The sequence below is a fragment of the Stenotrophomonas sp. 85239_Sma genome (genome assembly GCF_056481725.1).
Window position 1 is genome coordinate 1,867,191 of record NZ_CM151163.1, and the last position, 228,079, is coordinate 2,095,269.

The following is a 228,079-nucleotide window of genomic DNA, read 5'->3' on the forward strand; positions in this document are numbered from 1 at the left end:
GCGGGCACGGTCGACAAGCAGGGTATCGGCCAGTGCCGGTGTGGCGGCGGCCAGGGTGGCCATCACGGCCAGGGCGGACAGGTAACGCTTCATCTCGATCTACTCCCCAGTGGTCAAGAAAGGCGATTACAGCAAAAACGGCAGGAAAAAGCCGCATAAACAAAAAACCGCCCGAAGGCGGTTTCTTGCATCGGGTCGGCCCCGCGCAGGGCCAGCCGCAGCCGGAAGGCTGTGAGGCTTAGCGCTGACGCGCCTTGAAACGCGGGTTCGACTTGCAGATGACGAAGATCTTGCCACGACGACGCACGACCTTGCAGTCACGGTGACGGGCCTTCGCCGACTTCAGGGAGGACAGGACTTTCATGGCATACCTCGGCGTAAACAGTAGTTGTTCGGGTGGAGCGTGGCCGCGATATGCGAAAGACAATCGGCAGTTGACGCTCGTTCAAGCCCGCCATTCTACCGGGCTTTTCCTCGTGGTTTCAAGTGGTTGCACAAAAGATCCCGCTCGGGGCGTCTGGCAGGGGCTAGAATGGCCTCTTCACACGCTCTGGGACCCCCATGAATCCACTCGCTCCCGTCCTGACCATCGACGGCCCATCCGGGGCCGGCAAGGGTACCATCAGCCGCATCATCGCGCGCAGGATGGGCTGGCATTACCTGGATTCGGGTGCGCTGTACCGGGCGGTGGGGGTGGCTGCAAGCTGGGCCGACATCGATACCTCCGATGCCTCGGCGCTGGTTCGTTGCACCTTCGACACCCACGTTCAGTTTGTCGAGCAGGGCGATGCCATGCGGGTCATGGTCAACGGCACCGATGCCACCGACGAGCTGCGCCTGGAGACCACCGGGGCGCTGGCCTCGGCCATTGCCGCCATTCCCGAGGTCCGGGCTGCGCTGAAGGAGCGCCAGCGCGCATTCAGGGAGCTGCCGGGCCTGGTCGCCGACGGCCGCGACATGGGTACGGTGATCTTCCCGGACGCCTCCTACAAGGTCTTCCTGACCGCCAGTGCCGAGGAGCGCGCCGAGCGCCGGCATAAGCAGTTGAAAGACAAGGGGGTTTCTGTTAACTTTGATGACCTCCTGCGCGAGATCATGGCCCGCGACGCCCGTGATGCTCAGCGTACCGTGGCGCCCCTGAAGCCGGCAGACGATGCTGTCCTCATCGACACCACAGGCATCGGCATCGATGATGTCGTTGCCAGAGTGATGGATCTGCTTCCGGTTCCGGCTGCCTGATCCGTTCGCGCGGGAGCACTGCCAGCAGCATCGGCGGTGGTCGCGCATAGCAGTGCTGTACCAGCTCCGTCGCGCAATGATGCGTGGCGGTTTTCCTACTACACACGACCTGCGTTTCCGGGGTCGACCAACAGGCGGGCGGTCGCCATTCCCCTGAAGGGGACGCCACCGACCCATGTGTCCAACAGAGTAAATCTAATGACCGAATCATTTGCCGAACTGTTTGAAGCCAGCCAGGCCAATCTGGCCAAGCTGAAGCCGGGCGCCATCGTCAGCGGTACCGTTGTTGAAGTCCGCGGCGACGTCGTGGTGATCAACGCTGGCCTGAAGTCCGAAGGCATCGTGCCGATCGAACAGTTCCGTAACGACGCTGGCGAAATCGACGTCGCCGAAGGCGACATCGTCAAGGTCGCCCTCGACTCGATCGAGAACGGCTTCGGCGAAACCGTCCTGTCGCGCGAGAAGGCCAAGCGCGCGATGGTGTGGGACGAGCTGGAAGAAGCGTTGGAAAAGAACGAAACCATCACCGGCCGCATCAGCGGCAAGGTCAAGGGTGGTTTCACCGTGGACATCAAGGATGTCCGCGCCTTCCTGCCGGGTTCCCTGGTCGATGTGCGCCCGGTGCGCGATCCGGCCTACCTGGAAGGCAAGGAGCTCGAGTTCAAGCTCATCAAGCTGGACCGCAAGCGTAACAACGTCGTGGTCTCGCGCCGCGCTGTCGTCGAAAGCGAGCACTCGGAAGAGCGCGAGCAGCTGATGGACAAGCTGCAGGAAGGCGCGATCCTGAAGGGTGTCGTCAAGAACCTGACCGACTACGGCGCATTCGTGGACCTGGGCGGTATCGACGGCCTGCTGCACATCACCGACATGGCGTGGAAGCGCGTGCGTCACCCGTCGGAAGTCGTGAACGTCGGCGACGAGCTGGACGTCCGCGTGCTGAAGTTCGACCGCGAGCGCAACCGCGTTTCGCTGGGCCTGAAGCAGCTGGGCGAGGATCCGTGGGACAACATCGGCCGTCGTTACCCGGCCAACAGCCGCGTCTTCGGCAAGGTCTCCAACGTCACCGATTACGGTGCGTTCGTTGAGATCGAGCCGGGCGTCGAAGGCCTGGTGCACGTCTCCGAGATGGATTGGACCAACAAGAACGTCAACCCGTCCAAGGTTGTCCAGGTTGGCGATGAAGTCGAAGTGATGGTGCTGGACGTCGATGAAGAGCGTCGCCGCATCTCGCTGGGCATGAAGCAGGTTGCCGCCAATCCGTGGGAAACCTTCGCTGCCACCCACAAGAAGGGTGACAAGGTCTCGGGCCAGATCAAGTCGATCACCGACTTCGGCATCTTCATCGGCCTGGACGGCGGCATCGATGGCCTGGTCCACCTGTCGGACATCAGCTGGAACACCACCGGCGAAGACGTCGTTCGCAACTTCAAGAAGGGCGATACCCTGGACGCCGTCGTCCTGGCTGTCGATCCGGAGCGCGAGCGCATCTCCCTGGGCGTGAAGCAGCTGGAGCAGGATCCGTTCGGCCAGTACATGGCTGCCAATCCGAAGGGCTCCAAGGTCGAAGGCGTGGTGAAGGAAGTCGACGCCAAGGGCGCGATCATCGAGCTGGCTGACGGCATCGAAGGTTACGTCTCGGCCCGCGACATCGCCAACGAGCGCGTTGACGACGCCACCCAGCACCTGAAGGTCGGCGACAAGGTCGAAGCCAAGTTCGTGGGCATGGACCGCAAGGGCCGTACCCTGCAGCTGTCGATCAAGGCCAAGGACGACGCGGAAATGCGCGAAGTGCTGGAGGAATACCAGTCCTCTTCGGCTTCCAGCGGCACCACCCAGCTGGGCGCGCTGCTGCGTGCACAGCTGAACGGCAACAAGTCCGAGTAATCGGCCTTACGCTGTTCGTTGTTTCCTGGACGGCCCGGGCATTGCCCGGGCCGTTTCAGGCTGAGATGCCCCTGATGTGAGCCGGTAATGACCAAATCCGAACTGATCGAAATCCTTGCGCGCCGCCAGGCGCACCTGAAGGCCGATGATGTCGATCTGGCGGTGAAGTCGTTGCTGGAAATGATGGGCGGATCGCTGTCCGCCGGGGATCGCATCGAAATCCGGGGTTTTGGCAGCTTCTCGCTGCACTATCGTCCGCCGCGCCTGGGTCGCAACCCGAAGACCGGCGAATCGGTTGCCCTGCCGGGCAAGCATGTCCCCCATTTCAAGCCGGGCAAGGAACTGCGCGAGCGGGTCAGCAGTGTGCTGCCGCTGGACGCCGATCCGGCCTGAGCCTTCCGTCGCGCCACCGCGTGCGAATCCAGCCGCGAGTCGGATAAGCTACGGACTCCTGCCACTGGAGCTGTCGCATGAAGGTTTTTCGTCTGCTGGTCCTGCTGGCGGTGCTGATCCTTGGATTGATCATCGGTGCGGTCAACATGACCGCGATGTCGATCAATCTGCTGTTTACCGAACTGCATACCTCGGTGGGCGTGGCCCTGATCGCTGCGCTGCTGGTCGGTGTCGTGGTTGGTGCCGGGCTGGTGCTGGTGAGCGTGGTCATTCCGCTCTACGGCCAGCTGCGCCGTGCCAACAAGTCCGCTGTCGCTTCGCCGGCACCGGTGGCTTCCCCGCAATCTTTTGATGGACGTTGATCGAAGATGGATTTCGTCACCGAGTGGTTCTGGTTCTTCCTGTTCGTTCCGCTGGCCGCACTGGCCGGGTGGGTGATCGGGCGGCGTGGTGGTCAACGCCACGGTGACAGCCAGGTCAGCCGCCTGTCGAGCACCTATTTCCGTGGCTTGAACTACCTGCTCAACGAGCAGCCGGACAAGGCCATCGAGCTGTTCCTGCACATCGCCGAGCTGGACAAGGAAACCTTCGAGACCCAGGTCGCGTTGGGCCACCTGTTCCGCCGCCGCGGTGAAGTCGACCGCGCCATCCGCCTGCACCAGGGTCTGGTCAACCGCCATGACCTGAGTGACGCGCAGCGCGTGCAGGCGCTGCTGGCGCTGGGCGAGGACTACATGAAGTCCGGCCTGCTGGATCGTGCCGAGACTGTGTTCACCGAGTTGGCGCAGCTGGATCAACGTGCACCGCAGGCGCTCAAGCACCTGATCGGTATCTACCAGGCCGAACGCGATTGGGAAAAGGCGATCGACAACGCCACCCGTTTCGAGGACGTCACCGGCGAGCCGATGGGCAAGCTGATCGGGCAGTTCGAGTGCGAGCTGGCCGAGCGGTTCCGCGGTGCCGGCAAGCTGGAAGAGGCGAGGGCAGCGATCGCCCGGGCCTATCAGGCCGATGCGATGTCGGTGCGCGCCGGTATCATCGAGGGCCGGCTGGAAACCGACGCGGGCAATCCGGAAGCTGCCGTGCGCGCCTTTGAGCGCGCCGCGCGCAACGATCCTGAGTACCTGCCGGAACTGCTGCCGGCGTTGATGCAGAACTATCGCAAGGTCGGCGACCTGGCCGGCGCACGTGCCTTCCTGTCGGAGATGACCGAGCATTACCGCGGCATTGCCCCGGTGCTGGCGTTGACCCGGCTGATGGAAGAGCAGGAGGGCGTGGCTCCGGCCCGTGCCTACCTCGGTCGCCAGCTCAAGGATCGGCCGTCGGTGCGGGGTGAGTCCGCGCTGATCGACCTGACCCTCGCCGAGGGGGCCGATTCCACCGCCACCCTGCATGACCTCAAGCACATCACCGACCAGTTGCTGGTGCGCAACCCGGCTTATCGCTGCACGCGCTGCGGCTTCGGTGCGCGTACCCACCACTGGCAGTGCCCGAGCTGCAAGGAATGGGGAACGGTCAAGCCGCTGCTGAACTACGCGGTGCTCTGATCCATGCCCTGGCTTGTGATGGGCGCGCTGCTGGGGCTCGCCCTGCTGAGTGCGTTGCTGACCTGGGCTGCACGCGGCTATGCACTGCGCCAGCAGTTGATGGACCAGCCCGGCGAACGCCGCAGCCATAGCGTCGCCACCCCGCGCGGTGGCGGCATCGCCATCGTCATCAGCCTGCTGGTGACGGCTGGCGTGGCCATCTGGGCCTGGCCCGAAAGCACGCCCAGTGTGCTGGTGGCCAGCCTTGGGCTGGTGCTGGTGGCCGGCATCGGCTGGTGGGACGACCACAGGCCCCTGCCGGCGATGCGTCGCTTGCTGGTGCATTTCATCGCTGCGGCGCTGCTGGCCGGCCTGGTCAAGGTGAACGGTGGCAGCTGGCTGTTGGCGGCGCTGGTGCTGCTGTTCACCGCCTCGCTGATCAACATCTGGAACTTCATGGACGGCATCAATGGCATTGCCGCCAGCCAGGCCGTCGTGGCGATGCTGGGGCTGGTGCCGGTGCTGCCGTGGCCGTACTCACTTGCCGCTGTGGCCCTGGGGCTGGCGTGCCTCGGATTCCTGCCGTTCAACTTCCCTCGGGCCCGGATCTTCATGGGCGATGTCGGAAGTGGCGCGCTGGGGTATGCGGTCGCCGCCGTGCTGGCGCTCGCCAGCGTGCGGACCGATATCAACTGGATGCTGCTGCTGGTACCGGTTTCGCCGTTCCTTGTGGACGCGGGCTTCACACTGCTGGCGCGCATCATTTCAGGACAACGCTGGATGGAACCCCATACCCAGCATGTCTACCAGCGCGCGGTGCAGGCAGGAGCCAGTCACCCCCAGGTGACAGGGATGTACTTTGCTTTGGGCCTGTTCAGTATTACAGTGTTCAATGTCTGCTCCAATTTGCAGCCGAGGTGGGAGGCTGCCGTGGCGATCGCGTGGTTCATCGCGCTGAGCGTCCTCTGGCTCCTCCTGCGCAATGGAATGCGCCACCGACAAGGAATTACCTGACTTATGGCTTCACCCTGGCGGGACAGAATCCTCGGCCTGATGCCGCGTTCGGCCATCGTCTGCCACGACCTCTTCATGGTCTGGGCATGCTGGCAGTTGCTCCATGCAGGGCGTTACTCGATCCTGCCCAACGCCCCGGCGCTACCTCTGTGGAACGTCGATACCACCCTGGTCCTGCTGCTGCAGGGCCTGGTGTTCTGGCGCGTGGGCCTGTACCGCGGCCTGTGGCGGTTCGCCAGCGTCAGCGACCTGCTGAACATCTTCAAGGCCAGCTTCATCGGAATGGTGGCCATCGTCCTGGTGCTGATGTGGAAGCGCTTCGACGGCGTGCCGATGTCGGTGCTGGTGATCTATCCGTTCGCGCTGTCGGCGCTGCTGGGTGCGCCGCGCCTTCTGTACCGGGCCTGGAAGGACTACCAGGCACTGCAGTCCGATTCCAGCGCCCGCCGCGTGCTGATCCTCGGCGCCGGCCAGGCCGCCGAAACGCTGGTCCGCGACCTGCGCCGTTCCGGCAACTTCGAGCCGGTCGGCCTGCTCGACGATGCACCCCACCTGCGTGGTGCCAAGCTGCAGGGCCTGCCGATCCTCGGCACCCTGGATGACGCACCGACGGTGGTCCGCGAGACTGCTGCCAAGCTGCTGGTCATTGCCATGCCGTCGCTGGATGCTGCGGGCATGCAGCGCGTCGTCGCGATCTGCGAAAGCACCGGCGTGCCGTTCCGTACCGTGCCCAAGCTCAGTGACATCCTGCAGGGCCAGTCGCTGCCGGGCCAGCTGAAGGAAGTGGCGATCGAGGACCTGCTGGGCCGCAAGCCGATCATGCCGGACTGGAACCTGATCCGCGGCTGGTTGGGCGGGCGCACCGTGATGGTCACCGGCGCCGGTGGTTCGATCGGCTCGGAGCTCTGTCGCCAGTGCGCGCGCCATGGTGCCGGCCGCATCATCCTGCTGGAAATCAGTGAACTGCTGTTGCTGACCATCGAAGGCGAGCTCCGTCGCAGCTTCCCCGATGTCGAGATCGAGGCAGTGCTGGGCGATTGTGGCGATCCGGCGGTGATTCGCTACGCGCTGTCGCTGCACCCGGTCGATACCGCTTTCCATGCTGCGGCCTACAAGCATGTGCCGGTGCTGGAGCGCCAGCTGCGCGAGGCGGTGCGCAACAACATCCTGGCGACCGAGAACGTGGCCCGCGCCTGCCTGGAGGCCCGCGTGGAGCACTTCGTGTTCATCTCCACCGACAAGGCGGTCGATCCGGTCAATGCGCTGGGTGCAAGCAAGCGCTACGCCGAGATGATCTGCCAGAGCCTGGACCAGAAGTCCACGCACACCCGTTTCGTCACGGTGCGCTTCGGCAACGTGCTGGCGTCGGCCGGCAGCGTGGTGCCGCTGTTCCGCGAGCAGATCCTGCGCGGTGGCCCGGTGACTGTCACCGATCCGGAAGTCAGCCGCTACTTCATGACCATCCCCGAGGCCTGCCAGCTGATCCTGCAGGCGGCCGCCTCGGCCTCGCATGGCGCGATCTACACCCTCGACATGGGCGAGCCGGTGCCGATCCGCGTGCTGGCCGAACAGATGATCCGCCTGACCGGCAAGCAACCGTACAAGGACATCCAGATCATCTATACCGGCTTGCGTCCGGGCGAGAAGCTGCACGAGACGTTGTTCTATTCGGACGAAGACTACCGCTCCACCGCACACCCGAAGATTCTCGAGGCCGGCGTGCGTGCATTCTCGCGGGATCTGGTGCTGGGCAACGTCCCGCGCCTGCGTGAGGCGATTGCCAGCTACGACACTGCCAGTATCCAGGAAATCCTGTTTGCGACGATGCCGGAATTCTCGCCAATCGAACAGGATGCTTACATTTCATCCGCTAAAGTCGTGCCTTTTCCGGCACGTGAGGCCAACAGGCACCAATGAGCAAGCGAATCCGCAAAGCAGTTTTCCCGGTGGCAGGGCTGGGGACACGTTTCTTGCCAGCAACCAAGACTGTGCCGAAGGAGATGCTCCCGATCATTGATCGGCCGCTGATCCAGTACGCCGTGGATGAGGCGATTGAAGCCGGCTGCGATACGCTGGTGTTCATCACCAACCGCTACAAGCACGCGGTCGCTGACTATTTCGACAAGGCCTACGAGCTGGAGCAGAAGCTCGAGCGCGCTGGCAAGCAGGAGCAGCTGGAGCTGATCCGCCACGTGCTGCCCAACGGCGTGCGCGCGATCTTCGTGACCCAGGCCGAGGCGCTGGGCCTGGGGCATGCCGTGCTGTGTGCCAAGGCGGTGATCGGCGACGAGCCCTTCGCCGTGCTGCTGCCCGACGACCTGATCTGGAACCGGGGTGCCGGTGCGCTGAAGCAGATGGCCGACCTCAATGAGGCCAGTGGTGCAAGCGTGATCGCCGTTGAAGACGTGCCGCATGACAAGACTGCCAGCTACGGCATCGTTGCCACTGATGCGTTCGACGGCCGCAAGGGTCGCATTTCGCAGATCGTGGAGAAGCCGAAGCCGGAGGACGCGCCGAGCGACCTGGCCGTGGTCGGCCGCTATGTGCTGAGCCCGAAGATCTTCGAACTGCTGGAGGCGACCGGCACGGGTGCCGGTGGCGAGATCCAGCTGACCGATGCGATCGCGGCGCTGCTGAAGACCGAAGAGGTCGATGCCTATCGCTTCGAGGGCACGCGTTTCGACTGCGGCACGCACCTGGGGCTGGTCGAGGCGACGATCCGCTTCGCGTTGGACAACCCGAAGCTGGCTGGCCCGGCGCGGGAGAAGCTGGCGGCGATGCTGGCGGAATAAGGTTTATCGAGCGCTCCGTGCAGCGCCTTGATTGATACGTGATGGGCGGGACGGGTGGGCCTTTGCAGGACACGCCGTAAACCCGTCCATGGGGGCTCGATGGCGCCATCCATGGCGCCAACGGTCCTGCAAAGGCCCACCCGTCCCGCCTGTCAGGTTTCCTGCGGGCGCGGACGGGAAGGGCGGAATCAAGGGCAAGAGCAAAAGCAAAAAAGGCAGCCATAGGCTGCCTTTTTTGCTTGTTGGGGTCAGATCCCTTTGCGCCGCAAAGGGCTCTGACCCCAGCCTTTACCCCTGCCTTTGCTCACCCCTCCGCCGCGCGGAATGATGAATGGCGCGGGTGAGTGAGGCTGGCCGGGACTGTCAGCGGCATGGATGCCGCTGCCAAGCCCCCAGGGACGGGTTCACGGCGTGTCCCGGGCAGCCTCACCCACCCGGGCCCCACAGCGAACCGAAACGTCCGCCGGCACGCCTTGAACCTTACAGCGCCTCGAAAATACCCGCCGCGCCCATGCCGGTGCCGATGCACATCGTCACCATGCCGTACTTCTGCTGGCGACGACGCAGGCCGTGCAGCAGGGTCGCGGTACGGATCGCGCCGGTCGCACCCAGCGGGTGGCCCAGGGCGATCGCGCCGCCCAGCGGGTTGACCTTGTCCGGATCAAGGCCGCAATCGCGGATCACCGCCAGCGACTGCGCGGCGAACGCTTCGTTGAGCTCGATCCAGTCCAGCTGGTCCTGGGTCAGGCCGGCCTGCTTCAGTGCCTTCGGGATCGCGGCGATCGGGCCGATGCCCATCACTTCCGGGCGCACGCCGGCCACCGAGAAGCTGACGAAGCGGGCCAGCGGGGTCAGGCCGTAGTCCTTGATCGCCTGCTCCGAGGCCAGCAGTACCGCGCCGGCGCCGTCGCTCATCTGCGACGAGTTGCCGGCGGTGACGGTGCCGCCGAACTGGCCGTTGCGGAACACCGGGCGCAGCTTGGCCAGGCCTTCGGCCGAGGAATCCGGGCGCGGGCCTTCGTCGGTGTCGGCGATCTTGTTGCGGGTGATGATGCGCTGGCCATCGGCCAGGTCCGGCAGGTGCGAGACGATCTCATAGGGGCTGATCTCGTCCTTGAATTCGCCGTTCTGGATCGCGGCCATGGCCTTCTGGTGCGAGGCCAGGGCGAAGGCGTCCTGGTCTTCGCGCGAGACCTTCCACTCTTCGGCGACCTTCTCGGCAGTGATGCCCATGCCGTAGGCGATGGCAACGTGGTCGTTGTCGAACACGCTCGGCGCCATGGCGATCTTGTTGCCCATCATCGGCACCATCGACATCGACTCGGTGCCGCCGGCCAGCATCAGGTCGGCGTTGCCCAGGCGGATCGCATCGGCGGCCTGTGCCACGGCCTGCAGGCCGGAGGAGCAGAAACGGTTCACGGTTTGCGCCGCGATGGTGTTTGGCAGGCCGGCCAGCAGCACGCCGATGCGAGCCACATTCATGCCTTGCTCGGCTTCCGGCATGGCGCAGCCGATGATGGCGTCATCGATGCGGTTGACGTCCACGCCCGGGGCCTGGGCGACGACACTGCGCAATACGTGCGCAAGCATGTCGTCGGGGCGGGTGTTGCGGAACATGCCCTTGGGCGCCTTGCCAACCGGGGTACGGGTGGCGGCGACGATGTAGGCGTCCTGGATTTGCTTGGTCATTGCAGTGATCTCTCGAATTTTTTAGCTGGAGTGCCGACCGACGGTCGGCACCCACCAGAAGCAGAGAAGTGCCGGCCAGAGGTCGGCACCCGCCATCAATCAGTTACGCAGCGGCTTGCCGGTCTTCAGCATGTGCGCGATGCGGGCCTGGGTCTTTTCCTGCTGGGCCAGTTCGACGAAGTGCTTGCGCTCCAGGGTCAGCAGCCACTCTTCGTCGACCAGGGTGCCGCGGTCGACCTTGCCGCCACACAGGACGGTGGCGATGCGCTCGGCGATCTCGTAGTCGTACGGGCTGATGAAACGGCCTTCCAGCATGTTGACCAGCATCATCTTGAAGGTGGCGATACCCACGTCACCGGCGACCTGGATGCGGCGTGCCGGCAGCGGCGGACGATAGCCCGCCTCGGCCAGGGCACGCGCTTCGGCCTTGGCGATGTGCAGGGCCTCGTAGCTGTTGAACACCACCTTGTCGGTGCTGCGCAGCAGGCCCAGTTCCTTGGCGTTGACCGCGGAGTTGGAGACCTTGGCCATTGCCACGGTTTCGAAGGTCTTCTTCAGTTCGGCGAACACGTCGCCGCCTGGGCCCGCGGCCTGCGAGGCGCGCACGGCCAGTTCCTTCAGGCCGCCGCCGGCCGGCAGCAGGCCGACACCGGCCTCGACCAGGCCGATATAGCTTTCCAGGAAGGCCACGGTCTTGGCGCTGTGCATCTGGAACTCGCAGCCGCCACCCAGGGCCAGGCCGCGCACGGCCGCAACCACCGGGACCAGCGAGTACTTGATGCGCTGGCTGGTGCGCTGGAAGTTGGCCACCATCTCTTCGAACTGGTCGACCTTGCCGGCCTGCAGCAGACCGAGCGCGCCGGCCAGGTCGGCACCGGCGGAGAAGGGTTCCTTCTGCTGCCAGATCACCAGGCCCTGGAAGTCCTTCTCGGCGCGGCTGACGCATTCCTGCAGGCCGTCCAGCACCTGGTCGGACACGGTGTTCATCTTGGTCTTGAAGCTGACCACCGCGATGCCATCACCGTCGTGCCACATGCGCAGGCCGTCGTTCTCGAACACGGTCTCACCCGGCGCGAACTTTTCGCCCAGCAGCGGATCCGGGAAACGCTGGCGCTGGTACACCGGCAGCGACGAGCGCGGCAGCTTGGCGTTGCGCGACGGGCTGTAGCTGCCCTCGGCGGCGTGCACGCCATCGCGGCCATCGAACACCCAGTCCGGCAGCGGGGCGTTGCTCATGCTCTTGCCGGCGACGATGTCATCGGCAATCCACTGCGCGACCTGCTTCCAGCCGGCGGCCTGCCAGGTTTCGAACGGGCCCAACGACCAGCCGTAGCCCCAACGGATGGCCAGGTCGACGTCGCGCGCGGTCTCGGCGATGTCGGCCAGGTGGTAGGCGCTGTAGTGGAACAGGTCGCGGAAGGTCGCCCACAGGAACTGCGCCTGCGGGTGCTGGCTCTCGCGCAGCTTGGCGAACTTCTCGGCCGGGTTCTTGATCTTCAGGATCTCGACCACTTCCGGTGCAGCGGCGCGGTCAGCCGGGCGGTAGTCCTGCTTCTCCAGGTCCAGCACGACGATGTCCTTGCCGACCTTGCGGAAAATGCCGGCACCGGTCTTCTGGCCCAGCGCGCCCTTGGCGATCAGCGCATCCAGCCACTTCGGCGACTTGAAGAACTCATGCCACGGGTCGTCCGGCAGGGTGTCGCCCATGGTCTTGACGACGTGGGCCATGGTGTCCAGGCCGACCACGTCGGAGGTGCGGTAGGTGGCCGACTTCGGGCGGCCGACCAGCGGGCCGGTCAGGCCGTCCACTTCATCGAAGCCCAGACCGAACTGCTGGGTGTGGTGGATGGTGGACAGAATCGAGAACACGCCGATGCGGTTGCCGATGAAGTTCGGGGTGTCCTTGGCATACACCACGCCCTTGCCCAGGGTGGTGACCAGGAATGCTTCCAGGCCTTCCAGCACGGCGGCGTCGGTGGTGGTGGCCGGGATCAGCTCGGCCAGGTGCATGTAGCGCGGCGGGTTGAAGAAGTGCACGCCGCAGAAGCGGTGGCGCAGCTGCTCGGGCAGCACGTCGGCCAGCTTGTTGATGCCCAGGCCCGAGGTGTTGGAAGCGAGCACCGCGTGGTCGGCCACGAACGGCGCGATCTTCTTGTACAGGTCCTGCTTCCAGTCCATGCGCTCGGCGATGGCCTCGATGATCAGGTCGCAGTCCTTCAGCTGCTCCAGGCCGGACTCGTAGTTGGCCGGGGTGATGGCTTCGGCCAGCGACTTGCTGGCCAGCGGTGCCGGGCTCAGCTTGCCCAGGTTGGCGATCGCCTTCAGCACGATGCCGTCGGCCGGGCCTTCCTTGGCGGGCAGGTCGAACAGCACGGTGTCGACGCCAGCGTTGGTGAGGTGGGCAGCGATCTGGGCACCCATGACGCCGGCACCCAGCACGGCGGCGCGGCGGACTAGCAGGGAATTGGACATGGTGTAGGGCCTTTGTTGGTCAGCAGTTACTGGGTGGAATCAAAGGGAAGCGGGCAGGGCGCTGGCGCGAGCGGCGGCGCGGAACCCGGCTTCGGCGAAATGGATCAGTTCGTGGGCGGCATGGGCACGATGCGCCGCTTCGGTGACACCGGCGGGACGCTTGATCAGCCCGAAGTCGGCCATGGCATAGGTGAGCGAGCCGGCGAGGAAGTCCAGGCGCCAGTACAGCTCTTCCTTGCTCAGGCCGGGCACGCACTCGCCGATGGCCTTGCCGAACGCACGCAGCACGTGGCCGTAGTGGTCGGACAGGAACTTGCGCAGGTTGTCGTTCTTCTCGGCGTAGGCGCGGGCGATCACGCGCACGAAGGCGCCGCCGTTCTGGCGGTCCTGGGCCAGTGCCAGCGCCGGCTCGACGAAGGCGGCCAGCACCGGGCGGAGCTGCCCGGGGTGGTCGCTGCGGGCGCGTTCGAGCTGGGACAGGCGGGCGCCGGTCATCTCGTCCATGCGGCGGCGGAACACCTCGTTGACCAGGTTTTCCTTGGAGCCGAAGTGGTAGTTGACCGCAGCAATGTTGACGTCGGCCTGGCTGGTCACCTGGCGCAGCGAAGTGCCGGCGAAGCCGTGCTGTGCGAACAGCTCCTCAGCCGCGCCGAGGATGCGGTCCTTGGTCGAGAAGTGGGCGGGTTTAGCCATCGGCGGGCGGACCTTAATCAAACGATTGTTTGATACTAGGACCAGACGGTGGCGTATGGCATTTTGCAGTGCAGCAAAAATGCCCGGAGCGGTCAGAACCCGCTCAGGTGGGTGAATGGGCGCAAAGGGCAGTGCCGGCCGCTGGCCGGCAACGGCGGGCAGCCTATAGGACGCCAGCCTGCCGGCCAGCGGCCGGCACTACCACCCTGCCGCTTTATCTTTTACAATTCGCCTACGTTTATCAGGCTAAGCCCGCGTCCCGACGCGGGTTTTTTTCATGTTACCCTTCGGGCCATCCGCGGCCCGATTCCATTGGAGACATCCCATGGCGCTGGAGCGCACCCTTTCGATCATCAAGCCGGACGCCGTTGCCAAGAACGTCATCGGCGAAATCTACGCCCGCTTCGAGAAGGCCGGCCTGAAGGTCGTGGCCGCCAAGTACAAGCAGCTGTCGCGCCGTGAAGCCGAAGGCTTCTACGCCGTGCACCGCGAGCGTCCGTTCTTCAACGCGCTGGTCGAGTTCATGATCTCCGGCCCGGTGATGATCCAGGCCCTGGAAGGCGAGAACGCCGTCCTGGCCCACCGCGACCTGCTGGGCGCCACCAACCCGAAGGAAGCCGCTGCGGGCACCATCCGCGCCGACTTCGCCGAATCCATCGATGCCAACGCCGCCCACGGCTCGGACTCGGTCGAGAATGCCGCGATTGAAATCGCCTACTTCTTCGCCGCTACCGAAGTCGTTTCGCGCTGAGAGTAATGCCGTGAACGAGGTCGTACAGTCCCCCGCCATCCAGCCGCTGCCGAAGTCGGCACCCACGGCTGGCAAGCAGAACCTGCTCGACCTCGATCGCGCGGGCCTGGAGAAGTTTTTCGTCGAGGTTCTCGGCGAGAAGAAGTTCCGTGCCCACCAGGTGATGAAGTGGATCCACCATCGCTACGTCACCGACTTCGATGAAATGACCGACCTCGGCAAGGTCCTGCGCGCCAAGCTGCAGGCCCATGCCGAGGTGCTGGTTCCGAACATCGTGTTCGACAAGCCCTCCGCCGACGGCACCCACAAGTGGCTGCTGGCGATGGGCGTGGATGGCAAGAACGCCATCGAGACCGTGTACATCCCCGACAAGACCCGCGGCACGCTGTGCGTGTCCTCGCAGGTCGGCTGCGGCCTGAACTGCACGTTCTGCTCTACCGCCACCCAGGGCTTCAACCGCAACCTGACCACCGCCGAGATCATCGGCCAGGTGTGGGTTGCCGCACGCCACCTGGGCAACGTGCCGCACCAGATGCGCCGCCTCACCAACGTGGTGATGATGGGCATGGGCGAGCCGCTGATGAATTTCGACAACGTCGTGCGCGCCATGAGCGTGATGCGCGACGACCTGGGCTACGGCCTGGCCAACAAGCGCGTGACCCTGTCGACCTCCGGCCTGGTGCCGCAGATCGACCGCCTGTCCGCCGAAAGCGACGTGTCGCTGGCAGTGTCGCTGCATGCGCCGAACGACGCGCTGCGCGAGACCCTGGTGCCGCTCAACAAGAAGTACCCGATCGCCGAGCTGATGGCTTCGTGCGCGCGCTACCTGCGCGCCAACAAGCGCCGCGAGTCGGTCACCTTCGAATACACCCTGATGAAGGGCATCAACGACAAGCCCGAGCATGCCCGCGAATTGGCCCGCCTGATGCGCCAGTTCGACAACGCGGTGCAGGCCAAGGATTCGGGCAAGGTCAACCTGATTCCGTTCAACCCGTTCCCGGGCACCCGCTACGAGCGTTCGGAAGAAGCACACATCCGCGCCTTCCAGAAGATCCTGCTCGACAGCAACGTGCTGACGATGGTCCGCCGCACCCGTGGCGACGACATCGACGCCGCCTGTGGCCAGCTCAAGGGCCAGGTGATGGACCGCACCCGCCGCCAGGCGGAGTTCAACAAGACGCTGCAGGCGGGGAAGGGGAGCGATGCCGCGGCCTGACCGCCTCTGGCTGGTTCTGTTCGCAGGCGTGCTGGCCGTTGCGGTCGGCGGCTGCAAATCCCATCCCAAGGCCAAGCTCGGCCCGAGCCAGGCGCCGGTCTATTCGGTGGGTGACCCGGAAAGCGTGCGGCGCGAAGTGCGCTGGCGCGACCTGTTGACCCTGGCGACCCGCGACATGCAGGTCGGCAATCTCGACGCCGCCGAGCGCAAGGTACGCGAAGCGCTGAAGCTGGCGCCCGAGGCCCCCGATGCGCTGGTGCTGCAGGCTGGCATCGACGACCGCCGTGGCCGCACCCGCCAGGCGGGAGAGAACTTCCGCAAGGCCGCCGAGCTGGCGCCGCAGCGCGGAGACGTGCTCAACAACTACGGTGCCTGGCTGTGCCAGCAGGGCCAGGCGACCGAATCACTGGTCTGGTTCGATCGGGCGCTGCAGGCGCCGGGCTATGCCACCCCGGGCGAGGCGCAGGCCAATGCCGGCAGCTGCGCACTGGACGCGGGCCAGCTTGAGCGTGCCGAACGCGACCTGCGTGCGGCCCTCGTCGCGGCGCCGGCCAACCCGGTCGCGCTGGAGACGATGGCCCAGCTGAGCTTCCGCCAGGGCCGCTACATGGAGGCCCGGGCCTTCGCCGAACGTAGGATTGCGGCTGCACCCGCAACGCGTTCCGTGTTACAACTTGCGTCTCAAATCGAAGCGAGGCTGGGCGATCGGGCGGCATCTGATCGCTATCTGCAGCGGATTCGACAGGAATTTCCGCAGGAAGCGGGCTCCTAACTCCAGGGTTGATGCATTGTGATTGATGACCAGACTGTGAGCGCTCTCGAGACTGCGGCCGGCTGCGGCACCCGCCTGCGCCAGGCCCGTGAAGCGGCCGGACTGACCCTCGAAGATGTCGGCTCGCGCCTGCGCATGCCGGTCCAGGTGGTCAAGTCGCTGGAAGAGGAACAATGGCAGAAGCTGGGGGCGCCGGTATTCGTGCGCGGCCAGCTGCGCAGCTACGCGCGCCTGCTGGACGTGGACGTGGGCCAGCTGCTGGAACAGGCCCAGGTCGGCCCGGTGGTTCCGCCCACCCTGGTCAGCCATACCCATACCCCGCGTGCGCGCCGCATCGCCGAGAACCTCGGCCGGCGCGCGCTGTACGTCGGCATCACTGCAGTGCTGGCGGTGCCGGTGTGGTTCGCCACCCGTGGCCATTTCGACGACAGCGCGACCCCGTCGCCGAGCACCGCCTCGTTGGACGTGATCCCGGCCGCCGTGCCGGTCGCCCCGTCCGCGGCCGGGGCCGAGGCTGTCGCGCCGGCAGAAGCGACCACTGCCCCGGCCAACAAGCCGGCGGCTACCCCGTACGTGGCCTCGCTGGCCCCCGTGCCGCGCCCGGCGCCGGCCCCGGCGGCTTCCGGCAATGCGCTGGAAATGCAGTTCAGCGGCGACAGCTGGGTCGACATCGGCGGCCCGGACGGCAGCACCGTCGAGAAGGCGCTGATCAAGTCCGGCGAGACCCGCAGCTTCACGCCGGGCCAGGTGACCCGGGTGACCTTGGGCAACGCCTCGGCGGTCCAGGTTCAGCAGAACGGCGCTATCGTCGATCTGACCCCCTACCAGCGAGCCAACGTGGCACGCTTTCAGGTATCCTCTGAAGGCTCCGTAGTCCCGGTTTCGCACTGAGGCGCGGTTTCACCACCTTCGATTAAACCCAATGGTCCCTCCCGATGGGCGGGGCGAGAGTACGCATGGCGATCGACGATCTGCTCGACGAGCACGAACAAAGTGAACGCGTCCGCAGCTGGCTGCGGAAGAATGGCGCCAGCATCCTCGGTGGCGTAGTCATCGCCATCGGTGCCATTGCCGGCTGGCAGTGGTACCAGAAGGATCAGGGCGGCAAGATGGCTGCGGCCAATGTCGAGTACCAGAAGGCCCTGCAGGGCCTGCAGCAGAACAAGCTTGACGACGCCGCCAAGGCGGTCAAGGCGCTCGAAGCCGGCCCGTCCAGCATCTACGGCGACCTCGCGGCGCTGCAGCTGGCCAAGGCCCAGGTCGACGCCGGCAAGAACGAAGAGGCACTGGCTACCCTGCGCAATGTGAAGGTCGAAGGCGACCTGCAGCGCGTGGTCGACCAGCGTGTGGCCCGCCTGCTGGTGGCCACCGGCAAGAGCGACGAGGCGATCAAGCTGCTGGGCAGCGCCACCGACAGCAGCAGCCTGGAAATCCATGGTGATGCGCTGATGGCGCAGGGCAAGCGTGACGACGCCCGCGCACAGTACGAGAAGGCGCTGAAGACGCTGGATGTGGCAGCGCCGCAGCGGCGCCTGCTGGAAACCAAGGTTATGGACGCCGGCGGCACCGTCGCCGCCCCTGCGGAGTCGGTTTGATGAGTCAGAAGGTCATGATCACCCGCGTCGCCACCGTGCTCCTGATGGGCATGGCCCTGACCGGCTGCAGCACCATGAAGGGCTGGTTCGCCGGCAAGGACGCGGCCGCGAAGAAAGCACAGGAACCGGCTGAGCTGGTCAAGTTCGAGCCCACCCTGAAGGTCAGCAAGGCCTGGTCGGTCAACCTCGGCAAGGGCGAGCGCCGCATCGGCGTGCGCCAGGGTCCGGCAGTGGCCAACGGCCACGTGTTCGCCGCGGCGATCACCGGTGGCGTGCACGCCATCGACCTGCAGACCGGCAAGAAGGTCTGGACCTGGGAGCCGAAGAAGGAAAAGAAGAAGGCCAAGCTGCGCCTGTCCGGCGGCCCGGGTGTCGGTGAGAACCTGGTCGTGATCGGCACGCTGGATGGCCAGGTCATCGCCCTGGATATCAACGATGGCAGCGAGAAGTGGCGTGCCCGTGTCCCGGGTGAAGTCATTGCCGCGCCGGCCGTTGCCCAGGGCATGGTCTACGTGCGCAGCAACGACGGTCGCATCACCGGCTTCGATGCCGGCAACGGCACCCAGAAGTGGTTCAACCCGAGCGAACTGCCGGCGCTGACCGTGCGCGGCAACGCGCCCGTGGTGACTGGTCCGGGCGTGCTGTTCATCGGCAAGGACGAGGGCGCGGTTGCGGCCCTGGCCCAGCAGGATGGCCGCACCCTGTGGGAACAGACCCTCGGCAACGGCGAAGGCCGCACCGAGCTGGAGCGCATGGCGGACGTCGACGGTGCTCCGGTGCTGGAGGGCAACACCCTCTACGTGAGCAGCTTCAAGAACCAGACCATGGCCATCGAAGGCCCGACCGGTCGCCCGCTGTGGGCGCGCGACCATGGCGGTGCCGGTGGCGTGGCGGTGTCGTCGGGCAATGTGTTCGTCACCGACAACAAGGGCGGCGTGTTCGGCCTGGACAAGGCCAGCGGCGCGGCGATGTGGTCGCAGACCGCGCTGGCCCGTCGTTCGCTGACCGGCCCGGCGCTGCACGGCGACTACGTGGTGGTCGGCGACTACAAGGGATACGTGCACTGGCTGCAGGCGTCCGATGGTGCGATGGCGGCACGGGCAAAAAGTGGCGGCGACGCCCTGCTGGCCCAGCCGGTCGTCGCAGACGGGGTGCTGCTGGTGCAGAACGTTGATGGCAAGCTGACCGCCTTCCGGTTGGCAAATTAAAAATTGGAGTAATCGCGATGCTGCCTTTGGTCGCCCTGGTTGGACGGCCGAATGTCGGCAAGTCGACTATTTTCAATGCGCTTACGCGCACCCGTGACGCGCTGGTCCATGACCAGCCCGGCGTCACCCGCGACCGCAACTACGGTGTCTGCCGTCTGGACGAGGACAATCATTTCCTGGTTGTCGACACCGGCGGTATCGCGGAAGAGGAAGAGGGTCTGGCAGGGGCTACCACCCGCCAGGCCCGTGCCGCTGCGGCGGAAGCCGACCTGATCCTGTTCGTGGTCGACGCCCGTGAGGGTACCTCGGCGATGGACGACGAGATCCTGGCCTGGCTGCGCAAGCTGTCGCGCCCGACGCTGCTGTTGATCAACAAGATCGACGGCACCGACGAGGACACCGTGCGTTCGGAGTTCGCCCGTTACGGTTTCGGCGAGATGCTGACCGTCTCGGCCGCGCATCGCCAGGGCCTGGATGACCTGCTGGACGAAGTGATCCAGCGCCTGCCGGAAGAAGGCAGCGGCGAAGAGCTGGACAACGATCCGAACCGCATCCGCATCGCCTTCGTCGGCCGCCCGAACGTGGGCAAGTCGACCCTGGTCAACCGCATCCTCGGCGAGGAGCGCATGATCGCCTCCGACGTACCGGGCACCACCCGCGACTCGATCGCGGTGGACCTGGAGCGTGATGGCCGCGAATACCGCCTGATCGATACCGCCGGCCTGCGCCGGCGTTCGCGCGTGGACGAGGTCGTCGAGAAGTTCTCGGTGGTCAAGACCATGCAGTCGATCGAACAGTGCCAGGTGGCCGTGCTGATGCTCGACGCCACTGAAGGCGTGACCGACCAGGACGCCACCGTGCTCGGTGCCGTGCTCGACGCCGGCCGTGCGCTGGTGATCGCCATCAACAAGTGGGATGGCCTGACCGAGTACCAGCGCGAGCAGGCCGAGACCATGCTGTCGCTGAAGCTGGGCTTCGTGCCGTGGGCCGAGTCCGTGCGCATCTCGGCCAAGCATGGCTCTGGCCTGCGCGAGCTGTTCCGTGCGGTGCATCGCGCGCACGAATCGGCGAACAAGACCTTCACCACCAGCGAAGTGAACAAGGCGCTGGAAGTGGCCTACGAGACCAACCCGCCGCCGACCATCCGCGGCCATGTCTCCAAGCTGCGCTACGTGCACCCGGCCGGTTCCAATCCGCCGACCTTCATCGTGCACGGCACGCGCCTGAAGGAGCTGCAGGAATCGTACAAGCGCTACCTGGAGAACTTCTTCCGCAAGCGCTTCAAGCTGATCGGCACGCCGGTGAGCTTCATCTTCCGCGAGGGTACCAACCCGTACGAGGGCAAGAAGAATGTCCTCACCGAGCGGCAGGTCAAGGCCAAGCGGCGCTTGATGAAGCACGTCAAGGGCAAGTGATGCAGGAAAAGGCGACCGCAGGGCCGCCTTTTTCGTTTGTGATAGTGCCGGCCAGCGGCCGGCCGGCACTACCCCACGTCTACAGATCTCGATCATGGCGAACTGCTGCGACGAGCGCGGCAATGCGGCAACGCGCATGGCATGCCTCGGCCGCGCCGCGATGTTGAAGCCGGTTGCGCCTGGCGTGTGGCAGGGATCGATTCCGGCAGCTGCACCTGCCCCGTGATGCTTGCCCAGACCAGGGTCGTACCCAGTGCACCTGCCAGGTACGCCACCGACACCGCCCCGATCAGCAGGCCCGCGGCATGCTCCAGCCATGGAAGGAGTCGGCAACACCCCTGTGCCCAGCGCGGTTGGCTGCCGAGCCACGCCATCAGCAGGCCGAGCGACAGCGCGACGCCACTCAGGCAGGCCACGTAAGCAACCTTGGCGCCAGAGTCGGCGACGAGGCCGGTAACCAGGGCTGCAATCGCGAACTGCAGCATCCAACTGTTGCTGCTGGCGAGGGCCAGCAGGCATCCTGCTTCGGCGTGCGGCCAACGGGAGCGGGCGCGCAGGCCCCAAGGCATCTGCAGGGAAAGCGGAGAGAAAGGGGTCAAGCCTGCGTCGCGCAGGCACATGCCCGCCAGGCGCAGCAGCAGGAGGCAGCCCGCGCACTGCATCGCCAGCGTCCACAGGCCGCGGTTTGCCAGCATGCCCGCTGCAATGAAAGCCGTGGCACAGATGACGCCCGTACCGATGGCGATACCGAACGACGCGGCCATGGCGGCGTGCCCGCCCGCGCCCATCGCGGTGCGCAGGATCTTCGTGTGATGCGAAGCAGGCAGGAGCATGGCGAAACCGTACAGCACCGCGACGATGAAGAACTGCTGCACGTAAACCTGCCACTGACCTACAGAAAGTGCAGAGTGTGGGCGGGTGTGAACGCGCGGTATTGAATGCCGTTGCGACAGGCGCGAATCGCCGGCATCAGCCGGCCCAAAGCGACACGACGATCCATAGCGCCAGTGCGATCATCAGAAGCCCTGCGGCCCGCTCCAGCCAGGGCAGGGCGCGTGCGAACCGACGCAGCACCCACGGGTGGCCGACCAGCGCGGCTACCAGCAGATCCCAAAGCAGGACGATGCCGAACATCCACGCGCCATAGAAGAATTTCGTTGCGGCGCTGGCCTGCGGGCCGTTGAGCATTGCCGCCAACGTTGCGTAGAACAGCGCATTCTTCGGGTTCAGCAGCGCAGACAGGGCGCCCAGCCCTGCCGCCTTCCACCATCCATGTGCACCGCCCGCTGGCGATCCGGCGGCAGCTTCAGATGCCTGCAGCGTCGTCGAACCCGCATGGCGCAGGAACAGCGTGCCGAGGTACAACAGGAACCCGCAGCCCGCCAACTGCACCGCAATGAACTCTGCGCCGCCCGCGCGCAGCATGGCCATCCCAGTGAAGGCCGCCACGATGAAGACGCCGTTGCCGACGGCGATGCCTGCGCAGGCGCCACTGGCGGTGCGCCAGCCAGAGGTGATCGCGGTGCGTGCAACGAGGAAGAAATCGGGGCCGGGTGATAGCAGGGCGAGAAAATGTACGGTGGCGATGACCAGAAACTGTTCCATCGGGTCCGGCGGAGGCTGGCTGGGGCGCCAGTGTGAGGATGTGCCGCGCGGTGGTATTGAACGTTATTGCAGGCTCAGCGCCGGTACTGGCCCGGGGTCGCACCGGCGTGGGCCTTGAAGACCCGCTGGAAATGACTCTGGTCGGCAAAGCCCAGCGCATGCGCGACCACGGCCAGCGCCTGCCCTTCGCGCAGCCGTCGGCGGGCCTCCTGGATGCGCTGGTCGATCTGCCAGGCGTGTGGGGTCAGGCCCGTGGCACGTCGGAAGGCGCGGATCAGCTGGTAGCGGCTCATGCCTGCCAGCGATGCGAGCTCCTGCAGGGCCGGAGTGTGTTCGAGCCGCTGGCGCAGAACGTCCATCACCGGCTGCACCCGCTGCTGTAGTGCGGCATCTTCAGGCGGGCCGGCGACGGCTACACCATCGTGCTCATCCAGATCGCCGACGAACGCGATAAGGGCCGCTTCCTTGACGCTGACCGGATCGTCGGAGAACAGCGTCTCGTTGAGCTGGCAGTACTGCTGGTAGCGCGGGCGATGGTGGGAAATCCGGATGGGTTCCTGCTGCCAATCGGGTCCGGGCAGGCCGTCATACTCGGCGCGGACTTCGGCCATCCAGCGCGCATCCAGGTGCAGCATCTGGTAGCTCCAGCGCTGGCCGGGCAGGGGGTTGCAGGCATGCACGCGGCCTGCGGGTACGCCGACCAGATTGCCGGGCTGCAGCAGGCGCGGTCCTTCCGCCGCGCCGGTGAACACGCTGCTGCCAGCGTCCACGGCGCCGATCGAGAAGGTGTCGTGGCTGTGCGGGCGATGGCAGGCGCGGCTGTCGCACGCCCGTCGGCTTTCGACGAAGGGCATGCGCGGGTCACGCCAGAATTCGGTGGCAGAGCGCATGCAGCGGTTCCGGGAGGCAGGGGGCAACGCCCGCATGGTGCCATGTTCGGGGCAAGGCGCGTCGAGTGTGTCTGCGCGATAATGCAGCCATGAGCATCCACGAGCTTTCCCCCGCACAGGCACGCGAGCGCTTGGCCCACGGCGCCATGCTGATTGATGTGCGCGAGGCGCATGAACGGGCCGGGGGCATGGCCGAGGGCGCGCGCGGCGTGGCCAAGGGCGAGCTGCAGGCCGACCCGGTTGCGCATCTGCCGCGACTCGACCAAGAGATTCTGCTGATCTGCCAGAGCGGCAAACGCTCGGCCGATGCCGCGCAGTTCCTGCTGGAGGCCGGCTACACCCACGTCGCTTCCGTGACGGGCGGTACCGTGGCCTGGCGCGAGCAGTCGCTGCCGCTGGTGCAGCCGCTGGCCAGCGCCGCCGACCGTGACTTCTTTGATCGCTATTCGCGGCATTTGCTGCTGCCGCAGGTGGGTGAGGCGGGCCAGCGCACGCTGCAGCAGTCGCGCGTGCTGGTGCTGGGGGCGGGCGGGCTGGGTGCGCCGGCTGGTTTCTATCTGGCCGCCGCCGGGGTAGGGCACCTGCGCTTCGCCGACCACGACCGGGTGGAGCGCAGCAACCTCCACCGGCAGATCGTGCATACCGAAGCCAGTGTCGGCCAGCTCAAGGTCGATTCGGCGCGCGAGCGGCTGCTGGCGCTGAACCCGTCGATCGAGGTCGAGGCGGTGCCGGAACGGGTCACGTCCGAGAACGTGGATGCGTTGCTGGAGGGCGTGGACGTGGTGCTGGATGGGTCGGACAACTTCCCGCTGCGCTACCTGCTCAACGACGCCTGCATCAAGCACGCTAAGCCACTGGTGTATGCCGCCATCGAGCGCTTTGACGGCCAGGTTAGCGTGTTTGACGCCGGCCGCCAGCGTGGCGTGGCGCCGTGTTACCGCTGCCTGTTCCCGGAGCCGCCGCCGCCGGAGTTCGCGCCGAATTGTTCTGAGGCCGGTGTGCTGGGGGTGCTGCCCGGCCTAGCCGGCGTGCTGCAGGCCACCGAGGTGCTGAAGCTGCTACTGGGCATCGGCGAGCCGCTGGTGGGGCGCCTGCTGCGCTTCGATGCGCTGGGCATGCGCTTCCGCGAGACCGGCATCCGGCCGGACCCGCACTGCCCGGTGTGCGCGCCGGGCGTGCCGTTCCCGGGGTATATCGATTACGCCGCGTTCTGCCGGGGTGGCTGAATCCGGCCGGGGAGTGCATTGGTGGATGCCGACCTTGATGGGCGCTCTTGTGCCAACCAAGGTTGGCACCTACCGAAGCGGGTGCATGGTTGGCACCCAACGAAGCGGGTGCATGGTTGGCACCTACCGAAGCGGGTACATGGTTTCGGGATGATGTTGGGGTCTGTCCCCGGCATCGTTCCACCTCCAAGACAATCCGGCGCAACATGCGTGCTATTGCCGTCATCGGCATTGCTCTATTGTTGAGCTCGATTCTGGATCTTGGGGAAAGCACCGCATGGCGGTAGAAGCAGCGACCAGCGAGCTGGTCAAGGTCGTGGCCCTGTTGGGCGCGGCGGTGGTGATGGTGCCCTTGTTCCGCCGGGCCGGCCTGGGCTCGGTGCTGGGCTACTTCGCCGCTGGCCTGGCGATCGGACCGTTCGGGCTGGGCTGGTTCTCCGACCCGCAGGCGATCCTGCATACCGCCGAACTCGGCGTGGTGATGTTCCTGTTCGTGATCGGCCTGGAGATGCGGCCCTCGCACCTATGGAGCCTGCGCAAGGAAATCTTCGGACTGGGCACGCTGCAGATCGTCACCTGTGCGGTAGTGCTGACCAGCATCGCCAAGCTGTTCGGGTTGCCGTGGCAGGTGGCCTTCATCGGCGCTACCGGCTTCGTGCTGACCTCCACCGCGGTGGTGATGCAGCTGTTGGCCGAGCGCGGCGACATCGCGTTGCCGTCGGGGCAGAAGATCGTCTCCATCCTGCTGTTCGAAGACCTGCTGATCGTGCCGTTGCTGGCGCTGGTGGCGTGGATGGGCCCGAGTGCAGGCAGTGCAGACGGCGAAGGCTCGCGCTGGCTGTCGGTGGCGATGGGTGTTGGTGCCATCGTCGGCCTGGTGCTGGTTGGCCGCTTCCTGCTCAACCCGCTGTTCCGCGTGCTGGCCGAATCGAAGGCGCGCGAAGTGATGACCGCCGCCGCGCTGCTGGTGGTGCTGGGCGCGGCGCTGCTGATGCAGCTGTCCGGCCTGTCGATGGCGATGGGCGCGTTCCTGGCCGGCGTGCTGCTGAGCGAATCGACCTTCCGCCACCAGATTGAAGCGGACATCGAGCCGTTCCGCGGCATCCTGCTCGGCCTGTTCTTCCTCAGCGTGGGCATGGCGCTGGACCTGGGCGTGGTGGCTGGCAACTGGCAGCTGATCCTCGGCCTGGTGCTGGCGCTGATGGCAGCCAAGGCGCTGTGCATCTACGTGGTGGCGCGCATCATGGGCAGCGACCACGCGCAGGCGCTGGACCGTGGCGTGCTGATGGCGCAGGGTGGCGAGTTCGCCTTCGTGCTGTTCTCCGCCGCCGCATCGGCCGGCGTGATCGACCTGGAGATCAATGCCAACTTCACCGCCGTAGTGGTGCTGTCGATGGCGCTGACTCCGCTGGTGGTGCTGGTCTACAAGCGCATCGCGCCGAAGCCGACGGTGAACATGGATGGCGTGGACGAGGCCGATGGCCTGTCCGGCAGCGTGCTGCTGATCGGCTTCGGCCGCTTCGGCCAGGTCGCCAGCCAGTCGCTGCTGGCGCGCGACGTGGACGTGACCATCATCGACAACGATGTGGAGATGATCCAGAGCGCGGCGCGGTTCGGTTTCAAGATCTATTACGGCGATGGCACCCGCCTGGATGTGCTGCATGCCTCGGGCGCGGCCACCGCACGTGCGATTGCGGTGTGCGTGGACAAGGCCGAGGCCGCCGACCGCATCGTTGAACTGGTGGCGCATGAGTTCCCGCAGGCCAAGCTGATGGTGCGTTCGTTCGACCGCGAGCATTCGCTGCGGCTGATCCATGCCGGTGTCGATTTCCAGATCCGCGAGACGTTTGAATCGGCGGTGCTGTTCGGCCAGGCCGCGCTGGTGGAACTGGGTGCGGATGAGGATGACGCGGTGGAGATTGCCGAGCAGATCCGCCGCCGCGATGCCGAGCGCTTCGAGCTGGAGATTGCTGGTGGCGGTCTGAATGCCGGCGCGCGGATGATCTACGGCAACAGCCCGCAGGGCGTGCCGACGCCGACGCCGTTCACTGCGCCGAAGCGCGAGAGCAAGACGCTGAACCCGCAGGATGTGCCGGAAGAAGAAGAGTGAGGTGTGCGGGTCCGATCCCTTTCCGAAGGAAAGGGCTCTGACCCGTTTTGCCAGATTGGGGTCAGAGCCCTTTGCCTGCGGCAAAGGGATCCGACCCCATTCCGCGGTGGGCGAGGGGGCCTGAATCAGGGACAATAGCGTCCCCGCCGCCCCACGCCTGCTCCCGATGACCGATTCCGCCCCCCAGCTTCCTGCCCGCATCCTTGATGGCCGCCGTATCGCCGAGGACCTGCTCGACAGCCTGAAGGTGCGCGTCGACGCCCGCGTGGCCGCCGGTGGCAGCCGCCCAGGCCTGGCCGTGGTGCTGGTCGGTGGCGACCCGGCCTCGACCGTGTACGTGCGCAACAAGCGCCGTGCCGCCGAGAAGGTCGGCATCGAAGCGCATGACTACGACCTGCCGGCCGGCACCACCGAAGCCGAGCTGCTCGACCTGATCGACCAGCTCAACGCCGATCCGAAGATCAACGGCATCCTGATCCAGCTGCCGCTGCCGGGAATCCCCGACGCGCGCCGGCTGATCCAGCGCATCGACCCGCGCAAGGACGTGGACGGTTTCCACCCGGAAAACGTCGGCCACCTGGCCCTGCGCGAGTTCGGCCTGCGCCCGTGCACCCCGCGCGGCATCACCACCCTGCTGGGCCACACCGACCAGCCGGTGCGCGGCCGCAACGCCACCATCGTCGGCGTGAGCAACCACGTCGGCCGCCCAATGGGCCTGGAGCTGCTGATTGCCGGCTGCACCGTGACCAGCTGCCACAAGTTCACCCCCAAGGACGTGCTGGAACAGGCCGTGCGCAATGCCGACATCCTGGTGGTGGCGGTGGGCCGCCCCGGCATCGTGCCGGGCGAATGGGTGAAGCCGGGCGCGGTGGTGATCGATGTGGGTATCAACCGGTTGGATGACGGCCGGCTGGTGGGTGACGTCGGGTTTGAAGCGGCTGCCCAGCGGGCGAGCTGGATCACCCCGGTGCCGGGTGGTGTCGGCCCGATGACCGTGGCCACGTTGATGCAGAACACGTTGGAAGCGGCGGAAGCGCTGAGCTGACCGCACCTGGGCTGGTCTCAGGTGTCTGAGGGATAGTGCGGACCAACGGTCCGCACCCACCTGAAGCGGCTGGATCTGGCCCTTGGGTCTGCTCACGAGATGTGCTGCTGGTGGGTGCCGACCGTTGGTCGGCACAATGCCAGAGGGGTGAGGCTCCTGCTGGGGCACTGGTGTATGAGAGAGAGTGCGGACCAACGGTCCGCACCCACCTGAAGCGGCTGGATCTGGCCCTTGGGTCTGCTCACGAGATGTGCTGCTGGTGGGTGCCGACCGTTGGTCGGCACAATGCCAGAGGGGTGGGGCTCCTGCTGGGGCACTGGTGTCTGAGGGAGAGTGCGAACCAACGGTCCGCACCCACCAAGGGCAGGTTCCAGGCCCTGAGAGCAGGTTGCAGCCCCCCCTGAACCAATCGCCGCCCGCGCGACACTGCGTCGCATCTACCCCCTGCCACAGGGCGCGAAAAAGGGGTAAAATGTCGCGCTTCCCCACATCTCGGGTATGCCGATGCTGCGCATCCAGGCTGAAGCACTCACTTACGACGACGTCTCGCTCGTCCCCGCCCATTCGACCATCCTGCCCAAGGACGTCAACCTCGAAACGCGGTTGACTCGCGACCTGAAGCTCAAGCTTCCGATCCTGTCCGCAGCCATGGATACCGTCACCGAAGCCCGCCTGGCCATCGCCATGGCACAGCTCGGCGGCATGGGCATCATCCACAAGAATCTCAGCCTGGAACAGCAGGCCGCGGAAGTGGCCAAGGTCAAGAAGTTCGAGGCCGGTGTCATCCGCGACCCGATCACCGTCGGCCCGGAAACCACCATCCGCGACGTGCTGGCCCTGACCCAGGCGCACAACATCTCCGGCGTGCCGGTGGTGGGCAGCGACGGCCTGCTGGCCGGCATCGTGACCCACCGCGACATGCGCTTCGAGACCGAGCTGGACGATCCGGTCCGCCACATCATGACCAAGAAGGATCGCCTGATCACGGTCAAGGAAGGCGCCGCGTCTGATGAAGTGCTGCAGCTGCTGCACCGCAACCGCATCGAAAAGGTGCTGGTGGTCAATGATTCGTTCGAACTGCGTGGCCTGATCACCGTCAAGGACATCCAGAAGAACACCGACTTCCCGAACGCTGCCAAGGATCTGTCGACCCGCCTGCTGGTCGGCGCTGCCGTCGGCGTGGGTGGCGATACCGATCGCCGCGTGGAAGCACTGGTCGCCGCCGGCGTGGACGTGATCGTAGTCGATACCGCGCACGGCCACTCGCAGGGCGTGCTGGACCGCGTCAGCTGGGTCAAGAAGAACTTCCCGAACGTGCAGGTCATCGGTGGCAACATCTGCACCGGCGAAGCCGCACTGGCGCTGCTGGACAGCGGCGCGGACGCGGTCAAGGTCGGCATCGGCCCGGGCTCGATCTGCACCACCCGCGTCGTCGCCGGCGTCGGCGTGCCGCAGGTCACCGCCATTGACCTGGTGGCCGAAGCGCTGCAGGACCGCATTCCGCTGATCGCCGACGGTGGCATCCGCTACTCGGGCGACATCGGCAAGGCGCTGGCCGCCGGTGCCTCGACCATCATGGTCGGTGGCCTGCTGGCCGGTACCGAAGAATCGCCGGGCGAGACCGAGCTGTACCAGGGCCGTTCGTACAAGAGCTACCGTGGCATGGGTTCGCTGGCCGCCATGGAGAAGGGGTCGAAGGACCGCTACTTCCAGGACGCCGCCAGCGCCGACAAGCTGGTGCCGGAAGGCATCGAAGGCCGCGTGCCGTACCGCGGCCCGGTGGGCGGCATCATCCACCAGCTGATGGGCGGCCTGCGCGCCACCATGGGCTACGTGGGCTGCGCCACCATCGAAGACATGCGCAGCAAGCCCAAGTTCGTGAAGATCAGCGGCGCCGGCCAGCGTGAGAGCCACGTCCACGACGTGACGATCACCAAGGAACCGCCGAACTACCGCGCCTGACGCGGGCCGGGCAAAGAGGAACGAGGAAGCTGATTCCCGTTCCTCTTTCTCTATCTGCTGTTGAAAAAGCATTCGAAGTTTCGTTTTCCCTACTGCATTGCCAGGGCGCCATGACCAACATCCATAACGACAAGATCCTGATCCTCGATTTCGGCGCGCAGTACACGCAGCTGATCGCCCGCCGCATCCGCGAGCTGGGCGTCTACTGCGAAATCTGGGCGTGGGACCACAACCCGGCCGAGATCGCGGCGTTTGGCGCCAAGGGCATCATCCTGTCCGGTGGCCCGGAATCGACCACGCTGCCGGGTGCCCCGGCCGCGCCGCAGGAAGTGTTCGACAGCGGCCTGCCGATCTTCGGCATCTGCTACGGCATGCAGACTCTGGCCGCGCAGCTGGGCGGTGCCACCGAAGCCGCTGACCAGCGCGAGTTCGGCCACGCCGAAGTGAACGTGATCAACCCGGATGCACTGTTCAAGGGCCTGAGCGACCACGGCGGCGAGCCGAAGCTGAATGTCTGGATGAGCCACGGCGACCACGTCTCCGTTGCGCCGCCGGGCTTCACCATCACCGCCACCACCGACCGCATTCCGGTGGCCGCCATGGCCAACGAAGAAAAGCGCTGGTACGGCGTGCAGTTCCACCCGGAAGTGACCCACACCCTGCAGGGCCAGGCGCTGCTGCGCCGCTTCGTGGTGGACGTGTGCGGCTGCCAGACCCTGTGGACCGCCGCCAACATCATCGACGACCAGATCGCCCGCGTGCGCGAACAGGTGGGCGATGACGAAGTGATCCTAGGCCTGTCCGGCGGCGTCGATTCGTCCGTGGTGGCTGCGCTGCTGCACAAGGCCATCGGCGAGAAGCTGACCTGCGTGTTCGTGGACACCGGCCTGCTGCGCTGGCAGGAAGGCGACCAGGTGATGGCGATGTTTGCCGAGCACATGGGCGTGAAGGTGGTGCGCGTGAACGCCGCCGACCGTTATTTCGCCGCGCTGGAAGGCGTGAGCGACCCGGAAGCCAAGCGCAAGATCATCGGCAACCTGTTCGTTGAGATCTTCGACGAAGAGTCGAACAAGCTGAGCAACGCCAAGTGGCTGGCGCAGGGCACCATCTACCCGGACGTGATCGAGTCGGCCGGCAGCAAGACCGGCAAGGCGCATGTGATCAAGAGCCACCACAACGTGGGCGGCCTGCCGGAGCACATGAAGCTGGGCCTGGTGGAGCCGCTGCGCGAGCTGTTCAAGGACGAAGTGCGCCGCCTGGGCGTCGAGCTCGGCCTGCCGCGCACCATGGTCTACCGCCATCCGTTCCCGGGCCCGGGCCTGGGCGTGCGTATCCTGGGCGAAGTGAAGCGCGAGTACGCCGAGCTGCTGGCCAAGGCCGATGCCATCTTCATTGATGAGCTGCGCAAGGCGGACCTGTACGACAAGACAAGCCAAGCGTTTGCCGTGTTCCTGCCGGTGAAGTCGGTGGGCGTGGTGGGTGATGCGCGGGCTTATGAGTGGGTGATTGCGCTGCGTGCGGTGGAGACGATTGACTTCATGACGGCGCATTGGGCGCATCTGCCGTATGAGTTCCTGGGTACTGTGAGCAACCGGATCATCAATGAGTTGCGAGGGGTGTCGCGGGTTGTCTATGACATCTCGGGGAAGCCGCCGGCGACCATTGAGTGGGAATGAGTTGAGAGAATGAGGGCGCCGGGAGGCGCCCTCTTTGCATCCCCCATTGCTGCATAAGACGAAGCGGAGTACTGGTATTTTTTCGGCTCGCTGGAAGTTAAAGGCAAGAGCCATAAGTGCGCATGACAGAGTGGCCTTAGATGGTTTAGATTCTGAGTGAGGCGAGTGGATGGCGCCCATTGCGTGCGATACAACACAAGGAGAGGGTGATGTTTGAGGTGTGCCTGTTTGATCTCGATCAGACTCTGGTTGAGACCGAAGATATGAAAGAGCTGCGGGAATCGGGTAAAGGTAGGGATGATGCACGCTACGTGGAGGAGGTAGTTAAGGCATTTAAGAAAAAGACCAGGGCAGATCGCCTGATATATGCCGAGACACTTCTCGCAGAGATCCGAGAGAAGTTCCCCAATATGAAGTTGGGCGTATTCACTAGGTCTCCGAAAAGCTATGCGCAAGCAATTCTCGATAATGCATACCCGTCACTCAATTGGGACGTGGTGGTGGCTTATGAAGATGTAGAGCACACCAAGCCGTATGGAGAGGGTATCGATAAGGCGATGTGGTCATTCGGCCTCCAAAATATTTCAAAGGTCGTGTTGGTGGGCGACGGTGATGCTGATGTGCGTGCAGCCTACAACGCTGGCTGCGTTGTGATTCTCGATAAATCTACTTGGGCGGCACGTAATAATCCCGACAATTGGCGTGCTCTAGGCCGAATTCCGGATGCGGTCATTAGTAGTCCTCGCGATATTATTGATGTTTTGAGCGGGTACTGTAAGTACCTTCCAGAATTGGAGCGATTGCTTTCCGGAGAGATCGAGCGTGCCGGTGCGTCTAGGTTTGACAAGATAAATAAATTCATACCTAAGGGCGTCGGAGGGGATAGTACCGCATTCCCAATCTACTGCTGTGGGCGTTCATTTGCGGGCTACAAGTCGCTTGAATGGCGGAAAAAGTGGCATTTGCTTACGCATAGTATCCATGATCAAAAAGATGCGGACGTTTTCCCTGATGAGTGGATTGAGGCCGTAAGAACCTTCATCTCTACACAATTCTGGACTCTTGGACTTGGTGGCTCACTTCTGGTTTCAGTAGTTCCCCATCGGCCAGGAAGAAAGCCTAGGCTTGAGGCCTTTCTTTCGCAGCTGGAAGACTCCTATCGTCAAAGTCCGTTGAAAGGGAAAGGGAAGTTGGAGTTCTTACCGGATCTTCTTGCCTATAAGGCGGGCGTTCTTTCGAATAGTAATGATAAGCTAAGTGCGACAGAGCGATTTGAGAATATTCGTGACCATTTGTTTTTGCAGAGGAAGAGTGCTGCAGAAGATGGTGGAAGGTTTCTGATTATCGACGATGTGGCCACGACTGGGTCTTCTTTGATTTATGCCAAGAAGTCCTTGACTGAGGCGGGGGCAAATGAAGTTGTTTGCCTATCTATTGCGATGAATGTAAGTAACGTACTTTATGACTGAATTGTCTGATGGGACAAAGAAGCTTCTAACTATCTCGATGTTGAGGGGCGTAGGTCCTTCGGCACTGAAGAAAGTGTCTGCATCGCCGAACTTCTTGAAATATTCCGCTGAGGACCTGGCACGGGAGTTGCCGGCTGCTTCGAAAGCGCTCCAGGATCCTGATGCCTGGCTCAGGGCTGTTGAGGACGCCCAAAGGCAGATAGAGGAAGCTGGGCGTTACGAGTCCAGAATCCTGTCGCCGCTAGATGCTGAATATCCATCACTTCTCTCTGCAACAAAAGATGATCCCTTTTTAATTTTCGTGAGGGGCAGGCTCTCTGATACGCCGCGACGGTCTGTAGCAGTTATCGGTACGCGTCAGCCTACTCAGCACGGGGTCTTGATTGCACAGCGGATCAGCCAGTTCTTTGTTGGGAATGGATGGAGCGTTGTGAGTGGCTTAGCACTTGGGTGTGATGCGATTGCCCATCAAGCGGCACTGGATGCCGGTGGCCACACCATCGCTGTTCTGGCCCATGGCCTACATACGGTCTCACCGGCGCGACATCGAAAGTTAGCGGATGAGATACTCGAGGGAGGTGGAGCGTTGATCAGCGAGTATCGCTTTGGCCAAGATCCTCTGCCACAGCAGTTCGTCAAGCGTGACCGCACGCAGGCAGGGCTGTCTCAGGGCGTGATCATGGTCCAGTCGGATCTGAAAGGAGGCAGTCTTTACGCATCGCGTGCCTCACTTAGCTACGGTCGCTGGCTCGCAGTTCCCTATCCGACAGCTCTTGATTTCGCAAATGGAGAGCCGAAAATACAAGCGAACTTAGTGATTTCGGATGGTAGCGACAAGCAAAAAGAAGAGATATTGGCATGCTCCCCATCTGATTTGGGGAGAGTAATAGTTCTTCGCGGAAGAGGTGATTATCCGAGTTTGATTCGACATAGAGTTGACTAGTCTCGCCTCGATGATAATTTGATGCAATTGACGAGAAGTGCGAGCCACGTTGGGGTTGGTTGAAACGCTACTGAGTGGCGCTCCATAGATGTATTGAATTAGGAGAATTCTCTTTGTGACAGCGATTTTAGACGAGATGCAACAGGATGTTTGGCATATCCTGACTGTGCTCTATACCTATCAAAGGATTGCAGAATCGACGGCAAAGAGTGCCACCCGATACGAGATGGCAAATCACATTGTTTCCGCTAATTCCTTAGCAGAGATGCTTGTGATTAGGGTTGCTCGCATGGCAGACAAGACGAAAGGAACTCGCTCGGTATCATTGCTCCTTAAGCGCAGCAATTTCGGGGAGCGAGCGGAGTTGGTTGCGCAAGCTGGCCAGGAGTTTCTATCTTTGTCCAAGCCGGTTATGAAAATTCGCCACGAGCAAGTCGCTCATATGAAGCCTGGCGTACTAAGCAGTTATCCGTTAGAGCCCCTGCAGTCTGTGGTTATACGTGCCATTGAAGCTCTAGTTGATCTGATCGATGTTGCTAGAGGCGAGGCCGTTTCTTATGTCTATAAAGTAGGCTCCATGGAGGCCAAGGTTGATCTGAGAGCTTCATTGGCAAATGGATTGATGGTTACCATGTAAAATTTTCCGGCGCTGCCTAGCTATATGGGGCGTTCCCGAGATTGGAGCACTATGAGTCGCTATCTCGATTCTCTGCCTCACCCATGGACTCGCGAGGAGATCGAGAGGGCCATCTTTGAGAATTTTTCTGAAGCACGGGAATCTATCGAGGAAACTCCAGGCGGCAGCCTTTGGCATTCGCTGGCGGATCTGCAAGATAGTCGATGGATATTCCAGCAATCAGTAACCGACCTACTAGACGAAATAAGCCTATTTGCTGACCGAAGTCTTGACCCTGCTTTCTGGCATGAGGGCGATTTCTGTGAGGCTGATGCACATGCGAGAAATGTGAAAAGATACATCTTCAATACTACATCCTCTATTATGGCCTTGGTCGATCATGCGAGGAATTTCGATAAATCATATCCGGTGGACGGGTACAACGCTCAGCGGGACAAGTGCTTTTCTACTCCTGGGCTCCACAACTTTCTTCAAGGCTTTCGCAACTACAACACACATTGGCGTGTAGCGGAGGCAAATTGGAGGATAAGCAAGGATCTTGGAACAGGCGCTAGAGAAGCTCGCTTTGTCATTTCGACGAAGGAGCTAAAGAGATGGTCTGGATGGTGTAGGCGCGCCAACGAGTACATTGCGCGCGCTTCCGACCCTCTGGATGTTCATCGCATTTTTTCGGAGTATCGAAGATCAGTCCATGACTTCTACTCTTGGCATAGGGGCGCAGTTCTTGACCAGTATGCAAGCGTGTACCAGCCATATCTGGAGCATAGGCGCCTCTATGATGGGCTTCAAAAGAAGTATTACTGGAATATGCTGATCTCCCGCCGCTCGGAGTCCATCAATCCATTTGCGCATTTGGGTCGATATCTGAGCAAGCGCCAAGTCGAGAGAGTTCTCGCCCTAGAGCATCGCAGCGCGGCGCAGATTGATACGATCATTGAAATGATGGGTATGAATGAATTCTGTAGCCCTGAGTTTCGCGCAAAAGTTTTTGCTCTCTTTCGGATGGGTCGAATTGAGGCGGAGTAGTCAATTAAAGTCGATTGTGCGAGCGTCCGCTGCTGACCGGAAGCGGACACTGGATTTGTTAGCAGGGATCTACGCTGCCAAGGGAAACTACTCTGGCCTAACCTCCCGGCAAGCCCACTCAGCCAACCCCCGGCAGGCCAGAAATAGCCCATCAACAGTCCCCTCATCCAGATGCCGCTCTGGCTCCGCTGCCACCCGGCAGCGGTCTGCCGAGTGCAGCACTTCCAGCACCGTCAGCAGCCCCACCAACGCTCGCTCGGTTCTCGCCAGGCTCACGCGCCGACCGGGTGACACGTCGTTCTCCGGCCAGGGCAGCCCATCAGCCCCCTCGCAGCCGCGCATGCGCTTGAGGATGCCAAGCAGGGAGTTCAGGTCGGGCAGGGGAGTGTCGTCGTTGATGGGCTCAACAGCGGTGTACGAGGAGAAGGTGTCGGATTCGTTCATGGCGTCGGCTTCCGTGGCTGTGCTTAACAGCGCCACCGTGAAGAGGGTGGCGGACGATGCGTGGCTGCAAACCGGGACGAAGTAGTGCCATGGCCGGTGGGTCCGAAGACCCCCACGCACCGCCCGCCATACAGGCCGACGGATTGCCCGCCGGCACCGGTTAAGGACGGTGCCGACGGGCAAGCGTAAACAACAGGCACAACAATCGTCGCGGGTTTGCAGACCCGGAGCCACCCGTTGTCGGTGGCACGTCATGTTGGTTACGCAGTCGCTTCGAATGCCAATAGAAATTCGCGAAGGAATCGCGGAATCCGAGAGCAGAGGACTATTGTTACACGCACCATTCGTGCAACACGCGACGCCAGCAGACGCATTCGCGCAGCTGCTCTGCTGATGACGAATAAATGTGGCGCAATCGCCCATGCCACAAGCGAATAGCGCGACAGACTTCTTTGCAACAGTTCTTAGTGTGACTCGACAAGTAAGGGCGCCTGATCAGGCGCACAGCCAGAAAATCGGTTCAAACCCGACACCTCCAGCAAACCTTGCAGCTTCAACCGACGCCAGCCTCAGCCGCATTCCCCACCAACAACTCAATCATCGCCCGCGCCGCTGCCGACTGACGCCGGTGCGGCGCATAGATCACCGAGAACGGCCTTGACCGCCCCCGCAGCTGCGGCAGCACCTCCACCAACTCCCCACGCTGCAGTCGCTCGCGCACGATGAACGCATAGCTCTGGCAGATGCCGATGCCCTGTTCGGCCAGCGACACCACGCCCAGCACATCGTCGGAGGTCTCGATGGACGAACGCGGCAGCCAGTCCACGTCGCGCCCGCCGTCGCGGAACACCCAGGGCGCCAGCCGCCCAGTACGCGGCATCACAAACGGCAGGCACAGGTGCTGCTGCAGGTCGTCCAGCGTCTGCGGCGTGCCACGGCGCTGCAGGTAGCCCGGCGCGGCCACCAGCAGCAGTGGGGCGTCTTCCAGCTTTCGCCCCACCAGCCCGCTGTCCGGCAGCTGGCCCAGGCGGATGGCCAGATCGAAGCCTTCGGCCACTAGGTCCACGTTGCGGTTGGTGATGTTCAGTTCCACCTGCACCTGCGGGTACTGCTGCGCAAAGCGCGCCAACACGGGCGGCAGCCGGTAGTGGCCATAGGTGGTGGGCACGCTCAGGCGCACGCGGCCGGCCAGCGCACCGTCCTGGGCCAGTACGTCGCGCTCGGCGTCGTCCAGCAGGCCGAAGGCGGTGCGCACCTGTTCCAGATAGAGCCGCCCGGCGTCGGTCAGGCCCACGCGGCGGGTGGTCCGCTGCAGCAGCTGCCGGCCCAGCCGCGCTTCCAGGCGTGTGACCGCGCGGCTCAGCACGGAGGGCGTGGTGGACAGCGCCACCGCGCCGGCGGTGAACGAGCCGTGCTCGACCACCGCCAGGAACACCTCCACATCGCCCAGGTAGTCGAACTTGCGGCTCATTTGGTTCTCCGGGGAACAGATGTTTTGCGATGCGGCCAATTTATCGCCGCTGGGGCGATGAATAAAGTGGCCGCCATACCCCGATAGGAGCTCCGCATGAACCTGATGACCCGGCTGGCCGCAGCGCTGGCCCTGACCCTGGCCGCGGCCGGCGCGCATGCCGCCAACGTGCTGGTGGTGCTGTCCGACGAGAACCACCTGGACCTGAAGGACGGCAAGGTACTGTCCACCGGCTTCTATCTCAACGAGCTGATGCAGCCGGTCAAGCTGCTGCTGGACGCGGGTCACGAGGTGACCTTCGCCACGCCGCAGGGGCGCGCGCCGACGGTGGACGCGTCTTCGGTGATGCCGATGTACTTCGGCAACGATGCCGCGCAGCTGAAGCTGCACAAGGACCTGCTGGAGAAGCTGGCATTGACCTCTTCGACGGCCTCGCCCGTGGTCAGCCTGGCGCGCGTCGAGCAGCAGGGCTATGCGCGTTTCGATGCGGTCTATATTCCCGGTGGCCACGCGCCGATGCAGGACCTGCTGAAGAGCCCGGCGCTGGGCCGGCTGCTGGCCGACTTCCACCAGCGCAACAAGACCACCGCGCTGGTCTGCCACGGGCCGATCGCGCTGCTGTCTACGCTGCCGGATGCGGGTGATTTTGTGGCGAAGTTGGAAGCTGGTGCGATGCCGGCCACGCCGAAGTGGATCTACAGCGGCTACCAGATGACGGTGATCAGCAACCAGGAAGAAGAGCAGGCCAAGCCGCTGTTGGGTGGTGGAGAGATGAAGTTTTACCCGCAGACCGCGTTGGTGCGGGCGGGTGCGCGGTTCAGCAGCAATGCCACACCGTGGACGGGGCATGTGGTGGTGGACCGCGAGCTGATTACCGGGCAGAACCCGGCTTCGGCGCTGGAGGTGGGGCAGCGGTTGGTGGAGCGGTTGAAGTAGGGCGATTCTGCATCGCATGCGCTGCCATGGCACCATGATGGGCTGGCCTCGTCCTTCAGGGCGGGGCCGTTTTCCCAAGGAAGCTCTCGAACACGACATGCGAACGTCTCTTTTCATTCTCTCCGCCCTGTGCCTTGGCCTGCTGTCTGGCTGCGCCAGTGGCCCGGAGGAGCACACCTCAAGCCGCGAAATCACCGGTGCGTTCGTGGCCGACGACGGCCAGCTGTACCTGCTGCCGCGCTATGACGAGCCGATGCGCTTCAATGCTGCACCGTTCCGCGAGTACCGCGCGCTGATGGACAGCCCGCTGCGCGAGGCGGTGGCTTGTGCGCAGATGTACTTCCATGAGGACTGGCGCGACCCGGCCAACAAGGCCAAGGTGCACGGCAGCTATGCGCTGCTGCTGCGGCCGGAGCAGGTGACGCCGGAACAGGCCGCGCAGTTCAAGCTGGAGCGGATCGAGGTCACCCCGCGCGAGGCCAAGGCCGTGGAGGAGCGGGCACGCTACTACCTGCCGCTGGACCGGACCCGTTACGCGCTGGCGTTTGATCGTGCGTGCAATCTTTCAAAGAAGGGTGGCAGTTACTACAGCGCACTGTTCGAGGGCGATGGCGAGCGGGTGAAGTTGCCGGATGCTGCCGCGTTGGCGGAGAAGGGGAAGCTGGCGCAGCCGATCAGTGCGCGGGCGCAGCGGATCCTGCCGGAGAGGGAGGACAAGCCGGGTGTTGGGACGGCGGCTGGGAAGGTGCTGGGCGCGGCGTTGGTGCCGGTGGCGGTTCCGGTGTTTGTGTTGAGCCTGCCGTTCCTGGGGCCGGATCATTGGAAGTGATGGGGCGTTGAGGGAGAGCATCCACGCGTGGGGTGGATCTACCCGGGCGTCACCAATGCCTGAACATTCATCCTGGAGATCTGTGTGCCAAGCACGCTGGAAACTGTTTTGAAGACCGTGGGCTTTGTTGTCCTCGCGGCCCTTCCGTTGGTCATCCTCTGGTTCATTCTGCGGCGAATGTCAGCGACCGCGCGTTCTGCATTGGGATCAGCGCTGCGTTTGAATCCACCTCGCCGGATTTCCGGTAAGTCCATGACCCTGGCGATGGTGGATGGCAAAGAGGATCGCGAGCACTATTTCTTTGATACAGAATCCTTCTACCTGCGGCGGGGCCCGGTGCCTACGGCCGTTCCGCTCTCGCAGATCACCTCAGTCACGCGAACGTCCGATGTCATCTACGGTCGCTATGTCTGGCAGGTGTGCTTCAGCAAAGCATCGGGCAGAAAGTGCGTGACGTTCACCAACAACCTGACGCTGTTCAACCGCGACTTTCTGCTCTTTCTGGAGGCGGTGCGGAAGGCCAATCCGCTGGCGACGGTTGATCGAGCGGGCATCCGCTTCTAGCTGAGGGCCAACAGGGGGGCACTTAAAGGGACGAGCCGGTGAAGCTACACTGGCCGTCTATGCCTGTTGGAAGCACGCCCATGTTCAGTGGAAAGGTCGCGGTGGTCACCGGCTCCACCAGCGGTATCGGTCTTGGCATCGCTACGGCATTGGCGCGGCAGGGTGCCGACATCGTGCTGAATGGCTTTGGCGATGCAGTGGAGATCGAACGCATCCGTACCAACCTGGAAGCCGAGTTCGGTGTACGGGTGGTGCACGACGGCGCGGACCTTTCCCGTGGCGAAGCGGTGCGCGAAATGATCGCCCGCGCCGTCGCGAAGATGGGCCGCATCGACATCCTGGTGAACAACGCCGGCATCCAGCACACCGCGTCGATCGAGGAGTTCCCGGTCGAGAAGTGGGATGCGATCCTGGCGTTGAATCTGTCGGCGGTGTTCCATGCAACGGCGGCGGCGTTGCCGCATATGAAGCAGCAGGGCGCCGGTCGCATCATCAACATCGCCTCGGTGCACGGCTTGGTCGGCTCGGTGAACAAGTCGGCCTACGTAGCGGCCAAGCACGGCGTGGTGGGCTTCACCAAGGTGACGGCGCTGGAGAACGCAGGCACGGGCATCACCGCCAACGCGATCTGCCCAGGTTGGGTGCGGACGGCGCTGGTCGAGCAGCAGATCACCGCGTTGGCAGAGAAGGACGGCACGGATCAGGAAGCCGCGGCCCGTGCGTTGTTGGCTGAAAAGCAGCCCTCATTGCAGTTCGTGACGCCCGATCAGCTGGGCGAAATGGTGGTGTTCCTGGCCTCGGACGCTGCCGCGCAGATCACCGGCACGGCGCTGCCGGTGGACGGTGGCTGGACGGCGCGCTAGCGGACCGGCATCGGCCGCGTTGCCGACGCCGCAGCAGCCAAGGCGCCTGCGGCGTCGTCCCGACGCAGCCGTCTACTGCGGCTTGGCAAACACATCCAGCCCCTTGCCCGTCTCCAACAACGACTTCAGGCTGGACAGCACGATCGGCCAGCCCTGGCGGATGCCGGTATCCATGCCGCTGCCCGGTTGCAGCTGGTCATGGGTGACGGTCAGCCGCACCATGTCCTGGTACGGCACGATCTCGAAGGTGACGCGGCTGTAGGCGGCCGGATCATCGGCCTGCGAGGCGCCGGCCCAGGTGATCACCAGCCGCGAGGGCGGGGTGCTTTCCACCACCTCGCCGACCAGCTCGACCTTGCGTTCGTCGTTGGCGCGTACATGCTGCCAGCGTGAGCCTGGTTTCCAGTCCGAGACGTTTTCGTGGCCCCAGTAGGTGCGGGCAATCTCGGGGCGGGTGATGGCCTCGAACACCTTCTGCGGGGTGGAGGCAATGTAGATCACGTGGATGAAGCGGGTGGACTCTGCGGACATCGTCATTCTCCTTCCAGTTCTCGTTTCAGGTCATGCAGCAGGCTCAGGCGCTGCTGTTCGAACTTGCGTACCCAGCGTTCGTAGATGTCGTGCAATGGCACAGGGTTGATGAAGTGCAGCTTCTCGCGGCCACGCCGCACGGTGCTGATCAGGTTGGCGTCTTCCAGCAGGCCCAGGTGCTGGGTGGCCGACTGCCGGGTCATCTGCAGGTGCTCGCACAGCTGGCCCAGGGTCTGGCCGTTGTTGGCACAGAGCAGATCCAGCAGGGTCCTGCGGGTGGGATCGGCCAGGGCTTTGAAGACCTTGTCTGGATCCATGCGGTGCGTCAGTTCCACTCGTCGATCTTGATGTCGCGCGGGCTGGGTTGGCCGCGGCCGGTTTCCAGCAGGGATTTCAGGCTCATCAGGAACATGGCCCACTTGGTGTTGCAGTGGCGGATGAACTCGGCGCGCTCGCCCCAGCCATCGTGGGTGAACAGCACGATGCTGTATTCGCCTTCCTGGTGCAGGGCGAAGCGGATGTGGGTGCCGGTCCATTCCGGCGGCCCGGCCAGCACTTCCCACAGCACCAGGCTGCTGGGCTGCAGTTCGCGCAGCTTCATCTGCATGGCGCCGCGGTCTTCGCCGTTGGCGGTGAAGCGCAGTTTCAGGGTGCCGCCTGGGTGGCGGTCGCCTTCGGTTTCCTCGGTCCACCAGCCGGCGACGCCTTCGGGGGTCGCCAGGGCCTGGTAGACCTGGGCGACGGGTGCCTTGATGCCGATTCTGTGAGCGATCTCGAGCATGTCTGGTTCCTCCGGTGGGAGGGCGGCCTGCGGTGTGGGCCGTCCATGGATTGACAATAGGCAGGTAAATGCCTGCATGTCAATGACCGTCATCCCCTTCCGTGGCGACGGTCGCGCTCTGCGCGGTTTTGTTCAGGCCGGGCTGTCACTGGGCGAGCGCCTCCAAGGGTGGTTGACAGCCAGGCAACCTACTAGTAGGTTGAAGGCATGAAAGACGCACTCTCGCCCAAGGCCCAGGAGATCCTGGTGCATGCCCGTTCGCTGTTGGAAGCCGGTGGCTACAACGGTTTCAGCTATGCGGACGTGTCGGCGCGGGTGAACATCAGCAAGGCCAGCATCCATCACCATTTCCCCAGCAAGGCCGACCTGGTGCGCACGGTGGTGGTGCTCTACCGCGCCGAGGCCCGCGAGGGGCTGGCGCTGCTGGACCGGCAGCTGGACGATCCGCTGAAGGAGCTCAACGCCTATGTGGATTACTGGTCCACCTGCATTGCCGGCGGCACGTCCTCGTTCTGCATCTGCGCGATGCTGGCGGCCGAGGCACCGATGATTCCGCCCGAGATTGCCGAGGAGGTGCGCGGGCATTTCGAGGACCTGAGTGGGTGGCTGGCGGTGACCCTGGAGAAGGGCGTGGCCCAAGGACAGCTGCGGCTGCAGGGGCCGGCGGCCGACGAGGCCAAGGCGTTCATGTCGGCAGTGCACGGCGCAATGCTGGCCGCGCGCGGGTTGGGTGATGCGGCGATGTTCGCGACACTGGCGCGACTGGCCATTGCACGGGTGAGTGCGACGGCCTGACGGTTGTGTGGTGGCCTGCGGCAGCGCGGGCCTTCTTTTTACTCCATAAGTCTACCTACTAGTAGGTTTATACTCATCAAGAGAGATTTCCATGGCACACCCTCTGTCTGCGCTCGGTGCGATCCACACCGCCATCAGTCTGGTTCCGATCCTGGCCGGGCTGTACGGCTTCCTCCGCCACCGCGCGATCGATCCGGCCACCCGCGCGGGCAAGCTCTATCTGCTGGGCCTGGTGCTGTCGGTGGTGACCTCGTTCTCCGTGTCCAGCACCGGCGGGCTCAATCCCGGGCACGCGTTCGGCGTGATCGTGCTGGTGGTGGCGTTCGGCGGGATGCTGGCGGCACGGCTGCGCGGCCTCGGCCGCGCCGGGCCGTACCTGTCCACTTTCGCGCTGTCGTTGAGTTTTCTGCTGTCGCTGGTGCCGGGCGTGAATGAAACGCTGACGCGCCTGCCGTTGTCGCATCCGATCGCCGCGGCGCCGCTCGCGCCGGTGATCCTGCGCACGCTGCTGGGCTGCGCGGTGGTATTCGTGATCGGATTCTTGGCGCAGTGCTGGCGGATCCATGCGCGCGGCGGACGCCGGTAAAGCGTTGCGCCGGCCGTGCGCGGCGATCAGCAGCCCACCAACCGCTCTGCTGCGATGCCGCTGCGATGCTGGTTGCGGTATTCGATGGGGCTGGCCGCGACCATGCTGCGGAAATGGCGGCGGAAGGATTCCTGCGAGCCGAACCCGGCCTGCTCGGCCACCCACTGCAGCGGGCGGTCGGTGGTCTCCAGCAGCTCGCGCGCGTAGGCCACGCGTTCGCGGATCAGCCAGTCGATGGGCGACAGGCCGGTGGCTTCGAGGAACTGCCGCTGCAGGGTGCGCTGGCTCAGCGCGGCCTGCTCGGCCAGGCTGGCGAGCGAGTGGCTTTCGCGCAGGTTGCGGCGCATCCATTCCATCAGTCGCGCCAGCCGCGTGGGCTCGCCCAGCGGGATTGCGCGGCTGACGCGCTGGCTGCGTTCGGCATCGCGCCAAGGTGCGAGCACCAGGCGCTCGGCGACCAGGTTGGCCACGCGTGCGCCGTAATCGTTGCGCACCATGTGCAGCATCATGTCCATGCCGGTGGCCGAGCCGGCCGAGGTGATGATGCTGCCGGTATCTACGTACAGCACATCCTCGCGCACGTCGATGCGCGGGAAGTCGCGCGCAAGCGCTTCGGTGAGGCGCCAGTGGGTGGTGGCCGGGCGGCCATCGAGCAGCCCGGCCCAGGCCAGCACGAAGGCACCGGAGCAGATCGAGGCGATGCGCGCGCCACGTGCGTGGGCGCGGATCAGTGCATCGAGCAACGCCTGCGGCGGACGTTCGCTGGGCTCGCGCCAGCCGGGGATGACGATGATGTCGGCATCATCGACGCAGCTGAGATCGTAGGGCAGCTGCACCTGGGTGCTGCCGAGCATGCGCAGCGCGCCGGGCTCGCCTGCGCACAGTTGGGTGCGGTACCACGCCACCCCCAGCTCTGGCCGTATCGGTGCGAACAGGCCAACGGCACAGCCAAACTCGAACAGCCCCTGGCCGTGGCAGGCAACGATGGCGACGAGCGGCGCGGTGGGATCGGCGGGTGAGCTGGGCATGGCCTGATGCTACGGGCGGTGGTGCGCGCCGCAGAGTGGCGCGCGGGCATGAGGTGATGCCGGGTCGGTATATGGAGGCTGGGGTCAGAGCCCTTTCCTTTGGAAAGGGATCCGACCACGTGGGAGTGGGTCGCCTAACGTCATTACCAGTGGTCATGTGGGTGGCCGGATATGACGGTTGGGTGACGCGATCCCGCCTGTCGCGGTGGGTGAACAGGCCCTTGAATGGAAGCGTGTTTCCGGCCCACCCCCACGAGCCCCCATGCCTGCCGCCTACGCCCCAGCCCTGAGTACTCTCGCTGTCCTGATCGCTGCCGCCCTCGCTGCTACGCCCAGCCTTGCCGCGGAAGCCGATGCGGATCCTGCCACCACCGCGGCGACGGCGAACGTTGCAGCATCCACTTTGGATGCGGTGGTGGTGACCGGCTCACGCACCAGCACGCGCACGGTGAAGAACAGTTCCACACCGATCGATGTGATCTCCGCCGAGGACCTCGCCGCTACCGGGCAGGGCAACCTGCTGGAAGCGCTGCAGCGCAGCCTGCCGTCGCTGAGCCAGATCGGCGGCTACCAGAGCGACCAGGAAAGCCTGATCCGCGGCTACCAGCTGCGCAACCTGTCGCCGGGCTACACGCTGGTGCTGGTGAACGGAAAGCGCCGTAATGCCAGCGCCTATGTGAGCGGAGCCAACGGTGGCGGCTTTCCGGGGCACGCTTGGGCGGACCTGGCGCTGATTCCGGTCTCGGCCATCGACCATGTGGAAGTGCTGCGCGATGGCGCTTCGGCCATTTACGGCTCGGACGCGATTACCGGCGTGGTCAACGTGATCCTGAAATCGCAGGCGCATGGTGGCGAATTTGCCGTGGAAAGCGGGCAGAGCATCGATGGCGATGGCTCGCGCACCAGCGTGCGTGCCAACGTGGGCCTGCCGTGGGGCAATGATGGTTTCGTCAACCTGTCCGGCGAGACCACCCGCCAGCATCATGCGATCCGCACCCGCCGCTACATCGATGGCTACCTGAGCTACCCGGCGGTGGATGGCAGCGGCAATCTGGTGGCGTTGCGACCAAACAACCGGCTGCCAGCAGGCGCTACGCCGAACCCGGCCGAGGTGGGCCGCGATGCTGAGGCCAATACCATCCTCAGCTCGCCGTCGTATGCGTTGAAGGCGTTTGCCGTGAACGTGGGCCATGGCCTGGGCGAGAGCGCGCAGTTCTACGCCAACGCTACGGCCAGTGATCGCACCGCGCAGGCGATCCAGAACTTCCGCCTGCCGGCGACCATCTTCACCACCTACAAGGCCCCCGGCGTGTTGAGTGTGTTTCCCGATGGCTTCCTGCCGGTGCTGGAAACCAAGGAGAAGCAGTACACCGGCACCGTGGGCGTGAAAGGGCAGATCGCAGGCTGGGACTACGACGCCAGCCTGACCGGCAACCGCAGTACGGTGCGCACCTATACGCGCAATTCGGTGAACTACTCACTGCCGTATCCCGGTTCGCCCACTGATTTCTATGACGGCAAGCTGGACTACCAGCAGGGCATCGCCAACCTGGACCTACGCCGTGGCTTCGAGGTGGCGGCCTTTGCTTCGCCGCTGGAAGTGAGCGCGGGCGCCGAATACCAGCATGAACAGTATGAGCGCGGCGCAGGGCAGTGGGAGTCGTATACCGGCTTCGGTGCGGCGGCGTTCGTTGGCTATTCCACTGCGGACGCGGTGAAGGCCACCCGCAACAGCAAGGCGGTGTACGCAGGTGCGGCCACCAACATTACCTCGCGCTGGTATCTGGATGCCGCCGCGCGCTGGGAAGACCATTCCGACTTCGGCAGCGTCTCCACCGGCCGCCTGACCACGCGTTTCGACTTCACCGACGCGCTGGGTGTGCGGGCAACGGTGAGCAACGGTTTCCATGCGCCCAGCCTGGGCGCGCAGTACTACCAGGCCACCGGTAGTTGCCCGTGCGGGACCACGCTGGTGGCGCAGGTGTCATCGCCGGCGGCGATCGCATTGGGGGCCACACCGCTGAAGCCGGAAAAGGCCACCAACTACAGCCTGGGCGTGACCTGGGACCCGAGCCCGGCGTTCCATCTGGCGGTGGATGCCTATCAGATCGACATCCGCGGCCAGCTCGGCCAGTCCAGCCAGATCGGCTATAACGCGCAGGATCCGGCGCGCATCACCGACAACAGCGGGACGGTACTGAGCGCGGCGCAGAAGAACACCATCGATGCACTGCTGGGTTCGGCCGGCATCAGCATCCTGCCGGGTGATGCGTTCTACGCCAGCTACTTCACCAACGTGGGCAATACCCGTACGCGCGGTGTGGAGCTGACCCTGGAAGCGAACCAGGAGACAGCGTGGGGCAAGCTGCGCTGGAGCTACGCGGCCAATGTCGGCCGTACCACGATCCAGAAGGTCAGCGACATTCCGGCGGCGCTGCAGGGGCTGCCGAACATCAATCTGCTGACCAGATCCAGCGAGTACGCGCTGCGCTTCCGCACGCCCAGCTACACCCAGGTGGCGGGGTTGGGCTGGCAGAACGGGCGCTGGCGCTCGAATGTCGACTTCACGTATTACGGCCCGATCAAGCGCCTGAACAACGGCGTGGAGTACAAGCAGCCGCCGGTGCTGGTGACCAACCTGTCCGGTGGCGTGGAGCTGGGTGCGGGCTGGAGTGCGGCGCTGGGCATCAACAACGTATTCGACAAGCGCACGCGAAAGGTGCCGGCGTACGCGCGCAGTGCCACGGATGTGGCGAGCATCGAGACCACCTGGGATAGCGGCGATGTGCTGAGCAATGTAGGCGCGTATTGGTTTGGCCGGGTCAGTTACCGGTTTTGAGGTTCAGGCGAAACGTCGCCGGGCATGGCCCGGCGCTACCGAGGAGCGGGTCATGTCTTCTGCATTGAAGGTGGTTGCATTGGTCGGGTCACCGACGAGTTCGGCGACGTCGCGCACGCTGTTGCTGGTGCGACATCTGCTGGAGGCGCTGCAGCAGCGGGTGCATGCCAGCGTGGAGCTGGTAGAGCTGGCGCCGATCGCGCGCGCGCTGGGGCAGTCGCTGTCGCGCGACGAAGCTGAGCCATCAGTGGAGCAGGCGCTGCAGGCCATCGAGGCCGCCGGGCTGCTGGTGGTGGCAGTGCCGGTCTATCGCGGCTCGTATCCCGGGTTGTTCAAGCACCTGGTCGACTTCATCGGGCTGGAGGCGCTGGTGGATGTGCCGGTACTGCTGGCGGCAACCGGCGGCAGCGAGCGACATGCGCTGGTGATCGACCACCAGCTGCGGCCGTTGTTCAGTTTCCTGCAGGCGCACACGCTGCCGATCGGGGTGTATGCCACACCGGCCGACTTCGAGGGCGAGCACATCAGCAGTGCGGCCCTGCAGGCGCGGATCGCACTGGCGACCGAACGTGCGGCTGGGCATCTGGCGGCACGGGCACTGGCCGTGCCGGTGCCATTGCGGCGAATCGCATAGCACCTGAGGAAGCAGGAATAACCAGCAGCAGTCTGCTTATGGCGACGCCGCATCTGCGTGGCCGGATCTGACCGCCGATTGTCGCCAGGCGTCGCTGCTGCGGCTGCCGGCGTCTCTAGCATCGATATTGAAGCGGCATCGCATTGCCGGCCCAGATGAGGACGACTCCAGTGACTTTCGACGCAGCAAGCAAACCCATCCTGTTCCTGCTCGACCGTGAGTTCGAGGACGGCCAGATTCCCGGCCAGCGTTTCTTCTGCCGGCACAGCCTGTTGCTGGAGGGCGCGCTGTCGAGCATTGACGGCCTGGACGCGCAGCTGGACGTGCGTCGCATCGGCTTCGCACGGCCGCGCCGCGAGGTGATCGCAGAGATTGGCGAGCAGGACCAGTCGCTGCCGAAGCTGGTGCTGCCGCAGGGCGTGCGCAGCGAACTTGCCAGTGGCGCCCATCAGGACCGCCAGTACATCTCTGGTGCCGAGCCGATCCTGGCCGCGCTGAACGGCTTGCTCGGCATTCCCGTGGCCCACCCCTGAGCGAGGACGCGACCATGAGTTATCAGATCAGCGTGCTGGACAAGAGCCCGGTGGCCGAAGGCGCCTCGCCAGAGCAGGCGCTGCGCAACAGCCTGCAGCTGGCGCAGCGCGCCGAGCAGCTGGGCTACCACCGCTATTGGTTTGCCGAGCACCATGCCGCACCGACGCTGGCCAGCCCTGCACCGGAAGTGCTGGCAGCCTGGGTGCTGGCACAGACCCGCCGCATCCGCATCGGCAGCGGTGGGGTGATGCTGCGCCACTATGCGCCCTACAAAGTGGCGGAGAACTTCAACCTGCTGTCAGCGCTGGCGCCGGGACGGGTGGATCTGGGCGTGGGCAAGGCGCCCGGCGGCCTGCCGGCATCGACCGCTGCGCTGGCGGCCGGGAGGCCGGCGTTCGCCGACTTCGACCAGCAACTGCGCGATCTGGAGGGCTATCTTTCCGGTGCCGATACCGAGGCGCTTGCCCGGCCGGTTCCGCAGCAGGCGCCGGAGCGCTTCCTGCTCGGCGCCAGCCCGCAGAGCGCGCAGCAGGCGGCCGAGCTGGGCTGGCGCTTCGTCTACGCAGCGCACTTCGATGGTGACCCGAAGCACATTGAGGCGGCATTCAATGCCTACCGCAGCGTCTCCACCCAGCCACCGCTGCTGGCCACGGTGGCCTTCGCCGCGCCGACGGCCGAAGCCGCGGCGCGTCATATCGGTGCGCTGCGCGTCTACAAGCTGCACCTTGGTTCCGGCCAGGCCGTAAACCTGCCCAGCCCCGAGGCGGCTGCAGAGTACGCGCGCCAGGTGGGCGTGGCGGACTTCCGCATCGAGGAAACCCGCCCGAGCGTTTTGTCCGGTGATGCGCAGCACGTCCGTGACGAACTGGATGCGCTGCACCGGCGCTTCGGCGTGGGCGAGTTCATCCTCGACGCGCCAGTGGCCGACCTCGACGCGCGCCTGACATCCCTTGAACTGCTGTCGCCCGCACCGCGCGCGGCGGTGGCCTGACCTGCAGGAGCGATTCCCATGAGCACCCCGCGCCACATTCCGTTCGGCATCATGCTGCAGGGCCCTGGCAGCCACATGCATGCCTGGAAGCATCCGTCCAACCCAGCCGATGCCAGCGTCAACCTGCAGTTCTACGTCGACATCGCTCGCACCGCCGAGGACAACGGCATCGCCTTCGGCTTCGTGGCCGACGGCCTGTACGTCAACGAGAAGTCGATCCCGCACTTCCTCAACCGCTTCGAGCCGATCTCGCTGCTGTCGGCGCTGGCGACCGCGACGAAGAAGATCGGCCTGGCGGGCACGCTGTCGACCTCGTACAGCGACCCGTTCACCGTGGCCCGCCAGTTCGCCTCGCTGGACCTGCTCAGCGGCGGCCGCGCCGGTTGGAACGTGGTGACCTCGCCACTGGAGGGCTCGGGCCGCAACTACGGCCGCCCACACCCCGAGCATGCACTGCGCTACCAGATCGCCGACGAGTATCTGGAGGTGGTGCAGGGGCTGTGGGATTCCTGGGATGACGATGCCTTCGTGCGTGAGCGCGACAGTGGCACGTTCTTCGCACCGGATAAGTTCCGTCGGCTCGACCACAAGGGCCGCTTCTTCCAGGTGGAGGGGCCGCTCAACATCCAGCGTTCGCCGCAGGGCCAGCCGGTGATCTTCCAGGCCGGGTCGTCCGATGATGGCATCGCGCTGGCTGGCAAATATGCGGATGCGGTGTTTACGCATTCGCCATCGCTGGAAGAAACCCGCGCGTTCACCCAGAAGGTCAAGAACTCGGCGATCGCGCATGGGCGTAGCGGCAATGACGTGAAGATCTTCCCGGGCATTGGCCCCATCGTCGGCCGCACTGCCGAGGAGGCCGAGGCCAAGTACCAGGCGATTGCTGCGCTGGCCACGTTGGAAGATGCGCTGGCCTATCTCGGCCGCTTCTTCGATCACCACGATTTCAGCCAGTACGACCCGGATGCGCCGTTCCCGGAGCTGGGTGACATCGGCAGCAACGCGTTCCGTTCCACCACCGACCGCATCAAGCAGGATGCACGTGAGAAGGGCCTGAGCCTGCGACAGGTGGCGCTGGAAGCGGTGAGCCCACGGCCGAACTTCATCGGTACGCCGGAGCACGTGGCCGATGAGCTGATCCGTTGGTTCGACGCCGGTGCCAGCGACGGCTTCATCCTTGGTTTCGCCGCACAGCGCGAAGGCCTGGACGATTTCGTGACCCTGGTGCTGCCGATCCTGCAGGCGCGCGGTTACCACCAGCGCGAGCTGGAAGGACACACCCTGCGCGAGCATCTGGGCCTGCCGTACAAGGCCAGCCGTCATTCGACCGACGCCGAGCCGGCGCGGAAGGCGGGGTAAGGCGATGAGCGGAGAATCCGCAGTAGCGCCGGGCCATGCCCGGCGGAATTCCCAAGCGACGGGCATAGTGCCCGAAATCGCGGCGCGCGCCGAGGCGGCCATCGCGATCCGCCATGACCTGCACCGGCACCCGGAGCTGGCCTTCGAGGAGCACCGCACCAGCGCACGCGTGGCCGAGCTGTTGCAGCAGTGGGGCTACGAGGTCATCACCGGCCTCGGTGGCACCGGCGTGGTCGGCACGCTGCAACGCGGGCAGGGTAGTCGCCGCCTCGGCCTGCGCGCCGACATCGATGCACTGCCGATCCACGAGGATTCCGGGCTGGCCTATGCCAGCCAGACCGATGGGTTGATGCACGCCTGCGGCCACGATGGGCACACCGCCATCCTGCTGTCTGCGGCGCACTACCTCGCCCATCACGGTCGCATCGACGGCACCCTGCAGCTGGTGTTCCAGCCGGCCGAGGAAACCGGTTCGGGCGCTTCGAAGATGATCGCCGATGGCCTGTTCGAACGCTTCCCGGTGGATGCGATCTATGGCCTGCACAACTGGCCGGGCGTGCCTGTCGGCCACTTCGGCTTCGTCGATGGCCCGGCGATGGCGTCGGTGGACTGGGCGCGGCTGAAGGTGATCGGCAAGGGCGGCCACGGTGCCGAGCCGCAGGGCAGCGTCGACCCGATCCTGGTGGCAGCGCACATCGTCACCGCGCTGCAGAGCGTTGTCTCGCGCAATGTGGATCCACGGCAGATGGGCGTGGTCACCGTCGGTTCGATCCACGGCGGGCAGGCCGCCAACGTGATTCCAGACGTGGTGGAGCTGAAGCTGACCGTGCGCGCCTACCTGCCGGAAGTGCGCGATACGCTGCGGCGGCGGGTCACCGAAATCGCCGAGCAGACCGCTGCCGCGTTCGGCGCACGCGCCGAGATCGAGTTCCCGCGCGGCTTCCCCAGCGTGATCAACCACCCTGAGCAGACTGCCTATATCCGCGAGGTGGCCGTACGTGGCTTTGGCGCGGAACAGGTGGTGCCCGAATTCGCACCGCGCACCGCCAGTGAGGATTTTGCGTTCCTGCTGCAGGCACGGCCGGGCAGCTTCGTGTTTGTCGGCAACGGCGACAGCGCACCGCTGCACAGCCCGCGCTATGTGTTCAACGACGCCGCCATTGCACCCGCCGCCAGCCTGTGGGCGCGGCTGGCTGAAGACTATCTGGTGAAGGACGCAGCATGAGCAGCAACGAACGCTTCCTCTACACCTCGGTGGACGATCCACTGGCGCAGCCCCTGTTCGATGGCCTGGAGCAGGAGTACGACAGCCGTTACGCCGACGTGCGCCGACGCATCGGCGGCAGCGCCCGTGAGGAACTGCAGCGCTACCCGGCGCAGGCCTTTGCTGCCCCGGTAGGGGCGTTCGTGCTGCTGCTGCGCGATAGTGTGGCGATCTCCGGCGGCGCCTTCATGCCACACCGGGATCCGGACACCGCCGAGTTCAAGCGCATCTGGACGCTGCCGGGACTACGCCGCCAGGGCATCGCGCGGCGCGTGCTGCAGGAACTGGAAGACCAAGCGGCGCGGCAAGGGTATCGGCGGGTGTTCCTGACGACCGGCTTCCGCCAGCCTGAAGCGGTCGGCCTGTACCTCAGCCACGGCTACACCGCGCTGTTCGACCTGCAGGCCGATCCGGAATCCATCGCGCATCTGCCGTTCGAGAAGCACCTGAGCGTATCGGCGCCGGCCGTAGTGCCATCACAGGCCGTGCTGCATGGAGCCCACGCATGAGCACGCCTTCGACCGCGCTGGATGGCATTGCCGCACGTCCGGCACCAGCACCAGCGTTGAAGATCGTGCCGGCCCGGCATCCGCTGCAGGTGTTCGGCACGTTGCTGGCGCTGGCGCTGATCCTGATCGGCCTGCAATCCGTGCTGGGCAATCCACGCTGGGGCTGGGGCACGTTCGCCGAGTGGTTCTTCGCGCGCCCGGTGCTGGAAGGCCTGGGCCGTACGTTGTTGCTGACCGCACTCGGTACCGGCCTGGGTTTCGCGCTGGGTACCTTGCTGGCGTTGGCCCGCGTGTCCGGCTCGCCGCTGCTGTCGGCGGTGTCGTGGGGCTATGTGTGGTTGTTCCGTTCGATTCCGTTGCTGGTGTTGTTGCTGCTGCTGAACAACCTGGGCTACCTGTACAGCACCATCGAGCTGGGCGTACCGTTTACCGGCATCAGCCTGTTCTCGTACCCGACCACGCAGCTGATCGGTGTGTTCACTGCCGCAGTGCTGGGCCTTACGTTGAACCAGGCCGCGTTCTCGGCCGAGGTGATCCGCGGTGGCATTCTCTCGGTCGATCACGGCCAGTACGAGGCTGCGGCCGCGCTTGGCCTGCCGCGTGGTCGCCAGGTGCGCCGCATCATTCTGCCGCAGGCGATGCGCTCGATCCTGCCGGCCGCGTTCAACGATGTGATCGGTCTGGCCAAGAGCACGTCGGTGGTCTACGTATTGGCGCTGCCGGAGCTGTTCTACACGGTGCAGGTGATCTACCGGCGCAACCTGGAAGTGGTGCCGCTGCTGATGGTGGCCACGGTCTGGTACCTGGTGATCCTGACCGTGCTGTCGCTGTTGCAGCGGCGCGTGGAGCAGCGCTTTGCGCGCGGCCAGCTGCAGCGTGAGCGCTCGGTGTCGCGTGTCTCGTCGCCGACGCGCGCCGCAGGTGAGGCTGCATCGCGCGTGGCCAACCGCCCTCGCGTCGCTGCGCAGGTGGAAGCGGGCGAGGGCGCATCGGTGTCGCTGCATGGCGTAGGCAAGCTGTTCGGCGACCAGCCGGTGCTGGAAGACGTGAACCTGGACCTGCGCGCGGGCAGCGTGACGGTGCTGATCGGCCCTTCGGGCGCCGGCAAGTCCACGCTGCTGCGCCTGATCAACCACCTGGAACGTGCTGACAGCGGCTACGTGACCGTGGGCGACCAGTTGATCGGCTACCGCCGCGATGGCGACACCCTGTACGAGCTGCCGGAGCGCGAGATCCGCCGCCGTCGTGCCGAAGTGGGCATGGTGTTCCAGGGCTTCAACCTGTTCCCGCACCTGACCGCGCTGGAGAACATCATCGAAGCACCGATCGCGGTGCGTGGCGTGACGCGCGCGCAGGCCGAGCAGCAGGCGCGCACGCTGCTGGAACGGGTCGGCCTGGCCGAAAAGGCCGATGCCTTCCCGCGCCAGCTGTCCGGTGGCCAGCAGCAGCGCATCGCGATCGCCCGCGCGCTGGCACTGCAGCCGAAGGTGCTGCTGTTCGACGAACCCACGTCGGCGCTGGACCCGGAACTGGTGGCCGAGGTGCTGAGCGTGATCGAGGAACTCGCCCGTTCCGGCACCACGCTGGTGATCGTCACCCATGAGCTGAGCTTCGCCCGCCGCGTGGCCGACCACGTGGTGATGATGGACCAGGGGCGGGTGATCGAGCAGGGCACGCCCGAGGCGCTGTTCGAACGTCCGCGCCAGCAACGCACCGCCGATTTCCTGGCCACGACCCTGTAACCCCGGAAGGAAGACCATGAGCCCTGCAGCACCGCGTCGCCCCTCACGCAGCACCCTGTTGATCGTGGGCGTGCTGGTCATCGGCATCGCCGGCATCGTCTATTCGCGCGTGCGCCAGGCACCGGATGCCGGCACCGTGGCCGCAACCAGCCTGGCGAGTGCGAACACCACCATCCTGAAGGGCACGCTCGATCCGAAGGCGCAGGCGTTGATCCCGGCTGACTATCGCTTTGTCGCGCCCGGTACGTTCACCGTGGCCACCCATCCGGGGCAGCTGCCGCTGGCTGACTACGGCGCCGACAGCAAGGACGTGGTCGGTATCGAGCCGGACATCGCACGGCTGATTGCCGATGGGCTGGGCCTGAAGCTGGTGATCGTGCCGGTGGCGTGGGCCGACTGGCCGCTGGGGCTGGAATCAGGCAAGTACGATGCGGTGCTGTCGAACGTGACCGTCACCGAGGAGCGCAAGAAGAAATTCGATTTCTCCAGCTACCGTTACGATCTGCTCGGCATCTATACGCGCACTGATGGGCCGATCCAGAAGATCGAAAAGCCGGCCGACGTGGCCGGGTTGAAGGTGGTGGTCGGTGCCAGCACCAACCAGGACCAGATCCTGCGGCAGTGGGACCAGCAGAACATCGCCGCTGGCTTGAAGCCGGTGGAGTACCAGTACTTCGATGATGCCGTGGTGGGGCGGCTGGCGGTGATCACCGGCCGTGCCGATGTCTCGTTCGAGCCCAACGCCACCGGCGCGTACTCGGCACGCGATGGCAAAGTGCGGCGCGTCGGCCTGTTCCCCGGTGGCTGGCCGAATGCTGCAGCGATCTCGGTGACCACGCGCAAAGGCAGTGGCCTGGCCGATGCGGTGACACAGGCATTGAATGCCCAGATTGGCAGCGGCACCTACGCGCAGGCACTGGCACGCTGGAACGTGGCCGAAGAAGCCGTGCCACAGTCGCAGACCAACCCGCCGGGATTGCCGACGCTCTGACCCCGGGTACGGCCCGGCGCTATTCTGTCGGGCCGGGCGACGCCCGGCTGCGTTACCAACGCGCCTCCAGCGCGCGGAAAGGCTTCGCCAACCGCACACCCTCGGCATCGAACGTCGTGATCGAACGCCCATCCACCCGCACCGTCTTCGGCACCCTGCGCTGCGGCCACCAGACCTTCACCGCCGTTCCGCCGCGCAGCCCCTCGCCAAGCGCCACCGTCAGCACCCCGTCGCGCTGCCGCGCCTGCATCTGCAGCGTGCCATAGGCGGTCGGCAGCCGCTCCACCGCCAACCCTTCGCCAGCAACCCACGACGGCGGTGTGCCCGGCAGCAATGACAACGCATCATCGTCCTCGCGCATCAGCATGCCGAACAGCGTGCGGCCGTACTCGGCGCCGATCCAGGTATGCGGCATGTCGCCGAGGTAGCGCGGGAAGCGCAGGCGGGAGTGCACGACCTCGGCCAGGACCTGCCACTCAAGCGGGCGCCGATCATGCAGCAGCCCCTGCAGCAGCTCATCGGCCACCTGTGGCTGGCCCAAGTGCACATAGCTCAGCACATTGCGGATTTCGTAGGGCGTGTAGGCGTACAGCGCGCCGGGCTGGTTGCGCTTGCGCACATCGTCCAGGTAGCGGGCGAAGGTAGTCCGCAGTGCGTCGGCAGGCAATACGCTCTGCGCGCCGGTCGGGTCCAGCGCGATCGATACGCCGGTCGGATCGCCGTCGCCCAGGTCGGCCGAGGAAGGAATGAAGTCAATACCCTTCCACGCCATCGTTGCGCGGATCGAGGCATGCAGTGCGTCGTACAGCGCTTTGTACTGCTCGCGCGCCCAGCGTGCGGTTTCGTGGTCGCCCAGCGCCTCGGCCAGCCACGCGCCGTCGTGCCAGCCCTTCAGGCCCCAGTAGTCATCCCAGTAGCTGTGGGTGGGCGACGGATAGCCCTCATGGCTGATCGAGGGGGCAAGGATGCCGGCGAAGCGCTCCGGCGCCGGCTGATCGGCTTTGTATCCGGGTACCAGGGTGCGCTCGCGTAGCTCCTGCAGGAAACGCAGCGCCGCTTTCACTTTCGGCAGGTAGTCACGCACCGATTCGGGTCCGCCATCGAGGCGGGCGACATCGGCCACCAGCGCCACGTACTGACCCTGGCTGTCGTACTCGATGTCCGAACCGAAACCCGTATTGACGCTGCCATCGTCGTTGAGGATCGGCGAGACCAGGCCGTTGGCATGCACGCCGTGCTCGCTGTACCAGGCCAGGTAGTCGCGCGCGACCTTGGCCTCGCCCATGCGCAGCAGCACTGCCGAGGTGGCCATGCCATCGCGGATGAACGAGCGGTTGTAGTTGCGCGGGCCCGGCTGCATGGCTGGGCCGGTCTGGTTGATCAGCATGTAGGCGGCCTGCGCGCGCAGCATGTCCACCAGTGATGGATCAGGCAGGCGCAGCCCGACCCCGCCCAGACGTCCCTGCCAGTCTGCGGAGGCCTGGTTGGCCAAGGTGTCGAAGGCATCGTTGCCGTCGCGAGGCAGCGAGGAAAGGTCGAGCGCGGGGGGCTCCGGCAGCGCGCCGTTGGCATCGGCAGCGGCGGTGCCGAGTGGGAACGCCACCACCACCGCATCGCTGGCACCGGGCGCGAGGCGGATCCGGTAGCTCAATGCGGCCGCGGCCAGTCCTTGCTCATCGCGTGCCTGCTGGGTGGCAGGCAGACGCCCGGCTGCGATGCCGGCGGTGATTTCCGTTGCACCTTCGGTGCCGAACGGCGCGGCGCCGGCAGCATCCACCGGCGTGAGCGAGCGCAGCAGCGTGCGGCCGTTGACGCGCACCGTGTTGGCTTCGACGGCGACCTCGCGGATCGGCGACAGCCCGCCGTTTTGCCACGGCGGGTTCATCTGCATCGGTCGTACCGCCAGGGTCAGCGTGCCGTCGATCGCGGTGGCGCCGGTGTTGCGCAGGCGATGACGCACCAAGGTGACCGGCTGTCCGTTGCGTTCGATGGCGAAGGCCTCGCTGCGTAGTTCCAGTCCCGGCTGCGGTGCCCACGTGGCGGACGGCATCGGCTTCCAGCCGTCGCGCAGCGCGTGCTGCACCTTCTGCCCCGCGGCCCCGGCTGCGCTGCCATCGGCATTGCGCCAGATTGGCTGCACCAGCGGTGCGCCCTTGAAGGCCTCAATGTTGCCGTACTCGTCGAAGATCGACTTCTGCCGGCCCGCGTGCACGCCGACCGCAGTCCAGTAGGTCTGCTGCATCTGCAGCGATGCCGGGAACAACGCACGCTGCGCGCCGCTGGCAGCGATCTGGTACCGCTTCATCGGCGTCATCACGGCTTTCGGGCCAAGCAGGCGCAGGCGCGTGATCTGCGGTGCAGCGCCGTCCACGCTCAGGCGGAACGCACGTACAGGCTGTGCCGTGTCAGCAGCCAGCCAGCTCTGCCGATGGCTGGCCGCCTGTGCATCGTGTGCGAGATCCTGCCAGCGGCCCTGTGCGTCCTGCACCTGCAAGCGGGCGACGCCGCGCCCGCCATCGGCCCAGTCGACCGCGAGACCGGCCGTGGACTGGGCGCGAGGCAGCATGATCTCGAGTGTATGGGATCCACCTTTTCCAGCTGGAACCGCGACGGTGCCGCCACCCTGCCAGAGCGTCGCCGCCTGCGTTGCATCGACACCGCTGATGCGTGCGCTGAGCGTGCTGTCCAGAGGTTCCATCTCGAAGATCGACACGCCCCAGTCGGACGTGCGCTGCGGGCTGGCCAACCGCAGGAAGCGCGCCTGGCGTGGCGCGAAGTACAACGTTTCCACGTCGCCCAGCGAATCGGTCATGGTGTACGCGGTCTGCCACTGCGTGCCGTCCAGCGAGGTCTGTAGTGAATACCCTTCTGGATTGGAGACATCCCAGGTGATCCGTGCGCCCGCCAGCATCGTCGGTGCACCCAGATCGATCTGGAACCAGTGGCCCGGACTGAAGGCACCGCCGGTGACGGTCTTGGGGTCGCCGTCGATCAGGTGGCTGATCGCCATCGCCGGTACCTGCTGCGAGGAAGCGCTGGCCTGCCATTGGCTGCGCGGCGGAAGGGTCTGTGCCTGCGCGGACGACGCCAGGGCGGCGAGCAGCAGGGGGGCGGCAGATTGCCATGGGAGAGCTGAGCGGGAGACCTTGGAGCGTTCGGCGCGTAACGTCATTACGGACAGCCTCGCAGGTTCGACCGGAATCGGGCGAGCGCTACGCTAGCAAGGTATGTAATCGGTTACATGACGCGCTGCAGCGGCGCTGGCCGTTTCTGCGTAGGCGCAGCCGAGCAGGGCTTGGCTCTACCGGGCATTGGGACGCATGACACCCCGTCACAGCATTACAACTCCACCGTCTCCCACCAGCGCGTGCCCGCCTGCGGCGCCTGCATGTCCAGCGCTTCGCCCATCATCGGCGTGGCCACCGGCACGTTCTTCGCGGCGGCCAAGGCGGTGATGCGTTCGAAGGGCTGCTGCCATGCGTGCAGGGCCAGGTCGAAGGTGCCGTTGTGGATCGGCAGCAGCCACTTGCCGCGCAGGTCCAGGTGCGCCTGCAGGGTCTGCTCGGGCTGCATGTGCACGAAGGCCCAGCGCGGGTCGTAGGCGCCGGTTTCGATCATGGTCAGGTCGAAGGGGCCGTACTTCTCACCGATGGCCTTGAAGCCGTCGAAGTAGCCAGTGTCGCCGCTGAAGAAGATGCGGAAATCGCCGTCCTGGATCACCCATGATGCCCACAGGCTGCGGTCGCTGTCGCCCAGCCCGCGACCGGAGAAGTGCTGGCCCGGGGTAGCGGTCAGGCGCAGGCCGTTGGCTTCGGTCGACTGCCACCAGTCCAGCTGTTCGACCTTGCTGGCGTCCACACCCCAGGCGATCAACTGGTCGCCCACGCCGAGCGGCGCAATGAAGCGCGCGGTCTTGCCGGCCAGCTGCATCACTGCGGCATGGTCGAGATGGTCGTAGTGGTTGTGCGAGAGGATCACGCCGGCGATCGGTGGCAGTTGGTCGATGCTGATCGGCGGCGCATGGAAGCGCGCCGGTCCCATCCACTGCACCGGCGAGGCGCGTTCGGAGAACACCGGGTCGGTCAGCCAGTACTGGCCACGCAGCTTCAGCAGGATCGTGGAGTGCCCCAACCGGAACAGGCTGCGATCCGGTGCAGCATCGAGGGTGGCGCGGTCCAGCGGCTTCACCGGAATCGGGTGAGCGGGCACGGTGCCCTTGGGCTTGTTGAACAGGAACGTCCACCAGATCTCCGCGCCGTCGCGCAGGCCCATCGCCGGCCGGGGCAGGGCATTGCGGAACTTGCCGTCGCGGTACTGCGGCGAATCGGGGAAGTCAGGGAGGGACCAGGACTTGCAGAAGGTGTAGGCGGTCACGGCGAGGATTCCAAGCAAAGGACAAGGAGCAGGCGCTTCATGGGTGACGTCCGCTGGGTACACTGCACAGTGTAGTTTCGTGTTCTTCAAAAGTACACTGGCAGGTGTAAGATGTGTAGATCCGTTCAGTTATCCGGTTCCTGCCATGCCCCGTGCCCCGCAACGCCTGACCGACCGTAAACGTGACGCCATCGTGCGCGCGGCGGTGGAGGAGTTCCGTGCATCGGGCTACGAGGCGACCAGCATGGACCGCATTGCCGAGGTGGCCGGGGTCTCCAAGCGCACCGTCTACAACCACTTCCCGAGCAAGGAGGCGCTGTTCTCGATGATCCTGGAGGAGCTGTGGGAGCGCAGCGTGGCCAGTGATGCGCTGCCGTACCGCGCCGATCTGCCGTTGCAGACGCAGTTGATGCAGCTGCTGGGGCAGAAGCTGGAGCTGCTCAGTGACGCCAACTTCATCGACTTGGCGCGGGTCGCGATGGCCGAGATCATCCACTCACCGGAACGTGCGCAGGCCATCGTCTGCCGCATGGGCGAGAAGGAAAGCGGCGAGAGTGCGTGGATCCGCGCGGCAATCTCCGATGGCCGACTGCGCGAAGTCGATCCGGAGTTCGCCGGCCACCAGCTGCACGGGTTGGTGAAGAGCTTCGCGTTCTGGCCGCAGGTGACGATGGGGCAGCCACCGTTGAACGCGCAGGAACGCGCGCGGGTGGCCGAATCGGCGGTGGCCATGTTCCTGGGTTTCTACGCGGCCTAGTTGGCGGCGAAGCGACGGAACTCGTCGGCCGGAAGCGCTGCCGAGTACAGGTAGCCCTGGCCGACATCGACCCCCAGTGCGCGCAGTTGCTGTTCCTGCGCCAGGGTTTCAGTACCTTCGGCCACCACGATCGCACCGCAGCGGTGCGCGACTTCGACGATGAAGCGCACGATCGACTGCGACTTGGCATCGGACAGTGTGGCGATCAACGCCTGTTCGATCTTGACCTCGGCGATGGCCAGCTGCGAAAGCAGGATCAGGGTCGAATAGCCCGCGCCGAAATCATCCAGCGACAGGGTGACCCCGGCCGCCAGCAGCTGTGCGATGTTGGCATCGACCACGTCGCGCTCGACGATCTCGGTCCACTCGACGATCTCCAGCCGCAGCATCGCACCGGGGATGCCGCGTAACTGCAGCAGCTCCTGCAGGCGCAGACCGAAGTCGGGCAGGCGCAGGGATTCGGCTGACACATTGACCGCAATGGTCAGCGCCGCGCCGTCCTGCTGGAAGTGCTGCAGGAAGTGCACCGCCGACTGCAGCGTGGCCCACTCCAGGTCCGCAAGCCGGCCCTGCCGGCGCAGCAGCGAGATCACCCGCATCGGCGCGATCAGCCGGCCCTCGCTGTCGCGCATGCGCAGCAGTGCTTCGGCGCCGACCAGCTGGCGGTCCTGCAGGCGATGCTTGGGCTGATAACACAGCGGCGCGTCCCCCTGCTGCAGCCAGCGCTCGAGCGCGACCTCGATCAGCGCATCGATTTCACTGTCGCGCTGGATCGGGTCATCGAAGAACACGACGCCGGATTCGATCGCACTCAGCGCCACGGTGATTGCCCGGAAAGGCAGGTGGCCATCGTCTGCGGCGGCCGGTGGCTTCAGTTCGACCACGGCACAGCGGAACAGCGGCCGGAAGCCGGGCCAATCGCGGCCGACCCGATCGGCCAGGTTGCTGGCCAGCTCGGTGATCTGCGGCTGCGTGCGCAGTTCGGACAGCGACAGGTCACGTACCAGAATTGCCAGCGCGGCATCACCGAACTGGTAGATCTCCAGTTGCCCGGCCGGCAGCGAGGGCAGCAGCCGATGCACCTCGTCGGTGCTGTCGCGCTGCCACAGGCCGTTGTCCTGCAGCGGCCCATAGCGCAGGCGCAGATCGCGCAGGTTGCCCATTTCGGCCACGATCAGGCAGGCTTTGCCGATGCCGTCGTTGTCGCGCCAGTAGTGCTGCAGGCGCTCGCCGAGCGCACGCATGTTGGGCAGGCCGCTGATCGGGTCGATACGCAGCCAGGCCTGCTCGCGCTGGCGCTGGACGTCGATCTGCGCGTCGTTGTAGACCAATGCGAACACCGCGCCCAGCATCAGCAGCGAGACCGGCAGCGCCAGCAGGCGCTGGATCGCCAGTTCAGCCACCGGCAGCTGATCGGCGCCGATGATCGCCACGCCCAGTGCCAGGCCCAGCGCAGTCACGCCGATGCGCACACCCCAGGCCTGCAGGATCATGCGCAGCGAGAGTTCGTTGAGCATGCGCGGGTGCAGGCGCCTGCGCAGCCAGATGCCGGCCAGCATCTGCAGCAGGGATTCCAGGCCGGCAGGCAGGAAGAACTGGGCGCCGGCGAACTGGTAGCGGGCCAGCAGGCTGGCGGCCAGGCAGGTCAGGCCGCCACGCCAACCGCCGAGCAGGCCACTGACCAGCAGGATGTCGAAGCCGAGGTGCAGCTTGACCACGCCCTGGCTATAGCGGGCCACGAACCAGGAATTGAACAGGTAGATCAGGCCCAGTGCCACGCCCACATACAGGCGACGGCCTTCAATGGCATGGCCGGCGCGACGGGTGGCGATCAGCAGCACGCCGATCATGCCGATCACGGCCGTGGCCTGCAGCAGGTACAGCGGCAGGCTGGGCAGGGCGCTGTCCAGGACCTGGGCCGAGACCCGTGAAAGCGCATCCATAGCAGGTTCCCGCCTGTGACCGACGGCCAGTGACGAGCAGGGTAAACCACGGCCGCGCGCGCGGCCACTGATGCTGCCCGGCGTCGCCCGCCCGGGTCAGTAGCGCGGGTCGGCGATGGCCGGCAGCACCAGTTCGCGCACGAAGCCGGACGGTGACAGCTGCAGCAACGCGCGCACCATCGCAACGACGTCGTGCACCGGCACCAGCTCGCCGTCGCCGCGTGCTGCGGCCTCTTCCACCGGCACCGACAGTGCATCGTCGGTGTTGAGGTAGCCCAGCTGCAGGCTGGTCACCGCCAGGCGGCGATCGCGGAAGCCCTCACGCAGTGCATCGGCGATGCCGTTGAGCGCGAACTTGGATGCGCCGAACGCCACTTCCGGGCGGCCGCTGCGTGGCAGTGCCGAGGTCGAGCCGGTCAGCACCAGCTGCGGGCGTGGTGCGCCCAGCACCCGCGGCAACAGGCGCTGCAGTAGCACCAGGGTGGCGGTGATGTTGACGTCGACCAGTTGGGTGAGCGAGGCATCGGTTTCGTCGAGGAAGGCGTACTCGTCGCTGAAGGCGGTCTGTTCCCAGATGCCCAGGTTGTGGATCAGCACATCCAGATCAGCAGGTGCCTGCGCCGCGATCTGATTGGCCGCCAGGGTGGGCTGGGACAGATCGGCTTTGATCCACTGCAGGGTGACGCCCTCGGGGCATTCAATATCGCGCGGTCGGTTGCGTGAAACGCCGATGACGGTGTCGCCTGCACTGCACAGGCCTTCCACGAACGCCCGACCGAGGCCCCTGCTGGCGCCGATGACCATCAATTTCATGTTGCTTCCTTGTTGTACTACGGCGGCCTCAGTCGGCCGCCAGAACGGTGTCCCAATCGGCGAACGCACGCAGGCCGCTGCGTTCGGCGGTAATGATCGAGGCGGTGTTGTCGAGCTGGCAACGGTACTGCGGCTGCAGCCCGGCCGTCTGTGCGGACATGGCCATGGCGCGTACCAGCTGGCGCGCGTGCCCGCGACCGCGGGCTTCGGGAAGGGTCAGCACGCCCATGTCGGCCAGGGCTGGATCCAGGCTCCACGGGTACATGCTTCCCGCGGCAACCAGCCGCTCGCCATCGAAGGCGCCGAACACCTGCCAGTGGTCCAGCTCGACCCAGGCGGCATCCAGATCCTCCTCGCTCGCGCTGGCCTGGAACCCGTCGAACGCGGCTGCGTCGGCCGGGCCAAGACGCCGGATACATGGCGGTGCAGGGCACTCGGCCAGGGCCGCAAGTTCTGCGGCGGGGAAGTAGAAGACGCGATCTGCGCCATGCGTGCGCTGGCCGAGCTGCTGCAGGCGCAGTTGCAGCTGCGGGAGCGTCCAGTGCGGCTGCGCGTGCAGTTGCAGGCGAGCGGCCAGGGCCGGGCGCAGCAGTGCGCGCGCGGGGCCCGCGACCGGCTGCAGCAGCATGCCGTCCTCGCCCTCATCGAAATCATCGCTGCACGCCAACTGCAGCAGTGGATCATCCTGCATCATGCGCTGCCCGGAGAACACGCTGCGCCAGGTCGCATCGATTAATGGGGCAAACACATCATCCATGACCGGTGTCTCGCTCAGCGCCGGGGCAGGTCCACCTGCAGGCCGGCGGCCTTCCATTCGGGATAACCGGCGGCGAGCCGCTGCGCGGTCAGTCCGGCCTCGCGCAGCATCGTCACCGCGTCGTTGGACAGCACGCAGTAGGGACCGCGGCAGTACGCGACAATGTGGACGGCACGCGGCAGTTCGTCCATCCGTGCACGCAGTTCCGTAACGGGAATGTTCAGCGCGCCGGGCAGGTGACCCAGATCGAATTCCTCGCGCGGCCGCACATCCAGCAGCACCACGCTGCCGCGTTGTTCCAGCAACTGCTCGACGGTCAGGCCTTCCAGAGCATCGCGGCGCTGCAGGCTGTCGTGGATCACGCCATGCATTTCGCTGCGTTGGTGGTCGGCATAGTCGCGCAGCGCGGCCAGCAGGTTGCCCAACGGACCCTCACCACTGCGGTAGAGGATGCGCTTGCCATCGCGTCGGGTCTGAACGAGGCCGGCACGGCGCAGCTGCTGCAGATGCTGGGAGGTATTGGCCACCGACAGCCCGGTCAGTTCGGCCAGGCGTTCCACGGCGCGCTCGCCCTGGGCGATGTGCTCCAGCAGGGCCAGGCGATGGGCGTGGCCGAGCGTGCGGGCGATCTCGGCCAAGGCCTCCAGCGGTGAGGGTGGTGGCTCTGTTGCAGCGTTCATGCGGGCCACGCTAGCATCGCTCTATCATTCAAGCAAATAATTGAAGGTAGGTGATATGGTTGGCGTGGCGACATTGGTGATGGATGCGGTGGTAGTCGGCGTGGGAGCAACCGCAGTGATGGACCTGTGGGCGCTGGTGCAGCGAAGGCTGCTCGGCATTCCCTCGCTGGATTTCGCGATGGTCGGGCGTTGGCTGGGCCACCTGCCGCGCGGGCGCTTCCGCCACGACGGTATCGGCCGCTCGGCAGCGGTCAGTGGCGAGCGCGCGCTGGGTTGGACCGCGCATTACGTGATCGGTGTGGTCTTCGCCGCGTTGCTGCTGGCCGCGGTGGGGAACGGCTGGGTGCAGGCGCCGACACTGTGGCCGGCGCTGGCCTTCGGCATCCTCAGCATCGCCGCACCGTTCCTCATCCTGCAGCCGGGCATGGGCGCGGGCATTGCCGCTTCGAAGACCCCGGCGCCGGGCAAGGCGCGCCTGCGCAGCCTGGTGGCGCACAGTGTGTTCGGTGCAGGAATGTACCTTTCCGCGCTGCTGTTGGCCGCTGTCCGTGCAGGATGAGCAAGAATCCGCAGGGTCACCGGCAACAGGAACACCTCGGCATGGAATCACCCAAATCCACCACTGATGACATGCCGCTGCCGTGGGCGTGGCAGGACGCGTTGGCCGATGCGCGCATCGAGCGGCAATCGATCGGTGCGTCGCGTGCGGATGTTGCCCGCGTGCGTCGGCCGGGCCAGGCCGATGCCTTCCTGAAGTCGGAAGTGATCGACGCCTTCAGTGAGCTGGGCGATGAGATCGCGCGCCTGCGTTGGCTGCAGGCACAGGGACAACCGGCACCGACGGTGATTGCCACTGCCGAAGAGGCGGGCCGGCGCTGGTTGTTGATGAGCGCGCTGCCCGGTCGCGATCTGGCCTCGTCGCCGGAACTCGCGCCGCAGCAGCTGGTGGACCTGCTGGCCGACGCGCTACGCGGGCTGCATGCGTTGCCGGTGGCAGCCTGTCCGTTCGACCAGCGACTGGCGTCGCGCGTGCAGGCCGCGCAGGCCCGCGTTGAAGCGGACCTGGTGGATGCCGATGATTTCGATGATGAGCGCCTGGGGCAGAGTCCGGAGCTGGTCTTCGCCGAACTGTGCAGCACCCGGCCCGACCATGAAGACCTGGTGGTCAGCCATGGCGATGCGTGCCTGCCGAATCTGATGGTGGCCGAGGGACGCTTCAGTGGTTTCATCGACTGTGGCCGGCTGGGTGTGGCCGACCGCTACCAGGACCTGGCGTTGGCCGCGCGCAGTCTGGTCCACAACTTCGGCGACACGCGTTGGGTCGCGCCGCTGTTCCAACGCTACGGCGCGGTGGCCGACGAGCGCCGGCTGGCGTTCTACCGGTTGCTCGACGAGTTCTTCTGAGCCCGCGCATGGCTGGCGATGGCCGCGCAGATCAGGCCACCGACCACGCTCAGGTGTTCCAACGCGAAGAACAGGGCCAGCTGCTGTTCGGCGCCGTGCTTGTTCCAGAAGGTATGCACGATGACGATGGTCAGCAGCATGAACACTGCCAGCGCGCCGCTGCCCAGCCAGAGCAGGCGATCGAGCAGCAGGCACAGTGCGCCGCCCAGCAGCACCGCGGCGCTGGCGATGTTGAACAGCACGGGCGGTTGCAATCCGGCCGCGTGCATTTCGGCCACGCTTGTGTCCCACGCCAGCAGCTTGGCCAGGCCCGAGGACAGGAACACCACGGCCAGCAGCAGTCGGGCGAGGAACCACAGTACGCGGCTGTCGAGCAGGGTGGTGATCATCTGTGGCATGCAGGAACTCCGGGTTGAGCGTGGGACAGGCCGCGCAGCATCGGGCCTCAACCGCAGTTGAGGTCAAGGCTGGCTGAACGGAGCCCGGCGTTGGCCGGATCGCCAGCTTCTAAGTGGACGAACGTTCGTTCACCATTTGCGCCATGAGCCGAGCCGACCGCAACGAGCAACGCATCGCGCAGATTCTGCAGGCCGCCCTGCAGTGCTTCCTCGCGAAGGGATTCCACCAGACCAGCATGCGTGACATCGCGCAGGCAGCCGGCGTCAGCCTGGGCAATCTCTACAACCACTTCCAAGGCAAGGAGGCGATCATCCTTGCGGTGGCGGTGGCCGAGAGCGAAGAACTGGCCCCGTTGCTGCAGCGACTGGCCGCGTCCGATGGCGATCGCGCACAGGTACTGGTTTTCCTGCAGGATTTCCATGCGCTGTGCAGGCAGCCGGACTGGGCAACGCTTGCGGTGGAGGTGCTGGCCGAGAGTGCACGCAACCCGGCCGTGGCCGAGGCCTTCGCGGCCAATCGCAGGCAATTGCAGGCGACGCTGGCCGAAGCCCTGCTGCACGTGGCACAGCGCGAACGTCGGCGTCCCGTGCTGTCGCCGGCACTGCAGGCGCAGGTGCTGCTGGATGCCATCGAAAGCGACGCACTGCGTCGGGGGCTGGGCGAAGCCGGTGCCACCAATGAGGCATCGCTGGATCTTGGCTTGCTCGCGCTGCTGCTCGGCGCACGCGCATGAGCGCCGTGGACCGGCGGTTGCACGGCCTGGATCTGGCCCGCTACCTGGCACTGGCCGGCATGGTGCTGGTGAATTTCCGTCTGGCGATGGCCGTGCCGGCAGAGGGTGAGGGTTGGCTGGCAGGGTTCTTCCATCTGCTGGAAGGCAAGGCCTCCGCGACGTTCGTTACGCTGGCCGGCTTGGGCCTGGTGCTGGCCACGCAGCGGCAAGGGTGGTGGCCGGCCAGCGTGCAGACCTGGAGGCGCGCGCTGTTCCTGATGGTGCTGGGCCTGCTCAACCTGACCCTGTTCCCGGCCGATATCCTGCACTACTACGCGGTGTATTTCGCGCTGGCCGTGGTGTGGCTGCGTGCCTCGCCGCAGGTGTTGCTGGCCAGCATCATGGGCCTGGCGGCCTGTTCGTTCTGGGCGTTGCTGCATTGGGACTACAGCCAGGGATGGAACTGGCAGACGCTGGAATACGCCGGTCTGTGGCAATGGCCGGGCGCGGCCCGCAACATGCTGTTCAATGGCTTCCACCCGTTGATGCCGTGGCTGTGCTTCTTCCTGCTGGGCATGCTGCTGGCGCGCCTTCAGTTGTCGCAGCCTCGGGTGCAGCACGCATTGCTGGTGCTGGGGCTGTTGCTGATCGCGGCTGGACATGGCGTGCAGCAGCTCGCACAGGGGACGCCCTGGCAGGTATGGCTGGGAACGCAGCCGATGCCGCCGGGGCCGGCCTACGTACTCACCGGTGCGGGTGCAGCTTGCAGTGTCATCGCCGCCTGCCTGTGGCTGACGCGTGTACGCCCGGGTGACTGGCTCGAGCCGTTCACCGCGGCCGGACGCATGACCCTGACCCTGTACGTCGGCCACATCCTGCTGGGCATGGGCACGCTGGAAAGCCTGGGCCTGCTTGATGGCCGTGCCTCGCTGGCGTCGGTGCTGCTGTGGGCCCTGCTGTTCCTGATGCTGGCAACGGGCGCGGCGTGGCTGTGGTCATGGCAGTTCGCGCGCGGTCCGCTGGAGGCGGTAATGCGCCGTATTGCAGGCTAGTTCTTTGGTCGTGCCGAGGTGATGTTGTGACGGACATGTCTGTGTCATGGCAAGCGCATCTGAGATAGTAGCGGCAGGTAATACTTTCCGCTTGCATCCATGTCATTCGCTTCGGCGCAGCATCTCGGCGAAGTCCTTCAGCAGTCCTATGGCATCACCGCCACTGCCGTGGTGCCACGCCCGGTTGGCGCCGATGCCAACGCCAGCGTGTACCGCGTCGACGCACGGCGCGGGCAATGGTGGTTGAAATGCCGCAGGTACCAGGTTGCCCCTGCCGTCTGGGATACCCTGCATTGGCTGCGCGGCACGCTGGGCATCGAGGAAATCGTCGCGCCCTGGCCGGCCCTGACCGGTGGAGCGTCGGTGCAGCGCTGGGGCCTGCAGTTCACCCTGTTCCCGTATGTGGAAGGCCAGTCCGGGTTCGAGGCGGCGTTGAGTCGCACGCAGTGGCAACGGTTGGGCGAGGTGCTGCGGCGCCTGCACGAGGCATACCCGCCACCGCAGCTGAAGGAGGCGTTGCCGAGCCTGCGGATGGAGACCGCGGCGCTTGATACCGTCGGGCAATGGTTGGCTGGTGAGGGCCTGGCCGCCGCCAAGGATGGGCTGGGCCGTGCCTTTGTTTCCGTATGGGACCAGCAGCATGCGCGCATCGCGGCGCTGCATGCGCAGGCACTGCAGTTGCACGCGGCGTTGCAGGATGTCCCGGTGGCGCTGCACCTGTGCCATACCGACCTGCATGCCGGCAATCTGCTGATGGGCAACGACGGCGGCCTGCACCTGATCGACTGGGATGGCCTGTCGCTGGCGCCGCGCGAGCGCGACCTGATGTTCATCGGTGCCGCTGTGGGCGGGCGCTGGGGCCGCGAGAACCCGGGGGGATTCGAGGAAGGCTATTGCAGCGACCACGGCGACCCGCGCTGGATCGCCTGGTACCGGCACTGGCGCATCCTGCAGGACCTGATCGAGTTCCAGCAGGTCCTGCTGGGCAGCGATGGAGAGGATCGTTCGCCGCAGCTGCGCCGGCAGACGCTGCACTACCTGGGCGAGCAGTTCGCACCGGGCAATGTGTTCGACGCGGCAGAGCGGGCATATCGCGCGCTGTAAGGCGCACAGGAATCATCCACGCGTGGCGGGGATCTACTCGGCGGGCTTGGCCGCTGCCGACGCCGCTGCGCTTGCGGCGCGGCGCGACAGCACGGCTTCGCGGTGGGCGATATAGGCGTTGGCGGCGAGGATGATGCCGGCACCGATGATCGTCCAGCGGTCCACGCTTTCGTTGAACAGCAACCAGCCGAACAGCGTCACCAGCGGCAGCTGCAGGAAGCTGATCGGAGTCAGGGCGGAGACTTCGCCCAGCCGTAGCGCGCGGGTCCACAGCAGCTGGCCGACGGTGCCGAGCACGCCAGTGGCGAGCAGCCACAGCCAAGCAGTGCCGGTCGGCCAGACCCAGACGAACAGCGCCGGTACCAGCGACAGCGGTACCCAGAACACGTAGGTGTAGAGCACCACGGTGTCAGCACTGTCGACGCGGGTGAGCTGCTTGATCTGGATCGCGACCAGCGAACTCAGCACGGCGGCGGCCACCGCGACCAGGCTGCCAGCGGTGAAACCGGCGGTGCCGGGACGCACGATCACCAGCACGCCGATGAAGCCGACCACGACCGCCGCCCAGCGGCGCACACGCACGGTTTCGCCCAGCCACAGCACGGCGGCAATGGTGACGAACAGCGGCGTGGAGTAGGAGAGCGAGACCGCCTGCGCCAACGGCAGGTGGCCGAGCGCCCAGAACGCACACAGCATCGAACCCAGGCCGATCGCACTGCGCACGAAATAGCGCGGCAGTTGCTGCGTCTTCAGTGGTGCATGGCCCGGGCGCAACAGCATCGGCAGCAGCGCCAGCAGGCCGAAGGCGTTGCGGAAGAAGGCCACTTCCTGGGTTGGCACGTAACGGGTGGCATAGCGGATGGCCACCGCCATCAGGCCAAATGCCATGGTGCTGCCGAGCATCAGCAGCGCCGCCCGCATCGGGGTGGCGCCGGGGAAAAGGACGGGGCTGTTCACCACTGTGCGCCGAGCAGGCGGGGCTCCGGTTCGATCGGCACGCCGAACTTCTCCAGCACCGAGGCCGAGATGCGGCGTGCCAGCGCCAGCAGTTCAGCACCCGTGGCGTTGCCGTGGTTGACCAGTACCAGTGCATGGCTGGGGGCCACGCCGGCATCGCCTTCGCGGAAGCCCTTCCAGCCGCAGGACTCGATCATCCACGCCGCAGAGACCTTGCGCTTGTCGTCGTGCTCGGCCGGGAACACGGGCAGGTCGGGGAAGTGCTGCAGCAGCACGTCGACCTGTTCCAGCGGCAGCACCGGGTTCTTGAAGAAGCTGCCGGCGTTGCCGAGCACATCCGGATCGGGCAGCTTGCGGCGGCGGATCGCGATCACCGCATTGGCCACGTCGACCGCACCCGGCAGCTCCACGCCCTGTGCCTGCAGTTCCTCGCGGATGCCGGCGTAGTCCATGCGCAGGTCATGCAGCAGCGGCAGCTTCAGTTCGATGGCGGTGATCAGGTAGCGGTCAGGCTGCTGCTTGAACACGCTGTCGCGGTAGGCGAAGCCACATTGTTCGTTGTCCAGCCGTACCCAGGCCTGCTCCTGGCAGTCCCAGGCTTCGACCGCCTGGATGAACTCGCCGACCTGCGCGCCATAGGCGCCGATGTTCTGGATCGGTGCGGCACCGGCCGTACCGGGAATGAGGGCCAGGTTCTCGAGACCCGACAGGCCCTCCTGCAGCGACCACATCACCAGCCCGTGCCACGGCACGCCCGCACCGGCGCGGATCACCGCATGGTCGGCACGATGTTCGAGGAAGCTGATGTCACGGTTGCCGAACACCAGCACGGTGCCCGGCAGGTCCTCGGCGATCAGTACATTGCTGCCGGCACCCAGCACCAGCAATGGGCCGTTGGCCACCTCGGGCAGCGCCAGTACTTCCGGCAGCAGCGCGGCATCGTGCAGCTCCAGCAGCTGCGCGGCGCTCGCCTGCACATGGAAGGTATTCAGTGCCTGCAGTGGGGCATTGCGGGTGAGCGTCCAGCGCACCGGGACGTCGCCATCGTTGGTATCCATGGGCGCGCTCACAGCGGCGCCACCGCGCCGCGGCTCGGCGCTTCGCGGCGGCGACGGATCGCCTCCACGCATTCGGAGACGAGGGCAGGGCCACGGAAGATCAGGCCGCTGTAGCACTGCACCAGTGCCGCGCCTGCGGCCATCTTGGCCACGGCATCGGCGCCGGACAGGATGCCGCCGACGCCGACCAGCGGCACGGATTCGGGCAGGCGCGAGCGCAGGCGGCGCAGCACCAGTGTGGACTGCTCCAGCACCGGCGCACCGGACAGGCCACCGGCCTCGTTGGCCAGCGGGTCGCCGGCCACCTTGCCGTGGTCGATGGTGGTGTTGGTAGCGATCACGCCGTCCACCTGCAGTTCGCCCAGCACGCGCGCGGCGGCATCGATGTCGCGGTCACTGAGGTCCGGCGCCACCTTCACCAGCATCGGCACGCGGCGACCATGCTGCGCAGCCAGGGCTTCCTGGCGGTCGCGCAGCTGGCTGACCAGCTGGCGCAGTGCGGTCTCTTCCTGCAGTTCACGCAGGCCGGCGGTGTTGGGCGAGGATATGTTGACCGTGATGTAGTCGGCCAGCGGGTACACCTTGTCCAGGCAAGCGATGTAGTCGTCCACGGCCTGTTCGTTGGGGGTGTCCTTGTTCTTGCCGATGTTGATGCCGAGCAGGCCGCGGCGGTTGCGTGCGCGCTCGACGTTGCGCACCAGTGCGTCCACGCCCGCATTGTTGAAGCCCATGCGGTTGATGATCGCGTTGTGCGCCGGCAGCCGGAACAGGCGCGGCTGCGGATTGCCGGCCTGCGGGCGCGGCGTGATGGTGCCGATCTCGACGAAGCCGAACCCCAGCGCGAACAATGCATCGATGTGCTCGCCGTTCTTGTCCAGGCCGGCGGCCAGGCCGACCGGATTGGGGAAGGTCAGCCCGAACACCGTGCTGGGCATCGGCGCGATGCGTGCGGCCAGCAGCGGCGTGGTGCCGGTGCGATAGGCCAGGTCCAGTGCGGACAGGCCGAGGCCGTGGGCGCGCTCGGCGTCGAGCGAGAACAGGAAGGGGCGGGCAAGCGAATACATGCGTCGGTTCAGTCCAGCGTGCCGAGGAAGGCTCGGGTTCGATATTCAAAAGCGACCTGGCCGTCGACCGCGTGGGCGGCGAACAGGTCCTGCAGAGCGTCGATCATCGGCGCGTGGCGCGGATGACCGGATTGGGGCGCGTAGGAGGAGGACAGCAGGCGCCCGCGCAGGGCATCGAAGTCCAGGTGCTGTACGTTCGGCAGCTCCACCATGCCGCGCAGGCCTGCGCCGAACCAGGCCTGCATGGTGGCATCGTCCTGGTAGCGCTCGGCCACGGCGGTGTAGTCGGTGCCGTAATCCAGAAGCAGCTGTTCGTAGCCGACCAGGAACGGACTGGCGTCGAGCAGGCGCGAATTCCAGTAGATCAGTGCCAGGCCACCCGGGCGCAGGATGCGCTGCCACTCGGCGCGCACCGCCACGGTGTCGAACCAGTGAAACGCCTGCGCGACACTGACCAGATCGATGCTGGTGTCGGCCAGTCCGGTGGCCTCGGCGCGGCCGTCCACCGCACGGAACTGCGGATACCGCGGTGCCAGCCATGCTTCGGCCGCGGCCCGCATGGCCGCATTGGGCTCAACCGCGACAACGGGATGGCCGCTGGCCAGGAACAGGCGGCTGGAAATACCGGTACCGGCGCCGATGTCGGCGACACGCGCCTGCTGGCTGACACCCATCGGGCCGTGCAGCCAGTCCAGCAGCGCGGGTGGGTAGTCGGGCCGGTAGCGGACGTAGTCGGCGACACGGCTGCTGAAGCGTTCGGTGCTGTCGGAAGTGGTCATGGCGTCAGTTCGACACCGCCGCCAGCCAGGCCAGGCCGCCGAAGAACAGGATGAAGACCAGGATGGCGGCGATCACGGCGCCGACCATCACCCAGCCCAGGACCAGGCCGGTGACGGCCAGGCCATCGCCTTCCAGTTCGTGTGGGCGGCGGCGGATTTCGGCGCGGGCCATGTGGCCGGTGATGATGGCCACGATGCTGGCCACGAAGGGCAGGACGGTCCAGCTGGCGATGCCCGTGACCAGGCTGACCACGGCCAGGGCGCTTGTCTGTCGGGGTGCCACGCTCATCGGGGTCCTCCTTGGCAGTGTGCACATGATAGTGCGTCTGCCCCGGCAATCCCATGCCCGGCGGATACGATGGCAGGCGTCGACCCTGGTCGACGAAAGGCATGCCAACCAGGGTTGGCAGCTACCGGAGTGCCGGTGTCAGCCCATCAACACCTGGCCGCCATCCACGTTGAGCACGCTGCCGGTGACCCAGCGCGCCAGCGGCGAGCACAGGAACAGGGCGGCGTCGGCGATCTCGCGCGGGTGGCCAAAGCGGCCGAACGGAATCTTCGCCAGGGTGCCGTGGTACAGCGCCGGGTTTTCGTTGCGGCGGCGGTCCCAGAGGCCGTCATCGAACTCGATCGAGCCCGGCGCGATGGCATTTACCCGGATCCGGTCCTTGGCCAGCGCCAGCGCCTGCGAGGTGGTGTAGTGCGAAAGCGCGGCCTTGGCGGCGGCATAGGGTGCGCCACCGGGACGCGGCTGCTGCGCGGCAATCGAAGACAGGTTGAGGATGCAGGCATCGCCGGAGGCGCGCAGCCACGGCAGTGCCAGGCGTGAGGCGCGCACGGCGGCCATCAGGTCGATCTGCAGGCTGGCGGCCCAGCCGTCCTCATCGTCGGCCATGCCGTAGCCGGTGGCGTTGTTGACCAGCACGTCAATGCCACCGAGCGCGTCGGCAGCGGCCTGCAGCCAGGCCTGGATCTGGCCGGGGTCGGCCAGATCGGTAGAAAACGCGTGCAGTTCGAAGCCCTGCGCCCGTGCATCGGCGCGCAGGGCATCCAGACCGGCCTGGCCGCGCGCGCAGACCGCGACCTGCGCGCCGGCGCCGGCAAACGCCAGCGCCATTTCACGGCCAATGCCCTTGCTGCCGCCGGCGATCAGCACGCGGCGGCCGCTGAAATCGAGGGTCGGAGCCCCAGAGGGGCTCGGACCGACGGGCATGGCCGGCTCCGTCGCCATCACAGGTCGAACTTGATGCCCTGGGCCAGCGGCAGCGAATCCGAATAGTTGATGGTGTTGGTCTGGCGGCGCATGTAGACCTTCCATGCATCCGAACCGGACTCGCGGCCACCGCCGGTGTCCTTCTCGCCACCGAAGGCGCCGCCAATCTCCGCACCGGACGTGCCGATGTTGATGTTGGCGATGCCGCAGTCGCTGCCGGCGGCCGACAGGAACTTCTCGGCGGTCTTCAGGTTCTGGGTGAAGATCGAGGACGACAGGCCCTGCGGCACGCCGTTCTGCATGTCGATGGCTTCGTCGATGCTGTCGTACGGCATCACGTACAGGATCGGCGCGAAGGTTTCGTGCTGGACCACGGCGTCGCTGTTCTTCAGGCCGGAGACGATCGCCGGCAGCACGAAGTTGCCGGCGCGGTCGATGCGGGTGCCACCGGTTTCGATGGTGCCGCCGGCGGCCTTGGCCTGGGCGATCGCATCCAGGAACTGCTGCACGGCGCCGTCGCTGTTGAGCGGGCCCATCAGGTTGGCGGCGTCGGTCGGGTCGCCGATCTTGCCTTCCACCTGCTTGTAGGCCTTGACCAGGGTGGCCAGCACGTCGGCGTAGATCGAGCGGTGCACGATCAGGCGGCGGGTGGTGGTGCAGCGCTGGCCGGCGGTGCCGACGGCGCCGAACACGATGCCCGGCACGGCCAGCTTCAGGTCGGCGGTTTCGTCCAGGATGATGGCGTTGTTGCCGCCGAGTTCCAGCAGGCAGCGGCCGAGACGGCGTGCGACCTTCTCGTTGACGGTGCGGCCGACCTGGGTCGACCCGGTGAAGCTGATCAGCGGCACGCGACGGTCATCGACCATCTTTTCCGACAGCGCGGTGCCGGCATCGTTGATCAGGAAGAAGATGTCCGGGAAGCCGGCTTCGCGCAGGGCGTCGTTGCAGATCTTCAGCGAGGCGATGGCGGTCAGCGGCGTCTTGTTGGACGGCTTCCAGATGCACACGTCACCACAGATGGCGGCCAGGAAGGAATTCCAGCTCCACACCGCGACCGGGAAGTTGAAGGCCGAGATGATACCGACCAGGCCCAGTGGGTGGTACTGCTCGTACATGCGGTGGCCGGGGCGCTCGGAATGCATCGTGTAGCCGTACAGCATGCGGCTCTGGCCCACGGCGAAATCGGCGATGTCGATCATCTCCTGCACTTCGCCATCACCTTCCGGCTTGCTCTTGCCCATTTCCAGGGCAACCAGCGAGCCCAGGGCGTCCTTGTGCCTGCGCAGCGCTTCGCCGCACAGGCGCACGGCTTCACCGCGGCGCGGGGCCGGCGTGGTGCGCCAGACCTTGAAGGCTTCCTGGGCGCGGGCGACGACGGTCTCGTACTCGGCCTCGGTGGTCGCGCGGACCTGCGCGATCGGCTCGCCGGTGGTCGGGTTGACCGGGGTGATCAGCTCACCGCTGGTCGCGCTCGACCACTCCCCGTTGCCCAGGTACGTGCCAGCGTTGATCGCGTCCAGGCCAAGGGACTTGAGCAGCTCGGAAGACATGCAGACTCCTGTGTTTCGTTACGTTGTTTGGCGCCATCGCGGGCAGGTGGGGGACGCGATGAACTGAATCGCCGATGGTAGCAGAGCGCCCTGTCCGGCCATGGTGCAACGCGCCAGCCGGGCGGGGCCGAACATGAATGCTTGGAGGGCAGGGCACGTTGCCTGTAAACTTCCCGGCTGCATGGCCCCGTAGCTCAGCTGGATAGAGCGTCCCCCTCCTAAGGGGAAGGTCGCCCGTTCGAATCGGGCCGGGGTCACCATAAATCAATGGCTTGCGGCACTTGGCAGGTTTGGGCGATGTGTTAGGACGCCATGGTGAAGCGCTGCTTTGGCACGCTTGGCACAGCTTCGACACGACCGACGTTGCGCAGATTGCGTTCCTCACTACCGGTGGGCTTCGGGTGAGAACCCGGCAAACAACCGGGTGGTGTTCGATTCTCGGTACAAATATCTCCGAATCATCGCGATGGCCAACAGCACGCAGGCCATTACCTACCCCATGCCACTGGCTGATGGATTCTGCGTGGCGCTCTCGAACGTGAGCGTCTTCACAGCGATCATTTGTACGGCTGCCGGCGGTGGCCCTCAATGGTGGACGCGATGGGTCTACACGAAAGCAGTCGGATTTCGCACCGGGTCAGGCGCTGTCTATACCCAAGGCTTCGACATCTATCGAAATGCATACGAGACCCCCACGCCATCTCCCATGCCACCGCCGGCGTTCTATGGTTCCTACCAAGCGATTGGGTTGGTCGCGGACGTCAGGAACGACTGACCGTCCGGGCGCCGGAAGCATCCTGGAACTTCACTGGCCACAGGGTGATCAAGTAGCCCGGGTGATCGCGGTTGGCCAGTGAGAAATGGTTTTCCCTGGCGTCGGCAGCGGTCCCATTCACCAGCAGGTAGGGCAGATCCGATTGCGGCAGACCGCAATCGCTCAGGAATCCATCAATCCTCAGCTGGACGGTGTTCCGACCAGCGACCTGTTCTACCTATCCGCAAACCGTGGCACGGGCTGTCTTCGATGCCTGCAGGACGCGTGGGACGATTCTGACAACGAACGCATCCAGCGTCTCGCTATCAGTGGCGGTTTCCTGGTGCAGTTCAACTACCCGGCCGTGGATCACACCTAGTGCAGTCGTGCAGCTGGTGGCAAGCATTGTCGCGATGAAAGCGGTGGTGATCAGTACGCGCATGACTCTCTCTTTGTGCTGTGCTGCAAACAAGGCAGAGGGTGGCGCGTCGGACAGTCTCGGTCCTTACGGAGAACCATTCGCGTCTGCATGACGCGGATGTCGGACAACTGCTGCAGCAGATCCTCGTGGCTGTTCGGCGCTAGGTTCAACACGAGGCTGACCGGTTGGACTCCATGGCAGGCGGCCGCCGACAGCAACTTCGCCATGATCTTCATCGTGGACGTTGCTGAGTTTCCGTTTGGGTTCGGTTAGAGGGGGTTTTTCAATTGATCACAGGTAACGCGAATTTGCGTTCTTTGCACGCCAATTTCGAACTATGTCTCGGATGTGCAAATTTTCATGTCCTACAATCGACGTGTGGGCATGACGCCTGCTGGAAATCTGTACGTCCATTCTCTAAGGAGTAGATGTGAAGAATATGATCGCTGTAGTAGCCGCCTTGGTAGGATCTCTGGCGCTGACCGCGTCCGCACAGGAAGTGGATTACTTGGGGGCCTCGCCCAAGCTCTTGGCGGAAGCCAATGCGCAGGCGGCAGATTTGCCGGCAGGCGTTCAGCTGGTTGAACTTGAGCGCTGGCGCCATCGGGAGGACACATTCTCTGCGCGGCCGCTGAACACTCCGGGTGGAATGAAGCACCGGGGTAGGAAGGAACCTTGGGCTTCATTTCCTACTATCCGTTCGAAGGCAGCGTGACGATGTATGCCTGCCTCAATAATAACTGGCTGGATAGCTTCTCTTCGATGGACCCGAATTGCGAGGGTCATATGAAGGCCACGAACGGCATGCCAATTACGGGCTACATCGCGTCGACGCAGCTCCCGGGCACCGTGCCGTTGTACCGCTGCATGCGCGGAGGTCTGAAGCCGAACAACTGGGCAGATCACTTCGATACGTTGGACGCCAACTGCGAAGGTGTTAAGTATCCAGTGAACGAAGGAATCATGGGCTACATCTGGCTCTGATTTATCGCTGATCTACACCGCCGTCAGAAGGGAGGCAGTCGCTACGCGACTGCCTCCAAGAGATCTTCGTGGCTATTACGAGGCGTGTTAACTGCCCGGCTAATGCGGTAGGCATCTACCGTCGGCGGCCGTCGGATGCTTCGCCACGATCTTCATCGTGGACCTGGCAGGGTACCGCTGGGGTTTGGTTGAAGAGTCCGGTGCGGCCGAAATTCAATTCAATGCCATCTGCCTAAAAGCTGATTGAGGGTGATCGATGCGAGCGTTGTCACATTGTGGGCTCGCAAGACTGGATAGGATCGAGCGGCGAACAAGATGTTCGTGATTGAAGAAACGGAGCATTTTCGTGAAATCGAGTCTTCTGAGTATTTCTTTGCTTCTCGTAGTTGGTGGCGCGCCCGTCGCCCATGCAAGCGGGACTGACCTTGCATCCGTGGCGAATGCGGCGGTGCAGATGGATCCCAGTCTTGCTGTGCCGGCGGGTGTCACGCTGGCAGAACTGCATCGCCTCTATCACCCCAAGCAAAACTCGCACATGATCGTTCACTACGACATTGCATCGTGGTTGCGATCGGGATTTATCGACGAAGGTGTCATTGGATTTGTCTCCTCGACTCCTTTTGAGGGTGGTCATGCGATCAGGGCGTGTTTGAGCCACACGCCGTATGACGATTTCACCTCAACTGACATGAACTGTGAGGGGCAAGTCATTCCTCCCTATCGAGGGATTATCGGCTACCTTTCGACGGTCCAGTTGCCAGGAACCGCGCCACTGTATCGATGCGCTTATGCCTGGAAGGGAAAGTTGCGTCATTTCGACACCCGCGATATCGGCTGCGAAGGAATCTCGGGCGCCCATAACGATGGGCCGCAAGGCTACGTCTTCATGTGATTGAGTAGCCGCCTGGCTGTTGGCTTGGTGGCTCACCCTACGGTCGCCCGTTCGAATCGGGCCGGGGTCACCATCCACGCGCCGTACGGGGCGCCCGTCTTCGAGCGCTACAGCAGCTCCAGGCCGCGCAGCACCTCCGCCACGCGCGCCTGCTCTTCACCGTGCAGCCCAAGCAAGGGCCGTGGCAGGCAGTCCTCCGCACACAGGCCCATCAGCGCCGCTGCGCATGCCATGACGCGGATGCCGCCGAAGCGGTCATACAGCGCCCAGAGCGGCGCCAGCCTCGCAGACAGGGCCTGGGCCGTCCATGTCGCCCGCGCCGGCCGCGCGGGTGATCTGTTGCGCCACCTCGGGGAACAGCCCGCCGGTCACCGAGTACCAGCCATCGCAGCCGGCGGCCAGGCCCTGCACGGCGGCCGCGTCGCCGCTGATGCCCAACGTGACGTGCGCCGGAAGATGGGCGCGTAGTGCGGTGACGCGCGCTGCTGCTTCTGCAGGATCGTCGGACAGGCGTGGAAGCTTGATCGAGGCGATGTTGGGCAGGGCGGCGATCCGCCCATGCAGGTCATCGCTGAAACGGAAGTGGGTGGTGCCGGGATTGTCGTAGACGCAGATTGGGCTGCGCACTGCCGTGCACACCGATTCGAAGAGCGTATAGACCTCGTGTTCCTTCAATGGCTGGTAGGACACCGGTGCCAGCAGCAGGCCGGCCGCACCGGCATCCTCGGCATCCTTTGCCAGAGCCAGCACATCGCGGGTGCGCAGCGCACCGATGCCAACGATGACCGGGACGGCGCCCGAATGGGACAGGGCTTCGCGCAGCACGCGCATGCGCTCGGCGTTCTCCAGGTAGGCGTAGCTGCCGGTGGAGCCGAGCACGCCCATGGAGTCCACGCCAGCGGTGGCCAGGCGCTCGACCAGCCCGGCGAAGGCGCGCAGGTCGATGCCCGATTCGGTCATCGGCGTAAGAGGAAAGGCGCTGAGGCCGTGGATCATGGCGAACCCCGAGGGCAGAAGGAAAGGAGAGGGCGTCAGGTGTGGCGACCGTGGATGATCGGAATTGTTTATTGTCCTAGGACAAAATTCAAGCGCTGCCCTGTAACGTGATTTGGTGGCCAGGATCGCGCACCATGGCGGCCATCCTTGCTCGCGCGCATGCCATGACTGAGTGCCTTCACCCCGTGCAGCCCCCGCACTACGCCGTCATCGGCGCGTGGCTGGATTCGGCCAGCGCAACCCAGCGCTGGGCAGGCCCCGGCGTACCGTATCCACTCGCGCCCGATGCATTCGCGCAAGCACTGCAACTGCAGCAGCGGCCGGGGTGGGTGCTGCTGGATGCGCGCGGCCACTGCGTTGGTTTCGGCCAGTACTGGCCAACGACCTCCGGAACGCTGCACCTGGGCCGCATCATCGTTTCGCCGCAGGCACGCGGGCGTGGACTGGGCCGTGTACTGATGCAGGCGCTGATGGGGCAGGCGTTGCAGTCCGCCGGGGTGGAGCGGCTGACCCTGCGTGTCTATCGTGACAACGTCGCGGCGATGACCCTGTACCGCGACCTTGGTTTCCAGTCGATGGAAGACGCTTCGACGCCGGAACTGCTGTTCATGCAGCACCGTGCCGGCTGAGTCGTGATCATGCACGCAGCAAGGTGGTAGCTTTCTGCTCCTGCCGTTGCTCGCGTGTGATGCAGCTGATGTGTTCGGTGCGGTGGTTGGCGAGGAAGCGGTTGAACTTGTCCCCCTCAGCATGCTGGAAAATGCATCTGCTCCGTGTGGCCGGCGATGGCAGGTTGTCGGCGAACTCGCCGATACCGACCTTGCTGTCGGGTCCGATCAGGATGCCGATACAGCCGACGGCGGGACCATCCTCGCGACGTTGCAGTGCATGGACGTCATGAGCACCCGCATTGCGTGCCATCGCCGCTGGAGGCGCCGCTGCTGCAGGGCTGGCTGCAGCAGCTGATGGACGCACAGCACGCGGGTGGCCGCTATCGGCACGTGATGCGGCGCAACCTGTTGCAGACCTTTTTCCTGAAGTTCGCCACGCTGCTGCCGGTGCAGAAGGCGGCAGCAGCGCCGACCGCCAGGTGGTATTGGAGATCAAGGCGCTGCTGAGCTACAGCGAGCTGCCGATCGGGCGCATCGCCGAGCGGTTGTGTTTCGAAGATGCGTCCTACCTGTGCCGCTACTTCCGGCGGCACACCGGGCAGTCGCTGACCGGCTACCGCCGTGCGGGGCAGGGCGGTGCTAGTGGGATACGAACAACGGTGCCGGAACTTCGGACAGCAGATCCTCGGTAACCCCGCCGAGCACGCGCTCGACCACCCGGCTGCGGCTGTAAGGGCCCAGCACCAGCAGGTCGGCCTCGGCATCGAGGACATGCTGGCGGATGGTTGCGGCAACACCGCCCTGTGTTGAACTGATCGCCTGGATCTCGACCTCGACACCGTGCCGGGCCAGGTGCTGGGCCATCTCGGCACCGGGCGTGGCATCGGCCTTGGGCGTGTCGACCATCAGCAGGTGCACCGCCTGCGCGCGCGCCAGCAACGGCAGTGCATCGGCTACAGCGCGACGGGCCTGTTTGCTGGCATTCCAGGCCACCACGATGCGCCGGCCGACCTGTTCGCCTTGCCAGTGCGGCGGCACCAGCAGCATCGGCACGCCGGTCTGGCGCAGCGTGCCCAGCGGACGCCAGCCGGAGGGCGCGCCGGGCGTGTGCGGATAGCCGGCGATGATCAGGTCGCAGTACAGCGATTGCAGGGCCAGGTCGGCGCCACCGAGATAGTCCGAGACGATGCGCAGTTCGGTGCTGATCTGCAGCGGCTCGGAGGCCGCGCGCAGGTTCTGCATGAGCTGTGCGGTGTAGGCGGCATCGGCACGTGCTTCATGGTCGAGTGCGGCGGCGATGCCCGCGCCGCGGGCGAAACCGTTGGCGATGTCGGTGGGATGCTGGGCGGTGGATACCGCAACCAGGTGTGCCTGCTGGGCCTGCGCCAGATGGGCGGCGATGTTCAGTACGCGGTCCCCGGTGTCGCTGGCATCGAACAGCACAGCGATGTCGCGTAGTGGATGCAGCATGGCGTTGTCTCCTTCGATGCCTGTGACGCGTTCCCTGCCATGCACCGACCCGGGTGCACCGGACGCGCCTCCGTTGTAGCGCATCCGTGATTCCAATGAATCATTTGTGATTCAGTTTATTAATTGATGATTCATGCTAGCGTGAGTGGACCCCGCCTCCAGGCCCCTCCATGCGACCTGCCGCAGCACGTACACGCCGCGACCTGCACCACGCCCTTGCTGCCACCCTGGTCAGCCATCCGCGCTGCACACTCAGCGAGCTGGCCAGTGGCGCCGGTATCAGCCGGGCCACGCTGTACCGCTTCGCACCTACCCGCGAAGCGATCGACGAGGCGTTGTTTGCTGCGGGCTTCGAGCGGCTGGAGGCCGCAGCCACGTGGTTCGACGGGGATGCCGATGCGATGCAGGTGCTCGAGCAGGTCACCCACACCCTGCTGGCGGATTGGGAACTGGTGACGCTGCTGTTTGCACGCATGATGGAAGAGCAGCAGCGGCAGGGTGACCTGCACCTGCTGCCCGAGCGCTGGGCGCCGATCGGCGAGCGTTTCGAGGCATTTTTCCTGCGCGGCCAGCACGCAGGCGTGTTCAACGTCGAATTCAGTGCAGTGTGGTTGGCGGACTTCTACTTGACCTGCTTCTACGGCATCACCTGGTCACTGGCGCGCGGTCGGCTGGCACCGGCGATGGCCGCATCAACGTTGCTGGCGTCATTCCGCCATGGGGCAATGAAGGGCTGAGTGCGAGGCCTGTGGCGCGTATCGCGCCGTGATGGATGGGCGCTTCAACGTGCGCCGAATTTGCGTGGCGTCTTGCCGGAAAGGGCATTCGTGCTGCCGGAATGGTGCACTGCGTGCCGCTATCGGGTTGCTACAACTGTGGTCGTGAAAGCGTGCTCGATTCCGCGAAATTAAATGAGACGTTCATCACGTTATTGTTGCAGTGCGGTATCGTAATCGCAGAACTTTACACCTGACCAACGGGGTCCAGGGACGGTTGTAGTGGCCATGGAGCCGGCAGAACGCGCGTTCGCGCGTGTCGCCAGGCGCATGAGTTCGTCCCAGGTTACCCACCGAACTGCGGCCCCGTGCGGGCCGACCGGGGAAATCACCATGTGGCAGTCGACGACGTCGCGCATTCGCGCGGGCGGTGGATGCGTTCATCCTGAAAAAAACCTGCAGCACCTGCACCCTCGCCGCTGGATGGCGATCGTCGTGCTGATGCTGCTGGCGATGGCGTTGCCATCGCTGGCGTCGGCGGCGGCCTATGCGACCGGCGGCAGCAGCCCCTACCGCAATACCGTGTTGTGGCTGACCTGGGGCGGCGGCGCGAATGGCGTCGACAACATCGTGCTCAACGACGGTGCCACTTCTTCCATCGACATGCCGATCGCTGCCGGGGTGAACCTGCGCGTGGACTGCCGGTTGAATACCGCCGAGACCAACGTGCTGCGCAGCTATCGCCCGGGCAACTGGCGTGGCGACAGCCTCGATGACCTGTACAACATCGGTGGCACGGGTACAGCCAACCAGCTGATCGCCGGCATCGCGCGCACGGCCGGCACGTCCAGCTTCAGCATCACCTGCACCTCGACCATGGGCGGTGCGCCGTACCGCCTGCGTGGCGTGGTGATGGCCGACGCCGAGTCGATCAACAACAGCGGCGAGTTCGTCGAAGCCAGCGCGCAGGGCACGTGGAACGTGGTGGAGGTCCGCAAGAACCTGGCCAACAGCACGCCCTACCTGGTGAACAAGTCGACCAGCGGCGGCAACCAGGTCATCCGCTTCGGTCCGGGCAACGACGACAACACGGCCGCGGTCACCTTCCTCAGTTTCGACAACGCCGCGCATGCGCCGGGCAACCTGGCAGTGAACATGGGCTTTTCGATGCGCGGCGGCGGCACCACCGCCATCGCCATCGGCCTGCTGGTGCCGTATGCCGACTTCGGCGATGCACCGCAGAGCTACGGCGACGCCATGCACGTGGTGGACGATCTGCAGTTCCGCTCCGACGGTATTCCGCAGGGCAGCAGCAACTTCAACATCAACACCGCCGCCTATGCACCGGGTGGCCTGGCGCCACCGCTGACTGATTTCCTCGGCAGCCTGGGCCCGGATACCGAGCAGAAGAGCAGCTACAGCGCTGATGCACTGGGCGATGACAACTTCCCGCAGGCGGGAAGCCGCGAAGAAGATGCGTGGCCGACCAGCTACCGGTTGACGGTGATGCAGGCCGGTACCCAGATCAACCAGCCGGTGGCCTGCGTGGGCAATGGCAGCGTGGCGGGCTGGATCGACTTCAACCGCAATGGCACGTTCGACGCCAGCGAACGCAGCACGACCGCTGCCTGCAGTGGGGGCCAGGCCAACCTGGGCTGGACCGTGCCCACTGCGGTCAGCGCAGGTACCAGCTATGTGCGGCTGCGCTACGCCACCAACGCGATGCAGATCCAGAGCCCGACCGGCGTGGCCGACGACGGCGAAGTGGAGGATCACCGCATTACCATCACCGCGCCTGCACTGAAAGTGGTGAAGAGCAACAACGCCACCGGGGGTGTATGGAACTACGGCCAAGCCGGCACCGAATACACGCTGACGGTGAGCAACACCAGCGATGTGCCGACCGGCAATCCACCGAATGTGCCCGCCGGCCCGATCATCGTGCGCGACCAGCTGCCGGCCGGTATCGTGCCGAACTGGACGGGCGCGCACGCAAGCGGCAACTGGAGTTGCACCGCAAGCGGCCAGGACATCACCTGCACCAGCAACCAGGTGCTGGCGGCGGCGGGCAGCGCCGGCTCGAGCTCGGTGTTCACGCTGCCGGTCACCGTGACCACCTCGGCGTCGGGCGTGCTGACCAACCACGCCAGCGTGGGCGGTGGCCACGATCCGTTCAACAACGGCACGCCGCCGGCGCCGGGCAGCAGCTGCACCGATGCCGACCACTGCACGCGCAGTGACGTGACCGTGCCGGTGACGCGCGTCAGCTATGCCAAGCGTTCCAATACGGCTGGCCCGGTGGCGGTGGGTGCGCCGGTGAGCTACGCCGTCGACGTTACCGTGGCCGATGGCAATACCCGCGATGTGCTGACCCTGACCGATACGCTGGGTACCGGCCTGGATTTCGCCAGTGTCAGCAACGCCGGTCCGTTCACCTGCAACGCGGCCAATCCGCTGGTGTGCACGCTGCCGGCCGGCACCGCGCCGGGCACCTACAGCCTGAGCTATACGGCCACCGTCAATGCCCAGGCCAGCGGCCAGGTGGTCAACACCGTGGTTGGCACCGGCACTGATACGCCCACCTGCAGCAGCAACTGCACCACCACCACGCCGGTGGCAGCGCCGAAGATCTCGGTATCCAAGGCCAGCAGTACGACCGGTCCAGTCGCGGTGGGTGACAGCGTCGCCTACACCGTTACCGCGGTGGTGGCCGACGCGCGCACCACGGCAGTGACCACGCTGACCGATACGCTGGGTACCGGCCTGGACTTCGGCAGCCTGACCAATGCCGGCGGTTTCAGCTGCGTGCCGGGCAACCCGCTGGTGTGCACGCTGCCGGCCGGCACGGTGCCGGGCAGCTACGCGTTCTCCTATACCGGCATTGTCAATGCGCAGGCCAGCGGCCAGGTGCGCAACGCGGTGGTGCCGAGCGGCACCGACAACCCGTCCTGCGTGGGCAGCTGCGATACCACCACGCCGATGGCCAGTCCACAGGTGGTGTACGCCAAGCAGGCCTCCACCGACGGCCCGGTGCGGGTCGGCGACCGCATCGACTACACACTGAGCGTAACCGTGAGCCGTGCGCGTACCACCGGCGTGGTCACCCTCACCGATACCCTGGGCAACGGCCTCGACTTCGCGGGCGTGGGCAGTGCAGGAACCTTCACCTGCAATGCCGCCAATCCGCTGGTCTGCACGCTGCCAGCGGGCACCGTGCCCGGCACCTACAGCCTCACCTATGGCGCTACCGTCAACGCACAGGCCAGTGGCAGCGTGCGCAATGCGGTGCTCGGCAACGGCACCGACACCCCGTCGTGCAGCGTGAACTGCGATACCACCACGCCGGTGGCAACGCCGGGGGTGAGCTATGCCAAATCGGTGAACAGCACCGGTCCGGTTTCCGTTGGCGATCGATTGACCTATACCCTGACCACAGTGGTGGCCAATTCGCGTACCACCGCTGTGGTGACGTTGACCGACACCCTCGGTGCCGGGCTGGACTTCGGCGCGGTGACCAGCGCCGGTGCCTACACCTGCAATGCCGCCAACCCGCTGGTGTGCACCTTGCCTGCCGGCACCGTGCCGGGCAGCTACAGCCTGTCCTACACCGCCGTGGTGAACACGCAGGCCAGCGGCCAGGTCACCAACGCGGTGCTGGGCAGCGGTGGTGACAATCCGTCGTGCACGGCCAACTGCGATACCACCACGCCGGTAGCCGGCAGCGAGATCGACTACCGGAAGACCTCGGCCGCTGCCGGTGCGGTGAAAGTGGGTGACAGCATCGCCTACACGCTGACTGCCGTGGTCGGCCGATCGCGTACCACTGCGGTGTTCACGCTGACCGATACCATGGGCCCGGGCCTGGACTTCGGCGCGGTGACTGCCAGCCAGGGTTTCAGCTGCAATGCGGCCAACCCGCTGGTGTGTACATTGCCGGCCGGTACCGCGCCGGGCACCTATACGGTGGATTACACCGCGAAGGTGAACGCACAGGCCAGGGGCAGCGTCAGCAACGCGGTGCTGGGCAGTGGCACCGGTACCAATACCTGTACCAGCAACTGCGGCACCACCACGCCGGTGCTGTCGGCGGTGGTGACTTACCACAAGCAGTCGAGCACGGCGGCGCCGATCGATATCGGTGATGCGGTGGACTACACCGTCGAGGTGACGGTCGCCAATTCGCAGACGCTGGATGTGGTGACCCTGACCGATACCCTGGGCCGCGGCCTGGACCTGCAGTCGATCACCCAGCCCGGTCCGTTCACCTGCAACGGCAGCAATCCGCTGGTGTGCACGCTGCCGGCCGGTACCGTGCCGGGCACCTATACGCTGGGCTATCGCGCACGGGTCAATGCGCAGGCCACCGGCAGCGTGCGCAATGCGGTGCTCGGCAGTGGCGGGGATACGCCCACCTGCAGCGGCGACTGCAGCACCGAACATGCATTGGCCGACCCGCGCGTGGTGCTGGAGAAGCAGTCCGGCCCGGCCAGCGGCACCGACGTGCGCCCGGGCGACCGCCTGCGCTACACCCTGGTTGCGACCGTTGAACGCGCCGCCCTGCGGCAGCCGCTGCAGCTGGTCGATACGCCCGACGCTGGCCTGAGCATCGAGAGCCTGCCCACGGGATGTGCGCAGCAGGGCGCGGACATCGTCTGCACGGTGCCGAGCGGTACACCGGTTGGTCGCCACGAGTATGTCTACCAGGCGATCGTCAACCAGGAGGCGCGTACCCAGGTGCTGAACCGCCTGCGCGGCCAGTATCCGGACGGTTCACCGCCACCGGAGTGCACGACCTGCGAAACGCGCCACAAGGTGATCTCTGATTTCTCGCTGCGCATCACCAAGACCGCCAGCCCGCGCCGGGTGAAGGTGGGCGACCTGGTGCGCTACCAGCTGGTGGTGGAGAACGTGGGAGGCAGCCACTGGCGCGATGGTGTGGTGGTCGATACGCCGCCGCCGGGCTTCAGCTACGTGGATGGCTCGATGCGCGTGGCCGACGATGACGGTGCGTTCGCGCTGGCCAGCAGCCAGTCGCCGCTGCGCATCGGTGCGGTGGATATCGCGGTCGGCCGCAGTGCCACCATCACCTACCTGCTGCGGGTGGGCGCCGGCGTGCGCGCCGGCAACCATGTGAACCAGGCGGTGGCGACGGCCGATGACGGCAGCCCGTTGTCGAACGTGGCGACCGCCGAAGTGGCGATGGATGCCGATCCGCTGCTGGAAGACAGCCTGGTGTTCGGCACCGTGTTCGATGACCGCGATGGTGACGGTTGGCAGGACAGCGCCGAGCTGACCGGTGTACGCGTGCAGGGCGGTTTCGCGGCCCCTGCATATGTGGCGGGCTCGACCACGCTGGATCGGGGCGACGGCCCGCAACCGCTGGCCGATGCCAGTGCGCCCCTGCTGCACGGCGTGCAGATCGGCGTGGTGCATGGACGCGCGTCGACCTCCGACAGCGCCGAGGCGCACCAGGTGGTGTTGCGGCAGCGCCTGCGCGAGCTCGCCTTCAGCGATGACTTCGTGCTGGAAAGCGCGCAGGGGCATCGCCTGCGGATGGATGCGCAGGGGGCTACTCGCGTGCAGCGCAGTGGCGATGCCGGCAAGGGCCTGACCGCCGCGGCGCCGACCGTGCGCCGCGAGGTCGCACGCGTGGCCGATGGCTACGAGGTGGCCTATGTGATCGGCAACGAAGGCATCCAGGAGCAGGGCATTCCCGGGGTACGCCTGGCCACGGTGGAAGGCCTGCTGGTGGAGACCGATCCGTTCGGCCGCTACCACCTGGCCGACGTGCACGGGGGCGATGCGCGGCTGGGGCGCAACGTCATCATCAAGCTGGACCCGGCCACGATACCGGCCGGTGCCGAGCTGACCACCGAGAATCCGCTGTTGCGGCGGGTGACCCAGGGTGTGCCGACGCGCTTCAGCTTCGGCGTGCGCCTGCCGCCGTCGCCACAGGCAGCGGCCGAACGCATGGAGCTGGCATTGGGCGAGGTGCTGTTTGCCCCGGGCAGCAGCGAGCTGCGCGCCAGCTATCGCCCGGTGCTGGTGAAGATGGCCGAAGTGGTGGACCGCTACCAGGGCGGTGATGTGGTGATTGCCGCCAATGGTGAAAGCCAGGTGCTGGCCTTTGCCCGTGCCGCAGTGGTGCGTGATGCCCTGCAGGCCGAGGTGACCGAGCGTGCGCGCGCTGGCCTGGCCGTGCAGCTGCGCACCGATGTGCAGGACCCGCATTCGCTGCTGGCCGGTGTTGATGCCGGTGGCGCACTGCTGGGCAACGTGTTGTTCGACACCGACAAGGCGGTCGTGCGCGAGGAATTCAAGCCGCTGCTGGCGGCGATCGCCGCGCGCCTGGAGAAGATGGGCGGTGGCCAGGTCAGCCTGGTTGGACACACCGATGTACGCGGCAGCCATGCCTACAACCAGGCGCTGGGCCTGCGTCGTGCCGATGCCGTGTTCGAGGCGTTGCGCGCTCAGCTCAGCCCCGCCGTGCAGCAGCGCCTGCGCGTCCGCAACGAGGAGAGCGCCGCCACCCGTGCGGCGGCCCGCCAACAGGAGGCCCGCCGATGAGCGCGCATCACACCGCTGCCCGCCGTGCGGCCTGCCTGCCGCGAGCGGCCTTGTACCAGGCAATGCTGCTCGGGCTCGCCGGCGCCGTCCAGGCCGCGCCGCCTGCCGCCGAGCCGGCACCGATCCACTGCGACGGCAGCCAGTGCAACGCCGAAGGCGAACTGCTGTTCCGCCTGCGTTCGCGCAGCTACGACGAACCGGTGACCGAAGGGACGTCGGTGCACTCGACCTCGCAGGCACTGCAGCCGGATCGGCGGGTCAGCCTGGCGATCGATGAACCGGGCAAGGCGACGGTACGTGGCGAGTTCATGATCCGCCTGCCGGAAGGGGGCGCGATCTGGGCCACCGAAGACCCGGCGATGGGCCAGCCCGAGCTGTCGGTGTCGGCGCCGGGCATGGTCGCTTTCGACGAAGGCCGGATCGTGCGGCCGGTCGAGTTCTACGTGCGCGGCAACTACACCGCCTTCATCAAGCGCCTGGAAGTGAGCCTTTACCGTGGCAGCGATACCGACCGGGTTGCGCCCCTGGCGCAGTTCGAGCTGCCGGTGGCTGCGGTCGCGCAGGGCAGCTGGGATGGCACGCTGCCGGCGTCGACGCCCCTGCGTCGTGGCGACCGCCTGGTCTACGTGCTGCGCGCCTTCGACGCAGAGGGCAATGTTGATGAAACCACCGCGCAGTCCATGCAGCTGGTGACCCCGGCGGAGTTCGAGCGTGGCAACCAGCAATTGCGTGATGCGCTGGAGGACCGCCGCGGGACCGCGGTGGATGCCAACCAGGCAGCGTCGTTGTCGCTGCTGCAGCAGGTGTTCGACAGCAACGGCCTGCGCCAGCAGAACATCCCGGTGTACGGTTCGCGCGTGCGCCTGCGTGGACGTGACCTGCCGCTGGGCGCGGCGCTGAAGATCAACGGCGCCAGCTATCCGCTGGACCAGGATCGCAAGTTCGCAGCCGAGTACCTGATGCCGATCGGTCACCACGTCTTCGACGTGCGCGTTGAACGGCCGGATGCACCGGCCATCGCGCGCACGCTGGAAGTGGATGTCAGCGGCCAGTACCTGTTCGGTGTCGGCCTGGCCGACATCACCGTGTACCAGAACAAGGCCAGTAGGGCAGGGCAGGACCTGGCCCGGGGTGGTCGCAACGATGATGTGCTCAGTGACGGCCGCCTGGCCTTCTACCTGAAAGCCAAGACCCGTGGCCGCTACCTGCTGACCGCGCAGGCCGACACCCAGAACCGTCCGCTGGACGAACTGTTTACTGGTTTCACTACCGCCGATCCGCGCGATCTGTTCCGCAGTCTTGACCCGGACCTGTATTACCCGACCTATGGCGATGATTCGCTGACCCAGCGTGATGTCGACAGCATGGGGCGCTTCTACCTGCGCATGGACTGGGACAAGAACCAGGCGCTGTGGGGCAACTACAACACCGGCCTGACCGGCACCGAGTACGCGCAGTACGTGCGTTCGCTGTATGGAGCGGCGTTGTCGTGGCGATCCCGTGGCGCCAATGCCTGGGGCGATGCGCGCAGCGAACTGCGCCTGTTCGGTTCGCAGGCCGAGACCGCGCCCGGCCACAGCGAGTTCATCGGTACCGGCGGCAGCCTGTACTACCTGCGCCATGCCAGCATCCTCAGTGGCTCGGACCAGGTGGTGCTGGAGATCCGTGACCGTACCACCGGCCGCGTCGAGCAGCGCGTGCCGATGGTGCGCGGCGCCGACTACGAGATCGACGCATTGCAGGGTCGCATCCTCCTGACGCGGCCACTGGCCCAGCTCAGTCGCGAGAACCTGCGCCGGATCAGCCGGGACGTGCCACTGGACGGCTACGAGCAGCGCCTGATCGTCGACTACGAATGGGTACCGACCGGGTTTGACAGCGACGACATCACCGCCGGCGTACGTGGCAAGCACTGGTTCGGTGATCATGTGGCGGTGGGTGCGACCTATGTGGACGAGCGGCGCGCCGGCCAGGACTACTCGCTGAAAGGGGCGGACCTGACCCTGCAGGCCGGCCGAGGCACCTACCTGAAGGTCGAGCACAGCCGCAGCGAGGCCACCAGCGCGCCCGTGTTCTTTTCCGACAACGGCGGCCTCAGTTTCAGTCGCCTCAATCCTGAAGGCCCGCGCGAAGGCGAGGCGAGCGCCGTCGAGGCCCGCGTCAATCTGCGCGAGCTGGGCTGGACCCGGCGCGACTGGAGTGCCGGGGCCTGGTGGCGCCAGGTGGACGGCGGCTATTCGGTCGGGCGTTTCGACACCGGCCAACGCGTGCGCGAGCAGGGTGCCGAACTGCTCGGCTATGTGACCGACGATTTCAGTGTGTATGCCCGCTACAGCGAGGCACGGCGGGGCGCGGAGTCGCTGATCCAGGCGCAGGCCACCGCCGAATGGCGGATCGGCGAGAACGATCGACTGTCAGCCGAACTGCGTCGGGTGCAGGAGGACCGGGGCAGCGGTAGCAGCGTCGCAGGTGTACTGGCTGCTGCACGTTATACCCATCGCATCGGAACCTCGCTGGATATATACGGCGGAGGCCAGCTGACGGTGGATGACGACCATGGCCGCTATGCCGACAATGATGCGGTGGTGGCGGGTGGCACCTGGACCTTCGCCAATCTGTCCACGATCGGCGCCGAAGTCAGTGACGGCGATCGCGGCAGTGCCGCACAGGTCAATGCCGAGTACCGGCTGACCCCGCAGCACAGCTTCTATGGTGCGTTCACCCAGTCCACCGACCGCAGCGAGTACGACCCGCTGTTCAACCCCAATGCGCAGGATGGATGGACGCTGGGCCAGCGCTGGCGCCTGTCCGACCAGGTCAACGTGTTCAATGAAAGCCAGTTCCTCAAATCCGGGCAGGACTCCGGGCTGGCGCACACCTTCGGCATGGACTTCTATCCGGCGGTGGGCTGGAACGCCGGCTTCACGCTGAGCAACGGCAAGCTCGATGCCAGCACCGGGCAGGTCGACCGCAAGGCGGTGAGCCTGTCCGGCGGGCGGACCTCGCCGGGCACCGAGTGGCAGAGCAAGCTGGAGTGGCGGCGCGACACCGGCGCGGAGCGGCGCACGCAGTGGGTGAGTACCAATCGCCTGAGCCATCGGCTCAACGACAGCTGGCGAATCGCTGCGCGCTTCAACTATGCCGACACCGATGATGCGATCAATCCGGTGGCGGGCGCGCGTTTCATCGAGGGCAACCTGGGCTTCGCCTACCGACCCTGGGACAACGATCGCTGGGCGTTGTTCGGCCGCTATAGCTATCTGTATGACCTGTCGACAATGGGGCAGGTGAATGGTTACGACTACGACCAGCGGACCCAGGTGCTGTCGCTTGAGGGCGTGTACCGCATCGACCAGCGCTGGGAAGTGGCGGCCAAGGCGGCCCGCCGCGAAGGCGAAGTGCGCTATGGGCGCGGTACCGGTCCGTGGTTCGACTCGGCCACCCGCTTCGCGTCCGGCCAGCTGCGCTACGACCTGTACTACCAGTGGCATGGGCTGCTGGAGTACCGGCTGCTGGATGTGCGTGACGGCGGCACCCGGCAGGGTTGGCTGGCTGGTGTCGACCGCGATATCGGGCGCAATTTCCGCGTCGGCGTGGGCTACAACTTCACCGACTTCAGCGATGACCTGACGAAGTTCGACTACACCCACCGCGGCTGGTACCTGAACCTGGTGGGGCGCTATTGAAACGGCAGCCGAGCGTGGGCTCGACGCTGCAGCGCGGACGGGCCGGGCCATGCCCGGCGAGCCGTCAGTCCTGCTTCAACAGCTCGACCAGCTGGCGCAGGCGGTAGGGCTTGGGCAGGAACTCGACCTGCTCCGGCAGCGGCGGCAGCTGCGAGCGCGCATAGCCGGAGGACAGGATCATCCGCGCCTGCGGCTGTTCGCGGGCGACGTGCTCGCTCAGTTCGATGCCAGACATGCCGTTGGGCATGCTGATATCGCTGAACACCACATCGAAACGCGCCTCGCCCTTGAGCAGTTCCGCCGCCTCGTGGCCATCGGCGGTGGTGGCCACCTCGATGCCGAAATCGCGCAGGGCCAGGCCGATCATCTCGCGCAGATCGTTCTGGTCCTCCACCATCAATACGCGGATCGGTTCATCGGTCATGGGCTGGGTCCTCCGTTGCGGGTAGCAGCAGGCTGACCGTGGTGCCGACACCGGGCGTGGTGGACACATCAACGAAGCCGCCGCTCTGGGTAGTGAATCCGAACACCTGGCTCAGGCCCAGGCCGCTGCCCTTGCCGATGTCCTTGGTGGTGAAGAAGGGCTCGCTGGCGCGCTCGGCGATGTCGGCAGCCATGCCATGTCCTTCGTCGCAGACGCTGAGGGTGACATAGCCGCGTTGCAGCGTGGTGTCCGCATCCGGGTCGAGCCGATGTTCCAGCGCGGTGCCGACCAGGATGCGCCCGCCGTCGGCGGTGGCCTCCACGGCATTGGCCACCAGGTTGGCCAGGGCAGCCTGCAGCTGCATCGCGTCGGTACTCACCTGCGGCAGGCCCGGCGTGAGGCATGCGTCCAGCGTCACCGTGGGCGGGCAGGCGCGCTGCAGGTCCGGCAGCCATCGCCTTACCAGTGCATTGATGTCCAGCGGTTCTCGGATCAGGGTCTGGCCAGTGCTGAAGGCCAGCAGCTGGCGGGTCAGCAGGGCGCCACGGTCGGTGGCCGCCTGCGCAGCGTCCAGCAGCTCGGCAGCGCGCACATCGTCACCGCTGACGCGCAGCGACAGCAGGTCCAGCGCGTTGCCGATGGTGGTCAGCAGGTTGTTGAACTCGTGCGACAGTCCGCGGCTGAGCCGTCCGACCGTCTCGAACTGCTGGGTGTTGCGCAGCGCACGCTGGGCATCGCGCAGCAATCGCTGTGCCTGCCATTGCTCGGTGATGTCGCGGGTGATCTTGACGAAGCCAAGCAGCTCGCCGGCCTCCACGACCGGCTCGATGACCACGCTGGCGCGGAACGACGAGCCATCACGGCGTACCCGCCAGCCCTCACTGGCAACATGGCCCTGCTGCGCCGCGAGGCGGAGCAGGCGCTGCGGTTCGCCCGCCTCGCGGTCGGCGGCCAGGTAGAAACGACTGAAGTGCGTACCCACCACTTCACCGGCTGAATAGCCCTTGATGCGCTCGGCGCCCGGGTTCCAGCTGCAGACGATGCCTTCAGGATCAAGCAGGTACAGCGCATGGTCGCGCACGCTGTCGATCAGCAGTCGCAGTTGCCGGGAAGGGTCCGTCAGCACGGACGTCGTAGAAGCGGCAGCGTCCACGTTGAAATAAGTGTTACCCCTGAGAGGGACGTGAAGCTAGGCAGTCCAGTGTGAAGGATGCGTGCACGGCAGGCACGTGCCATTGGTCCTGTGCGGCTGAATGCGACAGGGAGTACCATCACCCACCCTTTGTCTTCTGGAACCGACCTGCATGCGTCCTGGTGCGACTACGCGCGACCGCTGGATCTGGATGACCTCTGCCGTACTGCTGGCGGCGACCATCGCGCTGGAACTGGTGGTGCCGCTGGGATACGCGGTGTGGCTGGCCTACTTCCTGGCCGTGGGTGTGAGCGTGTTCCAGCGCAGTGCGCGGGCGCCGTTCATCGTCGCCGTGGTGGCCTGCGTGCTTCTGGTGGTCGGCTACAACGTCGCACCGGACAGCAGCAATTCGGCATTCTCGTTCGTCAACCGCAGCATCGGTGGCGTCGCGTTCCTGATGATCGCGCTGATCGTCTCGCGCGCGATCCAGGCCCGGCGCCAGGCGATGCGCGCCCTCTGGTTGCAGGAGGCCGAGAACGCGGTGGCGATGAGCCTGCGCGGCGACCTCGGGCCGGAGCAGATCGCCGAGGCGGCAGCGACCAGCCTGGGCGCGCAGCTGGAGGCCGAGGTCGGTGCCGTCTATCGCCTGGAAGGCGGGCGGTTGCAGCTGACCGGTGGCCTGGCATTGCCAGCCGGCATGCCGGCGTCGCTGGCATTGCAGGAAGGTCTGGCCGGGCAGGTGGCGCGTGATGAACGCGTGCGCCACCTGCATGGTGATGACGCAGTCATGCTTGAACTGCAGACCAGCCTTGGCCGGCTGCCGGTACGCGAACGCATCCTTGCGCCGATCAACAGTGATGGCGCAGTGGTCGGCGTGATTGAACTGGGTCGTGCGCGGGTGGGAGAGCAGCGCGAGCTGGATCGTGAGTTGCTGGAACGCTGCTCCGAGACCATCGGCATGGCCCTGCGGGCCTCGCTGCTGCGCGCACAGCTGGTGGTGCTGCTGGAGGAATCGCAGCGCCAGGGCGAGGAACTCCAGGCCCAGCAGGAAGAGCTGCGCGTGGCCAACGAGGAGCTGGAGGAGCAGAGCCGCAGCCTGCAGCAGTCGCAGACCCACCTGGAAGAACAGCAGGCCGAGCTGGAACAGAGCAACGTCCAGCTGGAAGAACGCACCCACGAGCTGGAGGCGCAGAAGCAGGCACTGCTGGTCGCGCAGGGCCAGCTGGTGCGCAACAGCAACGAGCTGGCTGCGACCTCGCGCTACAAATCCGAATTCCTGGCCAACATGTCGCACGAGCTGCGCACGCCGCTGAACAGCTCGCTGATCCTGGCCAAGCTGCTGGCTGACAACAAGGATGGCACGCTGACCGAAGAGCAGGTGAAGTACGCCCGCGCGATCCTGTCGTCCAACAACGACCTTCTGGCGCTGATCAACGACATCCTGGACCTCTCGCGCATCGAGGCGGGCCATGTCGAGCTGGCCGATGAAGTGGTGGTGGTGGACAGCGTGCTGCAACGCCTGCGTGAGACCTTCGAGCCGATGGCGCGGCAGAAAGGCCTGGCCCTGCAGATCGAAGCCGATGCACTGGCGCCAAGCCAGCTGGTGGCAGACAGCCAGCGCCTGCAGCAGATCCTGAAGAACCTGCTGGCCAATGCACTGAAGTTCACCGAACACGGCAAGGTCAGCCTGCAGGTCCGTGCAGGGGGGAACGGCCGTATCCGCTTCGAGGTCTGCGACAGCGGCATTGGCATTGCCCGCGAGCAGCTGCAGGTGATCTTCGAAGCCTTCCGCCAGGCCGACGGCAGTACCCGCCGCCGCTACGGTGGCACCGGCCTGGGCCTGTCGATCTCGCGTGACCTGGCCGAGCGCATGGGCGGCACCATCCAGGTCGACAGTGAGCCGGGCCGTGGCAGCTGCTTCATCCTGGAGCTGCCGCTGCAGGGAACGCCTGCGCTTGAATCGGACGCGGCGCCCGCTGCCGCCGTCGTGGCACCAGCGGTTGCGCCTGTGCATGTGCCCGCGCCCGCTGCGCCGGTGATTGCGGCCGGCGTGAGCGCGGCCGCGGCCAGCGTGGCCGACGACCGTGGCCGGCGCCAGCGTGCAGGCCGGCTGATCCTGGCCGTGGAAGACGACGCCACCTTCGCCGAAGCGCTGGTGGTGCTGGCCCACGAGCTGGACTTCGACTGCGTGGTGGCCAGCACGGCGGAGGAAGCGCTGGCACTGGCCAGCGAGCTGCGCCCGAACGGCATCCTGCTCGATATCGGCCTGCCCGATGTGTCCGGCCTGAGCGTGCTGGAGCGCCTGAAGCGCAATCCCGACACCCGCCACATCCCGGTGCACGTGGTTTCGGCAATGGAACGCGGCCAGGTCGCACGCGAGCTGGGCGCGATCGGCTTCGCGATCAAGCCGACCACGCGCGAGCGTCTGGTGACGGCCATCGAGCAGCTGGAACAGACCAGCCAGCGCGACATGCGGCGGCTGCTGATCGTCGAGGATGACAACGAGCTGCGCCACAACCTGGAACTGCTGCTGGGCCGTGATCAGCTGCAGATCGTCGCCGTGGGTACCCTGGCCGGCGCGCTGGAACAGCTGAGTACGGTCACCTTCGACTGCATGGTGATGGACCTGTCGCTGCCCGATGGCAGTGGCTACGACCTGCTCGAGCACATGGCGGGCAACGATGACGTGGGTTTCCCGCCGGTGATCGTCTATACCGGGCGTGCGCTCAGCCGCGAGGAAGAGCAGCGCCTGCGCCGTTACTCGAAGAGCATCATCATCAAGGGCGCACGCTCGCCCGAACGCCTGCTGGACGAAGTGACCCTGTTCCTGCACAGCGTCGAGGCCAGCCTGCCCAGCGACCAGCAGCGCCTGCTGCGCGAGGCACGCCGCCGCGACACGGTGCTCGACGGCCGCACCGTGCTGCTGGCCGAAGACGATGTGCGCAACATCTTCGCGCTGTCCAGCGTGCTCGAACCGCTCGGCGTGACGCTGGAGATCGCCCGCAACGGCCAGGAAGCGGTCGATCGCCTGGCCGAGCGCGAGGTCGATCTGGTGCTGATGGACATCATGATGCCGGAGAAGGATGGCCTGGCCGCGATGCGCGAGATACGCGCGCAGCGCCACCTGCAGGACCTGCCGATCATCGCGCTGACCGCCAAGGCGATGCCGGACGACCGCGAGCGCTGCCTGCAGGCCGGCGCGAACGACTACATCGCCAAGCCCATCGATGTCGACAAGCTGGTTTCGCTGTGCCGGGTCTGGTGTTCCCGGCAATGAACGAGCAGGCCCTGTTCGACCTGGAATTGAAGGTGCTGCTGGAAGCGTTGTACCAGCGCTACCACTACGACTTCCGCAGCTACGCGGTGTCGTCGCTGCGGCGGCGCATCCGCCAGGCCATGCAGCGCTATGAGTGCGAGCGGCTGGCCGACCTGCAGCACCGCCTGCTGCACGAGCCGGACCTGTTCGCGCAGGCGATGCAGTTCTTCACCGTGCAGGTGTCGGAGATGTTCCGGGACCCGGCCTATTTCCGTGAGCTTCGCGAGCAGGTGGTGCCGGTGCTGCGCACCTATCCGTCGGTGAAGCTGTGGGTTGCCGGCTGCAGTACGGGCGAGGAGGTGTGGTCGCTGGCGATCCTGCTGCACGAGGAGGGCCTGCTCGAGCGCAGCATTGTCTATGCCACCGACATCAATCCGGCAGCGCTGGCCACCGCCGAAGCCGGCGCCTATGGCATCGACCGGATGGCCCAGTTCAGCCGCAACTACCTGGCGGCCGGTGGCACGGCATCGCTGTCCGACTATTACGCCACGGCCTACGACGGTGCGGTGTTCGACCGCCAGCTGCGTCGCAACGTGGTGTTCGCCGACCACAGCCTGGCCACCGACACCGTGTTCTCCGAAGTTCACCTGGTGTCGTGCCGCAACGTGCTGATCTATTTCAACCGCGACCTGCAGGACCGCGCGGTGGGCCTGTTCCGTGAGGCGCTGGTGCATCGCGGCTTCCTGGGCCTGGGCAGCAAGGAGTCGCTGCAGTTCGGTCGCCACCACGGTGCGTTCGAGGTCTGCTCGCGCGAGCATCGCCTGTACCGGAAGGTCGCCTGATGGCGTTGCCGACACGCCCGGCCGTGCTGGTGATCGGCGCCTCTGCCGGTGGGGTCGCGGCCCTGCAGGCGGTGCTGGGTGCGCTGCCCGCGACGCTGCCCGCGCCGGTGCTGGCAGTGCTGCACCTGCCGCGGGACCGCAGCAGCCGCATCGCCGAAGTGCTGGCGCCATACTGCGCACTGCCTGTGCGCGAGGCCGAGGACAAGCAGCCGCTGCAGCAGGGTACGGTGACCTTCGCGCCACCGGACTATCACCTGCTGGTGGAAGACGCCGGTTCGCTGGCGTTGTCGGTCGACGCACCGGTGCTGTTTTCGCGCCCGGCCATCGATCCGCTGTTCGAATCGGCTGCGGCGGTGTTCGGCGCGCAGGTGCTGGCCCTGTTGCTGACAGGTGCCAGCAGTGACGGCAGCGAGGGGGTGGCCGCGGTGCGCGCCGCTGGCGGCCGCGCCTGGCTGCAATGTCCCGAGGAGGCCGAGGCATCGATGATGCCGGCCTCCGCCCTGCAGCACGCTGGCGCCGATGCCGTGCTGCCCCTTGAACTGATGTGCCGTCGCCTGAAGGAGTTGTTTGCATGAACCTGTTGCCACCGGACCCTGCGCAGCCGCAGACCCCGGTCAACCTGCTGATCGTCGATGACGTGCCGCAGAACCTGGTAGCCATGCAGGCGCTGCTGCAGCGCGAGGGCGTGAACCTGCTGCTTGCGGGCTCGGGCGCGCAGGCGCTGGAGTTGCTGCTGGAGCACGAGGTGGCGCTGGCATTGCTGGACGTGCACATGCCAGAGATCGATGGCTTCACCCTGGCCGAGCTGATGCGCGGTTCGCACCGCAGCCGCACGGTGCCGATCATCTTCCTGACCGCCTCGCCGGATGACCCGGTGCGGGCGTTCAAGGGCTACGAAACCGGCGCAGTCGATTTCCTGCACAAGCCGGTGGCGCCGCAGGTGATCCTGAGCAAGGTCAATGTCTTCATCGAGCTCTACCAGCAGCGGCAGTTGCTGAAGGCGCGCAATGAGGCGCTGGAGCGTGCACTGAAGCTCAACGAGACGATGGCCGCGGTGCTGACCCATGACCTGCGCACGCCGCTGTCGGCAATCCTGCTGTGCGCGGACAAGCTGGCGCTGGAGTTGCCGGAGGACAACTCGGGTGCGCAGCAGACGCTGGCTCACCTTGAGGCCAGCACCCTGCGCATGGCGCGGATGGTGGAGCAGTTGCTGGATTTTTCACGGATCCGCAGCGGCGGCCTGCGCCTGCAGGCCAGTGCCTGCGATCTTGCGGAGGTGACACGTGCGGTGGTGGCCGAAGCGGGCAGTGCCCACGGTCACGCCCGGGTCCATCTCGACATGCAGGGGGATACCCGCCTGCAGGGTGATCTGGACCGGCTGGGCCAGGTCGCCGCGAACCTGGTGGGCAACGCGCTCACCCATGGCAGCGAGGCGAGGGTGGAGGTGGACGGTCGCGATCCGCGCAGCGTGCTGCTGCGGGTGAGCAATCCCGGGCGGATCGACGATGCGCTGCTGCCACGCCTGTTCGAGCCGTTCAAAGCCAGCTTCCATCCCAGCAATGGCCTGGGTCTGGGCCTGTACATCGTTGACCAGTTCGTCCGCGCCCACGGTGGCCGCATCGGCGCGCGCAACGAAGCGGGGCAGGTGGTGTTCGAGGCGACGCTACCACGGCGCGCTGAAAGCCCGGGAACCGCGGCAAGCTGAACTCTTCAGCAAGCGCGCCATGGAGCTGAGACGGGCTCGTCCGCAACTGCTACCGTGGCGGTACACATTGCCAAGGAAGCACCATGCCACTGCGCGCGATCGCCTATGTCAGCCGGGCGCTGCCGGATCTTTCCGCTGGGCGGATGCAGGCGCTGGTCGACGACGCGGCCCGCTTCAACAAGATGGCCGGCGTGACCGGCGTGCTGCTGCACGACGGAACGCGTTTCCTGCAGTACATCGAAGGGCCGCCGGATGGCATCGATTCGGTCTACGAACGCATCCTGCAGGCCGGCAGCCATATCGACATCATCGAACTGGCGCGCGGTCGCCTGGGCCAGCGCCAGTTCCCATACTGGTCGATGCGCGCGTTGCCGGTGGAGGAGACTCTGCTGCGCCAGCTGTCTTCCAGTGACTGGTCGGGTTTTACCCGTGCCCTGGAGGGTGATCGCTCCGCGCCGACGCCGGTGGATCTGCTCGACAGCATTGTGCAGCCAGCGCTGCAGGCCGGCTGAGCGTCAGTGTGAGGTGCCGCCGCCGCAATAGGCGGCATGCAGCGCCTGCAGCACGCCCACCGCGGGCCCTTCCAGCATGCGGTAGTGGATGGCCTGCGCCTCGCGCCGGGTCGCCACGATGTGCAGTTCACGCAGTACGGCAAGGTGCTGCGAGAGCGCTGACGCGCTCAGGCCTGTCAGCGCCTGCAGTTCTGGCACGGGTGCTTCGCCTTCGACCAGGCGGCACAGCACGCGCAGGCGGGCAGGATGGGCCAGGCTCTTGAGCAGGGCCGCCGCCTTCGACGCCTGTCCGGCCATCGCGGCGCTGTCGAGCGGGGGGCTGGTCATGGTTGACCTTCTTTCTTTGGAAATGTCTAATTTAGATAAATCTAAATTAATCGGCAATCCCATGAACGATGTGAAAGAGGGCAGGGCGTGAGCCTCCCATGGGCTGCAGTGGCTGGCGGGGCGCTGATTGGCACCGCCGCAGTGCTGTTGCTCGCCACCCTCGGGCGCGTGGCCGGCATCAGCGGAATCGCCGCAGGCAGCCTGCGCGCAGCGAAAGGCGAGCGTGGCTGGCGCTGGGCCTTCCTGTTGGGACTGCTCGCGGCAGCCGGGCTGGTGCTGTGGTGGCAGTCACCGCCTGAGGCGTCGCCCCGGGCACTGCTGCGCGACGCCTTGCCTGCCTGGCAGTTGATCGGCGCTGGCCTGCTGGTGGGCTTCGGCACGCGCTTGGGCAGTGGCTGTACCAGTGGTCATGGCGTCTGTGGCATGGCCCGCGGCTCGAAGCGCTCGCTGCTGGCAGTGCTGGTGTTCATGGCCTGCGCGATGCTGACCACCTTCCTTGTCCGCCATGGCGGAGGCCTGGCATGAGCCGCGCGGTCCTGGCCGCCGCTGTGGCGGGTGCGCTGTTCGGCGCGGGGCTGGCGCTTTCGGGGATGACCGACGCGCGTCGAGTACTCGGTTTCCTCGACATCGCGGGTGATTTCGATCCCACCCTGATGTGGGTGCTCGGCTCGGCACTGCTGGTCAGTGCGGTCGGGCAGCGTTGGGTGCTGCGCCGCGCGCGGCCGTGGTTCGCGCTGCGCTTCGAGCTGCCCAGTGCACGTGATGTCGATGCTCGCCTGCTGCTGGGTGCCGCCATGTTCGGTATCGGCTGGGGATGGGCCGGTTATTGCCCGGGCCCCGCCATTGCCGGGCTGGCAGTCGCATCGCGTGAAGCGCTGTGGTTCGTGCCCGCCATGGTGGCGGGCTTCTGGCTGCACGGGCGCTTCGTGCGCTGAGGCTTCACCCCTGTGTCACGATGGATCGGGTCAGATCCACGGACCACGGGGAAAGGAGCGCAGAGGTATGGCACGGATGAAGTGGCAGGGAAGGGCGATGCTGGCCATGGCGCTGGCATCGGCGATCACGCCGGCGTTGGCCTGCACGCGCGCGGTGTACCTGGGTGACAACGGCGACGTGATCACCGCCCGTTCGATGGACTGGAAGGTCGATGTGGCGACCAACCTCTACGTGCTGCCGCGTGGCATCGCACGCACCGGCCAGGCCGGCCCGAAGTCGCTGGCCTGGACCGCGCGCTATGGCAGCGTGGTGGCCACCGGCTACGACGTGTCGACCACGGACGGCATGAACGAGAAGGGCCTGGTGGCCAACCTGCTCTGGCTGGTGGAGTCGGAGTATCCGCAGCAGCGAGGCAACAAGCCGGGCCTGGCGATCTCGCTGTGGGCACAGTATGTGCTGGACAATTTCGCCACCGTGGACGAGGCGGTAACGGCGCTCATGCGTGAGCCGTACTCGATCGTCACCGACAAGGTGCCGGGCGAAGACCGCCAGGCGACGCTGCATCTGTCGCTGTCCGACGCGACCGGTGACAGTGCCATTGTCGAATACATCGGCGGCCGCCAGGTGATCCATCACGACCGCCGCTACCAGGTGATGACCAACTCGCCGATCTTCGAGCAACAGCTGGCACTCAACAGCTACTGGCAGCAGATCGGTGGCACGGTGATGCTGCCGGGTACCAACCGCTCGTCCGACCGCTTCGCGCGTGCATCGTTCTACATCAACGCCATCCCCAAGGCTGAAGACCCGGTGGAAGCGCTGGCCAGCGTGTTCAGCGTGATCCGCAACGCGTCGGTGCCCTACGGCATCACCACGCCGGGCGAGCCGAACATTTCATCCACGCGCTGGCGCACCGTAGCCGACCACAAGCGGCGGTTGTACTTCTTCGAGTCGGCGTTGACCCCGAACACCTTCTGGGTCGATCTGAACAAGGTCGATTTCGGTGGCCAGGTGCTCAGGCTCGACCTTGGCAAGGACCAGCGCAACACGTTCGCCGGCGATGCACTGGGCCACTTCGTACCCAGCGCACCGTTCGCCTTCCTCGGTATCGACGGTTAGTTCGACGCCTGGCTGGAGGCCGGGTAAACCGCCTGGATCGTGCAGGCGCCGCGGGTGTACTGCGGCAGCGGGGCCAGCGAATCGCTGCGCAGGTCACCATTCTCGAAATCGGCGGTGAGGATGCGGTCACCGGGATTTCCGCAGATCAGGCCATTCTGCATGCCGGAGCGGAAGCTGAGCCGCGGTGCACGGTCGAGCTGGCGGCAGTGGCTGCCGAGCTCGACACGGTAGTAGCGGTGGCCACCATTGCGGCGCGGATTGGTTTCCACCAGCATGCCCTGCGGGTCGGACGACCACGCGCGGACGTTGCGGGCGGCGAAGCAGTACGAAGGCGAGCCGCCGAAGCCGCGGCGGATTTCCTTGCGCTCGCGGATGGTCACCGCGGGCAGGGTGGCCGCGCGCAGGCGGTCACTGCCGCGGGCGACGCTGGCATAGTCCCGGTTCTGCACCGGGGTGACGGCACTGATGGCGCAACTGCGGCCATCGACCACGACGCGCTCGCTGGGACGACCGCAGGCCCAGCCGGCAGGTGCTTCCAGCTTCAGCGTGGTGGCCGTGCGGACGCCGGGGCAGTCCTCGCTGAAGTCGATGCGATAGGCCTGGCCGGAGGCTGCGCGCAGCGCGATCGAGCGGGGTGAGGCCTGTTCCACTTCCTGCACGCCGACCGCGTCCATGCAGTGCGGGGCGGGTGGGGTACGTTCCTGTGCCGGCGCCGTAACAGCCAGCGCCAGGCCCAGGCTCGCGGCGATGACCGCCAGTACGTGCTGATGGGTCATGACCTGCACTCCCTGCGTTGGATGACGGATCCACTATAGCAGCGGTTTGCACGGCCGTTGTTACACGCGCACACTGCCCGGATGGGCGCCATCTTCCATCTGCGGCACTACAGCCAGGCCACCGGCCTGGACCGCCATGACTACGCGCAGTGGGTGCTGCCGCTGCAGGGCGAACTGCAATTCGAGATGGAAGGCCGCGGTGGTCGCCTGGACCTGCTGCAGGGGGCCTTCGTCGCGGCTGGCGAAGCACATGACCAGATGGCCGATGGGCCGAATGGTTTCGTGATCGTCGACTGCCCGCCGGGTGTGCTCGATGATGGTACCCAGGAACATCTGTGCCGCCAGCGCTGGTTGCATCTGCCACTGGCACTGCGGCAGCGCCTGGCGCAGGTGCGTGAAGGCCACCCGTTGCCGTCCCTGCTGCCGCATCTGCTTCAGGTGTTTGCACCGGCCGGCAGTGGTGCGCGCATGCAGGGCCTGTGCGCGGCGGTGCAGGTCGATCCCGGCCAGGCGTGGCCGGTGGCGCGCATGGCCGCGTCGGTCGGGGTCAGCGAGAGCCGGTTGCACGCGCTGTTCCAGCGTGAGTTCGGGCTCAGCCCGCAGGCCTGGCTCAGTGCATGCCGGTTGCGCTGGGCCAAGCACCAGCTGCGCACCAGCGCGGCGCCGATCAGCGATATCGCGCTGGCCGCAGGCTATTCCGAGCAGAGCGCACTGACCCGAGCGCTGCGCCGTGAGTGCGGGCAGACGCCGGCCGCCTGGCGCAGGGGCAGCCCTTGGTAGAGGCGAGCATGCTCGCCTCTACACAAGCCGGTGTCCTGCAGGGCCGGGCTTTCCAGGCGCGCGGCCGGGCAGGGCAGTAGCCTCGGTCAAGAGCGCCCATCGGCCAGCGATTACACTGCGCGGCCTGTTCTCTCTCCCCCCCGAAGAACCCGAATGCGCAACAACCCGATGGCCCTGGGCATCGCCAATGGCGTTGCCGCCGGTGCGCTGTGGGGCGTGGTCTTTCTCGCGCCCGCCGTGCTGCAATCGTTCAATGCCCTGCAACTGTCCGCCGGTCGCTACCTGGTCTATGGCCTGATTGCCGTCGCTCTGTTGCTGCCGCGCTGGAGGCGGTTGGCACCGCGGCTGGGCCGTGCCGAATGGTTCGGGCTGCTGTGGCTGAGCCTGGCCGGCAACCTGGTGTACTTCCTGCTGCTGGCCACGGCGGTGCAGTGGGCCGGTGGCGCGGCGGCGTCCTTGATTGTCGGCCTGATTCCGGTGGTGGTCACACTGGTTGGCGTACGCGAGCACGGCGCGGTGCCGTTGAAGCAGTTGCTGCCAGCGCTGGGCCTGTGCGTGCTTGGCGTGGCGCTGGTGGGCTGGGAAGCATTGATGTCCGAGCACCTCGCAACACCGTGGCGGCAGCGCCTGATCGGCCTGCTGTGCGCATTCGGTGCGCTGTTCTCGTGGGCGCTGTACTCGATCGGCAACAGTCGTTGGCTGGCACGCCGGCCGGACCTGTCCAGCCACGACTGGTCGTTGCTGACCGGCGTCACCACCGGCGGCCTGGCCCTGCTGCTGGTGCCCATGGCCTTCATCGGCCACAGCGGCACCCACACGGCGGCACAGTGGGGGGGCTTCTGGGCGATCAGCGCTGGCGTGGCAGTGGTGGCCTCGATCCTCGGCAATGCGTTCTGGAACCGCGCCAGCCGCCTGCTGCCGTTGACCCTGACCGGGCAGATGATCGTGTTCGAAACCCTGTTCGCGCTCCTGTATGCCTTTGCCTGGCAGCAGCGCTGGCCCTCGCTTCTGGAAGCGCTGGCGATCGTGTTCCTGGTGGCCGGCGTGATGCTGTGCGCGCATGCCCATCGCACGCCACGGGCGATCGCCGAACATGCCGGCTGAATGCGGCCGTCAAGCGGGCTGATGGCTGCTTTGTCTCAGATGCAACCAAATGCCGGCACGTTGGCCGATGATCGCCGCAGTGGTTTTTTGCATCGCAGCACTTGACAGCGGCCCGGCGCACAGTGTTTTCTGTGCGTCATGGTCCTTGATGCCGCCCACGCCAGCCTGATCGCCCCCGCCACTGCGGGTCGTTCGACTGCGCCGGTCGCCACCACCACCATTACCACCACCACCGTCACCACTGCCCTGGTGCGGCCCGTCGTCTTCGTGTAACTCCCGAAAACCACGGCCCCGCACCATCCAGGTGGCGGGGAAACTCGACACCTGCATGCGACGGGGCCTCCTACCGAGGTCTGCATGTCTTCCCACGCCCCCGCCCATCCCGTTGCCCCGGCCGACCTGGCTGCGCCGTCCACTGTCGTGCACAAGTTCGGCGGCACCTCGGTGGCCGATGCCGAACGCTACCGCCATGTTGCCGGCCTGCTGCTGGCCCGCCCCGAATCGCTGCAGGTCACTGTTGTCTCCGCGATGAAGGGGGTCACCGACGCGCTGATCGAACTGGCGCAGTTGGCGGCCAAGGGCGATGAAGGCTGGCGCGAGGCCTGGCATGCGCTGCGCGCGCGCCATCGCGGCGCCGCCGTGGCGCTGCTGGGCGAGCAGGTGGGCGAGACCGTCGAATGGATCGACGCCCGCTTCGATCAGCTGGCCGAAGTGCTGGCGGCGCTGGCGGTGATCGGCGAGCTGCCGCGCGAGGTGCTGGACCGCGTGCAGGGCCTGGGCGAAGTGTTCTCCGCGCAGCTGCTCGGCACCCACCTGCGTGCCTTGGGCGAAGACTGCGCGGTGCTTGATGCACGCGATGTGCTGGTGGTCGGGCATGGCGAGCTGGGCGTCGATGTCGACTGGGAAGCCAGTGCCGACCGCCTCGCCCAATGGCGCCTGCAGCATCCGCAGCCGCGCCTGGTCGCCACCGGTTTCGTCGCACGTGATCGCGATGACCGCATCACCACCCTGGGTCGCAACGGCAGCGATTACTCCGGCGCGATCTTCGCGGCGCTGTTCAACGCCGATGAACTGCACATCTGGACCGATGTCGACGGCGTGCTGTCAGCCGACCCGCGGCTGGTGCCCGAAGCTGTGCAGCTGGAATCGCTGAGCTACGACGAGGCCTGCGAACTGGCCTACTTCGGCGCCAAGGTGGTGCACCCGCAGACGATGTCGCCGGCGATCCGCCTCGGCCTGCCGATCATCATCCGCAATACCTTCCAGCCGGCACATCCGGGTACGCGCATCAGTGCCGAGCGCTCGCCGCGTGGGCCGGTGAAGGGCCTGACCCTGAGCCCCGGGCTGGCCCTGCTGAACCTGGAAGGCACCGGCCTGATCGGCGTGCCGGGTACCGCCGAGCGCGTATTCGCCGCCCTGCGCCAGGCGCAGGTGTCGGTGGTGATGATCTCGCAGGGCTCGTCGGAGCATTCGATCTGCTGCGTGGTGCGCGCCGCCGAATCCGCACGTGGCCGTGAGGCGCTGCTGCACGCGTTCGCGCATGAACTGTCGGTCGGCCAGGTGCAGCGCGTGCAGGTCAGCGAGGGCGTCAGCGTACTGGCGGCGGTGGGTGACGGCATGGCTGGCCAGCCGGGTGTGGCCGCGCGCCTGTTCGAGGCACTGGGGCGTGCGCAGGTGAACATCCTGGCGATCGCGCAGGGCTCGTCCGAACGCAACATCTCGGTGGCGGTGGACAGTGCCGATGCCACTCGCGCGCTACGCGCGGCGCATGCAGGCTTCTGGCTGTCGCCGCAGACGTTTGCGGTGGGGGTGGTCGGGCCGGGCAACGTCGGCGCCGCGCTGCTGGACCAGCTGCTGGCGGCACGCCCGCAGCTGCTGGCCAAGGCCAACGTCGACCTGCGCCTGCGTGCACTGGCCTCGCGCTCGCGCATGCGGCTGGAAGCAGACGGCCTGCATGCGGACTGGCGCGAAGCGCTGCGGGACGCGGGCGAATCGAGTGACCTGGATCGCTTCACCGAACACCTGTTGGCCGCGCACCTGCCGCATGCGGTGGTGATCGACTGCAGTGGCAGTGCGGAGGTGGCCGAGCGCTATGAGGGCTGGCTGGCGGCCGGCATCCACGTGGTGACCCCGAACAAGCAGGCTGGTGCCGGGCCGCTGCCGCGCTACCAGCGCATCCGCGCTGCGGCGGCGGCCAGTGGTGCGCGTTTCCGCTACGAGGCCACCGTGGGCGCGGGCCTCCCGGTGATCACTACGCTGCGTGACCTGGTCGATACCGGCGACGAGGTGCTGGCCATCGAAGGCATCTTCTCCGGCACGCTGGCGTGGCTGTTCAACCGCTTCGATGGCAGCCAGCCGTTCTCGCAACTGGTCGCGCAGGCGCGCTCGATGGGCTACACCGAGCCGGACCCGCGTGATGATCTTTCGGGCGTGGACGTGGCGCGCAAGCTGGTGATCCTGGCCCGCGAAGCCGGCCACGCGCTCAGTCTTGAGCAGGTGGAAGTGGAAAGCTTGGTGCCGGCGCTGCTGCGCGAGGGCAGCGTGGATGACTTCATGGCGCGGCTGGGCGAGTCCGACGCCAGCCTGCTGCAACGCCTGCAGGATGCGCGGGCGCGGGGGGCGGTGCTGCGCTATGTGGCACAGCTGGGCGCCGACGGTGCCTCGGTGGGCCTGCAGGAACTGCCGGCCGATCACGCCTTCGCCAACCTGCGCCTGACCGACAACGTGGTGCAGTTCCGTACCCGCCGTTACTGCGACAACCCGTTGGTGGTGCAGGGGCCGGGGGCTGGCCCGGAAGTCACCGCGGCCGGTGTGTTCGCGGACCTGCTGCGGGTTGCTGCCGGCGAAGGAGCGCGGCTGTGATCGCACGTGCGTTCGCTCCCGCTTCGGTGGCCAACGTGGCGGTGGGCTTCGACATTCTTGGTCATGCCATCGCCGGTGTTGGCGATACCGTGAGTGTGCGCCGCATCGATGAGCCGGTGGTGCGCATCGAGGCGATCCGTGGCAGTGCCGTCGCGCTGCCCCTGGATGCCGCTAGAAACACGGCAGGCGCTGCATTGATGTCGCTGCGCGAAGGCCTGGGCCTGGATTTCGGTTTCGCGGTCGAGATCGACAAGGGCATTCCGTTCGGTTCCGGCATGGGCGGTTCGGCCGCGTCGAGTGTCGCGGCGCTGGTCGCCGCCAATGCGCTGCTGCAGGTCCCGCTGCCGCGCGAGGCGCTATACCCGTTTGCGCTGGACGGCGAGGCGGTGGCCAGTGGCGGTCGCCACGGTGACAACGTCGGCCCGCTGCTGTTGGGCGGCCTGGCGCTGTGTACGGCCGATCGCCTGTTGCCGATCCCGGTACCTGCCAGCTGGCACAGCCTGCTGGTGCATCCGCATGCAGTGCTGGAAACGCGCCGTGCCCGCCAGGCCCTGCAGGGCAGCTATGCGCTGGGCGAGTTCGTGGCACAGAGCGCGAACCTCGCGCTGGTGCTCAGTGGCTGCCATCGCAGTGACGCGGCGCTGGTGCGCGCCGGCCTGCGCGATGTGCTGGTCGAACCGCGGCGGGCCGGATTGATCGTCGGCTTCGAGGCCGCCCGTGATGCGGCGCTGTCGGCCCATGCAATGGGCGCGGGCATCTCCGGCGCCGGGCCCAGCGTGTTCGCCTGGTTCGAGGATGCCGACCAGGCCCGCGCCGCCGTGGCGCCGGTGCAGGCAGCGTTCGCTGCGGCCGGCTTCGACAGTGATGCCTGGGTGTCGCCGCTGGATGCGCCGGGAGCCCGGCTGTGCTGAATCCTTCCCCTTCTCTGGATACCGAACCGATGTATTTCGTTTCCACCCGCGGCCAGTCGCCGGCCGTTGGCCTCAGCGCGGCGATCGCCGCCGGATTGGCGCCCGATGGCGGGCTGTATGTCCCCGAGCGTCTGCCGGCCCCCCGCGAACTGCAGGCCGGGGCGACCCTGGCCGATACCGCCGCCGATCTGCTGGCGCCGTTCTTTGCTGGTGACGCACTTGAGGCTGCGCTTCCGGCGATCTGCCGAGAGGCGTTCGACTTCCCGGTGCCGCTGCGCGCGCTCGGCGACGGTGATCACGTGCTGGAGCTGTTCCATGGGCCGACGGCGGCGTTCAAGGATATTGGCGCGCGCTTCCTGGCCGGTACGCTGTCGCGGCTGCAGGCCGGCAAGGGCCGCGACCTGACGATCGTCGTCGCCACGTCCGGCGATACCGGTGCTGCAGTGGCGGCGGCCTTCCATCGCCAGCCGGGCGTGCGCGTGGTGGTGCTGTACCCGGATGGCCGCGTGTCCCCGCGCCAGGCGCACCAGCTCGGTTGTTTCGGCGACAACATCCAGGCCCTGCGTGTGGCGGGTGCGTTCGACGATTGCCAAGCGATGGTCAAGCAGGCGCTGGCTGACCGCGAACTGCAGGCGCAGGTGCCGTTGAGCTCGGCCAACAGCATCAGCCTGGGCCGCCTGCTGCCGCAGATGAGCTACTACGCGCACGCAGCATTGAACCACTACGCCGCGCATCGTCGCCGGCTCAATCTGGTGGTGCCAACCGGCAACCTGGGCAATGCGATGGCGGCGGTGCTGGCGCGCGCGCTGGGCGTGCCGATCGGGCAGATCGTGCTGGCCACCAATGCCAATGCCGTGCTGCCGGCGTACTTCAATGGTGGCGACTACCAGCCGCAGGCCAGTGTGGCCACGGTGGCCAATGCAATGGACGTGGGGGCGCCAAGCAACTTCGAGCGACTGCGCTGGCTCTACCACGGCGACGACGCGGAACTGCGTGCTGCGTTCCGTGCGTTCGCGGTGGATGACGTGACCATCCGCGCGACGATTGCGGCAGCGCATGCCGGCCGCGGCGAGCTGTTCTGCCCGCACACGGCGACGGCGGTGAAGGTGCTGCAGGATCTGCGGGCGCGTGGTGCCAAGGGCGACTGGGCGGTGGTGGCTACGGCGCACCCCGCGAAGTTCGAGGCCGTGGTCGAGCCGCTGATTGGCGAAGCGGTGGCGGTGCCGCCTGCGCTGGATGCGTTGCTGCAGCGGCCGGCGCACGCCGAGCCGTTGGCGGCTGATTACGCGGCGTTGCGTGAGGTGTTGCTGCGCTGATCAATGGCGTCTGGGATTGCCGGCCGCTGGCCGGCACCCCCATGAACCGCGATACGGTCAGATCAACCCTTCGCCGGCCAGCGTACGCAGCCCATCCTCGTCGAGGATCTCCACCACGTTCAGGTGGGGCAGGGCGATCAGCCCCTGCTGGCGCAGCTTGGTGAAGGTGCGGCTGACCGTTTCCATGGTCAGGCCCAGATGGTCGGCAATATCGCCGCGGCCCATCGGCAGCGACACGCGCAGGCCGTCGCCGCCCAGCTTGGCCTCGCGCGCGGCCAGGCGCAGCAGGAAATCGGCCAGCTTCTCGGCCGGCTGCAGGCGTGCCAGGGCCAGTGCGGCGTCCTGCGCGGCATCCAGCTCCTGGCAGGCGCGCTGCAGCAGCTTGCGCTCCAGGTGCGGGAAGCGGCTGCGCAGTGCCTTCATCTGTGGCAGCGCGACGCGGCACACGCGGCTGTCGGCGATGGCCTCGATGTCGTAGCGGTGATGGTCGCTGCCGCTCAAGCCCAGGTAGTCGCCGGGCAGCACGAAACCGTTGATCTGGCGGCGGCCGTCAGCCAGGGTACGCACCAGGCGCAGTGCGCCGGCGGTCAATGTATAGACATGGTCGCGCTCTTCGCCGGTGCGGGCCAGCGTGCTGCCCATGCCGACCTGCTGCGAAACGGTGACCTGTTCCAGCGCCTGCACTTCATCGGGCGACAGCGCCGAGCACACCGCAAGGTGGCGAACCGAGCAGTGCATGCAGTCGAGCGTGGTGCAGGACGGCGAGGCGGGATCGTTGGTGGCGGGCGGAGCGCCGGAAGGCCGGGACATGTTGCGTGGGCGTATCGCGGGCGGGGGAGGGCCTTATGATACTTCAAGCGGCCGTTCGACCCTGCCCGAGGCGGGGGCGCTAGAATGTCGCCCCCTCCCACGTCCCGTTTCAGCAGGAGTTCCGCCCGTGATCAAGCCCCGTACCCCGCCCGGCACCCTTGAACTGCTGCCGCGCGAGCAGATTGCGTTCCAGCGCATGCTGGACGTCATCCGCCGCAACTACGAGCGCTTCGGGTTCCTGCCGGTGGAGACGCCGGTGTTCGAGCTGTCCGACGTGCTGCTGACCAAGTCCGGTGGCGAGACCGAGCGCCAGGTGTACTTCGTGCAGTCCACCGGTGCGCTGGCAAATGCCGCCGAATCGGGTGACCGTTCGCTGCCGGAAATGGCGCTGCGCTTCGACCTGACCGTGCCGCTGGCGCGCTACGTGGCCGAGCACGAACACGAGCTGACCTTCCCGTTCCGCCGTTACCAGATGCAGCGCGTCTACCGTGGCGAGCGTGCCCAGCGCGGCCGTTTCCGCGAGTTCTACCAGTGCGACATCGACGTGATCGGCAAGGACAGCCTGAGCGTGCGCTACGACGCCGAAGTGCTGGCGGTCATCCATGCGGTGTTCTCGGAACTGCGCATCGGTGATTTCAGCATCCAGCTGAACAACCGCAAGCTGATGCGCGGCTTCTTCGAGAGCCTGGGCGTGGCCGAAGGCGAGCGCCAGCTGGCGGTGCTGCGCGAAGTGGACAAGCTGGACAAGCGCGGCGCCGACTATGTGCGCGAGACGCTGGTGGGTGAGGGCTTCAACATCCCGGCCGAACAGGTCGAGAAGATCCTGGCGTTCGTCGCCGTGCGTTCGCAGGGCCATGCCGATGCGCTGGCGCAGCTGGCCACGCTGGAAGCCGATGCCGGTTCCTCGGAGATCCTGCGTACCGGCGTGGCCGAACTGCGCGAAGTGCTGCAGCTGGTGCAGGCGCTGGGCGTGCCGGAAAGCGCGTACTGCCTGAACTTCTCCATTGCGCGCGGCCTGGACTACTACACCGGCACCGTCTACGAGACCACGCTGACCGACCACCCGCAGATCGGTTCGATCTGCTCGGGCGGCCGTTACGAAGACCTGGCCAGCCACTACAGCAAGTCGAAGCTGCCGGGCGTGGGTATCTCCATCGGCCTGTCGCGCCTGTTCTGGCAGCTGCGCGAGGCGGGTCTGATCGACGGCATCGAGGCCAGCAGCGTGCAGGCGCTGGTGGCGCTGATGGACGAGCAGGGCATGCCGCAGTCGCTGGACATCGCGCGCCGCCTGCGTGCCGGTGGCATCAACACCGAAGTGCAGATGGAGCCGAAGAAGATCGGCAAGCAGTTCCAGTACGCAGCCAAGGCCGGCATCCGCTTCGTGGTGCTGGCCGGTGAGGACGAACTGGCGCGCGGCGTGGTGGCGGTGAAGGACCTGCTGCGCGAGCAGCAGTTTGAAGTCTCCCGCGACGAGCTGGCCAGCACCCTGCAGGTGGAGCTGGAGCAGTCCAAGGCGATGGCGTGATGCGGGCCGCAGCAGGGGCGTTGGAGAACATCGAGCCCCTGCCGAGCCGGCAGGGCAGCCTGTTCGGGGAGTGCCTGCGGCGCGGAGCGCTGCAGGCGGAGGTGCGCTGTCTGCCCTGAGTCGGGCCAGGTTGGTGATTTGAACGTAGAGCGCCCACCCTTGGTGGGCGTTTTGCGTTTCCGCGATCCGGTGCAGGGGCCAGATCCGTTTTCCAAAGGCAAACGGATCTGACCCCATGAGCCCCCGAGTTGACGCACTGCGCAAGAATGCGCTAATGTACTAACGCGCTATTACATTGATGCATGGAAACGACTCCGTGAAAGCCCGCCCCGAGATTGCCGCCAAAGACCCGAAGGCCGACCTGGAAGCCCTGGCCCGGGCCTTTGCCGCCCTGTGCGAGCCGGACCAAGTCGAGGCTTTCCTGCGTGACCTGTGCACCCCGGCCGAGCTGGAAGCCATGGCTGACCGCTGGAAGGTGGTGCCGCTGTTGCAGCTGGGCGTGCCCTATCGCGAGATCCACGAGCGCACCGGCGTCAGCGTGACCACCACCGGACGGGTGGCACGCACGCTCGAGCATGGCCATCGAGGCTATGCCGCCGCCATCGACCGCCTTGCTTTGCGCTGATCCGCGCCCCGTTCCGAACTTCGAGACCTCCCCCATGAGTGCAACCCAGGCAGCGCCGGCACGAGACCGGTTGCGTATCGCCATCCAGAAGAGTGGCCGGCTGGCCGAACCCGCCCGTAACCTGCTCAGCGCCTGCGGCCTGAGCTGGCGCGAGAGCCGCGACAAGCTGTTCTGCTACGGCGAATCGCTGCCGGTGGACCTGCTGCTGGTGCGCGACGACGACATTCCCGGCCTGATTGCCGATGGCGTCTGCGACCTCGGCATCGTCGGCCGCAACGAACTGGATGAGCAGGCCGCAGCGCGTCGCCAGATCGGCCTGCCGGATGCCTACCAGGCGCTGCGCGGGCTGGGCTTCGGCCAGTGCCGCCTGATGCTGGCGGTGCCCGAGGAGTGGCAATGGCAGGGTCCGGCGCAGCTGGCCGGCACCCGCATCGCCACCAGCTACCCTGCCATCCTCAAGCAGTGGCTGGCCGGGCAGGGCGTGGACGCACAGGTGGTCGAACTGTCCGGTTCGGTGGAAATCGCCCCGCGCCTGGGTACTGCCGACCTCATCTGCGATCTGGTGTCCAGCGGCGCCACGCTGCGCGCCAACCAGTTGACCCCGGTGCACAACCTGCTCGACAGCGAGGCGGTGCTGGCCGGTGCGGTGCGCGTGCCGGATGATGCACGTGCATCGTTGCGCGCGATGCTGCTGCGCCGCCTCGACGGCGTGGTGCAGCGCCAGGACCGCAAGCTGCTGATGTTCCGTGCCAGCGAGGATCGCGTCGACGCACTGGCGCAGCTGCTGGCCGATGCCGAGCCGCTGGTGCGGTTGCCGGCCGATGGCGGTGCGCTGCGCCTGCAGACCATGTGTCCCGGCCCGCTGAGCTGGCAGCGCATGGAGGAACTCGAGCGCGCGGGTGCGCAGGGCCTGATGGTACTGAGCGTGGAGCGGTCGCTGGCATGAACCGTCTGATCTGGTCCCGACTTGATGAGGCCGCGCGCAGTGCGGCACTGACCCGCCCGGTGCAGACCGTGGCGCAGCAGACCCGCGATGCCGTGGCCGCCCTGATCGCGCAGGTGCGCACGCGGGGTGACGACGCGCTACGTGCGATTACTGCGCGTTTCGATGGTGTCGAGCTGGCCTCGTTTGAAGTGTCCGAAGCCGAATTCGCCGCTGCCGAAGCCGCCGTGCCCGCCGAACTGCGCCAGGCGATGGTGGACGCCGCCGAACGCATCGCGCGCTTCCACGCCGCTGGCATGGGCAAAGGCTATGCGGTGGAAACCGCGCCGGGCGTGGTCTGCGAACGCATGCTGCGCCCGATCGGCCGGGTGGGCCTGTACGTACCGGCCGGCAGCGCGCCGCTGCCGTCCACCGCGTTGATGCTGGGCGTTCCGGCGCAGCTGGCCGGTTGCCCGCAGGTCGTGCTGTGCACGCCGCCGCGCGCCGACGGCAGCGCCGATCCGGCGGTGCTGGTAGCCGCCCGCCTGACCGGCGTGCAGCGCGTGTTCAAGCTGGGTGGTGCGCAGGCGATCGCGGCGATGGCCTATGGCACTGCCAGCATTCCGGCCTGCGACAAGCTTTTTGGCCCCGGCAACAGCTTCGTCACCGAAGCCAAGCAGCAGGTGGCGCAGGAGGGCGCAGCGGCCATCGACATGCCGGCCGGGCCCTCGGAAGTGCTGGTCGTTGCCGATGCCGGTGCCAATCCAGCGTTCGTTGCCGCCGACCTGCTGTCGCAGGCCGAGCATGGCCCGGATTCGCAGGTGCTGCTGCTGACCGACGATGCCGTGATGCTGGCGGCGGTCGAGGCTGAGGTGGAGCGCCAGGTGGCCCTGCTGCCACGCCAGCAGATCGCGCGCCAGGCGCTGTCGGCGTCGCGCCTGATCCAGGTCGATTCGCTGGACGAGGCCTTCGCGATCAGCAACCGCTATGCGCCCGAGCACCTGATCCTGGCATTGCGCGAGCCGCGCGACTGGCTGGACCAGGTGCAGGCCGCCGGCTCGGTGTTCCTCGGCGACTACACGCCCGAAGCACTGGGCGACTACTGCAGCGGCACCAACCACGTACTGCCCACCGCGGGTACCGCGCGTGCCTATAGCGGTGTCAGCGTGGCCAGCTTCCAGAACCTGATCAGCGTGCAGAGCGCCAGCGCTGCCGGCCTGGCGGCGATCGGCGGCTGCGCGCGCATCATCGCCAGTGCCGAAGGCCTGGATGCGCACGAGCGTGCGGTCGCAGTGCGCATGGAGGCGGCGGCATGAGTGCGGCGATCGATGATGTGCTGGCCCTGGTGCGCCCGGACCTGCAGGCCTTCGCCGGCTACAGTTCGGCGCGCAGCGCGGCGGTGCAGGGGGAGGTCTGGTTGAACGCAAACGAGTCGGCCTGGCCCAATCCGGCGGATGCTGCAGGCAGCAGCCGGCGCTATCCGGAACCACAGCCGTTGGCGCTGCGCGAAGGCTTGGCCGCGCTGTACGGCGTGACGCCGCAGCAGCTGCTGATCGGCCGTGGCAGCGACGAAGCCATCGATCTGCTGGTGCGTGCCCTGTGCGTGCCGGGCCGCGATGGCGTGCTGGTCACGCCGCCGGTGTTCGGCATGTACGCGGTCTGCGCACGCCTGCAGGGTGCCGCACTGATTGAAGTACCTCTGGTGGACAGCGAAGACGGCCTGCGCGCCGATCTGGATCCTGTGATCGATACGGCCAAGTCGCGCAACGCCAAGCTGGTGTTCCTGTGCGCACCGTCCAACCCGGCCGGCAGTGACATCGGCCTGGCCGATATCGAGCGGGTGGCCACTGCTCTGCGCGGGCAGGCTCTGGTGGTGGTAGACGAGGCTTACGTCGAGTACGCGCAACGCCCGTCGGCGACCATGCTGCTGGCTGCGCACGCCAACCTGGCGGTACTGCGCACGCTGTCGAAGGCGCACGCACTCGCGGCCGCCCGTATTGGCAGCCTGATCGCTGCCCCGGAACTGATTGCCGTGCTGCGCCGCTGCCAGGCGCCGTACCCGGTACCGACGCCGTGCGCCGAGCTGGCCGCGCAGGCGTTGCAGCCGGCCGCGCTGGCACGCACCGCCGAGCGCGTGGCCACGGTGATCGCCGAGCGCGGGCGCCTGTTCGCGGCGCTGCCGGGCCTGCCCGGCGTTCGTCGCGTGTACCGCTCGTCCGGCAACTACCTGCTGGTCCGCTTCACCGATGCGCAGGCGGCGTTCGATACGCTGCTGGCTGCGGGCGTGGTGGTGCGCGACCAGCGCGCCGCGCCGCAGCTGGGTGATGCGCTGCGCATCAGCATCGGCAGCCCCGAAGAGAATGACCGCGTGCTTGCGGCCCTGTCGGCGCGGAGGGCCGCCGCATGACCCCGATCCTGTTCATCGACCGCGACGGCACCCTCATCGAGGAGCCGTCCGATTTCCAGATCGACGCCTACGAGAAGCTGCGCTTCGTGCCGCAGGTGATCCCGGCGCTGCTGAAGCTGCGGGATGCCGGATACCAGTTCGTGATCGTCACCAACCAGGATGGCCTCGGCAGTAACAGCTACCCGCGCGCCAGCTTCGATGGCCCCAACGACCTGATGCTGCAGATCTTCGAGAGCCAGGGCATCACCTTCCGTGACGTGCTGATCGACTGCAGCTGGCCGCAGGACAATGCACCCACCCGCAAGCCGGGCATCGGCCTGATGACTGCCTACCTGCAGGACCGCAGCATCGACTGGGCGCGCTCGGGCATGGTTGGTGACCGCATCACCGACCTGCAGTTCGCCGACAACCTCAACATCCGTGGCTTCCAGCTGCGTACCGAGCAGTTTGGTGGCGAGTGGGACTGGCCCGGCATCGCCCATGCGCTGGCCGATGCGCCGCGTACTGCCGTGGTCCAGCGCAACACCAAGGAAACGAAGATCCGCGTCGAACTGGATCTGGACCGTGCCGGCGATGCGCACATTTCCACTGGCCTGCCGTTCTTCGACCACATGCTGGAACAGATCGGCAAGCACGGTGGCTTCGCGCTGGACATCCAGGCCGAGGGCGACCTGCACATCGATGAGCACCACACCATCGAAGACACCGGGCTCGCATTGGGCCAGGCGCTGCGCGAGGCGCTGGGTGACAAGCGCGGCATCGGCCGCTACGGCTTCACCCTGCCGATGGACGAGACCCTGGCCAGCGCCGCGTTGGATTTCAGCGGTCGCCCGTACTTCGTGTTCGAGGGCGAGTTCAAGCGCGAGCGCGTGGGCGACATGCCGACCGAGCTGGTGCCGCACTTCTTCCGGTCACTGTGCGATGCCAGCGGCCTGAACCTCAACCTGCAGGTGCGCGGCGACAACGACCACCACAAGGTGGAAGCCTGCTTCAAGGCACTGGCGCGCGCGCTGCGCCCGGCATTGGCCCGCCAGGGCACGGCACTGCCGAGCACCAAGGGGGCGCTGTGAGCGACGTTGCGCTGATCGACGCCGGCGGTGCCAACCTGGGCTCGGTGCGCTACGCATTGGAGCGCCTGGGCGCGACGGTGCGGCTGGTGCGCGACGCCGACGGTCTGGTCGGTGCGCAGCGGGTGATCCTGCCTGGCGTCGGCGCCGCCGGTCCTGGCATGCAGCGCCTGCACGCGCAAGGCCTGGTGGAGCCGTTGCAACGACTGGAGGTGCCGCTGATGGGCATCTGCCTGGGCATGCAACTGCTGTTCGAGCGCTCCGAGGAGGCCGGCGTCGAGGCACTGGGCTTGATTCCCGGCGTGGTGCGCAAGCTGGTGCCGGCCTGCGGCATCCGCGTGCCGCACATGGGCTGGAACCGCCTGCTCCCGCTGCGCGAATCGCTGCTTCTGCGGGGTGTGCCGGAGCGCGCCAGCGCCTACTTCGTACACAGCTATGCGGCGCCGCTCAATACCCACACCGTCGCCGCCTGTGACCACGGCGGCCTGTTCACCGCCGTGGTCGAGCAGGGGCGTTACTACGGCGCGCAGTTCCATCCCGAGCGCTCCGGCGAGACCGGCTCGCTGATGCTGCGCAACTTCCTCGAGGGCACTGCTGCATGAGTTTCATCGTCTACCCCGCGCTGGATATCCGCGATGGCCGCGTGGTGCGGCTGCGCCAGGGCGACTATGCGCAGGAAACCTCATATGGCGACGATCCGCTGCCGCGCGCACACGCCTTCGCCGCACAGGGCGCGCAATGGATGCATCTGGTCGACCTGGACGCCGCACGCGCCGGTGGCTACACGCTGGCACCGCTGCTGTCGTCGATCCGCGCGCAGACCACGCTGCAGGTGCAGACCGGTGGTGGGGTGCGTGGCCGTGACGATGTGGCGCGCATCCTCGACGCCGGCGCCGGCCGCGTGGTGGTGGGTTCGCTGGCAGTCCGTCGCCCCGACGAAGTGGTCGGCTGGCTGGAGGAGTTCGGCGCCGGGCGCATCACCATTGCGCTGGATGCCCGCCAGGATGCCCAGGGCCAATGGCAGCTGCCGGTGCACGGCTGGACCGAGAATGCCGGCGTGACCCTGGATGACCTGGCCCAGCGTTATGCGCGTGCCGGCATGCGCCACCTGTTGTGCACCGACATCGCCCGCGACGGCATGCTGGCCGGGCCCAACATCAGCCTCTACCAGCACCTGTCGGCGCTGCTGCCGGGCGTGGCGGTGCAGGCCTCCGGTGGCATCCGTGACGTGGCCGATGTGGCCGAGGCGCGTGCTGCCGGCTGCGGCGGTGCCATCCTCGGCAAGGCCCTGCTGGAGCAGCACATGGACCTGGGCGAGGCGCTGGCATGTTGAGCCGCCGCATCATTCCGTGCCTGGACGTGCGCGATGGCCGCGTGGTCAAGGGCGTACGCTTCCGCGATCACGTCGACATGGGCGACATCGCCGAGTTGGCACAGCGCTACCGCGACCAGGGCGCCGACGAACTGGTGTTCTATGACATCGGCGCCAGTCCCGAGGCGCGGTCGGTTGATGTTGCGTGGATCGAGCGTATCGCGCGCCTGATCGATATTCCGTTCTGCGTGGCCGGTGGCATCGACAGCGTGGAGACCGCGCGTCGCGTGCTGTTCGCCGGTGCCGACAAGGTGTCGATCAACTCGCCGGCGCTGGGCCGCCCGGAGCTGATCACCGAGCTGGCAGATGAGTTCGGCGTGCAGTGCGTGGTGGTGGGTGTGGACTCGGTACGCGAAGCGGACGGCCAGTGGCGGGTACGCCGTTTCAGTGGCGACCCGGACAAGACCCAGGCGGTACCGCTGCGGACCCTGGACTGGATCGTCGAAGCGCAGCGGCGTGGCGCTGGCGAGATCGTGCTGAACTGCATGGACAGCGACGGTGTGCGCCGTGGCTACGATGTCGTGCAGCTGCGGCAGGCGCGCGCGCTGTGCCAGGTGCCGCTGATCGCTTCCGGCGGTGCCGGTGCGATGGAGCACTTCGCCGAAGCCTTCGACCAGGCCGACGTCGACGGCGCGCTGGCGGCCAGTGTGTTCCACAGCGGCGCCATCGCCATTGCGGAATTGAAGCGCTACCTGCGCGGACAGCAGATCGAGGTGCGGGATGTCTATTGACGTGAGGCCATCGCTGGATGCGCTGCAGGCGCTGGACTGGGGCAAGGGCGACGGCCTGCTGCCGGCCGTGGTGCAGGATGCCGACACCCTGCAGGTGCTGATGCTGGGCTATGTCAGCGCCGAATCGCTGGCTGCCACGCTGGCCATCGGCCATATGACCTTCTTCAGCCGCAGCAAGCAGCGGTTGTGGACCAAGGGCGAGCAGTCCGGCAACGTGCTGGTGGTGCAGTCGATCCGTGTCGATTGCGATGCCGATACGCTGCTGGTGCTGGCACGCCCGGCCGGGCCAACCTGCCACACTGGTGCCGAGAGCTGTTTCGACCAGGCACCGAAGGACTTCCTCGGTGGGCTGGGCCAGCTGGTGGCGATGCGCGAGGCGCAGCGCCCGCCGGGCAGCTACACAACCAGCCTGTTCGAGGGCGGCATCCGCCGCATCGCGCAGAAGGTGGGCGAGGAGGGTGTGGAGACCGCATTGGCGGCGGTGGCGCAGGACGATGAGGCGCTGCTGGGCGAGGCCTCGGACCTGCTCTACCACCTGCTGGTGCTGTTGCGCGCGCGCGGGCTGTCGCTGGATGATGCGCGGGCGGTGCTGGAAAAACGCCATCGTTGAGGAGGTGGGGCGGACCAACGGCCCGCACCCACCTCTGCAATGCAGCCGAGCATGGCTCGGCTCTACAATAGGGGGTCTTCTTCTTTCCCGGACCGCCCATGAAACTGCCTGCCGCCTGGCTGTGCTGCCTGTTGCTGACCTCGCCGGCCTGGGCCGCGGACACCGTGGTCAGCGGCAAGGTCTATCTGGAGCGCGACGGCAGGCCTGGGCGCGGTGCGACCGATCCGGGCCTGGCCGGGGTGCAGGTGTCCAACGGCGAGGCTATCGTCAAGACTGCCGCCGACGGCAGCTACAGCCTGCCGGTGCGCGACGGCCAGACCGTGTTCGTGATCAAGCCCGATGCGTATTCGTTCCTGAAGGCGACCGACGGTCTGCCCTCGTTCTGGCGCCACTACCGCCCGAACGGCTCGCCGGCGCTGAAGTACGGCGGCATCGCCGCCACCAGCGATGCCACCCGCAACTGGGATTTCGCGCTGCAGGCGGATCGCCATGACAGCCGCCGTGGTTTCCAGATGCTGGTATTCACCGATTCGCAGACCGCCAGCCTGAAGGACATCGGCTACTACCAGCAGTCGATCGTGGCGCCGCTGGTCGGCCAGACCAGGGCGCGCATGGGCACCACCCTGGGTGACATCGTCAACGACGACCTGGCCCTGTATCCGGCCATCAACAAGGTCACCACCGAACTTGGCGTGCCGTGGTTCCATGTGCCGGGCAACCACGACCTCGACTTCGATGCCGTCAGCGATGAGCATTCGCTGGACAGCTGGCGCAACATCTACGGCCCGGACACCTACGCGGTGGAAGAGGGCGGTGCCAGTTTCGTCTTCCTGGACGATGTGGTGTACGACCCCAAGGCCAAGCCGAAGTACATCGGCGGCCTGCGCGAAGACCAGTTCGCTTTCCTTGCCGGCTACCTGAAGGGCCTGCACAAGGACCGCTTGCTGGTGCTGGGCATGCACATCCCGCTGTTCGATGCCGCGCCGGGGCGCGAGACCTTCCGCCACGCCGACCGCCAGCGCCTGTTCGACCTGCTGAAGGACTTCCGCAACGTGCTGGTGCTCAGCGGCCACAGCCACACCCAGCAGCACGTCTACCACGGCAAGGCTGAGGGTTGGAACGGCGACAAGCCGCTGCACGAATACAACGTCGGTGCCAATTGCGGTGCGTTCTGGTCGGGGGTGAAGAATGCCGCTGGCGTGCCGGACAGCACCATGAGCGACGGCACGCCGAAGGGCTATGCATTGCTCGACGTGGCCGGCAACGGCAGCTATCGCCTGCAATACCGGGTGGCCGGCAAGCCGGCCAGCGAGCAGATCGGCCTGCATGCGCCGAAGGTGCTGCGCCAGGGCGCCTATCCAGCGTGGGGCGTCTATGCCAACGTCTACATGGGTGAGGACGCCAGCGTCGTCGAGTACCGCGTCGATGGCGGCGCCTGGCAGCCGATGAAGCAGGTCAGCCAGCCCGATCCGCGACTGATGGTGGAGAACGTGGCCGACGACCTGGCCAACAGCCTGCGTGGCTACGACCGTTCCCCGGAGGCCACTGCGTCGCCGCACCTGTGGCGCGGTGCGCTGCCGACCGATCTGGCAGTGGGCAGCCACAAGGTCGAGGTACGCTCCACCCAGCCTGATGGTGCCGTGTTCACCGCCACCACCAGCTACAGCCTGCAGGCTGCCCAGCCCTGACACCCGCATCACTGCTCCAGCGAAAGGACCCCGCATGGATATCCGCTTCATGGCCGGCACCACGCCGGTGACCCTCAGCCGCCACTGGTTCACCGGCGCGATGCTGCTGCAGAGCGCCACCGAGAAGGTCTGGGTGCAGCACCCGCTGCATCCGGGCACCCACTTCTCGTTCTCGCTGGTACAGTCGTGGCTGCGGCAGATCGCCGGCCACGAGGTGCTGGTCGAGCGCACGCGGCCACTGTTGTTCGCCGGCTTCCGCCCGCAGCGCCTGCGCGTGCTGGTGGATGGGGTGCAGGTGGCCGAACAGGAAGGCATGTAGGCCAACCTGAACCACCGGCGCGCTAGGCAAAGCCGCCCCGATGCCTGAGAATCGGGGCGATTCAATCGATCCAAGCAGGCCAGCGTGACCATCGCAGCAGCGTCTCCGGTTTCCACCGACTCCGCCCGCGGCGGTCTTCCGCGCCGCCTCGTTGTCGCCGATGTCGGCGGCACCTTTGCCCGTCTGGCCTTGGCTGAGACCCAGCCCGGCCAGGCGCCGCTGCTGGGCAGCCATCGCACCTATGCCTGTGCCGAGCATTCCAGCCTGGCCGCGATCCTGGCCGATTTCACCGCTGGTCTCGGCCAGCCGGTGCAGACCGCAGTGGTGGCCATCGCCGGCCTGCTCGATGGCGATGTGCTGATCAACTCGAACCTGCCGTGGACGGTTTCGCTGTCGGCCACCCGCGCGCAGTCCGGGCTGCACGAGCTGCAGCTGATCAATGATTTCGAAGCGGTGGCGCTGGCCATCCCGTACCTGCAGCCGGAAACCCTGGTGCCGCTGAACGGCGACGCCGATCCGGCGCAGGCGTTCCCGGCGCTGGTGCTGGGTGCAGGTACCGGCCTGGGTGCCGCGCTGCGTTTTGCCGATGGCGAGCGCCCGGTGCTGGCCAGCGAGATCGGCCATGCCGCGCTCGGCGCTGGCAACGCGCTGGAGCTGCAGGTGCTGGGCCAACTGCTGCAGCGTTGGCCGCACGTGGACAACGAACGCGTGCTGTCCGGCAGCGGCCTGATGAATCTCTATCCGTGCCTGTGCGAACTGCGCGGCGTTACCCCGGTGTGGACCAGCACCGAGGCGCTGATCGGTGCCGCACGTAGCGGCGAGGATGCACTGGCAGTGGAAACGCTGCAGGTCTTCTGTGCCTGGCTGGGCAGCCTGGCCGGCGACGCAGCGATCGCCGTCGGTGCGCGCTCGGTATACCTGGCCGGTGGCATTTCCGCGCATGTGCAGGATTTCCTGGCCGATGGCCGCTTCCGTGAGCGCTTCCTCAACAAGGGCGTGCTGACCGAGGTGCTGCGCCAGGTACCGGTGTGGCGGGTCGAGCATGGCCAGCTGGGCGTGCTCGGCGCAGCGGTCTGGCACGCCGCACGGCAGCCCACGCACGACTGATCGGCAGGGCCGGCATCGGGCCGGCCGTGCATTGCAGACTGGGAGGGGAAGATGGTGGATCGCAGGCAGTTCCTGCAGGCCGGTGCACTGGCCGCGGGCATGGCGGCGTTGCCGGGCGTGCAGGCGCGCACGCACGGCGGGGCCAGGGTGGTTTCGACCTGGGACTTCGGCGTGCCGGCCAACCAGGCTGCATGGAAGGTGCTGGCGCAGGGCGGCAGCGCGCTGGATGCGGTGGAAGCAGGCGCACGCTGGGCCGAGAGCGAGCTGTGCAACCCCACCGTCGGCCATTGCGGCAACCCGGATCGCGACGGCGTGCTGAGCCTGGACGCGAGCATCATGGACGGCGATGGCCGTTGCGGTGCAGTGGCCGCGCTGGTCGACATCCTGCATCCGGTGTCGGTGGCCCGCAAAGTGATGGAGAACAGCCCGCACGTGCTGCTGGTGGGCGAGGGCGCGCAGCAGTTCGCGGTGCAGCAGGGTTTCGAGCGCAAGCACCTGCTGACGCCCCAGGCCGAAGCGGCCTGGCGCGAGTGGCTGAAGACCGAGAAGTACCAGCCGCAGATCAACGCCGAGCGCCGTGGTATTCCCGGCAACAGTGACAACCACGACACCATCGGCATGCTGGCACTGGATGCCAAGGGCCATCTGGCCGGTGCCTGCACCACCAGCGGCATGGCGTGGAAACTGCACGGTCGCGTTGGCGACAGTCCGATCATCGGTGCCGGCCTGTACGTCGACAACGAAGTCGGCGCAGCCACTGCCTCGGGCGTGGGCGAGGAGATGATCCGCAACGCCGCCTCGTTCCTGGTGGTCGAGCTGATGCGGCAGGGGCGCTCGCCGGCGCAGGCCTGCCGCGAAGCGATCGACCGCGTGGTGCGCAAGCGCCCCGAAGCGAGCAAGACGCTGCAGGTATGCTTCCTGGCCATGAACAAGCAGGGCGAGGTGGGCGCCTATGCGCTGCATCGTGGCTTCGTCTACGCGGTGTGCGATGCGCAGCGCCAGGATGACCTGCGTGATTCGCCGTCGATCTACACGAGCACCCAGGCGTGAGCACGCGGCTCGCTCTGGAAATCGCCAGCAACTCGCTGGCCTCGGCGCTGGCCGCGCAGGCTGGCGGCGCCGACCGCATCGAGCTGTTCGACAACCTGGCCGAGGGCGGCACCACGCCGTCGTTCGCCAGCATCGCGATGGCCCGCGAACGCCTGTCGATCCCGCTGTTCGTGCTGGTGCGGCCACGCCCGGGCGACTTCCACTACGACGCGCTGGAAACCGAGCTGATGCTGCGTGACATCGCGCAGTGCCGCGCGCTGGGCTGCGATGGCGTGGTGATCGGTGCGCTGGATGTGCAGGGCAGCATCGACCTGGTGCTGTGCCGTGAACTGGTGCAGGCTGCCGGGCCACTGCAGGTGACCTTCCACCGTGCCTTCGACGCTGCCCGCGATCTGCCGGCGGCGCTGGAGCAGGTGATCGGGCTGGGCTGCCAGCGCGTGCTGACCTCGGGCGGCCAGGCCAGTGCCGAGGCCGGTGCCGATGTGCTGGCGGGCCTGGTCACACAAGCGGCGGGCCGCATCAGTGTGATGGCCGGTGCCGGGCTGGGCCCGGCCAATATCGCAGCCGTGGCACGACGGAGCGGCTGTACTGAACTGCACGCTTCCGCCAAGGGCCTGCGGCGCTCGGCGATGCAGTTCCAGAACCCGGCGCTGCGCGGACTGGACCCGGACTGGAGCCAGACCGCCACTGCCACCGTAGCCGCGCTGCGGCAGGCGCTGGACGCCTGATCGCAAGCCCGGGGTCGGAGCCCTTCTGCGAAGGGATCCGACCCCGTACGCTGGCCCGCCACGGACAAAACCGTTCCGCGCGCGTTTGTCGCAATCGTGTCACCACTTCGTGCGCCGTTCTCTCAGCGATGTCTCGCAAGCCTTTGATTGTCATGGCGGCGAGCAACCAATGACGGCACTACGCTTTGTGTTGCTGCGCCGCCGCATGCCGGGCGTGGTTCAGCTGTGCTTTAGTTTGGATCGATCCACAGGGGAGGGTGTCGGGACGGTCTTGAACCGCTCCAGGTGCCCTGATCAGCCGTAGAGCCGCGCCACCATCCGTCCGTGCGTCCACACTTTCGAAGAGCAACCACCCATGGCTCAGATCGTCCGCAAGCGTCGTCACCTGCTGTCCCAGGCCCTGGTCCTGGCCCTGTTGCCCCTGGCCGCCAGTGCGCAGGAGACCGCCAGTTCGTCCACCAAGGATCTCGACGCGGTCACCGTCACCGGCTCGCGCATCAAGCGCGCCAGCGTCGAAGGCCCGGCGCCGGTCAACGTGATCACCGCCGCGCAGATCCAGAAGGAAGGCTTTGTCAGCGTGTACGACGCGCTGAAGACCCTCACCGAGGCCACCGGCACTGTTGAAGCCGCCTCGCAGTGGGGCTCGCACACGCCCAATGCCAGCGGCCTGAACCTGCGCGGGATGGGCCCGAACCGCTCGCTGCTGCTGGTCAACGGCCGCCGTGTGGCCGACTATCCGCTGCCCTACGGCGGCGAAACCAACTTCTCCAACTACGGCAACATTCCCGCTGCCGCAGTCGAGCGCATCGAAGTACTGACCGGTGGCGCCTCGGCCATCTATGGCTCGGATGCGATCGCCGGCGTGGTCAACGTCATCCTGAAGACCAACTACGACGGCGACGAAGTGCGCGTGCGCGGCGGCACGTCCACCGAAGGCGGCCGTGATACCTGGGACCTGTCCTGGGCCGGCGGCAAGACCGGCGACAACTGGAGCGTGACCTATGCGCTGCAGTACACCAAGCGCGATCCGCTGTTCGGGCGTGATCGCCCGCAGATGGACGATGCCGACGACGCGCCGTACCCGTCGTGGAACATGGAACAGCGCAAGGTCGGATTCCGCCCGACGTCCGGCCTGGCGCTGATCGACCCGACCACCGGCCAGCGCCTGGCGCCGCCCACCGGCACCTGCGAGAAGTTCGATGGCGAGTACTACACCGCCGATCGACTGGTCTACAACTACGCCGCCAACACCATCACCAGCACTGGCCGCCTGTGCGGCATGAGCGCCGACTACGCCAACTGGCTGCTCACCGGTGGTGCCGAGAACGTGTCCGGCAACCTGTATGCCACCTTCGATTTCAGCAACGACCTGCAGGCCTGGACCAACCTGGCGGTGTACCGCTCCGAAGCCATCTGGGGCACCAATCCGCCCAGCGTGTCGCTGATCGACGATGTCAACGGCTATTACTGGGATGCCAACCGCGACCGCCCGATCCTCGGCGTGCGCCAGTTCACTCCAAACGAGGTGGGCGGCCTGGATACGCTGCGTAACACCAACCGCGAACTGTCCTGGGACTGGAGTGCGGGCCTGCGTGGCCGCCTGGCCGACCGCTTCGACTGGAGCGCTACGGTGGGCCGTTCCTACTACCGCGTGGAAGAACGGCAGAACGTGGTCGACAAGCAGAAGTCGTATGACTACTTCCTCGGCCCACGACTGGGCACTACCGCCGACGGCGAGGCGATCTACGCACTGAACGAATCGCGCTGGTGGAACCCGCTGACGCCGGACCAGTACTGGCAGATGGGCACGGTGGCGAAGAACCGTGCGTCCTCATGGGTCAACCAGGCTTCGGCGGATATCACCGGCGAGCTGTTCCAGGGCTGGGCCGGCCCGATCTCGTTCGCCGCCGTGGCCGAGGTCGCGCAGCAGGGCTATCATCTCAGCCCCGACCCGCGTGCGGGCATCGACTTCGACCTGCAGAACGTCGACCGCGGTGGCGGCGAGCGCACCCGCTATTCGGCCGGCGTCGAGTTCAAGATCCCGCTGCTGGAGAGCGTGACCGCCACTGCGGCCGCGCGCTATGACCGCTATGGCAACTACAAGGCCGACGACAGCAGCGAAGCGCTGGACATCGGCAGCCAGAAGGAAACCACCTGGAATGTCGGCCTGGAGTGGCGCCCGGTGGAATCGCTGCTGGTACGTGGCTCCTATGCCACCAGCTTCCATGCGCCGGACATGCACTACCTGCTGGGCCAACCGAGCAGTTCGGAAGTGCAGACCTATGACCGCCTGCGCTGCATCCAGAGCGGCGCCTACCTGGTCAACAACTGTGGCGTGGGCAACACCGACGTCTGGTACACGTTCGACGTGAACCGGCGTGGCACGCCACTGCTGCGCTCGGAGACCGGCGATTCGTGGACGGTCGGCTTCGTCTGGGACGTGATGCCCAACCTGTCGGTCAGCGCGGACTACTGGGCGATCAAACTGGAAGACATGATCGTCGACGTCGGCGCCGACGAGGTGCTGGCCAGCGAAGCGGGCTGCCTGACCGGCAGGAACATGGACGGTACGCCATGGGCCAACCCGGCCGGTGGCGAGTACTGCGCCGGCATCCTGGCCCGCGTGAACCGTGACAGCAACGGTCGCCTGGTATCGATCGAGCGCGGCCCGTTCAACCTGGCCAGCCGCGAGGTGCGCGGCATCGACCTGACCGCGCGCTATCGCCTGGAGACCGCGCAGTGGGGCAGCTTCCAACTGGGGGTGAACTACACCAACCAGATCTCGACCAAGGAACAGCGTTACGCCAACGATCCGAACCCGGAACGCCGCGATCGCGACCTGCGCAGCAAGCTGCGTGCGAGCCTGGCCTGGCAGCGTGGCAACTGGAATGCCAACGTCTATGCCGATCGCATCGGTTCGGTGCCGGGCGTGCGCTACCACTGGGGTACCGACCGCCTGGACAACCCCGGCGGCTGCCTGCCGTTCGCCGATGGCTACGTGCCCAGTGACAGCCCGTCGCTGAACTGCCTTGAGCCGGCGACGCGCCCGGACGGCTCGCCGAATCCGAATCCCAACGCCGGCCAGCAGACGGCGCGTTACTACGGGCGGGTCGGGCCGTTCATCACCTGGAACTTCAACGTGGGCTACCAGGTGACCGAGCACGCCAAGGTCAATGTCTACGTCAACAACGTATTCAATTCGGCCAGCTGGAACCACAAGGACCCGTACAAGCTGGACTACGATTTCGCCCCGACCCGGTTGCTCGGTGCGGTCGGCCGGGAATTCGCGCTGGAGTATGTGTTCACCTTCTGACGGGCCCATCTTCGTCGGAAGATCCACGCCATGCGTGGATGCGGAAACTGAACACCCGGGGCGGTGACCCCTTCAGGCATGCGGACAGGCTGGATTTGACCTTCCCACGATGGCAAGGTTTAGCCTGTCCGCATCCAGAAGGAATCCCGGGAATCCGATCATGAGCACGCCCCGCGCCACTGCAATCCCCGCCCGTCCCTCCGCCATCAGCCTGCCCATCGAGGGCATGACCTGCGCCAGCTGTGTGGGCAGGGTCGAAGCGGCACTGTCCAAGGTCGAAGGCGTGGGCAGTGTCTCGGTGAACCTGGCCACAGAGCGGGCGGACATCCGTCCGTCGGGTCCGGTCGATCGCGCCGCGCTGATCCAGGCGGTGGAGCGGGTGGGCTATGACGTGCCCGCCGGCACCACCGAGTTGTCGGTCGAGGGCATGACCTGCGCCTCCTGCGTCGGCCGCGTCGAGCGCGCGCTGCTGGCCGTGCCAGGCGTCAGCCAGGCCAGCGTGAACCTGGCCACTGAACGCGCCACGGTGCGTGGCATGGCGGATGTTGCAGCGCTGGCCGCCGCCATCGACAAGGCCGGCTATGACGCACGCGTGATCGAAGCCGGCGTACAGTCCGATGACGAGGCTGCGGAAAAAAAGGATGCCGAGCGCGCCGGGCTGAAGCGCGACCTGATCGTGGCCACCGCGCTGGCACTGCCGGTGTTCGTGCTGGAGATGGGCTCGCACCTGATCCCCGGCATGCACGAATGGGTGATGTCCACCATCGGCATGCAGGCCAGCTGGTACCTGCAGTTCGTGCTGACCGCCCTGGTGCTGGCCATCCCGGGGCGCCGTTTCTACCAGAAGGGGTTCCCGGCGCTGCTGCGGCTTGCGCCGGACATGAATTCACTGGTGGCGGTGGGCACCGCCGCAGCGTTCGGCTATTCGGTGGTAGCGACCTTTGCACCGCGGCTGTTGCCGCCGGGCACGGTGAACGTCTACTACGAAGCGGCGGCGGTGATCGTCGCGCTGATCCTGCTGGGTCGCTTCCTTGAAGCGCGCGCCAAGGGCCGTACATCAGAGGCGATCAAGCGCCTGGTCAACCTGCAGGCCAAGGTCGCGCATGTGATCCGTGACGGTCGCACGATCGAGATCCCGGTCAACGAGGTGCTGAGCGGCGATGTGGTGGAAGTGCGCCCGGGCGAGCGCGTGCCGGTCGATGGCGAGGTGGTCGACGGCCGCAGCTACATCGACGAGTCGATGATCAGCGGCGAGCCGATCCCGGTTGAGAAGCAGCCGGGCAGCGGCGTGGTCGGCGGCACCGTCAACCAGAAGGGCGCACTGACGGTGCGCGCGACGGCGGTGGGGGCGCAGACCATGCTGGCGCAGATCATCCGCATGGTCGAACAGGCGCAGGGCTCGAAGCTGCCGATCCAGGCCGTGGTCGACAAGGTCACGCTGTGGTTCGTGCCGGCGGTGATGCTGGCCGCGCTGGCGACCTTCGCCGTCTGGCTGATCTTCGGGCCCTCGCCGGCGTTGAGCTTTGCGCTGGTCAATGCGGTGGCGGTGCTGATCATTGCCTGCCCGTGCGCGATGGGCCTGGCCACGCCGACCTCGATCATGGTCGGTACCGGGCGTGGCGCCGAAATGGGCGTGCTGTTCCGGAAGGGCGAGGCACTGCAGCTGCTGAAGGACGCGCAGGTGGTGGCGGTGGACAAGACCGGCACGCTGACCGAAGGCCGCCCGCGCCTGACCGACTTTGAGATCACGGACGGCTTCGATCGCAACACGGTGCTGGCGGCAGTTGCCGCGGTGGAATCGCGCTCGGAGCATCCCATCGCCCGCGCGATTGTTGATGCCGCAACGGAGCATGGCATCGCATTGCCGGCCATGGTCGACTTCGACTCCGTCACCGGCATGGGTGTGCGCGCCAGTGTCGAGGGTGCACGCGTGGAGGTCGGTGCCGATCGCTTCATGCGCGACCTGGGCGTGAACATCACTGCATTCGCAGCATTGGCGGCGGAACTTGGCACGCAGGGCAAGTCGCCGATGTACGCGGCCATCGATGGACGCCTGGCCGCGATCATCGCGGTATCCGATCCGATCAAGCCGAGCACGCCGGCGGCGATCGCCGCACTGCATCAGCTGGGCCTGAAGGTGGCGATGATCACCGGTGACAACGCCGGTACCGCGCGGGCGATCGCGCGCCAGCTGGGTATCGATGAAGTGGTGGCCGAAGTGCTGCCGGAGGGCAAGGTCGAGGCCGTGCGCCGCCTGAAGGCCACCCATGGCCACGTTGCCTTTGTTGGCGACGGCATCAACGATGCGCCGGCGCTGGCCGAGGCCGATGTCGGCCTGGCCATCGGCACCGGCACCGATATCGCGGTGGAGTCGGCCGATGTGGTGTTGATGTCGGGCAACCTGCAGGGTGTGCCGAATGCCATTGCACTGTCGAAAGCAACGCTGGGCAACATCCGGCAGAACCTGTTCTGGGCGTTCGCCTACAACACCGCGTTGATTCCGGTAGCGGCCGGCGTGCTGTACCCGGTCTGGGGCGTGCTGCTGTCGCCGGTGTTCGCGGCCGGTGCGATGGCGCTGTCCAGCGTGTTCGTACTGGGCAACGCGCTGCGCCTGCGCCGCTTCCAGCCGCCGATGGCGGATGCCACCGCCGCGACCCATTGAAGGAGAACCGCATGAATATCGGTGAAGCCGCCAAGGCCTCGAGCGTGTCGGCGAAGATGATCCGCTACTACGAACAGATCGGCTTGATTCCTGCGGCTGATCGCACCGAGTCGGGCTACCGGGCGTACTCGCAGGCGGACATCCACCGCCTGCGCTTCATCCGCCGCGCACGCGATCTCGGCTTCCAGGTCGCCGAGATCACCGATCTGCTGGGCCTCTGGAACGACACCTCGCGGCACAGCGCCGATGTCAAGCACCTGGCCGAACAGCACATCGCCGATCTGGAACAGCGCATCGAGCACATGCGGCAGATGGCCGACACGTTGAAATCGCTGATCAGCTGCTGCGCGGGCGATGAGCGCCCGGAGTGCCCGATCCTGCAGCGGCTGGGCGAAGACGATGCGGCCCCGGTGCCGCCCGCTACCGCGAAGTCCGGTGCGGTGCGGCGGCGCGCGCACAAGTATTGAACCGGCGGGAGATGCACATGAAAAAGCCCGCCCGATACGATTGCATCGGGCGGGCCTTGGTCGTGGGCGCGGGCAGGAGGATCAGGCGGTGCGCGGCGGGAAACCGGCATCGTTCACCGCGGCGAACACCTGTTCCTGTGACGCGGTGGTCTGCACCTTGACCAGGCCGGTCGGCGGGTCGGCCACCACGCTCGCGTTCGGATCGATCTGCTGGATCGCGCGGGTCACGCTGCGTGCGCAGCCGCCGCAGGTCATGCCATCGACATGGAATTCCATCTGTAGCTCCTTCGGTGCTCTTGGGGTGGAATCAGTGTGCACCTTCCAACGATGGCAGGGTCAAGCGCCGGGCTGAACGACAGGCAAGGCGCCGACAAAAAACGGCAGCCACCTGTACCAGCGTGGCTGCCGTGGAGGAACGCCCCCGCCAGGGCGGGGCGTGGCTGGCGCCGGGCGTGCCCGGCGTCGCCTCAGAACTTCCAGTTCACGCCGAAATACAGCTGGCGGCCGGCGTACAGGTTGGACAGCAGGCGGGCCTGGCTGTCGTTGCCGATGTAGCTGCGCAGCTCGGACTTGGTGGCGTTCAGCACGGCAGCCGTCACCGTCCAGTCCGGGGTGAGGTTGTAGGCCACGTTCAGGTCAAGCTGGCTGTAGGGCTTGGTGTAGGTGGTCATGCCATTGTTCAGGCCGCCGACCACTTCGCCACGCCGGTTGTACGAAGCACGTGCCAGGAACTTGTCGTTCTCGTAGAACACGGTCACGTTGGCCTGGTTCTTGGCACTGCCGACCAGCGGCGATGAGCCGATTTCCTCGCCGTCCAGCACGATCGAGGCCAGGTTGGTGTCGTTGTAGGTGTAGTTGGCCTGCACACCCAGGCCGAAGTCGAACGTGTACTGGCCATACAGCTCCACGCCCTGGGACACGCCATCGCGGCCGTTGGCCTGGGTCTCGTACTTCTGCACGGTCACCGACTGACCACCGACATTCATCTGCTGGTCGCGCACCACCGGCACGGTGAAGTTGTCCACGTTCTTGCGGAACAGCGAAACACCTGCGACCGCGCCCGGCTTGAAGTACCACTCCAGGCCAAGGTCGAACTGGACCGCCTTGAACGGCTCCAGCGCCTTGTTGCTGCCCGAGCCGTACCAGCCGGGCGTGTCGGTACCGCCGGTGACACGGCGATCATTGGCGTACTCCTCGCTGATGTAACGCAGGCCGCCGGGGTAGGCGATGCTGGTGTAGCTCGGGCGCGCGACCACCTTCGATGCCGCGCCGCGCAGCACCAGGTTGTCGGTGATGTCCCAGGCGATGTTGAAGCTGGGCAGCACGTCGGTATAGGTCTTTTCCAGCGACGACAGCGCGTACACCTTGTCGCGCACCTGCGGGTCAGGGAGGCGGACGAAGCCACCCTGGCAGCGCAGGTTCGGATCGGCGGCCGGATCATCGCAGCTCATCGGTGCGCCGCTGGCGTTGTCGACGAAGTAGTCGTTGAAGCGCTCGACCGAATCGCTGGACTGGGCGAACTGCTTGGTGCGCACCACGCGCACGCCGATGTTGCCGCGCACGCGCTCGGTGCGGAAGTTGGCCTGGAAGTAACCGGAGTAGATCTTCTCGTTGACGTCGTAGACGAAGTCTTCCTCGGTACGGTTGTGCGAGCCGCCGTAAGTCTTGTTCAGGTAATCGATGTAGGCCGGGTAGTTGATGCCCGGGAACACGTTGGCGTTGAACGCACCGGTGATGTTGCTGATCGGGTTGGACAGGAAGAAGCCCGGCTGCGCATCGCCTGCAGTCGGATCGCAACCGGCCTGGTAGCGATTGTTGTCATAGTCGGACGGGTCCAGGCCCGGGCATACCCAGTAGGTATTGCCGGTATTGCGGTGGACCTTGCCATCGCGGTACTTGGCGCCGAACTGGATCGAATCCAGCCAGCCGGCCTCGAACAGCTTGGTGACGTCTGCCTGGAAGTAGTTCTGCTTGACCTCCGTCTGCATCCACGACGAGTCGGTCGAGCCGGTATCGACTTCCGCGACGCCGGCCATCAACTGCTGCTGCAGGTCCGGCGAGAACTGCACCGACGGCGTGCCGGTCAGGTCCCACGCGGTGTACTGGTTGCCGGACTGCCACTGGTTGCCGACCTTGCGGCGCGGCTTGGCCGACATGCGGAAGTTCATCGACGGGCCACCTTCGGACCAGGTACGGCCACCGGTGAACGAGGCCTTCCACAACGGGCTGATGTCCCAGTCAATGGTCAGGTCGGCGGTCTGCGAAAGCGCCTTCTCCTTGCTGTATCCGCCAGTCAGCTGGGGGGTGGGGATGGTGCAGTCGTCCGGGCCCCAGCCGCCCGGCTTGAGGCCGGCGGCGGCCGCTTCTTCCTCGCTGCAGTAGTAGGTCTTTCCGGCCAGCTTCTGGTACTGCGCGCCAGTAACGATGCTGCCACTCGGGTCGAAGTCCAGGCCGTTGAGGAGGCGGCCGCCGGCCCAGTTGCCGTCCTGGTTGTATCGGGCCAGGTTCCACTCCGGCACCTTCAGCATGTTCTGCGTGTAGTCGCCCTGCAGTTCGAAGCGGAAGTAGTTGGCCGTCATCGTGACGTTGTCGACTGGCTTGAACTGGAAGGTCAGCTGCCCGCCCTTGCGCTCGCGCTTCTCTTCCTTCACTGCGAAGTTCACCGAGGTCGGCATGAAGAACTCGCTGTAGTTCTTGCCGGCCTGGTTGTTGAAGCCGGACTGGCCCCACCAGTAGTGGATGCCATCCTGTTCGAGCAGATTGCCGTTGGCATCACGGGCCGTGGTGCCGTTGCCGTACCACTGGTAGTCCTCGGTGCTGGCTTCCATGGTGCGGGTGGTGCGGTTCTGCTGGGTCACGCCGACCAGCACGCCGAAGCGCTCATCCTTGCTGTGCCATGAGTACAGCGCCGACACCTGCGGATCGACATCGTGGCTGGTGTCGGAGGTGGTGCCCTCCAGGTTCACGTAGCCGGAGTTGGATTCCATGTCGAGCGGGCGGCGGGTATGCAGGATGACCGTGCCGCCGATGCCGCCTTCGTCGATGCGCGCTTCCGGCGACTTGAACAGCTCGGCGCTGGACAGCATGTTCGACGGCAGCAGGATGTAGTTGAAGGAACGGGTCGCTTCGTTGTTGGTCTCCGAGGACGCGACGAAGTTGCCGTTCAACTGGGTCAGGGTCAGGTCCGGCGCAAGGCCGCGCACGCTGACACTCTTGCCCTCACCACCGCTGCGGGTGATGACCACGCCGGGCACGCGCTGCAGCGCGTCGGCGACGTTCTTGTCGGGGAACTTGCCGACGTCTTCGGCGGTGATCACTTCGACCACTGCGTTGGCATCGCGCTTCTGCTCAAGGCTCTTTTCAATGGCGTAGCGGTAGCCGGTGACCTGGACGCTGTCCAGGGTGGTGGCATCCTGCGCGCCGGTGGACGTGGCCTGCTGCGCGGCGGCGCCAGCCGGTATGACGGCGGCGGCCAATGCCAGCGCGATGGCCAGCGACAATGCGTCCTGGCCATGCGTACGTGTTGAATGCTTCATTCCCATCTCTCCCTCTCTCCTGGATTGATCCGGTGACGTGGCACGGACAACTTGAATCGATCTAATTTGAAGTGACTTTGTCGCTGTCGCCATGCAGTGGCAGTAGCACCGCGCGCGTGGCCTGGTACGTCCTGTTGCTGCTCCCCCAACTCCCGGCCATCGCAGCGTCGTCTTGGATCGATCTAAGCGATGGGCGGGCGATTTTTAGCATGGGTCGCCCGCGGGCGCATGCTGCTCCGCAATATGGTACTGGCGTGGCGAAGGGATGACGGTTTGCTGAAATCAGTGAAATCGTTTTCGTGCGCAGGGGAGGGTGGGCCGGCAGGGCTGCGCCCTGCACCTGCTGTGAGCCAGAGCAACGGCCAAAGCCGGAGCCAAAGCCAAAGCCAAAGCGGCTCTGGTTTTCTGCTGGTTTGGCGGGGCGGTGTGGGCTGGCAGGACACGCCGTAAACCCGTCCATGGGGGCTCGATGGCGCCATCCATGGCGCCAACGGTCCTGCCAGCCCACACCGCCCCACCCCCGACAGTTTCCTGGTGACGGTTGGATGGGGCCTGGAATCACGTGGGGTCATGGGTCCAGATCCGTTTTCCGTTGGAAAACGGATCTGACCCCGATTGATTTCGTTTTCTGACAGAGATTCATCCACGCATGGCGTGGATCTACAGATCGCGGAAATGTGTCGAAGGCGGGATGGGTCCGGTTGCGGGAGTGTCCGCGGCATGGATGCCGCGGCCAAGCCCCCAGGGACGGGTTTACGGCGTCCCCCGCAACCGGACCCATCCCGCCTATCCACGGATAGTCAGCTGTTGCTCCGGCTGTTGCCTTGGCTTGCAGCAGGTGCAGGGCGCAGCCCTGCCGAACCCCCCCTCTCATGCTGCGCCGCAGAATGCATTCGGCTGAACCTGCATGCTCTACTTGAATCGATCTAAATTCACGGTCTCGTGGCTCGGGCGTCATTCCAGGGGGAGCTGTCTGCCAGTTGAGGCAGAGCTCAGCGGAACGGTGCCGGATGGCCCCGGCCGCCTGCCTTCGTGTCATCGACTACAGGAACCCGACATGCGTCCAGTGCCGTCCGCTCCCGCCGTCCCATTGTCTTCGCGCCCGCTGGCGCGCCTGGCCTGCCTGCTCGCACTGTCGGCGTCGCCGATGCTGCTGCAGGCCGCGCCGGCTGCGCTGGAGCGCGAGGTCAACACCTTCATCGGCAGCAAGGACGACGGCAATACGTTCCCGGGCGCGTCGGCACCGTTCGGCCTGATCCAGGTCAGCCCGATCGGCAGCCACTATTCGGGCTGGCGCTATGACGACGAGAAGATCCGTGGCTTCGGCCACTCCTTCATCTCCGGCGCCGGCTGCTGGGAGCAGGGCGGCCAGGTGTCGGTGCTGCCGGTCACGGGCTCGATCGGTCCGGGCGGCGATTTCGATACCAGCAACGCCAAGCAGTTCGATCACAAGGCCTACGCGGCGTCCTATACCCACGACGGTGAGGTCGGCCAGGCCGGCTACTACAAAGTGCGCCTGACCAGCTACGGCGGCATTGATGCCGAGGCCACCGCGCGCACCCGGGCCGCCGCTGAACGCTACACCTTCAGCCAGCGCAGTGGCGATGGCCACGTGCTGGTCAATGTCGGCCAGGCCAACGAGCGCCATTCGGTGATCGGCAGCGTGGTCGATGTGGTGGGCGACCGGGTGGTCGAAGGCAAGCTGGTCACCAAGAGTTTCTGTGGTGGCCATCAGTACACCACCTGGTTCCGCATCGAGTTCGACCGTCCGTTCAAGGCGCATGGCACCTGGGGCGAGGGCGGTGGCCTGCCGGGCGCGCGCCACAGCATGGAAGGCGAACAGAAGCCGAACGGTGCCTGGCTCAGCTTCGACCTGGCCAACGGCCAGTCGGTGACGGCGGTCAGCGCGATCTCGCACGTGGATGCCGAAGGCGCGCGCACCAACCTGCGCGCGGAAGGCATGCAGGGCGGGGCGCTGCTCGGTTTCGACCGCATGCGTGCGCTGTCGCAGCAGTCCTGGCGCGAGCAGCTGGGCCGGGTGCGTGTGCAGGGCGGTACGTCTGATGACCGCACCGTGTTCTACAGCGCGGCGTACCACGCGCTGCTGCAGCCGATGACCGGCAACGATGCCGACGGCCGCTATCGCGGCTATGACGATGGCATCCACCGCGCCGATGGCTGGACCTATTACGAGTACTTCTCGCTGTGGGATACCTACCGTGCGCAGAACCAGTGGTTGGCACTGACCCGCCCGGACGTGGCGCGCGATATTGGCCGTACCCTGCTGGCGATCGACGAGCAGGGCGGCTGGTTGCCGCGCTGGGGCTATGCCAACTTCGAGACCAACATCATGACCGGCGATCCGGTCACGCCGTTCATGGTCGACCTGTGGCGCTTCGGCGCGCTCAAGGGCCGTGAATCGCAGGCATGGGATGCGCTGCGCCGCAATGCGTTCGGCACGCCGCCGCTGAACTCGCGCATGGCGGGCCGTTCCGGCAACCCGACCTACCTGGACAAGGGCTATGTGGTCTACGACCGCGCGTTCCCGTCCAAGGGCATGGACGTCGATCCGCACCACGGCGGTTCGGCCACCTTGGAGTACGCGCTGGCCGACTGTGCGCTTTCGCAGATGGCCGATGGCCTGGGCCATGCGCAGGACGCGGCGACGTTGCGTGAGCGCGGCCGCAACTGGCGCAAGGTGTGGGACCCGCAGGTGCGTGACGCCGAGACCGGCTTCACCGGTTTCCCGCGCCCGCGTACCGAGGACGGCCAGTGGTACACGCCGGCCGATGGCCACTACAGCCCGCGCTCGCACCATGGTTTCCATGAAGGTACGGCGTGGCAGTACCAGTGGCTGGCGCAGCAGGACGTGCCGGGCCTGGTCGAAGCGATGGATGGCCGCGAACAGGCCGGCCGCCGCCTTGATGCGTTCTTCGCGATGGACGCGCTGCAGGCCGATCCGCTCAATGCCGCCCGCAAGGCGTGGGTGGTCGGGCCGTACAGCTACTACAACCAGTTCCGCTACAACCCGAACAACGAACCGGACCTGCACTCGCCGTGGCTGTACACGCTGATCGGCCAGCCGTGGAAGACCGCAGCGGTGGTGCGTGCCGCGCAGCAGTTGTTCACCAATGCGCCCAACGGCGTGACCGGCAACGACGACCTCGGCACGATGTCGGCCTGGTACCTGTTCAGCGCTATCGGCGTGTACCCGGCGGTGCCCGGCAGCGGCCAGTTCCTGCTGCACACGCCGCGCTTCAGCAAGGTGGAAGTGGACCTGGGCAATGGCCGCACGCTGCGCATCGACGCGCCGGGTGCCGATGGCCGACGCCTGCAGTACGTGCAGGGCGTGAAGGTCGATGGCCAGGCGCATGCGCCGGTGTGGCTGGACTGGAGCCAGCTGCAGCAGGGTCCGCGCCTGCAGTTCGCGCTCGACGCGAAGGCGCCGGAGCAGGGCTGGGGCACGGCGGTGAAGGACCTGCCGGTGTCCTGGTGCGCGGCACCGGGCAGCCAGCTGCGCTGAGCCGGACTGTGCCGTTCGCGGTGACCCAGCGAACGGCACGGCACGACACGGCCCTGATCCATTAGGCTTGAGCCTCCAGCGGAGTCCGGGAAGACGATGAACGACAACGGCAGCAGTCCCAGCAAGCGCGCCGGCAAGGCGGTGACGGTGACCGACATCGCGCGTGCGATCGGTGTGTCACGGGCCACCGTGTCGCTGGTGCTGCGCGGCAGCCCGCTGGTCAACGTCGATACCCGTGCCAAGGTCGAGGCCGAGCTGCGTCGCCAGCGCTATGTCTACAACCGCGCGGCGGCCAACCTGCGCCGGCGGACCTCGTCGAGCATCGCGCTGGTGATCAACGATCTGTCCAACCCGTTCTTCGCCGAATTCGCGTCCGGCGTGGACGAGGCGCTGGGCGGACGCGGTTACGTGACCCTGCTCGGCAGCACCGGCGAATCGCCGGAGCGTCAGCAGGCGGTGCTGTCCACGTTGATGGAGCACACGCCGGCCGGCCTGATCCTGTCGCCGGCCGAGGGCAGCGACACCACGCTGCTGCGGCAGGCGCTGGGCGCCAATGCCAACGTGCTGCTGTTCAACCGCGAACTGGAAGGGGCCGACTGGGACTTCCTCACCCTGGACAACCAGCACGGTGCCTATCTGGCCACCCGCCACCTGATCGAGCGCGGCCATCGCCAGATCGCCTTCTTCGGCGGCCACGCTGCATCGAGCTCGTGCCACCAGCGCCGTGCCGGTTTCCAGCAGGCGCTGGCCGAGGCCGGCCTGTCGCTGCCACCGGGCTGGATGATCGAGTCGGCACCGAACCGCCTGGAAGCCGCGGCGCGCACCGATGAGCTGTTTGCCGACGGCCATCGCCCCAGTGCGGCGGTCTGCTACAACGACACCGTCGCGCTGGGCCTGATGCTGGGCTTGAACTCGCGCGGCATCCGTCCGGGCGGTGACTTTGCCGTTACCGGTTTCGACGATATTTCCGAGGCTGCGGTTGCGGTGCCGCCGTTGACCACGCTCACTGCCGATCCGCGCGAGCGGGGCCGGCAAGCTGCCGCGTTGTTGCTGCAACGACTGGACGAGCCGGATGCGCCGCCACGGCGCACGGTCGCGCCGGTGCAGTTGCGCATCCGCGAAAGCAGCGCCGCACGACCGAACTGATTGCTTCCATATTCCCCTTCCACGCAACAACGACCTTCCGCGCATCGAGGCGCGTACCGCATGCCGATCTCCGCAACGCCCCGTCCATCGGGTTCTTCGGGCAACGCACCTGCCGTCACCAATGGCAAGGCGCTGGCTGTCGTCACCACGATCTTCTTCATGTGGGGCTTCCTGACCTGCCTCAATGACATCCTGATCCCGCACCTGAAGGCGGTGTTCGAACTGAACTACGCCAAGGCGATGCTGGTGCAGTTCACCTTCTTCGGCACCTATTTCCTGATGTCGCTGCCGGCGGGTCGCCTGGTGGCGGCGCTGGGTTACAAGAAGGGCATCGTGGCCGGCCTGGTGATCGCCGGCATCGGCGCGCTGGGCTTCTGGCCGGCGGCCGAGCTGCGCGTGTATGGCGCCTTCCTCGGCGCATTGTTCGTGCTGGCCACGGGCATTACCGTGCTGCAGGTCGCTGCGAACCCCTACGTCGCACTGCTGGGCCCGGAGCAGACCAGCTCCAGCCGCCTGACCCTGGCGCAGGCGCTGAACTCGCTGGGCACGGCCATCGCGCCGATTTTCGGTGGCATGCTGATCCTGTCCAACACGGTCAAGAGTGCCGATGACATCGCGGCGCTGCCGGCCGCCGAGCAGCTGGCCTACCGTGCCGCCGAGGCGCAGGCCGTGCAGGGCCCGTACGTGGGCCTGGCGGTGGCGCTGGTGCTGCTGGCGCTCTTCGTGTTCCTGTTCCGCCTGCCGGCGCTGAGTGATGCCACCGAGCAGGCCGACCAGGGCCACCATCACAGCTACCTGGATGCGCTGCGCAAGCGCCACCTGCTGCTGGGCGTGCTGGGCATCTTCTTCTACGTTGGCGCCGAAGTGTCGATCGGCAGCTTCCTGGTCAACTACCTGTCGATGCCGAACATCGGCGGCTTCAGTGAGCAGCAGGCCACGCATTACGTGTCGGCCTACTGGACGATGGCGATGATCGGACGCTTCGCCGGTTCGGCGCTGCTGGCGCGCTTCTCGCCCAGCCGTCTGCTGGCGATCTTCGCGCTGGTCAACGTGGGCCTGCTGGTCACGACCATGCTGAGCTCCGGCAACGTCGCGCTGTATTCGGTGGTGGCGATCGGCCTGTTCAACTCGATCATGTTCCCGACCATCTTCGCGCTGAGCATCGAGCGCCTGGGCCCGCTGACCAACAAAGGGTCCAGCCTGCTGATCATGGCCATCGTCGGCGGTGCCGTGGTGCCGTACCTGCAGGGCGTGCTGGCCGACCACATCGGTGTGCAGGCCAGCTTCCTCCTGCCGTTGCTGTGCTACGGCTACATCATTTTCTACGGACTGGTCGGCGCGCGTACGCCGGCCTCCGCAACGCAGGGAGGCTGAGTCCGGAATGGGTGCCATTGTCTGCTTCGGCGAAATTTTGATCGATCTACTAGCGCAGCCGCCGGCCTCGGCCGATACGCCGCGCGCGTTCCTGCAGTACGCCGGCGGTGCGCCGGCCAACGTCGCTGTCGCCGCCGCGCGGCTGGGTGCGAAGACCCAGTTCGTCGGCATGCTGGGCCGTGACATGTTCGGTGACTTCCTGGCCGACAGCCTGGTCGAACATGGCGTAGGCACGGATTACATCGTGCGCACCGATGCGGCGAAGACTGCGCTGGCGTTCGTTGCCCTGGACGCCAGTGGCGAGCGCAGCTTCAGTTTCTACCGCCCGCCGGCGGCTGACCTGCTGTTCCGCGACAGTGATTTCCAGGCGGAGTGCCTCGACAGCGCGCAGTGCTTCCACGTCTGCTCCAACAGCCTGACCGAGCCGGCCATCGCCGAGGCGACCTTCGCCGGCATGGACCGTGCCCGTGCGGCCGGTGCGGTGGTCAGTCTCGATCTGAATCTGCGCCCTGCACTGTGGCCCGCCGACGTCGATCCGACGCCGCGCCTGTGGCAGGCGCTGGAGCGTGCAGACCTGGTCAAGTTGTCGCGCGAGGAACTGGACTACCTGGCCGCGCCGCTGGGCGCCGATGGCGAGGCGGCGGTGCTGCGGCGCCTGCTGGCTGCGCAGGCGCGCTGGGTGATCGTCACCGACGGCGCCGCGACGCTGCACTGGTACACCCGCGACAATCACGGCACGGTCACCAGCTTCCGCGTGGCTACGGTCGACACAACGGCGGCCGGTGATGCCTTCGTCGGTGGCGTGCTGGTCGGCCTGCTGGAGCGGGGTGGGGCGGGTGCTGGTTTCGCCGCGTTCTGCCAGGACCCGGAAGCGATCACCGCCACGCTGCGCTTCGGTGCGGCGGTCGGTGCGCTGGCTGTTACCCGCAAGGGCGCGTTCGCCGCGATGCCCTCGCTCGATGAAGTGCAGCAGCTGCTGCAGGCCCAGGACATTACCGCATGAGCACCTCGCCCGATTTCCGTTCGCCCGCGTTCCTGCGCGCGCATATCGCCGACACGATGGCGTTCTACCACCCGCGCTGCATCGATCCGAACGGCGGCTTCTTCCATTACTTCCGCGATGACGGAAGCATCTACGACGCCAGCCACCGCCACCTGGTGAGCAGCACCCGTTTTGTCTTCAACTATGCGATGGCCTACCGCGAGTTCGGCAATGCCGAATACCGCGAGGCCGTCGAGCACGGCGTGCGCTACCTGCGCGAGGTGCACCGCAACCCGGTCACCGGTGGCTATGCCTGGACCCTGCGCGACGGCAAGGTCGAGGACGACATGAACCACTGCTACGGCGTGGCCTTCGTGCTGCTGGCCTACAGCTGCGCACTGAAGGCCGGTGTCGAGCAGGCCCGCGAGTGGATGGACGAGACCTGGCAGCTGCTGGAAGCGCGCTTCTGGGAGCCGCAGCACGGCCTGTACAAGGATGAAGCCGATGGCCAGTGGAACTTCACCGGCTACCGTGGTCAGAACGCCAACATGCACATGTGCGAGGCAATGCTGGCGGCCTTCGAGGCCAGTGGCGAGCAGCGCTATGTCGAGCGCGCGTTGCAGCTGGCCGACAACATGACCCGGCGCCAGGCTGCCAAGGCCGGTGGCCTGGTCTGGGAACATTACGATTCCAACTGGGAGATCGACTGGGACTACAACCTGGACGACCCCAAGCACCTGTTCCGCCCGTGGGGCTTCCAGCCCGGCCATCAGACCGAGTGGGCCAAACTGTTGCTGATCCTGGATCGCCACGTGCAGGCCGACTGGCTGGTGCCGATCGCGCAGCACCTGTTCGATGTGGCGGTAGCGCGCAGCTGGGACGACGCCCGGGGCGGCCTGTACTACGGCTTCGCACCGGAATCGCGTCGGCAGCCGGGCATGGACGGCGCCCCGATCGGCGGCGACAGCTTCGTCTGCGACGACGACAAGTACTTCTGGGTGCAGGCCGAAACGCTGGCGACCGCCGCACTGATGGCCCAGCGCACCGGGGACGACCGCTACTGGCAGTGGTACGAGCGCATCTGGGCGTATTCGTGGGAGCACTTCGTCGACCACCAGTACGGCGCCTGGTTCCGCATCCTCGATGCCGACAACCGCAAGTACAGCGACGAGAAGAGCCCGGCCGGCAAGGTGGATTACCACACCATGGGCGCGTGCTACGAAGTGTTGAACGTGGTGCGTTGAGGCGGGTGTCGCCACACGCATGATGAATCGGAATCGGTAGCGCCGGGCCGCGCCCGGCGGAAAAACAGGAGTATCACGTGCATCGCCTTTCCCTCGTTGTCCGTCTGCTCCTGCTGCTGGTCGCAGCCTCCGCCATCCCGGCAACTGCGGCTCCACTGCAGGCACAGTGGCAGTTCCGCATGCTGCCGGGTGATGCGCAGGGCGCTGCGCATCCGGGTCTTCAGCAATGGCGTGCGGCGAAGGTGCCGGGCAGCGTACACACCGACCTGCTGGCCCATGGGCTGATCCGCGACCCGTACGTCGGTGCGCCCGAGGCCGAGCTGCAGTGGATCGGCCTGACCGCCTGGGAGTACCGCGCCCGCTTCGACGTGGATGCGGCGACGCTGGCCAAGCCCAATGCCGAGCTGCGCTTCGATGGGCTGGACACCTATGCCGAAGTCAGCCTCAACGGCAAGCCGCTGCTGCGCGCGGACAACGCGCACCGTACCTGGCGTGCGCGCGTGGAAGGGCGTCTGCGGGCGCATGGCAATGAACTGCAGATCGTGTTCCGCTCGCCGATCCGAACGCTGCTGCCAGGCGTGCAGGCAATGCCGCACAAGATCGCTGGCAATTACCCGTCGCCGTATGGCGATGAGCCGAAGGACGCGATGGTGGGCAACTTCGCGCGCAAGCCGGCCTACCACTTCGGCTGGGACTGGGGCCCGCGCTATGTCACCGCCGGGGTCTGGCGCGGGGTCGACCTGCAGGCCTGGGACGCGCACCGCCTGACCGATCTTGCCGTGCGAACCGATGCATTGAGTGCGGAGCAGGCGAAACTGGCGGTGCTGCTGCAGGTGGAGCAGGGAGCTGCTGCGGGTTCGGCCTTGGTGAATGTGGATGTGCGTGATCCGGATGGCCGCAACGTGGCCCAGGTGCAACGCACGGTGTTGCTGAAGCCCGGCCAGAACGCGGTTGAGCTGCCGGTTGAGCTGGCCACGCCGCGGCGCTGGTGGCCGGTGGGCCATGGTGCGCAGGATCGCTATACCGTGCGGGCTCGACTGGATGATGGCGCCGACGCAGCGCTGGCGCGCGAGCAGCGCATTGGCCTGCGCACGGTCGAACTGCGCCGCGAGGAAGACCGCAAGGGCGGGCAGGGCTTTGCCTTCGTCATCAACGGCGTGGAGATCTTCGCCAAGGGCGCCAACGTCATTCCGTTCGATGCCTTCCCCGCACGCGTCGATGCCGCACGCCTGCGTCAGGTGCTGACCGCCGCGCGCGACGCCAACATGAACATGCTGCGCAACTGGGGCGGCGGCTACTACGAGGACGATGCGTTCTTTGACATCGCCGATGAGCTGGGCCTGCTGGTCTGGCAGGACTTCATGTTCGGCGGCGGCATGCAGCCAGGCTACGATCCGGCCTTCCGGGCCAGCGTGGTGGCCGAAGCACGCGACAACGTGCGCCGGCTGCGCCATCACCCCAGCATCGTGCTGTGGTGTGGCAACAACGAGGAAGAAACCGCCTGGAAGGACTGGGGCCACGGCCGCGACCTGAAGGCGGCCGACCCTGCATTCGCGGCGAAGGTCTGGCAGGGCTATGTCGACCTGTTCGGCAACGACCTGCGCCAGGTGGTGGGTGAGGAGGGGCTGGGCGTGCCGTACTGGTCCAGCTCTCCCAGCAACGACCTGGATGAAAAGGCCAACGATTCCACCCGTGGTGACAAACACTATTGGCAGGTCTGGGGCAATCCGGCGCTGCCGGTGCAGGCCTACCTGCGCGAAACCCCGCGTTTCATGTCCGAGTTCGGCCTGCAGGCGTGGCCGTCTGTGGCGACGGTGGACCAGATCGCCACCCGTGCCGAGCAGCGCGTCGACAGCCCGGTGATCCGCGCGCACCAGAAATTCATGGCCGGCGAGGGCAACAGCCGCCTGCTGCACTACATCGAACTGGGCTACGGCACGCCGAAGGACTTCGAGGACTTCATCTACCTGAGCCAGGTGATGCAGGCCGATGGCATCGCACTGGCGGCGCTGCATCATCGCGCCTCTCGGCCGTACACGATGGGTTCGCTGTACTGGCAGCTCAACGATGTCTGGCCGGGCGCCTCGTGGTCCAGCGTGGATTACTTCGGCCGCTGGAAGGCGCTGCACTTCGCCGCGCGGCGCTTCTTTGCGCCAGTGACGGTGGCTGCGCTGCGCGACGAGGGCCGTACGCGGGTGCGCCTGCTCAACGACGGTGCCGCACTGGATGCACGCTGGCGGCTGCGGGTGATGGACGTGGAAGGGAAGGTGCTGCGCCGTCGCGAGGAAGCGGTGACGCTGGCGGCGGCGGGTGTCACCTCGATCGGTGATTTCCGCGATGCCGAATTGTTGGCCGGTGCCGATCCCAAGCGTACGGTGGCGGTGTTCGAACTTCTGCAGGATGGCAGGGTGAGTGCACGCCAGGTTGTCGGGTTCGTCGAGGCCAAAGACCAGCAGCTGCCGAGGCAGGCGTTGAGGAGCACGCTGTCCATCGAAGGCGACCACTACCGTCTGCGCCTGGAAAGCGCGGCGTATGTGCGCGCGACGTGGATCGATTTCGGCGCGCTGGACGTGCAGGTCGGAGACAACCTGCTGGACCTGCTGCCGGGCGAAACCCGCGATATCAAAGTGCGCGGCCCGGTGGATCTGGTTACCCTGCGCGAAGCGCTGAAGGTAAAGACCCTCAACGACCGTTGAGCAAAAAAGGGGACGGAGGGGATTAAGTCGTTTGTGGCCCATGTGTGCCACAAACGACTTAATCCCCTCCGTCCCCTTTTTCTTGCTTACAGCTGGATCTGCTGGAAATTCTCGACCCGCTCGTGGCCGTTGGCGGCATGGCCGGCACGCGGCATCGGGTAGTCGTCCAAGCGATCGATCAGCCGGGTCTGCAGCCCGGCTTCGCGGGCCGCATCCAGCTCCTCGACCACATCGGACAGGAACAGGATCTCGCCGGCCGGCACGCCGATGGCCTGCACGATGCGACGGTAGCTGTCCGCCTCACGCTTGCCACCGATCTCGGTATCGAACCAGCCCGACACCAGCGGGCTGAGGTCTCCGGCGTCGCTGAAGCCGAAGAACAGCTTCTGCGCCGGTACCGAACCGGAGGAGTACACGTACAGCGGCAGGCCGGAAGCGTGCCAGCCCTTCAGCACAGGCGCCACTTCCGGATAGAAGTGCGCGGTGTAGTCACCGCGGCGGTAACCTTCGTCCCAGATCAGCCCCTGCAGCGCCTTCAGTGCGGTGTGCTTGCGGTCCTGGTCGATCCAGCCCTGCAGTGTCTCGGCCACAAGGCTGTCCTGGCAGGCGCCACCGATCTCGGTGGCCACCGCATCCAGCCAGCGGCGGACCTCCGGCTGCTGGCCGTGCTCGGCGACGAACGCGGGCAACGCCTTGCGCGCATAAGGGAACAGCACGTTCTTGACGAACGAGATGCTGCTGGTGGTGCCTTCGATGTCGGTCAGGATGACGCGGGGCTGCATGGATCAGGACGCCTGGGTAGGTACGTAACGGGGGAACTTCTGCGCAATGTCGGTGCCGGTGAAGTGACCGACCCAGCCATCCGGCTCGGTGAAGAAGCGGATTGCCACGAAGCTCGGCTCGTCGCCCATGTCGAACCAGTGAGTGGTGCCATCGGGCACGGCGATCAGGTCGTCCTTCACGCACTCGATCTCATAGACCTTGTCACCCACGTGCAGGGTGAACAGGCCGGAGCCTGCGACGAAGAAGCGCACCTCGTCTTCCTTGTGGAAGTGCTCGTCGAGGAACTTCTTGCGCAGCTCGGCGCGGTTCGGGTTGTCCGGGGCGATCGAGGCCACGTCCACGCTCTTGAAGCCGCGCTCGGCCACCAGGCGGTCGATATCGGCGCGGTAGGCGGCGAACACTTCATCCTGGCTGGCGCCCGGTGCGACCGGTGCGGTGGCCTGCCAGCGCTCGAAGGTGACGCCGATCTTCTGCAGCTCGGCGGCAATGATCGCGCCATCCTGGGTGTCCAGCAGCGGCGATTCGGGGCGGGTGTCGTCGTAGATGCGCAGTCGGCTCATGGCGGCAGCTTGAACGTCTCGGGGGAAGACAGGGTAGCAGGGTGGAGGCAGGGCGCAGATTCCGGATCGGCATCTGCGTTGCGGGTTCAGCCGCGGAGCTTGCGCAGTTCCAGTTCGCAATGCAGCAGGAACTCGAACGCTTCCAGGTGGCGGCGCGCCTCGGCCATGTCGCGGCCCCAGGCGTACAGGCCATGGCCGTCGATCAGGTAGCCCCACAGGTTCTGCCGGTCGAGCAGGTCATCGACCTGCTTGGAAAGCACGTTCATGTCCTGGGTGTTGGCGAACACCGGCACGTCGATGGCCATCTCGTGGGTGCTGTTGCCGGCGAAGGCCTTCAGCAGTTCATAGCCTTCCAGGCGGATGAGGCCCTGCGGCGCGTACAGGCGCGAGGCGACGGTCTGCACCGGCGAATGGGTATGCAGCACGCAGCCGATCTCCGGGAAGCGGCGATACAGCTGGGTGTGCAGCAGTGTCTCGGCGGACGGGCGCAGCGGGCGGCCGACGGCCAGGCCGTCGAAGTCCACGACCATGATGTCGTCCTCGATCAGGCGGCCCTTGTCCTTGCCGGAGACGGTGATCGCGGCGTGGCGGTCGTCCAGGCGGTGGGAGAAGTTGCTGCTGGTGGCCGGGGTCCAGCCGGCGTGGGCCAGTTCGCGGACGTTGTCGATCAGCAGCTGGGCCAGTTCGCTCAGGCGCGCGGTGTCGTAGGGGAAGGTGGGGGTGTCCATGGTCGCCATTTTACGTGATCCGGCCCATGGCTGGGCCTGCGGCGTGGTGCCGGGCTGCTGCGCTGGAAACGCGATGCGGTGTGTCGGCAGCCGGTGGACTGCGTTTGGATCGTGGCAGGCACAGCGCAGGCTGAATGGGGGAGTCCGTGCTCGCGCTGGAACCGGTTCCTGTCGTGGACAGCCCTTGTGCGGCGACACACCATCGGGTTGCCGCAGGAGTTCCGGCGAGCACCAAGGAAAGGAGGAGTACTTCGATGATCACGCGCGCGATGGGGATGATGGGGGTGATCGGTGCCATGCTGGCCAGCAGCGGCTGTGCGATGGAATGGGTGAAGATGGATGCCAGTGCGCGGCCGTTCGGTCCCGCCCACTCCAGTTGCATGGCGCGGGCCGGCGATCACTGGCCGGTGAGGAACGAGGTGGCAACGCGCACTGTCTACGAGGACCGCAAGGTGCCCTGCAGGCTCGATGAAGTCTGCACGATCGACGGCAAGTACAACCTCGTGCCGATGCCGAAAGAGGAGAGTTACATCGTGGACGTCAATGCGTCCGACCGCAGCAGCGAGTTCAGGGCCTGCATGGCCGGTGCCGGCTGGCAACAGGAACTCATCTGGTTCAATCGCCGCTAGGCGAGGCGCGCAGCCTGCGCCAGCGGGCGGCAGGGCAGGGCCACCAGGGCCCTGCCACGCTTGTTTTACTTCGTGCGCAGGCGGCTGTGCCTGAAGCCGTAGCAGAAATAGATCACGAAGCCGACGAACGTCCACACACCCATCAGCATCCAGTTGTGCAGCGTCATCGCCGACAGCAGCGCCAGGCAGCTCAGCACGCCCAGGCCGCAGATCAGCCACGCCATCGGCATGCGGAACGGACGCGGCAGGTCCGGCTGGGTGCGGCGCAGGATCAGCACGCCCGCGCACACCGCCGCGAACGCGATCAGCGTGCCCATCGAGGTCAGCTCGCCCAGGATGTCCAGCGGGAACAGCGCCGCCAGCAGCGCGATGCCGATGCCGGTGATCACGGTGTTGATGTGCGGGGTGCGGTACTTCGGGTGGATCCTGGTGAACACCGGCGGCAGCAGGCCGTCGCGCCCCATGATCATGAAGATGCGCGGCTGGCCGATGATCATCACCAGCACCACCGAAGACAGGCCGACCAGCGCGCCGACCTCGACCACCCAGCGCAGCCAGTCCAGCTGCGGATGCGCCGCCACGGCAGTCACCACCGGCTCGTCGGTGCCCAGCAGCTGGAACGGCACCAGGCCGGTCATCACTGCGGCCATTGCGATATACAGCACGGTGCAGATCACCAGCGACAGCATCATGCCGATCGGCATGTCGCGCTGCGGGTTCTTCGATTCCTGGGCGGCCACCGACACCGCCTCGAAGCCGATGTAGGCGAAGAACACCATCGCCGCGCCACGCAGCACGCCTTCCATGCCGTACTTTCCGGGGCCTTCGTTGGCGGGAATGAACGGGGTCCAGTTGCTGGTATCCACGTACTTCCAGCCGACCACGATGACCAGCACGATCAGGCCGGTCTTCAGCACGACCATCGCCATGTTCATCGCCGAGGACTTGCTGATGCCGACGTAGCACAGCCAGGTCAGCAGCAGCACCAGCGCAGCGGCTGGCAGGTTGGCGATCGCACCGGTCGGGCGCAGCTGCGCGTCGAGTGGCGCGCTGACCAGCGTCGCCGGTAGATGGATGTCAAACTGGCTGAGCAGGCTGAGGAAATAGCCGGTCCAGCTGACCGCCACGGCGGATGCGGAGACGCCGTATTCCAGCACCAGCATCCAGCCGATGAACCAGGCCGAGAGCTCGCCGAAGGTGGCATAGGTATAGGTGTAGGCGCTGCCGGAGACCGGCACCATCGAGGCGAACTCGGCGTAGGCCAGCGCGCAGAAGGCGCAGCAGACCGCCGCCAGCACGAACGACAGCATGATGGCCGGGCCGGCGTGGTTGGCGGCGGCCTGGCCGGTGATGACGAAAATGCCGCCGCCGATCACCGCGCCGATGCCGAGGGCGGTCAGCCCCCAGGGGCCGAGGTGGCGGCGCAGGCTCAGGCCGTTGGCGTCTTCATGGGCGGCATGCGGGTGCTTGGTGGCCCACAGTTGCTTGAACATGTGTGGTGGTCTTGTCGAAGCGCGCCGCTATGGGCGCGCGGGGAAAACGGACGGGCCGGCGCGAGGCCGGCCCGTAGGCGGATCAGGGCGACTTGGCCAGCTTGCTGTTGCGGATGCCGTAGCCCAGGTAGATCAGCAGGCCGAGCAGCGTCCAGCCGACGAACAGGTGCCAGTGCACCACGAATGCCTGCCAGAACAGGAACAGGCAGGTGGCCGCGCCCAGTGGGCAGATGATCCAGACCATCGGCACGCGGAACGGGCGATGCAGGCCAGGCTTGGAATAGCGCAGCACCAGCACGCCGATGCAGACCGTGGCGAAGGCCAGCAGGGTGCCCATCGAGACCAGTTCGCCCAGCACGTTCAGCGGCACCAGGCCGGCCAGCGCGGCGGCGATCACGCCGACAACGATCGTGGCGACATACGGGGTGCGGAAGCGGGCGTGGACCTTGCCAAAGAACTTCGGCAGCAGGCCGTCGCGGGAAATGGTGTAGGCGATGCGGGTCTGGCCCATCATCATCACCAGCACCACCGAGGACAGGCCGGCGATGGCACCAATCTCCACGAACGTCTTCAGCCAGGACAGGGTCGGGTAGGGCTCCAGCGCAGTGGCCACCGGCTTGTCGGTGCCCAGCAGGTGGTACGGCATCATGCCGGTCAGCACGGCACAGACGATGATGTAGACGAGGGTGCACACAGCCAGCGAGCCGAGCAGGCCGATCGGCATGTTGCGCTGTGGGTCCTTGGTCTCGCCGGCGGCGGTGGAGACCGCATCGAAGCCGATGTAGGCGAAGAACACGATGGTGGCCGCGCGGAACACGCCGCTCCAGCCGAACTCACCCGGCACGCCGGTGTTGTCCGGGATGAACGGCTGCCAGTTGGTCGGGTCGATGTGGGCCGCGCCGATACCGATGAACAGGCAGATGACGGTGACCTTGATCGCCACGATGATCGCGTTGACGAACGCCGACTGGGTCACGCCCACGTACAGCAGGCCCGATACCGCCGCCACGATCAGTACCGCCGGCAGGTTGAACAGCTTGCCCGAGGCGGTGAACTCGCTGCCGGTCCAGGCGATGGGAGCGGCACTGAGCGCATCCGGGAACGGCATGTGCAGGGTGGTGGTGATGAAGCTGATCAGATAGGCCGACCAGCCCACGGCGACCGAGGCCGAGGCGAACAGGTACTCCAGCACCAGGCACCAGCCGATGAACCAGGCCATGCCCTCGCCGAGGGTGGCGTAGGAGTAGGAATAGGCACTGCCTGAAACCGGCATCATCGCCGCGAACTCGGCATAGCACAGGCCCGCGAGGGCGCAGGCGAAGCCGGCGATCACGAACGACAGCATGACGGCCGGTCCGGCATGGTTGGCCGCGGCCTGGCCGGTCAGCACGAAGATGCCTGCGCCGATCACCGCACCCACGCCAAGCAGGATGAGGTGTTTAGCCGTGAGGGTCCGTTTCAACGTGGCTTCGCCGTCCAGGCTGCCTTCGATGGGTTCGCCAGCATCGACGTGCCCGGCCGGTTCAACCGGCTTGACCCTCAACAGAGCTTTCAGCATGCAGTACTTCCTAGTGATCGGATTGGGTGGGCCGCCGATACGTTGCCGGCAACCCTGGAATGGTGAAGGCCGCGCGAACGGCCCGCTGTACCTTAGCCAAAGCTGAAGCCAACGCACAAGCGCAATCGCAACAATGAACGGCGATAATGAGCAGTATTTTTCCAGACCGCCCCCATTCATGCGCCAGACCGCCGAAACCCTTGCCGTGCTTGATGATCGCCTGCGTGGCCTGCTGCGGGACTATGCCCGCCGCGAACCTGCCCACGACGCACTGGCTGCCGAATTCGGCACATTGTTGGATGCTCCGGAAGATCCGTTCCGCCGCGAACGACTGGCCGGCCACTTCACCGCCAGCTGCTGGCTGGTCAGCGCCGATGGCCAGCGCCTGCTGCTGACCCATCACCGCAAGCTGCAGCGCTGGCTGCAGCTGGGCGGCCACGCCGACGGCGACCGGGACCTGGCCCAGGTGGCGCTGAAGGAGGCCGAAGAAGAATCGGGGCTGAGCGGCCTGGTGTTGGAAGATCCGGCCATCTTCGATCTGGACAAGCACTGGATTCCGGAGCGCAAGGACGTGCCGGGGCACTGGCACTACGACGTGCGTTTCGTGATCCGCGCGCTGGGCGGCGAGGACTTCGTGCTGAGCGAGGAGTCACTCGACCTGGCCTGGCGGCCGGTGACCGAGGTCGCGGCCGATCCGGAATCTGACGAATCCATGCAGCGCATGGCCCGTCGCTGGCTGGCACGTTGAGGGAAAAGGGGACGGAGGGGATTAAGTCGTTTATGCCGCATGTGCCGCAAACGACTCAATCCCCTCCGTCCCCTTTTTCAGTACAGGATGCGCGTGCGCAGCGTGCCCGGAATTGCGGCCAGCTCGTCGCGCACCGCAGCAGCCTGTTCCTCGCTCGCGGTGATGTCGATCACCACGTAGCCCACCTTCGGGTCGGTGCGCAGGAACTGGCCGTCGATGTTGACGTTGTGGCGCGAGAAGATCTCGTTGACCTTGGACAGCACGCCCGGCACGTTCTGGTGGATGTGCAGCAGGCGCAGGCTGTCGGCATGCTCGGGCAGGGTCACTTCCGGGAAGTTGACCGCCGACAGGGTGCTGCCGTTGTCGCTGTAGCGCACCAGCTTGGCCGCCACTTCCACGCCGATGTTGTCCTGCGCTTCCAGCGTGCTGCCGCCGACGTGCGGGGTCAGGATCACGTTGTCGTGGCGGGTCAGTGGCGATTCGAAGATATCGCCGTTGCCCTTCGGCTCGACCGGGAACACGTCCAGCGCGGCGCCACCGACGTGGCCGCTGGCCAGGGCCGCGTCCAGTGCATCAATGTCGACCACGGTGCCGCGCGCGGCATTGATCAGGTGCGCGCCCTTGCGCATCTTCGCCAGCTCGGTGCTGCCGATCATCCACTGCGTGGACGGTGTCTCCGGCACGTGCAGGGTGACGATGTCGGCGCGCGCCAGCAGGTCGTCCAGGCTGGCCGCTGCACGGGCATTGCCGAGTGCCAGCTTGGTTTCCACGTCGTGGAAAATCACCTGCATGCCCAGCGATTCGGCCAGCACGCCGACCTGGGTGCCGATGTGGCCGTAACCGATGATGCCCAGCGTCTTGCCGCGCACTTCATGGCTGCCGCTGGCCGACTTGGACCAGCCGCCGCGATGGCATTCGGCGTTTTTCTGCGGGATGCCACGGGTCAGCATGATCGCCTCGGCGATCACCAGTTCGGCTACGCTGCGGGTGTTGGAGTAGGGCGCGTTGAACACCGGAATGCCGGCCAGTTCGGCCGCGTCCAGGTCGACCTGGTTGGTGCCGATGCAGAAGCAGCCCACCGCAATCAGGCGCTTGGCCTCGGCCAGCACTTCGGCACTGAGCTGGGTGCGCGAGCGGATGCCGACGATGTGCGCCTCGGCGATGCGCGCCTTCAGTTCGTCCTCGGGCAGCGCCTTGGTGTGCGCTTCGATCTGGCTGTAGCCAGCGGCGCTGAACACCTCCACGGCGGTCTGGCTGACCCCCTCCAGCAACAGCACGCGGATATCCTGCTTCGGGAACGAGGTCTTCTTCGGCGACATGGGGCAGCACGGCCAGTGGGACAGGGGCTGACCACTATGCCAGATCATGCCGCCCATGGTGCAGTGCGCAATTGGTTGCATCCGTAGCTATCTGGGCCGCTGCAGGGCTGGACGCTGGCGCGCGCCACTGGCACGCTTGCCCGTTCTTCACGCACCGCGCTGGACCGTCATGACCGATTCCCGCATTGCCTCGCTGCAGCAGGCCTGTCCCGGCCTGAAGCTGAAGACCGAGCCGGCCGACCTGGAGCATTACGGGCGCGACTGGACCCGGCGCTGGATGCCGGCGCCACTGGCGATCGCACTGCCGGCCACGGTCGAAGAAGTGCAGGCGGTGATGCGCTGGAGCACGGAAGAGGGCGTGGCCGTGGTGCCGTCCGGTGGCCGCACCGGCCTTTCGGGTGGCGCGGTGGCCGCCAACGGCGAGCTGGTGCTCAGCCTGGAACGGATGAACAAGACGCTGGCCTACGACGCGGTCGATCGCACCCTGGTGGTGCAGGCCGGCATGCCGCTGGAAGCCGTGCACAACGCCGCGCTGGAGCACGGCCTGATCTACCCCGTGGATTTCGCCGCGCGCGGGTCCTGCACGATCGGCGGCAACATCGCCACCAATGCCGGCGGCATCCGCGTGATCCGCTACGGCAACACCCGCGAGTGGATCGCGGGATTGAAGGTGGTCACTGCCGACGGCCAGCTGCTGGAACTCAACAAGGGCCTGATCAAGAACTCCAGCGGCTATGACTTCCGCCAGCTGCTGATCGGTTCGGAAGGCACGCTGGGCGTGATCGTCGAGGCGACGGTGAAGCTGACCGATCCGCCGCCGGCCAGCAATGTGATGCTGCTGGCCGTGCCCAGCTTTGAAGTTCTGATGCAGGTCTTCGCCGCGTTCCGCGCGCGCCTGCAGCTGCAGGCCTTCGAGTTCTTCACCGACCGGGCGCTGGAGCACGTGCTGGCGCATGGCGCGCAGGCGCCGTTCGACGAAGTCCATCCGTACTACGTGGTCACCGAGTTCGCGGCCAACGACGAGGCGCAGGAAGCTGCGGCGATGGCGGCCTTCGAGGACTGCATGGGCAACGGCTGGGTCAGCGACGGCGTGATCAGCGCCAGCGATGCCCAGGCGGCCCAGCTGTGGCGCCTGCGCGAAGGCATCACCGAATCGCTGGCGCGCTACAAGCCCTACAAGAATGACGTCTCGGTGCGGATCTCGGCGATGCCGGCGTTCCTGGCCGAGGCGCAGGCGTTGATCGGGCAGGCCTACCCGCACTTCGACGTGGTCTGGTTCGGCCATATCGGCGATGGCAACCTGCACATCAACGTGCTCAAGCCGGACGACAGCAGCGACGCCGATTTCGTGGCGCAGTGCGAGCACGTGACCAAGCTGTTGGCGCAGGTGCTGGCCCGCTTCGACGGCAGCATCTCGGCCGAGCATGGCATCGGCCTGGTCAAGAAGGGCTACCTGGACAGCACCCGCGGCCCGGCCGAGATCGCGCTGATGAAGGCGGTCAAACGCGCGTTCGATCCCCAAGCGCGGCTGAATCCCGGCAAGCTGTTCGACGTCTGAACCGGGCAAATCCTTCACGTACCCGTTACGCTCCACGCACCTTCACAACCGGCTTCGAACCGATGACCCGTCCGCTCCTGCTGCTTGCCCTGCTGTCCCTGCCGCTGGCCGGCTTCGCTTCCAGTTTTGCTGGCACCTCGGCCGGCTCGGCCACCGGTGCGTCCTCCGGTTCCTCGGGCAGCAGCTCGGGTGATGACAAGGTGGTGCTGGCTGCGCGCGACGATGCCGCCGCATTCGTCGCCAGCGACGGCCAGATCCGGGGTGCGCGCCTGCAGGCGGCGCTGGTCCACCTGCGCGAACAGAGCGTCGCCGCGCAGCAGCAGAGCGACCTGGAACTGGCCCGCGCGCTGCTGGCCCGTTGATCCCGCCTCCGGGTAGTGCCGGCCGCTGGCCGGCAACGCCATGACATCTGCACCCAACGCAGCCAGGCATGGCCTGGCCCTGCTGCTGGTGGCTCCGGCCGTACACGCCAGCGGAGACCTGCGCCTGGATCCAGCAGGGCTGAGCCCTGCACAGCAGCAGCTCGCCAGCCAGACCCTGGCCGACGTGCAGTCATTGCTGCCGGAGGGCCTGCTGCGTGCCTTGCCGGCCCAGGTGCAGGTGCACTGGAGTGATGAGCTTCCCGCCGCGGTGCATGGCCGCGCTTTCGCTGGCCGCATCACCTTGCGCCGCGACCTGCTGGATGACGGCATGCCCGGCAGCCGCCGCGCGCGCCGCAGTGCGCTGGTGCATGAACTGACCCACGTCGCCGACCGTGGCGGTGCGAACTGGTCGCAGAGCAGGCGCTGGCGTGACCTCGCGGGCTGGCAGCGCAAGCCCTGGCACCTTGGCCGTGGCGACAACGATTTCCGTGACCGCAGCCCGGATGTCTATGAGCTGACGAACCCGGCCGAGTACCTGGCAGTGAACGCCGAGCATTTCGTGCTCGACGGCGAGTTCGCCTGCCGGCGCCCCGCGTTGGCGCAGTGGTACCAGGCCCATTTCGGAACACCGCCGTCGCTGCCACAGCCGCAGTGCTCAACGACGCTGCCCTTGCTGCAGGCCGATTCGGAGGAGGGCGCTGCATCGCTGCTGCAGCTCGACCCGGCGCGCGTCTACGCGGTGGACTACCTGTTCGCCGAAGGCAGTGCGCAGCCGATGAGCCGCTGGGGCCACAGCATGCTGCGGCTGGTGGTCTGCCGGCCGGGCCGCGCGCTTGGGCCGGACTGCCGCCTGGACCTGGAATATCACCGCGTGCTGTCGTTCCGCGCGTTCGTTGGTGACGTTCAGATTTCCAACTGGCGGGGGCTCACCGGTGGCTATCCGTCGCGGCTGTTCGTGCTGCCACTGCAGCAGGTGGTGGACGAGTACACCAAGGTCGAGCTGCGCGGGCTGCAGTCGCTGCCGTTGCAGCTGGAGCGCAGCGAAATTGCCAGCCTGCTCGAGCGCACCGCACAGGTGCATTGGAGCTATGACGGGCGCTACTACTTCGTCAGCAACAACTGCGCGGTGGAAACGGCCAAGCTGCTGCAGGCCGGGGTGCCGCGCCTGGGCCAGGCCGGATTGGCCCAGTTGAGTCCGCGCGGGCTGAAGCGTCGGCTGTCCCGGCTGCATGTGCTCGACGAGCAGGTGCTGGCTGACCGCGATTCAGCACAGGCGCAGGGCTATTACTTCGCCTCGGCGCGCGACCACTACCAGCAGTTGTTCGGCGTGGCCGCGGCCCAGCTGGCGTTGCCTGCGCGCGATGTGCGCGGCTGGTTGGCGCTGCCTGCGCAGCGACGGGCACCGTGGCTGCTGAAGGGCGACCTGCGTGCCAGCGCCGGCCTGCTGCTGCTGGAACAGGCCGCGCAGCGGCGCGCCGAACTGCGTGCGCGCGATGTGCTCAAGCGGCAGCTGCTGGGCGCACCGGACAGTACTGAGACCCGCAGCCTGCGAGGACTGCTGGAGCAGAGCGGGCAATGGCTGCGCCCTGGAACGCTGCTGCAGGAGGGCGGCTACGGGTTGCCGCTGGGTGACGAGCAGGCGCTGTTGTCCCGGGCCGTGGCCACTGGCAGTGCGCGGGCGGTCCCGGCGTGGCAGGCGCTGCGCGTGCAGCTGCGCCTACAGCTGCCGAACCGGCAGCGCGAGGAAATGGATGCGATCGACGCCAATCTGGATGCACTCGGTGCACACCTGCGCGAGCAGGCCGCAGCACCGCCTACTGGCGCGGCAGCTCGATGACAAAGCGGCTGCCGCCCGCGCTGCCCGGCATGCAGTAGACGCGGCCACCGTGCGCGTCGGCGATGGCCTTGACCACCGCCAGGCCGAGCCCGCTGCCGCCGCCCTGGCGCGAACGCGAACCGTCGGCACGCATGAACGGGGTGAAGATATCCGCGTGCAGTTGCGGGTCGATGCCCGGGCCCTCGTCTTCGATCGATACCTGCACGTGGCCGGGCGTGTCATGCACCGCAATCCGCACCTTTCCCGGACAGGCATAGCGCCGCGCGTTCTCCAGCAGCGCCAGCAACGCCTGGCGCAACCGCGTGGGATCACAGTGCGCGTTGTGTTCCTCGCGGCTGGTTTCCAGTTCCAGCACGAAGCCTGCAGCGCGGAACTGCGGATCGACCAGGGTCATCACCGAATGCACCTCGGCGACCACGTCGGTGCGCGCGCGGCGCACGTCCAGCCGCGCATTGTCGGACAGGCTCAGCACGCGCAGATCCTCGATCAGTCGTGACAGCCCTTCGACCTGGGCAAGGAGGCTGCGGAACTGCGACTCGTCCGGCTGGAATACACCCTCGGCCAGCCCCTGCAGGCGGCCGCGCAGGATCGTCACCGGCGTGCGCAGCTCATGGGCGATGGCCGCGTGCCACATCGCGCGCTCGCTCTCCATGTGCTGCAGGCGGCGCGCCATCGCATTGAAGTCCTCGACCAGGGTCGCCACTTCGCCCGGCGAATTTTCCTCGACGCTGGCGCGTGCGCCCAGGTCGCCGCCAGCGAGCGCGCGCACGCTGTCCACCAGTGAATTCAATGGTGAGAGGATGCGGTGGGCCAGGCGGAACGAAGCGGCGATGGCCAGCGCCAGCCCGGTCAGGATCACGCCCACCATCCATGCCAGTTCCGGCCCGGTCGGCAGCCAGCTCTCCGGCTCCTCGGCACTGCCGGGGAAGAACTCGATCAACACGGCGTACAGCAGCCACGACGACAGGATCATCATCACGATGACGCCGATCACCATCAGCGACATCGAAACGATGATGTGGCGGCTCAGCCCGGAACGGCGCAGGGGTCGCATCAGCGGTCGGCCATCAACCGGTAGCCGACGCCACGCACGCTGGCCGGGACGTTGACCATGCCCACTTCGTCCAGCTTGCGGCGCAGCTTGCTGACGTGGCTGTCGACGGTGCGCTCCAGCGCTTCGCTTTCCGGCAGGCATTCGTGCATCAGTTCGCTGCGGCTGAAGATGCGCGTCGGGGCCAGCGCCATGCAGTGCAGCAGCTTGAACTCAGTGAGGGTGAGCAGCACTTCGTGGCTGTAGCCTTCGCCCTCCACGTGCACGGCATGGGTGGCCGAGTCGATCAGCAGCGGGCCGACGCGCAGCGCGGTGGGCGCGTCCACGCGCGAGGCGCGCAGCGTACGCCGCAGCACGGCGCGTACGCGCGCAGCCACCTCGGCCGGGTTGAACGGCTTGACTACGTAGTCATCAGCGCCCATGCGCAACGCGGTCAGCTTGTCCAGGTCCTGGTCCAGTGCGGTCAGCATGATCACCGGCGTCTCGCCGCGCTGGCGCAGCTGGGTCAACACGCTCCAGCCGTCCATGCGTGGCAGCTGGACATCGAGCAGGACCAGGTCGGGGCGGGCGCTGCGATGCAGGTCCAGTGCGCTGTGGCCGTCGGCGGCGCGCAGCGTGCGCAGCCCTTCGCGTTCCAGGTAGGCGGTGAGAATGTCGGCGATCTCGGCCTCATCCTCGACGATCAGGACAAGGGCGGCGAGTGCAGGGGAGGCATGCATGCTGGGGCGGGGCCGAAAGGTGCTTGCCTCCATCGTATCTCCACAGTACCTCCATCGAAACCCCATCATCGCCACGCACACTGCGCGCTTCAGAACCTATCCGCCGCCTGCGCGGCATTGTGCACAGCAATGAGAACCTTCAGGACTCCGGCCGCGTTGATCGCGGCCCTCGCCCTGGCCATGACGGCCTGCTCCTCCCCCGAAGCCACCCCCGAAGCCACGCCACGCGTCAGCGTGATCAGCGTCGGCCCGCAGGTGGTGCAGCGCGATGATGAACTGCCCGGCCGCGTGGCTGCGGTGCGCACCGCCCAGATCCGCGCGCAGGTCGGAGGCATCGTACAGCGGCGCCTGTTCGACCAGGGTGCGGAAGTCAGTGCCGGCCAGGCCCTGTTCCAGATCGACCCGGCCGCGTTCCGGGCCGACGTCGATTCGGCCCTGGCTGCCCTGCAGCGCAGCGAGGCGGCGCTGGCCCGCAGCCGCGTGCAGTCGCAGCGCCTGCATGCCCTTGCCGCCGCGCAGGCGGTCAGCCAGCAGCATCGCGACGACGCCAGCGCCGAGTACGAACAGGCGCGCGCGGCGGTGAATGAGGCGCGTGCGATCCTGTCCCGTCGCCAGCTCGACCTGCGCTATGCCACGGTCAGCGCACCGATTGCCGGCCGTATCGATCAGGCATTGGTGACCGAAGGCGCACTGGTCGGCGTGGCCGATGCCGATCCGATGGCGGTGGTGCAGCAGATCGACCAGGTCTACGTGGATGTACGCCAGCCGGCGGCGCAGCTGGAGTCGCTGCAGCGCAGTGCCGCCGGTGGTGGCGAGCTGCCGGTGACGATCATCGGTGCCGCCGGCAAGCCGCTGCCCGAGCGTGGCCAGCTGCTGTTCTCCGGCATCAACGTCGATGCCCGTACCGGTGATGTGATCCTGCGCATCCTGGTCGACAACCCGCAGCGCCAGCTGCTGCCCGGCATGTATGTGCGCGCGAGGGTGCCGCGCGGTGCCCCGGCCAGTGCGTTGACCGTGCCGCAGCAGGCGGTGCTGCGCAGCGCCGGTGGCCAGGCCTACGCCTGGGTGGTCGGCGCCGACGGCAAGGCGGTGATCCGCACGCTGGAGGTGGACGGCAGTGTCGATCGCCAGTGGCTGGTGCGCACCGGCCTGAAGGCCGGCGAGAAGGTGGTGGTCGAGGGCCAGGAACGCCTGCAGGAAGGCGTGGTGGTCGATGCACGCGACTGGCAGAAGCCGGTCGCCAGCGCCGGTGCGGTGCAGGCCGGCAGCCAGGGCTGAGCCTTTCCCGGGCCGGCCCCTCCAGGAAAATCCAACATGGCACGTTTCTTCATCGATCGCCCGGTGTTCGCCTGGGTGCTGGCGATCTTCATCATCCTGGCCGGCGTGCTGGCGATCCCGCGGCTGGCGGTGGAGCGCTATCCGGCGGTCGCGCCGCCCAGCGTCAGCATCTATGCCAGCTATCCGGGTGCGAGCCCGCAGACGTTGAACGATGCGGTGGTTGGCCTGATCGAGCGCGAGCTGTCCAGCGTCAAGCATCTGCTGTATTTCGAGTCGTCGGTGGACACCTCCGGCGAAGCCTCGATCACCGCCACCTTCAAGCCCGGCACCAACCCGGAGCTGGCACAGGTGGACGTACAGAACCGGATCAAGGCGATCGAACCGCGCCTGCCGCGCAGCGTGCGCCAGAACGGCCTGTTCGTGGAGGCCGCCGATTCCGGCTTCCTGATGCTGGTCGGCCTGCGTTCACCGGATGCCAGCGCCAGCGAGGCGGCGCTGGGCGACTTCATGGCGCGCAACATCATTGAAGAGCTGCGGCGCATCGATGGCGTCGGCCGCGTGCAGTTGTTCGGTGCCGAGCAGGCCATGCGCGTGTGGCTGGACCCGACCCGGTTGACCGGCTATGGGCTGACCATCGGCGATGTGGCTGCCGCCATCGAGCAGCAGAATCTGGAGATTTCGCCGGGACGCATCGGCGATTCGCCGGGTGTGCCGGGCCAACGCATCACCGTGCCGCTCAGCGCCGAAGGCCAGTTGTCCACGCCGGAACAGTTCGCCGCCATCGTGCTGCGGGCCGGTGCTGACGGTTCACGGGTTGTGCTGGGTGATGTCGCCCGCGTCGAACTGGGTGCACAGAGCTATGCCTGGGGCACCCGCGAGGACGGCCATCCGGCCACCGCCGCCGGCGTGCAGCTGCGCCCTGGCGCGAATGCGGTGCGCACGGCGGCGGCGGTACGTGAGCGCATGGCCGAACTGGCGCCGCTGTTGCCGCGCGGGGTGGAGGCGAGCATTCCGTTCGACACCGCTCCGTTCGTCAAGATCTCGATCCAGAAGGTGGTGCAGACGCTGCTGGAGGCGATGCTGCTGGTGTTCGCGGTAATGTACCTGTTCCTGCAGAACTGGCGCTATACGCTGATTCCGGCGCTGGTCGCACCGATCGCGCTGCTCGGCACCTTCGCGGTGATGCTGGCCCTGGGCTTCTCGATCAACGTGTTGACCATGTTCGGCATGGTGCTGGCGATCGGCATCATCGTCGATGATGCGATCGTGGTGGTCGAGGGCGTGGAGCGGATCATGGCCGAGGAGGGCCTGCCGCCGCGCGAGGCCACCATCAAGGCAATGCGCGAGCTCACCGGCGCGGTGATCGGCATCACCCTGGTGCTGACTGCGGTTTTCATTCCGATGGCCTTCGCCAGCGGTTCGGTGGGGGCGATCTACCGCCAGTTCACCGTAGCGATGGCGGTATCGATCCTGTTCTCGGCCCTGCTGGCATTGAGCCTGACGCCGGCGCTGTGCGCGACGCTGCTGCGGCCGAACACCCATGGCCATCACGGACGCGGCGGCTTGTTCGGCGCCTTCAACCGCGGCTTCGAGAAGATGACCGGGCGCTACCAGCGTGGCGTGGCGTCGGTAATGCAGCGCAGCGGGCGGGTGATGGGCGTGTTCGCCGCGCTGGTGGTGGCGTTGTTGCTGGGCTTGCACTGGCTGCCGGGCGCATTCCTGCCGGAAGAGGACCAGGGCTATTTCATGACCTCCATCCAGCTGCCGGCCGAGGCGACGGCCGAGCGCACGCTGGCCGTGGTCGAAGCCTACGAACGCCATGTGGCCTCGCGCCCGGGCATCGGCTCCAACCAGTCGATCCTTGGCTACAGCTTCTCTGGCTCCGGCCCAAGCGCGGCGTTGACCTACACCATGCTGAAGGATTGGGGCGAGCGCGCAGGCGCCACCGCGGCCGGTGAAGTGGAGGCCGCGCAGGAGGCGATGGCCACTGTGGCCGAGGGCGAGGTGATGAGCGTAATGCCCCCGGCGATCGACAGCCTGGGCCGTTCGTCCGGCTTCTCGCTGGCCCTGCAGGCGCGTACGGGGCAGAGCCAGGCAGAGCTGCGCGCGGCCCTGCAGCAACTGCTGAAGCTGGCCGAGGCCAGCCCGCTGCTGTCGGAGGTGCATGCCGATGGCCTGCCAGCGGGTACCAGCGTGCGGCTGGACATCGACCGTGCCAAGGCCGAGGCGATGGGCGTGGGTTTCGCCGATATCAGCAGCACGCTGTCGGCGGCGATGGGTTCGCAGTACGTCAATGACTTCCCCAACAAGGGCCGGCTTCAGCAGGTGATCCTGCAGGCCGATGCACCCCACCGGATGGAGCTGGAGGATGTGCTGAAGCTGTACGTTCGCAACAGCGAGGGCGGCATGGTGGCGTTGTCGGAACTGGTGACGCCGCACTGGACCGAGGCACCGCTGCAGCTGCAGCGCTATCTCGGTTTCCCGGCGTTGAACCTGTCCGGCGCACCGGCTTCCGGCGTATCGACCGGCCAGGCCATGGCGGAGATGGAGCGGCTGGCCGGAAAACTGCCGTCCGGTTTTGCCCTGCAGTGGACCAGCCAGTCGCTGCAGGAGCGGGAATCGGGGGCACAGGCGCCGTGGCTGTTGCTGCTGTCGATGCTGGTGGTATTCCTGGTGCTGGCGGCGCTGTACGAGAGCTGGTCGATCCCGCTGGCAGTGATGCTTGTGGTGCCGCTGGGCCTGCTCGGTGCGGTTGCTGCGGTGTTGATGCGGGGCATGCCCAACGACGTGTTCTTCAAGGTCGGCATGATCACCGTGATCGGGCTGTCGGCGAAGAACGCGATCCTCATCGTCGAATTCGCGCGGCAGCTGCAGCAGCAGGGGCGCGGACTGGCCGAGGCGGCACTGGAGGCGGCGCGGCTTCGCCTGCGGCCGATCGTGATGACCTCGCTGGCGTTCGCGCTGGGTGTGGTGCCGCTGATGCTGGCGCAGGGCGCGTCGAAGGAAACCCAGCAGGCGATCGGAACCGGCGTGTTCGGCGGCATGGTCAGCGCGACCGTGCTGGCGGTGTTCTTCGTGCCGGTCTTCTATGTAGTGGTGCAGGGGGCGCGGCAGTGGATCGCGCAGCGCCTGCGCAGGCGCCGGCCGATGCCGGAAGGAACCGTGGATGGAACGGGACATCGTTGAAGATCTGCATGAGCGGCAGTTGATGGTGCTGGAGCAGCGCCTGTGTGCAGCGCTGCTGGAAAACGATCACGATGCGCTGACCACGCTGGTATCGCCGGCATTGTTCATGATGGATGGGCAGGGCGGGCGCTTGCTCGATCTGCCATGGCTGGGCGATTGGCTGGCCGGGAACCTGCAGGTGTGCAGCCTGCAGTCGTACGCAGTGGAAACGCTGCTGTGCGGACGCCTGGCGTTGCTGTCCAGCGACGTGCGATTGTCCGTGCGGCAGCAGGGCCGGGAGCGTGAACTGAAGCTGCGCCTGCTGCGGGTGTGGGCCTGCAGTTCCGGGGCGAGCGGCGCGCAGCTTCTGTCGATGGCGATGCTGGCCCCTTGAGCGCGGTCAGGCCACTTTCAGGCCCCGCTCACCGGCAGGTGGTAGGGTCGAGCCTCTCTGTAGTGTCGACAAGGAGTCGAGCCATGCGTGTAGTTCCCAGTCTGTTGGCAGCCTCCCTCGGGTTGGTGCTGGCCGCGTGCCAGCCGGCCCAGCCGCCCGCCGCCAGCGGCAATGATGCCGCGCCGCCGGCCGCGCCCGAACCAGCGGCCAGCACCGGCGCCGGTACCGGCAGCGAGACCACGTACAAGTGCGGTGATCTGAGCGTGCGCGCCACCTTCAACGGCGAGGATGCGGCCACGGTGGTGATCGGCGAGCGTACTTTCGCCATGACCTCGGAGCGTGCGGCGTCCGGCGCCAAGTACGGCGATGGCCAGGGCAACAGCTTCTGGACCAAGGGCAGCGATGACGGCCTGTTGAGCCTGAAGGGCGAGGCCGATCGCGAGTGCCATGCGGTCGAAGCCACTGAAGGCGACGGAAGTGCCGGCAATGCCGCGTTCCGCGCCACTGGCAACGAACCGGGTTGGCTGGCCATCGTTGACGGCGACACGCCCGGCCTGCAGGTGGAAGTCGATTACGGCGAGCGTCGCTTCGATGTGGCCAAGCCCACCGAAGGCGCTGACGGCTGGAGCGGCAAGGCGTCCGACGGTACCGACGTCAAGCTCAGCTTCCAGCGCACCACCTGCCAGGATGACATGAGTGGCGAAGCGTTCGATGCCAAGGTGAACCTGACCATCGGCACCCGCCAGTATCACGGCTGCGGCAACTTCGGCGCGAAGCAGCCGTAAGCCCTCCGTAGAGCCGAGCCCACGCTCGGCTGCAGTGCCTGTGCAGAGCACAACGCAGCCGGGCGTGGGCTCGGCTCTACACAACTACTACTACCGATGCGCCGCCCGCTGCCTGCGGCGAGCACGCCGCAAGCAGGGACAGGCAAGCGACCAGCGCGAGGCGCTTAGTCGGCACGGCCGGCGAATTCGCCGGTGGCGGTGTTCACCAGCACGCGTTCGCCGTTGACGATGTACTCCGGCACCATGATCTCGATGCCGGTGTTGAGCTTGGCCGGCTTCGGGCGCTTGGTGGCGGTGCCGCCCTTCAGTTCCGGCGGGGTCTCGATCACTTCCAGCACCACCGAAGCCGGCAGCTGGATCGCCACCGGCTGCTCGTCGATCACCTGCACGTAGATACCGGTCAGGCCGTCGGTGATGTAGCCGGCGTCGTCGCCGATCACGTCCGCGTCCAGGGTGTACGGGGTGTAGTCCTCGTCATCGAGGAACACGAAGGCATCGCCGTCCTTGTACGAATAGGTGGACTGGCGGCGCAGCAGTTCGACCTCGACCAGGTTGTCGTCGGCATCGAAGCTGGCATCGAGCTTGTTGCCGCCCGGCACGCTGTACATGATGAAGCGGAAGCGGACGTTGCCGCCGCGACCCTGCGGCGAGCTGCGCTCGATGTCGCGGATCTGGTACACGCCGTTGTTGTACTCGACGACGTTGCCCTTCTTGATGTCGTTGGCTTTCATGATGATGTTGGTCGTTGGGGGAGGGCGCCGTCCCGGCGCCCGGGGGGAATCACTTCGGAGCGAGGCGGGTAGCGCCGTCCAGGCGGATGGTCTCGCCGTTGAGGTAGGTGTTGCCGAGGATGAAGCCGACCAGGCTGGCGAAGTCTTCCGGCTTGCCCAGGCGCGACGGGAACGGGATCGAGGCGGCCAGCGACTGCTGCACGGCTTCGGGCATGCCATCGACCATCGGCGTCCAGAACACGCCGGGCGCAATCGTATTGACGCGGATGCCGAAGCGCGACAGTTCGCGCGCCATCGGCAGCGTCATCGAGACCACGCCGCCCTTGCTGGCGGCATACGCGGCCTGGCCGATCTGGCCTTCATAGGCGGCGATGCTGGCGGTGTTGATGATCACGCCGCGCTCGCCATCGGTGCCGGCGTCGTTGTGCTGCATGCGGTTGGCCGCGGCCTTGGCCACGTTGAAGCTGCCGACCAGGTTGACCATCACCGTGCCCTGGAAGCCGGCCAGCGGCATCGGGCCTTCCTTGCCGAGCACGCGACCAGCGCCGAGGATGCCGGCGCAGTTCATCGCCACGTTCAGGCCGCCGAGGAACTCGTGGGCCTGGTCGATGGCTGCCGAGACGGCCGCTTCATCACTGACGTTGACGTTGAAATAGCGGGCCGTGTCGGCACCCAGCCCGGCAACGGCAGCAGCACCCTTGTCGTCGTTGAGGTCGAACAGGGCCACCTTGCCGCCCTGGGCGACGAGGTGCTGGGCCACGGCCAGGCCGAGACCGGAGACGCCGCCAGTGATCACGGCACGTACGGAAGACAGCTGCATTGCACGGTCCTGCAGGTTCGAGAACCGCCGATTCTAACGGAAGCCGCGACCGCCGCTGTTGTGCACTGCGCCGCCGCTGCAGGGCGGCGCAGTGAGGCGGTCAGCCGGCGGCAGCCAGCGCCTGGCCGGTGCGGCTGGCAGTGGCGCGGCCGAGCAGACCGGCCAGCCAGCGACCGGTCTCGGCCAGTGCCGGCAGGTCCACGCCGCTGTCCAGGCCCAGGCCCTGCAGCAGGTAGACCACGTCCTCGCTGGCGACGTTGCCGCTGGCGCCCTTGGCATATGGGCAGCCACCGGCGCCGGACACCGCGCTGTCGACCACGCGCACGCCTTCTTCCAGGCAGGTGGCGATGTTGGCGATGGCCTGACCGTAGGTGTCGTGGAAGTGCACGGCCAGTGCCGCCATTGGAATCTCGGCGGCAACCGCCTGCAGCATCGCCCGTGCCTTGCGCGGGGTGCCGACGCCGATGGTGTCGCCCAGCGAGATTTCGTAACAGCCCATCTGGTGCAGGGCGCGCGCCACCCGCACCACGTCGGCCAGTGGCACCTCGCCCTGGTAGGGGCAGCCGAGCACGGTGGAGACGTAGCCGCGCACGCGCACGCCATCGGCGGCGGCGCGGCGCAGGATCGGCTCGAACCGGGCCAGCGACTCGTCGATGCCGGCATTGGTGTTGGTGCGGTTGAACGCTTCGGAGGCCGCGGTGAACACGGCCACTTCCTCCACCCCCACTGCGCGGGCGCGGTCGTAGCCCTGTTCGTTCGGCACCAGCACCGGGTAGTGGATGCCCGGCCGGCGTTGGATGCCGGCATAGACCTCGGCGGCGTCGGCCAGCTGCGGGATCCACTTCGGGCTGACGAAGCTGGTCGCCTCGATGCTGCGCAGGCCGGTGGCCGACAGGCGGTTGATCAGTTCGATCTTGTCGGCGGTGGACACCGACTGCTTTTCGTTCTGCAGGCCGTCACGCGGGCCGACCTCGACGATGCGGACGTAGTCGCTCATGCGGCCACCTCCATCACCATGCCGATCTGCAGTGGCGCCAGTGCCTGTGGGAAGAAGGTCTTGCTGCGTGCCAGGTCGGCGTTGGTCAAACCAAGATGATCGAGCATGTTCAGGCTTCCGTGACCCAATGGGGGGCGCGCTTGTCGAGGAAGGCGCCCAGGCCTTCCTGGCCCTCGGCGGACACCCGCAGGCGCGCGATCAGGGCGGCATTGTCGCGATCCAGGGCGTCGCGGTCATGGCTGTCACGGACCTGCCTCACCAGCTGTTTGGCGGTGGACGAGGCGATCGGGCCGGCCTTGTCGAGCAGGGCCAGCTGGCGCTCCAGCGCTTCGTCCAGGCGTTCGGGCTCGACCAGTTGGTGGACCAGGCCGATGCGCAGCGCGGTTTCGGCGTCGAAATGCTCGCCGGTGGCGAACCAGCGACGGGCCTGGCGCGGGCCGATGGCCTCGATCACATAGGGGGAGATCACCGCCGGCAGCAGCCCCAGGCGGCTTTCGGTCAGGCCGAATCGGGCCGAGGTGGTGGCAATGGCGATGTCGCAGCAGGCGACCAGGCCGACGCCACCACCAAAGGCTGCGCCGTGGACCCGGGCCAGGGTCGGCTTGGGCAGTTCGTCCAGGGTGCGCATCAGCCGGGCCAGGGCCAGAGAGTCCTCGCGGTTGTCGGCCTCGCTGGCCGCGGCCATGCCGCGCATCCACTGCATGTCGGCACCGGCCGAGAAGGACGCACCGTGCCCGGCCACCACCACCGCGCGTACCGCGTCATCGCGCCCGGCGGCCTCCAGGGCGGCGGTCAGCCGCGCGATCAGGCCGGCATCAAAGGCGTTGTGCAGCTCCGGCCGGTTCAGCCAGAGGGTGAGGACAGCGCCACGGCGCTCGATCTGCAAAGCATCGTTCATGGGATTCCAGGGTCACTCCATACCTGTATGGATCATAGCGGGCCATTGGTCATGGGCCATGACGCGACGCGGGAATGTTAGAATCGAGAACCATTTACATCCAGCAGAGAATGCGCTAGATGACGCTGTCCGAACTGCCGCTGCACACCTCGGCCGTGGTCGAGTCCGTGCAGGACCTCCATGCCAACGATGCCATCGCCCGTCGCCTGCGCGAACTGGGTTTCGTGCAGGGCGAGGAAGTGCGCCTGGTGGCCAAGGGTCCGGTCGGTGGCGAGCCGCTGCTGGTGCAGGTCGGGTTCACTCGGTTCGCACTGCGGATCAGTGAAGCCAAGCGCGTCGTGGTCGACGCCAATCGCCAGGAGCGTCGCGCATGACCGCTGCAGCCTCTACCGCACCCCTGCGCATCGCGCTGGTCGGAAACCCCAACAGCGGCAAGACCGCGCTGTTCAACCAGCTGACCGGCAGCCGGCAGAAGGTCGCCAACTACACCGGCGTCACCGTCGAACGCAAGGAAGGCCGCCTGCGTGCGCCGTCCGGCCGTGAATTCGCGGTGCTCGACCTGCCGGGCGCCTACAGCCTGCACCCGGCCAGCCTGGACGAAGCGATCACCCGCGACCTGTGCCGGGGCTTCTACCCGGGCGAAGCCGCACCTGACGTGCTGCTGTGCGTGATCGACGCCACCAACCTGCGCCTGCACCTGCGCTTTGCGCTGGAACTGCGTGAGCTCGGCAAGCCGATGGTGGTGGCGCTGAACATGGTCGATGCGGCCCAGCGCCGCGGCATCCAGGTGGATGTGGTCGCGCTGGAGCGCGAGCTGGGCGTGCCGGTGGTGGAGACCGTGGCGGTGCGCAAGCAGGGCGCCAAGGCCCTGGTCGAGCGTCTCGACGCCATGGTGCCGCACCTGGATGCGCCGGTGCCGGGCCCGGAAGGTGGCATCGATTACCACGCCAAGGTGCGCGAGATCCTGTCGGTGGCCGTGCGCATGCCGGCGCGGACCGCGAAGATCGACGACACACTGGACCGCTGGCTCCTGCACCCGGTGTTCGGCCTGATCACCCTGGTTGTGGTGATGTTCCTGATCTTCCAGGCGGTGTTCGCCTGGGCGACGCCGCTGATGGATGGCATCGAGGCCGGCTTTGCCTGGCTCGGTGAGCTGGCCGCCAGCGTGTTGCCGGCAGGGCCGCTGACCAGTCTGCTGACCGACGGCATCATCGCCGGCCTGGGGGGCGTGGTGGTGTTCCTGCCACAGATCCTGATTCTGTTCGCCTTCATCCTGGCGCTGGAAGAGTCCGGCTACCTGCCGCGTGCAGCGTTCCTGCTCGACCGGATGATGGCGGCGGCCGGCCTGTCGGGGCGGTCGTTCATCCCGTTGCTGTCCAGCTTCGCCTGCGCGGTGCCGGGCATCATGGCCACGCGCAGCATCCAGGACCCGCGTGACCGCCTGGCCACGATCCTGGTGGCACCGCTGATGACCTGCTCGGCACGCCTGCCGGTCTATGCACTGCTGATCGGCGCGTTCATTCCTGCCGGCAGGATCGGCATCTTCAATCAGCAGGGCCTGGTGCTGTTCGGCCTGTATGTGGCCGGTATCCTCAGCGCGCTGGTGATGTCGTGGGTGATGAAGAAGTGGCGCCGCGACAAGAGCGAGCACCCGTTGATGCTGGAGCTGCCGTCGTACCGCATTCCGCATCCGCGTGACCTCGCCGTTGGCCTGTACGAGCGCGGCATGATCTTCCTCAAGCGCGTCGGCGGCATCATCCTGGCGCTGACCATCCTGTTGTGGTTCCTGCTGTCGTTCCCGGGCGCGCCCGCCGACGCGACGATGCCGGCCATCGATTACAGCTACGCCGGCCAGATCGGCCATGCGATGACGGCGATCTTCGCGCCGCTGGGCTTCAACTGGCAGATCTGCATCGCGCTGATTCCGGGCCTTGCTGCGCGTGAAGTGGCGGTGTCCTCGCTGGCGACGGTGTATGCGCTGTCGGCTGCCGATGACGACGCGGCGATCTCCGCATTGTCGCCGGTGGTGGCGGATGGCTGGTCGCTGGCTACTGGCCTGGCCTTGCTGGTGTGGTTCATCTACGCCCCGATGTGCATCTCGACGCTGGCCACCATCAAGCGCGAGACCAACTCGTGGAAGCAGATGGGCTTCGCCGCGTTCTACCTGTTCGCGGCGGCCTACGTTGCCGCGCTGATCACCTACCAGGTGACCAAGGCGCTGGGAGGCGGCTGATGGACCGTGGATTGCTGCTGCAGTACCTGATCGTCGCGGTGGCCGTGCTGGTCAGTGCGTGGGTGGTGCTGAAGAAGCAGTTCCCGGGCACCGTGCGCAGGCTGCGCGGAGCACTGGCACTGGCGCTGCTGAAGCCGGGCCGCGCCGCCTGGCTGCAGGCGCTGGGGCGGAAGATCGCACCGCCGGCCACGGGCGGCGGTGGTGCCTGTGGCGGTTGCGACAGCTGCGGGCCGACCGGGAAGTAGCGTCGAGCTTGCTCGACTGTGGCCGCCTGGGGCGAACGTTCGCCCGGTGGGTGCGAACCTTGGTTCGCACGCTTCCGGGATTCAGACCTCTCTGCGGATGATCGCGCGGAAGCTTCCATCCTGATTCAATCGCCGTACCGATTTCCGGTTTCCATGGGCCGCCGCGAAACCCGCCACATCGGCAAGGGCGTCGAGCAGCAGGCATTTCATGCCATCGCGATTGCCGGCCTGCAGAAGATCTTCAAGATCCTGCTGGATGAAGGCCCGGCGAAGGCCTGGCGTTTCTTCGATCCGCCAGTCGACATGGGGCGTGGGAATGCTGGAGCGATACCGGAAAGCCGTTTCAAGATCATCAGGCGCGAGGGGATACTCCAGCAGCTCTGGAAAGTAGAGCCCGGCATTCACATAGAAGCCCCGGCTTTCGCTGGCGCGTTGGTGGTTCACAACCAGCAGGGCGTCATCCAGCAAGCGGTAGCGGGTCGTCGACGTCCCGGCAAAGCCGGTCTTCCTGGCGCATTTGCTGAAGACGGTCGAGGATTTCATGGGCTTTGCCTGGGCCGGAAGAAGGGCCCACAGCCTTGAGGCGCAGTGCCTTGGGGTCAATTGGCAAACGCGACACGTGCAACGAGCGCCCCAGGTGGGCAAGAACCTTCCAGGTGGGTGCGAACCTTGGTTCGCACGCCTTGCCGATGGCCTGAATCTACCGAACCCGCGCTCCCAGCTCTGCTGCCAACGCCAGCCATCGCTCCCGCTGCGCCGGGCTGCTGCTGCGTACCGCACCGAGACGGCTGACCCGCACCGGGCGGATGCCGCAGAACTCCAGGATGGTGGCGCGGATCTGGCTGATGCCCGGGTCGCGGTAGATCCAGCGGTAATACCAGGGCGGCGTATCCAGCGTGGTGATCACCCGTGCGCTGCGCCCGGCCAGCAGCCGGTCCCACCACACCGAATCGCGCCGGTAGCGGAAGGCGTAGCCCGGCAACAGCATGCGATCGAAAAAGCCCTTCAGCAGCGCCGGCATCGCACCCCACCAGGTGGGATAGACCAGCACCAGGTGATCGCAGACATCGATCGCATCCGCCGCGTCCTGCAGGTCGGCTTCCAGCGGCTGGATCTGGCGGTAGCCATGCCGCAGCACCGGATCGAACTCGAGTTCACCCAATGCGATCAGGCGCACCCGGTGGCCAGCATTCTCGGCGGCAGTGGCGTAGCGCTGGGCAAGGGCGCCGCACAGGCTGTCGCGGTCGGGATGGCCGAGCAGGATCAGGATGGAGCGGGACACGGCAACCTCGGGCAATGGAAAGAGCGCGAGGTTGGGCTGTGCCCCAGGGGCAGAGTCAAACGCCAGCGGTGCAGCCGCTGGGTTCCAGGATGCAGTCGCCGCTGCCGGAGTGCAGCCACTGCCGCAGTTCGTCGCTGACCTGCTGCAGGTCGAGCTCGACCTGCGCCAGCCGTGCCCGCTCGCTGGCAATGCGGTTGCGCTGCTGCTCAAGCAGGGCCAGCACGGCCGGCCAGTCGAGCCGTCCATCCCGGCCCTGCACGCGGGAGACGGCGGCCAGCGTGATGCCCAGCGCCAACGCCTGGCGGATCAGCTGCACCCAGGCCACGTCCTGTTCGCTGTAGTCGCGATAGCGGTTCAGGCGTGGCACCGGCGGCAGCAGTCCGCGCGCCTCGTAGAGGCGGATGGCCTTGGCGCTGGCCCCGGTCAGGCGGCTGACCTCGGAAATGCGCATTGGCTCAGTCCCGCACCAGCCCGCCATCGACCACCAGATTCTGCCCGGTCACCGCGCGCGACCAGGGGCTGGCGAAGAACAGCGCGGCATCGGCGAACTCGGCCGGCGTGGTGACGCTGCGCAGTGGCGTGTTTGCGGCGATGTAGTCGAACACTGCTTCGGGCGTGGCGGCGCTGGCATCGGTAGTGCGCAGCAGGCCGCCCGACAGCATGTTCACGGTGATGCCATGCGGGCCGAGGTCGCCGGCGAGGGTGCGGGTCAGCGACAGCAGCGCGGCCTTGGCGGCGGTGTAGTCGTGGTAGGGCACCACTGGGTTCTGGAACAGGTTGGTGCCGATGTTGATCACGCGCCCGAAGCGACGGGCCTGCATGCCGGGCAGGGCGGCCTGCACGGTGTTCAGTGCGCCACGTACGCTGCCCTCGAACTGTGCCTGGAACGCCGGCCAGCCGATGTCGGCGGCGCCGTCGCGGGCATCGCCATTGAACGAGAAGGTGGCCAGTGCGTTGTTGACCACGGTGGTGACGCCTTGGCCGAAGTGGCCCAGCGCCTGCTGCAGCATCGCATCGACCTGGCCGCGGTCGGTGACGTCGGCCGGCAGCGCGATCGCCTGTCCGCCGAGCTCCGCGGACAGCGCACGTGCGGCACCTTCGCTGCGGTGATAGTTGACGATGACGCGCGCGCCCTGCCCAGCGAACGCGCGGGCGATGTACTGGCCGAGGCCGCGGCCGGCACCGGTGACCAGCACCAGCTGTTCGCTGATCTGCATGAGGGGGCTGCCATCCATTGCATGAAAGGGCATGCAGCGTAGCAGTGATGGCGCTTGCCGGAGCAGGCGTGCTGCCGCTAGCCTGCAGGCATGAACCAGACTCCCCTGCGATTGCTCATTCACGGTGCCTCCGGGCGCATGGGCCAGGCCCTGCTGCGGCTGGCCGCCGAACATCCCGATACCCTGCAGATCGTGGCTGCAGTGACCGGCCGTGCGCCGGCCCAGCGCGTGGTCGACGGCGTGCCGTTCTTCGCGGCCAGCGAACTGCCCGGTGCGCCGGTGTTCGACGTAGCGATCGACTTCAGCCTGCCGGAGGGCTTCGACCCCGTGCTGGCGCTGTGCGTGGAGCGGGGAGCCGGCCTGGTCTCGGGTACCACCGGCATCTCCAGCACGCAGCGGCAGGCGCTGGAGGCCGCGGCGGCGTCCATCCCGCTGGTCTGGGCGTCGAATTTCAGCCTGGGTGTGGCGGTGCTGGACGAGCTGGTCGAACGCGCCGCGCAGGCGCTGGCCGGCTGGGACTGTGACATCGTCGAGTCGCACCATACGCAGAAGAAGGACGCGCCGTCGGGCACTGCGCTGACCTTGGGGGCGGCCGCGCAGCGGGGCGGGGCGGAGCCGCATTACGCCAGCCTGCGTGCCGGTGACATCGTTGGCGAGCATCTGGTGCAGTTCACCGGGCTGGGTGAGCGCATCGAGCTGGTGCATCGGGCCACCAACCGCGACATCTTCGCCCGCGGTGCGCTGTTCGCCGCCCGCCAGCTGCAGGGCCGGGCGCCCGGCAGCTACCGGGTGCGCGACCTGCTGCAGTAAGGCGGGCTGATTCCTGGGGTCGGATCCCTTTCCAGCGGAAAGGGCTCTGACCCCATTTGCGGGCATCCGGGCCAGAGCCTTTCCCTGCCGGGAAAGGATCCGACCCCGGCCGGATTGAAATGAATGCGCAATCGCCTGTTCATGAAGCGCGATAACCGCTGGCGCGAGCGCCCCGGCAGCGCTACAATTCGCACTCGCCGAATCACGAAAGCCGGACCGGTCCCAGACCGTACGTCCGCGCTTTTTTGCAACCGGATTTCCGTGAAGCGCAGGCGTGACTTCGGCAGCCCCCTCGGTAGCCAAAGTGAGATTCCCGTGACCCAAGCCGCAATCCTCGTCCTCGAAGACGGCACCGTATTCGAGGGCGAATCCGTAGGCGCGCCCGGCCTGTCCGTCGGTGAGGTGGTGTTCAACACCGCCATGACCGGCTACCAGGAAGTGCTGACCGACCCGTCCTACGCCCGGCAGATGGTCACGCTGACCTATCCGCATATCGGTAACACCGGCATGACCGACCAGGACAATGAAGCGTCCAAGGTGTGGTCGGCCGGCCTGATCGTGCGCGACGTGCCGCGCCGTCCCAGCAACTGGCGCAGCCAGGTGTCGCTGCAGGACTGGCTGATCCAGCGCGGCGTGGTCGCCATCGCCGGCATCGACACCCGCAAGCTGACCCGCATCCTGCGCGAGAAGGGCGCGCAGAACGGTGCGCTGATGGCCGGCGATATCGACGTGGAAAAGGCACTGGAAGCCGCCCGCAAGTTCCCCGGCCTGAAGGGCATGGATCTGGCCAAGGTCGTCACTACCGAGAAGACCTACACCTGGACCGAGGGCCAGCTGGACCTGGACGCCAACGCCTTCGTCAGTGTGCCGGCGAAGTTCAAGGTCGTGGCCTACGATTTCGGCGTGAAGACCAACATCCTGCGCATGCTGGCCGAGCGTGGCTGTGAAGTGACCGTGGTGCCGGCACAGACTCCGGCCGCCGAAGTGCTGGCACTTAAGCCGGACGGCGTGTTCCTGTCCAACGGCCCGGGTGACCCGGAACCGTGCGACTACGCCATCGAAGCGATCAAGACCTTCATCGACGTGAAGATCCCGACTTTCGGCATCTGCCTGGGCCACCAGCTGCTGGGCCTGGCCTCGGGCGCGCAGACCATGAAGATGGGCCACGGCCACCATGGTGCCAACCACCCGGTGCAGGACCTGGACAGCGGCCGGGTGATGATCACCTCGCAGAACCACGGCTTCGCGATCGATGAAGCGACCCTGCCGCCGACCCTGCGCGTGACCCACCGCTCGCTGTTCGATGGCACCAACCAGGGTGTCGCCCGCACCGACGTGCCGGCGTTCTCGTTCCAGGGCCACCCGGAAGCGTCGCCGGGCCCGACCGATGTCGGTCCGCTGTTCGACCGCTTCGTGGTGCTGATGGAGCAGGCCAAGGCGTGATCAGTACGCCGCCGGCCCCCCGGTGGCGTCGCGATGGACCGTAAACCCCGCAACGCTGCTGCCGCTGGCGCGGCGCTGCGGATCAAGATTCCTGATCGACAGCGTGCGATCACCCCCCTTGTCACGCTGTACTGACTTAGAGAAGAAAATGCCCAAGCGCACTGACCTCAAGACCATCCTCATCATCGGTGCTGGCCCGATCGTCATCGGCCAGGCCTGCGAGTTCGACTACTCCGGCGCCCAGGCCTGCAAGGCCCTGCGTGACGAGGGTTACCGCGTGGTGCTGGTCAACAGCAACCCGGCCACGATCATGACCGACCCGGAGATGGCCGATGCCGTCTACATCGAGCCGATCAACTGGCAGACGGTCGAGAAGATCATCGCCAAGGAAAAGCCCGATGCACTGCTGCCGACCATGGGTGGCCAGACCGCGCTGAACTGCGCGCTGGACCTGGCCGACAACGGCGTGCTGGAGAAGTACAACGTCGAACTGATCGGCGCCAAGCGCGAAGCGATCCGCATGGCCGAAGACCGCGAGCTGTTCCGCGTGGCCATGGGTGAGATCGGCCTGGAATGCCCGACCGCCGCCGTCGCCCACACCCTGGACGAAGCGCTGGAGATCCAGACCCGCGTCGGCTACCCGACCATCATCCGTCCCAGCTTCACCCTGGGCGGCAGCGGTGGCGGCATCGCCTACAACCGCGAAGAGCTGGTCGAGATCGTCAGCCGCGGCCTGGAACTGTCGCCGACCACCGAAGTGCTGGTGGAAGAGTCGGTGCTGGGCTGGAAGGAGTTCGAGATGGAAGTGGTCCGCGATACCGCGGACAACTGCATCATCGTCTGCTCGATCGAGAACCTGGACCCGATGGGCGTGCACACCGGTGACTCGATCACCGTGGCCCCGGCGCAGACCCTGACCGACAAGGAATACCAGCGCCTGCGCGATGCCTCCATCGCCGTGCTGCGCAAGATCGGCGTCGATACCGGTGGCTCGAACGTGCAGTTCGGCATCAACCCGAAGACCGGCCGCGTGGTCGTCATCGAGATGAACCCGCGCGTGTCGCGTTCCTCGGCGCTGGCCTCCAAGGCCACCGGCTTCCCGATCGCCAAGGTCGCCGCCAAGCTGGCCGTGGGTTACACCCTGGACGAACTGAAGAACGAGATCACCGGTGGCCTGACCCCGGCCTCGTTCGAGCCGTCGATCGACTACGTCGTCACCAAGATCCCGCGCTTCGCCTTCGAGAAGTTCCCGGCCGCCGATGCCCGCCTGACCACCCAGATGAAGTCCGTGGGCGAGGTGATGGCGATGGGCCGCACCTTCCAGGAATCGGTGCAGAAGGCCCTGCGTGGCCTGGAAACCGGCAAGGTCGGCTTCGACCCGACCGGCCTGGACCTGGGCAACGAAGAAGACCTGCAGACCCTGCGTCGCGAGCTGAAGGCCCCGGGCCCGGAGCGCCTGTTCTTCGTCGCCGATGCGTTCCGCGCCGGCATGAGCGTGGAAGAGATCTACGCGCTGTCGTTCATCGACCACTGGTTCCTGGACCAGATCGAGGAAATCATCGCTGCCGAGGCTGAAGTCGCTGCCGGTGGCATCGACGCGCTGGACGCCGCACGCCTGCGCAAGCTCAAGCGCGCTGGTTTCTCCGACGCGCGCCTGGCGCAGCTGACCGGCACCAACGAAGCCGCCATCCGCGCGCTGCGTCGTGCGCACAAGGTGCGCCCGGTCTACAAGCGCGTGGACTCCTGCGCCGGTGAGTTCTCCACCGGTACCGCCTACCTGTACTCGACCTACGAGGACGAGTGCGAGGCCGCGCCGAGCAACCGCGACAAGATCATGATCCTGGGCGGTGGCCCGAACCGCATCGGCCAAGGCATCGAGTTCGACTACTGCTGCGTGCACGCGGCACTGGCGCTGCGCGAGGATGGCTATGAAACCATCATGGTCAACTGCAACCCGGAAACCGTGTCGACCGACTACGACACCTCCGACCGCCTGTACTTCGAACCGCTGACCCTGGAAGACGTGCTGGAAATCGTCGAACTGGAACAGCCGAAGGGCGTGATCGTGCAGTACGGCGGCCAGACCCCGCTGAAGCTGGCGCGCGCGCTGGAAGCCAACGGCGTGCCGGTGATCGGCACCAGCCCGGACTCGATCGATCTGGCCGAAGACCGCGAGCGCTTCCAGCAGCTGGTGGACACGCTGGGCCTGAAGCAGCCGCCGAACCGCATCGCCCGCAACGACCAGGAAGCCCTGCTGCTGGCCCGCGAGATCGGCTACCCGCTGGTGGTGCGCCCGAGCTACGTGCTGGGCGGCCGCGCGATGGAAATCGTCTATGGCGAAGCCGACCTGGCCCGCTATGTGCGCGACGCGGTGAAGGTGTCCAACGATTCGCCGGTGCTGCTGGACCGCTTCCTCGACAATGCCGTGGAGTGCGACGTCGACATCATTGCCGATGCCCAGGGCAACGTCCTGATCGGCGGCGTGATGGAGCACATCGAAGAAGCCGGCGTGCACTCGGGCGATTCCTCGTGCTCGCTGCCGCCGTACTCGCTGTCGGCTGAAACCCAGGCCGAGCTGCGCCGCCAGGTGGTGGAACTGGCCAAGGCCCTGAACGTGGTCGGCCTGATGAACACCCAGTTCGCGATCCAGACCAGTGATGAAGGTGCCGACACCATCTACCTGCTGGAAGTGAACCCGCGTGCCTCGCGCACCGTGCCGTTCGTGTCCAAGGCCACGGGCATGCCGCTGGCCAAGATCGCCGCCCGCTGCATGGCCGGCAAGAGCCTGGCCGAGCAGGGCGCGACCAAGGAAATCGTGCCGGACTACTACTCGGTGAAGGAAGCGATCTTCCCGTTCGCCAAGTTCCAGGGCGTCGACCCGATCCTTGGGCCGGAGATGCGCTCCACCGGTGAGGTGATGGGCGTGGGCCGCACCTTCAACGCCGCCTTCGCGCGTGCGCAGGAAGCCGGAGGCATCAAGGCGCCGCCGGTCGGCAAGGCCTTCGTCTCGGTGCGTGATCCGGACAAGAAGCGCGTGCTGCCGGTCGCCAAGGCGCTGCTGGCGCGTGGCTACAGCCTGGTCGCCACCCGCGGCACCGCCGCGTGGCTGCAGCAGCACGGCATGGACTGCGAGATCATCAACAAGGTGGTCGAAGGCCGTCCGCACATCGTCGATTCGATCAAGAACGGCGAGATCGTCTACATCGTCAACACGACCGAAGGTCGTTCGGCGATCAACGACTCGTTCTCGATCCGTCGCGAGGCGCTGCAGCATCGCGTCACCTACTCGACCACCATTGCCGGCGCCAAGGCGCTGGTGGATTCACTGGAATTCCGCGGCACCGGCCCCGTCTGGTCGCTGCAGGAGCTGCACAAGGAGTTGAATGCATGAGAGCCCCCATCACGATGAAGGGCGCGCAGAAGCTGCGCGACGAACTGGATCACCTGAAATCGGTCAAGCGCCCGAAGGTGATCGCCGCGATCGCCGAAGCGCGTGAGCATGGCGACCTGAAGGAGAATGCCGAGTACCACGCCGCGCGCGAGGAACAGGGCTTCATCGAAGGCCGCATCAAGCAGCTGGAAGGCGAGCTGTCGCACGCCGAGATCATCGACGTGAGCAAGCTCAATGCCGGCTCCAAGGTGGTGTTCGGCGCCAGCGTGACCCTGGCCGACGTGGAAACCGACGAAGAGAAGAAGTACCAGATCGTCGGTGACCTGGAAGCGGACATCAAGCTGGGCCTGATCGCCATCTCCTCGCCGGTGGCGCGTGCGATGATCGGCAAGCTGGAAGGCGATTCGATCGTGATCGATGCCCCGGCCGGCCAGCGCGAGTACGAGATCGTCAGCGTCAGCTACGTGGACTGACACGGTGGCAACGGCGACCCTGCTGTTGCCGGCGCGCAGCCGCTTTGCCGCGGCTGCGCTGCCGGACGATGTGGCGCGTGCGCTCGGCCGCGCCACGGCCGTGCAGGTCGCACCGGGCGAACGCGCGCAGCTGACGCGCCATTTCACGGTTAACGCGCCGCACTGGCCGGTGGCCGCGTTGACCCGCCAGCGTGACGTTGGCGATGCCGCCGGCGCCAGCTGGCTGCGCGCCGATCCGGCCTGCATGGTGCCGGACATGCATGGCGCGCGGATGATGGCCTACGGCGAAACCCTGCGGCCGACGCTGGCTGACTGCCTGGCCCTGCTGCCGGTGCTGCAGCCGTTGTTCGCCGATGCCGGGTTCGTGCTAGACGCACCGGATCCTGCGCGCTGGTACCTGCGGCTTCCGATCGACCTGGCCCTGCCGGACTTCGACAGTCCGGACGAGGTGCTGGGCGATGACCTGTTCTCGCACCTGCCGGAAGGCGAGGGCGGTCGCCGCTGGCGGGCGCTGATGACCGAAGCGCAGGTGCTGCTGCACAACCATTCCTGGAACCAGCAGCGCGCCGCGCAGGGACAACAGCCGATCAATTCGCTGTGGTTCTGGGGTGGCGGCGTGATGCCGGTCTCGGTCAGTACGCCGCACGCCCAGGTGCGCAGCCGCGATGCGCTGCTGCAGGGCCTGGCCCTGGCGGCTGGCGTAGCCGTGGATGGCGAGCAGGCGGTGGATGCGCTGGTCGATCTGCGCCAGCTTCGCTCTTTACAGCAGCTCGGCAACGATGCGATTCGCCCGCTGCTGGCCGCGCTGAGGCGTGGCGAGCTGCAGCGGCTGGTGCTGGATTTCGAGGATGGCCTGCAGTTCCAGCTGGACCGCGGCCAGCGCTGGCAGTTCTGGAAGAAGCCGCGGCAACTTCACGATTGATCGGGGTCGGATCCGTTTTCCATGGGAAAACGGCTCTGACCCCCGATGATTGCCGGGGTTGTCGGCCAGCGGCCGGCACTACCGCAGGTAACGGGCGAAGCCCTGCAAGCCTCAACGAACCTCGCTGACCACCGTCGGAAGCGTCCAATCCCCGCCGTTCCCGCGCGCGGTATCATCCCTCTGTCTTTCGTAACCGGCGATGCCGATGTCCCTTGCCGCCGATGCCGCGCAGCCCAGCTCTGATACGCCGATGATCCGCCGCCGCGATGCGGTCGTGCCCGGCAGCTGGCCGGAGGGCACGCTGCCGTTGCTGGCGCGTCTTTATGCCAATCGTGGCGCAGGCACACCGGAACTGGCACTGCCGAAGCTGGGCAGCCTGCATGCGCCCGAGCTGCTGACCGGCATCGATGATGCGGTAGGCCTGCTGGTCGAGGCCATCGCCAATGACAAGCGCATCCTGGTGGTTGGCGATTTCGATTGCGATGGCGCCACCGCCTGTGCGGTCGGCGTGCGAGGCCTGCGCATGCTCGGCGCGCAGCACGTCTTCCACGCGGTGCCGAACCGCATGGTGCACGGCTACGGCCTGTCGCCGTCACTGGTGGAGGAGCTGGCCGAGCTGAAGCCGGACCTGCTGGTCACGGTCGATCACGGTATTGCCTGCCACGCGGGCGTGACTGCGGCCAAGGCACGTGGCTGGCAGGTGCTGGTCACCGATCACCATCTGCCGGGCCCGCAGTTGCCGCCGGCCGATGTCATCGTCGATCCCAATCTGGACGGCGATGCCTTTCCCAGCAAGTCGCTGGCCGGCGTCGGCGTGATCTTCTACGTGCTGATGGCGCTGCGCCGGCAGATGCGCGAGGCCGGTGTCTTTGCCGATGGCAAGGGCCCGGACCTGACCACGCTGCTGGACCTGGTGGCGGTCGGCACCGTTGCCGACCTGGTGGCGCTGGATCCGAATAATCGTGCACTCGTCAGTGCAGGGCTGCGCCGGCTGCGTGCAGGGCAGGGCTGTGTCGGCCTGCGTGCGCTGATCGAAGCCAGCGGCCGTGACGCCGCGCGACTGACCGCAACTGATATCGGCTTCGCGCTCGGCCCGCGCCTGAACGCTGCGGGCCGGCTGGAGGACATGGCACTGGGCATTGCGCTGCTGCTGACCGAAGACCCACGCCAAGCGCGCGAGATCGCGCAGACGCTGGAGCAGATCAATTCGGAACGGCGCGCGGTGCAGCAATCGATGACCGATGACGCCGAGCAGGCGTTGGCCCGCGTGGTGCTGGACATGGCAGGGCAGCGCCCTGTGGCGGCCTGTTTGTTCGATGCCGACTGGCACCCGGGCGTGGTGGGACTGGTCGCGTCGAAGATGAAGGATCGCCTGCATCGCCCGGTGGTCGCCTTCGCCCCGGCCGAACCGGGCGCCGACACGCTGCGTGGCTCGGCGCGCTCGATTCCCGGCCTGCACATCCGTGACGCGCTGGCACTGGTCGACGCGCGCCATCCGGGCCTGATCGAACGCTTCGGTGGCCACGCCATGGCGGCCGGCCTCAGCCTGCGGCTTGATCATGTTGACGCCTTCAAGGCGGCCTTCGTCGCTGTCGTGCTGGAAATGCTCGACCCGGCGGCACTGCAGCAGCAGGTGCTCAGCGACGGCGAACTGGCCGCCGACGAGCTCGACCATCGCCACGCCGACGCGCTGCGCTTGGCCGGGCCGTGGGGGCAGGGCTTCCCCGAGCCGCTGTTCGACGGCCACTTCGAGGTGGCCAACTGGCGCGTTCTGAAGGAGCGCCACCTGAAGCTGGAACTGCGGCTGCCAGGCGTACCCGGCACGATCAACGCGATTCATTTCGGTGGCTGGCACGGCAACGCGCCGGGCCGCCACCTGCATCTCGCCTACCGGCTCGCCTGCGACGACTATCGCGGCGGCAGCGCCATCCAGCTGATCGTGGAGCACTGCCTCCCTGCATGAAAAAAGGGACGGAGGGGATTAAGTCGTTCTTGCCTTGTTTGCCAATTGCGACTTAATCCCCTCCGTCCCCTTTTTGGGGGTCTCGCCAACCCCGTTCCCGCTGTTCGTGCGTTCAACGGTCCACGATCCCACTGGAGCCCTGTCATGGTCTTCGCCCGTTGCTGCAGCGTGTTGATGCTTGCCCTCGCGATCTGGCCCACCGGCGCGCAGTCGCCACGCATTGCCCGGCCGCATGCCACCACCCCGTTGCTGATCGCCCCCGCCGCCGAACAGCCGGTGCAGCTGCGGCAAGCCCTCATCGAAGGCGAAGTCCAGGCCGGCGTCGCCCAGACCCGGATCACCCTGGAGTTCCACAACCCGAACCGGCGCGTGCTTGAGGGTGAGCTGCAGTTCCCGCTGGCCGATGGCCAGCAGATCAGCGGCTTCGCGCTGGACATCAACGATGAACTGCGCGACGCCGTGCCGGTGCCGAAGGACCGCGGCCGCCAGGTGTTCGAGGAAATCGCGCGCCGTGGCGTCGACCCGGGCCTGCTGGAACAGACTGCCGGCAACCAGTTCCGCCTGCGTATCTATCCGCTGCCGGCCGGTGGCAGCCGGCGTGTGCAGTTGGTGATTCGCGAGCCGCTGGCCTTCGCCGGCCAGGGCTGGCAATGGACATTGCCGTTGCAGTTTGCCGCCGGTGCGGCTTCGGTCGAATTGAAGCTGCAGGCTCCCGGCGCGGCCACCGCGGGTACGGCTCCGTTCCGTATCAATGCAGGCCATCTGCACTGGCAGGGCAGGGGTGCGCAGTTGCCGGCCCAGCTGCAATGGAGCCTGCCGGCGGCACGTCAGGCACAGGTGCAGGTGGCACACTGGCAGGATGGTCACTACCTGCTGGCGCAGCTGCCGGTGGCGGTCAGCCGCACGCCGCGCACGCTTCCCAGCGAAATCGGCCTGCTGTGGGACGGTTCCGGGTCCTCCGGTCAGCGCGACCAGGCGCGTGAGTTCGCATTGTTGGAACGCTATTTCGCCGCGCTGGGTAACGGCACGGTGGCATTGACCGTGCTGCGCGACCGCGCCGAACCGGTGCGTCGCTTCCGCGTCCGCGCCGGCAACTGGAACGAGTTGCGTGCAGCACTGCAGGCCGTACGCCCGGATGGTGCCAGCGCGCTGGCGCAGTGGCAGCCGCAGCCGAGCGTGAAGGAATACCTGCTGGTCAGCGATGGCCTGCTGACCTATGGGCCGGAAGCATTGCCAGCACTCGCGCCGGAGCAGCGACTGTTCACGGTCAGCAGTGCCGGTGCGCGAACCGATGCAGTGCGCCTGCGCGGCTGGAGCGAAGCGCATGGCGGACGCTTCGTCGCGCTGGGTAATGATGTTGATGCGGCCGCTCGCGAACTACTGTCGTCGCCGTTGGACGTGCAGGTCGATGCGGGCCGTGGCGTACAGGATGTTGTGATCGATCGCCGCAGCGAGGCCGAAGGCTGGCTGTGGCTGCATGCTCGCCTTGCGGCGGACGGCGTGCCGATGCGGGTGCGCGTGGGCGGCGGTGAATGGCAGGCACTGCCGGCAACCCAGAAGAGTGATGACGGTGAACTGCTGGCCGGCTTGTGGGCGCAGGCCCGTCTGCAGCAACTCGGCGCCGACCGTCGAGGCAACCGCGAAGCTATGCAATTGCTGTCACAGCAGTTCGGCCTGGTCGGTCCGGACACCTCGCTGATCGTGCTGGAAACGCTGGATGACTACCTGCGCTATGCGATCCGCCCTTCGGGCACGCTGCGCGCCGAGTACGACGCCCGCTTCGCACGGCAGGTGAGCGATCGCGCCGCTGCCGATCGCCAGCGCTTGGACCAGGTTGCCGCACGTTGGAAGGAGCGCCAGCAGTGGTGGAACCGTAGCTGGCCGAAGGGAGCGCCTCCGCAGTTGAAGGGCGGGGCGCTGGAAGTTGCATCCGCGGACTATGCGATGGACTCGGCGCCGGTGGCGATGCTGGCCGCGCCGGCCCCCGCGGCACCGCCCGCCCCCGCGCAGATGGCGGCGGCCGAGCAACGCATGGAAGCCAGCAGCGCGCGTGCACGTCGCTCGGCGTCTGCATCCAACAAGGCGCTGGATCTGATCACAGTGACCGGCAGCCTTGAGGCCACGCCCGCTGCCGCCAACGACGGCCAGCTCGGCATCCAGCTGGCGGCCTGGCAGCCGGACTCGGCCATCGCCCGGCGCCTGCGCCAGGGTCCGCCGTCGCAGCTCTATGACCGCTACCTGGCCGAGCGCGATGCCCATGCCGACAGCAGCGCGTTCTTCCTCGATGTGGCCGATCTGCTGCTGGAGCAGGGCCAGCGCGACCTGGCACTGCGCGTGCTGTCGAACCTGGCCGAGATGGACCTGGACAACCGCCACCTGCTGCGCGTGCTCGGCTACCGGCTGATGCAGGCTGATGCCCCGGCACTGGCGGTGCCGGTGTTCGAGCAGTTGCTGGCGATGGGCCAGGAAGAGCCGCAGAGCTTCCGCGATCTTGGCCTGGCACTGGCGGCTGCGGGCAAGCCGCAGCAGGCGCTGGCGCCGCTGTACCAGGTGGTGGTGCGGCCGTGGGACAACCGTTTCGATGGCATCGCCCTGATCGCGCTGGATGAGCTGACCAACCTGGTGGCACGCAGCACGCCGCGCCTGGACACCCGCAGCATCGACCCGCGCCTGCTGCAGGCGATGCCGCTGGACCTGCGCGCGGTGCTGTCGTGGGACGCCGACAACAGCGACATGGACCTGTGGGTGACTGACCCGAACGGCGAGCGCGCGTACTACGGCAATCGCCTGACCTATCAGGGTGGGCAGATGTCGCAGGACTTCACCGGCGGCTATGGTCCCGAGCAGTTCTCGCTGCGCAACGCCAAGCCCGGCAAGTACAAGGTGGAGGCAAATTACTTCGGCAGCCGTCAGCAGCTGGTGACCGGTGCGACGACTCTGATGCTGCGCCTGACCACGCACTGGGGCACGGCCAAGCAGAAAGACCAGATGGTGACGATGCGGTTGAAGGATCGCGCTGAAACCGTGCTGGTGGGCGAGTTCGAGGTGAAATGACCGATCCCGGGCTTATGTAGCGTCGAGCTTGCTCGACTGCCTCGAGGTGGAGCCGAGCCCATGCTCGGCTCATGGCAGAGGTAGCCGGGCATCGGCTCGGCGCTACAAGGACACGGCGCGTGCGATCGTCGACGCTGGCGGATCGGCGCGCAGGCCAAACAGAGGTCGCAGCCAGCGCAAGCGTCGGATCAGCAGCTCGTGGATCAGCAGGCAGCCGCCGACGGTGCCGGCCACTGCGGACGTGGAGTACGCCCAGGCGGCGGGGAACTACGTGAACCTGCGGGTACGCGGCCACGACTACCCGGTGCGGATCACCATGGCGGTACTGGAGCAGCGGCTGGACCCGGGCGTGTTCCTGCGCCCGCACCGCAGCTGGCTGATCCATCGGGGCCAGCTGCGCTCGATCGAGCCGCTGGACGGGGGCGAGGCCCTGCTGCATATGGCCATGGAGCCAAGGTGCCCTGCAGCCGGCGCCAGCTGCCGTTGCTGCGGCAGGCGCTGGGGGCAGGGTCAGGCCCTCATTCCGGGCACCCGCGGCCTGCGGTATCATTGCCAGTCATCTTTTGAATGCATAACCGCCGACATGATCGAACTGAATCCTGTCCGCCAGCGCATCACCGATCTGACCGATCGCGTGCTGTCGCTTCGGGGGTATCTTTGACTACGACGCCAAGAAAGAGCGTCTTGAAGAAGTAACGCGGGAGCTGGAAAGCCCCGACGTTTGGAACAACGCCGAATACGCCCAGAACCTGGGCCGCGAGCGTTCCAGCCTGGAAAAGACCGTGGGCGGCATCGCCTCGGTGCTCGATGGCCTGAACGACGCCACCGAACTGCTGGAGCTGGCCGAGTCCGAGCAGGACGAGGACACCGCACTGGCCGTGGTCGCTGACCTGGACAAGCACCAGGCCCACGTGGAGAAGCTGGAGTTCCAGCGCATGTTCTCCGGCGAGATGGACAATGCGGCCGCGTTCGTCGACATCCAGGCCGGTGCCGGCGGCACCGAAGCACAGGACTGGGCCGAGATCCTGCTGCGCATGTACCTGCGCTGGTGCGAGTCGCGCGGCTGGAAGACCGAACTGATGGAAGTGTCCGGTGGCGACGTCGCCGGCATCAAGTCGGCCACGCTGCGCGTGGAAGGCGACTATGCCTATGGTTGGCTGAAGACCGAGACCGGCGTGCACCGCCTGGTGCGCAAGTCGCCGTTCGACTCGGACAACCGCCGCCACACCAGCTTCACCTCGGTGTTCGTGTCGCCGGAGATCGATGACAACATCGACATCACCATCAACCCGGCCGACCTGCGTACCGACGTGTACCGTTCGTCCGGTGCCGGTGGCCAGCACGTGAACAAGACCGAGTCGGCGGTGCGTATCACCCACATCCCGACCAACATCGTTGTGGCCTGCCAGACCGGCCGCAGCCAGCACCAGAACCGCGACAACGCGATGAAGATGCTGGCCGCCAAGCTGTACGAGCTGGAGATCCAGAAGCGCAACGCCGAAAAGGACGCCGTGGAAGCCACCAAGTCCGACATCGGCTGGGGCAGCCAGATCCGCAACTACGTGCTCGACCAGAGCCGCATCAAGGACCTGCGGACCGGCATCGAACGCTCGGACACGCAGAAGGTGCTCGACGGCGACCTGGACGAGTTCGTCGAGGCCAGCCTGAAGGCCGGCCTGGCCGTGGGCTCCAAGCGCGTCGATGCCTGATCGACCCGCCTGCGCGGATATCATCGCTCTCCGTGACGGGGAGCGATGATGCGCAGCGAAAGTGAACGCAAGGAACTCGGTGGCTTCCTCAAGGCCTGCCGTGCTCGTGTCGACCCCGCCACGCTCGGCCTGCCGGCCGGGCGCCGGCGTACCCCGGGCCTGAAGCGCGAGGAAGTCGCACTGGCGATCGGCGTCAGCGTCAGCTGGTACACCTGGATCGAGCAGGGCCGCGAAGTGCGCGCCTCGCCCGAGGTATTGGAGCGGCTGGCGCAGGTGCTGCGCATGAGCGACGACGAACGCGCCTATGCGTTCGCGCTGTCCGGCTACGGCGTGCCGCTGGAATCACCGGACGAGAGCGTGACCGACGGCCTGCGCCAGCTGGTGGAAGCGATGCAGCCGATCCCGGCCTACGTACGCAATACCCGCTTCGACATCCTGGCCTGGAACCCGGCCATCGCCGACCTGTTCGTGGACTACAGCCAGTTGGCGCCGCATGAGCGCAACACGTTGCGGCTGATGTTCCTGTACCCGCCATACCGCACGCTGATCCTCAACTGGGAAGAAATGACCCGCGGCCTGTTGGCCGGCTTCCGCGCGGCGATGGCGCAGGCACCGGACAAGGCACCCTTCCTGGCGCTGGTGGAAGACATCGCCGCGCATAGCGAGGAGTTCCGCCAGTGGTGGCCAGAGCACGAAGTGCGCCGCTTCGATGAAGGCGCGAAGAAGCTGAACCATCCCACGCGCGGGTTGCTGGACCTGCAATACGTGGCGCTGGTGCCGGAGAGCCGGCACGATCTTTCCCTGGTGACCTACCTGCCGCGGAAGTAGGGGGTGTTCGGCAGGGCTTGCAGCGCTGCACCTGCTTCAAGCCGAAGCAACGGCAACAGCAACAGCGAGCTATCCGTAGGTTGGCGGGGCGGTGTCGAAGTGCGGGGACGCCGCAAGTACGTCCGTGTAGGCTTGGCAGCCGCTTGCTCGTGTGCGCAGTCCTGCGCACACGGCAAGACCGGGGTTGGGCGTCCTGCCCAACCCGCCCGAGGCATGCCTCGGGCCCATGCGGCTGACACCCCGCACTCCGACACCGCCCCACCTCTGACAATTTCCCGTGATCTGGTAGATCCACGCCATGCGTGGATGGTTTTCGATCTCAATTGGAGATATTTGATTCCGAAAGAGATTCAGCCACGAATGGCGTGGATCTACTGTGGCGACCTTACTTGTGTCTGGGGCAGAGCCCCCTGAGTCAGGGGGCGGCCGCGAAGCGGCGGGGGTCTGGGAGCTGGTAAGTGGGGCCCGCGGTTCGCGTAGCGAAGCGTGGGAGCGGCAGCGCGCATGCGATGGCGCGTACCCAGGGCGCAGCCCTGCCAGGACAACCCACCCCATTCAGGCAGGTAAGTACAGGTCACAGGATAAGCAGACGCCTTGTTGCTGCCATCGATCAGGTCCACATTCCTGTGCAGGAGACGGGCCGCCGCCCGTTGTCGAGACACCAGGAGACCTGCATGTCCGCTGCCCCCACTACCGCCATTTCCCGCGATCCGGCCACCGGCCTGCAGATCGCCAGCCATCCCTTCGCGACTGATGCCGAGCTGGAAGCGATCCTCGACCGCAGCCAGGCTGGTTTCGCCGCCTGGAGCGCCAGCAGCCTCGAACAGCGCGCGCAGGTGTTGCGCGCGATGGCGGGCGTACTGCGCCGTGACCGCGAAAAGCTGGCCGCGCTGGCCACCGCCGAGATGGGCAAGGTGCAGGCCGAATCGCTGGCCGAGATCGAGAAGTGCGCCGTGCTGTGCGACTGGTACGCCGACCACGGTGCGCAGTTCCTGCGCGACGAACCGACCCAGGTACCCGACGACAAGGCCTACGTGTCCTACCTGCCGCTGGGCGTGGTGCTGGGCATCATGCCGTGGAACTTCCCGTATTGGCAGGTAATGCGCGCGGCAGTGCCGATCCTGATGGGCGGCAACGGCTTCCTGCTGAAGCCGGCCGAGAACATCGTCGGTACCGCGCAGCTGCTTGACGCGGCCTGGCGCGATGCTGGTCTGCCGGAAGGCACCTTCATCGCCGCCAACATCAGCCGCGACGGCACCAGCCGTGCGATCGCCGATGACCGCATCGCCGCCGTCACCCTGACCGGCAGTGTGGCCGCAGGCCGCAGCATCGCCGCCCAGGCCGGGCAGGCGTTGAAGAAGGTGGTGCTGGAGCTGGGCGGCTCGGACCCGTTCATCGTGCTGGCCGACGCCGATCTGGACGCTGCCGTCGATGCGGCGGTGGCCTCGCGCTTCCAGAACACCGGGCAGGTCTGCATTGCCGGCAAGCGCATCATCGTTGAAGACGCGGTGTACGACCGTTTCGTGGCGCAGTTCTGCCAGAAGGTGCAGGCGCTGACCATCGGCGACGGCCGTGAAGCCGGCAACCGTATCGGCCCGATGGCACGCCAGGACCTGCTGGAACAGCTGGACGCGCAGGTACGCGCCTCGGTGGACGCGGGCGCGCAGCTGCTGGTCGGCGGCCATCAGCTGGATCGCCCGGGCGCGTTCTATGCCCCCACCGTGCTGGCCGACGTGGAGCCGGGCATGCAGGCCTTCGATACCGAGACCTTCGGTCCGGTGGCCTCGATCAGTCGCGCCCGTGATGCCGACCATGCAGTGGAGCTGGCCAACCAGAGCGAGTTCGGCCTCAGCGGCAACCTGTGGACCGGCGACCGCGCCCGTGCGATGCAGCTGGCGCGCCGGCTGCAGACCGGCGGCGTGTTCGTCAACGGTTTCTCCGCTTCGGACCCGCGCGTGCCAATCGGCGGCGTGAAGAAGAGCGGCTTCGGCCGTGAGCTCTCGCACTTCGGCATCCGCGAATTCGTCAACGCGCAGACGGTGTGGTTCGACAAGCGTTGACGCGCAGCTTCCATCCTTCCTGCAACGATCCATCATCAGTCCAGCGAAAAGGACGGCATTCCAATGTCCAAGGGTTCAGATCTGCTCGTCGCCGCGCTTGAGAACGAAGGCGTCGAGCGCATTTTCGGTATTCCCGGCGAAGAGAATCTCGACGTGGTCGAGTCGCTGCGCCATTCCAGCATCGAGCTGGTCATCACGCGCCACGAGCAGGCAGCGGTGTTCATGGCGGCCACCTACGGCCGCCTGACCGGCAAGCCCGGCGTGTGCCTGGCCACGCTTGGCCCGGGCGCGCTCAACTTCACCACCGGCGCCGCCTACGCGCTGCTGGGCGCGTGGCCGGTGATCATGATCACTGGCCAGAAGGGCATCGTGGCCAGCAAGCAGGCGCGTTTCCAGATCGTTGACATCGTCAGCACGATGAGGCCGCTGACCAAGCAGGCGCGGCAGATCGTCTCGGCGCGCACCATCCCGACGATCGTGCGCGAGGCATTCCGTACTGCGCTGGAAGAGCGCCCGGGCCCGGTGCTGCTGGAGCTGCCCGAAGACATCGCGGCCGATGAGGTCGGGGAGGTGGCGCTGATTCCGCCGCACGCGGTGGATCGTCCCATTGCCAGTCCGGAAGCACTGGATCGCGCGGCGGACATCATCCGCAACGCCAAGCGTCCGCTGCTGATGATCGCCTCGGCGGCATCGCGGCCGCAGTCCAGCGACGCGCTGTCGGCGTTCGTGCTGCGCGCGGGCATTCCATTCTTCACCACGCAGATGGGCAAGGGTGCGGTAGCCGGTGGCTCGGGCCTGTACATGGGCACCGCCGCGCTGACCGAGCGTGACTACGTGCACATGGCGATCGATCAGGCCGACGTGATCGTGACCATCGGCCACGAGGTCACCGAGAAGCCGCCGTTCGTGATGCGCGCGGGTGGGCCGACCGTGATCCATATCGGATACTCGCAGGCGGCGGTCGAGCAGGTGTACTTCCCGCAGGTGGAAGTGATCGGCGATATCGGCCGTTCGCTGACCCAGCTTGCCGACCGTATCGAAGGTGCAGTGCCGAACGCCGACGCGCTGCTGCCGCTGCGCGCGACCATTCTGGAACACCTGGCTGACCGTGCCGAGGACGCTGGATTCACCCCGCAGCGCCTGGTGCATGACGTGCGCCAGGTGATGCCGCCGGACGGCATCGTGGCGCTGGACAACGGCATGTACAAGATCTGGTTTGCGCGCAATTACCGCACCCAGGTGGCCAATACGCTGCTGCTGGACAACGCGCTGGCGACGATGGGCGCTGGCCTTCCGTCGGCGATCATGGCCTCGATCCTGTATCCGCAGCGGCGGGTGCTGGCGGTGTGTGGCGATGGCGGATTCATGATGAACAGCCAGGAGCTGGAGACCGCGCGCCGGCTGGGCCTGAACCTGGTGGTGCTGATCCTCAACGACGGCGCCTACGGGATGATCCGCTGGAAGCAGGCGGTGGATGGCTTCACCGACTACGGCATGACCTTCAGCAACCCCGATTTCGTGAAGTACGCCGAGGCCTATGGCTGCAAGGGCCACGAAGTGACGGCCATCGAGCAGTTCATTCCAACCCTGGAAGCGGCCTTCAACGAGGGTGGGGTGCACCTGGTGTCGGTGCCGGTGGACTATTCGGAAAACCAGCGGGTACTGGTGGACGAGTTGCGTCAGGCGTTCCCTGGAAACAGGTAGATATCCAGGGTCCAGGGAGGGGCCCGGATGGGGTCAGATCCCTTTTGCCTCGTAAAAGGGATCTGACCCCAGGCTGCTACCGGGCGGGCGGGCGTGGCCGGGGCCGGGGCAGGGCGGTTTTGGTATGCTGGGCAACCGGCTGCGCCGGGCGCAACATCCCCCCTCACTATATGATTCCCGCAGATCCATGAGCGAAGCTACCGATACCCCCCCCGTCGACGAAAACAAGTTGATCGCCGAGCGCCGTGAGAAACTCAAAGCGCTGCGTGGGCAGGGCATCGCGTACCCGAACGACTTCCGTCGCGAAGACTTCGCCGGCCGCCTGCAGGAAGAATTCGGCGATGCTGAAACCTGGACCGCCGAGGCCCTGGAAGGCAACGGCCGGCAGGTGAAGATGGCGGGCCGCCTGATGGCCAAGCGCATCATGGGCAAGGCCAGCTTCGCGCAGATCCAGGACGAGTCCGGCCGCATCCAGCTGTTCCTGCAGGGTGCCGTGCTGGGCGATGCCTACACCGCCTTCAAGGGCTGGGACGTGGGCGACATCATCGCCGTCGAAGGCGGCCTGACCCGCACCAAGACCGGCGAGCTGTCGGTCAAGGCCGAATCGATCCGCCTGCTGACCAAGTCGCTGCGCCCGCTGCCGGACAAGTGGCACGGCCTGGCCGACGTCGAGCAGCGCTACCGCCAGCGCTACGTCGACCTGATCGTGACCCCGGAGTCGCGCGCGGTGTTCATCAAGCGCTCGAAGATCATCCGCGCCATGCGCGCGTGGCTGGACAACCGCGACTTCCTGGAAGTCGAGACGCCGATGATGCATTACATCCCCGGCGGCGCGGCGGCCAAGCCGTTCACCACCCACCACAACGCGCTGGACCTGGACCTGTACCTGCGCGTGGCACCGGAGCTGTACCTCAAGCGCCTGACCGTGGGTGGCCTGGAGCGCGTGTACGAGATCAACCGCAACTTCCGCAACGAAGGCGTCAGCACGCGCCACAACCCGGAATTCACCATGATGGAGCTGTACGAGGCCTATGCCACGTACAACGAGATCATGGACCTGACCGAAGGCGTGATCCGTGACGTGGCCAAGGCGGTCAACGGCGGCACCGAGGTGGAGTGGGACGGCGCGAAGATCGACCTGGGCCCGGCGTTCCGCCGCTGGCGCATGGACGAGGCGGTGCGCCACCACAACCCGGAAATCTCCGCCGCGGACTGCACCGACCGTGACGCGCTGCTGCGGCATTGCGAGCGCTTGAAGATCCGCGTCAAGCCGTCCTACGGCTGGGGCAAGCTGCTGCTGGAGATCTTCGAGGCCACTGTCGAGCACACCCTGATCCAGCCGACCTTCATCACCGATCACCCGGTGGAGGTCTCGCCACTGGCCCGCGCCAACGACAATGATCCGGGCTACACCGACCGCTTCGAGCTGTTCGTCAATGGCAAGGAACTGGCCAACGGCTTCTCCGAGTTGAACGATCCGGAAGACCAGGCCCAGCGCTTCCAGGCCCAGGTGGCCGCGAAGGAAGGTGGCGACGACGAGGCCATGCACTACGACGCCGACTACATCCGTGCGCTGGAGTACGGCATGGCGCCGACCGGCGGCCTGGGCATCGGCGTCGATCGCCTGGTGATGCTGCTGACCGGCAGCAGCTCGATCCGTGACGTGTTGCTGTTCCCGTACATGCGTCCGGAGCAGTAAGTCGTCTTTTTGACTCCTGATTGTGCGCGCCGTCCCGAAACGAGACGGCGCGATTGACGCCTCCCGCACTCGGCGTATCGTTATTGCACTACCTTGACGCTTGGTATGGCTTGATCGGCGCCATGGGGAGTGCACAGCGTGGAGAGCCCGCTTCACAATGTGATGACGATCATGAATCGGGACGCATGACACGGGAGTCAGGCCGATGCAGGGTGCGAGCGTTCGCAGCGGCAGAGTATCCTCGCCTGCTGATGATCCAGCATGGTCGAAAAACCAGGCAGAGTACGCGTTGAACATCGTCATTGTTGACGACCAGACTTCCGCCCGGACGATGCTGCGTCACGTCATCGAGGACATCGCGCCAGAACTGAGCGTGTATGACTTCGGCGATCCGCTGACCGCATTGGCGTGGTGCGAGGCGCATCCGGTCGACCTGCTGCTGCTCGATTACCGCATGCCGGAGATGGACGGGCTGGAATTTGCCCGTCGCTTCCGGCGCCTGCCCAAGCACCGCGACATTCCGGTGATCCTGATCACCGTGGTCGGCGACGAACCGATCCGGCAGGCCGCGCTGGAAGCGGGGGTTATTGATTTCCTGGTCAAGCCGATCCGCCCGCGCGAACTGCGTGCGCGCTGCTACAACCTGTTGCAGTTGCGCCAGCAGACCGAGAACGTGAAGCAGCGGGCGTTGTCGTTGGAGCAGCGCCTGCTGGCCAGCATGCATGAAGTCGAAGAGCGGGAGCGCGAGACGCTGTCGCGGCTGGCGCGTGCGATCGAGTTCCGTGACGCCGGTACCAGCGCCTACCTGGAACGCATGGCACGCGTGGCCGGCCTGATTGCCGACCAGCTCGGGCTGCCCGAAGAGGAGGTGCGCCTGATCGAGATGGCCGCGCCGCTGCACGACATGGGCAAGATCGCCATCCCCGATGCGGTGCTGCTCAAGCAGGGCAAGCTCAACGAGGAGGAGCTGGCGATCATGCGCCGGCACCCGCGGATTGGCCATGAACTGCTGAGCGGCAGCCAGAATCGCTTCATCCAGGTTGGCGCCTTGATCGCACTGCGTCATCATGAGCGTTACGACGGCAGCGGCTATCCCGATGGACTGGTTGGCGATGCGATTCCTCTGGAAGCGCGCATCGTGGCCGTCGCCGATGTCTTCGACGCCCTGATATCCCCCCGTCCGTACAAGGAAGCATGGACCATGGAAGCCACCCTGGCTTATCTCTACGCCCAGCGTGGCCGCCTGTTCGATCCCCGATGCGTGGACGCGCTGCTGCGCGGCCGCGAACAGCTGGACCAGATCTGCGCCGAGCATTCGATGGCGTCCGCGCGCCCGGGGCTGGGCGCGTGAAACGCCTGTTGTCGCAGCTGCGGCTGCGCCTGTCCCAGCGCCAGGACAGTGAGCACGGCCAGCAGATCGTCCGCATTGCCCTGATCAGCCTGATCCTGGCCTACGTGCTGCTGCCGGCGCCACGCCACGATCTGCCGCATGCGCAGTACGTCGGCGTGCTGGCGATCGTGCTGACCGGCCTGAGCCTGTCGCTTCTTCTGTTCGGTTGGCTGCTGTGGCGGCCGGCGCGTTCCGATCCTCGCCGCGTGCTGGGCATGCTGGCCGACTATGGGCTGATCGCTGCCGGCATGGTTCAGATGGGCGAACCGCTGGCCTGGGTCTACATCGTGGTGATGTGGGTGACGGTCGGCAACGGCATGCGCTTTGGCAACCACTACCTGTACGTGGCGGTGGCCATGGCGATGGTGAGCTTCGGTTGCACCGTGCTGCTGACCCCTTACTGGCAACAGAATTTCCGCCTGGCCATCGGCCTCTGGCTCGGCCTGGCTGCGGTGCCGCTGTACTTCTCGACGCTGCTGCGGCAGTTGACCGAAGCGATGGCCGAGGCGCGCCGCGCCAGCGAGGCCAAGAGTCGTTTCCTGGCCAACATGAGCCATGAGTTCCGCACGCCGTTGAACGGTCTCAACGGCATGACCGAAGTGCTGGCGACCACGCGCCTGGACGACGAGCAGCGCGAGTGCCTCAACACCATCCAGGCGTCCTCGCGCAGCCTGTTGGCGCTGGTGGAGGAGGTGCTGGACATCTCGGCCATCGAAGCCGGCAAGCTGCGTGTGGTGGCCGAAGACTTCGCAGTGGTCGATGTGATCCAGGCGATCGGGCTGATCCTGCTGCCGCAGGCCAAGGCCAAACGGCTGGACTACCGGGTGAAGGTCGCCGACGGCGTGCCGCCACGCGTGCGCGGCGATGTCGGGCACCTGCGCCAGATCCTGCTGAACCTGGCCGGCAATGCGGTCAAGTTCACCGACCATGGCCGGGTCGAGATCCGTGTTGGCGTCGTCCATGCGGACACCAATGGCGCGGTGCGGCTGCGCTTCGACATCCTCGATACCGGCATCGGCGTGGCACCGGCCATGCGTGCGCGGCTGTTCGATGCCTTCGAGCAGGCTGACGTCAGCATGGCGCGCCGCCACGAGGGCACCGGCCTGGGCACGACCATCGCCAAGGGGCTGGTCGAAGCCATGGGCGGTGACATCGGCTATCTGGAAAACCCGCCGCGCGGCAGCCACTTCTGGGTCGAGCTGCCGTTCGCGCCGCCGCAGCCGCTGGTGCCGGGCGCGGTGCCGAGCCTGACCGGCGACGAGGACGTGGGGCCGGGCGGCAACGTGATCGCCTTTGCCGATCCGTTCCTGCGCCATCGCGCCCGCGTGCGCAGCATGCAGATCCTGGTGGCCGACGACCACGAGGCCAACCGCATGGTCCTGCAGCGCCTGCTGCAGAAGGCCGGCCACCGCGTGCTGTGCGTGGACGGCGGCGAGGCGGTGCTGGATGCACTGGCCGACAGCGAATTCGACGCGGTCATCGTCGATCTGCACATGCCGGGCATGAGCGGGCTGGACATGCTCAAGGAGCTGCGGGTCATGCAGGCCGGCGGTGGCCCGCGCACGCCGGTGCTGGTGCTCAGTGCCGATGTCACGCCCGAGGCGATCCAGCGCTGCACCCAGGCCGGTGCGCATGCCTTCCTGGCCAAACCTGTGGTGGCGGTCCGCCTGCTCGATACCCTGGCCGAGATCGCCAACAACGCCCAGCTGAAGACCATGGCCGCGCCGGTGGTGCGGCCGGCGGCGCTGCAGGATGGGGTGCTAGACAGCAGTGTGCTGGACGAACTGGCCTCGCTGGGCATGGGCGAGGGTTTCGAACGCGAGTTCATCCGCCAGTGCCTGGAGGACGTGGCGGGCTGCATGGGCAAGGCCGAGCAGGCCGGCGAGGCTGAGCGCTGGGATGTGTTCCGCGAGCAGTCCCACGCGATCAAGGGCGTGGCCAGCAACCTCGGCCTGATGCGCGCGTCCAACCGCGCCGGCGAGCTGATGCGGATGGCCGACTGGCAACTCAAGACCGAATGGCGCCCGCGCCTGGACATCCTGCAGGAGGCGATCAAGGAAGGCCGGCGTGCGCTGGAGGCACGGGCCGAACGCCGGCTGCGCGGCGCTGCTGACGATGGCGAGGCGCGCTGAACCACGGCAAGGGCCATAAAAAAAGCCCGGTGGCCAACCGGGCTTGAACCCATCCTGGGGGAGGGGATGAATCAGGCCACGTCGAGGCTGGCGCGACGGGTCTGGGCCTTGATCAGGCGATCCATGGTGCGCAGCGAGCGGTCGCCGAGAGCCAGGGCGGAATCGACCCATACCTTGGTGATCTCCAACAGTTCGTCGTAGCTGACAGGCTGGGCAATGCTGCGTGCGGCGTTCATTGCCAGGTAGGACTGTGGGGTGCGCTGCTGCTGGCGGATCAGTTCTTCGACCGCCGCGCGGCCTTCGCCCTTCTTCACCAGCACGTCGACCACGCCCATCGCATGCATTTCCTCGGCGCTGTAGACCCGGCCGTCGAGGATGATCTTCTCGGCCAGATGTGGTGACACACGGCGGCACAGGAACGAATAGGCGCCCATGCCCGGGAACAGGCCGAACAGAACCTCGGGCAGGCCCATGCCGCTGCCTTCCTCGGCCACGATGGTGTGGCAGGCCAGCGCCATTTCCAGGCCTCCGCCAAGGGCGTCGCCCTGGATCAGGGCGATCGAACGGACGTCGCCGCCGAACCCGGTATGCAGGTGGTGCACGCCCTCCACGCAGCGCTGGGCGTAGTTCAGCAGGAGGTCGCGGTTGCCTTCGCGGATCAGGCGGGTGAACAGGTCCAGGTCACCGCCCAGGTTGTAGGCGACGGCGTCGGAGGCCAGCACGAAATGCCGCAGCGTGCCGTTGTGGCGTTCGGCAGGGCCGCGGGTGATGGCCGCCATATAGCTCCACATCTCGTCGAGCATGTCCTTGCGGCAGCAGGGACGGATGCCGGTGGCGGCGTCGGCGTGCATGAACAGCCAATGGGCAGCGCCGTCGGCACTGTCTTCGGTACGGATGGTGGCAAAAGGCGAGCCGCTTGAGGGCAGCTTTTCGATGGTACTCATGGAAGGGTCCTCGGCATGCGGCCCGCAGTGTCAGGTGGGTGGCCGGCGGGCCGAACGGTCCACACACGCGGCGATGCTACACCGCCTCAGGGCCGGCCCATGCGAAAGGGCCCAGGACGTTTCCGCCCCGGGCCCGGTACTGCTCAAACTGCCGCAAACCCTTACTGGGCGGGCGTATCGCGGAGTTCGCGACGGAGGATCTTGCCGACGTTGGTCTTCGGCAGCTCCTTTCGGAATTCAACGATTTTGGGGTGCTTGTAGCCGGTCAGGTTGGCCCGGGCATGTTCCTTGACCATTTCGGCGGTCAGGTTCGGGTCCTTCTTGACGATGACCACCTTCACCACCTCGCCGGACTTGTCGTCCGGCACGCCGACCGCGGCCACTTCCAGCACGCCCGGCATCATTGCGATCACGTCCTCGACTTCATTCGGATAGACGTTGAAGCCGGACACCAGGATCATGTCCTTCTTGCGGTCGACGATGTAGAAGAAGCCCTGCTCGTCCATCTTCGCCATGTCGCCGGTGTGCAGCCAGCCGTCGGCATCGATGGTCTTGGCGGTTTCCTCCGGGCGCTGCCAGTAACCCTTCATCACCTGCGGGCCCTTGATGCAGAGCTCGCCAACCTCGCCCAGCGGCAGGATGGCGCCGTTGTCGTCCTTGATGCAGGCATCGGTGGACGGAATCGGCAGGCCGATCGAACCGTTGTACTCGGTCAGGGTGAGCGGGTTGATGCAGGCCGCCGGCGAGGTCTCGGTCAGGCCATAGGCCTCGACCAGCGTCACGCCGGTGACCTTCTTCCAGCGCTCGGCCACGGCGCGCTGCACGGCCATGCCGCCACCCAGGGTGACCTTCAGCGACGAGAAGTCGACCGTGTCGAAACCGGGGGTGTTGAGCAGTCCGTTGAACAGCGTGTTGACGCCGGTGATGGCGGTGAAGGGCGCCGATTTGAGCTCCTTGACGAAGCCCTTCATGTCACGCGGGTTGGTGATCAGGTGGTTGCAGCCACCGAATTTCATGAAGACCAGCCCGTTCGCCGTCAATGCGAAGATGTGGTACAGCGGCAGGGCGGTGATGATCCACTCCTTGCCCATCTCGATGCCCGAGGCACTGATCCAGGCCGAGGCCTGCTGCATGTTGGCGATCAGGTTGCGGTTGGTCAGCATCGCGCCCTTGGCCACGCCGGTGGTGCCGCCGGTGTACTGCAGGAACGCAATGTCGTCGTGGTCGATCTCGACCTTGGGCAGGCTGTGGCGGCTGCCGAGCTTGAGCGCATGGCGGAAGCGCACGGCGCCCTTGAGATGGTAGTTGGGCACCATCTTCTTGATGTACTTCAGCACGAAGTTGACGATCACGCCCTTGGCGCCGAGCAGGTCGCCCAGGCCGGTGGTGATCACGTGCTTGACCGGGGTATCGGCGATGACCTGCTCGACGGTGTCGCCGAAGTTGTCGACCACCACCAGTGCGGTCACGCCGGCATCGACCAGCTGGTGCTTGAGCTCGCGGGCGGTGTAAAGCGGGTTGACGTTGACTACGGTCAGCCCGGCGCGCAGCACACCGAAGGTGGCCACCGGGTACTGCAGGCAGTTGGGCATCATCAGGGCGACGCGGTCACCCTTCTTGAGCTTGAGCTCACCCAGCAGGTAGGCCGCGAACTGTTCGACCAGCGCATCGGTCTCGCCGTAGGTGAGCACCTTGCCGAAGCTGGAGTAGGCGGGACGGTCGCGGAATTTCGCGACGGAAGCGTCGAAGACCGAGGCTACCGAATGGAACTCGTTGACGTCGATCTCTGCGGGAACGCCTTTCGGATAGCTCTGCAGCCAGGGACGATCCAGACTCATATTCCCCCTCCAGGAATCGTGATGTATTAGGTTCCGGCCCTGAGCGTATCGGTAACGGCCGGTCATTGCAGCATACCCCGCCGTAGGGAAAACGCGAAGAGGGGTTCGCGAGGGCTGCAACGGTAGGTGCCGACCTTGGTCGGCACAGGATTGCGAGGGGCGCTGTGGGGGCGTGCCCACCAAGGTGGGCACCTGCCGGTTTGGGGTATGGGTCTGCCGAAGGGCCGCCTGCGTCAGCCCTGCTTGCGTACCGGTGCGCCGTTGGCCTTGTAGTACGGCGCGGTGCTGCGCGCCAGCGGGGTGCGGCCGCGGATCACGTCGGCCAGCTTCTCGGCCATCATGATGGTCGGTGCGTTGAGGTTGCCGGTCACCACCTGCGGCATGATCGAGGCATCGACGATGCGCAGGCCTTCCAGCCCGTGCACACGGCCCTGGCCATCCACCACCGCCATCGGGTCGTCGGCATGGCCCATCTTGTTCGAACATGACGGGTGATAGGCGGTCTCGGCATGCTCGCGCACGAACGCATCGATCTGCGCATCGGTCTGCAGCGCGCTGCCCGGCGAGATCTCGCGGCCGCTGTACGGCGCCAGTGCCGGCTGCGCGAAGATCTCGCGGGTGATGCGGATCGCCGCGCGGAACTCGCGCCAGTCCTGGTCGTGCGACATGTAGTTGAACAGGATGCTGGGATGTTCGCGCGGGTCCTTCGAGCGCACATGGATGCGGCCGCGGCTGGGCGAGCGCATCGAGCCGACGTGCATCTGGAAGCTGTGCGCCTTGATCGGGTTGGAGCCGTTGTAATTGATTGCCACCGGCAGGAAGTGGTACTGCAGGTTCGGCCAGTCGAACTCGGCGTCGCTGCGGATGAAGCCGCCGGCCTCGAACTGGTTGCTGGCGCCGATGCCGGTGCCCAGGAACAGCCACTCCGCACCGATCGCCGGCTGGTTGTACAGCTTCAGTGCCGGCGCCAGCGACACTGGCTTCTTGCACTCGTACTGCAGGTACATTTCGAGGTGGTCCTGCAGGTTGGCACCGACGCCTGGCAGGTGGTGCACGAGGTCGATGTCCAGGCTGCGCAGCAGGTCGGCCGGGCCGACGCCCGAGCGCTGCAGGATCTGCGGCGAGGCGATGGCGCCGCCACACAGCAGCACTTCGCGGCGGGCAGTGGCGCGCTGCGGCTGGTCGTTGTGCAGCCACTGCACGCCCACCGCGCGCTTGCCCGAGAACAGGATGCGGTCGGTCAGCGCGTGGGTGACGATGGTCAGGTTCGGGCGCGGCTTGGCCAGGTCCAGGTAGCCGCGGGCGGTGCTGGAACGACGGCCCTTCGGGGTCACCGTGCGGTCCATCGGGCCGAAGCCTTCCTGCTGGTAGCCGTTGAGGTCGTCGGTGCGCGGGTAGCCGGCCTGCACGCCGGCTTCGACCATTGCAGCAAACAGCTCGTTGTTGCCGGCCTTGGGCGTGGTCACGCGCAGCGGGCCATCGCCACCGTGGTAGTCATTGGGGCCGATGTCACGGGTTTCCGCCTTGCGGAAGTACGGCAGGCAGTCAAGGTAGGTCCAGTCTTCCAGGCCCGGCATGCTGGCCCAGTTGTCATAGTCCATCGCATTGCCGCGGATGTAGCACATGCCGTTGATCAGCGACGAGCCACCCAGGCCCTTGCCGCGGCCGCAATCCATGCGGCGGTTGTTCATGAAGGGCTCGGGATCGGTCTTGTACGCCCAGTTGTAGCGCTTGCCCTGCAGCGGGAAGGCCAGCGCCGCCGGCATCTGGGTACGGAAGTCGAGCCGGTAGTCCGGGCCACCGGCTTCCAGCAGCAGCACGCTGACATCGGCATCTTCGGTGAGGCGGGTGGCCAGCACGTTGCCGGCCGAGCCGGCGCCGATGATGATGTAGTCGTACTCGTTATGGGTGCTCATGGGTGTCTCCTGCAGGCCGGGGCGCGCTGCATGCAGGCGTCCCGGCGGGATGTCGGATCGGCGCGGTGGCCGGACGATGGGGCGGGCTGGCGGCGCGCCGGTCAGAACACGCTGGCGTAGTCGCCCAGCTCGACCTGCACCGACTTGATGCGGGTGTAGTGGCCGAGGGTGGAGATGCCGTTCTCGCGGCCGACGCCCGATTCCTTGTAGCCACCAACCGGCATTTCGGCCGGCGATTCGCCCCAGGTGTTGATCCAGCAGATGCCGGCTTCCAGGCGGTGGATGATGCGGTGGGCGCGGCTGACGTCCTTGCTGACCACACCGGCGGCGAGGCCGAAGGTGGTGTCGTTGGCACGACGCACCACTTCGTCTTCGTCGTCGTAGGCGAGGATGCTCATCACCGGCCCGAAGATCTCTTCCTTGACGATGGTCATGTCATCGCGGCAGTCGGAGAACACGGTCGGCAGCACGTAGGCGCCGTTGGCCAAGGCGCCTTCGGTGGCACGGCCACCGCCGGCCAGCAGGCGGGCGCCTTCGGCCTTGCCGCTCTCGATGTAGCGCAGCACGTTCTCCATGTGCGGGAAGCTGGTCAGCGGGCCGAAGTTGGTCTCGGCGGCCATCGGGTCACCGATGCGGATGCGCTTGACGCGCTCGACAACGGCGGCTTCGAACGCAGCCAGCATGCTGCGTGGCACGAACACGCGGGTGCCGTTGGTGCAGACCTGGCCGGAGCTGAAAAAGTTGGCCATCACCGCGATGTCGGCGGCGCGGTCCAGATCGGCGTCATCGCAGATCACCAGCGGCGACTTGCCGCCCAGTTCCATGGTCACTTCCTTCAGCGACGAGGACGCGGCGCTGGCCATGACCTTCTTGCCGGTGGCAACGCCGCCGGTGAAGGAGATCTTCTCGATCACCGGGTGCTCGGTCAGCCACTGGCCGATCTCGCGGCCCGGGCCCTGCACGACGTTGAATACGCCAGCGGGCACGCCGGCCTCGGTGTAGATCTCGGCCAGCTTGATCGCGGTCAGCGGGGTCACTTCCGACGGCTTGAACACCATCGCGTTGCCGGCCGCCAGGGCCGGGGCCGACTTCCACATCGCGATCTGGATCGGGTAGTTCCAGGCGCCGATGCCGGCGACCACGCCCAGCGGCTCGCGACGGGTGTAGAAGAAGCTCGACTCACGCAGTGGCAGTTGGATGCCTTCGATGGCGGTGGCCAGGCCGGCGTAGTACTCGACCACATCGGCGCCGGTGACGATGTCCACGGTGGTGGTTTCAGCTAGTGCCTTGCCGGTGTCCAGGGTTTCCAGATGGGCCAGTTCGTCGTTGCGCTCGCGCAGGATCTCGACGGCGCGGCGCAGGATGCGCGAGCGCTCCATGGCGGTCATCGCCGCCCACACCTTCTGGCCTTCGGCCGCGCTCTGCACGGCGCGCTCGACATCGGCCTGGCTGGCGACCTGCACTTCAGCGATCACTTCGCCGGTGGCCGGGTTGACGGACTTGAAGGTCTTGCCGCTGGTGGCATCGACCCGCTGGCCGTGGATGTAGAGCTGTTGGACGGGCAGGGCGGTCATGGGGCGTACTCCTTGGAAGGGGGGCGGATGCTGAAACGCTTATAGCGCGACAGCCTGCAACTGGAAGTCGATGTAGCCGTAAGCGATGCGCCGGGACTTCTCGGCGTTGAACTGGCCGCCGACCAGGCTGCCGCGCAGCCACAGGCCGTCGATCATGGCGGCCAGGCCGCGGGCGGCCAGGCGGGCCTGCGGGTGGGGTAGCAGGCGGTTGAACTGGTGGCACAGGTTGGAGAACAGGCGCTGGTCGTTTGCGCGCTGCAGCCGGGCCAGTTCCGGCTGATGCATGCTCGCGGCCCAGAAGGTGAGCCAGACGCGCATCGCGGTGCCATTGATCTGGCTGTCGTCGAAGTTGCCATCGACGATGGCGCGCAGCTGGTCGCGCGGGTCATCGCCGGCCTCGGCGCGGTAGCGGGCGACGGCGTCCTTCAGTTCGCGCAGGATTTGCCGCATTGCAGCATTGAGCAGGCCGTCCTTGTCGCCGAAGTAGTGGGCGACGATGCCGCTGGACAGCCCTGCCTTCTTCGCGATGGTGGCGACGGTTGCATCGGCCATGCCGATCTCGTCGATGGTCTGGAAAGTGGCCCGGATCAGCTGTTCGCGCCGTACCGGTTCCACGCCTTTCTTCGGCATTGTCTCTCCACGGATTGCGACCCGAAGGATCGGGCTGCCGGCCATTATGCTTTTTATTGATTGAACGTTCAATCAATAAACCCTAGGATGCGCTCGCGCCCCACGCCATGGGCCCGGTTTACCGGTCCGGCCCCGCCCATGTGCTCCCTCGGACTTGATGAGACGACCCCATGTCTTCCCTGGCTCATCCCAAGCGTTCGCCCCTGCGCTTGAACCGTTTTGTCTTCTTCAGCTCGTCGGTGTCGATCGGCATCCTCGGGCTGCTGACCGTTCTCTATCCCGAAGCCAGCGAGCACTGGCTGCAATGGGCGCAGGCCGAGGTGTCGGCCGCGTTCGGCTGGTGGTACATGCTGCTGATCGTGCTGTGCCTGGGCTTCGTGCTGTGGCTGGCGTTCTCGCCGTATGGCCGTATCCGCCTGGGGCACAACGAGGAATCACCGGCCTTCGGCTACGTCGCCTGGGTGTCGATGCTGTTCTCGGCCGGCATCGGCATCGCACTGCTGTACTACGGTGCCTACGAGCCGCTGGACCATTTCCTTCATCCGCCGGGGCAGCCCGGTGGTACCGTGGCTGCCGGCCGCGAGGCGATGGTGCTGACCTTCCTGCACTGGGGCCTGCACGGCTGGGCGATGTATGCGCTGGTCGGCGTGGCACTGGGCTATTTCGCCTACCGTCGCGACCTGCCGCTGGCGCTGCGCTCGGCGCTGTACCCGATCTTCGGTGAGCGCATCCATGGCCGCATCGGCGACATGGTCGATGGCTTCGGCATCCTTGCCACGCTGATCTCGATGGTGACCAACCTCGGCATCGGTGCGCTGGTGGTGCAGTCGGGCCTGGTCTACCTGTTCCATATCCCGGATACGCCGCAGGTGCTGGTGGCGATCGTGCTGGTGATGATGGCGGTGGCCACCATCGGCGTGGTGGCCGGTGTGGAGAAGGGCATTGCGTGGCTGTCCAATCTCAATGTGCGCCTGCTGTGCGGCCTGCTGCTGTTCGTGCTGGTCACCGGCCCGACCCTGCACCTGTTCGACGGCCTGATCCAGAACACCGGCGATTACCTCGGCGCGTTCGTGCGCAAGAGCTTCGACATGTACCTCAACGACCCGAAGGGCCGTGAGTGGATGGGCTCGTGGACGCTGTTCTACTGGGCCTGGTGGATCGCCTGGGCGCCATTCGTCGGCCTTTTCGTGGCGCGTATCTCGCGCGGCCGCACCATCCGCGAAGTGATCATGGGCGTGCTGCTGATCCCGCTCGGCTTCACCCTGGCCTGGCTGTCGATCTTCGGCAACACCGCCATCGACCTGGTGCTCAACCACGGCCAGGCGATCCTGGGCGACGTGGCCCAGCACGATGCGGCGATGACGCTGTTCAAGCTTCTGGAATACCTGCCCGGCGCGCCGTACGTGGCCGGTGCCGCGGTGGTGATCGGTTTCGTGCTGTTCCTGACCCCGGTCGATTCGGGCACGCTGATGATCGCCAACCTGTGCACCCGTCGCGTTGACGATGGCGTGGAAGATGGCCATGACGCGCCGATCTGGCTGCGCGTGTTCTGGGCGGCCGGCATCACCGTGGCCAGCGTCGGTCTTCTGCTGGCTGGCAATTTCAGCGCGATGCAGACCGCAGTGGTGCTGTGCGGCCTGCCGTTCTCGTTCACCTTGGCGTTCTACATGTGGGGCCTGCTGAAGGCGCTGCGCACCGACCCGGACGCCCCGCGGCGGTAGGTAGCGCCGGGCCATGACCGGTGAACGCCAAAGCAAAGGGCCGGATCTGTGAGGATCCGGCCCTTTGCGTTTGCTTGCGGGATGCGCCGGGCATGGCCCGGCGTTACCCGTTACTTTGCTGCCAACTGGCGCAGTACGTACTGCAGCAGGCCGCCATGACGGAAGTATTCGACTTCCTTCGGGGTCAACAGCATTACCGAGACCTCGAAGGTCTTCTTCGTGCCATCGGCCTTGGTGGCGGTGACCGTGGCGCGCTTGCTGGCACCGTCCTGCAGGCCGGTGATGTCGATCACTTCCGAGCCGTCCAGGCCCAGAGACTGCGCGTTCTCGCCGTTGCGGAACTGCAGCGGCAGCACGCCCATGCCGACCAGGTTGGAGCGATGGATGCGCTCGAAGCTCTCGGCGATGACCGCCTTCACCCCCAGCAGCAGGGTGCCCTTGGCCGCCCAGTCGCGCGACGAGCCGGTGCCGTATTCCTTGCCCGCCAGCACCACCAGCGGCACCTTGTCGGCCTTGTACTTCATGGCCGCATCGTAGATCGCCAGTTTCTCCGGCTGGCCACCGCCGGCCGGGTAGTACAGGGTGTTGCCGCCTTCCTCGCCACCGAACATCAGGTTCTTGATGCGGATGTTGGCGAAGGTGCCGCGGACCATGACGTCATCGTTGCCGCGGCGGCTGCCGTAGCTGTTGAAGTCGGCCGGCTGCACGCCGCGCTCCTGCAGGAAGCGGCCTGCCGGCGAGTCCTTCTTGATGTTGCCGGCCGGGGAGATGTGGTCGGTGGTGATCGAATCGCCGAACAGGCCCATCACGCGCGCGCCGTGCACGTCGTCGATGCTGCCGGTCTGCATGGTCATGCCATCGAAGTACGGCGGGTTCTTGATGTAGGTGGAGGCATCGCTCCACTCGTACAGATTGCCGTCCGGCGAAGCGATGGTGTTCCAGCGGGTATCACCCTTGAACACATCGGCGTAGTTCTGCTTGAACATCTCCGGGCCGATGGTGGCGGCGATGACGTCGCCGATTTCCTTGTTGCTCGGCCAGATGTCGCGCAGGAACACCGGCTGGCCATCGCTGCCGGTACCCAGCGGCTGGGTGGTCAGGTCGATGTCGGTGGTGCCGGCGATGGCATAGGCCACCACCAGCGGCGGGCTGGCCAGGTAGTTCATCTTCACTTCGGGGTGCACGCGGCCTTCGAAGTTGCGGTTGCCGGACAGTACCGAGGTGACGACCAGGTCGCCGGTGGCGATGCCGGCGCTGACTTCGGTCGGCAGCGGGCCGGAGTTGCCGATGCAGGTGGTGCAGCCGTAGCCGACCACGTAGAAGCCGATCTTCTCCAGCTCCTTCAGCACGCCGGCTTTTTCCAGGTAATCGGTGACCACGCGCGAGCCCGGCCCGAGCGAGGTCTTGACCCACGGCTGGCGGTTCAGGCCCTTGGCGGCCGCGTTGCGGGCCAGCAGGCCGGCACCGATCATCACCGCCGGGTTGGAGGTGTTGGTGCACGAGGTGATGGCAGCGATGACCACCGCGCCATCCTTCAGGCGCACCTTGCGGCCTTCGGTTTCGATATCGGCGAAGCCCTTGGCCAGCTGCTCGTTGCCGACCGCCGCACCGCCGCCTTCATTGACGAACGAGGAGACGTCGTCGCTGCGCTTGTCACGGTTGGCGGTCATGCCAACCAGGGCTTCGCGGTAGTTCTTCTGCACGTCTTCCAGCAGCACGCGGTCCTGCGGACGCTTCGGGCCGGCCAGCGACGGCTTCACCGTACCCATGTCCAGTTCCAGCGTGGTGCTGTACTGGGCATGCGGGCTGCCCGGTTCATGCCAAAGGCCCTGTGCCTTGGCATAGGCTTCGACCAGGTCGATCTGCTCTTCGCTGCGGCCGGACAGGCGCAGGTAGTTCAGCGACTCGGCGTCGATCGGGAAGATGCCGCAGGTGGCCCCATATTCCGGGGCCATGTTGCCGATGGTGGCGCGGTCGGCCAGCGGCAGGTGCTGCAGGCCGTCGCCATAGAACTCGACGAACTTGCCGACCACGCCCAGCTTGCGCAGCATCTGGGTAACGGTGAGCACCAGGTCGGTAGCGGTAGCGCCCTCGGGCAGCTTGCCGGTCAGCTTGAAGCCCACCACCTGCGGGATCAGCATCGACGACGGCTGGCCGAGCATGGCCGCCTCCGCTTCGATGCCGCCCACGCCCCAGCCCAGCACGCCGATGCCGTTGATCATGGTGGTGTGGCTGTCGGTACCGAACACCGTGTCCGGATACGCAACGGCCTTGCCGTCCTTGTCCGCGGTCATCACCACGCGGGCCAGGTTCTCCAGGTTCACCTGGTGGACGATGCCGGTGTTCGGCGGCACCACCTTGAAGTTGTCGAAGGCCTTCTGGCCCCAGCGCAGGAAGCCGTAGCGTTCCTGGTTGCGCTGGAATTCGATCTTGCCGTTGAGGTCCAGCGCGTCCGGCTTGCCGAACACATCGACCTGCACCGAGTGGTCGATGACCAGTTCGGAGGGAATCTGCGGATTGATCTGCTCCGGCGAGCCGCCGAGCTTGACCACCGCGTCGCGCATCGCGGCCAGGTCGACCACGCAGGGCACGCCGGTGAAGTCCTGCAGGACCACGCGCGCCGGCATGAAGGCGATCTCGGTGTCCGGCTCGGCGGCCGGGTTCCAGCGGGCTACGGCTTCGATGTGGTCCTTGCCGACGGTGACGCCGCCATCTTCGTGCCGGAGCAGGTTCTCCAGCAGGATCTTCATCGAGTAGGGCAGGTGGGAGATATCGAAGCGCTGGCCCAGCGTGGGCAGGCTGAAGTAGTCGTAGGTCCTGCCGCCGACATTCAGCTGGCTGCGGGTGGAGAACGAATCGCTCATGCGGGGTAACTCCTTCTTGCGGATGGCTTGCAGTGGCCCGCGCATGGCAGGCCTGCTTGCGTTTGCCGCGGGCCTGGCGGCCCCGGTGGTCCCAGTATGAATCCTGGACTGAATGGATTCATCCGGGCCGGGTTCCGGCCTGCAGCATCGGTTCCAGACTACAGGGGAAGGTGTATGGCGTATGTCACGTTTGTGGCCGATCCTTTGCGAGGCAAGGGCTGGCGGGGTGCCGGTCCTGTTCAGGGTGGAAGTATGCCCGGGGAAGTATGTATAATTTGTGCATACTCTGGAGGGCCTACCGATGGAAGCCACTGTTGCAGAACGCGGACAGATCACCCTGCCCAAGGCGGTGCGTGATGCCCTCGGCCTGACCAAGGGCACGCTGCTGAAGGTCGAGCTGGACGGCAGCCGCATCATCCTGCGCAAGAGTGTTGACGATGCCATTTCACGGGCGCGCGGCAAGTTCGCGCTGGACGGTTTCGAATCGTCCGACGCAGCGGTACGCGCGGTGCGTGACGAGGAATAAGCCGTGATGATCGCCGTCGATTCGCCGGTGCTGGTCGAGCTGCTCAGCAATGGTCCGCAGGCCGATGCCGTGGAAGCCATCCTCAGGCAGAGCCTGGTCGGTGGCCGCGTGGTGGTCTGCGGCGCGACCCTGGCCGAGGTCTGCGCATCGTTGCGCGGCGGCGCCGAGGTGCTCGAAGCGCTGGAAGAAATGGGCGTGCACTTCAATCCGATGGAAGCCAAGTCGGCGCTGCGTGCCGGCGAGATGCACCGTCGCCACCGCCAGCGCAGTGGCAGCCGCCGCAGCCTGGACGAATTCATGGTCGGCGCCCACGCACTGTTGCAGTGCGATGGCCTGATCACCTGGAACGACACGTTTTACCGCGACTACTTCAAGGGCCTGAAGCTGATCGTGCCGCACGCCTGAGCCCACTTTGATTTTTCAACCTACGCATTACCCGGGAGTTGTCATGTTGGAAGCCTACCGCCACCACGTCGCCGAGCGCGCTGCGCTTGGCATCCCGCCGCTGCCGCTGAGCGCGCAGCAGACGGCCGATGTCATCGAACTGCTGAAGAACCCGCCGCAGGGCGAGGCCGAGTTCCTGCTCGACCTGCTGACCCACCGCGTGCCGGCCGGCGTCGATGACGCGGCCAAGGTCAAGGCCTCGTACCTGGCGGCGATCGCCCTGGGCAGCGAGCAGAACCCGCTGATCAGCCGCGAGCGTGCCACCGAACTGCTGGGCACCATGCTCGGTGGCTACAACGTCGCGCCGCTGGTGCAGCTGCTGGACGACGCCAGCGTCGGCACCATCGCCGCCAACGGCCTGAAGAAGACCCTGCTGGTGTTCGATGCCTTCCACGATGTGCAGGAAAAGGCCAAGGCCGGCAACGCCAACGCCCAGGCCGTGCTGCAGAGCTGGGCCGATGCCGAGTGGTTCACCAGCAACCCGGAAGTGCCGCAGAGCCTGACCGTCACCGTGTTCAAGGTGCCGGGCGAGACCAACACCGACGACCTGTCGCCGGCGCCGGACGCGACCACCCGCCCGGACATCCCGATGCACGCCCTGGCGATGCTGAAGAACAAGCGCGACGATGCGCCGTTCACCCCGGAAGAAGACGGCAAGCGCGGCCCGATCCAGCAGATCCTGTCGCTGAAGGACAAGGGTCACCTGGTTGCCTACGTCGGCGACGTGGTCGGCACCGGTTCCTCGCGCAAGTCGGCCACCAACAGCGTGCTGTGGTGGACCGGCGATGACATTCCGTTCATCCCGAACAAGCGTGCCGGTGGCGTCTGCCTGGGTTCGAAGATCGCCCCGATCTTCTACAACACCATGGAAGATGCCGGTGCACTGCCGATTGAGCTGGACGTGTCGAAGATGGAGCACGGCGATGTGGTCGAGCTGCGTCCGTACGAAGGCAAGGCGCTGAAGAACGGCGAAGTGATTGCCGAGTTCCAGGTCAAGTCCGAAGTGCTGTTCGACGAAGTGCGCGCCGGTGGCCGCATTCCGCTGATCATCGGCCGTGGCCTGACCGGCAAGGCGCGCGAAGCGCTGGGCCTGGCCCCGACCGACCTGTTCCGCCTGCCGGTGCAGCCGGTCGATACCGGCAAGGGCTTCTCGCTGGCGCAGAAGATGGTCGGCCGCGCCTGTGGCCTGCCGGAAGGCCAGGGCATGCGCCCGGGCACCTACTGCGAACCGAAGATGACCTCGGTCGGCTCGCAGGACACCACCGGCCCGATGACCCGTGACGAACTGAAGGACCTGGCCTGCCTGGGCTTCTCGGCCGACCTGGTGATGCAGTCGTTCTGCCACACCGCCGCTTATCCGAAGCCGGTGGACGTGAAGACCCACCACACCCTGCCGGAGTTCATCTCTACCCGTGGCGGCATCTCGCTGCGCCCGGGCGACGGCGTGATCCACAGCTGGCTCAACCGCATGCTGCTGCCGGATACCGTCGGCACCGGTGGTGACTCGCACACCCGTTTCCCGGTGGGTATTTCGTTCCCGGCCGGTTCGGGCCTGGTTGCCTTCGCCGCCGCCACCGGCGTGATGCCGCTGGACATGCCGGAGTCGGTGCTGGTGCGCTTCAAGGGCAAGATGCAGCCGGGCGTGACCCTGCGTGACCTGGTCAACGCGATCCCGCTGTACGCGATCAAGTCGGGCCTGCTGACCGTGGCCAAGGCTGGCAAGAAGAACATCTTCTCCGGCCGCATCCTGGAAATCGAAGGCCTGCCGGAGCTGAAGGTCGAACAGGCGTTCGAACTGTCCGACGCCTCGGCCGAGCGTTCGGCGGCCGGTTGCTCGGTGCGCCTGAACAAGGAACCGATCATCGAGTACCTCAACAGCAACATCACCCTGCTGAAGTGGATGATCGCCGAGGGTTACCAGGATCCGCGCTCGCTGCAGCGCCGTATCGAGAAGATGGAAGCGTGGCTGGCCAACCCGGAGCTGCTGGAGCCGGATGCCGACGCCGAGTACGCCGCCGTCATCGAGATCGACCTGGCCGACATCCACGAGCCGATCGTGGCCTGCCCGAACGACCCGGACGACGTGAAGACCCTGTCCGAAGTGGCCGGCGCCAAGATCGACGAAGTGTTCATCGGTTCGTGCATGACCAACATTGGTCACTTCCGCGCGGCTGCCAAGCTGCTGGAAGGCAAGCGTGACCTGCCGACCCGCCTGTGGGTGGCCCCGCCGACCAAGATGGATGCTTCCGAGCTGACCAAGGAAGGCGTGTACGGCACCTTCGGCGCTACCGGCGCACGCATGGAAATGCCGGGCTGCTCGCTGTGCATGGGCAACCAGGCGCAGATCCGCGAAGGTTCCACCGCGATGTCGACCTCGACCCGCAACTTCCCGAACCGCCTGGGCCGCAACACCAACGTGTACCTGGGTTCGGCGGAACTGGCGGCGATCTGCTCGCGCCTGGGCCGCATCCCGACCAAGGAGGAGTACATGGCGGACATCGGCGTGATCAACGCCAATGGTGCGGAGATCTACCGCTACATGAACTTCGACCAGATCGAGGAATACCAGGACGTGGCCAAGACGGTTGCTGCCTGAGGGTAGTGCCGGCCAGTGGCCGGCATCCCGTTGAAACGAAGAACCCCCGGTGAAAGCCGGGGGTTTTTTGTGTGTGCCGGGCCAGGTGGCCTAGCCCATGCGCATCGCCGTCCGGGCCTGCTCCTGGACGTGGTCTTGCTGGGCAACCTGCTGTGCCTGCGACATCTGTTCGACCTTGGCGAGCGACTGCTCCACGGGCGTATTGACGGCGTCGCTGATCGCGACCGAAGACCGCAGGTGTGCCGGATTGTCGAGCGCTCCCTGCACAACGAACATGCGAGGGCCCGAGCCGTCGCTGGGTGGATTGCCCAGGACCACATGATCGACGCGTTCCAGGCCACTGCTCTTGGCCGCTGCCAGCAGGCTGGCCGTCATCCGCTCACTGGTGTCATCGAAGCTGCGCCCGTGCCTGGCATCCACGGCGGATACACCGTCGCGAATCTGCCGGTAGAGAGGTTGGTCTGGGTGGCCTTCCTTCCTGGGATCCAGGCCTGCCCTGTCCAGGGTGGATTCGATGCTCTCCTGCAACGGGTTCCTGGGAGAGAAGCCGGGATTGCCGAGGGAGGGCGAGCCCTGGTCGGTTGCATCCTGGGTCAGTTGCTCCCCAGGCTTGAGCGCATTGCGGGCCTGCGCCGCGGCTTCAGCTTCGTGGCGGGCATGCGCACCAGCTTCCTCCGTGCCGCGCAGGTAATTGACCCCGTCGCGCAGCAGACCCGGTCCACCGCCGACAAGCACGGTCGCCGCCGCGCGCAGCTGATGAACATCACTGCGGTAGTCGGCAATCCGGCGCAGGTCTTCAGGATCCGTGATCCGGGCTTCGGGGTTGTCCAGTACAGACTGCACCGGACCCTTGTCGGTCATGCGATCAAGGAAATGAACCAATCGATGGGAGTCACCCAACTGGACCGCCACGGCGGCGGACATGACATGACCGCTCTTCATCCCAAGCGTTCCGAGCGAGGCGATGCGCTGGCCCTGCTCGGCGTTGCGCAGGACCTCCAGTTCCCTGGGCAGCGCGTACATCTCGACCTTGCCGTAATGAGGGCCGCCCGCACTGACCAGGTCGCCTGCCATCACATGGTTGGTGAAGGGCGCCGCATTGGCCGGCTGGCCTTCAGGGAGGCGATACGCCAGCCCGGCGGCACCGTAAGGATTGAATGCGTCGCCGGGGAGGTTGTAGTGATGGGCGGTGATCTGCGCGAGGGCGCCGCCGAGGGAGTGGCCGGTAACGGATACCTGGCCATATCCATTTGCGTCAGCCAGCTCGATTGCCTGCTTTGTCAGCGCGAGGGCATCATCAATCTGTGCGTTGATTCTGGCGGTGACCATCGCCGCATCGATGCCGCCGTCAATCAGAGGCTGGCGATCAAATTCGGTACCGCGATGGGTGACGATTACTTCTTTGGATTCGAGATTATGGTAAATGACGCCTTGGTAGCCGGTGGCGGAGTTTAGGCTGGCCAATACACGATATTCCGTCCCGGCAATGGTAACAATGGCCTTGGGCTCAGGGAGCGGATCCTTGTAGACATGATCTGAGAGGGCTGCATTTGCTCCAGGATTCATTGGGCTGTTCCTTCAGTCCGCGTGGAGATTTCGATTGGGAAGTAATTCTTTCGCTTATCTGGAGACATCTTCTCGTACCAAGTCGAAGGCTCGGTAGGCGTCCACTCTGGCGATCCCCCTGAAGTCATGGGGCGTAAGGCGCGATGTACGTAGGTAGTAGAGAGTTTCTCGGTTTCAAGCTTTGTGAATGAAGTCCATGCGGTTGCTTGGATAGGTCGATCATCGATGATGAAGGCGAATGAAGCTTCCACGAGCACGGGTGTCCAAGTGCACGGGCCGCGACCGTAATAATCGGCAACTTCCATGCCGTCGTTGAATACAGCACTGCTGAACTCAGTAGCATTGAGGCGTTGTGCCTGAAGCTCAACCTTGTGCTGATTCGGCTCGTACTGCACCCCCTCCCAATTGTTGACCGGAGGGAGACAGAGTGGGTCTATCTCATACGTGACGAAGACCGAAGGAACGGGGACATCCACGGGTGCATCGTGGACCCGAATCACAATCGGCAGCGCATCCTTGGGCGCAGGATTCTCGCGATAGACCGGGAACGAGCGTTCCTTGTTGCAGCCCGGAACGGCCAGTGTGATCAAAGCGATCAACGCAACATGAGCAAGGCTGGGGGCGGGTTTCAGCATGAGCGGTCCATGTCGCTGATCAAGGTTTTGCGGGGTGCGGCGACACCATGAAGGGCACCTCGGGGCAAATACGACGGATTGCGTATGTCATGCCGGCTGCACCCCGGTACTCCATCCTTGTGTGCCGGTGCCACGGGGCGTTGCGGCGTATCGTTCATCGGCGTTCCATTGCTCTGCGATGTCTGACTATACGACCCGGTGTAGCTGTACTCCAAGGCCGAGGTGCAGCGCCGGGGGCGTTCCGTGGGACGCCGCCCAGCATCCTGCCGCTTGCTAGCAGGCAACGTGCAGCGACTGCTGCAACCATGCATCAAGGTGCACGCTGGCGAATGCCGGATTCTCCAGCGTGGAGATATGGCCAGCATCGGGGATCGATTGCAGCCGGCAGCCGATCTGGTCCGCCATCTGCCGCGCTTCGGTCAGGGGGCGTGGGAGGTCGTGTTCGCCACTCAGGATCAACGTTGTTTCCCGGTCCAGATCCTTCAACGCACCCAGCCGATCCGGGCGGCCGAAGATCAGGCGGCCGAGCGGCACCACCGCGTTCAGCAGGCGCTCGCGGGGCCAGGACAGCAGCCGTTGCCGGAACAGCAACCGGATCGGATCGTCGGTGGCGATGCCCGGGCGGAAGAACAGCGGCACGATCTGTTCGGCCATGGCTTCGGGGATGCAGCCCAGCTGTTCGATCATGTCGAGCATGCCGAAGTAGCGTTGCCGGGAGGCCTCCGGTTCCGCACCGAGATAGGTATCCATCAGGATCAGCGAACGGACCTGATCGGGACGTTGCAGCGCCAGTTCCGCCGCCCACATGCCACCCACCGAGAGCCCTGCCATTGCGTACTGCCCGATGCCCAGCGCATCCAGCAGTCGGCCTACTTCATGGGCGAGGCACGCCGGGGTAGTGAAGGCTGCTGACAGGGGCAGATCGTTGTCGTGGCCGGGGAGCTCCGGGATGATCAGGCGATAGCGCCGCGACAGCAGCTCGATCTGCGGTGCCCACATGGAGCGGCCCCAGAGATAGCTGCCGCCAAGGACGATGGGAAAGCCGGTGCCGATATCGTGATGGGTGAGAAGGGGCAAGGAGGTGCTCCATGGAAGGGAGCCTCACGCTGCGGGGGGCAGGGGACGAACGTCCAATGTGGGGAATCGACAGGGATCCATCCTGGGGCACAAACGAGGTGAGTGCGTCACGCATGTGCGCAAGCAGCACTGTTGAAACATCGTTGTCCGGCGTTGCTGCAAGGTCGAACGGGTTGAATGCGACGTCTGTCGGTTGTTTTCAGCCGGGTGCGGAGCGGAGCAAAGGCTCAGCCCCGCAGCAGTCCCATCACCCGCGGGCCAGTGCCAGCAACCGCTCGGCGATCCGTTCCAGCGGCACCTGCTCCTCGGCCGCGCCCAGCTTGAAGGCGGCCCCGGGCATGCCCCAGACCACGCTGGTGGCCTCGTCCTGCACCAGCGTGGGTGCGCCGGCCTGGCGCATTTCCAGCAGGCCGCGTGCGCCGTCATCGCCCATGCCGGTGAGGATGGCGCCGATGGCATTGCCGCCCGCGTTCTGTGCGACCGAGCGGAACAGTACATCGACCGCTGGCTTGTGCCGGTTCACCGCCGGGCCATCGTCGACCCGGCAGCGCCAGCGTGCACCGTCGCGGATGATCCGCAGGTGCTTGCCGCCGGGCGGCAGGTAGGCATGGCCGGGCAGCACGGCTTCGCCGTCGCTGGCCTCGCGCACGGCCATCGCCGAGTGGCGGTCCAGGCGTTCGGCGAAGGCGCTGCTGAAGCTGGCCGGCAGGTGCTGGGTCATCACCACGGCGGGCGCGTCGGCCGGCATGCCTTCCAACACCACGCGCAGCGCTTCGGTGCCACCGGCGGACGAGCCGATCGCGATCAGCCGGTCGGTGGTGCGGAACTGCGGTGCGGCGGGGCGCATCGCTGGCGCGGCGTCCAGCATGAGCTTCGCCGTTGCCGCACGCACCAGCGGGCGAACACGCGAACGGGCTGCCATCTTGACCTTGGCGATGATTTCGTCGGCGTAGGCCTGCAGGCCGCGCGCTACGTCCAGCTTCGGCTTGGAGACGAAATCCACTGCACCCAAGGCCAGCGCCTGCAGGGTGGTGTCGGCGCCGCGCTCGGTCAGCGAGGAGATCATCACCACCGGCAATGGATGCAGTCGCATCAGGTTTTCCAGGAAGGCCAGGCCATCCATGCGCGGCATTTCCACGTCCAGGGTGATCACGTCCGGGGACAGGCGCTTTATCTTCTCGCGTGCCAGCAGCGGGTCGGCGGCGGTACCGACCACATCGATGGATGGATCGCTGGACAGGATTTCCGTGAGCATCTGGCGCACGACGGCCGAGTCGTCGACGATCAGGACCCGGCAGGGGGCGTTGCCGGTCAGGGTCATTCGAACAGCTCCACGCCACCGGTGACCGGGGCCTTGGACAGGCGTGCGCGTACGGCCGATTCGGTCGCGGCGACTTCGGCTTCGTGGGCATGTGGCAGGCGCTGAACGACCACGCGGCCGGTATCGGCGAAGAACCAGATCTTGCGCGGATGGATGCCGCACAGGTCCTCGGCAATGATCGGGATATGCTCGGCCTGCAGGTATTGGCGCACGAATTCGGCGTTGCGGGTGCCGACCGGGTTGCTGGTGAAGCCCTTGAGCACGTTGGCGCCGCCGAACACCTTGGCTTCGATGCGCTTGCGGTGGGCGCCACGCTTGAGCATGTCGTTGATCAGAAGTTCCATCGCGTAACTGCCGTAGCGTGCAGGTGCGCCGTCGCCGGCGTTGCCCTCGGGCAGCAGGAAATGGTTCATGCCACCGATCTTCAGCACCGGGTCGCGCAGGCAGGCCGCCACGCAGGAACCCAGCGTGGTGGTCAGCGCAGTGGTGTCATCGACCACCAGGTACTGGGTCGGCAGCAGCTTGGCAGCGATGGTCTGGAAGCGTGCATCCTGGTAGCGCATGACATCATCGGTACGCAATGAAGCATTCATGCGCCGGCCTTTGCCGCACGGCGGTACAGGGTGCGTCCGCAGGGCTGGATGAGGTCGGCGGCGTGCAGGTAGTTCTCCGAGTGGCCGGTGTAGAGCAGGCCGTCGTCGGCCAGGTGCTGCACCAGGCGGCCGAGGATGGCGCGCTGGGTCGGCTTGTCGAAGTAGATCATCACGTTGCGGCAGAACAGCGCGTCGAACGGGCCGCCGACGTCGTAGCGCGGCGCGAGCAGGTTCAGCGGACGGAACTCGATCAGCTCGCGCAGTGCGGGCAGCACGCGGCACTGGCCCTCGTTGGGGCCGCTGCCGCGCTGGAAGTAGCGGCGGCGCAGATCCGGGTCGAGGCTGGTGACGCGATCGATGTTGTAGACGCCGCGACCGGCGGTGGCCAGCACCTGCGTATCGACGTCGGTGGCGATGATGCGCACCGGTGGCTTCAGCGTGCCGAAGGCCTCGCAGGCAGTGATTGCCATCGAGTAGGGCTCTTCGCCGGTGGATGCCGCGCACGACCACAACAGCAGCGGCGTGCGGCCGGAGCGCTGCTGCAGCTCCTCGCGCAGCTTGTCGAAGTGGTGCGGCTCGCGGAAGAACGAGGTCAGGTTGGTGGTCAGCGCATTGGTGAACGCCTGCCACTCGTCGCCGTCTTCCTGCTCCAGATGGTCCAGGTACTGTTGGAAGCTGCGCATGCCCAGCGTGCGCAGGCGGCGCGACAGGCGGCCATAGACCATGTCGCGCTTTGCCGGCGCGAGGGCGATGCCCACGCGCTGGTAGATCAGGTCGCACACGCGGCGGAAATCACGGTCGGCGAACTCGAATTCGCGCGGGCCGGTAACGATGGGAGTAGGACTTTGCACGGGGGACGTGTCCATCGGCGAGGGCGGTGGCCGCAGCCACCGCGGGTGGGTCTCAGAATTCCTGCCAGTCGCTGTCGCTGGCGACGAAGGCGCTGGCATTGCTGCTGCGGCGGACCGGAGCGGGCGTACTGGCCGGCTGCGGACGTGCGACGGTGGTGACACGGGCCGGTTCGACGCGCGCGGCCACGGCCTTCACTGCGGCCGAGACCTGGTTGTCGAGGCGGAAGATCGCCACGGCATCGGCCAGCTGCGCGGCCTGGTCTTCCATCGCACGTGCGGCGGCGGTGGCTTCCTCCACCAGCGCGGCATTCTGCTGGGTGGTTTCGTCCATCTGCACCACGGTCTGGTTGACCTGCTCGATGCCGGCCGACTGTTCCTGCGAGGCCGCGGAGATCTCGGCCATGATGTCGGTCACCCGCTGCACCGAGGCGACGATCTCGCCCATGGTGCTGCCGGCCTGGTGGACCAGGCTGGAACCTTCGGCGACCTTGCCGACGGAGTCGTCGATCAGGCCCTTGATCTCCTTGGCGGCGGCAGCCGAGCGCTGGGCGAGGGTACGCACTTCGCTGGCGACCACGGCGAAGCCGCGGCCCTGTTCACCGGCACGGGCGGCTTCCACCGCGGCATTCAGCGCCAGGATGTTGGTCTGGAAGGCGATACCGTCGATGACGCTGATGATCTCGGCGATCTTCTTCGACGAGGCTTCGATGGCCGACATGGTAGTGACCACTTGGCCGACCACGTCACCGCCCTGCGAGGCGACGCCATGCGCGCCGATCGCGAGCTGGTTGGCCTGGCGTGCATGCTCGGCGTTCTGGCGCACGGTGGAGGTCAGTTCCTCCATCGAAGCAGCGGTTTCTTCCAGGTTGGCGGCCTGCTGCTCGGTACGGCGCGACAGGTCGCTGTTGCCGGAGGCGATCTCGCCGGCGGCGAGGGTGATGCTGCCGGCGCTGGCCTGGATCTGGCCGACGATCTGGGTCAGCTGCGCGACGGTGGTGTTGGCGTCGTCACGCATGCGGGCGAACACGCCCTGGTAGTCGCCGTGCATGCGCGCGGTCAGGTCACCCTCGGCGATGGCCGACAGCAGCTGCGAGAGCTTGCCGAGGTTGTCATCGCTGACCGCCATCATGGCGTTGAGGTTTTCCAGCATCAGGCGGAAATCGTGATCGAAGCGCTGCGCATCGCCACGGCGGCTGAAGTCACCGGCCGCGGCGGCGCTGGCCAGCTGCTTGATCTCGGCGTTGATGCGGCCGAGGTTGGCCTTGACCGTATCGACGGTGGTGGTCATCGCGGCCTTTTCGCCCGGGTAGCGCGCGATGTCGCGGCTGAGATCGCCGACCGCGTACTGCTGTACCACGTCCAGCACGTCGTGCAGGGTCTGCACATGGCCGCCAACCAAGGCATTGGTTTCCTGCACCATCAGCCCGTACTCGCCGGGGAAGGCGCTGGCGTCGATGCGGTAGCTCAGTTCGCCACCGTCGTGGCGGCGCGCCATTTCGCGCTGGCCGGTGATGACCGCATGCAGCTGCTGCTGCATGCCGGCCATGGCCTCCAGCAGGCGGCCGGTTTCGTCGTGCGGCTGCGGGCCGATGTGGCTGTCCAGCTTGCCGCCGGCGATGCCTTCGGCCACGGCGGTGGCCTGCTTCAGCGGTACAGCAATACGGTTGCCGATGACCCAGCTCAGGGCCAGCACGATCAGCACCAGCACGCCACCGGAGACCGCCATGATGGCGGTGAACACCAGCGCCTGCTTCTGCACGTCGTCCATGTAGACGCCGCTGCTGACCACCCAGTTCCAGGGCGCGAACAGGCCGGCGTAGGCGACCTTCTCGACCACGCCCTCGCTGCCCGGCTTGGCCCAGCGGTAGTTGACGAAGCCACCACCGGCCTTGGCAGCTTCAACCTGGTCGTAGTAGATGCGCACGCCGTCGTCGGTGCGGAAGTCCTTCATGTCCTTGCCGACCAGATCCTTGCGGAACGGGTGCATCAGCAGGCGGTAGCCGGTGTCGTAGATGTTGAAGTAATACGCATCGTTATCGGCGCGCATCACTTCCAGCGCCTGCAGGGCGGCGGCCTTGGCAGCGTCCTCGCTGAGCTCGCCGGTACCGGCCAGGCGATGGTAGTGCTGCAGGATGCCGTAGCTCAGTTCGACCTGGGTCTTCAGTGCGGTCTTGCGGGTTTCGGTGAGGTCCAGGTACTGCATGCGGGCGGCGATCACCGAGAGCGCGATCACGCCGAGCGCGATGAGCAGCGTCAGCAGGTTGAGCTTGCGCCGGACGGAAAGATTGCGGAAGTAGTGTTGCCAGCGATGCAGGAGATTCATCGAGCAGGACCAGGTCGAAGCGGGCGGGCGGCGCCGAGCCGGTCAGCGGCGGGATACGCCGTGACAACCCCGTTATCGGCCGCGCGGGCGGGGGATTGAGGTGCGGTGTCCGAACGTATTCAGGTTTCCTTGCAGCGGCGGCTGCGGCGCTGCCTGCGGCAGGCTTTTGAAGCAACAGCAGCGGCAACGGCAACGGCAGGTCATGGCGATGGGTTGCTACGGATTGGCCGGGTCGGGGTGGGCAGGCAGGACACGCCGTGAACCCATCCATGGGGGCTCGATGGCGCCATCCATGGCGCCAACGGTCCTGCCTACCCACCCCGACCCGGCCCGCCAAGGTTTCACTTCGGCGGACGGCAAGAGCGTTGGGTTTCCAGGTGGAAAGAGGGGTCAGATCCGTTTTCCTGCGGAAAACGGATCTGACCCCGGAAGCGACCAGGCTTCTGCTTTTTGCTCTTCTTTCTTCAATCCGGGGTGGACGCGCACGGAAACTGTCCGTGGCCGGGAGGGTGGGTTGCGCAGGGGCGTAAGCGCCATGGATGGCGCGCCCGAGCCTACAAGGACGTATTCACGGCGTCCCCTGCGCAATCCACCCTCCCGGCCAAATCTCAGCAGCCCAGCTTTTCGACCGACCACCCCGAGGGGCTCCGCCGTTGGCTGATATCCAGATACCCCGTAAACGAAAACGCCCCAGCGCAGGGCCGGGGCGTCCTCGTACGTCAGGTCAGGCGGGCATCAGAACTCCTGCCAGTCTCCATCAGCCAGCTCGGTGGCCATCGGGCGACCACCCGCCGTGCGGCGGGCCGGCGGGGCAGCCGGAGCCGGTGCGACCGGTGCGGCAGCACGCGGGACCGGGGCAGCGGCGCGCGACGGGGCGGCCACGGTCTCGGCTTCGTCCACCACGAAGATCGACACGGCCTCGCTGAGGTGGCCGGCCTGTTCTTCCATCGCACGTGCGGCGGCGGTGGCTTCCTCCACCAGCGCGGCGTTCTGCTGGGTGGTTTCGTCCATCTGCACCACGGTCTGGTTGACCTGCTCGATGCCGGCCGACTGTTCCTGCGAGGCCGCGGAGATCTCGGCCATGATGTCGGTCACGCGCTGCACCGAGGCGACGATCTCACCCATGGTGGCGCCGGCCTTGTGCACCAGCGCCGAGCCATCGTTGACCTTGCCGACCGAATCATCGATCAGCCCCTTGATCTCCTTGGCGGCAGCGGCCGAGCGCTGGGCGAGGGTACGCACTTCGCTGGCGACCACGGCGAAGCCGCGGCCCTGTTCACCGGCACGGGCGGCTTCCACCGCCGCGTTCAAAGCCAGGATGTTGGTCTGGAAGGCGATGCCGTCGATGACGCTGATGATCTCGGCGATCTTCTTCGACGAGGCTTCGATGGCCGACATGGTGGTGACCACCTGGCCGACTACTTCGCCGCCCTGCGAGGCGACGCCATGCGCGCCGATCGCGAGCTGGTTGGCCTGGCGGGCGTGTTCGGCGTTCTGGCGCACGGTGGAGGTCAGTTCCTCCATCGAAGCAGCGGTTTCTTCCAGGTTGGCCGCCTGCTGCTCGGTACGGCGCGACAGGTCGCTGTTGCCGGAGGCGATCTCGCCGGCCGCCGAACTGATCGCGCGGCTGGATTGCTTGATGCGGGTGACGATCTCGCTAAGCTGTGCGGCGGTGGCGTTGGCATCGTCGCGCATGCGGGCGAACACGCCCTGGTAGTCGCCGTGCATGCGCACGGTCAGGTCACCCTGCGACAGTGCGGCCAGCAGGCCGGAGATCTGTTCGATGCTGCCGGCGTTGGCGTCCAGCAGGCCGTTGATCTGCTGGGCCAGCTGCAGGAAGAAGCCCTCCTTGTCGCTGGCATCGATGCGGCCGGACAGGTCACCGGCGGCGGCCTGGGCGATCACGCGCGCCACTTCGGCTTCCACCTGCGCTTCCTGGGTACGGTCGCGCCATTCCACCACGTAGCCGACGGTGTCGCCGCCTTCATTGCGGATGGTCGAAACCACCTGGGCGAACTGGGCATCGCCGTACTGCATCGGGCGACGGGCCACGCCGTGTGCCTTCAGGTTGCCCAGCAGGACCTGGTCCATCTCGCCGCGGTGTTCAAGCACGGTGACCGGCTTGCCGATCAGCGAGGCCTGCGCATCGAAGTCCGGCAGGTCACGGCGCACTTCGTCCTGGTACTGGCTCAGGGTCTGCTGCAGGGCGCGGTTGCTGTAGACGATGGTGTTGCTGGTGTCGGTCAGGTAGACGCCGGTCGAGCTGTAATCCAATGCCGTGCGGATGCGCAGGTTCTCGCGCGCCACGGCCTGGTCGGTTTCAATGCGCTCGCGCAGGTCGCGCTGCATGCGCTGCATGGCCTGCATCAGTTCACCCACTTCATCCTGGCGGCTGACGTCGATGTGGCCATCGAGCTTGCCGCCGGCGACGTCGTTGGCAACCGATACGGCGCCGCGCACGCTGCCGACCAGGGCGCGGGCGAACAGCCAGACCAGCACCAGGCCGAGCGCGGCGCCGCCCAGCAGGGCGATCACGGTCAGCACGGCCGAGGCGGAGTAGGTGGATTCGGCCTCCTCGCGCGACGCGCGGGCGAGGCGGTTGTCTTCGGCGATCAGTGCTTCCAGCGCCGATGCGGCCTTGCGGTGCTTGGTGCGGGTCTCGCCGACGAAGGTATCGATGGCATCGTCGGGCAGGTCCAGTTCCAGCATCTCGGTGACGCTGTCATAGGAGGCCAGGGCGTCCTTCCACTCCTTGGCGAAGGTGTCGAACAGCTTCTTCTGTTGTGCGTTGTCGACCAGCTTCGGATAGTCCTTGATCGACTTTTCCATGCTGGTACGCAGGTCGACGGTCTGCTTGCGTGCATCGGCCTTGACGTCGTCGCTGGCGCGGATCAGCTGCTGGTAGGCGGCGTTGCGGTATTCCCCCAGCATGCCGCGCATCTCGCCGGCCATGCGGATGCTCTCCATGCGAGAACCCGCCAGCTCGGTGGTGACGTTGTTCAGCGAGTGCAGGCCGCGATAGGCGACGATGCCCTGCAGCAGCATCACCAGCAGGAGGACACCGAAGGTCAGCAGCAGCTTCGGCATCAGTTTCAGGTTGTTGATCCACGGCATGGGCGTTGCGAGCTCCTAAGGCAGACGCGCCCGGGCATCGGGCCCGGTTGCAGCAGAAACCACGCCGGCACGAGGTGCGGCGTGGTTCGACGGACAGCGGATTACTTGATGTTGGCCAGCTTCAGTCCAGCCGGCGAGCTGACTTCGATTTCCGCGCGCGAGGCGTCGCGCTGGATCTTGCCGATCACGCAGACGGTCTTGCCTTCCAGGGTTTCCAGCGGGAAGGAGAACTTGCCGCGGTTCTCACCGGCGATGCGGGCCGAGAAGGTATGGCGCGGGAAGGCGCCGCCCATGTACAGGAAGGTCGGCTGGCCTTCGGAACCTTCTGCGTAGCGGGCCTTTTCGACCTTGCCACAGACCATGCCGTCCTTGCCGACCGAACGCGGCGCCAGTTCCGGCGGGATCATGTCGGCCGACTGGGCGAACGCGGAGGCGGCGGTGGTGGCCAGGACAGCGGCCGAAACGAACGCAAGCAGGGACTTCATCGAGGGGTATCTCCGGGGATGGTAACGGTCGGGCCGGTCATGCGCGCTCCTGCGCGACCGGCGTCTGTCCCCCTATCGGCATCGCCGGGGGGAACTGAAGGGTTTTGTGACTGGAACGTGAAGCAGTTCCGTTTGCTCAGGCAGCGGCGTCTTCGGCGAGGCTGGCCTGGCCCATGTCGGCGCTGTCGAGCAGGGTCTCGATGTCCAGCAGGATCAGCATGCGATCGTCGTGGGTACCGATGCCGGAGATGAAACGGGTGTCGACGGCAGCGCCGAATTCGGGGGTCGGGCGGATCTGTTCGGCCGACAGCGGGATCACGTCGGAGACGCTGTCGACGACGATGCCGACCACGCGGTCTTCCACGTTCAGCACGATCATCACGGTGAAGGCGTCGTAGCGGGCGTTGTCCAGGCGCAGCTTCAGGCGCAGGTCGATGACGGGCACGATGGTGCCGCGCAGGTTGATGACGCCCTTGATGTAGTCCGGGGCATCCGGCACGCGGGTGACGGCGTCGTAGCCGCGGATTTCCTGTACCTTGAGGATGTCCACGCCGTAGTGCTCGGCACCGAGGGTGAAGCTGAGGAATTCGCCACCGGCGCTGGCGGCGGAGCTGGTCTTGTCGTTCATCGAGGGGTCCTGGTTCTGCCGGAAGTCCCGGTGTCAGGCTCGATATCGGCCCCGCTGGGGGGGACTTTAGGTGCCGGGGAAGGCATCCACGCATGGCGTGGATCTACCGGGGAGGGTGCGTGGATGGGGTCAGATCCCTTTTCAGGGAAAAGGGATCTGACCCCGGTATACGTTCCAGGGTTGCCGGCCAGCGGCCGGCACTGCCGGTGGGACGGCCTCAGAGCTCGCCGTTGCGGCGTGCCTTGCGCTGGCGGTCGATGCGGAAGATGTAACGCTGGATGGCGCTGTCGGCGCCGCGCGGCAGGCTTTCAAAGCGCATGCCCACGCGCTTGACCTCGATGCCATTGGGCTGGCGCTGCGGCAGCAGGTTGCAGACCACCAGTTCGATGTCCAGGTCGGGGCCGTCGGGCAGCGACAACCGCGCCGGATAGCGCTTCTGCAGGCCGAACACCGTGCAGTCGTTGGGAACCACTACGGCCAGGCCGCCGCCGCTGATGTCCACCACGCGCATCGACAAGGCCTCGGCCCGCGCTTCGCCGGGGGGCAGCAGCAGGTGCGGCGAGTCGGTGACCGGTGTCTCCAGCCGGTACAGTTCGCGGCGCTGCAGGTGCACCAGTTCGTGCGGCAACGGAGCACGGAAGGCGACGTGGCCGTCGTTGTCCACGCGCTGCAGTTCGTGCAGGCGGAACCGCACCAGCACGCGTTCGAGCTGGGCGAAGCACAGCAGGTGGTCGGCCTGTTCGGCGGCGCGGTTGGAGGCTTCCTGCGGGCTGCCATCGAGCAGCAGGTAGTCCTCGTCCTCGTCGAGATCAAGCAACGCGGTAGGGAACGAGCGGTCGCGGCCGTCGATATGCGCATTGATCAGTGATCGCTGGTCGATCAGCGATCGCAGCAGCTGGCGCAGCTGGCGCGGGTTGCGGACCAGGAAGCGTTCGTCGGCGGCATCAGCCGCGTGGACATCATGCACTGCAGTGTCGTTGCCGTCGGACATGGAATCTACGGTCAGGGGCGGGCGCCAGCACGCGTTGGCGCGAGGCTCAATGGGGATATCGGCCTCTGCACCGGATTATGAAGTGAGAATCACATCACTTTCCATGCGTAAGGGGTCAGATCCCTTTCCTGCGGGAAAGGGATCTGACCCCGGGTACATCAGAACTCCTGCCAGTCGCCGTCGGCGGCCAGTGCCGGTTGCGCTGCCGATGCACGTAGCGGGCGTGCGGGGGCGGGCCTGGCAGCCGGCGCTGCCGCTGCGACCTGGCGCGGTACCGGTGCCGCCAGCGGGCGGGCCGGGATGGCGGTGGTGCCCTGCGATGCCAGCCGGAAGCGGGCCACGGCTTCGCCCAGCTGCACGGCCTGGTCTTCCATCGCACGTGCGGCGGCGGTGGCTTCTTCCACCAGCGCGGCATTCTGCTGGGTGGTCTCGTCCATCTGCACCACGGTCTGGTTGACCTGCTCGATGCCGGCCGACTGTTCCTGCGAGGCCGCGGAGATCTCGGCCATGATGTCGGTCACCCGCTGCACCGAGGCGACGATCTCGCCCATGGTGCTGCCGGCCTGGTGGACCAGGCTGGAGCCTTCGGCGACCTTGCCGACGGAGTCGTCGATCAGGCCCTTGATCTCCTTGGCGGCGGCAGCCGAGCGCTGGGCGAGGGTACGCACTTCGCTGGCGACCACGGCGAAGCCGCGGCCCTGTTCACCGGCACGGGCGGCTTCCACCGCGGCATTCAGCGCCAGGATGTTGGTCTGGAAGGCGATGCCGTCGATGACGCTGATGATCTCGGCGATCTTCTTCGACGAGGCTTCGATGGCCGACATGGTGGTGACCACCTGGCCGACCACTTCGCCGCCCTGCGAGGCGACGCCATGCGCGCCGATCGCGAGCTGGTTGGCCTGGCGTGCATGCTCGGCGTTCTGGCGCACGGTGGAGGTCAGTTCCTCCATCGAAGCGGCGGTTTCTTCCAGGTTGGCGGCCTGCTGCTCGGTACGGCGCGACAGGTCGCTGTTGCCGGAGGCGATCTCGCCGGCGGCGAGGGTGATGCTGCCGGCGCTGGCCTGGATCTGGCCGACGATCTGGGTCAGCTGCGCGACGGTGGTGTTGGCGTCGTCCCGCATGCGCGCGAACACGCCGTTGAACTGGCCGTCCATGCGTGCGGTCAGGTCGCCGGCGGCGATCGACTGCAGCAGCTGCGAGAGCTGGCCGAGGTTGCCGTCGGCCACCTGCATCATGCTGTTGAGCTGTTCGATCATCACGCGGAAATCGTGATCGAAACGCTGCGCATCGCCGCGCTGGCTGAAGTCACCGGCAGCGGCTGCCGAGGCCAGCTGCTGGATCTGCGTGTTGATGGCCAACAGGCTGGCCTTGGCCGCATCCATCGACTCGTGCAGGATCGCACGGCTGCCCGGCAGGCGGCGTGCATCCGGGGTGAGGTTGCCGGTGGCGTACTGGTTGAGCACGTCGATGGCATCGCGGATCGCGTCGAGATGTTCGAAGATGACCGTGTTGATACCGCTGGCCAGCTGCCCGTAGACGCCCGGGAAGTCTTCCGGAATGCGATGGCTGATGTCCGGACCAGCGTGCATCTGCGCCATCAGCTGGGTCTGCTCGGAGAAGCGGCGCAGCATCGCGGTCATTTCGGTGGTGGCGGCGAGCATGCGGCCCGCCTCGTCCTTGCCGGTGCTCTGGGTGGTGACGCTGAGGTCGCCGCGTGCGACGGCCTGGATGGCGTTGACCGCCTTGCCGAGCGGCCCGACCACGGCGCGCGAGATGACCACCGCCAGGGTAGCGGCGACCACAACCAGCAATACGACGGCGGCAATGATCGCCAGCATGCTGTTGCGGTGGGTGGCATTGGCGTTGCCGATCTTGCCCTGCATCAGCGAGCTGCTGTACGCACCCAGTGCCTTGAG

The 228,079-nt window shown here is 66.4% G+C and carries 195 protein-coding genes, 1 tRNA gene and 3 pseudogenes (2 of these 199 only partly in view); 122 read left to right on the forward strand and 77 right to left on the reverse strand.

The features are described 5' to 3' along the window. Nucleotides 1-63, reverse strand: partial view of a hypothetical protein gene (locus ACYKG1_RS08850; protein ID WP_428993181.1) — the 5' portion only. 237 nt of this gene lie to the left of the window's left edge; 63 of the gene's 300 nt are visible here — the first part of the coding sequence; the start codon lies at nucleotides 61-63; the stop codon falls past the left edge of the window. Nucleotides 64-238: 175 nt separating this feature from the next. Next, nucleotides 239-364 (reverse strand): type B 50S ribosomal protein L36, encoded by a 126-nt coding sequence (gene ykgO / locus ACYKG1_RS08855; protein WP_005409283.1) that lies wholly within the window; start codon nucleotides 362-364, stop codon nucleotides 239-241. A 197-nt stretch (nucleotides 365-561) separates the two neighbouring features. On the opposite strand from ykgO, the gene cmk reads away from it, so the two are divergent. The 8 genes from cmk (at nucleotide 562) to galU (ending at nucleotide 8,848) form a co-directional block, all read left to right on the forward strand. Next, on the forward strand, nucleotides 562-1,239 hold the full coding sequence (gene cmk, locus ACYKG1_RS08860; protein WP_014036894.1) for a (d)CMP kinase: 678 nt from the start codon (nucleotides 562-564) through the stop codon (nucleotides 1,237-1,239). Between the two features lie 198 nt (nucleotides 1,240-1,437). Further along, complete coding sequence (gene rpsA / locus ACYKG1_RS08865) at nucleotides 1,438-3,123, forward strand: 30S ribosomal protein S1 (RefSeq protein WP_005416230.1); 1,686 nt, start codon at nucleotides 1,438-1,440, stop codon at nucleotides 3,121-3,123. Nucleotides 3,124-3,210: 87 nt separating this feature from the next. Continuing rightward, a complete protein-coding gene (locus tag ACYKG1_RS08870) occupies nucleotides 3,211-3,516 on the forward strand; it encodes an integration host factor subunit beta (RefSeq protein WP_005409286.1) in 306 nt (101 codons plus the stop codon). A 77-nt stretch (nucleotides 3,517-3,593) separates the two neighbouring features. Further along, complete coding sequence (locus ACYKG1_RS08875; protein WP_100472034.1) at nucleotides 3,594-3,878, forward strand: lipopolysaccharide assembly protein LapA domain-containing protein; 285 nt, start codon at nucleotides 3,594-3,596, stop codon at nucleotides 3,876-3,878. A gap of 6 nt (nucleotides 3,879-3,884) precedes the next feature. Further along, nucleotides 3,885-5,063, forward strand: coding sequence for a lipopolysaccharide assembly protein LapB (gene lapB / locus ACYKG1_RS08880; RefSeq protein ID WP_005416232.1), 1,179 nt, complete (start codon nucleotides 3,885-3,887; stop codon nucleotides 5,061-5,063). Between the two features lie 3 nt (nucleotides 5,064-5,066). Then, complete coding sequence (locus ACYKG1_RS08885) at nucleotides 5,067-6,056, forward strand: MraY family glycosyltransferase (RefSeq protein ID WP_478472413.1); 990 nt, start codon at nucleotides 5,067-5,069, stop codon at nucleotides 6,054-6,056. 3 nt (nucleotides 6,057-6,059) lie between these two features. After that, nucleotides 6,060-7,973: a polysaccharide biosynthesis protein gene (locus ACYKG1_RS08890; RefSeq protein WP_100472036.1), complete on the forward strand. Its 1,914-nt coding sequence runs from the start codon at nucleotides 6,060-6,062 to the stop codon at nucleotides 7,971-7,973. Continuing rightward, nucleotides 7,970-8,848 (forward strand): UTP--glucose-1-phosphate uridylyltransferase GalU, encoded by an 879-nt coding sequence (galU, locus tag ACYKG1_RS08895; RefSeq protein ID WP_100472037.1) that lies wholly within the window; start codon nucleotides 7,970-7,972, stop codon nucleotides 8,846-8,848. Before ACYKG1_RS08890 ends, galU begins: the two co-directional genes overlap by 4 nt. A 480-nt stretch (nucleotides 8,849-9,328) precedes the next feature. Here galU and ACYKG1_RS08900 read toward each other — a convergent pair whose 3' ends face one another. The 3 genes from ACYKG1_RS08900 to ACYKG1_RS08910 all read right to left on the reverse strand — a co-directional run bounded on the left by ACYKG1_RS08900 (nucleotide 9,329) and on the right by ACYKG1_RS08910 (nucleotide 13,702). Continuing rightward, nucleotides 9,329-10,537, reverse strand: a complete 1,209-nt coding sequence (locus ACYKG1_RS08900) for an acetyl-CoA C-acyltransferase (protein WP_046430192.1) — start codon at nucleotides 10,535-10,537, stop codon at nucleotides 9,329-9,331. Between the two features lie 99 nt (nucleotides 10,538-10,636). Then, on the reverse strand, nucleotides 10,637-13,009 hold the full coding sequence (locus ACYKG1_RS08905) for a 3-hydroxyacyl-CoA dehydrogenase/enoyl-CoA hydratase family protein (RefSeq protein WP_478472415.1): 2,373 nt from the start codon (nucleotides 13,007-13,009) through the stop codon (nucleotides 10,637-10,639). 39 nt (nucleotides 13,010-13,048) lie between these two features. After that, nucleotides 13,049-13,702, reverse strand: a complete 654-nt coding sequence (locus tag ACYKG1_RS08910) for a TetR/AcrR family transcriptional regulator (protein ID WP_478472417.1) — start codon at nucleotides 13,700-13,702, stop codon at nucleotides 13,049-13,051. A 325-nt stretch (nucleotides 13,703-14,027) separates the two neighbouring features. Here ACYKG1_RS08910 and ndk point away from each other — a divergent pair, with 325 nt between their 5' ends. The 7 genes from ndk (at nucleotide 14,028) to der (ending at nucleotide 20,659) form a co-directional block, all read left to right on the forward strand. Then, entirely contained in the window at nucleotides 14,028-14,453 is a 426-nt protein-coding gene (ndk, locus tag ACYKG1_RS08915; RefSeq protein WP_008265389.1) for a nucleoside-diphosphate kinase, read from the forward strand. 10 nt (nucleotides 14,454-14,463) lie between these two features. After that, complete coding sequence (rlmN, locus tag ACYKG1_RS08920; protein ID WP_005409296.1) at nucleotides 14,464-15,669, forward strand: dual-specificity RNA methyltransferase RlmN; 1,206 nt, start codon at nucleotides 14,464-14,466, stop codon at nucleotides 15,667-15,669. After that, nucleotides 15,656-16,441 (forward strand): type IV pilus biogenesis/stability protein PilW, encoded by a 786-nt coding sequence (gene pilW, locus ACYKG1_RS08925; RefSeq protein WP_478472419.1) that lies wholly within the window; start codon nucleotides 15,656-15,658, stop codon nucleotides 16,439-16,441. The genes rlmN and pilW overlap by 14 nt, the downstream gene beginning before the upstream one ends. 18 nt (nucleotides 16,442-16,459) lie before the next feature. Then, nucleotides 16,460-17,332: a RodZ domain-containing protein gene (locus ACYKG1_RS08930; protein ID WP_100472041.1), complete on the forward strand. Its 873-nt coding sequence runs from the start codon at nucleotides 16,460-16,462 to the stop codon at nucleotides 17,330-17,332. A 65-nt stretch (nucleotides 17,333-17,397) separates the two neighbouring features. After that, nucleotides 17,398-18,036, forward strand: coding sequence for a YfgM family protein (locus ACYKG1_RS08935; protein WP_100472042.1), 639 nt, complete (start codon nucleotides 17,398-17,400; stop codon nucleotides 18,034-18,036). Next, a complete protein-coding gene (bamB, locus tag ACYKG1_RS08940; RefSeq protein WP_100472043.1) occupies nucleotides 18,036-19,244 on the forward strand; it encodes an outer membrane protein assembly factor BamB in 1,209 nt (402 codons plus the stop codon). Before ACYKG1_RS08935 ends, bamB begins: the two co-directional genes overlap by 1 nt. Before the next feature lie 17 nt (nucleotides 19,245-19,261). After that, nucleotides 19,262-20,659, forward strand: a complete 1,398-nt coding sequence (gene der / locus ACYKG1_RS08945) for a ribosome biogenesis GTPase Der (protein WP_014646861.1) — start codon at nucleotides 19,262-19,264, stop codon at nucleotides 20,657-20,659. 92 nt (nucleotides 20,660-20,751) lie between these two features. Here the strand turns inward: der and ACYKG1_RS08950 are convergent, their stop codons facing one another. The 3 genes from ACYKG1_RS08950 to ACYKG1_RS08960 form a co-directional block, all read right to left on the reverse strand. Continuing rightward, the gene (locus ACYKG1_RS08950; RefSeq protein ID WP_100472045.1) at nucleotides 20,752-21,534 is read right to left on the reverse strand and encodes a lysine transporter LysE; all 783 of its coding nucleotides are present in this window, start codon (nucleotides 21,532-21,534) and stop codon (nucleotides 20,752-20,754) included. A gap of 94 nt (nucleotides 21,535-21,628) precedes the next feature. Then, complete coding sequence (locus tag ACYKG1_RS08955) at nucleotides 21,629-22,264, reverse strand: LysE family translocator (RefSeq protein ID WP_478472421.1); 636 nt, start codon at nucleotides 22,262-22,264, stop codon at nucleotides 21,629-21,631. Nucleotides 22,265-22,338: 74 nt separating this feature from the next. Continuing rightward, the gene (locus ACYKG1_RS08960; protein ID WP_478472422.1) at nucleotides 22,339-23,154 is read right to left on the reverse strand and encodes a helix-turn-helix domain-containing protein; all 816 of its coding nucleotides are present in this window, start codon (nucleotides 23,152-23,154) and stop codon (nucleotides 22,339-22,341) included. An 89-nt stretch (nucleotides 23,155-23,243) separates the two neighbouring features. Between ACYKG1_RS08960 and moeB the strand changes: the two genes are divergently transcribed. The 9 genes from moeB to ACYKG1_RS09005 all read left to right on the forward strand — a co-directional run bounded on the left by moeB (nucleotide 23,244) and on the right by ACYKG1_RS09005 (nucleotide 35,248). After that, nucleotides 23,244-24,380 (forward strand): molybdopterin-synthase adenylyltransferase MoeB, encoded by a 1,137-nt coding sequence (gene moeB, locus ACYKG1_RS08965; protein WP_478472423.1) that lies wholly within the window; start codon nucleotides 23,244-23,246, stop codon nucleotides 24,378-24,380. Between the two features lie 277 nt (nucleotides 24,381-24,657). Continuing rightward, the gene (locus ACYKG1_RS08970; RefSeq protein WP_478472424.1) at nucleotides 24,658-26,490 is read left to right on the forward strand and encodes a monovalent cation:proton antiporter-2 (CPA2) family protein; all 1,833 of its coding nucleotides are present in this window, start codon (nucleotides 24,658-24,660) and stop codon (nucleotides 26,488-26,490) included. A 166-nt stretch (nucleotides 26,491-26,656) separates the two neighbouring features. Then, nucleotides 26,657-27,535, forward strand: coding sequence for a bifunctional methylenetetrahydrofolate dehydrogenase/methenyltetrahydrofolate cyclohydrolase FolD (gene folD, locus ACYKG1_RS08975; RefSeq protein WP_014036908.1), 879 nt, complete (start codon nucleotides 26,657-26,659; stop codon nucleotides 27,533-27,535). 504 nt (nucleotides 27,536-28,039) lie between these two features. After that, nucleotides 28,040-29,497 carry an IMP dehydrogenase gene (gene guaB / locus ACYKG1_RS08980; protein WP_478472426.1) on the forward strand — a complete coding sequence of 486 codons (1,458 nt, stop codon included), beginning with the start codon at nucleotides 28,040-28,042 and terminating at the stop codon, nucleotides 29,495-29,497. A 110-nt stretch (nucleotides 29,498-29,607) separates the two neighbouring features. Next, on the forward strand, nucleotides 29,608-31,173 hold the full coding sequence (gene guaA, locus ACYKG1_RS08985) for a glutamine-hydrolyzing GMP synthase (RefSeq protein ID WP_014646866.1): 1,566 nt from the start codon (nucleotides 29,608-29,610) through the stop codon (nucleotides 31,171-31,173). Between the two features lie 209 nt (nucleotides 31,174-31,382). Further along, on the forward strand, nucleotides 31,383-32,642 hold the full coding sequence (locus ACYKG1_RS08990) for an HAD hydrolase-like protein (protein ID WP_111687150.1): 1,260 nt from the start codon (nucleotides 31,383-31,385) through the stop codon (nucleotides 32,640-32,642). After that, entirely contained in the window at nucleotides 32,635-33,585 is a 951-nt protein-coding gene (locus tag ACYKG1_RS08995; protein WP_111687151.1) for a DNA-processing protein DprA, read from the forward strand. Before ACYKG1_RS08990 ends, ACYKG1_RS08995 begins: the two co-directional genes overlap by 8 nt. A 289-nt stretch (nucleotides 33,586-33,874) precedes the next feature. Then, complete coding sequence (locus ACYKG1_RS09000; RefSeq protein ID WP_478472428.1) at nucleotides 33,875-34,222, forward strand: hypothetical protein; 348 nt, start codon at nucleotides 33,875-33,877, stop codon at nucleotides 34,220-34,222. A gap of 51 nt (nucleotides 34,223-34,273) precedes the next feature. Further along, complete coding sequence (locus tag ACYKG1_RS09005) at nucleotides 34,274-35,248, forward strand: hypothetical protein (protein WP_478472429.1); 975 nt, start codon at nucleotides 34,274-34,276, stop codon at nucleotides 35,246-35,248. 87 nt (nucleotides 35,249-35,335) lie between these two features. Here the strand turns inward: ACYKG1_RS09005 and ACYKG1_RS09010 are convergent, their stop codons facing one another. Together ACYKG1_RS09010 and ACYKG1_RS09015 are read right to left on the reverse strand one after the other, a co-directional pair. Next, nucleotides 35,336-35,692, reverse strand: coding sequence for a hypothetical protein (locus ACYKG1_RS09010; RefSeq protein ID WP_478472430.1), 357 nt, complete (start codon nucleotides 35,690-35,692; stop codon nucleotides 35,336-35,338). 553 nt (nucleotides 35,693-36,245) lie between these two features. After that, a complete protein-coding gene (locus tag ACYKG1_RS09015) occupies nucleotides 36,246-37,163 on the reverse strand; it encodes a LysR family transcriptional regulator (RefSeq protein ID WP_478472431.1) in 918 nt (305 codons plus the stop codon). A 96-nt stretch (nucleotides 37,164-37,259) separates the two neighbouring features. Here ACYKG1_RS09015 and ACYKG1_RS09020 point away from each other — a divergent pair, with 96 nt between their 5' ends. From ACYKG1_RS09020 to ACYKG1_RS09035, 4 genes are all read left to right on the forward strand, one after another. Continuing rightward, entirely contained in the window at nucleotides 37,260-38,099 is an 840-nt protein-coding gene (locus tag ACYKG1_RS09020; RefSeq protein WP_478472433.1) for a type 1 glutamine amidotransferase domain-containing protein, read from the forward strand. 97 nt (nucleotides 38,100-38,196) lie between these two features. Then, a complete protein-coding gene (locus tag ACYKG1_RS09025; protein ID WP_478472435.1) occupies nucleotides 38,197-38,928 on the forward strand; it encodes a hypothetical protein in 732 nt (243 codons plus the stop codon). A gap of 84 nt (nucleotides 38,929-39,012) precedes the next feature. Then, nucleotides 39,013-39,492, forward strand: a complete 480-nt coding sequence (locus tag ACYKG1_RS09030) for a hypothetical protein (RefSeq protein ID WP_478472436.1) — start codon at nucleotides 39,013-39,015, stop codon at nucleotides 39,490-39,492. Between the two features lie 80 nt (nucleotides 39,493-39,572). Then, a complete protein-coding gene (locus tag ACYKG1_RS09035; RefSeq protein WP_478472438.1) occupies nucleotides 39,573-40,355 on the forward strand; it encodes a 3-hydroxybutyrate dehydrogenase in 783 nt (260 codons plus the stop codon). A 72-nt stretch (nucleotides 40,356-40,427) separates the two neighbouring features. Here the strand turns inward: ACYKG1_RS09035 and ACYKG1_RS09040 are convergent, their stop codons facing one another. From ACYKG1_RS09040 to ACYKG1_RS09050, 3 genes are read right to left on the reverse strand one after another with little or no spacing between them, the layout of a single operon-like run. Further along, entirely contained in the window at nucleotides 40,428-40,886 is a 459-nt protein-coding gene (locus ACYKG1_RS09040; protein WP_100472064.1) for an SRPBCC family protein, read from the reverse strand. Between the two features lie 2 nt (nucleotides 40,887-40,888). Then, nucleotides 40,889-41,203 carry an ArsR/SmtB family transcription factor gene (locus ACYKG1_RS09045; protein WP_100475187.1) on the reverse strand — a complete coding sequence of 105 codons (315 nt, stop codon included), beginning with the start codon at nucleotides 41,201-41,203 and terminating at the stop codon, nucleotides 40,889-40,891. Nucleotides 41,204-41,211: 8 nt separating this feature from the next. Beyond that, nucleotides 41,212-41,667: an SRPBCC family protein gene (locus ACYKG1_RS09050; protein WP_262226926.1), complete on the reverse strand. Its 456-nt coding sequence runs from the start codon at nucleotides 41,665-41,667 to the stop codon at nucleotides 41,212-41,214. Between the two features lie 207 nt (nucleotides 41,668-41,874). On the opposite strand from ACYKG1_RS09050, the gene ACYKG1_RS09055 reads away from it, so the two are divergent. Together ACYKG1_RS09055 and ACYKG1_RS09060 are read left to right on the forward strand one after the other, a co-directional pair. After that, complete coding sequence (locus ACYKG1_RS09055) at nucleotides 41,875-42,462, forward strand: TetR/AcrR family transcriptional regulator (RefSeq protein ID WP_262226925.1); 588 nt, start codon at nucleotides 41,875-41,877, stop codon at nucleotides 42,460-42,462. Nucleotides 42,463-42,553: 91 nt separating this feature from the next. Then, nucleotides 42,554-43,048, forward strand: coding sequence for a hypothetical protein (locus ACYKG1_RS09060; RefSeq protein WP_478472440.1), 495 nt, complete (start codon nucleotides 42,554-42,556; stop codon nucleotides 43,046-43,048). A 26-nt stretch (nucleotides 43,049-43,074) separates the two neighbouring features. Here ACYKG1_RS09060 and ACYKG1_RS09065 read toward each other — a convergent pair whose 3' ends face one another. Further along, the gene (locus ACYKG1_RS09065; RefSeq protein WP_478472442.1) at nucleotides 43,075-44,076 is read right to left on the reverse strand and encodes a helix-turn-helix domain-containing protein; all 1,002 of its coding nucleotides are present in this window, start codon (nucleotides 44,074-44,076) and stop codon (nucleotides 43,075-43,077) included. Nucleotides 44,077-44,338: 262 nt separating this feature from the next. Here ACYKG1_RS09065 and ACYKG1_RS09070 point away from each other — a divergent pair, with 262 nt between their 5' ends. The 9 genes from ACYKG1_RS09070 (at nucleotide 44,339) to ACYKG1_RS09110 (ending at nucleotide 54,939) form a co-directional block, all read left to right on the forward strand. Beyond that, nucleotides 44,339-46,915, forward strand: coding sequence for a TonB-dependent receptor plug domain-containing protein (locus ACYKG1_RS09070; RefSeq protein WP_478472443.1), 2,577 nt, complete (start codon nucleotides 44,339-44,341; stop codon nucleotides 46,913-46,915). 52 nt (nucleotides 46,916-46,967) lie between these two features. After that, nucleotides 46,968-47,549 (forward strand): FMN reductase, encoded by a 582-nt coding sequence (gene msuE, locus ACYKG1_RS09075; RefSeq protein ID WP_478472444.1) that lies wholly within the window; start codon nucleotides 46,968-46,970, stop codon nucleotides 47,547-47,549. 155 nt (nucleotides 47,550-47,704) lie between these two features. Beyond that, nucleotides 47,705-48,082 (forward strand): DUF3088 family protein, encoded by a 378-nt coding sequence (locus ACYKG1_RS09080; RefSeq protein WP_219626372.1) that lies wholly within the window; start codon nucleotides 47,705-47,707, stop codon nucleotides 48,080-48,082. 14 nt (nucleotides 48,083-48,096) lie between these two features. Then, the gene (locus ACYKG1_RS09085) at nucleotides 48,097-49,074 is read left to right on the forward strand and encodes an MsnO8 family LLM class oxidoreductase (RefSeq protein WP_478472445.1); all 978 of its coding nucleotides are present in this window, start codon (nucleotides 48,097-48,099) and stop codon (nucleotides 49,072-49,074) included. A gap of 18 nt (nucleotides 49,075-49,092) precedes the next feature. Continuing rightward, entirely contained in the window at nucleotides 49,093-50,433 is a 1,341-nt protein-coding gene (locus tag ACYKG1_RS09090; protein ID WP_478472446.1) for an LLM class flavin-dependent oxidoreductase, read from the forward strand. A gap of 4 nt (nucleotides 50,434-50,437) precedes the next feature. Further along, nucleotides 50,438-51,658: a M20 aminoacylase family protein gene (locus ACYKG1_RS09095; protein ID WP_478472447.1), complete on the forward strand. Its 1,221-nt coding sequence runs from the start codon at nucleotides 50,438-50,440 to the stop codon at nucleotides 51,656-51,658. Next, on the forward strand, nucleotides 51,655-52,206 hold the full coding sequence (locus tag ACYKG1_RS09100) for a GNAT family N-acetyltransferase (RefSeq protein WP_478472449.1): 552 nt from the start codon (nucleotides 51,655-51,657) through the stop codon (nucleotides 52,204-52,206). The genes ACYKG1_RS09095 and ACYKG1_RS09100 overlap by 4 nt, the downstream gene beginning before the upstream one ends. After that, on the forward strand, nucleotides 52,203-53,948 hold the full coding sequence (locus ACYKG1_RS09105) for an amino acid ABC transporter permease/ATP-binding protein (protein ID WP_478472450.1): 1,746 nt from the start codon (nucleotides 52,203-52,205) through the stop codon (nucleotides 53,946-53,948). The genes ACYKG1_RS09100 and ACYKG1_RS09105 overlap by 4 nt, the downstream gene beginning before the upstream one ends. 16 nt (nucleotides 53,949-53,964) lie before the next feature. Next, nucleotides 53,965-54,939, forward strand: coding sequence for an ABC transporter substrate-binding protein (locus ACYKG1_RS09110; RefSeq protein ID WP_478472452.1), 975 nt, complete (start codon nucleotides 53,965-53,967; stop codon nucleotides 54,937-54,939). Between the two features lie 52 nt (nucleotides 54,940-54,991). On the opposite strand, the gene ACYKG1_RS09115 is transcribed toward ACYKG1_RS09110, so the two are convergent. Both ACYKG1_RS09115 and ACYKG1_RS09120 read right to left on the reverse strand, forming a co-directional pair. Next, the gene (locus ACYKG1_RS09115; protein ID WP_478472454.1) at nucleotides 54,992-58,111 is read right to left on the reverse strand and encodes a galactose-binding domain-containing protein; all 3,120 of its coding nucleotides are present in this window, start codon (nucleotides 58,109-58,111) and stop codon (nucleotides 54,992-54,994) included. A 167-nt stretch (nucleotides 58,112-58,278) separates the two neighbouring features. After that, complete coding sequence (locus ACYKG1_RS09120) at nucleotides 58,279-59,313, reverse strand: MBL fold metallo-hydrolase (protein ID WP_478472455.1); 1,035 nt, start codon at nucleotides 59,311-59,313, stop codon at nucleotides 58,279-58,281. Between the two features lie 145 nt (nucleotides 59,314-59,458). Here ACYKG1_RS09120 and ACYKG1_RS09125 point away from each other — a divergent pair, with 145 nt between their 5' ends. Then, nucleotides 59,459-60,070 carry a TetR/AcrR family transcriptional regulator gene (locus ACYKG1_RS09125; protein WP_478472457.1) on the forward strand — a complete coding sequence of 204 codons (612 nt, stop codon included), beginning with the start codon at nucleotides 59,459-59,461 and terminating at the stop codon, nucleotides 60,068-60,070. Here the strand turns inward: ACYKG1_RS09125 and ACYKG1_RS09130 are convergent. The 4 genes from ACYKG1_RS09130 to ACYKG1_RS09145 all read right to left on the reverse strand — a co-directional run bounded on the left by ACYKG1_RS09130 (nucleotide 60,067) and on the right by ACYKG1_RS09145 (nucleotide 64,263). Continuing rightward, nucleotides 60,067-62,013 carry an EAL domain-containing protein gene (locus tag ACYKG1_RS09130; protein WP_478472458.1) on the reverse strand — a complete coding sequence of 649 codons (1,947 nt, stop codon included), beginning with the start codon at nucleotides 62,011-62,013 and terminating at the stop codon, nucleotides 60,067-60,069. The two genes, ACYKG1_RS09125 and ACYKG1_RS09130, sit on opposite strands and share 4 nt — an antisense overlap. A gap of 96 nt (nucleotides 62,014-62,109) precedes the next feature. Next, a complete protein-coding gene (locus ACYKG1_RS09135) occupies nucleotides 62,110-62,826 on the reverse strand; it encodes an SDR family NAD(P)-dependent oxidoreductase (RefSeq protein WP_262083834.1) in 717 nt (238 codons plus the stop codon). Between the two features lie 28 nt (nucleotides 62,827-62,854). Then, nucleotides 62,855-63,583, reverse strand: coding sequence for a GNAT family N-acetyltransferase (locus ACYKG1_RS09140; protein ID WP_478472459.1), 729 nt, complete (start codon nucleotides 63,581-63,583; stop codon nucleotides 62,855-62,857). Nucleotides 63,584-63,597: 14 nt separating this feature from the next. Next, on the reverse strand, nucleotides 63,598-64,263 hold the full coding sequence (locus ACYKG1_RS09145) for an ArsR/SmtB family transcription factor (protein ID WP_100472083.1): 666 nt from the start codon (nucleotides 64,261-64,263) through the stop codon (nucleotides 63,598-63,600). 55 nt (nucleotides 64,264-64,318) lie between these two features. Here ACYKG1_RS09145 and ACYKG1_RS09150 point away from each other — a divergent pair, with 55 nt between their 5' ends. Together ACYKG1_RS09150 and ACYKG1_RS09155 are read left to right on the forward strand one after the other, a co-directional pair. Beyond that, entirely contained in the window at nucleotides 64,319-64,822 is a 504-nt protein-coding gene (locus ACYKG1_RS09150) for a DUF2938 domain-containing protein (protein WP_478472726.1), read from the forward strand. A gap of 71 nt (nucleotides 64,823-64,893) precedes the next feature. After that, entirely contained in the window at nucleotides 64,894-65,667 is a 774-nt protein-coding gene (locus tag ACYKG1_RS09155; RefSeq protein ID WP_478472727.1) for an APH(3')-II family aminoglycoside O-phosphotransferase, read from the forward strand. Here the strand turns inward: ACYKG1_RS09155 and ACYKG1_RS09160 are convergent. Next, a complete protein-coding gene (locus ACYKG1_RS09160) occupies nucleotides 65,640-66,065 on the reverse strand; it encodes a DoxX family protein (protein WP_262083830.1) in 426 nt (141 codons plus the stop codon). The two genes, ACYKG1_RS09155 and ACYKG1_RS09160, sit on opposite strands and share 28 nt — an antisense overlap. Before the next feature lie 143 nt (nucleotides 66,066-66,208). On the opposite strand from ACYKG1_RS09160, the gene ACYKG1_RS09165 reads away from it, so the two are divergent. From ACYKG1_RS09165 to ACYKG1_RS09175, 3 genes are all read left to right on the forward strand, one after another. Continuing rightward, nucleotides 66,209-66,799 (forward strand): TetR/AcrR family transcriptional regulator, encoded by a 591-nt coding sequence (locus ACYKG1_RS09165; protein WP_478472460.1) that lies wholly within the window; start codon nucleotides 66,209-66,211, stop codon nucleotides 66,797-66,799. After that, nucleotides 66,796-67,830, forward strand: coding sequence for a DUF418 domain-containing protein (locus tag ACYKG1_RS09170; RefSeq protein ID WP_478472461.1), 1,035 nt, complete (start codon nucleotides 66,796-66,798; stop codon nucleotides 67,828-67,830). Before ACYKG1_RS09165 ends, ACYKG1_RS09170 begins: the two co-directional genes overlap by 4 nt. A gap of 99 nt (nucleotides 67,831-67,929) precedes the next feature. Further along, nucleotides 67,930-68,934, forward strand: a complete 1,005-nt coding sequence (locus ACYKG1_RS09175; protein ID WP_478472463.1) for a phosphotransferase — start codon at nucleotides 67,930-67,932, stop codon at nucleotides 68,932-68,934. A 33-nt stretch (nucleotides 68,935-68,967) separates the two neighbouring features. On the opposite strand, the gene ACYKG1_RS09180 is transcribed toward ACYKG1_RS09175, so the two are convergent. The 7 genes from ACYKG1_RS09180 to amaB form a co-directional block, all read right to left on the reverse strand. Then, complete coding sequence (locus ACYKG1_RS09180; RefSeq protein ID WP_100472088.1) at nucleotides 68,968-69,855, reverse strand: DMT family transporter; 888 nt, start codon at nucleotides 69,853-69,855, stop codon at nucleotides 68,968-68,970. Between the two features lie 32 nt (nucleotides 69,856-69,887). Beyond that, entirely contained in the window at nucleotides 69,888-70,949 is a 1,062-nt protein-coding gene (gene murB, locus ACYKG1_RS09185) for a UDP-N-acetylmuramate dehydrogenase (protein WP_478472464.1), read from the reverse strand. An 8-nt stretch (nucleotides 70,950-70,957) separates the two neighbouring features. Beyond that, the gene (locus ACYKG1_RS09190) at nucleotides 70,958-72,013 is read right to left on the reverse strand and encodes a quinone-dependent dihydroorotate dehydrogenase (protein WP_262226907.1); all 1,056 of its coding nucleotides are present in this window, start codon (nucleotides 72,011-72,013) and stop codon (nucleotides 70,958-70,960) included. Nucleotides 72,014-72,021: 8 nt separating this feature from the next. Then, nucleotides 72,022-72,792 (reverse strand): class I SAM-dependent methyltransferase, encoded by a 771-nt coding sequence (locus ACYKG1_RS09195; protein WP_478472465.1) that lies wholly within the window; start codon nucleotides 72,790-72,792, stop codon nucleotides 72,022-72,024. Between the two features lie 4 nt (nucleotides 72,793-72,796). After that, on the reverse strand, nucleotides 72,797-73,081 hold the full coding sequence (locus ACYKG1_RS09200; protein WP_478472466.1) for a DUF4190 domain-containing protein: 285 nt from the start codon (nucleotides 73,079-73,081) through the stop codon (nucleotides 72,797-72,799). Nucleotides 73,082-73,219: 138 nt separating this feature from the next. Beyond that, a complete protein-coding gene (locus ACYKG1_RS09205) occupies nucleotides 73,220-74,023 on the reverse strand; it encodes an SDR family NAD(P)-dependent oxidoreductase (RefSeq protein WP_478472467.1) in 804 nt (267 codons plus the stop codon). Further along, a complete protein-coding gene (gene amaB / locus ACYKG1_RS09210) occupies nucleotides 74,023-75,555 on the reverse strand; it encodes an L-piperidine-6-carboxylate dehydrogenase (protein ID WP_049445849.1) in 1,533 nt (510 codons plus the stop codon). Before amaB ends, ACYKG1_RS09205 begins: the two co-directional genes overlap by 1 nt. Nucleotides 75,556-75,738: 183 nt before the next feature. Here amaB and ACYKG1_RS09215 point away from each other — a divergent pair. Continuing rightward, a tRNA-Arg gene (locus ACYKG1_RS09215) sits at nucleotides 75,739-75,815 on the forward strand. A 732-nt stretch (nucleotides 75,816-76,547) separates the two neighbouring features. On the opposite strand, the gene ACYKG1_RS09220 is transcribed toward ACYKG1_RS09215, so the two are convergent. Beyond that, a complete protein-coding gene (locus tag ACYKG1_RS09220; RefSeq protein ID WP_262083825.1) occupies nucleotides 76,548-76,751 on the reverse strand; it encodes a hypothetical protein in 204 nt (67 codons plus the stop codon). A gap of 654 nt (nucleotides 76,752-77,405) precedes the next feature. Here ACYKG1_RS09220 and ACYKG1_RS09225 point away from each other — a divergent pair. Together ACYKG1_RS09225 and ACYKG1_RS09230 are read left to right on the forward strand one after the other, a co-directional pair. Next, entirely contained in the window at nucleotides 77,406-77,714 is a 309-nt protein-coding gene (locus ACYKG1_RS09225; protein ID WP_478472468.1) for a hypothetical protein, read from the forward strand. Nucleotides 77,715-78,060: 346 nt separating this feature from the next. Beyond that, nucleotides 78,061-78,606, forward strand: coding sequence for a hypothetical protein (locus tag ACYKG1_RS09230; protein WP_478472469.1), 546 nt, complete (start codon nucleotides 78,061-78,063; stop codon nucleotides 78,604-78,606). Nucleotides 78,607-78,713: 107 nt separating this feature from the next. Here ACYKG1_RS09230 and ACYKG1_RS09235 read toward each other — a convergent pair whose 3' ends face one another. Both ACYKG1_RS09235 and ACYKG1_RS09240 read right to left on the reverse strand, forming a co-directional pair. Next, the gene (locus ACYKG1_RS09235) at nucleotides 78,714-78,839 is read right to left on the reverse strand and encodes a hypothetical protein (RefSeq protein ID WP_478472470.1); all 126 of its coding nucleotides are present in this window, start codon (nucleotides 78,837-78,839) and stop codon (nucleotides 78,714-78,716) included. A 22-nt stretch (nucleotides 78,840-78,861) separates the two neighbouring features. After that, nucleotides 78,862-79,602, reverse strand: a complete 741-nt coding sequence (locus ACYKG1_RS09240) for a dihydrodipicolinate synthase family protein (protein WP_478472471.1) — start codon at nucleotides 79,600-79,602, stop codon at nucleotides 78,862-78,864. A gap of 164 nt (nucleotides 79,603-79,766) precedes the next feature. On the opposite strand from ACYKG1_RS09240, the gene ACYKG1_RS09245 reads away from it, so the two are divergent. Continuing rightward, entirely contained in the window at nucleotides 79,767-80,231 is a 465-nt protein-coding gene (locus ACYKG1_RS09245) for a GNAT family N-acetyltransferase (RefSeq protein ID WP_262083821.1), read from the forward strand. A gap of 7 nt (nucleotides 80,232-80,238) precedes the next feature. On the opposite strand, the gene ACYKG1_RS09250 is transcribed toward ACYKG1_RS09245, so the two are convergent. After that, nucleotides 80,239-80,523, reverse strand: a complete 285-nt coding sequence (locus ACYKG1_RS09250) for a hypothetical protein (protein ID WP_262083820.1) — start codon at nucleotides 80,521-80,523, stop codon at nucleotides 80,239-80,241. Here ACYKG1_RS09250 and ACYKG1_RS09255 point away from each other — a divergent pair. Both ACYKG1_RS09255 and ACYKG1_RS09260 read left to right on the forward strand, forming a co-directional pair. After that, nucleotides 80,517-80,720, forward strand: coding sequence for a hypothetical protein (locus tag ACYKG1_RS09255; protein WP_262083860.1), 204 nt, complete (start codon nucleotides 80,517-80,519; stop codon nucleotides 80,718-80,720). The genes ACYKG1_RS09250 and ACYKG1_RS09255 overlap by 7 nt on opposite strands. Further along, entirely contained in the window at nucleotides 80,693-80,905 is a 213-nt protein-coding gene (locus ACYKG1_RS09260; RefSeq protein WP_478472473.1) for a helix-turn-helix domain-containing protein, read from the forward strand. The genes ACYKG1_RS09255 and ACYKG1_RS09260 overlap by 28 nt, the downstream gene beginning before the upstream one ends. Here the strand turns inward: ACYKG1_RS09260 and ACYKG1_RS09265 are convergent. After that, nucleotides 80,853-81,683: a universal stress protein gene (locus ACYKG1_RS09265; protein ID WP_478472475.1), complete on the reverse strand. Its 831-nt coding sequence runs from the start codon at nucleotides 81,681-81,683 to the stop codon at nucleotides 80,853-80,855. The two genes, ACYKG1_RS09260 and ACYKG1_RS09265, sit on opposite strands and share 53 nt — an antisense overlap. A gap of 170 nt (nucleotides 81,684-81,853) precedes the next feature. Here ACYKG1_RS09265 and ACYKG1_RS09270 point away from each other — a divergent pair, with 170 nt between their 5' ends. From ACYKG1_RS09270 to ACYKG1_RS09280, 3 genes are all read left to right on the forward strand, one after another. Further along, entirely contained in the window at nucleotides 81,854-82,420 is a 567-nt protein-coding gene (locus ACYKG1_RS09270) for a TetR/AcrR family transcriptional regulator (protein ID WP_478472476.1), read from the forward strand. Between the two features lie 462 nt (nucleotides 82,421-82,882). Beyond that, nucleotides 82,883-88,966: a CshA/CshB family fibrillar adhesin-related protein gene (locus ACYKG1_RS09275; protein ID WP_478472477.1), complete on the forward strand. Its 6,084-nt coding sequence runs from the start codon at nucleotides 82,883-82,885 to the stop codon at nucleotides 88,964-88,966. Then, nucleotides 88,963-92,652, forward strand: a complete 3,690-nt coding sequence (locus ACYKG1_RS09280; protein ID WP_478472478.1) for a TonB-dependent receptor — start codon at nucleotides 88,963-88,965, stop codon at nucleotides 92,650-92,652. Before ACYKG1_RS09275 ends, ACYKG1_RS09280 begins: the two co-directional genes overlap by 4 nt. A gap of 64 nt (nucleotides 92,653-92,716) precedes the next feature. Here ACYKG1_RS09280 and ACYKG1_RS09285 read toward each other — a convergent pair whose 3' ends face one another. Continuing rightward, complete coding sequence (locus ACYKG1_RS09285) at nucleotides 92,717-93,076, reverse strand: response regulator (protein WP_014036985.1); 360 nt, start codon at nucleotides 93,074-93,076, stop codon at nucleotides 92,717-92,719. Then, nucleotides 93,066-94,229: a two-component system sensor histidine kinase NtrB gene (locus ACYKG1_RS09290; RefSeq protein WP_430541854.1), complete on the reverse strand. Its 1,164-nt coding sequence runs from the start codon at nucleotides 94,227-94,229 to the stop codon at nucleotides 93,066-93,068. Before ACYKG1_RS09290 ends, ACYKG1_RS09285 begins: the two co-directional genes overlap by 11 nt. A 151-nt stretch (nucleotides 94,230-94,380) precedes the next feature. On the opposite strand from ACYKG1_RS09290, the gene ACYKG1_RS09295 reads away from it, so the two are divergent. The 5 genes from ACYKG1_RS09295 (at nucleotide 94,381) to ACYKG1_RS09315 (ending at nucleotide 100,523) form a co-directional block, all read left to right on the forward strand. Next, nucleotides 94,381-97,485, forward strand: coding sequence for a hybrid sensor histidine kinase/response regulator (locus tag ACYKG1_RS09295; RefSeq protein ID WP_478472479.1), 3,105 nt, complete (start codon nucleotides 94,381-94,383; stop codon nucleotides 97,483-97,485). Next, nucleotides 97,482-98,306 carry a CheR family methyltransferase gene (locus tag ACYKG1_RS09300; RefSeq protein WP_014036988.1) on the forward strand — a complete coding sequence of 275 codons (825 nt, stop codon included), beginning with the start codon at nucleotides 97,482-97,484 and terminating at the stop codon, nucleotides 98,304-98,306. Before ACYKG1_RS09295 ends, ACYKG1_RS09300 begins: the two co-directional genes overlap by 4 nt. Beyond that, nucleotides 98,306-98,881, forward strand: coding sequence for a chemotaxis protein CheB (locus ACYKG1_RS09305; RefSeq protein ID WP_100472098.1), 576 nt, complete (start codon nucleotides 98,306-98,308; stop codon nucleotides 98,879-98,881). Before ACYKG1_RS09300 ends, ACYKG1_RS09305 begins: the two co-directional genes overlap by 1 nt. Then, the gene (locus ACYKG1_RS09310) at nucleotides 98,878-100,011 is read left to right on the forward strand and encodes a hybrid sensor histidine kinase/response regulator (RefSeq protein ID WP_100472099.1); all 1,134 of its coding nucleotides are present in this window, start codon (nucleotides 98,878-98,880) and stop codon (nucleotides 100,009-100,011) included. Before ACYKG1_RS09305 ends, ACYKG1_RS09310 begins: the two co-directional genes overlap by 4 nt. A gap of 83 nt (nucleotides 100,012-100,094) precedes the next feature. Beyond that, nucleotides 100,095-100,523 (forward strand): BLUF domain-containing protein, encoded by a 429-nt coding sequence (locus ACYKG1_RS09315; RefSeq protein ID WP_478472480.1) that lies wholly within the window; start codon nucleotides 100,095-100,097, stop codon nucleotides 100,521-100,523. A 3-nt stretch (nucleotides 100,524-100,526) separates the two neighbouring features. On the opposite strand, the gene ACYKG1_RS09320 is transcribed toward ACYKG1_RS09315, so the two are convergent. Continuing rightward, entirely contained in the window at nucleotides 100,527-100,850 is a 324-nt protein-coding gene (locus tag ACYKG1_RS09320) for an ArsR/SmtB family transcription factor (protein ID WP_478472482.1), read from the reverse strand. Nucleotides 100,851-100,937: 87 nt separating this feature from the next. On the opposite strand from ACYKG1_RS09320, the gene ACYKG1_RS09325 reads away from it, so the two are divergent. From ACYKG1_RS09325 to ACYKG1_RS09335, 3 genes are all read left to right on the forward strand, one after another. Further along, complete coding sequence (locus ACYKG1_RS09325) at nucleotides 100,938-101,375, forward strand: YeeE/YedE family protein (RefSeq protein ID WP_262083812.1); 438 nt, start codon at nucleotides 100,938-100,940, stop codon at nucleotides 101,373-101,375. Continuing rightward, nucleotides 101,372-101,785 carry a DUF6691 family protein gene (locus ACYKG1_RS09330; RefSeq protein WP_478472483.1) on the forward strand — a complete coding sequence of 138 codons (414 nt, stop codon included), beginning with the start codon at nucleotides 101,372-101,374 and terminating at the stop codon, nucleotides 101,783-101,785. The genes ACYKG1_RS09325 and ACYKG1_RS09330 overlap by 4 nt, the downstream gene beginning before the upstream one ends. Nucleotides 101,786-101,852: 67 nt before the next feature. Next, a complete protein-coding gene (locus ACYKG1_RS09335; protein WP_478472485.1) occupies nucleotides 101,853-102,905 on the forward strand; it encodes a linear amide C-N hydrolase in 1,053 nt (350 codons plus the stop codon). On the opposite strand, the gene ACYKG1_RS09340 is transcribed toward ACYKG1_RS09335, so the two are convergent. Then, on the reverse strand, nucleotides 102,902-103,681 hold the full coding sequence (locus tag ACYKG1_RS09340) for a DUF6491 family protein (protein WP_478472487.1): 780 nt from the start codon (nucleotides 103,679-103,681) through the stop codon (nucleotides 102,902-102,904). The two genes, ACYKG1_RS09335 and ACYKG1_RS09340, sit on opposite strands and share 4 nt — an antisense overlap. Before the next feature lie 81 nt (nucleotides 103,682-103,762). Between ACYKG1_RS09340 and ACYKG1_RS09345 the strand changes: the two genes are divergently transcribed. Further along, complete coding sequence (locus ACYKG1_RS09345) at nucleotides 103,763-104,461, forward strand: helix-turn-helix transcriptional regulator (protein WP_262226895.1); 699 nt, start codon at nucleotides 103,763-103,765, stop codon at nucleotides 104,459-104,461. Nucleotides 104,462-104,614: 153 nt separating this feature from the next. Next, complete coding sequence (locus ACYKG1_RS09350) at nucleotides 104,615-105,565, forward strand: DMT family transporter (protein ID WP_100472107.1); 951 nt, start codon at nucleotides 104,615-104,617, stop codon at nucleotides 105,563-105,565. 9 nt (nucleotides 105,566-105,574) lie between these two features. On the opposite strand, the gene ACYKG1_RS09355 is transcribed toward ACYKG1_RS09350, so the two are convergent. Further along, nucleotides 105,575-105,895, reverse strand: a complete 321-nt coding sequence (locus tag ACYKG1_RS09355; protein WP_478472489.1) for a hypothetical protein — start codon at nucleotides 105,893-105,895, stop codon at nucleotides 105,575-105,577. Nucleotides 105,896-105,922: 27 nt separating this feature from the next. Between ACYKG1_RS09355 and thrA the strand changes: the two genes are divergently transcribed. Genes thrA through thrC form a run of 3 tightly spaced genes read left to right on the forward strand, consistent with a single transcriptional unit; the run spans nucleotide 105,923 to nucleotide 110,654 of the window. After that, on the forward strand, nucleotides 105,923-108,427 hold the full coding sequence (thrA, locus tag ACYKG1_RS09360; protein WP_262083807.1) for a bifunctional aspartate kinase/homoserine dehydrogenase I: 2,505 nt from the start codon (nucleotides 105,923-105,925) through the stop codon (nucleotides 108,425-108,427). Then, on the forward strand, nucleotides 108,424-109,338 hold the full coding sequence (locus tag ACYKG1_RS09365) for a homoserine kinase (RefSeq protein WP_478472491.1): 915 nt from the start codon (nucleotides 108,424-108,426) through the stop codon (nucleotides 109,336-109,338). The genes thrA and ACYKG1_RS09365 overlap by 4 nt, the downstream gene beginning before the upstream one ends. 29 nt (nucleotides 109,339-109,367) lie before the next feature. Continuing rightward, nucleotides 109,368-110,654, forward strand: a complete 1,287-nt coding sequence (gene thrC / locus ACYKG1_RS09370; RefSeq protein ID WP_478472493.1) for a threonine synthase — start codon at nucleotides 109,368-109,370, stop codon at nucleotides 110,652-110,654. Nucleotides 110,655-110,711: 57 nt separating this feature from the next. Here the strand turns inward: thrC and ACYKG1_RS09375 are convergent, their stop codons facing one another. Then, nucleotides 110,712-111,464 (reverse strand): Crp/Fnr family transcriptional regulator, encoded by a 753-nt coding sequence (locus tag ACYKG1_RS09375; RefSeq protein WP_049424744.1) that lies wholly within the window; start codon nucleotides 111,462-111,464, stop codon nucleotides 110,712-110,714. A 127-nt stretch (nucleotides 111,465-111,591) separates the two neighbouring features. Here ACYKG1_RS09375 and hisS point away from each other — a divergent pair, with 127 nt between their 5' ends. From hisS to cueR, 18 genes are all read left to right on the forward strand, one after another. Further along, nucleotides 111,592-112,989: a histidine--tRNA ligase gene (gene hisS, locus ACYKG1_RS09380; protein ID WP_478472495.1), complete on the forward strand. Its 1,398-nt coding sequence runs from the start codon at nucleotides 111,592-111,594 to the stop codon at nucleotides 112,987-112,989. A 316-nt stretch (nucleotides 112,990-113,305) separates the two neighbouring features. Continuing rightward, nucleotides 113,306-113,614 carry a YerC/YecD family TrpR-related protein gene (locus tag ACYKG1_RS09385; protein ID WP_478472496.1) on the forward strand — a complete coding sequence of 103 codons (309 nt, stop codon included), beginning with the start codon at nucleotides 113,306-113,308 and terminating at the stop codon, nucleotides 113,612-113,614. Nucleotides 113,615-113,648: 34 nt separating this feature from the next. Continuing rightward, nucleotides 113,649-114,560 carry an ATP phosphoribosyltransferase gene (gene hisG, locus ACYKG1_RS09390; protein WP_154263367.1) on the forward strand — a complete coding sequence of 304 codons (912 nt, stop codon included), beginning with the start codon at nucleotides 113,649-113,651 and terminating at the stop codon, nucleotides 114,558-114,560. Continuing rightward, nucleotides 114,557-115,852, forward strand: coding sequence for a histidinol dehydrogenase (gene hisD, locus ACYKG1_RS09395; protein ID WP_262226888.1), 1,296 nt, complete (start codon nucleotides 114,557-114,559; stop codon nucleotides 115,850-115,852). Before hisG ends, hisD begins: the two co-directional genes overlap by 4 nt. Then, nucleotides 115,849-116,943, forward strand: a complete 1,095-nt coding sequence (gene hisC, locus ACYKG1_RS09400) for a histidinol-phosphate transaminase (protein WP_478472499.1) — start codon at nucleotides 115,849-115,851, stop codon at nucleotides 116,941-116,943. The genes hisD and hisC overlap by 4 nt, the downstream gene beginning before the upstream one ends. Next, entirely contained in the window at nucleotides 116,940-118,013 is a 1,074-nt protein-coding gene (gene hisB, locus ACYKG1_RS09405) for a bifunctional histidinol-phosphatase/imidazoleglycerol-phosphate dehydratase HisB (RefSeq protein WP_262226886.1), read from the forward strand. The genes hisC and hisB overlap by 4 nt, the downstream gene beginning before the upstream one ends. Continuing rightward, nucleotides 118,010-118,612, forward strand: a complete 603-nt coding sequence (hisH, locus tag ACYKG1_RS09410; RefSeq protein ID WP_100472116.1) for an imidazole glycerol phosphate synthase subunit HisH — start codon at nucleotides 118,010-118,012, stop codon at nucleotides 118,610-118,612. Before hisB ends, hisH begins: the two co-directional genes overlap by 4 nt. Beyond that, nucleotides 118,609-119,343: a 1-(5-phosphoribosyl)-5-[(5-phosphoribosylamino)methylideneamino]imidazole-4-carboxamide isomerase gene (hisA, locus tag ACYKG1_RS09415; RefSeq protein ID WP_478472500.1), complete on the forward strand. Its 735-nt coding sequence runs from the start codon at nucleotides 118,609-118,611 to the stop codon at nucleotides 119,341-119,343. The genes hisH and hisA overlap by 4 nt, the downstream gene beginning before the upstream one ends. Next, on the forward strand, nucleotides 119,337-120,113 hold the full coding sequence (gene hisF / locus ACYKG1_RS09420) for an imidazole glycerol phosphate synthase subunit HisF (protein ID WP_262226885.1): 777 nt from the start codon (nucleotides 119,337-119,339) through the stop codon (nucleotides 120,111-120,113). Before hisA ends, hisF begins: the two co-directional genes overlap by 7 nt. Beyond that, the gene (gene hisIE, locus ACYKG1_RS09425) at nucleotides 120,103-120,723 is read left to right on the forward strand and encodes a bifunctional phosphoribosyl-AMP cyclohydrolase/phosphoribosyl-ATP diphosphatase HisIE (protein ID WP_100472119.1); all 621 of its coding nucleotides are present in this window, start codon (nucleotides 120,103-120,105) and stop codon (nucleotides 120,721-120,723) included. Before hisF ends, hisIE begins: the two co-directional genes overlap by 11 nt. A gap of 98 nt (nucleotides 120,724-120,821) precedes the next feature. Next, on the forward strand, nucleotides 120,822-122,411 hold the full coding sequence (locus ACYKG1_RS09430; RefSeq protein WP_262083797.1) for a calcineurin-like phosphoesterase C-terminal domain-containing protein: 1,590 nt from the start codon (nucleotides 120,822-120,824) through the stop codon (nucleotides 122,409-122,411). 34 nt (nucleotides 122,412-122,445) lie between these two features. Continuing rightward, nucleotides 122,446-122,730: a hypothetical protein gene (locus ACYKG1_RS09435; protein ID WP_100472121.1), complete on the forward strand. Its 285-nt coding sequence runs from the start codon at nucleotides 122,446-122,448 to the stop codon at nucleotides 122,728-122,730. Between the two features lie 84 nt (nucleotides 122,731-122,814). After that, on the forward strand, nucleotides 122,815-123,837 hold the full coding sequence (locus ACYKG1_RS09440; protein ID WP_478472503.1) for a glucokinase: 1,023 nt from the start codon (nucleotides 122,815-122,817) through the stop codon (nucleotides 123,835-123,837). Nucleotides 123,838-123,888: 51 nt separating this feature from the next. Then, complete coding sequence (locus ACYKG1_RS09445) at nucleotides 123,889-124,887, forward strand: glycosylasparaginase (RefSeq protein ID WP_478472505.1); 999 nt, start codon at nucleotides 123,889-123,891, stop codon at nucleotides 124,885-124,887. Beyond that, complete coding sequence (locus tag ACYKG1_RS09450; protein WP_478472507.1) at nucleotides 124,884-125,615, forward strand: copper homeostasis protein CutC; 732 nt, start codon at nucleotides 124,884-124,886, stop codon at nucleotides 125,613-125,615. The genes ACYKG1_RS09445 and ACYKG1_RS09450 overlap by 4 nt, the downstream gene beginning before the upstream one ends. A 355-nt stretch (nucleotides 125,616-125,970) precedes the next feature. Further along, nucleotides 125,971-128,928, forward strand: coding sequence for a TonB-dependent receptor plug domain-containing protein (locus tag ACYKG1_RS09455; protein WP_478472508.1), 2,958 nt, complete (start codon nucleotides 125,971-125,973; stop codon nucleotides 128,926-128,928). Between the two features lie 160 nt (nucleotides 128,929-129,088). After that, nucleotides 129,089-131,590: a heavy metal translocating P-type ATPase gene (locus tag ACYKG1_RS09460; RefSeq protein ID WP_478472510.1), complete on the forward strand. Its 2,502-nt coding sequence runs from the start codon at nucleotides 129,089-129,091 to the stop codon at nucleotides 131,588-131,590. Between the two features lie 11 nt (nucleotides 131,591-131,601). Then, entirely contained in the window at nucleotides 131,602-132,057 is a 456-nt protein-coding gene (gene cueR, locus ACYKG1_RS09465) for a Cu(I)-responsive transcriptional regulator (protein WP_478472511.1), read from the forward strand. Between the two features lie 81 nt (nucleotides 132,058-132,138). On the opposite strand, the gene ACYKG1_RS09470 is transcribed toward cueR, so the two are convergent. Beyond that, nucleotides 132,139-132,333, reverse strand: a complete 195-nt coding sequence (locus ACYKG1_RS09470; RefSeq protein ID WP_008267227.1) for a heavy-metal-associated domain-containing protein — start codon at nucleotides 132,331-132,333, stop codon at nucleotides 132,139-132,141. 191 nt (nucleotides 132,334-132,524) lie between these two features. Then, nucleotides 132,525-135,599, reverse strand: coding sequence for a TonB-dependent receptor (locus tag ACYKG1_RS09475; protein WP_478472513.1), 3,075 nt, complete (start codon nucleotides 135,597-135,599; stop codon nucleotides 132,525-132,527). 1,051 nt (nucleotides 135,600-136,650) lie between these two features. Here ACYKG1_RS09475 and ACYKG1_RS09480 point away from each other — a divergent pair. The 6 genes from ACYKG1_RS09480 to ACYKG1_RS09505 all read left to right on the forward strand — a co-directional run bounded on the left by ACYKG1_RS09480 (nucleotide 136,651) and on the right by ACYKG1_RS09505 (nucleotide 146,558). Next, on the forward strand, nucleotides 136,651-139,116 hold the full coding sequence (locus ACYKG1_RS09480) for a GH92 family glycosyl hydrolase (RefSeq protein WP_100472130.1): 2,466 nt from the start codon (nucleotides 136,651-136,653) through the stop codon (nucleotides 139,114-139,116). A 96-nt stretch (nucleotides 139,117-139,212) separates the two neighbouring features. Next, complete coding sequence (locus tag ACYKG1_RS09485) at nucleotides 139,213-140,262, forward strand: LacI family DNA-binding transcriptional regulator (RefSeq protein WP_057499695.1); 1,050 nt, start codon at nucleotides 139,213-139,215, stop codon at nucleotides 140,260-140,262. A gap of 60 nt (nucleotides 140,263-140,322) precedes the next feature. Then, on the forward strand, nucleotides 140,323-141,636 hold the full coding sequence (fucP, locus tag ACYKG1_RS09490) for an L-fucose:H+ symporter permease (RefSeq protein ID WP_100472131.1): 1,314 nt from the start codon (nucleotides 140,323-140,325) through the stop codon (nucleotides 141,634-141,636). A 7-nt stretch (nucleotides 141,637-141,643) separates the two neighbouring features. Then, a complete protein-coding gene (locus ACYKG1_RS09495) occupies nucleotides 141,644-142,639 on the forward strand; it encodes a carbohydrate kinase family protein (RefSeq protein ID WP_478472515.1) in 996 nt (331 codons plus the stop codon). Next, the gene (locus tag ACYKG1_RS09500; RefSeq protein WP_478472517.1) at nucleotides 142,636-143,862 is read left to right on the forward strand and encodes an AGE family epimerase/isomerase; all 1,227 of its coding nucleotides are present in this window, start codon (nucleotides 142,636-142,638) and stop codon (nucleotides 143,860-143,862) included. Before ACYKG1_RS09495 ends, ACYKG1_RS09500 begins: the two co-directional genes overlap by 4 nt. Before the next feature lie 77 nt (nucleotides 143,863-143,939). Beyond that, nucleotides 143,940-146,558, forward strand: a complete 2,619-nt coding sequence (locus ACYKG1_RS09505; protein ID WP_478472518.1) for a beta-mannosidase — start codon at nucleotides 143,940-143,942, stop codon at nucleotides 146,556-146,558. An 86-nt stretch (nucleotides 146,559-146,644) separates the two neighbouring features. On the opposite strand, the gene mtnC is transcribed toward ACYKG1_RS09505, so the two are convergent. From mtnC to ACYKG1_RS09520, 3 genes are all read right to left on the reverse strand, one after another. Then, nucleotides 146,645-147,340 carry an acireductone synthase gene (mtnC, locus tag ACYKG1_RS09510; protein ID WP_478472520.1) on the reverse strand — a complete coding sequence of 232 codons (696 nt, stop codon included), beginning with the start codon at nucleotides 147,338-147,340 and terminating at the stop codon, nucleotides 146,645-146,647. 3 nt (nucleotides 147,341-147,343) lie between these two features. Then, the gene (locus ACYKG1_RS09515; protein ID WP_053511800.1) at nucleotides 147,344-147,901 is read right to left on the reverse strand and encodes a 1,2-dihydroxy-3-keto-5-methylthiopentene dioxygenase; all 558 of its coding nucleotides are present in this window, start codon (nucleotides 147,899-147,901) and stop codon (nucleotides 147,344-147,346) included. A gap of 86 nt (nucleotides 147,902-147,987) precedes the next feature. Beyond that, nucleotides 147,988-148,629, reverse strand: coding sequence for a methylthioribulose 1-phosphate dehydratase (locus ACYKG1_RS09520; RefSeq protein WP_478472521.1), 642 nt, complete (start codon nucleotides 148,627-148,629; stop codon nucleotides 147,988-147,990). Nucleotides 148,630-148,883: 254 nt separating this feature from the next. On the opposite strand from ACYKG1_RS09520, the gene ACYKG1_RS09525 reads away from it, so the two are divergent. Next, nucleotides 148,884-149,258, forward strand: coding sequence for a hypothetical protein (locus tag ACYKG1_RS09525; protein WP_049444927.1), 375 nt, complete (start codon nucleotides 148,884-148,886; stop codon nucleotides 149,256-149,258). A gap of 65 nt (nucleotides 149,259-149,323) precedes the next feature. Here the strand turns inward: ACYKG1_RS09525 and ACYKG1_RS09530 are convergent, their stop codons facing one another. Then, on the reverse strand, nucleotides 149,324-150,751 hold the full coding sequence (locus ACYKG1_RS09530; RefSeq protein ID WP_100472136.1) for an amino acid permease: 1,428 nt from the start codon (nucleotides 150,749-150,751) through the stop codon (nucleotides 149,324-149,326). A gap of 82 nt (nucleotides 150,752-150,833) precedes the next feature. Further along, a complete protein-coding gene (locus ACYKG1_RS09535) occupies nucleotides 150,834-152,309 on the reverse strand; it encodes an amino acid permease (RefSeq protein WP_100472137.1) in 1,476 nt (491 codons plus the stop codon). Between the two features lie 178 nt (nucleotides 152,310-152,487). Here ACYKG1_RS09535 and ACYKG1_RS09540 point away from each other — a divergent pair, with 178 nt between their 5' ends. Continuing rightward, nucleotides 152,488-153,057 carry an NUDIX hydrolase gene (locus ACYKG1_RS09540; protein WP_428993171.1) on the forward strand — a complete coding sequence of 190 codons (570 nt, stop codon included), beginning with the start codon at nucleotides 152,488-152,490 and terminating at the stop codon, nucleotides 153,055-153,057. A 77-nt stretch (nucleotides 153,058-153,134) separates the two neighbouring features. On the opposite strand, the gene serA is transcribed toward ACYKG1_RS09540, so the two are convergent. Next, complete coding sequence (gene serA, locus ACYKG1_RS09545; RefSeq protein WP_014037034.1) at nucleotides 153,135-154,376, reverse strand: phosphoglycerate dehydrogenase; 1,242 nt, start codon at nucleotides 154,374-154,376, stop codon at nucleotides 153,135-153,137. A gap of 169 nt (nucleotides 154,377-154,545) precedes the next feature. Between serA and ACYKG1_RS09550 the strand changes: the two genes are divergently transcribed. The 3 genes from ACYKG1_RS09550 (at nucleotide 154,546) to ACYKG1_RS09560 (ending at nucleotide 158,133) form a co-directional block, all read left to right on the forward strand. Continuing rightward, the gene (locus ACYKG1_RS09550; RefSeq protein ID WP_478472523.1) at nucleotides 154,546-155,934 is read left to right on the forward strand and encodes an FAD-binding oxidoreductase; all 1,389 of its coding nucleotides are present in this window, start codon (nucleotides 154,546-154,548) and stop codon (nucleotides 155,932-155,934) included. 62 nt (nucleotides 155,935-155,996) lie between these two features. Next, the gene (locus tag ACYKG1_RS09555; RefSeq protein WP_100472140.1) at nucleotides 155,997-156,296 is read left to right on the forward strand and encodes a DUF2388 domain-containing protein; all 300 of its coding nucleotides are present in this window, start codon (nucleotides 155,997-155,999) and stop codon (nucleotides 156,294-156,296) included. 40 nt (nucleotides 156,297-156,336) lie between these two features. Then, nucleotides 156,337-158,133, forward strand: a complete 1,797-nt coding sequence (locus ACYKG1_RS09560) for a DUF7844 domain-containing protein (RefSeq protein WP_478472525.1) — start codon at nucleotides 156,337-156,339, stop codon at nucleotides 158,131-158,133. On the opposite strand, the gene ACYKG1_RS09565 is transcribed toward ACYKG1_RS09560, so the two are convergent. Further along, nucleotides 158,111-159,187, reverse strand: coding sequence for an ATP-binding protein (locus tag ACYKG1_RS09565; RefSeq protein WP_100472142.1), 1,077 nt, complete (start codon nucleotides 159,185-159,187; stop codon nucleotides 158,111-158,113). The two genes, ACYKG1_RS09560 and ACYKG1_RS09565, sit on opposite strands and share 23 nt — an antisense overlap. Further along, a complete protein-coding gene (locus ACYKG1_RS09570; RefSeq protein ID WP_478472527.1) occupies nucleotides 159,187-159,903 on the reverse strand; it encodes a response regulator in 717 nt (238 codons plus the stop codon). The genes ACYKG1_RS09565 and ACYKG1_RS09570 overlap by 1 nt, the downstream gene beginning before the upstream one ends. Nucleotides 159,904-160,032: 129 nt before the next feature. On the opposite strand from ACYKG1_RS09570, the gene ACYKG1_RS09575 reads away from it, so the two are divergent. The 4 genes from ACYKG1_RS09575 to ACYKG1_RS09590 all read left to right on the forward strand — a co-directional run bounded on the left by ACYKG1_RS09575 (nucleotide 160,033) and on the right by ACYKG1_RS09590 (nucleotide 165,525). Continuing rightward, nucleotides 160,033-161,181, forward strand: a complete 1,149-nt coding sequence (locus tag ACYKG1_RS09575) for an efflux RND transporter periplasmic adaptor subunit (protein WP_478472528.1) — start codon at nucleotides 160,033-160,035, stop codon at nucleotides 161,179-161,181. Nucleotides 161,182-161,217: 36 nt separating this feature from the next. Next, nucleotides 161,218-164,367, forward strand: coding sequence for a multidrug efflux RND transporter permease subunit (locus ACYKG1_RS09580; protein ID WP_478472530.1), 3,150 nt, complete (start codon nucleotides 161,218-161,220; stop codon nucleotides 164,365-164,367). After that, a complete protein-coding gene (locus tag ACYKG1_RS09585; protein WP_262083463.1) occupies nucleotides 164,348-164,740 on the forward strand; it encodes a nuclear transport factor 2 family protein in 393 nt (130 codons plus the stop codon). The genes ACYKG1_RS09580 and ACYKG1_RS09585 overlap by 20 nt, the downstream gene beginning before the upstream one ends. 83 nt (nucleotides 164,741-164,823) lie before the next feature. Beyond that, nucleotides 164,824-165,525: a COG3650 family protein gene (locus tag ACYKG1_RS09590; protein WP_262226867.1), complete on the forward strand. Its 702-nt coding sequence runs from the start codon at nucleotides 164,824-164,826 to the stop codon at nucleotides 165,523-165,525. A gap of 164 nt (nucleotides 165,526-165,689) precedes the next feature. On the opposite strand, the gene yeiP is transcribed toward ACYKG1_RS09590, so the two are convergent. The 5 genes and pseudogenes from yeiP to ACYKG1_RS09615 form a co-directional block, all read right to left on the reverse strand. Then, the gene (yeiP, locus tag ACYKG1_RS09595; RefSeq protein WP_005409468.1) at nucleotides 165,690-166,256 is read right to left on the reverse strand and encodes an elongation factor P-like protein YeiP; all 567 of its coding nucleotides are present in this window, start codon (nucleotides 166,254-166,256) and stop codon (nucleotides 165,690-165,692) included. A 49-nt stretch (nucleotides 166,257-166,305) separates the two neighbouring features. After that, on the reverse strand, nucleotides 166,306-167,076 hold the full coding sequence (locus tag ACYKG1_RS09600; RefSeq protein ID WP_478472531.1) for an SDR family oxidoreductase: 771 nt from the start codon (nucleotides 167,074-167,076) through the stop codon (nucleotides 166,306-166,308). Nucleotides 167,077-167,176: 100 nt separating this feature from the next. Beyond that, a complete protein-coding gene (locus ACYKG1_RS09605) occupies nucleotides 167,177-168,073 on the reverse strand; it encodes a hydroxymethylglutaryl-CoA lyase (protein ID WP_008268685.1) in 897 nt (298 codons plus the stop codon). Continuing rightward, nucleotides 168,073-168,180 (reverse strand): annotated as a pseudogene (locus tag ACYKG1_RS09610) (VOC family protein); the annotation flags it as partial. The pseudogene ACYKG1_RS09610 and the gene ACYKG1_RS09605, both read right to left, overlap by 1 nt. 2 nt (nucleotides 168,181-168,182) lie before the next feature. Further along, nucleotides 168,183-168,971: an enoyl-CoA hydratase/isomerase family protein gene (locus tag ACYKG1_RS09615; protein WP_100472150.1), complete on the reverse strand. Its 789-nt coding sequence runs from the start codon at nucleotides 168,969-168,971 to the stop codon at nucleotides 168,183-168,185. 119 nt (nucleotides 168,972-169,090) lie between these two features. Here ACYKG1_RS09615 and ACYKG1_RS09620 point away from each other — a divergent pair, with 119 nt between their 5' ends. The 3 genes from ACYKG1_RS09620 to ACYKG1_RS09630 are packed head-to-tail and all read left to right on the forward strand — an operon-like array spanning nucleotide 169,091 to nucleotide 171,449. Next, entirely contained in the window at nucleotides 169,091-169,345 is a 255-nt protein-coding gene (locus ACYKG1_RS09620) for a FeoA family protein (protein ID WP_100472151.1), read from the forward strand. Continuing rightward, nucleotides 169,342-171,204 carry a ferrous iron transport protein B gene (feoB, locus tag ACYKG1_RS09625; protein ID WP_478472533.1) on the forward strand — a complete coding sequence of 621 codons (1,863 nt, stop codon included), beginning with the start codon at nucleotides 169,342-169,344 and terminating at the stop codon, nucleotides 171,202-171,204. The genes ACYKG1_RS09620 and feoB overlap by 4 nt, the downstream gene beginning before the upstream one ends. Beyond that, nucleotides 171,204-171,449 carry a DUF6587 family protein gene (locus tag ACYKG1_RS09630; RefSeq protein ID WP_100472153.1) on the forward strand — a complete coding sequence of 82 codons (246 nt, stop codon included), beginning with the start codon at nucleotides 171,204-171,206 and terminating at the stop codon, nucleotides 171,447-171,449. The genes feoB and ACYKG1_RS09630 overlap by 1 nt, the downstream gene beginning before the upstream one ends. A gap of 81 nt (nucleotides 171,450-171,530) precedes the next feature. Here the strand turns inward: ACYKG1_RS09630 and ACYKG1_RS09635 are convergent, their stop codons facing one another. The 4 genes from ACYKG1_RS09635 to ACYKG1_RS09650 all read right to left on the reverse strand — a co-directional run bounded on the left by ACYKG1_RS09635 (nucleotide 171,531) and on the right by ACYKG1_RS09650 (nucleotide 173,948). Next, nucleotides 171,531-171,992: a DUF4304 domain-containing protein gene (locus tag ACYKG1_RS09635; protein WP_100472154.1), complete on the reverse strand. Its 462-nt coding sequence runs from the start codon at nucleotides 171,990-171,992 to the stop codon at nucleotides 171,531-171,533. Nucleotides 171,993-172,149: 157 nt separating this feature from the next. After that, nucleotides 172,150-172,731 carry an NAD(P)H-dependent oxidoreductase gene (locus ACYKG1_RS09640; RefSeq protein WP_478472535.1) on the reverse strand — a complete coding sequence of 194 codons (582 nt, stop codon included), beginning with the start codon at nucleotides 172,729-172,731 and terminating at the stop codon, nucleotides 172,150-172,152. Nucleotides 172,732-172,786: 55 nt separating this feature from the next. Continuing rightward, nucleotides 172,787-173,182: a MerR family transcriptional regulator gene (locus ACYKG1_RS09645; RefSeq protein ID WP_478472536.1), complete on the reverse strand. Its 396-nt coding sequence runs from the start codon at nucleotides 173,180-173,182 to the stop codon at nucleotides 172,787-172,789. A gap of 4 nt (nucleotides 173,183-173,186) precedes the next feature. Beyond that, entirely contained in the window at nucleotides 173,187-173,948 is a 762-nt protein-coding gene (locus tag ACYKG1_RS09650) for a 3-oxoacyl-ACP reductase (protein WP_430541860.1), read from the reverse strand. A 138-nt stretch (nucleotides 173,949-174,086) separates the two neighbouring features. Here ACYKG1_RS09650 and ACYKG1_RS09655 point away from each other — a divergent pair, with 138 nt between their 5' ends. The 7 genes from ACYKG1_RS09655 to ACYKG1_RS09685 all read left to right on the forward strand — a co-directional run bounded on the left by ACYKG1_RS09655 (nucleotide 174,087) and on the right by ACYKG1_RS09685 (nucleotide 186,004). Further along, nucleotides 174,087-174,758, forward strand: a complete 672-nt coding sequence (locus tag ACYKG1_RS09655; protein WP_262083486.1) for a 4-hydroxy-tetrahydrodipicolinate reductase — start codon at nucleotides 174,087-174,089, stop codon at nucleotides 174,756-174,758. A 315-nt stretch (nucleotides 174,759-175,073) separates the two neighbouring features. Next, on the forward strand, nucleotides 175,074-176,201 hold the full coding sequence (gene carA / locus ACYKG1_RS09660; protein WP_094001949.1) for a glutamine-hydrolyzing carbamoyl-phosphate synthase small subunit: 1,128 nt from the start codon (nucleotides 175,074-175,076) through the stop codon (nucleotides 176,199-176,201). 148 nt (nucleotides 176,202-176,349) lie between these two features. Further along, nucleotides 176,350-179,592 carry a carbamoyl-phosphate synthase large subunit gene (gene carB / locus ACYKG1_RS09665; protein ID WP_100472160.1) on the forward strand — a complete coding sequence of 1,081 codons (3,243 nt, stop codon included), beginning with the start codon at nucleotides 176,350-176,352 and terminating at the stop codon, nucleotides 179,590-179,592. 8 nt (nucleotides 179,593-179,600) lie between these two features. Next, nucleotides 179,601-180,065: a transcription elongation factor GreA gene (gene greA / locus ACYKG1_RS09670; protein ID WP_026347191.1), complete on the forward strand. Its 465-nt coding sequence runs from the start codon at nucleotides 179,601-179,603 to the stop codon at nucleotides 180,063-180,065. Between the two features lie 4 nt (nucleotides 180,066-180,069). Beyond that, the gene (locus ACYKG1_RS09675) at nucleotides 180,070-180,987 is read left to right on the forward strand and encodes a phosphoglycerate mutase (protein WP_100472161.1); all 918 of its coding nucleotides are present in this window, start codon (nucleotides 180,070-180,072) and stop codon (nucleotides 180,985-180,987) included. Between the two features lie 205 nt (nucleotides 180,988-181,192). Beyond that, nucleotides 181,193-182,950 (forward strand): single-stranded-DNA-specific exonuclease RecJ, encoded by a 1,758-nt coding sequence (gene recJ, locus ACYKG1_RS09680; RefSeq protein WP_478472538.1) that lies wholly within the window; start codon nucleotides 181,193-181,195, stop codon nucleotides 182,948-182,950. A 144-nt stretch (nucleotides 182,951-183,094) separates the two neighbouring features. Next, complete coding sequence (locus tag ACYKG1_RS09685) at nucleotides 183,095-186,004, forward strand: VIT domain-containing protein (protein ID WP_478472540.1); 2,910 nt, start codon at nucleotides 183,095-183,097, stop codon at nucleotides 186,002-186,004. Between the two features lie 102 nt (nucleotides 186,005-186,106). Here the strand turns inward: ACYKG1_RS09685 and ACYKG1_RS09690 are convergent. Continuing rightward, nucleotides 186,107-186,241, reverse strand: a pseudogene (locus tag ACYKG1_RS09690) (acyltransferase family protein); the annotation flags it as partial. On the opposite strand from ACYKG1_RS09690, the pseudogene ACYKG1_RS09695 reads away from it, so the two are divergent. From ACYKG1_RS09695 to ACYKG1_RS09730, 8 genes and pseudogenes are all read left to right on the forward strand, one after another. Further along, nucleotides 186,234-186,571 (forward strand): annotated as a pseudogene (locus ACYKG1_RS09695) (LytTR family DNA-binding domain-containing protein); the annotation flags it as partial. The pseudogenes ACYKG1_RS09690 and ACYKG1_RS09695 overlap by 8 nt on opposite strands. Before the next feature lie 16 nt (nucleotides 186,572-186,587). After that, nucleotides 186,588-187,713 (forward strand): peptide chain release factor 2 gene (gene prfB / locus ACYKG1_RS09700; RefSeq protein ID WP_014037064.1). Its coding sequence is split into 2 segments (ribosomal slippage): nucleotides 186,588-186,662 and nucleotides 186,664-187,713, totalling 1,125 coding nucleotides; the frame shifts between segments, so codons are not numbered across the junction. 45 nt (nucleotides 187,714-187,758) lie between these two features. Further along, nucleotides 187,759-188,541 (forward strand): helix-turn-helix transcriptional regulator, encoded by a 783-nt coding sequence (locus tag ACYKG1_RS09705; protein ID WP_478472541.1) that lies wholly within the window; start codon nucleotides 187,759-187,761, stop codon nucleotides 188,539-188,541. 674 nt (nucleotides 188,542-189,215) lie between these two features. After that, nucleotides 189,216-190,601 carry an NAD-dependent succinate-semialdehyde dehydrogenase gene (locus ACYKG1_RS09710; RefSeq protein WP_100472164.1) on the forward strand — a complete coding sequence of 462 codons (1,386 nt, stop codon included), beginning with the start codon at nucleotides 189,216-189,218 and terminating at the stop codon, nucleotides 190,599-190,601. 63 nt (nucleotides 190,602-190,664) lie between these two features. Next, complete coding sequence (locus ACYKG1_RS09715) at nucleotides 190,665-192,305, forward strand: acetolactate synthase large subunit (RefSeq protein WP_100472165.1); 1,641 nt, start codon at nucleotides 190,665-190,667, stop codon at nucleotides 192,303-192,305. Nucleotides 192,306-192,492: 187 nt separating this feature from the next. Beyond that, nucleotides 192,493-194,004 carry a lysine--tRNA ligase gene (gene lysS / locus ACYKG1_RS09720; protein WP_100472166.1) on the forward strand — a complete coding sequence of 504 codons (1,512 nt, stop codon included), beginning with the start codon at nucleotides 192,493-192,495 and terminating at the stop codon, nucleotides 194,002-194,004. Nucleotides 194,005-194,209: 205 nt separating this feature from the next. Next, complete coding sequence (rpfG, locus tag ACYKG1_RS09725) at nucleotides 194,210-195,355, forward strand: cyclic di-GMP phosphodiesterase response regulator RpfG (RefSeq protein WP_014037069.1); 1,146 nt, start codon at nucleotides 194,210-194,212, stop codon at nucleotides 195,353-195,355. Next, on the forward strand, nucleotides 195,352-197,526 hold the full coding sequence (locus tag ACYKG1_RS09730) for a response regulator (RefSeq protein ID WP_478472543.1): 2,175 nt from the start codon (nucleotides 195,352-195,354) through the stop codon (nucleotides 197,524-197,526). The genes rpfG and ACYKG1_RS09730 overlap by 4 nt, the downstream gene beginning before the upstream one ends. A 71-nt stretch (nucleotides 197,527-197,597) precedes the next feature. Here ACYKG1_RS09730 and ACYKG1_RS09735 read toward each other — a convergent pair whose 3' ends face one another. From ACYKG1_RS09735 to betI, 5 genes are all read right to left on the reverse strand, one after another. After that, nucleotides 197,598-198,470, reverse strand: a complete 873-nt coding sequence (locus ACYKG1_RS09735) for a crotonase/enoyl-CoA hydratase family protein (RefSeq protein ID WP_100472168.1) — start codon at nucleotides 198,468-198,470, stop codon at nucleotides 197,598-197,600. Between the two features lie 161 nt (nucleotides 198,471-198,631). Continuing rightward, nucleotides 198,632-200,308, reverse strand: coding sequence for a long-chain fatty acid--CoA ligase (locus tag ACYKG1_RS09740; protein ID WP_478472544.1), 1,677 nt, complete (start codon nucleotides 200,306-200,308; stop codon nucleotides 198,632-198,634). A 233-nt stretch (nucleotides 200,309-200,541) separates the two neighbouring features. Further along, a complete protein-coding gene (betA, locus tag ACYKG1_RS09745) occupies nucleotides 200,542-202,224 on the reverse strand; it encodes a choline dehydrogenase (RefSeq protein ID WP_049429885.1) in 1,683 nt (560 codons plus the stop codon). Nucleotides 202,225-202,325: 101 nt separating this feature from the next. Further along, nucleotides 202,326-203,798: a betaine-aldehyde dehydrogenase gene (betB, locus tag ACYKG1_RS09750; RefSeq protein ID WP_478472545.1), complete on the reverse strand. Its 1,473-nt coding sequence runs from the start codon at nucleotides 203,796-203,798 to the stop codon at nucleotides 202,326-202,328. A gap of 39 nt (nucleotides 203,799-203,837) precedes the next feature. Then, nucleotides 203,838-204,428 carry a transcriptional regulator BetI gene (gene betI, locus ACYKG1_RS09755; RefSeq protein ID WP_087922449.1) on the reverse strand — a complete coding sequence of 197 codons (591 nt, stop codon included), beginning with the start codon at nucleotides 204,426-204,428 and terminating at the stop codon, nucleotides 203,838-203,840. Nucleotides 204,429-204,598: 170 nt separating this feature from the next. On the opposite strand from betI, the gene ACYKG1_RS09760 reads away from it, so the two are divergent. Then, nucleotides 204,599-206,149 carry a BCCT family transporter gene (locus ACYKG1_RS09760; RefSeq protein WP_478472547.1) on the forward strand — a complete coding sequence of 517 codons (1,551 nt, stop codon included), beginning with the start codon at nucleotides 204,599-204,601 and terminating at the stop codon, nucleotides 206,147-206,149. Between the two features lie 110 nt (nucleotides 206,150-206,259). Here ACYKG1_RS09760 and acnA read toward each other — a convergent pair whose 3' ends face one another. Continuing rightward, entirely contained in the window at nucleotides 206,260-209,013 is a 2,754-nt protein-coding gene (acnA, locus tag ACYKG1_RS09765) for an aconitate hydratase AcnA (protein WP_100472173.1), read from the reverse strand. A 301-nt stretch (nucleotides 209,014-209,314) separates the two neighbouring features. Here acnA and ACYKG1_RS09770 point away from each other — a divergent pair, with 301 nt between their 5' ends. Genes ACYKG1_RS09770 through acnB form a run of 3 tightly spaced genes read left to right on the forward strand, consistent with a single transcriptional unit; the run spans nucleotide 209,315 to nucleotide 212,579 of the window. After that, on the forward strand, nucleotides 209,315-209,539 hold the full coding sequence (locus tag ACYKG1_RS09770; RefSeq protein ID WP_005409505.1) for an AbrB/MazE/SpoVT family DNA-binding domain-containing protein: 225 nt from the start codon (nucleotides 209,315-209,317) through the stop codon (nucleotides 209,537-209,539). Nucleotides 209,540-209,545: 6 nt separating this feature from the next. Then, a complete protein-coding gene (locus ACYKG1_RS09775) occupies nucleotides 209,546-209,944 on the forward strand; it encodes a type II toxin-antitoxin system VapC family toxin (RefSeq protein ID WP_010482492.1) in 399 nt (132 codons plus the stop codon). Nucleotides 209,945-209,987: 43 nt separating this feature from the next. Further along, nucleotides 209,988-212,579, forward strand: a complete 2,592-nt coding sequence (gene acnB / locus ACYKG1_RS09780; protein WP_262083479.1) for a bifunctional aconitate hydratase 2/2-methylisocitrate dehydratase — start codon at nucleotides 209,988-209,990, stop codon at nucleotides 212,577-212,579. A 90-nt stretch (nucleotides 212,580-212,669) separates the two neighbouring features. On the opposite strand, the gene ACYKG1_RS09785 is transcribed toward acnB, so the two are convergent. The 12 genes from ACYKG1_RS09785 to ACYKG1_RS09840 all read right to left on the reverse strand — a co-directional run. Then, nucleotides 212,670-214,145 carry an XVIPCD domain-containing protein gene (locus tag ACYKG1_RS09785; protein ID WP_478472549.1) on the reverse strand — a complete coding sequence of 492 codons (1,476 nt, stop codon included), beginning with the start codon at nucleotides 214,143-214,145 and terminating at the stop codon, nucleotides 212,670-212,672. Continuing rightward, nucleotides 214,142-214,780 (reverse strand): hypothetical protein, encoded by a 639-nt coding sequence (locus ACYKG1_RS09790; RefSeq protein ID WP_478472550.1) that lies wholly within the window; start codon nucleotides 214,778-214,780, stop codon nucleotides 214,142-214,144. The genes ACYKG1_RS09785 and ACYKG1_RS09790 overlap by 4 nt, the downstream gene beginning before the upstream one ends. Nucleotides 214,781-215,053: 273 nt before the next feature. Next, the gene (locus ACYKG1_RS09795; RefSeq protein ID WP_478472552.1) at nucleotides 215,054-215,857 is read right to left on the reverse strand and encodes an alpha/beta fold hydrolase; all 804 of its coding nucleotides are present in this window, start codon (nucleotides 215,855-215,857) and stop codon (nucleotides 215,054-215,056) included. Between the two features lie 247 nt (nucleotides 215,858-216,104). After that, nucleotides 216,105-217,178 carry a protein-glutamate methylesterase/protein-glutamine glutaminase gene (locus ACYKG1_RS09800; RefSeq protein ID WP_478472553.1) on the reverse strand — a complete coding sequence of 358 codons (1,074 nt, stop codon included), beginning with the start codon at nucleotides 217,176-217,178 and terminating at the stop codon, nucleotides 216,105-216,107. Continuing rightward, nucleotides 217,175-217,771 carry a chemoreceptor glutamine deamidase CheD gene (gene cheD / locus ACYKG1_RS09805; RefSeq protein WP_014037083.1) on the reverse strand — a complete coding sequence of 199 codons (597 nt, stop codon included), beginning with the start codon at nucleotides 217,769-217,771 and terminating at the stop codon, nucleotides 217,175-217,177. The genes ACYKG1_RS09800 and cheD overlap by 4 nt, the downstream gene beginning before the upstream one ends. Next, a complete protein-coding gene (locus tag ACYKG1_RS09810) occupies nucleotides 217,768-218,637 on the reverse strand; it encodes a CheR family methyltransferase (protein WP_100472179.1) in 870 nt (289 codons plus the stop codon). The genes cheD and ACYKG1_RS09810 overlap by 4 nt, the downstream gene beginning before the upstream one ends. 37 nt (nucleotides 218,638-218,674) lie before the next feature. Next, nucleotides 218,675-220,945, reverse strand: coding sequence for a methyl-accepting chemotaxis protein (locus tag ACYKG1_RS09815; protein WP_478472555.1), 2,271 nt, complete (start codon nucleotides 220,943-220,945; stop codon nucleotides 218,675-218,677). 735 nt (nucleotides 220,946-221,680) lie between these two features. Beyond that, nucleotides 221,681-224,059, reverse strand: a complete 2,379-nt coding sequence (locus ACYKG1_RS09820; protein WP_478472557.1) for a methyl-accepting chemotaxis protein — start codon at nucleotides 224,057-224,059, stop codon at nucleotides 221,681-221,683. A 101-nt stretch (nucleotides 224,060-224,160) separates the two neighbouring features. Next, nucleotides 224,161-224,544 (reverse strand): hypothetical protein, encoded by a 384-nt coding sequence (locus ACYKG1_RS09825; protein WP_005416411.1) that lies wholly within the window; start codon nucleotides 224,542-224,544, stop codon nucleotides 224,161-224,163. Between the two features lie 136 nt (nucleotides 224,545-224,680). Further along, a complete protein-coding gene (locus ACYKG1_RS09830; RefSeq protein WP_005409516.1) occupies nucleotides 224,681-225,172 on the reverse strand; it encodes a chemotaxis protein CheW in 492 nt (163 codons plus the stop codon). A 217-nt stretch (nucleotides 225,173-225,389) separates the two neighbouring features. Continuing rightward, a complete protein-coding gene (locus tag ACYKG1_RS09835; protein ID WP_478472559.1) occupies nucleotides 225,390-226,163 on the reverse strand; it encodes a flagellar brake protein in 774 nt (257 codons plus the stop codon). A gap of 158 nt (nucleotides 226,164-226,321) precedes the next feature. Beyond that, on the reverse strand, nucleotides 226,322-228,079 hold the 3' portion of the coding sequence (locus tag ACYKG1_RS09840) for a methyl-accepting chemotaxis protein (RefSeq protein WP_478472560.1). Its footprint extends 492 nt past the window's final position; 1,758 of the gene's 2,250 nt are visible here — the last part of the coding sequence; the start codon falls outside the window, past its right edge — the gene reads right to left on this strand; it ends in the stop codon at nucleotides 226,322-226,324.

Coding starts and splice junctions, on each gene's coding strand:
- ykgO (WP_005409283.1), bottom strand. CDS start 364: ATGAAAGTCCTGTCCTCCCTGAAGTCGGCGAAGGCCCGTCACCGTGAC.
- cmk (WP_014036894.1), top strand. CDS start 562: ATGAATCCACTCGCTCCCGTCCTGACCATCGACGGCCCATCCGGGGCC.
- rpsA (WP_005416230.1), top strand. CDS start 1,438: ATGACCGAATCATTTGCCGAACTGTTTGAAGCCAGCCAGGCCAATCTG.
- ACYKG1_RS08870 (WP_005409286.1), top strand. CDS start 3,211: ATGACCAAATCCGAACTGATCGAAATCCTTGCGCGCCGCCAGGCGCAC.
- ACYKG1_RS08875 (WP_100472034.1), top strand. CDS start 3,594: ATGAAGGTTTTTCGTCTGCTGGTCCTGCTGGCGGTGCTGATCCTTGGA.
- lapB (WP_005416232.1), top strand. CDS start 3,885: ATGGATTTCGTCACCGAGTGGTTCTGGTTCTTCCTGTTCGTTCCGCTG.
- ACYKG1_RS08885 (WP_478472413.1), top strand. CDS start 5,067: ATGCCCTGGCTTGTGATGGGCGCGCTGCTGGGGCTCGCCCTGCTGAGT.
- ACYKG1_RS08890 (WP_100472036.1), top strand. CDS start 6,060: ATGGCTTCACCCTGGCGGGACAGAATCCTCGGCCTGATGCCGCGTTCG.
- galU (WP_100472037.1), top strand. CDS start 7,970: ATGAGCAAGCGAATCCGCAAAGCAGTTTTCCCGGTGGCAGGGCTGGGG.
- ACYKG1_RS08900 (WP_046430192.1), bottom strand. CDS start 10,537: ATGACCAAGCAAATCCAGGACGCCTACATCGTCGCCGCCACCCGTACC.
- ACYKG1_RS08905 (WP_478472415.1), bottom strand. CDS start 13,009: ATGTCCAATTCCCTGCTAGTCCGCCGCGCCGCCGTGCTGGGTGCCGGC.
- ACYKG1_RS08910 (WP_478472417.1), bottom strand. CDS start 13,702: ATGGCTAAACCCGCCCACTTCTCGACCAAGGACCGCATCCTCGGCGCG.
- ndk (WP_008265389.1), top strand. CDS start 14,028: ATGGCGCTGGAGCGCACCCTTTCGATCATCAAGCCGGACGCCGTTGCC.
- pilW (WP_478472419.1), top strand. CDS start 15,656: ATGCCGCGGCCTGACCGCCTCTGGCTGGTTCTGTTCGCAGGCGTGCTG.
- ACYKG1_RS08935 (WP_100472042.1), top strand. CDS start 17,398: ATGGCGATCGACGATCTGCTCGACGAGCACGAACAAAGTGAACGCGTC.
- bamB (WP_100472043.1), top strand. CDS start 18,036: ATGAGTCAGAAGGTCATGATCACCCGCGTCGCCACCGTGCTCCTGATG.
- der (WP_014646861.1), top strand. CDS start 19,262: ATGCTGCCTTTGGTCGCCCTGGTTGGACGGCCGAATGTCGGCAAGTCG.
- ACYKG1_RS08955 (WP_478472421.1), bottom strand. CDS start 22,264: ATGGAACAGTTTCTGGTCATCGCCACCGTACATTTTCTCGCCCTGCTA.
- ACYKG1_RS08960 (WP_478472422.1), bottom strand. CDS start 23,154: ATGCGCTCTGCCACCGAATTCTGGCGTGACCCGCGCATGCCCTTCGTC.
- moeB (WP_478472423.1), top strand. CDS start 23,244: ATGAGCATCCACGAGCTTTCCCCCGCACAGGCACGCGAGCGCTTGGCC.
- ACYKG1_RS08970 (WP_478472424.1), top strand. CDS start 24,658: ATGGCGGTAGAAGCAGCGACCAGCGAGCTGGTCAAGGTCGTGGCCCTG.
- folD (WP_014036908.1), top strand. CDS start 26,657: ATGACCGATTCCGCCCCCCAGCTTCCTGCCCGCATCCTTGATGGCCGC.
- guaB (WP_478472426.1), top strand. CDS start 28,040: ATGCTGCGCATCCAGGCTGAAGCACTCACTTACGACGACGTCTCGCTC.
- guaA (WP_014646866.1), top strand. CDS start 29,608: ATGACCAACATCCATAACGACAAGATCCTGATCCTCGATTTCGGCGCG.
- ACYKG1_RS08990 (WP_111687150.1), top strand. CDS start 31,383: ATGTTTGAGGTGTGCCTGTTTGATCTCGATCAGACTCTGGTTGAGACC.
- ACYKG1_RS08995 (WP_111687151.1), top strand. CDS start 32,635: ATGACTGAATTGTCTGATGGGACAAAGAAGCTTCTAACTATCTCGATG.
- ACYKG1_RS09000 (WP_478472428.1), top strand. CDS start 33,875: ATGGCAGACAAGACGAAAGGAACTCGCTCGGTATCATTGCTCCTTAAG.
- ACYKG1_RS09005 (WP_478472429.1), top strand. CDS start 34,274: ATGAGTCGCTATCTCGATTCTCTGCCTCACCCATGGACTCGCGAGGAG.
- ACYKG1_RS09010 (WP_478472430.1), bottom strand. CDS start 35,692: ATGAACGAATCCGACACCTTCTCCTCGTACACCGCTGTTGAGCCCATC.
- ACYKG1_RS09015 (WP_478472431.1), bottom strand. CDS start 37,163: ATGAGCCGCAAGTTCGACTACCTGGGCGATGTGGAGGTGTTCCTGGCG.
- ACYKG1_RS09020 (WP_478472433.1), top strand. CDS start 37,260: ATGAACCTGATGACCCGGCTGGCCGCAGCGCTGGCCCTGACCCTGGCC.
- ACYKG1_RS09025 (WP_478472435.1), top strand. CDS start 38,197: ATGCGAACGTCTCTTTTCATTCTCTCCGCCCTGTGCCTTGGCCTGCTG.
- ACYKG1_RS09035 (WP_478472438.1), top strand. CDS start 39,573: ATGTTCAGTGGAAAGGTCGCGGTGGTCACCGGCTCCACCAGCGGTATC.
- ACYKG1_RS09040 (WP_100472064.1), bottom strand. CDS start 40,886: ATGTCCGCAGAGTCCACCCGCTTCATCCACGTGATCTACATTGCCTCC.
- ACYKG1_RS09045 (WP_100475187.1), bottom strand. CDS start 41,203: ATGGATCCAGACAAGGTCTTCAAAGCCCTGGCCGATCCCACCCGCAGG.
- ACYKG1_RS09050 (WP_262226926.1), bottom strand. CDS start 41,667: ATGCTCGAGATCGCTCACAGAATCGGCATCAAGGCACCCGTCGCCCAG.
- ACYKG1_RS09055 (WP_262226925.1), top strand. CDS start 41,875: ATGAAAGACGCACTCTCGCCCAAGGCCCAGGAGATCCTGGTGCATGCC.
- ACYKG1_RS09060 (WP_478472440.1), top strand. CDS start 42,554: ATGGCACACCCTCTGTCTGCGCTCGGTGCGATCCACACCGCCATCAGT.
- ACYKG1_RS09065 (WP_478472442.1), bottom strand. CDS start 44,076: ATGCCCAGCTCACCCGCCGATCCCACCGCGCCGCTCGTCGCCATCGTT.
- ACYKG1_RS09070 (WP_478472443.1), top strand. CDS start 44,339: ATGCCTGCCGCCTACGCCCCAGCCCTGAGTACTCTCGCTGTCCTGATC.
- msuE (WP_478472444.1), top strand. CDS start 46,968: ATGTCTTCTGCATTGAAGGTGGTTGCATTGGTCGGGTCACCGACGAGT.
- ACYKG1_RS09080 (WP_219626372.1), top strand. CDS start 47,705: ATGAGGACGACTCCAGTGACTTTCGACGCAGCAAGCAAACCCATCCTG.
- ACYKG1_RS09085 (WP_478472445.1), top strand. CDS start 48,097: ATGAGTTATCAGATCAGCGTGCTGGACAAGAGCCCGGTGGCCGAAGGC.
- ACYKG1_RS09090 (WP_478472446.1), top strand. CDS start 49,093: ATGAGCACCCCGCGCCACATTCCGTTCGGCATCATGCTGCAGGGCCCT.
- ACYKG1_RS09095 (WP_478472447.1), top strand. CDS start 50,438: ATGAGCGGAGAATCCGCAGTAGCGCCGGGCCATGCCCGGCGGAATTCC.
- ACYKG1_RS09100 (WP_478472449.1), top strand. CDS start 51,655: ATGAGCAGCAACGAACGCTTCCTCTACACCTCGGTGGACGATCCACTG.
- ACYKG1_RS09105 (WP_478472450.1), top strand. CDS start 52,203: ATGAGCACGCCTTCGACCGCGCTGGATGGCATTGCCGCACGTCCGGCA.
- ACYKG1_RS09110 (WP_478472452.1), top strand. CDS start 53,965: ATGAGCCCTGCAGCACCGCGTCGCCCCTCACGCAGCACCCTGTTGATC.
- ACYKG1_RS09115 (WP_478472454.1), bottom strand. CDS start 58,111: ATGACGTTACGCGCCGAACGCTCCAAGGTCTCCCGCTCAGCTCTCCCA.
- ACYKG1_RS09125 (WP_478472457.1), top strand. CDS start 59,459: ATGCCCCGTGCCCCGCAACGCCTGACCGACCGTAAACGTGACGCCATC.
- ACYKG1_RS09130 (WP_478472458.1), bottom strand. CDS start 62,013: ATGGATGCGCTTTCACGGGTCTCGGCCCAGGTCCTGGACAGCGCCCTG.
- ACYKG1_RS09135 (WP_262083834.1), bottom strand. CDS start 62,826: ATGAAATTGATGGTCATCGGCGCCAGCAGGGGCCTCGGTCGGGCGTTC.
- ACYKG1_RS09140 (WP_478472459.1), bottom strand. CDS start 63,583: ATGGATGATGTGTTTGCCCCATTAATCGATGCGACCTGGCGCAGCGTG.
- ACYKG1_RS09145 (WP_100472083.1), bottom strand. CDS start 64,263: ATGAACGCTGCAACAGAGCCACCACCCTCACCGCTGGAGGCCTTGGCC.
- ACYKG1_RS09150 (WP_478472726.1), top strand. CDS start 64,319: ATGGTTGGCGTGGCGACATTGGTGATGGATGCGGTGGTAGTCGGCGTG.
- ACYKG1_RS09155 (WP_478472727.1), top strand. CDS start 64,894: ATGCCGCTGCCGTGGGCGTGGCAGGACGCGTTGGCCGATGCGCGCATC.
- ACYKG1_RS09160 (WP_262083830.1), bottom strand. CDS start 66,065: ATGCCACAGATGATCACCACCCTGCTCGACAGCCGCGTACTGTGGTTC.
- ACYKG1_RS09165 (WP_478472460.1), top strand. CDS start 66,209: ATGAGCCGAGCCGACCGCAACGAGCAACGCATCGCGCAGATTCTGCAG.
- ACYKG1_RS09170 (WP_478472461.1), top strand. CDS start 66,796: ATGAGCGCCGTGGACCGGCGGTTGCACGGCCTGGATCTGGCCCGCTAC.
- ACYKG1_RS09175 (WP_478472463.1), top strand. CDS start 67,930: ATGTCATTCGCTTCGGCGCAGCATCTCGGCGAAGTCCTTCAGCAGTCC.
- ACYKG1_RS09180 (WP_100472088.1), bottom strand. CDS start 69,855: ATGCGGGCGGCGCTGCTGATGCTCGGCAGCACCATGGCATTTGGCCTG.
- murB (WP_478472464.1), bottom strand. CDS start 70,949: ATGGATACCAACGATGGCGACGTCCCGGTGCGCTGGACGCTCACCCGC.
- ACYKG1_RS09190 (WP_262226907.1), bottom strand. CDS start 72,013: ATGTATTCGCTTGCCCGCCCCTTCCTGTTCTCGCTCGACGCCGAGCGC.
- ACYKG1_RS09195 (WP_478472465.1), bottom strand. CDS start 72,792: ATGACCACTTCCGACAGCACCGAACGCTTCAGCAGCCGTGTCGCCGAC.
- ACYKG1_RS09200 (WP_478472466.1), bottom strand. CDS start 73,081: ATGAGCGTGGCACCCCGACAGACAAGCGCCCTGGCCGTGGTCAGCCTG.
- ACYKG1_RS09205 (WP_478472467.1), bottom strand. CDS start 74,023: ATGGCGACGGAGCCGGCCATGCCCGTCGGTCCGAGCCCCTCTGGGGCT.
- amaB (WP_049445849.1), bottom strand. CDS start 75,555: ATGTCTTCCGAGCTGCTCAAGTCCCTTGGCCTGGACGCGATCAACGCT.
- ACYKG1_RS09220 (WP_262083825.1), bottom strand. CDS start 76,751: ATGCGCGTACTGATCACCACCGCTTTCATCGCGACAATGCTTGCCACC.
- ACYKG1_RS09235 (WP_478472470.1), bottom strand. CDS start 78,839: ATGGCATGCGCAGCGGCGCTGATGGGCCTGTGTGCGGAGGACTGCCTG.
- ACYKG1_RS09240 (WP_478472471.1), bottom strand. CDS start 79,602: ATGATCCACGGCCTCAGCGCCTTTCCTCTTACGCCGATGACCGAATCG.
- ACYKG1_RS09245 (WP_262083821.1), top strand. CDS start 79,767: ATGACTGAGTGCCTTCACCCCGTGCAGCCCCCGCACTACGCCGTCATC.
- ACYKG1_RS09250 (WP_262083820.1), bottom strand. CDS start 80,523: ATGGCACGCAATGCGGGTGCTCATGACGTCCATGCACTGCAACGTCGC.
- ACYKG1_RS09265 (WP_478472475.1), bottom strand. CDS start 81,683: ATGCTGCATCCACTACGCGACATCGCTGTGCTGTTCGATGCCAGCGAC.
- ACYKG1_RS09270 (WP_478472476.1), top strand. CDS start 81,854: ATGCGACCTGCCGCAGCACGTACACGCCGCGACCTGCACCACGCCCTT.
- ACYKG1_RS09275 (WP_478472477.1), top strand. CDS start 82,883: ATGGCGATCGTCGTGCTGATGCTGCTGGCGATGGCGTTGCCATCGCTG.
- ACYKG1_RS09280 (WP_478472478.1), top strand. CDS start 88,963: ATGAGCGCGCATCACACCGCTGCCCGCCGTGCGGCCTGCCTGCCGCGA.
- ACYKG1_RS09285 (WP_014036985.1), bottom strand. CDS start 93,076: ATGACCGATGAACCGATCCGCGTATTGATGGTGGAGGACCAGAACGAT.
- ACYKG1_RS09295 (WP_478472479.1), top strand. CDS start 94,381: ATGCGTCCTGGTGCGACTACGCGCGACCGCTGGATCTGGATGACCTCT.
- ACYKG1_RS09300 (WP_014036988.1), top strand. CDS start 97,482: ATGAACGAGCAGGCCCTGTTCGACCTGGAATTGAAGGTGCTGCTGGAA.
- ACYKG1_RS09305 (WP_100472098.1), top strand. CDS start 98,306: ATGGCGTTGCCGACACGCCCGGCCGTGCTGGTGATCGGCGCCTCTGCC.
- ACYKG1_RS09310 (WP_100472099.1), top strand. CDS start 98,878: ATGAACCTGTTGCCACCGGACCCTGCGCAGCCGCAGACCCCGGTCAAC.
- ACYKG1_RS09315 (WP_478472480.1), top strand. CDS start 100,095: ATGCCACTGCGCGCGATCGCCTATGTCAGCCGGGCGCTGCCGGATCTT.
- ACYKG1_RS09320 (WP_478472482.1), bottom strand. CDS start 100,850: ATGACCAGCCCCCCGCTCGACAGCGCCGCGATGGCCGGACAGGCGTCG.
- ACYKG1_RS09330 (WP_478472483.1), top strand. CDS start 101,372: ATGAGCCGCGCGGTCCTGGCCGCCGCTGTGGCGGGTGCGCTGTTCGGC.
- ACYKG1_RS09335 (WP_478472485.1), top strand. CDS start 101,853: ATGGCACGGATGAAGTGGCAGGGAAGGGCGATGCTGGCCATGGCGCTG.
- ACYKG1_RS09340 (WP_478472487.1), bottom strand. CDS start 103,681: ATGACCCATCAGCACGTACTGGCGGTCATCGCCGCGAGCCTGGGCCTG.
- ACYKG1_RS09345 (WP_262226895.1), top strand. CDS start 103,763: ATGGGCGCCATCTTCCATCTGCGGCACTACAGCCAGGCCACCGGCCTG.
- ACYKG1_RS09350 (WP_100472107.1), top strand. CDS start 104,615: ATGCGCAACAACCCGATGGCCCTGGGCATCGCCAATGGCGTTGCCGCC.
- ACYKG1_RS09355 (WP_478472489.1), bottom strand. CDS start 105,895: ATGCAGGTGTCGAGTTTCCCCGCCACCTGGATGGTGCGGGGCCGTGGT.
- thrA (WP_262083807.1), top strand. CDS start 105,923: ATGTCTTCCCACGCCCCCGCCCATCCCGTTGCCCCGGCCGACCTGGCT.
- thrC (WP_478472493.1), top strand. CDS start 109,368: ATGTATTTCGTTTCCACCCGCGGCCAGTCGCCGGCCGTTGGCCTCAGC.
- ACYKG1_RS09375 (WP_049424744.1), bottom strand. CDS start 111,464: ATGTCCCGGCCTTCCGGCGCTCCGCCCGCCACCAACGATCCCGCCTCG.
- hisG (WP_154263367.1), top strand. CDS start 113,649: ATGAGTGCAACCCAGGCAGCGCCGGCACGAGACCGGTTGCGTATCGCC.
- hisD (WP_262226888.1), top strand. CDS start 114,557: ATGAACCGTCTGATCTGGTCCCGACTTGATGAGGCCGCGCGCAGTGCG.
- hisC (WP_478472499.1), top strand. CDS start 115,849: ATGAGTGCGGCGATCGATGATGTGCTGGCCCTGGTGCGCCCGGACCTG.
- hisB (WP_262226886.1), top strand. CDS start 116,940: ATGACCCCGATCCTGTTCATCGACCGCGACGGCACCCTCATCGAGGAG.
- hisA (WP_478472500.1), top strand. CDS start 118,609: ATGAGTTTCATCGTCTACCCCGCGCTGGATATCCGCGATGGCCGCGTG.
- hisF (WP_262226885.1), top strand. CDS start 119,337: ATGTTGAGCCGCCGCATCATTCCGTGCCTGGACGTGCGCGATGGCCGC.
- hisIE (WP_100472119.1), top strand. CDS start 120,103: ATGTCTATTGACGTGAGGCCATCGCTGGATGCGCTGCAGGCGCTGGAC.
- ACYKG1_RS09430 (WP_262083797.1), top strand. CDS start 120,822: ATGAAACTGCCTGCCGCCTGGCTGTGCTGCCTGTTGCTGACCTCGCCG.
- ACYKG1_RS09435 (WP_100472121.1), top strand. CDS start 122,446: ATGGATATCCGCTTCATGGCCGGCACCACGCCGGTGACCCTCAGCCGC.
- ACYKG1_RS09445 (WP_478472505.1), top strand. CDS start 123,889: ATGGTGGATCGCAGGCAGTTCCTGCAGGCCGGTGCACTGGCCGCGGGC.
- ACYKG1_RS09455 (WP_478472508.1), top strand. CDS start 125,971: ATGGCTCAGATCGTCCGCAAGCGTCGTCACCTGCTGTCCCAGGCCCTG.
- ACYKG1_RS09460 (WP_478472510.1), top strand. CDS start 129,089: ATGAGCACGCCCCGCGCCACTGCAATCCCCGCCCGTCCCTCCGCCATC.
- cueR (WP_478472511.1), top strand. CDS start 131,602: ATGAATATCGGTGAAGCCGCCAAGGCCTCGAGCGTGTCGGCGAAGATG.
- ACYKG1_RS09470 (WP_008267227.1), bottom strand. CDS start 132,333: ATGGAATTCCATGTCGATGGCATGACCTGCGGCGGCTGCGCACGCAGC.
- ACYKG1_RS09475 (WP_478472513.1), bottom strand. CDS start 135,599: ATGGGAATGAAGCATTCAACACGTACGCATGGCCAGGACGCATTGTCG.
- ACYKG1_RS09480 (WP_100472130.1), top strand. CDS start 136,651: ATGCGTCCAGTGCCGTCCGCTCCCGCCGTCCCATTGTCTTCGCGCCCG.
- ACYKG1_RS09485 (WP_057499695.1), top strand. CDS start 139,213: ATGAACGACAACGGCAGCAGTCCCAGCAAGCGCGCCGGCAAGGCGGTG.
- fucP (WP_100472131.1), top strand. CDS start 140,323: ATGCCGATCTCCGCAACGCCCCGTCCATCGGGTTCTTCGGGCAACGCA.
- ACYKG1_RS09495 (WP_478472515.1), top strand. CDS start 141,644: ATGGGTGCCATTGTCTGCTTCGGCGAAATTTTGATCGATCTACTAGCG.
- ACYKG1_RS09500 (WP_478472517.1), top strand. CDS start 142,636: ATGAGCACCTCGCCCGATTTCCGTTCGCCCGCGTTCCTGCGCGCGCAT.
- mtnC (WP_478472520.1), bottom strand. CDS start 147,340: ATGCAGCCCCGCGTCATCCTGACCGACATCGAAGGCACCACCAGCAGC.
- ACYKG1_RS09515 (WP_053511800.1), bottom strand. CDS start 147,901: ATGAGCCGACTGCGCATCTACGACGACACCCGCCCCGAATCGCCGCTG.
- ACYKG1_RS09520 (WP_478472521.1), bottom strand. CDS start 148,629: ATGGACACCCCCACCTTCCCCTACGACACCGCGCGCCTGAGCGAACTG.
- ACYKG1_RS09525 (WP_049444927.1), top strand. CDS start 148,884: ATGATCACGCGCGCGATGGGGATGATGGGGGTGATCGGTGCCATGCTG.
- ACYKG1_RS09530 (WP_100472136.1), bottom strand. CDS start 150,751: ATGTTCAAGCAACTGTGGGCCACCAAGCACCCGCATGCCGCCCATGAA.
- ACYKG1_RS09535 (WP_100472137.1), bottom strand. CDS start 152,309: ATGCTGAAAGCTCTGTTGAGGGTCAAGCCGGTTGAACCGGCCGGGCAC.
- ACYKG1_RS09540 (WP_428993171.1), top strand. CDS start 152,488: ATGCGCCAGACCGCCGAAACCCTTGCCGTGCTTGATGATCGCCTGCGT.
- serA (WP_014037034.1), bottom strand. CDS start 154,376: ATGTCGCCGAAGAAGACCTCGTTCCCGAAGCAGGATATCCGCGTGCTG.
- ACYKG1_RS09550 (WP_478472523.1), top strand. CDS start 154,546: ATGACCGATTCCCGCATTGCCTCGCTGCAGCAGGCCTGTCCCGGCCTG.
- ACYKG1_RS09555 (WP_100472140.1), top strand. CDS start 155,997: ATGACCCGTCCGCTCCTGCTGCTTGCCCTGCTGTCCCTGCCGCTGGCC.
- ACYKG1_RS09560 (WP_478472525.1), top strand. CDS start 156,337: ATGACATCTGCACCCAACGCAGCCAGGCATGGCCTGGCCCTGCTGCTG.
- ACYKG1_RS09565 (WP_100472142.1), bottom strand. CDS start 159,187: ATGCGACCCCTGCGCCGTTCCGGGCTGAGCCGCCACATCATCGTTTCG.
- ACYKG1_RS09570 (WP_478472527.1), bottom strand. CDS start 159,903: ATGCATGCCTCCCCTGCACTCGCCGCCCTTGTCCTGATCGTCGAGGAT.
- ACYKG1_RS09575 (WP_478472528.1), top strand. CDS start 160,033: ATGAGAACCTTCAGGACTCCGGCCGCGTTGATCGCGGCCCTCGCCCTG.
- ACYKG1_RS09580 (WP_478472530.1), top strand. CDS start 161,218: ATGGCACGTTTCTTCATCGATCGCCCGGTGTTCGCCTGGGTGCTGGCG.
- ACYKG1_RS09585 (WP_262083463.1), top strand. CDS start 164,348: ATGGAACGGGACATCGTTGAAGATCTGCATGAGCGGCAGTTGATGGTG.
- ACYKG1_RS09590 (WP_262226867.1), top strand. CDS start 164,824: ATGCGTGTAGTTCCCAGTCTGTTGGCAGCCTCCCTCGGGTTGGTGCTG.
- yeiP (WP_005409468.1), bottom strand. CDS start 166,256: ATGAAAGCCAACGACATCAAGAAGGGCAACGTCGTCGAGTACAACAAC.
- ACYKG1_RS09600 (WP_478472531.1), bottom strand. CDS start 167,076: ATGCAGCTGTCTTCCGTACGTGCCGTGATCACTGGCGGCGTCTCCGGT.
- ACYKG1_RS09605 (WP_008268685.1), bottom strand. CDS start 168,073: ATGAGCGACTACGTCCGCATCGTCGAGGTCGGCCCGCGTGACGGCCTG.
- ACYKG1_RS09615 (WP_100472150.1), bottom strand. CDS start 168,971: ATGAACGATGCTTTGCAGATCGAGCGCCGTGGCGCTGTCCTCACCCTC.
- ACYKG1_RS09620 (WP_100472151.1), top strand. CDS start 169,091: ATGACGCTGTCCGAACTGCCGCTGCACACCTCGGCCGTGGTCGAGTCC.
- feoB (WP_478472533.1), top strand. CDS start 169,342: ATGACCGCTGCAGCCTCTACCGCACCCCTGCGCATCGCGCTGGTCGGA.
- ACYKG1_RS09630 (WP_100472153.1), top strand. CDS start 171,204: ATGGACCGTGGATTGCTGCTGCAGTACCTGATCGTCGCGGTGGCCGTG.
- ACYKG1_RS09635 (WP_100472154.1), bottom strand. CDS start 171,992: ATGAAATCCTCGACCGTCTTCAGCAAATGCGCCAGGAAGACCGGCTTT.
- ACYKG1_RS09645 (WP_478472536.1), bottom strand. CDS start 173,182: ATGCGCATTTCCGAGGTCAGCCGCCTGACCGGGGCCAGCGCCAAGGCC.
- ACYKG1_RS09650 (WP_430541860.1), bottom strand. CDS start 173,948: ATGCAGATCAGCGAACAGCTGGTGCTGGTCACCGGTGCCGGCCGCGGC.
- ACYKG1_RS09655 (WP_262083486.1), top strand. CDS start 174,087: ATGGGCCAGGCCCTGCTGCGGCTGGCCGCCGAACATCCCGATACCCTG.
- carB (WP_100472160.1), top strand. CDS start 176,350: ATGCCCAAGCGCACTGACCTCAAGACCATCCTCATCATCGGTGCTGGC.
- recJ (WP_478472538.1), top strand. CDS start 181,193: ATGTCCCTTGCCGCCGATGCCGCGCAGCCCAGCTCTGATACGCCGATG.
- ACYKG1_RS09685 (WP_478472540.1), top strand. CDS start 183,095: ATGGTCTTCGCCCGTTGCTGCAGCGTGTTGATGCTTGCCCTCGCGATC.
- ACYKG1_RS09705 (WP_478472541.1), top strand. CDS start 187,759: ATGATGCGCAGCGAAAGTGAACGCAAGGAACTCGGTGGCTTCCTCAAG.
- ACYKG1_RS09710 (WP_100472164.1), top strand. CDS start 189,216: ATGTCCGCTGCCCCCACTACCGCCATTTCCCGCGATCCGGCCACCGGC.
- ACYKG1_RS09715 (WP_100472165.1), top strand. CDS start 190,665: ATGTCCAAGGGTTCAGATCTGCTCGTCGCCGCGCTTGAGAACGAAGGC.
- lysS (WP_100472166.1), top strand. CDS start 192,493: ATGAGCGAAGCTACCGATACCCCCCCCGTCGACGAAAACAAGTTGATC.
- rpfG (WP_014037069.1), top strand. CDS start 194,210: ATGCAGGGTGCGAGCGTTCGCAGCGGCAGAGTATCCTCGCCTGCTGAT.
- ACYKG1_RS09735 (WP_100472168.1), bottom strand. CDS start 198,470: ATGAGTACCATCGAAAAGCTGCCCTCAAGCGGCTCGCCTTTTGCCACC.
- ACYKG1_RS09740 (WP_478472544.1), bottom strand. CDS start 200,308: ATGAGTCTGGATCGTCCCTGGCTGCAGAGCTATCCGAAAGGCGTTCCC.
- betA (WP_049429885.1), bottom strand. CDS start 202,224: ATGAGCACCCATAACGAGTACGACTACATCATCATCGGCGCCGGCTCG.
- betB (WP_478472545.1), bottom strand. CDS start 203,798: ATGACCGCCCTGCCCGTCCAACAGCTCTACATCCACGGCCAGCGGGTC.
- betI (WP_087922449.1), bottom strand. CDS start 204,428: ATGCCGAAGAAAGGCGTGGAACCGGTACGGCGCGAACAGCTGATCCGG.
- ACYKG1_RS09760 (WP_478472547.1), top strand. CDS start 204,599: ATGTCTTCCCTGGCTCATCCCAAGCGTTCGCCCCTGCGCTTGAACCGT.
- acnA (WP_100472173.1), bottom strand. CDS start 209,013: ATGAGCGATTCGTTCTCCACCCGCAGCCAGCTGAATGTCGGCGGCAGG.
- ACYKG1_RS09770 (WP_005409505.1), top strand. CDS start 209,315: ATGGAAGCCACTGTTGCAGAACGCGGACAGATCACCCTGCCCAAGGCG.
- ACYKG1_RS09775 (WP_010482492.1), top strand. CDS start 209,546: ATGATCGCCGTCGATTCGCCGGTGCTGGTCGAGCTGCTCAGCAATGGT.
- acnB (WP_262083479.1), top strand. CDS start 209,988: ATGTTGGAAGCCTACCGCCACCACGTCGCCGAGCGCGCTGCGCTTGGC.
- ACYKG1_RS09785 (WP_478472549.1), bottom strand. CDS start 214,145: ATGAATCCTGGAGCAAATGCAGCCCTCTCAGATCATGTCTACAAGGAT.
- ACYKG1_RS09790 (WP_478472550.1), bottom strand. CDS start 214,780: ATGCTGAAACCCGCCCCCAGCCTTGCTCATGTTGCGTTGATCGCTTTG.
- ACYKG1_RS09800 (WP_478472553.1), bottom strand. CDS start 217,178: ATGACCCTGACCGGCAACGCCCCCTGCCGGGTCCTGATCGTCGACGAC.
- cheD (WP_014037083.1), bottom strand. CDS start 217,771: ATGAATGCTTCATTGCGTACCGATGATGTCATGCGCTACCAGGATGCA.
- ACYKG1_RS09810 (WP_100472179.1), bottom strand. CDS start 218,637: ATGGACACGTCCCCCGTGCAAAGTCCTACTCCCATCGTTACCGGCCCG.
- ACYKG1_RS09815 (WP_478472555.1), bottom strand. CDS start 220,945: ATGAATCTCCTGCATCGCTGGCAACACTACTTCCGCAATCTTTCCGTC.
- ACYKG1_RS09820 (WP_478472557.1), bottom strand. CDS start 224,059: ATGCCGTGGATCAACAACCTGAAACTGATGCCGAAGCTGCTGCTGACC.
- ACYKG1_RS09825 (WP_005416411.1), bottom strand. CDS start 224,544: ATGAAGTCCCTGCTTGCGTTCGTTTCGGCCGCTGTCCTGGCCACCACC.
- ACYKG1_RS09830 (WP_005409516.1), bottom strand. CDS start 225,172: ATGAACGACAAGACCAGCTCCGCCGCCAGCGCCGGTGGCGAATTCCTC.
- ACYKG1_RS09835 (WP_478472559.1), bottom strand. CDS start 226,163: ATGTCCGACGGCAACGACACTGCAGTGCATGATGTCCACGCGGCTGAT.